Source organism: Methylobacterium sp. AC315, assembly GCF_979253755.1.
Map to the genome: position 1 here is coordinate 55941 of NZ_CEEDEA010000006.1, position 223845 is coordinate 279785.

At 68.8% G+C, this 223845-nt stretch carries 209 protein-coding genes, 3 tRNA genes and 2 pseudogenes (1 of these 214 cut by a window edge); 106 read left to right on the forward strand and 108 right to left on the reverse strand.

Annotation, left to right across the window (positions count from 1 at the left end):
* Positions 1 to 300 precede the first annotated feature (300 nt).
* From bamA to lpxB, 6 genes are all read left to right on the forward strand, one after another.
* Positions 301 to 2871, forward strand: a complete 2571-nt coding sequence (gene bamA / locus AC0IY0_RS12430; protein ID WP_147909821.1) for an outer membrane protein assembly factor BamA — start codon at positions 301 to 303, stop codon at positions 2869 to 2871.
* Positions 2872 to 2921: 50 nt separating this feature from the next.
* On the forward strand, positions 2922 to 3992 hold the full coding sequence (lpxD, locus tag AC0IY0_RS12435; RefSeq protein WP_471763932.1) for a UDP-3-O-(3-hydroxymyristoyl)glucosamine N-acyltransferase: 1071 nt from the start codon (positions 2922 to 2924) through the stop codon (positions 3990 to 3992).
* Between the two features lie 121 nt (positions 3993 to 4113).
* The gene (gene fabZ, locus AC0IY0_RS12440) at positions 4114 to 4590 is read left to right on the forward strand and encodes a 3-hydroxyacyl-ACP dehydratase FabZ (protein WP_147909823.1); all 477 of its coding nucleotides are present in this window, start codon (positions 4114 to 4116) and stop codon (positions 4588 to 4590) included.
* A complete protein-coding gene (gene lpxA / locus AC0IY0_RS12445) occupies positions 4587 to 5405 on the forward strand; it encodes an acyl-ACP--UDP-N-acetylglucosamine O-acyltransferase (protein WP_147909824.1) in 819 nt (272 codons plus the stop codon). Before fabZ ends, lpxA begins: the two co-directional genes overlap by 4 nt.
* Positions 5406 to 5414: 9 nt before the next feature.
* Positions 5415 to 6278, forward strand: coding sequence for an LpxI family protein (locus tag AC0IY0_RS12450; RefSeq protein WP_471763934.1), 864 nt, complete (start codon positions 5415 to 5417; stop codon positions 6276 to 6278).
* Positions 6275 to 7462 carry a lipid-A-disaccharide synthase gene (gene lpxB / locus AC0IY0_RS12455; RefSeq protein WP_471763935.1) on the forward strand — a complete coding sequence of 396 codons (1188 nt, stop codon included), beginning with the start codon at positions 6275 to 6277 and terminating at the stop codon, positions 7460 to 7462. The genes AC0IY0_RS12450 and lpxB overlap by 4 nt, the downstream gene beginning before the upstream one ends.
* 94 nt (positions 7463 to 7556) lie before the next feature.
* Here the strand turns inward: lpxB and AC0IY0_RS12460 are convergent, their stop codons facing one another.
* Complete coding sequence (locus tag AC0IY0_RS12460; protein WP_471763936.1) at positions 7557 to 8219, reverse strand: peptidase inhibitor family I36 protein; 663 nt, start codon at positions 8217 to 8219, stop codon at positions 7557 to 7559.
* Positions 8220 to 8317: 98 nt separating this feature from the next.
* Complete coding sequence (locus AC0IY0_RS12465; protein ID WP_147939172.1) at positions 8318 to 8950, reverse strand: 2OG-Fe(II) oxygenase; 633 nt, start codon at positions 8948 to 8950, stop codon at positions 8318 to 8320.
* 289 nt (positions 8951 to 9239) lie between these two features.
* On the opposite strand from AC0IY0_RS12465, the gene AC0IY0_RS12470 reads away from it, so the two are divergent.
* The 3 genes from AC0IY0_RS12470 to AC0IY0_RS12480 all read left to right on the forward strand — a co-directional run bounded on the left by AC0IY0_RS12470 (position 9240) and on the right by AC0IY0_RS12480 (position 12238).
* On the forward strand, positions 9240 to 9560 hold the full coding sequence (locus AC0IY0_RS12470) for a hypothetical protein (RefSeq protein WP_471763938.1): 321 nt from the start codon (positions 9240 to 9242) through the stop codon (positions 9558 to 9560).
* Between the two features lie 151 nt (positions 9561 to 9711).
* Positions 9712 to 11823: an ABC transporter ATP-binding protein/permease gene (locus AC0IY0_RS12475; RefSeq protein WP_471763939.1), complete on the forward strand. Its 2112-nt coding sequence runs from the start codon at positions 9712 to 9714 to the stop codon at positions 11821 to 11823.
* Between the two features lie 124 nt (positions 11824 to 11947).
* Positions 11948 to 12238 (forward strand): hypothetical protein, encoded by a 291-nt coding sequence (locus AC0IY0_RS12480; RefSeq protein WP_471763941.1) that lies wholly within the window; start codon positions 11948 to 11950, stop codon positions 12236 to 12238.
* A gap of 75 nt (positions 12239 to 12313) precedes the next feature.
* Here the strand turns inward: AC0IY0_RS12480 and eda are convergent, their stop codons facing one another.
* The 3 genes from eda to AC0IY0_RS12495 form a co-directional block, all read right to left on the reverse strand.
* Positions 12314 to 12943: a bifunctional 4-hydroxy-2-oxoglutarate aldolase/2-dehydro-3-deoxy-phosphogluconate aldolase gene (gene eda, locus AC0IY0_RS12485; protein WP_419830670.1), complete on the reverse strand. Its 630-nt coding sequence runs from the start codon at positions 12941 to 12943 to the stop codon at positions 12314 to 12316.
* A 23-nt stretch (positions 12944 to 12966) separates the two neighbouring features.
* Positions 12967 to 14793, reverse strand: a complete 1827-nt coding sequence (gene edd / locus AC0IY0_RS12490) for a phosphogluconate dehydratase (protein ID WP_471763943.1) — start codon at positions 14791 to 14793, stop codon at positions 12967 to 12969.
* 305 nt (positions 14794 to 15098) lie between these two features.
* The gene (locus AC0IY0_RS12495) at positions 15099 to 16220 is read right to left on the reverse strand and encodes an asparaginase (RefSeq protein WP_147853624.1); all 1122 of its coding nucleotides are present in this window, start codon (positions 16218 to 16220) and stop codon (positions 15099 to 15101) included.
* Between the two features lie 168 nt (positions 16221 to 16388).
* Here AC0IY0_RS12495 and AC0IY0_RS12500 point away from each other — a divergent pair, with 168 nt between their 5' ends.
* The gene (locus AC0IY0_RS12500) at positions 16389 to 16616 is read left to right on the forward strand and encodes a hypothetical protein (RefSeq protein ID WP_147908750.1); all 228 of its coding nucleotides are present in this window, start codon (positions 16389 to 16391) and stop codon (positions 16614 to 16616) included.
* 37 nt (positions 16617 to 16653) lie between these two features.
* Here the strand turns inward: AC0IY0_RS12500 and AC0IY0_RS12505 are convergent, their stop codons facing one another.
* From AC0IY0_RS12505 to AC0IY0_RS12535, 7 genes are all read right to left on the reverse strand, one after another.
* Positions 16654 to 17667, reverse strand: a complete 1014-nt coding sequence (locus AC0IY0_RS12505) for an acyltransferase family protein (RefSeq protein WP_471763944.1) — start codon at positions 17665 to 17667, stop codon at positions 16654 to 16656.
* 328 nt (positions 17668 to 17995) lie between these two features.
* Positions 17996 to 18934: a DMT family transporter gene (locus AC0IY0_RS12510; protein WP_147937632.1), complete on the reverse strand. Its 939-nt coding sequence runs from the start codon at positions 18932 to 18934 to the stop codon at positions 17996 to 17998.
* 73 nt (positions 18935 to 19007) lie between these two features.
* On the reverse strand, positions 19008 to 20276 hold the full coding sequence (locus tag AC0IY0_RS12515) for an arsenic transporter (RefSeq protein ID WP_471763945.1): 1269 nt from the start codon (positions 20274 to 20276) through the stop codon (positions 19008 to 19010).
* Between the two features lie 51 nt (positions 20277 to 20327).
* Entirely contained in the window at positions 20328 to 21629 is a 1302-nt protein-coding gene (locus tag AC0IY0_RS12520; protein ID WP_471763947.1) for a metallophosphoesterase family protein, read from the reverse strand.
* Positions 21630 to 21649: 20 nt separating this feature from the next.
* Positions 21650 to 22975 carry an MFS transporter gene (locus AC0IY0_RS12525; RefSeq protein ID WP_147937630.1) on the reverse strand — a complete coding sequence of 442 codons (1326 nt, stop codon included), beginning with the start codon at positions 22973 to 22975 and terminating at the stop codon, positions 21650 to 21652.
* A 147-nt stretch (positions 22976 to 23122) separates the two neighbouring features.
* Positions 23123 to 24532, reverse strand: coding sequence for a sigma-54-dependent transcriptional regulator (locus AC0IY0_RS12530; protein WP_471763948.1), 1410 nt, complete (start codon positions 24530 to 24532; stop codon positions 23123 to 23125).
* Positions 24517 to 25980 (reverse strand): sensor histidine kinase, encoded by a 1464-nt coding sequence (locus AC0IY0_RS12535; protein WP_471763949.1) that lies wholly within the window; start codon positions 25978 to 25980, stop codon positions 24517 to 24519. Before AC0IY0_RS12535 ends, AC0IY0_RS12530 begins: the two co-directional genes overlap by 16 nt.
* Before the next feature lie 165 nt (positions 25981 to 26145).
* Here AC0IY0_RS12535 and AC0IY0_RS12540 point away from each other — a divergent pair, with 165 nt between their 5' ends.
* Positions 26146 to 26493: an Hpt domain-containing protein gene (locus tag AC0IY0_RS12540; protein ID WP_246691979.1), complete on the forward strand. Its 348-nt coding sequence runs from the start codon at positions 26146 to 26148 to the stop codon at positions 26491 to 26493.
* A 3-nt stretch (positions 26494 to 26496) separates the two neighbouring features.
* Here the strand turns inward: AC0IY0_RS12540 and AC0IY0_RS12545 are convergent, their stop codons facing one another.
* The 9 genes from AC0IY0_RS12545 to AC0IY0_RS12585 form a co-directional block, all read right to left on the reverse strand.
* Positions 26497 to 27744, reverse strand: a complete 1248-nt coding sequence (locus tag AC0IY0_RS12545) for a sensor histidine kinase (protein WP_419830663.1) — start codon at positions 27742 to 27744, stop codon at positions 26497 to 26499.
* 256 nt (positions 27745 to 28000) lie between these two features.
* Positions 28001 to 29632: an ABC1 kinase family protein gene (locus tag AC0IY0_RS12550; protein WP_147908740.1), complete on the reverse strand. Its 1632-nt coding sequence runs from the start codon at positions 29630 to 29632 to the stop codon at positions 28001 to 28003.
* A 202-nt stretch (positions 29633 to 29834) separates the two neighbouring features.
* Positions 29835 to 30086 (reverse strand): type II toxin-antitoxin system RelE/ParE family toxin, encoded by a 252-nt coding sequence (locus tag AC0IY0_RS12555; RefSeq protein WP_471764101.1) that lies wholly within the window; start codon positions 30084 to 30086, stop codon positions 29835 to 29837.
* Positions 30083 to 31408 carry an MFS transporter gene (locus AC0IY0_RS12560; protein WP_147908738.1) on the reverse strand — a complete coding sequence of 442 codons (1326 nt, stop codon included), beginning with the start codon at positions 31406 to 31408 and terminating at the stop codon, positions 30083 to 30085. The genes AC0IY0_RS12555 and AC0IY0_RS12560 overlap by 4 nt, the downstream gene beginning before the upstream one ends.
* A 149-nt stretch (positions 31409 to 31557) precedes the next feature.
* Positions 31558 to 32259, reverse strand: coding sequence for a molybdate ABC transporter substrate-binding protein (locus tag AC0IY0_RS12565; protein ID WP_471763950.1), 702 nt, complete (start codon positions 32257 to 32259; stop codon positions 31558 to 31560).
* 29 nt (positions 32260 to 32288) lie between these two features.
* The gene (locus AC0IY0_RS12570; protein WP_419830662.1) at positions 32289 to 33128 is read right to left on the reverse strand and encodes an NAD-dependent epimerase/dehydratase family protein; all 840 of its coding nucleotides are present in this window, start codon (positions 33126 to 33128) and stop codon (positions 32289 to 32291) included.
* A 15-nt stretch (positions 33129 to 33143) separates the two neighbouring features.
* Positions 33144 to 34439 (reverse strand): MFS transporter, encoded by a 1296-nt coding sequence (locus AC0IY0_RS12575; protein WP_471763951.1) that lies wholly within the window; start codon positions 34437 to 34439, stop codon positions 33144 to 33146.
* Between the two features lie 40 nt (positions 34440 to 34479).
* A complete protein-coding gene (locus tag AC0IY0_RS12580; protein WP_471763952.1) occupies positions 34480 to 35541 on the reverse strand; it encodes a lactonase family protein in 1062 nt (353 codons plus the stop codon).
* Between the two features lie 13 nt (positions 35542 to 35554).
* Positions 35555 to 36862, reverse strand: a complete 1308-nt coding sequence (locus AC0IY0_RS12585; RefSeq protein WP_471763953.1) for an alpha-hydroxy acid oxidase — start codon at positions 36860 to 36862, stop codon at positions 35555 to 35557.
* 157 nt (positions 36863 to 37019) lie between these two features.
* On the opposite strand from AC0IY0_RS12585, the gene AC0IY0_RS12590 reads away from it, so the two are divergent.
* The 3 genes from AC0IY0_RS12590 to AC0IY0_RS12600 all read left to right on the forward strand — a co-directional run bounded on the left by AC0IY0_RS12590 (position 37020) and on the right by AC0IY0_RS12600 (position 39640).
* Positions 37020 to 38072 carry a LacI family DNA-binding transcriptional regulator gene (locus AC0IY0_RS12590; RefSeq protein WP_471763954.1) on the forward strand — a complete coding sequence of 351 codons (1053 nt, stop codon included), beginning with the start codon at positions 37020 to 37022 and terminating at the stop codon, positions 38070 to 38072.
* A gap of 95 nt (positions 38073 to 38167) precedes the next feature.
* Positions 38168 to 38839 (forward strand): aspartate/glutamate racemase family protein, encoded by a 672-nt coding sequence (locus AC0IY0_RS12595; RefSeq protein WP_419830658.1) that lies wholly within the window; start codon positions 38168 to 38170, stop codon positions 38837 to 38839.
* Between the two features lie 3 nt (positions 38840 to 38842).
* A complete protein-coding gene (locus AC0IY0_RS12600) occupies positions 38843 to 39640 on the forward strand; it encodes a hydroxypyruvate isomerase family protein (RefSeq protein WP_471763955.1) in 798 nt (265 codons plus the stop codon).
* 12 nt (positions 39641 to 39652) lie between these two features.
* On the opposite strand, the gene AC0IY0_RS12605 is transcribed toward AC0IY0_RS12600, so the two are convergent.
* From AC0IY0_RS12605 to AC0IY0_RS12615, 3 genes are all read right to left on the reverse strand, one after another.
* Complete coding sequence (locus tag AC0IY0_RS12605) at positions 39653 to 41734, reverse strand: TonB-dependent siderophore receptor (protein WP_471763956.1); 2082 nt, start codon at positions 41732 to 41734, stop codon at positions 39653 to 39655.
* Positions 41735 to 42051: 317 nt separating this feature from the next.
* Complete coding sequence (locus AC0IY0_RS12610; RefSeq protein ID WP_471763957.1) at positions 42052 to 43089, reverse strand: hydroxyacid dehydrogenase; 1038 nt, start codon at positions 43087 to 43089, stop codon at positions 42052 to 42054.
* A 4-nt stretch (positions 43090 to 43093) separates the two neighbouring features.
* On the reverse strand, positions 43094 to 44299 hold the full coding sequence (locus tag AC0IY0_RS12615) for an amino acid aminotransferase (RefSeq protein ID WP_471763959.1): 1206 nt from the start codon (positions 44297 to 44299) through the stop codon (positions 43094 to 43096).
* 291 nt (positions 44300 to 44590) lie between these two features.
* Between AC0IY0_RS12615 and AC0IY0_RS12620 the strand changes: the two genes are divergently transcribed.
* The 3 genes from AC0IY0_RS12620 to AC0IY0_RS12630 all read left to right on the forward strand — a co-directional run bounded on the left by AC0IY0_RS12620 (position 44591) and on the right by AC0IY0_RS12630 (position 47286).
* The gene (locus tag AC0IY0_RS12620; RefSeq protein ID WP_471763960.1) at positions 44591 to 45733 is read left to right on the forward strand and encodes a branched-chain amino acid ABC transporter substrate-binding protein; all 1143 of its coding nucleotides are present in this window, start codon (positions 44591 to 44593) and stop codon (positions 45731 to 45733) included.
* 312 nt (positions 45734 to 46045) lie between these two features.
* A complete protein-coding gene (infA, locus tag AC0IY0_RS12625; protein WP_007561169.1) occupies positions 46046 to 46321 on the forward strand; it encodes a translation initiation factor IF-1 in 276 nt (91 codons plus the stop codon).
* Positions 46321 to 47286, forward strand: a complete 966-nt coding sequence (locus AC0IY0_RS12630) for a DMT family transporter (RefSeq protein ID WP_471763961.1) — start codon at positions 46321 to 46323, stop codon at positions 47284 to 47286. Before infA ends, AC0IY0_RS12630 begins: the two co-directional genes overlap by 1 nt.
* Here AC0IY0_RS12630 and AC0IY0_RS12635 read toward each other — a convergent pair.
* Positions 47256 to 47561 carry a hypothetical protein gene (locus AC0IY0_RS12635; protein WP_147896884.1) on the reverse strand — a complete coding sequence of 102 codons (306 nt, stop codon included), beginning with the start codon at positions 47559 to 47561 and terminating at the stop codon, positions 47256 to 47258. The two genes, AC0IY0_RS12630 and AC0IY0_RS12635, sit on opposite strands and share 31 nt — an antisense overlap.
* A 163-nt stretch (positions 47562 to 47724) precedes the next feature.
* Here AC0IY0_RS12635 and AC0IY0_RS12640 point away from each other — a divergent pair, with 163 nt between their 5' ends.
* Positions 47725 to 48330, forward strand: coding sequence for a sulfite oxidase-like oxidoreductase (locus AC0IY0_RS12640; RefSeq protein WP_419830652.1), 606 nt, complete (start codon positions 47725 to 47727; stop codon positions 48328 to 48330).
* Positions 48305 to 49042, forward strand: coding sequence for an FAD-binding oxidoreductase (locus tag AC0IY0_RS12645; protein ID WP_471763963.1), 738 nt, complete (start codon positions 48305 to 48307; stop codon positions 49040 to 49042). Before AC0IY0_RS12640 ends, AC0IY0_RS12645 begins: the two co-directional genes overlap by 26 nt.
* Here the strand turns inward: AC0IY0_RS12645 and AC0IY0_RS12650 are convergent, their stop codons facing one another.
* Entirely contained in the window at positions 49043 to 50134 is a 1092-nt protein-coding gene (locus tag AC0IY0_RS12650; protein WP_471763965.1) for a calcium:cation antiporter, read from the reverse strand.
* Between the two features lie 113 nt (positions 50135 to 50247).
* Here AC0IY0_RS12650 and AC0IY0_RS12655 point away from each other — a divergent pair, with 113 nt between their 5' ends.
* The 3 genes from AC0IY0_RS12655 to AC0IY0_RS12665 all read left to right on the forward strand — a co-directional run bounded on the left by AC0IY0_RS12655 (position 50248) and on the right by AC0IY0_RS12665 (position 52822).
* Entirely contained in the window at positions 50248 to 50505 is a 258-nt protein-coding gene (locus AC0IY0_RS12655; RefSeq protein WP_147908723.1) for a type II toxin-antitoxin system Phd/YefM family antitoxin, read from the forward strand.
* Entirely contained in the window at positions 50502 to 50888 is a 387-nt protein-coding gene (locus AC0IY0_RS12660; protein ID WP_419830650.1) for a type II toxin-antitoxin system VapC family toxin, read from the forward strand. The genes AC0IY0_RS12655 and AC0IY0_RS12660 overlap by 4 nt, the downstream gene beginning before the upstream one ends.
* Before the next feature lie 149 nt (positions 50889 to 51037).
* Positions 51038 to 52822 (forward strand): DEAD/DEAH box helicase, encoded by a 1785-nt coding sequence (locus tag AC0IY0_RS12665; protein ID WP_147957844.1) that lies wholly within the window; start codon positions 51038 to 51040, stop codon positions 52820 to 52822.
* A gap of 147 nt (positions 52823 to 52969) precedes the next feature.
* Here the strand turns inward: AC0IY0_RS12665 and AC0IY0_RS12670 are convergent, their stop codons facing one another.
* Positions 52970 to 53818: a hypothetical protein gene (locus tag AC0IY0_RS12670; protein WP_471763966.1), complete on the reverse strand. Its 849-nt coding sequence runs from the start codon at positions 53816 to 53818 to the stop codon at positions 52970 to 52972.
* 433 nt (positions 53819 to 54251) lie between these two features.
* Here AC0IY0_RS12670 and AC0IY0_RS12675 point away from each other — a divergent pair, with 433 nt between their 5' ends.
* The 7 genes from AC0IY0_RS12675 (at position 54252) to AC0IY0_RS12705 (ending at position 59617) form a co-directional block, all read left to right on the forward strand.
* The gene (locus AC0IY0_RS12675) at positions 54252 to 55703 is read left to right on the forward strand and encodes an ATP-binding protein (RefSeq protein ID WP_419830648.1); all 1452 of its coding nucleotides are present in this window, start codon (positions 54252 to 54254) and stop codon (positions 55701 to 55703) included.
* Entirely contained in the window at positions 55700 to 56374 is a 675-nt protein-coding gene (locus AC0IY0_RS12680; RefSeq protein ID WP_007561188.1) for a response regulator, read from the forward strand. The genes AC0IY0_RS12675 and AC0IY0_RS12680 overlap by 4 nt, the downstream gene beginning before the upstream one ends.
* A 45-nt stretch (positions 56375 to 56419) precedes the next feature.
* The gene (tenA, locus tag AC0IY0_RS12685; RefSeq protein WP_246691974.1) at positions 56420 to 57106 is read left to right on the forward strand and encodes a thiaminase II; all 687 of its coding nucleotides are present in this window, start codon (positions 56420 to 56422) and stop codon (positions 57104 to 57106) included.
* Positions 57107 to 57122: 16 nt separating this feature from the next.
* Complete coding sequence (locus tag AC0IY0_RS12690) at positions 57123 to 57908, forward strand: DJ-1/PfpI family protein (protein WP_471763967.1); 786 nt, start codon at positions 57123 to 57125, stop codon at positions 57906 to 57908.
* Between the two features lie 109 nt (positions 57909 to 58017).
* Positions 58018 to 58479, forward strand: a complete 462-nt coding sequence (locus tag AC0IY0_RS12695) for a tellurite resistance TerB family protein (protein ID WP_147906776.1) — start codon at positions 58018 to 58020, stop codon at positions 58477 to 58479.
* A gap of 16 nt (positions 58480 to 58495) precedes the next feature.
* Positions 58496 to 58897, forward strand: a complete 402-nt coding sequence (locus AC0IY0_RS12700; RefSeq protein ID WP_147906777.1) for a CidA/LrgA family protein — start codon at positions 58496 to 58498, stop codon at positions 58895 to 58897.
* A 3-nt stretch (positions 58898 to 58900) separates the two neighbouring features.
* Positions 58901 to 59617 (forward strand): LrgB family protein, encoded by a 717-nt coding sequence (locus AC0IY0_RS12705; protein WP_471763968.1) that lies wholly within the window; start codon positions 58901 to 58903, stop codon positions 59615 to 59617.
* 3 nt (positions 59618 to 59620) lie between these two features.
* On the opposite strand, the gene AC0IY0_RS12710 is transcribed toward AC0IY0_RS12705, so the two are convergent.
* Entirely contained in the window at positions 59621 to 60718 is a 1098-nt protein-coding gene (locus AC0IY0_RS12710) for an NAD(P)/FAD-dependent oxidoreductase (protein WP_471763970.1), read from the reverse strand.
* A 304-nt stretch (positions 60719 to 61022) separates the two neighbouring features.
* Here AC0IY0_RS12710 and AC0IY0_RS12715 point away from each other — a divergent pair, with 304 nt between their 5' ends.
* Entirely contained in the window at positions 61023 to 61430 is a 408-nt protein-coding gene (locus AC0IY0_RS12715) for a Ros/MucR family transcriptional regulator (protein WP_147906780.1), read from the forward strand.
* Between the two features lie 39 nt (positions 61431 to 61469).
* Here AC0IY0_RS12715 and AC0IY0_RS12720 read toward each other — a convergent pair whose 3' ends face one another.
* From AC0IY0_RS12720 to AC0IY0_RS12730, 3 genes are all read right to left on the reverse strand, one after another.
* A complete protein-coding gene (locus tag AC0IY0_RS12720; protein WP_471763971.1) occupies positions 61470 to 64121 on the reverse strand; it encodes an MGH1-like glycoside hydrolase domain-containing protein in 2652 nt (883 codons plus the stop codon).
* Positions 64122 to 64399: 278 nt separating this feature from the next.
* Positions 64400 to 65077, reverse strand: a complete 678-nt coding sequence (locus AC0IY0_RS12725; RefSeq protein WP_471763972.1) for an HAD family hydrolase — start codon at positions 65075 to 65077, stop codon at positions 64400 to 64402.
* An 84-nt stretch (positions 65078 to 65161) separates the two neighbouring features.
* Complete coding sequence (locus tag AC0IY0_RS12730; protein ID WP_147906783.1) at positions 65162 to 65398, reverse strand: hypothetical protein; 237 nt, start codon at positions 65396 to 65398, stop codon at positions 65162 to 65164.
* A gap of 188 nt (positions 65399 to 65586) precedes the next feature.
* On the opposite strand from AC0IY0_RS12730, the gene trpA reads away from it, so the two are divergent.
* The 4 genes from trpA to AC0IY0_RS12750 all read left to right on the forward strand — a co-directional run bounded on the left by trpA (position 65587) and on the right by AC0IY0_RS12750 (position 69842).
* The gene (gene trpA, locus AC0IY0_RS12735; protein ID WP_147906784.1) at positions 65587 to 66426 is read left to right on the forward strand and encodes a tryptophan synthase subunit alpha; all 840 of its coding nucleotides are present in this window, start codon (positions 65587 to 65589) and stop codon (positions 66424 to 66426) included.
* Between the two features lie 82 nt (positions 66427 to 66508).
* Positions 66509 to 67408: an acetyl-CoA carboxylase, carboxyltransferase subunit beta gene (gene accD / locus AC0IY0_RS12740; RefSeq protein WP_147906785.1), complete on the forward strand. Its 900-nt coding sequence runs from the start codon at positions 66509 to 66511 to the stop codon at positions 67406 to 67408.
* 8 nt (positions 67409 to 67416) lie between these two features.
* On the forward strand, positions 67417 to 68742 hold the full coding sequence (locus tag AC0IY0_RS12745) for a bifunctional folylpolyglutamate synthase/dihydrofolate synthase (protein ID WP_147906786.1): 1326 nt from the start codon (positions 67417 to 67419) through the stop codon (positions 68740 to 68742).
* 206 nt (positions 68743 to 68948) lie between these two features.
* On the forward strand, positions 68949 to 69842 hold the full coding sequence (locus AC0IY0_RS12750; protein WP_147937606.1) for an outer membrane protein: 894 nt from the start codon (positions 68949 to 68951) through the stop codon (positions 69840 to 69842).
* A 119-nt stretch (positions 69843 to 69961) separates the two neighbouring features.
* Here the strand turns inward: AC0IY0_RS12750 and trxA are convergent, their stop codons facing one another.
* Both trxA and addA read right to left on the reverse strand, forming a co-directional pair.
* Positions 69962 to 70285 carry a thioredoxin gene (gene trxA / locus AC0IY0_RS12755; RefSeq protein WP_007561219.1) on the reverse strand — a complete coding sequence of 108 codons (324 nt, stop codon included), beginning with the start codon at positions 70283 to 70285 and terminating at the stop codon, positions 69962 to 69964.
* A gap of 467 nt (positions 70286 to 70752) precedes the next feature.
* On the reverse strand, positions 70753 to 74241 hold the full coding sequence (addA, locus tag AC0IY0_RS12760; protein WP_471763974.1) for a double-strand break repair helicase AddA: 3489 nt from the start codon (positions 74239 to 74241) through the stop codon (positions 70753 to 70755).
* 110 nt (positions 74242 to 74351) lie between these two features.
* Between addA and minC (AC0IY0_RS12765) the strand changes: the two genes are divergently transcribed.
* The 5 genes from minC (AC0IY0_RS12765) (at position 74352) to AC0IY0_RS12785 (ending at position 78425) form a co-directional block, all read left to right on the forward strand.
* A complete protein-coding gene (gene minC / locus AC0IY0_RS12765; RefSeq protein WP_471763975.1) occupies positions 74352 to 75104 on the forward strand; it encodes a septum site-determining protein MinC in 753 nt (250 codons plus the stop codon).
* Positions 75105 to 75478: 374 nt separating this feature from the next.
* On the forward strand, positions 75479 to 76207 hold the full coding sequence (minC, locus tag AC0IY0_RS12770) for a septum site-determining protein MinC (protein WP_147896683.1): 729 nt from the start codon (positions 75479 to 75481) through the stop codon (positions 76205 to 76207).
* Positions 76208 to 76236: 29 nt separating this feature from the next.
* A complete protein-coding gene (gene minD, locus AC0IY0_RS12775) occupies positions 76237 to 77052 on the forward strand; it encodes a septum site-determining protein MinD (RefSeq protein WP_147906791.1) in 816 nt (271 codons plus the stop codon).
* A complete protein-coding gene (gene minE / locus AC0IY0_RS12780) occupies positions 77049 to 77387 on the forward strand; it encodes a cell division topological specificity factor MinE (protein WP_007561229.1) in 339 nt (112 codons plus the stop codon). Before minD ends, minE begins: the two co-directional genes overlap by 4 nt.
* A gap of 153 nt (positions 77388 to 77540) precedes the next feature.
* Complete coding sequence (locus AC0IY0_RS12785; RefSeq protein ID WP_471763977.1) at positions 77541 to 78425, forward strand: alpha/beta fold hydrolase; 885 nt, start codon at positions 77541 to 77543, stop codon at positions 78423 to 78425.
* Here the strand turns inward: AC0IY0_RS12785 and AC0IY0_RS12790 are convergent.
* Together AC0IY0_RS12790 and AC0IY0_RS12795 are read right to left on the reverse strand one after the other, a co-directional pair.
* Positions 78415 to 79851, reverse strand: a complete 1437-nt coding sequence (locus tag AC0IY0_RS12790) for a cytochrome P450 (RefSeq protein WP_471763978.1) — start codon at positions 79849 to 79851, stop codon at positions 78415 to 78417. The genes AC0IY0_RS12785 and AC0IY0_RS12790 overlap by 11 nt on opposite strands.
* A gap of 85 nt (positions 79852 to 79936) precedes the next feature.
* Positions 79937 to 82585, reverse strand: a complete 2649-nt coding sequence (locus AC0IY0_RS12795) for an ABC transporter ATP-binding protein (RefSeq protein WP_147906793.1) — start codon at positions 82583 to 82585, stop codon at positions 79937 to 79939.
* A gap of 835 nt (positions 82586 to 83420) precedes the next feature.
* On the opposite strand from AC0IY0_RS12795, the gene typA reads away from it, so the two are divergent.
* A complete protein-coding gene (gene typA, locus AC0IY0_RS12800; protein ID WP_147937600.1) occupies positions 83421 to 85247 on the forward strand; it encodes a translational GTPase TypA in 1827 nt (608 codons plus the stop codon).
* Positions 85248 to 85373: 126 nt separating this feature from the next.
* Positions 85374 to 85613, forward strand: a complete 240-nt coding sequence (locus tag AC0IY0_RS12805) for an RAG2 PHD domain containing protein (RefSeq protein ID WP_348642414.1) — start codon at positions 85374 to 85376, stop codon at positions 85611 to 85613.
* Between the two features lie 232 nt (positions 85614 to 85845).
* Here the strand turns inward: AC0IY0_RS12805 and AC0IY0_RS12810 are convergent, their stop codons facing one another.
* The 5 genes from AC0IY0_RS12810 to cysK all read right to left on the reverse strand — a co-directional run bounded on the left by AC0IY0_RS12810 (position 85846) and on the right by cysK (position 88636).
* Complete coding sequence (locus tag AC0IY0_RS12810; protein WP_187193374.1) at positions 85846 to 85998, reverse strand: hypothetical protein; 153 nt, start codon at positions 85996 to 85998, stop codon at positions 85846 to 85848.
* Positions 85995 to 86309: a hypothetical protein gene (locus AC0IY0_RS12815; RefSeq protein WP_147906795.1), complete on the reverse strand. Its 315-nt coding sequence runs from the start codon at positions 86307 to 86309 to the stop codon at positions 85995 to 85997. Before AC0IY0_RS12815 ends, AC0IY0_RS12810 begins: the two co-directional genes overlap by 4 nt.
* On the reverse strand, positions 86309 to 86635 hold the full coding sequence (locus tag AC0IY0_RS12820; RefSeq protein ID WP_147906796.1) for a hypothetical protein: 327 nt from the start codon (positions 86633 to 86635) through the stop codon (positions 86309 to 86311). The genes AC0IY0_RS12815 and AC0IY0_RS12820 overlap by 1 nt, the downstream gene beginning before the upstream one ends.
* Positions 86636 to 86741: 106 nt before the next feature.
* Positions 86742 to 87239 carry a hypothetical protein gene (locus tag AC0IY0_RS12825; protein WP_147906797.1) on the reverse strand — a complete coding sequence of 166 codons (498 nt, stop codon included), beginning with the start codon at positions 87237 to 87239 and terminating at the stop codon, positions 86742 to 86744.
* A gap of 422 nt (positions 87240 to 87661) precedes the next feature.
* The gene (gene cysK, locus AC0IY0_RS12830) at positions 87662 to 88636 is read right to left on the reverse strand and encodes a cysteine synthase A (protein WP_147906798.1); all 975 of its coding nucleotides are present in this window, start codon (positions 88634 to 88636) and stop codon (positions 87662 to 87664) included.
* Between the two features lie 300 nt (positions 88637 to 88936).
* Here cysK and AC0IY0_RS12835 point away from each other — a divergent pair, with 300 nt between their 5' ends.
* Positions 88937 to 89857 carry a TAXI family TRAP transporter solute-binding subunit gene (locus AC0IY0_RS12835; protein ID WP_471763979.1) on the forward strand — a complete coding sequence of 307 codons (921 nt, stop codon included), beginning with the start codon at positions 88937 to 88939 and terminating at the stop codon, positions 89855 to 89857.
* Positions 89858 to 89867: 10 nt separating this feature from the next.
* On the opposite strand, the gene AC0IY0_RS12840 is transcribed toward AC0IY0_RS12835, so the two are convergent.
* Complete coding sequence (locus AC0IY0_RS12840) at positions 89868 to 90395, reverse strand: GcrA family cell cycle regulator (protein ID WP_471763980.1); 528 nt, start codon at positions 90393 to 90395, stop codon at positions 89868 to 89870.
* Positions 90396 to 90839: 444 nt separating this feature from the next.
* On the opposite strand from AC0IY0_RS12840, the gene AC0IY0_RS12845 reads away from it, so the two are divergent.
* A complete protein-coding gene (locus AC0IY0_RS12845; RefSeq protein ID WP_471763981.1) occupies positions 90840 to 92027 on the forward strand; it encodes a patatin-like phospholipase family protein in 1188 nt (395 codons plus the stop codon).
* Between the two features lie 56 nt (positions 92028 to 92083).
* Here AC0IY0_RS12845 and AC0IY0_RS12850 read toward each other — a convergent pair whose 3' ends face one another.
* The 3 genes from AC0IY0_RS12850 to AC0IY0_RS12860 all read right to left on the reverse strand — a co-directional run bounded on the left by AC0IY0_RS12850 (position 92084) and on the right by AC0IY0_RS12860 (position 94344).
* On the reverse strand, positions 92084 to 92212 hold the full coding sequence (locus tag AC0IY0_RS12850; RefSeq protein ID WP_007561257.1) for a hypothetical protein: 129 nt from the start codon (positions 92210 to 92212) through the stop codon (positions 92084 to 92086).
* A gap of 83 nt (positions 92213 to 92295) precedes the next feature.
* On the reverse strand, positions 92296 to 93708 hold the full coding sequence (pyk, locus tag AC0IY0_RS12855) for a pyruvate kinase (protein ID WP_147937646.1): 1413 nt from the start codon (positions 93706 to 93708) through the stop codon (positions 92296 to 92298).
* Positions 93709 to 93846: 138 nt separating this feature from the next.
* Entirely contained in the window at positions 93847 to 94344 is a 498-nt protein-coding gene (locus tag AC0IY0_RS12860; RefSeq protein WP_471763983.1) for an SRPBCC family protein, read from the reverse strand.
* Between the two features lie 187 nt (positions 94345 to 94531).
* Between AC0IY0_RS12860 and AC0IY0_RS12865 the strand changes: the two genes are divergently transcribed.
* Positions 94532 to 95833 carry a lytic murein transglycosylase gene (locus AC0IY0_RS12865; RefSeq protein WP_471763984.1) on the forward strand — a complete coding sequence of 434 codons (1302 nt, stop codon included), beginning with the start codon at positions 94532 to 94534 and terminating at the stop codon, positions 95831 to 95833.
* Positions 95834 to 95858: 25 nt separating this feature from the next.
* Here AC0IY0_RS12865 and AC0IY0_RS12870 read toward each other — a convergent pair whose 3' ends face one another.
* From AC0IY0_RS12870 to AC0IY0_RS12905, 8 genes are all read right to left on the reverse strand, one after another.
* Positions 95859 to 96647, reverse strand: coding sequence for an aldolase (locus AC0IY0_RS12870; protein WP_471763986.1), 789 nt, complete (start codon positions 96645 to 96647; stop codon positions 95859 to 95861).
* A 107-nt stretch (positions 96648 to 96754) separates the two neighbouring features.
* Positions 96755 to 97771, reverse strand: coding sequence for a 5-oxoprolinase subunit C family protein (locus AC0IY0_RS12875; protein ID WP_471763987.1), 1017 nt, complete (start codon positions 97769 to 97771; stop codon positions 96755 to 96757).
* On the reverse strand, positions 97768 to 98505 hold the full coding sequence (locus AC0IY0_RS12880; protein WP_471763989.1) for a 5-oxoprolinase subunit B family protein: 738 nt from the start codon (positions 98503 to 98505) through the stop codon (positions 97768 to 97770). The genes AC0IY0_RS12875 and AC0IY0_RS12880 overlap by 4 nt, the downstream gene beginning before the upstream one ends.
* On the reverse strand, positions 98502 to 99263 hold the full coding sequence (locus AC0IY0_RS12885; RefSeq protein WP_147937591.1) for a LamB/YcsF family protein: 762 nt from the start codon (positions 99261 to 99263) through the stop codon (positions 98502 to 98504). The genes AC0IY0_RS12880 and AC0IY0_RS12885 overlap by 4 nt, the downstream gene beginning before the upstream one ends.
* 233 nt (positions 99264 to 99496) lie before the next feature.
* Complete coding sequence (locus tag AC0IY0_RS12890; protein ID WP_419830634.1) at positions 99497 to 99898, reverse strand: DCC1-like thiol-disulfide oxidoreductase family protein; 402 nt, start codon at positions 99896 to 99898, stop codon at positions 99497 to 99499.
* Positions 99895 to 101577 carry a hypothetical protein gene (locus AC0IY0_RS12895; RefSeq protein ID WP_471763990.1) on the reverse strand — a complete coding sequence of 561 codons (1683 nt, stop codon included), beginning with the start codon at positions 101575 to 101577 and terminating at the stop codon, positions 99895 to 99897. Before AC0IY0_RS12895 ends, AC0IY0_RS12890 begins: the two co-directional genes overlap by 4 nt.
* A gap of 443 nt (positions 101578 to 102020) precedes the next feature.
* Positions 102021 to 102659: a glycosyltransferase family 25 protein gene (locus tag AC0IY0_RS12900; protein ID WP_246691970.1), complete on the reverse strand. Its 639-nt coding sequence runs from the start codon at positions 102657 to 102659 to the stop codon at positions 102021 to 102023.
* A 485-nt stretch (positions 102660 to 103144) separates the two neighbouring features.
* Positions 103145 to 104461 carry an O-antigen ligase family protein gene (locus AC0IY0_RS12905; RefSeq protein ID WP_471763991.1) on the reverse strand — a complete coding sequence of 439 codons (1317 nt, stop codon included), beginning with the start codon at positions 104459 to 104461 and terminating at the stop codon, positions 103145 to 103147.
* Between the two features lie 373 nt (positions 104462 to 104834).
* Between AC0IY0_RS12905 and AC0IY0_RS12910 the strand changes: the two genes are divergently transcribed.
* The 5 genes from AC0IY0_RS12910 to AC0IY0_RS12930 all read left to right on the forward strand — a co-directional run bounded on the left by AC0IY0_RS12910 (position 104835) and on the right by AC0IY0_RS12930 (position 111459).
* Entirely contained in the window at positions 104835 to 105920 is a 1086-nt protein-coding gene (locus AC0IY0_RS12910; RefSeq protein ID WP_471763992.1) for an efflux RND transporter periplasmic adaptor subunit, read from the forward strand.
* Complete coding sequence (locus AC0IY0_RS12915) at positions 105917 to 109024, forward strand: efflux RND transporter permease subunit (RefSeq protein ID WP_471763993.1); 3108 nt, start codon at positions 105917 to 105919, stop codon at positions 109022 to 109024. The genes AC0IY0_RS12910 and AC0IY0_RS12915 overlap by 4 nt, the downstream gene beginning before the upstream one ends.
* A gap of 219 nt (positions 109025 to 109243) precedes the next feature.
* Positions 109244 to 109786 carry a TetR/AcrR family transcriptional regulator gene (locus AC0IY0_RS12920; protein ID WP_147906813.1) on the forward strand — a complete coding sequence of 181 codons (543 nt, stop codon included), beginning with the start codon at positions 109244 to 109246 and terminating at the stop codon, positions 109784 to 109786.
* Positions 109787 to 109926: 140 nt separating this feature from the next.
* Positions 109927 to 111195, forward strand: a complete 1269-nt coding sequence (fabF, locus tag AC0IY0_RS12925; protein ID WP_471763994.1) for a beta-ketoacyl-ACP synthase II — start codon at positions 109927 to 109929, stop codon at positions 111193 to 111195.
* A gap of 126 nt (positions 111196 to 111321) precedes the next feature.
* Positions 111322 to 111459, forward strand: coding sequence for a hypothetical protein (locus AC0IY0_RS12930; protein WP_471763995.1), 138 nt, complete (start codon positions 111322 to 111324; stop codon positions 111457 to 111459).
* Between the two features lie 19 nt (positions 111460 to 111478).
* Here the strand turns inward: AC0IY0_RS12930 and AC0IY0_RS12935 are convergent.
* Positions 111479 to 111552 (reverse strand) — tRNA-Gln (locus tag AC0IY0_RS12935).
* A gap of 167 nt (positions 111553 to 111719) precedes the next feature.
* Here AC0IY0_RS12935 and AC0IY0_RS12940 point away from each other — a divergent pair.
* The 3 genes from AC0IY0_RS12940 to AC0IY0_RS12950 all read left to right on the forward strand — a co-directional run bounded on the left by AC0IY0_RS12940 (position 111720) and on the right by AC0IY0_RS12950 (position 115975).
* Positions 111720 to 111806: transfer RNA gene (locus AC0IY0_RS12940), tRNA-Ser, on the forward strand.
* 219 nt (positions 111807 to 112025) lie between these two features.
* The gene (locus AC0IY0_RS12945) at positions 112026 to 114113 is read left to right on the forward strand and encodes a tetratricopeptide repeat protein (RefSeq protein WP_471763996.1); all 2088 of its coding nucleotides are present in this window, start codon (positions 112026 to 112028) and stop codon (positions 114111 to 114113) included.
* A gap of 668 nt (positions 114114 to 114781) precedes the next feature.
* Positions 114782 to 115975, forward strand: a complete 1194-nt coding sequence (locus AC0IY0_RS12950) for a flagellin N-terminal helical domain-containing protein (protein WP_147906816.1) — start codon at positions 114782 to 114784, stop codon at positions 115973 to 115975.
* 91 nt (positions 115976 to 116066) lie between these two features.
* Here AC0IY0_RS12950 and AC0IY0_RS12955 read toward each other — a convergent pair whose 3' ends face one another.
* Positions 116067 to 118382, reverse strand: coding sequence for a Tex family protein (locus AC0IY0_RS12955; protein ID WP_471763997.1), 2316 nt, complete (start codon positions 118380 to 118382; stop codon positions 116067 to 116069).
* A 395-nt stretch (positions 118383 to 118777) separates the two neighbouring features.
* Here AC0IY0_RS12955 and AC0IY0_RS12960 point away from each other — a divergent pair, with 395 nt between their 5' ends.
* Positions 118778 to 118978 (forward strand): hypothetical protein, encoded by a 201-nt coding sequence (locus tag AC0IY0_RS12960; protein WP_471763999.1) that lies wholly within the window; start codon positions 118778 to 118780, stop codon positions 118976 to 118978.
* 11 nt (positions 118979 to 118989) lie between these two features.
* On the opposite strand, the gene AC0IY0_RS12965 is transcribed toward AC0IY0_RS12960, so the two are convergent.
* From AC0IY0_RS12965 to AC0IY0_RS12995, 7 genes are all read right to left on the reverse strand, one after another.
* Positions 118990 to 119148: a hypothetical protein gene (locus tag AC0IY0_RS12965; protein WP_187193372.1), complete on the reverse strand. Its 159-nt coding sequence runs from the start codon at positions 119146 to 119148 to the stop codon at positions 118990 to 118992.
* A 171-nt stretch (positions 119149 to 119319) separates the two neighbouring features.
* Complete coding sequence (locus tag AC0IY0_RS12970; protein ID WP_471764000.1) at positions 119320 to 119718, reverse strand: (R)-mandelonitrile lyase; 399 nt, start codon at positions 119716 to 119718, stop codon at positions 119320 to 119322.
* A 33-nt stretch (positions 119719 to 119751) separates the two neighbouring features.
* Positions 119752 to 120498 carry an SDR family NAD(P)-dependent oxidoreductase gene (locus tag AC0IY0_RS12975; RefSeq protein WP_419830598.1) on the reverse strand — a complete coding sequence of 249 codons (747 nt, stop codon included), beginning with the start codon at positions 120496 to 120498 and terminating at the stop codon, positions 119752 to 119754.
* A 120-nt stretch (positions 120499 to 120618) separates the two neighbouring features.
* Positions 120619 to 121533, reverse strand: a complete 915-nt coding sequence (locus tag AC0IY0_RS12980; protein WP_471764001.1) for a LysR family transcriptional regulator — start codon at positions 121531 to 121533, stop codon at positions 120619 to 120621.
* Positions 121534 to 121575: 42 nt separating this feature from the next.
* Positions 121576 to 121797, reverse strand: a complete 222-nt coding sequence (locus AC0IY0_RS12985) for a DUF6894 family protein (protein WP_147906822.1) — start codon at positions 121795 to 121797, stop codon at positions 121576 to 121578.
* Positions 121798 to 121990: 193 nt separating this feature from the next.
* Positions 121991 to 124174, reverse strand: a complete 2184-nt coding sequence (gene mdoH / locus AC0IY0_RS12990; RefSeq protein ID WP_471764003.1) for a glucans biosynthesis glucosyltransferase MdoH — start codon at positions 124172 to 124174, stop codon at positions 121991 to 121993.
* Between the two features lie 38 nt (positions 124175 to 124212).
* On the reverse strand, positions 124213 to 125790 hold the full coding sequence (locus tag AC0IY0_RS12995; protein ID WP_471764004.1) for a glucan biosynthesis protein: 1578 nt from the start codon (positions 125788 to 125790) through the stop codon (positions 124213 to 124215).
* Between the two features lie 158 nt (positions 125791 to 125948).
* Between AC0IY0_RS12995 and AC0IY0_RS13000 the strand changes: the two genes are divergently transcribed.
* From AC0IY0_RS13000 to AC0IY0_RS13010, 3 genes are all read left to right on the forward strand, one after another.
* Positions 125949 to 126545, forward strand: a complete 597-nt coding sequence (locus AC0IY0_RS13000) for a ribosome hibernation promotion factor (RefSeq protein WP_147853104.1) — start codon at positions 125949 to 125951, stop codon at positions 126543 to 126545.
* A gap of 134 nt (positions 126546 to 126679) precedes the next feature.
* A complete protein-coding gene (gene ptsN, locus AC0IY0_RS13005) occupies positions 126680 to 127147 on the forward strand; it encodes a PTS IIA-like nitrogen regulatory protein PtsN (protein ID WP_147906825.1) in 468 nt (155 codons plus the stop codon).
* Entirely contained in the window at positions 127147 to 127473 is a 327-nt protein-coding gene (locus tag AC0IY0_RS13010; RefSeq protein WP_147906826.1) for a hypothetical protein, read from the forward strand. The genes ptsN and AC0IY0_RS13010 overlap by 1 nt, the downstream gene beginning before the upstream one ends.
* A gap of 225 nt (positions 127474 to 127698) precedes the next feature.
* Here AC0IY0_RS13010 and AC0IY0_RS13015 read toward each other — a convergent pair whose 3' ends face one another.
* From AC0IY0_RS13015 to ftsE, 3 genes are all read right to left on the reverse strand, one after another.
* Positions 127699 to 128481, reverse strand: coding sequence for a YdcF family protein (locus AC0IY0_RS13015; protein WP_471764006.1), 783 nt, complete (start codon positions 128479 to 128481; stop codon positions 127699 to 127701).
* A gap of 152 nt (positions 128482 to 128633) precedes the next feature.
* On the reverse strand, positions 128634 to 129602 hold the full coding sequence (locus tag AC0IY0_RS13020) for a cell division protein FtsX (protein WP_147906828.1): 969 nt from the start codon (positions 129600 to 129602) through the stop codon (positions 128634 to 128636).
* On the reverse strand, positions 129599 to 130291 hold the full coding sequence (gene ftsE, locus AC0IY0_RS13025; RefSeq protein WP_147906829.1) for a cell division ATP-binding protein FtsE: 693 nt from the start codon (positions 130289 to 130291) through the stop codon (positions 129599 to 129601). Before ftsE ends, AC0IY0_RS13020 begins: the two co-directional genes overlap by 4 nt.
* A 238-nt stretch (positions 130292 to 130529) precedes the next feature.
* On the opposite strand from ftsE, the gene AC0IY0_RS13030 reads away from it, so the two are divergent.
* The 3 genes from AC0IY0_RS13030 (at position 130530) to AC0IY0_RS13040 (ending at position 133985) form a co-directional block, all read left to right on the forward strand.
* Positions 130530 to 131306, forward strand: coding sequence for a zinc-ribbon domain-containing protein (locus AC0IY0_RS13030; RefSeq protein WP_419830593.1), 777 nt, complete (start codon positions 130530 to 130532; stop codon positions 131304 to 131306).
* 550 nt (positions 131307 to 131856) lie between these two features.
* On the forward strand, positions 131857 to 132813 hold the full coding sequence (locus AC0IY0_RS13035; RefSeq protein WP_147906831.1) for a helix-turn-helix domain-containing protein: 957 nt from the start codon (positions 131857 to 131859) through the stop codon (positions 132811 to 132813).
* A 215-nt stretch (positions 132814 to 133028) separates the two neighbouring features.
* Positions 133029 to 133985 carry a helix-turn-helix domain-containing protein gene (locus AC0IY0_RS13040; RefSeq protein WP_471764008.1) on the forward strand — a complete coding sequence of 319 codons (957 nt, stop codon included), beginning with the start codon at positions 133029 to 133031 and terminating at the stop codon, positions 133983 to 133985.
* On the opposite strand, the gene AC0IY0_RS13045 is transcribed toward AC0IY0_RS13040, so the two are convergent.
* The 3 genes from AC0IY0_RS13045 to AC0IY0_RS13055 form a co-directional block, all read right to left on the reverse strand.
* The gene (locus tag AC0IY0_RS13045) at positions 133986 to 135161 is read right to left on the reverse strand and encodes a glycosyltransferase family 2 protein (protein ID WP_147906833.1); all 1176 of its coding nucleotides are present in this window, start codon (positions 135159 to 135161) and stop codon (positions 133986 to 133988) included. It lies immediately after the preceding gene.
* A gap of 112 nt (positions 135162 to 135273) precedes the next feature.
* A complete protein-coding gene (locus tag AC0IY0_RS13050; RefSeq protein WP_147937573.1) occupies positions 135274 to 135666 on the reverse strand; it encodes a thioredoxin family protein in 393 nt (130 codons plus the stop codon).
* 120 nt (positions 135667 to 135786) lie between these two features.
* Complete coding sequence (locus AC0IY0_RS13055) at positions 135787 to 136083, reverse strand: hypothetical protein (RefSeq protein WP_471764009.1); 297 nt, start codon at positions 136081 to 136083, stop codon at positions 135787 to 135789.
* A 193-nt stretch (positions 136084 to 136276) separates the two neighbouring features.
* Here AC0IY0_RS13055 and AC0IY0_RS13060 point away from each other — a divergent pair, with 193 nt between their 5' ends.
* Both AC0IY0_RS13060 and AC0IY0_RS13065 read left to right on the forward strand, forming a co-directional pair.
* Positions 136277 to 136927: a TetR/AcrR family transcriptional regulator gene (locus AC0IY0_RS13060; RefSeq protein ID WP_147906836.1), complete on the forward strand. Its 651-nt coding sequence runs from the start codon at positions 136277 to 136279 to the stop codon at positions 136925 to 136927.
* A 57-nt stretch (positions 136928 to 136984) separates the two neighbouring features.
* A complete protein-coding gene (locus tag AC0IY0_RS13065) occupies positions 136985 to 137455 on the forward strand; it encodes a DUF2852 domain-containing protein (RefSeq protein ID WP_147937571.1) in 471 nt (156 codons plus the stop codon).
* 55 nt (positions 137456 to 137510) lie between these two features.
* Here the strand turns inward: AC0IY0_RS13065 and AC0IY0_RS13070 are convergent, their stop codons facing one another.
* Positions 137511 to 139202 carry a methyl-accepting chemotaxis protein gene (locus AC0IY0_RS13070; protein WP_471764010.1) on the reverse strand — a complete coding sequence of 564 codons (1692 nt, stop codon included), beginning with the start codon at positions 139200 to 139202 and terminating at the stop codon, positions 137511 to 137513.
* A 441-nt stretch (positions 139203 to 139643) separates the two neighbouring features.
* On the opposite strand from AC0IY0_RS13070, the gene upp reads away from it, so the two are divergent.
* The 4 genes from upp (at position 139644) to AC0IY0_RS13090 (ending at position 143208) form a co-directional block, all read left to right on the forward strand.
* The gene (gene upp / locus AC0IY0_RS13075; RefSeq protein ID WP_147853118.1) at positions 139644 to 140279 is read left to right on the forward strand and encodes a uracil phosphoribosyltransferase; all 636 of its coding nucleotides are present in this window, start codon (positions 139644 to 139646) and stop codon (positions 140277 to 140279) included.
* 157 nt (positions 140280 to 140436) lie between these two features.
* Complete coding sequence (locus AC0IY0_RS13080) at positions 140437 to 141678, forward strand: ABC transporter substrate-binding protein (RefSeq protein WP_147937568.1); 1242 nt, start codon at positions 140437 to 140439, stop codon at positions 141676 to 141678.
* A gap of 111 nt (positions 141679 to 141789) precedes the next feature.
* Complete coding sequence (locus AC0IY0_RS13085) at positions 141790 to 142803, forward strand: NAD(P)H-quinone oxidoreductase (RefSeq protein ID WP_471764012.1); 1014 nt, start codon at positions 141790 to 141792, stop codon at positions 142801 to 142803.
* Between the two features lie 99 nt (positions 142804 to 142902).
* A complete protein-coding gene (locus tag AC0IY0_RS13090; RefSeq protein WP_147906841.1) occupies positions 142903 to 143208 on the forward strand; it encodes a hypothetical protein in 306 nt (101 codons plus the stop codon).
* 61 nt (positions 143209 to 143269) lie between these two features.
* Here AC0IY0_RS13090 and AC0IY0_RS13095 read toward each other — a convergent pair whose 3' ends face one another.
* From AC0IY0_RS13095 to AC0IY0_RS13155, 13 genes and pseudogenes are all read right to left on the reverse strand, one after another.
* A complete protein-coding gene (locus AC0IY0_RS13095) occupies positions 143270 to 144151 on the reverse strand; it encodes a 3-hydroxybutyryl-CoA dehydrogenase (RefSeq protein ID WP_419830588.1) in 882 nt (293 codons plus the stop codon).
* Between the two features lie 190 nt (positions 144152 to 144341).
* Positions 144342 to 145295: an electron transfer flavoprotein subunit alpha/FixB family protein gene (locus tag AC0IY0_RS13100; RefSeq protein WP_471764014.1), complete on the reverse strand. Its 954-nt coding sequence runs from the start codon at positions 145293 to 145295 to the stop codon at positions 144342 to 144344.
* Between the two features lie 65 nt (positions 145296 to 145360).
* The gene (locus AC0IY0_RS13105; RefSeq protein WP_147937565.1) at positions 145361 to 146110 is read right to left on the reverse strand and encodes an electron transfer flavoprotein subunit beta/FixA family protein; all 750 of its coding nucleotides are present in this window, start codon (positions 146108 to 146110) and stop codon (positions 145361 to 145363) included.
* A gap of 196 nt (positions 146111 to 146306) precedes the next feature.
* On the reverse strand, positions 146307 to 146879 hold the full coding sequence (locus AC0IY0_RS13110; RefSeq protein WP_147937564.1) for a cob(I)yrinic acid a,c-diamide adenosyltransferase: 573 nt from the start codon (positions 146877 to 146879) through the stop codon (positions 146307 to 146309).
* A gap of 93 nt (positions 146880 to 146972) precedes the next feature.
* The gene (locus AC0IY0_RS13115) at positions 146973 to 147599 is read right to left on the reverse strand and encodes an acyloxyacyl hydrolase (protein ID WP_147906846.1); all 627 of its coding nucleotides are present in this window, start codon (positions 147597 to 147599) and stop codon (positions 146973 to 146975) included.
* Positions 147600 to 147768: 169 nt separating this feature from the next.
* Positions 147769 to 147954, reverse strand: coding sequence for a twin transmembrane helix small protein (locus AC0IY0_RS13120; protein ID WP_147906847.1), 186 nt, complete (start codon positions 147952 to 147954; stop codon positions 147769 to 147771).
* Between the two features lie 156 nt (positions 147955 to 148110).
* Positions 148111 to 150744, reverse strand: coding sequence for a TIGR02302 family protein (locus AC0IY0_RS13125; protein WP_471764015.1), 2634 nt, complete (start codon positions 150742 to 150744; stop codon positions 148111 to 148113).
* Between the two features lie 134 nt (positions 150745 to 150878).
* The gene (locus AC0IY0_RS13130; RefSeq protein WP_471764016.1) at positions 150879 to 151277 is read right to left on the reverse strand and encodes a hypothetical protein; all 399 of its coding nucleotides are present in this window, start codon (positions 151275 to 151277) and stop codon (positions 150879 to 150881) included.
* Positions 151278 to 151280: 3 nt separating this feature from the next.
* Positions 151281 to 151655, reverse strand: coding sequence for a hypothetical protein (locus AC0IY0_RS13135; protein ID WP_471764018.1), 375 nt, complete (start codon positions 151653 to 151655; stop codon positions 151281 to 151283).
* A gap of 165 nt (positions 151656 to 151820) precedes the next feature.
* Entirely contained in the window at positions 151821 to 153029 is a 1209-nt protein-coding gene (locus AC0IY0_RS13140; protein ID WP_471764103.1) for a polyhydroxyalkanoate depolymerase, read from the reverse strand.
* A gap of 250 nt (positions 153030 to 153279) precedes the next feature.
* Positions 153280 to 154262: pseudogene (locus tag AC0IY0_RS13145) on the reverse strand (phosphohexomutase domain-containing protein); the annotation flags it as partial.
* A gap of 100 nt (positions 154263 to 154362) precedes the next feature.
* Positions 154363 to 154608 (reverse strand): hypothetical protein, encoded by a 246-nt coding sequence (locus AC0IY0_RS13150; RefSeq protein ID WP_147906850.1) that lies wholly within the window; start codon positions 154606 to 154608, stop codon positions 154363 to 154365.
* A gap of 162 nt (positions 154609 to 154770) precedes the next feature.
* Entirely contained in the window at positions 154771 to 154980 is a 210-nt protein-coding gene (locus AC0IY0_RS13155) for a hypothetical protein (protein WP_147853130.1), read from the reverse strand.
* Between the two features lie 544 nt (positions 154981 to 155524).
* On the opposite strand from AC0IY0_RS13155, the gene AC0IY0_RS13160 reads away from it, so the two are divergent.
* From AC0IY0_RS13160 to AC0IY0_RS13185, 6 genes are all read left to right on the forward strand, one after another.
* Positions 155525 to 156178 carry a Maf-like protein gene (locus AC0IY0_RS13160; protein WP_147906852.1) on the forward strand — a complete coding sequence of 218 codons (654 nt, stop codon included), beginning with the start codon at positions 155525 to 155527 and terminating at the stop codon, positions 156176 to 156178.
* Positions 156175 to 156363: a DNA gyrase inhibitor YacG gene (locus AC0IY0_RS13165; RefSeq protein ID WP_419830582.1), complete on the forward strand. Its 189-nt coding sequence runs from the start codon at positions 156175 to 156177 to the stop codon at positions 156361 to 156363. The genes AC0IY0_RS13160 and AC0IY0_RS13165 overlap by 4 nt, the downstream gene beginning before the upstream one ends.
* A gap of 118 nt (positions 156364 to 156481) precedes the next feature.
* Positions 156482 to 156557, forward strand: a tRNA-Phe gene (locus AC0IY0_RS13170).
* Between the two features lie 480 nt (positions 156558 to 157037).
* Positions 157038 to 158087, forward strand: a complete 1050-nt coding sequence (locus tag AC0IY0_RS13175) for a ketopantoate reductase family protein (RefSeq protein WP_147937560.1) — start codon at positions 157038 to 157040, stop codon at positions 158085 to 158087.
* 106 nt (positions 158088 to 158193) lie between these two features.
* Positions 158194 to 158403, forward strand: coding sequence for a hypothetical protein (locus AC0IY0_RS13180; protein ID WP_147906854.1), 210 nt, complete (start codon positions 158194 to 158196; stop codon positions 158401 to 158403).
* Between the two features lie 223 nt (positions 158404 to 158626).
* Positions 158627 to 159244, forward strand: coding sequence for a PAS domain-containing protein (locus AC0IY0_RS13185; RefSeq protein ID WP_419830581.1), 618 nt, complete (start codon positions 158627 to 158629; stop codon positions 159242 to 159244).
* Positions 159245 to 159258: 14 nt separating this feature from the next.
* Here AC0IY0_RS13185 and AC0IY0_RS13190 read toward each other — a convergent pair whose 3' ends face one another.
* On the reverse strand, positions 159259 to 160011 hold the full coding sequence (locus AC0IY0_RS13190) for a Crp/Fnr family transcriptional regulator (RefSeq protein ID WP_147906867.1): 753 nt from the start codon (positions 160009 to 160011) through the stop codon (positions 159259 to 159261).
* Between the two features lie 374 nt (positions 160012 to 160385).
* Here AC0IY0_RS13190 and AC0IY0_RS13195 point away from each other — a divergent pair.
* Both AC0IY0_RS13195 and AC0IY0_RS13200 read left to right on the forward strand, forming a co-directional pair.
* Positions 160386 to 161118: pseudogene (locus AC0IY0_RS13195) on the forward strand (methyl-accepting chemotaxis protein); the annotation flags it as partial.
* A 119-nt stretch (positions 161119 to 161237) separates the two neighbouring features.
* Positions 161238 to 162227: a phosphoribosylaminoimidazolesuccinocarboxamide synthase gene (locus AC0IY0_RS13200; protein WP_147937555.1), complete on the forward strand. Its 990-nt coding sequence runs from the start codon at positions 161238 to 161240 to the stop codon at positions 162225 to 162227.
* Between the two features lie 39 nt (positions 162228 to 162266).
* Here AC0IY0_RS13200 and AC0IY0_RS13205 read toward each other — a convergent pair whose 3' ends face one another.
* From AC0IY0_RS13205 to AC0IY0_RS13215, 3 genes are all read right to left on the reverse strand, one after another.
* The gene (locus tag AC0IY0_RS13205) at positions 162267 to 162548 is read right to left on the reverse strand and encodes a DUF2312 domain-containing protein (protein WP_050734557.1); all 282 of its coding nucleotides are present in this window, start codon (positions 162546 to 162548) and stop codon (positions 162267 to 162269) included.
* 55 nt (positions 162549 to 162603) lie between these two features.
* Entirely contained in the window at positions 162604 to 163776 is a 1173-nt protein-coding gene (locus AC0IY0_RS13210; protein WP_147937554.1) for an alpha/beta hydrolase, read from the reverse strand.
* Between the two features lie 94 nt (positions 163777 to 163870).
* Positions 163871 to 165235, reverse strand: coding sequence for an MFS family transporter (locus AC0IY0_RS13215; protein ID WP_147906858.1), 1365 nt, complete (start codon positions 165233 to 165235; stop codon positions 163871 to 163873).
* Between the two features lie 240 nt (positions 165236 to 165475).
* Between AC0IY0_RS13215 and AC0IY0_RS13220 the strand changes: the two genes are divergently transcribed.
* Together AC0IY0_RS13220 and AC0IY0_RS13225 are read left to right on the forward strand one after the other, a co-directional pair.
* Positions 165476 to 166312: a DUF1236 domain-containing protein gene (locus tag AC0IY0_RS13220; protein ID WP_147937552.1), complete on the forward strand. Its 837-nt coding sequence runs from the start codon at positions 165476 to 165478 to the stop codon at positions 166310 to 166312.
* Between the two features lie 347 nt (positions 166313 to 166659).
* On the forward strand, positions 166660 to 168660 hold the full coding sequence (locus AC0IY0_RS13225; RefSeq protein ID WP_471764019.1) for a methyl-accepting chemotaxis protein: 2001 nt from the start codon (positions 166660 to 166662) through the stop codon (positions 168658 to 168660).
* A 21-nt stretch (positions 168661 to 168681) separates the two neighbouring features.
* Here the strand turns inward: AC0IY0_RS13225 and hrcA are convergent, their stop codons facing one another.
* On the reverse strand, positions 168682 to 169737 hold the full coding sequence (hrcA, locus tag AC0IY0_RS13230) for a heat-inducible transcriptional repressor HrcA (RefSeq protein WP_147906967.1): 1056 nt from the start codon (positions 169735 to 169737) through the stop codon (positions 168682 to 168684).
* A gap of 166 nt (positions 169738 to 169903) precedes the next feature.
* Between hrcA and rph the strand changes: the two genes are divergently transcribed.
* The 3 genes from rph to hemW are packed head-to-tail and all read left to right on the forward strand — an operon-like array spanning position 169904 to position 172457.
* Positions 169904 to 170617: a ribonuclease PH gene (gene rph, locus AC0IY0_RS13235; protein WP_147906955.1), complete on the forward strand. Its 714-nt coding sequence runs from the start codon at positions 169904 to 169906 to the stop codon at positions 170615 to 170617.
* Positions 170614 to 171243, forward strand: coding sequence for an RdgB/HAM1 family non-canonical purine NTP pyrophosphatase (gene rdgB, locus AC0IY0_RS13240; RefSeq protein ID WP_147906954.1), 630 nt, complete (start codon positions 170614 to 170616; stop codon positions 171241 to 171243). The genes rph and rdgB overlap by 4 nt, the downstream gene beginning before the upstream one ends.
* Positions 171244 to 171281: 38 nt before the next feature.
* Positions 171282 to 172457, forward strand: a complete 1176-nt coding sequence (gene hemW / locus AC0IY0_RS13245; protein WP_471764020.1) for a radical SAM family heme chaperone HemW — start codon at positions 171282 to 171284, stop codon at positions 172455 to 172457.
* Positions 172458 to 172469: 12 nt separating this feature from the next.
* On the opposite strand, the gene AC0IY0_RS13250 is transcribed toward hemW, so the two are convergent.
* The gene (locus tag AC0IY0_RS13250; RefSeq protein WP_471764021.1) at positions 172470 to 173756 is read right to left on the reverse strand and encodes a penicillin-binding protein activator; all 1287 of its coding nucleotides are present in this window, start codon (positions 173754 to 173756) and stop codon (positions 172470 to 172472) included.
* Between the two features lie 133 nt (positions 173757 to 173889).
* On the opposite strand from AC0IY0_RS13250, the gene rsmI reads away from it, so the two are divergent.
* Together rsmI and AC0IY0_RS13260 are read left to right on the forward strand one after the other, a co-directional pair.
* Positions 173890 to 174876, forward strand: a complete 987-nt coding sequence (rsmI, locus tag AC0IY0_RS13255; protein WP_147906953.1) for a 16S rRNA (cytidine(1402)-2'-O)-methyltransferase — start codon at positions 173890 to 173892, stop codon at positions 174874 to 174876.
* A complete protein-coding gene (locus tag AC0IY0_RS13260) occupies positions 174873 to 175262 on the forward strand; it encodes a YraN family protein (RefSeq protein WP_471764104.1) in 390 nt (129 codons plus the stop codon). The genes rsmI and AC0IY0_RS13260 overlap by 4 nt, the downstream gene beginning before the upstream one ends.
* 72 nt (positions 175263 to 175334) lie before the next feature.
* Here AC0IY0_RS13260 and AC0IY0_RS13265 read toward each other — a convergent pair whose 3' ends face one another.
* The 3 genes from AC0IY0_RS13265 to AC0IY0_RS13275 all read right to left on the reverse strand — a co-directional run bounded on the left by AC0IY0_RS13265 (position 175335) and on the right by AC0IY0_RS13275 (position 178083).
* Positions 175335 to 175724, reverse strand: a complete 390-nt coding sequence (locus AC0IY0_RS13265; RefSeq protein ID WP_147906951.1) for a response regulator — start codon at positions 175722 to 175724, stop codon at positions 175335 to 175337.
* A 269-nt stretch (positions 175725 to 175993) separates the two neighbouring features.
* Positions 175994 to 177097: a L,D-transpeptidase family protein gene (locus AC0IY0_RS13270; RefSeq protein ID WP_471764023.1), complete on the reverse strand. Its 1104-nt coding sequence runs from the start codon at positions 177095 to 177097 to the stop codon at positions 175994 to 175996.
* Between the two features lie 89 nt (positions 177098 to 177186).
* Positions 177187 to 178083: an extensin family protein gene (locus AC0IY0_RS13275; RefSeq protein ID WP_147906950.1), complete on the reverse strand. Its 897-nt coding sequence runs from the start codon at positions 178081 to 178083 to the stop codon at positions 177187 to 177189.
* Positions 178084 to 178267: 184 nt separating this feature from the next.
* Between AC0IY0_RS13275 and AC0IY0_RS13280 the strand changes: the two genes are divergently transcribed.
* Both AC0IY0_RS13280 and AC0IY0_RS13285 read left to right on the forward strand, forming a co-directional pair.
* The gene (locus AC0IY0_RS13280; protein WP_471764024.1) at positions 178268 to 180343 is read left to right on the forward strand and encodes a M3 family metallopeptidase; all 2076 of its coding nucleotides are present in this window, start codon (positions 178268 to 178270) and stop codon (positions 180341 to 180343) included.
* 84 nt (positions 180344 to 180427) lie between these two features.
* Positions 180428 to 181339, forward strand: a complete 912-nt coding sequence (locus AC0IY0_RS13285; protein ID WP_147906948.1) for a hypothetical protein — start codon at positions 180428 to 180430, stop codon at positions 181337 to 181339.
* Positions 181340 to 181361: 22 nt separating this feature from the next.
* Here the strand turns inward: AC0IY0_RS13285 and AC0IY0_RS13290 are convergent, their stop codons facing one another.
* Positions 181362 to 181580 (reverse strand): hypothetical protein, encoded by a 219-nt coding sequence (locus AC0IY0_RS13290; protein WP_147937547.1) that lies wholly within the window; start codon positions 181578 to 181580, stop codon positions 181362 to 181364.
* A 219-nt stretch (positions 181581 to 181799) separates the two neighbouring features.
* A complete protein-coding gene (locus AC0IY0_RS13295) occupies positions 181800 to 182192 on the reverse strand; it encodes a DUF2267 domain-containing protein (RefSeq protein WP_147854372.1) in 393 nt (130 codons plus the stop codon).
* A gap of 312 nt (positions 182193 to 182504) precedes the next feature.
* Between AC0IY0_RS13295 and AC0IY0_RS13300 the strand changes: the two genes are divergently transcribed.
* The 10 genes from AC0IY0_RS13300 (at position 182505) to AC0IY0_RS13345 (ending at position 194455) form a co-directional block, all read left to right on the forward strand.
* Positions 182505 to 183104, forward strand: a complete 600-nt coding sequence (locus AC0IY0_RS13300) for a cysteine hydrolase family protein (RefSeq protein WP_471764025.1) — start codon at positions 182505 to 182507, stop codon at positions 183102 to 183104.
* A 186-nt stretch (positions 183105 to 183290) separates the two neighbouring features.
* Complete coding sequence (poxB, locus tag AC0IY0_RS13305) at positions 183291 to 185021, forward strand: ubiquinone-dependent pyruvate dehydrogenase (protein ID WP_471764027.1); 1731 nt, start codon at positions 183291 to 183293, stop codon at positions 185019 to 185021.
* Positions 185022 to 185087: 66 nt separating this feature from the next.
* The gene (locus AC0IY0_RS13310) at positions 185088 to 185831 is read left to right on the forward strand and encodes a (Fe-S)-binding protein (RefSeq protein ID WP_471764028.1); all 744 of its coding nucleotides are present in this window, start codon (positions 185088 to 185090) and stop codon (positions 185829 to 185831) included.
* The gene (locus AC0IY0_RS13315) at positions 185828 to 187441 is read left to right on the forward strand and encodes a lactate utilization protein B (RefSeq protein ID WP_471764029.1); all 1614 of its coding nucleotides are present in this window, start codon (positions 185828 to 185830) and stop codon (positions 187439 to 187441) included. Before AC0IY0_RS13310 ends, AC0IY0_RS13315 begins: the two co-directional genes overlap by 4 nt.
* Positions 187438 to 188046, forward strand: coding sequence for a LutC/YkgG family protein (locus tag AC0IY0_RS13320; protein WP_419830570.1), 609 nt, complete (start codon positions 187438 to 187440; stop codon positions 188044 to 188046). Before AC0IY0_RS13315 ends, AC0IY0_RS13320 begins: the two co-directional genes overlap by 4 nt.
* A 70-nt stretch (positions 188047 to 188116) precedes the next feature.
* Positions 188117 to 188977, forward strand: a complete 861-nt coding sequence (locus tag AC0IY0_RS13325; RefSeq protein WP_147937542.1) for a transglutaminase-like domain-containing protein — start codon at positions 188117 to 188119, stop codon at positions 188975 to 188977.
* A 65-nt stretch (positions 188978 to 189042) separates the two neighbouring features.
* Positions 189043 to 190422 carry an ethanolamine ammonia-lyase subunit EutB gene (locus AC0IY0_RS13330; protein WP_471764030.1) on the forward strand — a complete coding sequence of 460 codons (1380 nt, stop codon included), beginning with the start codon at positions 189043 to 189045 and terminating at the stop codon, positions 190420 to 190422.
* On the forward strand, positions 190419 to 191204 hold the full coding sequence (gene eutC, locus AC0IY0_RS13335; RefSeq protein ID WP_471764031.1) for an ethanolamine ammonia-lyase subunit EutC: 786 nt from the start codon (positions 190419 to 190421) through the stop codon (positions 191202 to 191204). Before AC0IY0_RS13330 ends, eutC begins: the two co-directional genes overlap by 4 nt.
* A 631-nt stretch (positions 191205 to 191835) precedes the next feature.
* Complete coding sequence (ilvD, locus tag AC0IY0_RS13340) at positions 191836 to 193566, forward strand: dihydroxy-acid dehydratase (protein WP_471764033.1); 1731 nt, start codon at positions 191836 to 191838, stop codon at positions 193564 to 193566.
* Entirely contained in the window at positions 193553 to 194455 is a 903-nt protein-coding gene (locus tag AC0IY0_RS13345) for a tetratricopeptide repeat protein (protein ID WP_147906937.1), read from the forward strand. Before ilvD ends, AC0IY0_RS13345 begins: the two co-directional genes overlap by 14 nt.
* Positions 194456 to 194486: 31 nt before the next feature.
* Here AC0IY0_RS13345 and AC0IY0_RS13350 read toward each other — a convergent pair whose 3' ends face one another.
* The 3 genes from AC0IY0_RS13350 to AC0IY0_RS13360 all read right to left on the reverse strand — a co-directional run bounded on the left by AC0IY0_RS13350 (position 194487) and on the right by AC0IY0_RS13360 (position 196476).
* Positions 194487 to 195110: a glutathione S-transferase family protein gene (locus tag AC0IY0_RS13350; protein WP_471764035.1), complete on the reverse strand. Its 624-nt coding sequence runs from the start codon at positions 195108 to 195110 to the stop codon at positions 194487 to 194489.
* A gap of 124 nt (positions 195111 to 195234) precedes the next feature.
* Positions 195235 to 195858: a glutathione S-transferase family protein gene (locus AC0IY0_RS13355; RefSeq protein ID WP_471764036.1), complete on the reverse strand. Its 624-nt coding sequence runs from the start codon at positions 195856 to 195858 to the stop codon at positions 195235 to 195237.
* A gap of 111 nt (positions 195859 to 195969) precedes the next feature.
* Complete coding sequence (locus AC0IY0_RS13360; protein ID WP_147906934.1) at positions 195970 to 196476, reverse strand: peptide deformylase; 507 nt, start codon at positions 196474 to 196476, stop codon at positions 195970 to 195972.
* A gap of 175 nt (positions 196477 to 196651) precedes the next feature.
* Here AC0IY0_RS13360 and AC0IY0_RS13365 point away from each other — a divergent pair, with 175 nt between their 5' ends.
* On the forward strand, positions 196652 to 197266 hold the full coding sequence (locus AC0IY0_RS13365) for an NIPSNAP family protein (protein ID WP_471764037.1): 615 nt from the start codon (positions 196652 to 196654) through the stop codon (positions 197264 to 197266).
* Positions 197267 to 197337: 71 nt separating this feature from the next.
* Here the strand turns inward: AC0IY0_RS13365 and xth are convergent, their stop codons facing one another.
* Positions 197338 to 198132, reverse strand: coding sequence for an exodeoxyribonuclease III (gene xth / locus AC0IY0_RS13370; protein ID WP_471764039.1), 795 nt, complete (start codon positions 198130 to 198132; stop codon positions 197338 to 197340).
* 134 nt (positions 198133 to 198266) lie between these two features.
* On the opposite strand from xth, the gene AC0IY0_RS13375 reads away from it, so the two are divergent.
* The 3 genes from AC0IY0_RS13375 (at position 198267) to glpX (ending at position 201497) form a co-directional block, all read left to right on the forward strand.
* Positions 198267 to 198953, forward strand: coding sequence for a ceramidase domain-containing protein (locus AC0IY0_RS13375; protein ID WP_461231989.1), 687 nt, complete (start codon positions 198267 to 198269; stop codon positions 198951 to 198953).
* 98 nt (positions 198954 to 199051) lie between these two features.
* Positions 199052 to 200368, forward strand: a complete 1317-nt coding sequence (locus AC0IY0_RS13380; RefSeq protein ID WP_147906930.1) for a homoserine dehydrogenase — start codon at positions 199052 to 199054, stop codon at positions 200366 to 200368.
* Between the two features lie 145 nt (positions 200369 to 200513).
* Positions 200514 to 201497, forward strand: a complete 984-nt coding sequence (glpX, locus tag AC0IY0_RS13385; protein ID WP_471764042.1) for a class II fructose-bisphosphatase — start codon at positions 200514 to 200516, stop codon at positions 201495 to 201497.
* Positions 201498 to 201521: 24 nt separating this feature from the next.
* Here the strand turns inward: glpX and AC0IY0_RS13390 are convergent, their stop codons facing one another.
* Entirely contained in the window at positions 201522 to 202466 is a 945-nt protein-coding gene (locus AC0IY0_RS13390; protein WP_147906928.1) for a L,D-transpeptidase, read from the reverse strand.
* A gap of 359 nt (positions 202467 to 202825) precedes the next feature.
* Here AC0IY0_RS13390 and AC0IY0_RS13395 point away from each other — a divergent pair, with 359 nt between their 5' ends.
* The 5 genes from AC0IY0_RS13395 (at position 202826) to AC0IY0_RS13415 (ending at position 208364) form a co-directional block, all read left to right on the forward strand.
* Positions 202826 to 203035, forward strand: coding sequence for a hypothetical protein (locus AC0IY0_RS13395; RefSeq protein WP_471764043.1), 210 nt, complete (start codon positions 202826 to 202828; stop codon positions 203033 to 203035).
* Between the two features lie 503 nt (positions 203036 to 203538).
* Complete coding sequence (locus tag AC0IY0_RS13400) at positions 203539 to 204783, forward strand: nitrate/nitrite transporter (RefSeq protein ID WP_147906926.1); 1245 nt, start codon at positions 203539 to 203541, stop codon at positions 204781 to 204783.
* A gap of 221 nt (positions 204784 to 205004) precedes the next feature.
* Positions 205005 to 206297 (forward strand): MFS transporter, encoded by a 1293-nt coding sequence (locus AC0IY0_RS13405; RefSeq protein WP_147937533.1) that lies wholly within the window; start codon positions 205005 to 205007, stop codon positions 206295 to 206297.
* Positions 206298 to 206304: 7 nt separating this feature from the next.
* Positions 206305 to 207525, forward strand: coding sequence for a CaiB/BaiF CoA transferase family protein (locus tag AC0IY0_RS13410; RefSeq protein ID WP_471764045.1), 1221 nt, complete (start codon positions 206305 to 206307; stop codon positions 207523 to 207525).
* 26 nt (positions 207526 to 207551) lie between these two features.
* Complete coding sequence (locus AC0IY0_RS13415) at positions 207552 to 208364, forward strand: enoyl-CoA hydratase/isomerase family protein (protein WP_147937531.1); 813 nt, start codon at positions 207552 to 207554, stop codon at positions 208362 to 208364.
* Between the two features lie 9 nt (positions 208365 to 208373).
* Here the strand turns inward: AC0IY0_RS13415 and AC0IY0_RS13420 are convergent, their stop codons facing one another.
* Positions 208374 to 208841, reverse strand: a complete 468-nt coding sequence (locus AC0IY0_RS13420) for a YbaK/EbsC family protein (protein WP_419830562.1) — start codon at positions 208839 to 208841, stop codon at positions 208374 to 208376.
* 281 nt (positions 208842 to 209122) lie between these two features.
* Here AC0IY0_RS13420 and AC0IY0_RS13425 point away from each other — a divergent pair, with 281 nt between their 5' ends.
* Positions 209123 to 209335: a hypothetical protein gene (locus AC0IY0_RS13425; RefSeq protein WP_147937529.1), complete on the forward strand. Its 213-nt coding sequence runs from the start codon at positions 209123 to 209125 to the stop codon at positions 209333 to 209335.
* A gap of 59 nt (positions 209336 to 209394) precedes the next feature.
* Complete coding sequence (locus AC0IY0_RS13430; protein ID WP_281406478.1) at positions 209395 to 209526, forward strand: hypothetical protein; 132 nt, start codon at positions 209395 to 209397, stop codon at positions 209524 to 209526.
* Positions 209527 to 209975: 449 nt separating this feature from the next.
* Here the strand turns inward: AC0IY0_RS13430 and AC0IY0_RS13435 are convergent, their stop codons facing one another.
* The 4 genes from AC0IY0_RS13435 to dctP form a co-directional block, all read right to left on the reverse strand.
* The gene (locus AC0IY0_RS13435; protein ID WP_147906920.1) at positions 209976 to 210239 is read right to left on the reverse strand and encodes a hypothetical protein; all 264 of its coding nucleotides are present in this window, start codon (positions 210237 to 210239) and stop codon (positions 209976 to 209978) included.
* Between the two features lie 75 nt (positions 210240 to 210314).
* On the reverse strand, positions 210315 to 211667 hold the full coding sequence (locus AC0IY0_RS13440) for a TRAP transporter large permease (RefSeq protein ID WP_147906919.1): 1353 nt from the start codon (positions 211665 to 211667) through the stop codon (positions 210315 to 210317).
* Positions 211667 to 212356, reverse strand: a complete 690-nt coding sequence (locus AC0IY0_RS13445) for a TRAP transporter small permease (protein ID WP_419830560.1) — start codon at positions 212354 to 212356, stop codon at positions 211667 to 211669. Before AC0IY0_RS13445 ends, AC0IY0_RS13440 begins: the two co-directional genes overlap by 1 nt.
* Positions 212353 to 213375, reverse strand: a complete 1023-nt coding sequence (gene dctP, locus AC0IY0_RS13450; protein WP_147937527.1) for a TRAP transporter substrate-binding protein DctP — start codon at positions 213373 to 213375, stop codon at positions 212353 to 212355. Before dctP ends, AC0IY0_RS13445 begins: the two co-directional genes overlap by 4 nt.
* Positions 213376 to 213570: 195 nt before the next feature.
* On the opposite strand from dctP, the gene AC0IY0_RS13455 reads away from it, so the two are divergent.
* A complete protein-coding gene (locus AC0IY0_RS13455) occupies positions 213571 to 214224 on the forward strand; it encodes a GntR family transcriptional regulator (protein WP_147906916.1) in 654 nt (217 codons plus the stop codon).
* A gap of 116 nt (positions 214225 to 214340) precedes the next feature.
* On the forward strand, positions 214341 to 215282 hold the full coding sequence (locus AC0IY0_RS13460) for a class I SAM-dependent methyltransferase (protein WP_419830559.1): 942 nt from the start codon (positions 214341 to 214343) through the stop codon (positions 215280 to 215282).
* Here AC0IY0_RS13460 and AC0IY0_RS13465 read toward each other — a convergent pair.
* The 6 genes from AC0IY0_RS13465 to AC0IY0_RS13490 form a co-directional block, all read right to left on the reverse strand.
* Entirely contained in the window at positions 215258 to 215938 is a 681-nt protein-coding gene (locus AC0IY0_RS13465) for a GntR family transcriptional regulator (RefSeq protein ID WP_419830558.1), read from the reverse strand. The genes AC0IY0_RS13460 and AC0IY0_RS13465 overlap by 25 nt on opposite strands.
* A gap of 59 nt (positions 215939 to 215997) precedes the next feature.
* Positions 215998 to 218898, reverse strand: coding sequence for an FAD-binding and (Fe-S)-binding domain-containing protein (locus AC0IY0_RS13470; RefSeq protein WP_471764048.1), 2901 nt, complete (start codon positions 218896 to 218898; stop codon positions 215998 to 216000).
* 478 nt (positions 218899 to 219376) lie between these two features.
* Complete coding sequence (locus tag AC0IY0_RS13475) at positions 219377 to 221182, reverse strand: IlvD/Edd family dehydratase (RefSeq protein WP_471764049.1); 1806 nt, start codon at positions 221180 to 221182, stop codon at positions 219377 to 219379.
* Positions 221183 to 221192: 10 nt separating this feature from the next.
* Positions 221193 to 221927, reverse strand: a complete 735-nt coding sequence (locus tag AC0IY0_RS13480; RefSeq protein WP_471764050.1) for an SDR family oxidoreductase — start codon at positions 221925 to 221927, stop codon at positions 221193 to 221195.
* A gap of 91 nt (positions 221928 to 222018) precedes the next feature.
* Positions 222019 to 222786, reverse strand: coding sequence for an SDR family oxidoreductase (locus AC0IY0_RS13485; RefSeq protein WP_419830555.1), 768 nt, complete (start codon positions 222784 to 222786; stop codon positions 222019 to 222021).
* A 73-nt stretch (positions 222787 to 222859) separates the two neighbouring features.
* Complete coding sequence (locus AC0IY0_RS13490) at positions 222860 to 223561, reverse strand: GntR family transcriptional regulator (RefSeq protein ID WP_147906909.1); 702 nt, start codon at positions 223559 to 223561, stop codon at positions 222860 to 222862.
* Between the two features lie 119 nt (positions 223562 to 223680).
* Here AC0IY0_RS13490 and AC0IY0_RS13495 point away from each other — a divergent pair, with 119 nt between their 5' ends.
* A protein-coding gene (locus tag AC0IY0_RS13495) for an ABC transporter substrate-binding protein (protein WP_147906908.1) crosses the window boundary here: on the forward strand, positions 223681 to 223845 show its beginning. 1095 nt of this gene lie beyond the right edge of the window; 165 of the gene's 1260 nt are visible here — the first part of the coding sequence; the start codon lies at positions 223681 to 223683; the stop codon falls past the right edge of the window.

Below are 223845 nucleotides of genomic sequence, written 5' to 3' on the forward strand. Positions count from 1 at the left end.
AAAACAGCGTTAATGCTAGCATTGGCGGGCGCGAAAACAGGTGTGGTCTCAGAGATTTACGGGCCATTCACCATGATTGGGGCTTTGCCCGCGTGGTCCGCCCTCCGTTAAGTGGCGCGAAGGCCACGACCCCCCAAAATCCCCTGACGATGGCCTCCCGCGCGTTTGCTTGGCAGGGGAATCCCGCTAAGAGCTACGCTTGGACCTGAAGCCACGCTTGGACCAGGGTGACAGGACGACCGGTCAACGGTCGCCTGTGACGGGCTAACCCCCGCGACCAGAACAGAAACGGGCGATTGCATGATGTCGTTGACGGGGAAGCCCCGACGTAAGTCGGTGCGGAAGACCATCGTCCTAGTCGCCGCCGGTGCGGGCCTGGTCCTGAGCGGTGCCGCTCAGGCGCAGCAGATCGTCGTCCAGGGCAACCAGCGCGTCGATGCCGACACGATCCGGTCCTACGTGACCGGGACGGCGTCCGGCTCCGCCGAGGAGGCCCGGCGCAACCTGCTCGCCAGCGGCATGTTCTCGGACGTGAAGGTCGCCCAGTCCGGCGGTCGCACGGTGGTCACCGTCCGCGAGAACAACCTGATCAACCGGGTCGTGTTCGAGGGCAACAAGAAGGTCGAGAAGGCGACGCTCGAGGGCATCGTCGAGGCCAAGGCGCGGGGCCCCTACAGCGAGGCCATCGTCAACGCCGACCTCGCCCGCATCCGCGACGTCTACAAGCGCTTCGGCCGCGGCACCGCCAAGGTCACCTACCGGACCGTGGACCTGCCGAACGGCCGGGTCGACGTGATCTACCAGGTCGACGAGGGCGACAAGACCGGCATCATCTCGATCAACTTCGTCGGCAACAACGCCTACTCGGAGCGGACCCTGAAGGGGCTGATGAGCTCCTCCGAGATGAACTTCCTGTCGTTCATCAAGACCTCCGACGTCTACGATCCGGATCGCATCACCACCGACCTGGACCAGGTGCGCCGCTACTACCTGAAGAACGGCTACGCCGACTTCCAGGTGGTCAGCGCCGACGCCCGCTACGTCGAGGCCGACAGCTCGGGCTACGTCATCACCATCACGGTCAACGAGGGTGAGCAGTACAAGGTCGGCGCTGTGGCGGTGGATTCCCGCCTGCCCGGCATCGACACCGCCAAGCTCGACAGCAACATCACCGCCGCGGTGGGCGACGTCTACAACGCCGACGACGTGGAGCGGACGCTCAACAACGTCACCCGCGAGGTCAACCGCGCCGGCTATCCGTTCGCCCAGGTCCGCCCGACCGGCCAGCGCGATCCCGCGACCCACCAGGTCTCGCTGGGCTTCGTGGTCGAGGACGGCCCGCACGTCTACGTCGAGCGCATCAACATCCGCGGCAACACCCGCACCCGCGACTACGTCATCCGCCGCGAGCTGGATATCGCCGAGGGCGATGCCTACAACCGCGTGCTGACCGATCGGGCCGAGCGGCGCCTGAACGGCCTCGGCTTCTTCAAGAAGGTCCGGTTCTCCAACGAGCCCGGCTCCGCTGCCGACCGCGTGGTCATCAACATCGATGTCGAGGATCAGCCCACGGGTTCGTTCTCGGTGGCGGGCGGCTACTCCACCCAGGACGGCATCATCGGCGAGGTCTCGGTCTCCGAGTCCAACTTCCTCGGCCGCGGCCAGTATGTCCGCCTCGCCGGCACGGGCGGCCAGTACTCGCGCGGCGTCGATTTCTCGTTCACCGAGCCGTACTTCCTCGGCTACCGGCTCGCCGCCGGCTTCGACGCCTTCTACAAGTACTCCGACCTGACCCGGTACTCGCGCTACGAGACCACGGTGTATGGCGGCCAGCTGCGCCTCGGCCTGCCGATCACCGAGGAGTTCGGCATCACCCTGCGCTACTCGCTGTACAACACCGAGCTGAAGGTCCCGAACACCCTCAAGCGGCCGTACAACGACTGCTCGACGCCGATCCCGGGCTACACCGCCACCTACGCGGGCGGCACGATCGACCCGAACAGCGGCCGCAACATCGGCGGCCAGTCGGTCTACCCGAACTGCGCGTATGACGGCGAAGCGTCGATCGCCATCAAGGGCTCGCAGGGCAACACGCTGACCTCGCTGGCCGGCCTGACGCTCGCCTACTCGACCCTCGACGTGGTCGGCGCACCGCGCAACGGCCTCTACGCCGAGCTGAAGCCCGACGTGGCCGGCCTGGGCGGCGACTCGAAGTTCTTCCGCGTCACCGCGGATGCGCGCTACTACAAGGAGCTGTTCGAAGACGTGATCGGGTTCGTCCGGTTCCAGGGCGGTCACATCAACGCCATCGACGGCAAGCCGCTGCGCGTCACCGACGAGTTCTTCCTAGGCCCGTCGCTGGTCCGCGGCTTCGCGCCGAACGGCATCGGCCCGCGCGACGTCGGCATCGCCGACGCCCGCTCCAACGCCATCGGCGGTTCCACCTATATCGGCGGTACCCTCGAAGTGCAGTTCCCGCTGCCCCTCATCCCGCGGGATCTGGGCCTGAAGGGCGCGGTCTTCGCCGATGCCGGCACGCTGTTCGGCTATAGCGGACGGCGTAACTTCAACGTGAACGGCGACGGCTTCATCAACGGCATCTCGCCCCAGACCGGGAAGTGCAACTTCTCCGCATTCAACATCGGCGTCGAGCCGGAATGTGTGAACGTCCGCGACACGGCTGCGATCCGCTCCTCGATCGGCGCGTCCATCCTGTGGAACTCGCCGCTCGGCCCGATCCGGTTCGACTACGCCTACGCCCTGACGAAGGACGAGGGCCAATCGGTCTACGTGCCGCTGCTCGGCAAGGTCGGCCATATCGGCAAGGATCAGACCCAGGCGTTCCGCTTCTCCGGCGGCTCGCGGTTCTGATAAAAACCACACGCGCTGGCCGGATTTCTCCGGCCGGCGCGTTGCCCTGCATGTCAGATCCCGATTTCTTCGCCGCGACCGGCTTCCTCACCCTCGCCGATGTCGCCGCCGCCGCCGGTGCGTCCCTGCCCGAGGGTGCGGACCCGGAATACCGGCTCGCCGCCGCGGCCCCGCTCGAGAGCGCCGGGCCGAACGACCTCGCCTACATGGACAATGCCCGCTACGGCGACGCGCTCACTGCGACCCGCGCCGGCGCCTGCCTGGTAAGCCCGCGCTTCGCGGCGCGCTGTCCGGCCGGGACCGTTGCGCTGGTCAGCCGCGACCCATACCGCGCCTACGCGGCCCTGCTCGGCCGCCTGCACCCGGACGCCCTGCGTCCCGGTTCTCAGTTCGGCGGCCGCAGCATCGCTCCGGGCGCCCATGTCCACCCGGAAGCGCGGTTGGAGGAGGGGGTCACGGTCGATCCCGGCGCCGTCGTCGGGCCGGGGGCGGAGATCGGGTCCGGGAGCGTCATCGGCCCGAACGCGGTGATCGGCCCCGGCGTCCGGATCGGGCGCGACTGCTCCATCGGCGCCGGCACGACCCTGAGCCACGCGCTCCTCGGCAACCGGGTGATCCTGCATCCCGGTGCCCGGCTCGGACAGGACGGTTTCGGCTTCGCCATGGGCGCCACGCACCTCAAGGTGCCGCAGATCGGCCGGGTGATCGTCCAGGACGATGTCGAGATCGGCGCCAACACCACGATCGACCGGGGCGCCTCGCGCGATACGGTGATCGGCGAGGGCACCAAGATCGATAACTTGGTCCAGATCGCCCACAACGTCGTCATCGGCCGCCATTGCGTGATCGTCTCCGGGGTCGGCATCTCGGGCTCGACCACGCTGGAGGATTACGTGGTGCTCGGCGGCCAGGTCGGCGTGGTCGGCCACCTGCGAATCGGCCGTGGCGCCCAGATCGCCGGCTCGTCCAACGTAAACCGCGACGTCCCGCCGGGCAGCCGCTGGGGCGGCACCCCGGCCAAGCCGGTGCGGGCGTGGTTCCGGGAGTTGACGACGCTGGCGCGCCTGGCCGAGCGCTCGGGCAAGGATGCGGAGAAGGATCCGCCTTCGGACGCCGTCTGATCGTAGCCCGGTGCCGGGAAACCCTTGCGCTTCCGCCGAATTCTTCCGAAGAGGGCGTCCGCCCGTCATGGCGGGCGGATATCGGTCCGCCCGATGGCGGTGACGCGAGGTACGGGATTCGATGAGCGAGGCGGCGCGCGACACCGACGAGGAGCTGGGCACAGCCGACATCCAGACGTTGCTGGAGCTGCTGCCGCACCGCTACCCGTTCCTGATGATTGACCGCATCGTCGAGATCGATCGCGATGAATCCTGCGTCGGCATCAAGAACGTCACCGCCAACGAGCCGCAATTCATGGGGCATTTCCCCGGAATGCCGGTTTTCCCCGGCGTCCTGCTGATCGAAGGCATGGCCCAGACCGCCGGCGCGATCTGCTGCCGCCACATCCGGACGGATGAGTTGCGGACCAAGCAGGTGTTCTTCATGACCATCGACAAGTGCAAGTTCCGCAAGCCGGTCACCCCCGGCGACCAGGTGCGCTTTCACATGAAGAAGATGAATCACCGCCGGACCATGTGGTGGTTCCGGGGTGAGGCCCGGGTCGACGGCGTGCTGGTGGCGGAGGCCGAGATCGGCGCCATGCTGGTGACGGAGTGAGCGACGCCTTCATCCACCCGAGCGCGGTGATCGAATCCGGCGCCGAGATCGGGGACGGCGTGCGGATCGGCCCGTTCTGCCACGTCGGCCCAGAGGTGGTGCTAGGGGAGGGGTGCGAGCTCCTCAGCCATGTGGTCCTTGCTGGCCGAACCGCGATCGGCCCCCGCACCCGGATCTTCCCGTTCGCCTCCATCGGTCACCAGCCGCAGGATCTGAAATATCGGGGCGAGGCCTCGACGCTGACGGTAGGCTCCGACTGCCTGATCCGCGAGGGCGTGACCATGAACCCCGGCACCAGCGGGGGCGGCCTCGAAACTTCGGTCGGGGATCACTGCACCTTCCTGGCCAATTCCCATGTCGGGCACGATTGCCGGGTGGGCGACCACGTCATCTTCTCCAACAACGTGATGCTGGCCGGCCATTGCAGCGTCGGCGATTACGCGATCCTGGGGGGCGGCGCCGCCGTGATCCAGTTCGCGCGGGTCGGGGCGCACGCCTTCGTGGGCGGCCTCTCCGGCCTGGAGAACGACTGCATCCCGTACGGCATGGTGCTCGGCAACCGCGCCTACCTGTCCGGGCTCAACATCATCGGCCTGCAGCGCCGGGGCTTCGCTCGGGAAGACATCCACGCGCTGCGCAGGGCTTACCGGCTGCTGTTCGCGCCGGAAGGTACGCTGATGGAGCGGGTCGAGGACGTCGCCGTGACCTTCGAGTCTCACGCCGCCGTGTCCGAGATCCTTGCCTTCATCCGGGCGGGCGGGAAGCGCTCGATCTGCACGCCCCGCGAGCTCCCGGTCCCGATCGGGGCGGCCTGAGCCCCCGTCATGGCCGATGCCGCGCCGCTGCCCGAGAGTACGCTCGTCCTGATCGCTGGCGCCGGCCGGCTGCCCGATCTGGTGGCTGAATCGCTGAACCGGGCAAACCGACCGTTCCGGCTGATCGCGCTCCGCGGGTTTACCGAGCGGTCCCTGCGCGCCCGGGCCGACGCCACCGTCGACCTCCTCGATCTCGCGGCGATCCTCAAGCTGCTGCGCCGATGGGGGCCGGCCGTGATGGTCCCGGCCGGCGGCGTGTCTCGGCCGAGCCCGGCGGCGCTCCTCAATGCCGGTGCGGCCTTGCGAAATCGCGAGACCCTGCGCGCGATCGCCGGAGGGGGCGACGACCGGCTCCTGCGCGCCGCCCTGGCGCTGGTCGAGGAGGAGGGCCACCGGGTGCTCGGCGTCCACGAGGCCGCGCCGGACCTGCTCTGCCCGGTGGGCCGGCTCGGACGCCTGGGTCCCGATATGGATGCCGGCCTGTCGATCCGTACCGCGCGCGGGGTCCTCGACGCGCTCTCGCCCTACGATCTCGGGCAGGCGGTGGCGGTCTCCGGCGAGCGGGTGATCGCCGTCGAGGGGCCGGAGGGCACCGACCGCATGCTCGCCCGCGCCCGGGCGCTCGGGCGCAAGCCGTTCGGTCGGGGGCGGGCGCTGCCCGCGACCGTGCTGGTCAAGGCGCCGAAGCTCGGCCAGGACTTGCGCATCGATTTGCCGGCGATCGGCCCCCGGACCGTGCGCAACGCCGCCGCGGCCGGCTGCGTTGGCCTCGCGCTGGAAGCCGGCGGCACCCTCGTGATCGACCGGGCCGCCACTGCCGCGGAGGCCGACCGCCTCGGCCTGTTCCTGGTCGGCTACGGAACCGCGCCATGAGCGCCGCTCCCGTGCCCGCATCGAAGAAAATCTGGCTGGTGGCCGGCGAGGATTCCGGGGATCAACTCGGTGCCAAGCTGATGCGTGCGCTGCGCGCTGCGGCGCCCGGGACCGTGTTCGGCGGCGTCGGCGGCGAGGCCATGACCGAGGAGGGGTTCACCTCCCTGTTCCCCCTCGATGACGTCGCCGTCATGGGTTACCTGCCGGTGCTCGCCCGGGCTCGGACGCTGCTGCGGCGCATTCGCGAGACCGCGACCGCGGTGGTGCGGGCCCGGCCCGACGTCCTGGTGATCATCGACAGCCCGGGCTTCACCCACGCGGTCGCCCAGCGGGTCCGGAAGGCGGCGCCCGGCATCCCCATCGTCGATTACGTGTCGCCGAGTGTCTGGGCCTGGCGGCCATGGCGGGCCAAGGGCATGCGCGGCTTCATCGACCACGTGATGGCGTTGCTGCCGTTCGAGCCGGACGCGCATCTGCGCCTCGGAGGCCCGCCCTGCACCTATGTCGGCCACCCGTTGATCGAGCGGTTTCCGGACTTGCGCCCGTCCGCGACGGAGGTCCGGCGGCGGGCGGCGGTCCCCTACCGCCTCGTGGTCCTGCCGGGCTCCCGCCGGGCAGAGATCGACCGGCTGATGCCGGTGTTCGGGCGGGCGTTGGAGCTTGTCTCCCGCGTCCTCGAGGTGGAGGCTGTCCTGCCGGCCGTGACCCGCCACCGGGCCCTGATCGAGCGGCTGGCCCTGAACTGGCCGGTTCCCGTTCAGGTGCTGACCGGCGAGGCGCCGAAATATGCCGCGTTCCGGGGGGGCCGGGCGGCGCTCGCGGCCTCCGGCACCGTCACGCTGGAACTGGCGCTGGCGGGCGTCCCGATGGTTGTGGCCTACAAGGTCTCACGCGCGGAGGAGTTCATCGCCCGCCGCCTGATCCAGGTGCCCAGCATCGTGCTGCCGAACCTGATCCTGGCCGACAACGCCATGCCGGAATTCGTCCAGGCCGATTGCACGCCCGAGCACTTGGCCGAGGCCCTTCTGCCGCTGCTGGCGGGCGGCCCGGAGCGCGACGCGCAGAGCGACGCGCTCGCCCGGATCGACGGAATGATGCGGCTCTCCGGCGACGACACGCCGAGCCGGGCCGCAGCGCGGATCGTTCTGAACGCCGCCGGGGAACGGACGATCGGGCTGGCCTGACGGGTGAGTTGCTCGCTCGCTTCAGGAGCAAACCCAAGTCCTGACTTGGGGCGCATCAGCCGGAGCGGTCCGACCGCGATACGAAACGCGATAATCAGCCGCCGCGCCGCCCGCAGCGCACGTAGGCCGCTGTGCCGCGCCCGCTCGACCAGGTGAGGCGGTCGCCTTCGACCACGAGCCGCACCTGCGAGGACCAGTGCCGGCCGCGGTCGCTGCATTCGGCGGCGACCACCCAGGCGTTGCCGACGCGGTGGCCGTCGTGGAAATTGCAGATGGTGCGGCCGGCCCGGGCTCGCTCCGGCGTGATGGTGGCCGGGATGTAGCCCCTGCGTCGGGAGCGTGCCGAGCAGGCATCTGCGGTTGGCCCCCAGATGCCGGCATAGTCGGGATTGGCCGGGCTCGCTTGCCTCGGGGATACCGGTGCCGCCGGGGGAACGATCGCCGCCTGCGCGCCTGGATCCGCAGGGCTCCGAACACCGGGCGAGGCCACCGGAAGCGCGGCATCCAGGCCCTGCACCGCTGGTGCGGCCTCGTCGAGCGCGTCGAGCATCACGACCCGACGGCCCTGGGGCTTCGGGGCCGGAGCGGGCCGGGTTTCGGCCGGCTGCGTCCGGAACGGCATGTCCTCGGTGAGGTAGATCGCGCTGTAGGCGAAAAGCCCGACCCAGCCGAGAACGAGGAACGCGGGCACGACGAAGCGGCGCTTGGAGCCGGTACGGGGTTCATCACCCGGATCGGCCAGCACGACCGCACCCATCCTTACCCCCTGATCCAGGCATCCGACGCCGATTCGGTCGCCAAGATGATGGGGAAAAGGATGCCCGAACAAAGGGCTATGGGGAACTGTCGTGTCGCTCAGCGTCCGAAGATCCCTTTCAGGAACTGGGCGGTGCGGTTGCGCTTGCGCTTGCGCTCCAGTTCCGCGGCGTCCTTGAGCCAAGCGACCTGCACCACCCGGCGCTCACCCTCGAACGGCTCGTGGCCGTGCCAGGAATTGTCGGCCCGCAGGAACGCGAACATCGTCCCCATGGTCGGGGGAACCTCCACGGCGAAGGGCGCGTAGTTGCGGCCGTCGTAGAGCACACGCAGGCGTCCGGCGGCCGGGGCGTCCCAGGCGTCGTTCATGTAGACGAGCAGCGTCAGCACCTTCGACGGGCCGTCGGTGTGGATCGAACCGTATTTCAGCTGGCTCTTCCGCATGATCGTGGTCAGCCGCGGACAGGAGACGAGATCGATGCCGAACTTCTCGCCGAGGATCTCCGAGAACGCGTCGCTCTCCAGTTCGTCGATCAGCGCCTTGAACCGGCCCTTGAGGGCGACTTCATCCACCGTGAGGTAGCCGGGCTTGGCGATGTCCGGGAAGTCGCGCCGGATTGCCTCGATGGCGTCCGGGTTCAGGACGTTGGTACCAAGCGTGTACGGGTAGGGCTCGCGGGCCACCGGGGCGGCACGCACCGCGGAAACGTCGAGGATCGAGAGGGCGGACATCTGCGGGTCCCTGGTCTCCGGCGCGCGACGGCCGGCACGCCGGCGCCAGGGGCGCGTGCCGGAGGATCATCGGGGGGGCGGGCCGGGCGCGCGCCTTGGGCGTCGGCGGTCACCAAATCTCGAGCGCTTTCCCTGATCCTGGAATCCCATAATCCGGTGATTGCGGCGGTCCAACGGCGAAAGCCGTGTGGTGGCGCATTCCGGTGACAGTCTCGGGCCGCCTGGCCGTGCAGGATGGCGCGATGCCCGAGGACTTTCTTCTCGGGTGCGTACCCGGAACCCGTCCGCGATGAGGCCGCTGGTCCTCGCCTTGCTGTACGTTCACCTTGTCGCTATGGCGGCCGGGGTGAGCGCGTTCGCCCAATCGTCGCGGTCGTCGCGCCCCGCCGGGCCGGCGCGGATGAGCTGCGCCGAGGCGATGGCTCTCGTGAAGAGCGAGGGCGACGTGATGATCGCCGGCGGTACCGTGCCGGAGCGTTTCGTCAGCGGCCCGGGCCAGTGCAGCGGCGGCGAGATCGCCGAACTGCGCTTCGTCCCCACCCGCGACAATCCGCAATGCCCGATCGGCTATCGCTGCCGCGAACCGGGCTTCGAGGAGTGGAACTGGTAGCGCGTGACCCGCCGTAGCGTGGCCTCGGCCGGATCGTGACGAAACTTTCACGTGACAGCGGCCGCGAAGTGCCACGTTCTCGCCATGACCCAGGGCCAAGGCCGCCGGGTTGCGTTCCCGAATGAACGCTCACGTTAGGCGGGAGACACGCGTGGCTTCACTCAGGACCGGGCTCGGGATCCAGGCCGTGCTCACGGCCGTGGCCGCGCTGATCCTGCTGGCGCTTCCGGGGATCCCCAGCCCACCGCTTTACGTCTCGCTCGCCGGCTTCGCGATGGCCGGTATCCTGATCGCCGCCAACGGCATCTCGGCCTACCTGAAGGTCTTCGTCTCGGTCTACGGGTTCGGCTACCTGCTGCTCGCCGGCCTGAAGACGAGCGCCGCCATGGGCCTGCTGCCCCCGGTGGTGGCCGCGCTGCTGCCGCCGGACTTCGCCGCCACCGGCGCGGTGGTGTTCGGCGCCATCGTGCTCGGCGTCTCGCATCTCGGTCCGATCCGCGCGATCACCGACATCGCCGACCCGTATTTCGCCAACCGCGACAAGCCGACCAAGGAGATCGGCCTGTTCCGCCGGTTCGGCAGCACCGAGGGCCGGATCGGCCGCAACCTGGTCGCGCTGTCGATCTTCGTGAACTTCGCCGACGTGGCGCTGACCCTGCGGTTCAACTTCTTCTACCGCGACATCTACAACGCGCTGCAGGAATACGACGCGACGGCGTTCTGGTACCAGTTGCTCTGGATCTTCGTCCCCCTGGCGACGCTCAACATCGCCATCGGCATGTTCGACCTATTCGTCGATTCCTCGCTGCACATCCGCTGGCGGACGTGGCTGACCCACAGCCTGTACGAGCGCTGGCTGGGCAACGGTACCCATTACCGCATCCCGTTCACCGACGAGGAAGCCGACAACCCGGATCAGCGGATCCAGGCCGACGTGAACCTGTTCATCCAGCAGACCGCGAGCCTGTCGATCCGGCTGCTGAGCCAGGCGGCGCAGCTCGTCTCATTCATCGTGATCTTGTGGACCCTGTCGCGCGACTTCGTCGTGCCGTTCACCGATACGGTGATTCCGGGCTTCCTGGTCTGGCTGGTGATCGCCTACGCGGTGGTCGGCACCTGGCTCACCCACCTGATCGGCCGGCCCCTGATCGGGCTCAACTTCCGGCAGGAGCAGGTCGAGGCCGATTTCCGCTTCTCGCTGGCCCGCAACCGGATCTACTCGGAGCAGATTGCGCTGCTGCGCGGCGAGCGTGCGGAGGCGACGCGGCTCGGCTCGCTGTTCCACATGATCATCGACAACTACGTCGGCATCATCTTCCGGCGCATCAAGCTGATCGCCTTCACGTTCAGCTACCGGCAGGCCAGTGTGATCTTCCCGATGGTGCTGGCCGCGCCGTCGTTCTTCGCCAAGAAGATCACGCTCGGCGCTCTGCAGCAGACCTCGCAGGCGTTCTCGCAGGTGCAGAGCTCGCTGTCCTTCTTCGTGGACTCGTACACGACCCTCGCCTCGTACAAGGCCAACACCATCCGTCTCGGCTCCTTCCGCCGGGCGATGAGCAAGGCCGAGGCGCTGGAGACGGCGGGCTACGGTTTGATTCAGGGCAATGAGACCGCCAACGGCGTCACCGCCCGCGGGCTGGTACTCGCCCTGCCGGACGGCCGCGAGATCGTCTCGGCCCCGGAGCTGACCCTGCCGCAGGGCGGCGCCACCCTGGTCACCGGCCCCTCCGGCTCAGGCAAGTCGACGCTGTTCCGGGCGATCGCGGGCATCTGGCCGTTCGGCAAGGGCCGGGTGGACGTGCCGGCCGGGCAATCGACGCTGCTGTTGCCGCAACGGCCCTACATCCCGCAGGGGACGCTGCGCGGCGCCGTGGTCTACCCGAACACCGTCGATCAGTTCTCGGACGACGCGATCCGCGATGCCCTGAGTGCGGCCCAGCTGCCGCACCTGATCGACCGCCTCGACGAGACCGACACCTGGGAGCGGCGACTGTCCGGCGGCGAGCAGCAGCGCCTCGCCATCGCCCGGGCGATCCTGGCCAAGCCCGCCTGGCTGTTCCTCGACGAGTCGACCGCGTCGCTCGACGAGCCGTCCGAGGCCAAAATCTACCGGATGCTGCGCGAGCGGCTGCCAGATACCACCATCGTATCGATCGGCCACCGCTCGACCCTCGACGCGTTCCACGACAAGCGTATCGTGCTGGAGCCGCAGGGCAACCTGTTCACGCCCCGGGAACGCCAGGAGCCGCAGCCGGCAGAATAAGTGCCATTTATCCCGGAAGCCCGGGGAAAATGCCCCGTAGAAGTTGCGCCTTGGAAATATTAAGGAACCTGTGACTGCGGGGTCCGTTTGTCATGCGATAAATAAATCGGAGGAACGCATGACCATGATCAAGACCCTCGCGGGCGCCGGCGCTCTCATCTTGATGTCGACTGCTGCTTTCGCGGCGCCTTGCGCGACCGGGACCACCGTGACGCGCGACAAGGAAGCCAGCAAGGCCTCGACCGTGGATCCGAGCGTGAAGACCCCGACCACCCCTGGCGCCAAGGCCGAGTCGCCCGGCACCGTCGGCGCCATGACCAATGCCGGCACCGCGACCTCGCCGTCGGACGTGCAGGCCCAGTCGCAGGGCAAGCCGACCGCTGCGCAGGCCGGCAAGGGCGGCGACGACTGCTGATCTGCTGTTGATCTGACGTGACGACGAACGCCCGCCCGGCCCCGCCGCGGCGGGCGTTCTCTTGAACGAAGACACTTACGCGGTCCGGCGTAGCTTGGAGGCTGTCCGGGCCGCGCGGGTGACGGCGTCGCGATCCAGGGCTCCGGGTTTCACGACCCAGCTGCCGCCGACGCACAACACCGACGGAACGGCCAGCCAATCCGGAGCGGTCGCCTCGGTGATGCCGCCGGTCGGGCAGAACTTCACCCGGCCGAACACGGAAGTCAGCGCCTTCAACGCCTTGATCCCGCCCGCCGCCTCGGCCGGGAAGAACTTGAACCGGTCGAGACCGTGGTCCAGGCCGCGCATGATGTCGGCGGCGGTGGCGATGCCCGGCAGGTAGGGCACGCCGTTGGCCTTCGCGGCATCGGTCAGCGGGTCCGTAAGCCCCGGCGAGACGATGAACTCCGCCCCGGCCGCCAGGGCGCTGTCGAGATCGCCGGGGTTCAGGACCGTGCCGGCCCCGACCACCGCCCCCTCGACCTGGGCCATCTCGCGGATCACCTCCAGCGCCGCGGGCGTCCGCAGGGTGACCTCGAGGGCCGTCAGCCCGCCGGCCACCAGCGCCTCGGCGATCGGCCGGGCCTGTGCGACATCCTCGATGACGAGGACCGGGATGACGGGCACGGAGCGCATCAGAGCGTCGATGCTGGTCAGATCGTTCATGATCGGCTTCTCCGGTTCGACGTTCAGAGGCCGGCCGCGGCGAGCATGGCGGAGGCGCCCCGCTCGGCGGTGTCGGCCCCTTGGCGCATGAAAGCGAACAGCTCCCGGCCGGTTCCGGCCTCGGGAACCGGCTGAACGGCCTCCTCGCGGGCGGCCAACTCGGCGTCGTCGACGAGGACCTCCAGGAGGCCCTCGGCGGCGCTGAGGCGGACGATGTCGCCGTCGCGGATCCGCCCGATGGCCCCACCGCCGAGCGCTTCCGGGCTCAAATGGATGGCCGCCGGCACCTTGCCGGAGGCGCCGGACATGCGCCCATCCGTCACCAGGGCGACCTTATGGCCGCGATCCTGGAGCACGCCGAGCGGTGGCGTCAGCTTGTGCAGCTCGGGCATGCCGTTCGCGCGGGGGCCCTGGAATCGGACCACAACGACCACGTCGCGCTCCAATTCGCCGGCCTTGAACGCCTTAAGCACGTCGTCCTGGTCCGAGAACACCCGGGCCGGGGCCTCGATAGTCCGGCGGCTCTCTTCAACGGCGCTGGTCTTGAACGTCGCCCGGCCGAGGTTGCCGGTCACCAGCCGCATGCCGCCATCCGCCTGGAACGGGTTGCCTGGCCGGCGGATCATGGTGTCGTCCAGGCTCTCCGGCACGGCATCCTGGAAGGCGAGTTCGTCGCCGTCGAGCTTCGGGTCGCGGGCGTGGTCGCGCAGGGACTGGCCGGCCACCGTCAGGATGTCGTCGTGCAGCAGCCCGGCATCGAGCAGGGCCGCCATGACGAAGCTCATGCCGCCGGCGGCGTGGAAGTGGTTCACGTCGCCCGCGCCGTTCGGGTAGACCCGGGCGATCAGCGGCACGGCGTTGGACAGCCGGTCGATATCCTCCCAGTCGATCACGATGCCGGCGGCGCGCGCGATGGCCGGCAGGTGGATCGCGTGGTTGGTCGAGCCGCCGGTGGCGAGCAGGCCGACCGCGGCGTTCACGATCGCCTTCTCGTCCACGCACAGGCCGAGCGGCCTATAATCGTTGCCGTCCGCGCCGATCTCGGTGAGCCGGTGAACCGCCGCCCGGGTCACGGCCTGGCGCAGCTTCGTGCCCGGATTGATGAACGAGGCGCCCGGCATGTGCAGGCCCATCATGTCCATCATCATCTGGTTCGAGTTGGCGGTGCCGTAGAACGTGCAGGTGCCGGCGCCGTGATAGGAGGCGGATTCGGATTCGAGCAGCTCCGCCCGGCCGACCTTGCCCTCGGCGTAGAGCTGGCGGATCCGCTGCTTCTCCTTGTTGGCGAGCCCGGAGGGCATCGGCCCCGCCGGGATCAGGATCGTCGGCAGGTGGCCGAAACGCAGCGCCCCGATCAGCAGGCCGGGCACGATCTTGTCGCAGATGCCCAGCAGCGCGGCGCCGTCGAACATGCCGTGGCTCAGCCCCACCGCGGTGGAGAGCGCGATCGTGTCGCGCGAGAACAGCGACAGCTCCATCCCTCGCTGCCCCTGGGTGACCCCGTCGCACATCGCCGGTGTGCCGCCGGCGACCTGCGCGGTGGCGCCGCGCTCCCGGGCGAACACCTTGATCTGATCGGGATAGCGCCCGTAGGGCTGATGCGCCGACAGCATGTCGTTGTAGGCGGTAACGATGCCGATGTTCATCACCGTCCGGCCGTCGCGAAGCGCCGGCTTGTCCTCGCCGGAGGCGGCGAAGCCGTGGGCGAGGTTGCCGCAGGCGAGCGTCGGCCGGTGCACGCCCGAATCGCGCTCCCGGGCGATCAGATCGAGATAGGTCCGCCGGGACTCGCGGGAGCGCGCCACGACGCGCTCGGTGACCGCCGCGACCTCGGGATGAAGCTCGGTCATGCTCGTTCCTCCGTCAGGGTGCCGGCGGATCGCAGGGCCGGCACTGATCCCGGCCGCGACCGCGTCGCACCGGGCTATCTAGGCGGTGCCCGGGACGATGTAACCCGGTTGCGGCGCAGGGCGGCCGAGCGCGGCTGCCGACGATGGCCGTCCCAATCACACCCTCATCCAGAGGCGCGAGCGCAGCGAGCCTCGAAGGATGTCTCTAGGGAGCGCGTCTGACTGGAGGGCTTCTTCGAGGGCGACGCTATGCGCCGCGACCTCCCGATGAGGTCGCGGGTGGGAAGCTTGGCAATGACGGGTGTTCAATACTCCCAGAAGATGCGCTGCAGCTCCTTGGTGTCCTGCGTCTTGGTTAGTGCCACGGCGGCCAGGATCTTGGCCTTGGCCGGGTTGAGGTCGTGGGCGACCACCCAGTCGTATGTGTCGTCGGGCTGCTCGGCGTTGCGCAGGACCAGGCCGTCCGGCACCCGCGAGGAACGGATCACGATTGTGCCCTTGGAGCGGATGTCCTTCAGCTTGTCCACGAGGTAGCCCGCCACCGAGCCGTTGCCGGTCCCGGCGTTGACGATCGCCTTCGCGCCGGCCTGAACCTCCGCGTCGTAGACGCCCGGGATCATGTTGCCCGAGCCGTACACGATACCCACCAGCGGCAGGCTGTCGATCTGGTCGATGTCGAATTCCGAACTCTTGTTGTGGCGCTTCGACAGGGAGCGGAAGAAGTAGGTCTTGCCCTCGATGACCATGCCGAGCGGCCCCCACTGGCTGTAGAAGGCGCTGGGGACGACGTTGGTCCGCTTATTTACGTCGCGGCCGGACTGGATCGTGTCGTTCATCGTGACGGTGACGCCCTGGCCGATCGCCTCCTTGCTGGCCGCGACCGTGACTGCATCGAGGAGGTTGAGGGCGCCGTCGGCCGAGATCGCCGTGCCCGGCCGCATGGAGCCGACGACGACGATCGGCTTGTCGCTCTTCACCACGAGGTCGAGGAAGAACGACGTCTCCTCGAGGGTGTCGGTGCCGTGGGTCACGACCACGCCATCGACGTCGTCCTGCTTCAGCAGGGCGGAGACCCGCTTGGCGAGCTGGACGAGCTGCGCGTCGGTGAAGCTCTCCGACGCGATCTGGAAGACCTGCTCGCCGCGCACGTTGGCGATGGTGTTCACCTGCGGCACCGCGGCAATCAGCTTGTCCACCGGCACCTTGGCGGCCGTGTAGGTGGCGCTGTTGGCCGCGTCCGCCCCGGCGCCCGCGATCGTGCCACCGGTGGCCAGGATGACCACGTTCGGCTTCTTGACGGCCGCAGCGGTGCTGGAGTCGGTCATCTCGCGGGCGCCGGACGGGGTGGCCCCGATCGTGCCGGCCAACAACAGAGCCAGGGTCGCTCCGCGCAGGGAACAGGCCGCGCCGCTTCGGCAGGAGATCATCGGGGATCCTTGACGTCTGAAGAAGAATCGCGAGTCGGGCTCGCGTCCGGGATCGTAGACCCCGCTCGCCGGGAGGCAAGTTTCATGCAGCGACGATGCTGGCCGATGGATCCATTTCGTAAGCTTGAGCATTCCACTGCGACGCTGTTCGTTCGGAGGTAGACCCCAATGCTGCATCTCGCCGGACTGCTCGACGAACTCGAGCGGAGCGAGCCCGCGCGGGCCGCGATGGCGATTCTCGAATCGGCGCTGGCCCGGCGGTCGGTCGAGGAGCAGACAGCGTTCTGGCGGGCCGTCGATCTCTATTACGTCTCGCGCAAAGCACCGCCGGATCCCGTGGGGGGCGCCTTGGGGGTCGACCTGGGGACCGCGCCGCAGATGGCTATCGCCCTCTGAATTGACGCCGCGCTCTGCCCGGTTGGGCTCGATCGCCTCAAGGCGTCGCCAAGCGGTTCACGTCGCCAGCGCGCGGAACTGCCGACCTTCGGTCGAGCAGGCGGTTGAGATAGCGCCGCGCCGGCTGCTCGATCAGGAACAGACTCACGAGCCCCATGGCGATCGCGGGCAGGACCAGGGCCTTGCTGGCCGTCCCGCCGAGCCGATCGTGGAGCACGTAGAAGGGCTGCTGCCACAGGTAGATCGCGTACGACCACGCGCCGAACAGCAGCAGCGGTTTCGCACTCAGGCCCCGGCGCAGGAGGGCCGGTGCGCTCGGCAACGAGGCCACCGCCAAGGCCAGGAGCGCGGAGCCCAGACTGTACTTGATCGGATCGGGCACGGCCGCGACGTTCAGGGCGAGGCCGGCCAGCGCCAGGAATGCCGGCCGCCACGACGTCCGCGGCGCGCTCCGGCCGACCGTCAGGTAGGCGGCAGCCCCGAACAGTATCGACGCCACCCGAACATCGCTGCGCCAGTAGACCGCTGTGTAATCGCCGCCCAGCGCAGTCGAGACCGCGCCGTTGAGGCTGGCGAGGGCTGCCAGGGCGGCGAGAACCGGGGCCACGGGAAACGCGTGCCGGCGGCTGAGGAGCGCGATCATCCCGAGCAGGATGTAGCCGTGCTCCTCGATGCAGAGCGACCAGATGTGGTCGACATTCGGCACCTCCGGAAACCACAAGTGGTAATAGTTGTAGGTCAGCGTCAGGGCTGCGACGCAGCCGTAGAACTGCTGGTCGTGGCCCGTGGCGAGGACGAGCCCGGTCATCACCAGCACGAAGCAGATCAGCGCCGGATAGATCCGGGCGGCCCGGCGGAGGAAGAACGTCTTCAACGGCGTGCCGCGTTCGAACAGGATCTCGGCCATCAGGCGGCCGCTGAGCACGAAGAAGAACTCCACCCCGAAACGGCCGAGATTGATGCCGCGGGTCGTGCCGAAGTGGCCGACGAGCACGAGCAGGATCGCGCAGCCGCGCCACCCGTCGAGGAAAGGCCAATGACGCGGGGGCATGGTGCGCCTCTCGAACCTCAGGTTCGACAGTCTGGCGGCGCGCTGCCTTGGCTTTGCGAGATGACCTTAGGGGGTAGGTTCTTGAGGCGCGTGCCACCGGCGGTTCGAAAGGCGTAGGGTCATTGCGAGGCCCGATCCTGGACCGGTGCCGGTCCCGACCCACGCGGGTGGGGCCGGGCTTCCGCTGGGCGACCTCGCAAGACGTTGAACGGTCATCGGTTCCGCGTTCGGCGTCGCGGCCCGGGAGGCCGTAGCGGCGGCCCGGGCCCCTGCGGAAGTCGAGCTTTCCGGCGCTCGGGTCAATCCGCGGCCGTTGCTCCGCGCGCGATCAAAACACCGAGATCAGCACGATGCCGGCTGCCATCAGCAAGCCGCCGATCAGCCGACCGATCCCGGCGCGGACGCGCTTCATGCCGAGCCAACCGAAATGGTCGATGGCGATGGAGGTGAACAGGTTGGCGGTGATCAGCAGACCGTTGAAGGCGCCGGCTCCGACCTTGTCGACGAACAGCAGGCCGGCGAACACCGCCACCGCCCCGGCGATGCCGCCCAGCGCGCCCCACCACGGCACCCGGGCTACGTCCGCCCGGGTCGGCAGCGGGGTCGGGCGGAGCAGGAACACGAACAGGAAGACCAACGCGACCGGGATGAATGACACGGTGGCGGCGAGCCAGGGATTCACCAGGGCGCCGCGCAGCTGCGCGTTGAGCACCACGCCGACGGCCTGGAGCGAGCCCGCGACCAGGATGAACGGGTAGAGCAACCGTGCCATCAGGCCGCCCTTGCCCGACTCGGCCTGCTCGTCGTCCGATTTCGGGCCGGTGGCGCGGGCGATGAACACGATGCCGACCACCATCAGCAGCCCGCCGAGCCACGGCATCGCCTTGAAGCCCCCGGCCTTCAGGCCGAACAGGCCGAGGCTGTCGAGCGCCAGGGAGGTCAGGATGTTGGCCGTGATGGTCAGGCCGTTGAACGGGCCGGCCCCGACCTTGTCGACGAAGGCGAGCCCGCCGAACACCGCCACCGCGCCGGCCACCCCGCCGAGCGGCGCGTACCAGGGCATCGTGCCGAGGGTCTCCAGCGTCGGCAGCGGCGTCGGCATGGTGAAGAACAGGATCGTGAACACGATCACGATCGGCATGAACGAGTAGGTCGCCGCGAGCCACGGGTTAACGAGCGCGTCGCGCAGGCGCGCGTTCATGGAATTGCCGAGCGCCTGCAAGGCGCCGGCGACCAGGATGAAGGGATAGAGCAGGGCGGCGTTCAAGATCGGGGTCTCCGGTCGTGGGAGGGCGAGGCGGTTTGGTGCGGCGTCGTCCTGGGAACCGGAGACCGGGCTCTCAGACGAGCAGCAGGGCGGCGAGGGCCAGCACGAGGGCGGGCGGCATCACCAGCAGGCCGAGCTTCAGGAACTGCCAAGCCGACACGTCCTCGCCCTCGCGGCGGATCGCGGTGAGCCAGAGGATCGTGGCGAGCGAGCCGGTGACCGACAGGTTCGGCCCGAGATCGACGCCGATCAGGATCGCGCCCGCGACCTTGTGGGAAACCTCGGCGGCCTGGACCGCAGCCCCGGCGAGCAGCCCGGCCGGCAAATTGTTCACGAGGTTGGTGCCGAAGGCGACGAGGGCGCCGCCCGCCCAGGCGGTGGCGGTGGGATCGCCCTGGGCGTAGCTCTTCAGGGTGTCGGCCAACAGGGTCAGCACACCGGTCTTCTCCAGCGCCTCCACCAGCACGAACAGGCCCGCCACCAACGGCAGGACCGCCCAGGACACGTCCTTCACCACCTCGACCAGGCCGCCGCGGTTGAGCGCCACCACCAGCAGGGTCGTGGCGAGGCCGGCCACAAAGGTCGGCAGGCCGAGTTCGATGCCGGCGGCCGAGGCGCCGATCAGCGCGCCCGCGGTGGCGATAATGCCCAGGCCCGCGACCTTGCCGCCGAGGCCGAGCTGTACGGCCTCGACATCGGTCTTGATGGTCTGGCCCTTGAGCCGGCTGTTCTGGGTCAGCCGCAGCACCGCGTAGGTGGCGACGATCGCCAGCGCCGAGGGCAGTGCGAACGTGGCGAGCCACTGGCCGAGAGGCGGCATGTCGGTGGCGAACACCACCAGGTTGGCCGGGTTCGAGATCGGCAGCACAAAGCTCGCCGCGTTGGCGATGAAGGCGCAGATGAACAGGTAGGGCAGGGGCTCCGCGTCGGCGGCCTTGGCGGCGGCGTAGACCGCGGGCGTCAGCACCACCGCGCAGGCATCGTTGGACAGGAACACCGTCACCACGGTGCCGACGAGGTAGATCAACAGGAACAGCCGGGTCGGCGAGCCCTTGGCGGCCCGCACGGCGAGGCCGGCGAGCCAATCGAACAGCCCCTCCTTCCGGGCGATCTCGGCCAGCAGCATCATGCCGACCAGGAACAGGTAGACGTCGGTGCCCTTCAAGACGCCGTCGAGGGCGACAGGCCAGGGCAGGAGGCCGAGCACGACCAGAAGGGCGGCGCCGAGCACCGCCCAGATCGCCTCCGGCCACGAGAACGGGCGCACGATCACGCCCAGGGTGGCGAGCGCGGCGATGCCCCAGGTCGCCAAATTCGGTGTCAGGCTTAATCCAGCGAACACGTCTAACGATCTCCCCCCGGAGGCGTGGCGAGGCTCACCACTTGGTCACGATCACCACTTGCGGCCGTAGCGGTTGGGTCCGAGCTGGTCGCCGCGGATACCCTTCCCGACCCAGCTCTGGATCCGGCCCGCGTCGCTACCCGGATTTTCCGGTATCGGCGGCGCGGCCGCATGGTCCGAAAAAGCGATTACCGGCTCGATCACGTCGGTGTCGACGTAGTCCGGGCCGTGCCCGGGCCAGCATTCATGCACCGCCTCGACCTGGATGCTGCGTCCGCCTCCGTCCCAGGACAGCGCCGCCGCATAGCAGCGCGCCCCCTCCGCCCGGTGCATCAGGATCCACGGGCCTGTATCGACCCGGCAATGGACGTAGCGCGGCGGTGCGTCCGAGAGCACGACGGCCCGGACGGCGATCCGCCCGTCGGCGTCGAGCGCCATGCCGCACGTCACATCCGTCGTCGGCAGCGTGGCGACGCGGCGGTCGGCCGGGCTTGTGATCAGCACGAACGGCGCGGTCCGGTCGAGGGCGCGGAACCGCCAGCTCGTCACCGGCCCATCGATCGCCGCGACCGCGTAACCGACCGAGCCGTCCTCGTTCTGCCCGACCGAGCGGGCGGCGGCGTAGAGGGTCCGGCCATCGGGTGCGAGCTCATTGTAGTGGGTGTGGCCCATCTCCACGAGGCGGACCCGGGTCGCCCAGACCAGACCTCCGATATCGAGACGGTCATCGGGCTCGCGCAGGTCGTCCGGATAGGCGTGCATGAACACGGCACACGGTATTTTCTTGTTGGCCGCGTCGGTGAGCTGATCGCTCAGCCACTGGGTCTGGCAACCGCCGAGCCGAAAATCGAGGCCGATGCCTTTCCGGCTGAAACCGGGGCTGATCATGTCGACGAACAGGCAGCGCACGCCCTGGATATCGGCGCTGGCGCAGTAATGCGGGATCGGCAGGACCGGCCAGGTCTCGGGACAGCCGGACGGCGGCTGTTCCAGCTCCCAGGTGATCGGTTCCGGCAACCGGGCCCCCAGGCTCGCCGCGAAGGCGTGGAACGCGTCCATCCGCCCGTGCTGGCGGTCGTGGTCGCCCGGGATCAATCGCAGCGGCAGGTGCGGATGCCGGTCGAGCGCGTCCTTCAGGATGCGGTATTCCGCGGCATAGCCGTTCTCGGCCAAATCGCCCGGCAGGTAGACGAAGTCGAACAGGTCCTGGGGGGCGATCGTCGCGATCTGATCGAGGATCGCGGCGAAGTCGCGGGCATTCTGCGCGTCGGGATCCTGCAGGTGCAGGTCGCCGACATGCAGGAAGACGAGCGGCTCGCGCGCAGGCGAGGACTGGTGGTCGGGGGCGGACATCGGAGGTTCCCGTCGGCGGTTCAGACGGCCGCCGGTACGGCCGGCGGAAGGCCGGAGCCGCTATCCGGTGTGCCGCTCGCGGCTTCCCCGCCCCGTGTCTCGGGCATCAGCGTCAGGTAGAGGACGAAGCCGAGCCCGGCGATCGCGGCCAGCGCCAGGAAGGCGGTGGAATAGCCGGCCGACACGATGATCAGTCCGGCCAGCGTCGCGCTCACCGAGGCGCCGACCCCCTGGGCCGTGGCCACCGCCCCCTGGGCTGCGTTGAACCGCCCGGCGCCCCGGGTCAGGTCGGCGACGACGATCGGGAACAGGGCGCCGTAGATGCCGGCCCCGACCCCGTCGAGGAGCTGGACGCCGACCAGCCAGAACGGGTTGTCCGAGAGCGTGTAGAGCACGCCGCGCAAAGCCAGCACGCCGAAGGCCGCCAGGAAGATCGGTTTGCGGCCGATGATGTCGGCCCGGGCGCCGACGAACACCGCCACCGGCACCATCACGCATTGTGCGGCGACGATGCACACGGCGATCAGCGACGTCGCGTGGTCCTTGCCGGAGAGATGGGTCAGCAGCTGCCCGACCGAGGTCAGCATCGCGGCGTTGGACAGGTGGAAGATCGCGCAGAGGACGGCGAACAGCATCAGCGGCTTGTTCTGCAGCAGCGTCTTCAGGCCGGAGGGCTGTTCGTCCGCCTTGGCCTCCGCCTCGGTCATGCCGCGGGCGAGGTCGTCGTCGATGGCATCGGCCGGGACCAGCAGCATGGCACCGATCGAGAGCGCGGCCAGCACGCCCATCAGCCAGAACACCACGATCGGACCGAAGAAGTAGGCCAAGCCGCCGGCGATGGCCGCGGAGGCGGCGTTGCCGGCATGGTTGAAGCCTTCGTTGCGGCCGATCCGCTTGGCGAACATCTTCGGGCCGACGACGCCGAGCGTGATCGCGGCCAGCGCCGGCGGGAAGATGGTGCCGGCCACGTGAGCGATCGATTGTGTGGCGGTCACGAGGTAGAAGTTCGAGATGAACGGCAGGATCAGGCAGCTCGCCGTGACCGCGATGGCACCCCCGATCACGATCGCCCGCTTGTGGTTGGTGGCATCGATCAGCGCGCCGGCCGGCGTCTGCGCCACGAGGCCCAGGATGCCCGCGATGGTCATCACCAGCCCGGTGGTCGCCTCGTTCCAGCCCTGGTCCGGCCCCCGGACCGCGATCAGATAGATCGCCAGATAGGGCCCGAGCCCGTCGCGCACGTCGGCAAGGAAGAAGTTGAGGGCGTCGAGGCCGCGCAGGGCCTTGGTGGAGGGAGTCCGGACGGTCGCGCCGCGCGCCGCCGCTCCGGTATCGGTCCTGTCCATCCTGATCCTGGCCCCCGCCCGAATACCGCCGCGGCCGGACCCTGTCTGGGACGGCACGTGACGAGCTTGACGCCCGCTTAATCCATCTGTTCCCTGTAATTGTTCGAGAAGACTCGTTCGGGGACGATTCTCAGGCCTGTGAGTGGTTTACCCACCCTTGGCCTCGCCGGATACGTCGGGATTCGCGACATCAACCGTCGCTTCTGCCGACAGGTCTGTTCCCGGAGCGGCGAGCCCGTAGCGCTCGATCTTGGCGTAGAGGAGCTGGCGCTGGATTCCGAGGCGGCGAGCGGCCCGGGCCCGGTTTCCGTCCGCTTCGCGAAGCGCCACGGCGATCATGGTCCGCTCCAGGCGGGCGACGGCGCCGGGCAGGTCGCCCGCGAGCCAGTCCGCCGGCCATCCCCCCGGGGCGCCCCCATCCCCGGAAAGCGGTGCGGCACGCGCCGTCGGGAGATCGATCGCGTCGGCCGCGATCACCCCGCAGCGCACCAGCACCGCGGCACGCTCGACGGTATTGCGCAATTCGCGGACATTGCCCGGCCAGCCATAGGCCAGCAGCCGGGACGCGGCGCCCGCGCTCAGCCGCTTGCCCGAGGGACCGAGAAAATGCTCGGCCAGCGGCACGATGTCGGCCAGGCGCTCGCGCAGGGGCGGCAGCAGGATCGGCACGACGTTGAGGCGGTAATAGAGGTCGGCCCGGAACCGGCCCTGGTCCACCAGCACCGGCAGGTCGCGGTGGGTCGCGGCGATCAGGCGGACATCGACGCGCCCCGACCGGCCGCCGAGCGGCGTGACCATGCGGTCCTGGATCACCCGCAGGATCTTGGCCTGCATCGGCGGGGGCATGTCGCCGATCTCGTCGAGGAACAGCGTGCCGCCTTCAGCCTGATGGAAGGCGCCGGCCCGGTCGGCGACCGCGCCCGTGAAGGCGCCGCGGACATGGCCGAACAGCTCGCTCTCCAGCAGGTCGGGTGGGATCGCGGCACAGTTGACCGGCACGAACGGCCGTCCCCGGCGGGCGGAATAGGCGTGGAGCGCGCGTGCCACCTCCTCTTTGCCGGTCCCGGTCTCGCCCTGGATCAGCACCGTGGAGTCGGTGTCGGCGACGAGACCGATCGTCTTCTGGACCCGGCGCATGCCGACACTCGAGCCGATCAGGCCACCCTCGGGATTGCCGTCGTCCGGATCCGGCCTGACGCTCGACAGCATCGCATCGAGGGCGGCGGCGAGCTCGGAGCGCCCGACCGGCTTGGTGAGGTGGTCGTGGGCGCCGAGGCGCATCGCCTCGATCGTATTGGCCGGGCTCGCGAAGGCGGTGAGCACCGTCACGGGCGGCCTGGCCTTCAGGGCGCAGATCCGCGCCAGGGTCTCCATGCCGTCGAGGTCGCCCGGCATCCGCAGGTCGAGCAGCACAGCCGAAACCGGCTCCGTCTTCATAAGCGCCAGGGCCTCCGCCCCGGAGGCGGCCGGCAGGGGCCGGTGGCCGAGATCGGCCACGGTCTCGGCCAGCCCCTCGCGCAGGGCGGAATCGTCGTCGACGATCAGGATGGTCGCCATGGCAGGTCCAGCACGAAGGTGGTCTCGGGCGCGCCATCGATCAGCCTGACGGCGCCGCGATGCGCCAGAGCGATCTCACGCACGATTGCGAGACCGAGGCCGGTCCCGTCCGGCCGTCCGGTCACGAATGGCTCGAACAGCCCGGGGCGGATCGCGGGATCGATGCCGGGGCCGGTGTCGCTCACCCGCATGTGCAGACGCACCGCGCCCTCGACCGCCACGCGTTCGGCAGTGAGGCGGACCCGGCCCCCCGGGGGCGTGTGCTGGAGCGCGTTGAGCAGCAGGTTGTCGAGGGCGCGGGCGATCTGGGCCCCGTCGATCTGCGGCCGGTCCGCTCCGCGCAACGCGTCCCCCTCGATCGCGATCCGCACGGCCCCGGCGCTCGCCAGATCCTCGTGCAGGCGCGCGCAATCGGACAGCAGCGCCGCGATGTCGGTGGGGCTGCGGGTGAGCGTGCGGGCCTGGGTGAGGTTCAGGAGGTCGCGCAGCAGGTGATCGACCCGAGCGATCTGGCCGAGCACGCTCTCCAGGGCCACGGTGGCTCGCTCCGGGGTGCCGCTGGCCAGGGCGTTCTCGGCCTTGAGCCGCATCGCCGCGATCGGATTGCGGATCTCGTGGGCGATGCTGGCCGCGAGGCGCCCGACGGCCGCCAGGCGTTCCGCGGCCACGACCCGCGCCCGCGCCTCGCGGAGGCGCCCGCCCGCGGCGTTGAGGGCATCGACCAGCCGGTCGAGCTCGCGCTCGCCGGTCCGTTGCAACCGCGGCAGGTCCTCACCGTCCGGCGGGGGCGCGGCCAGGGCGGCCTCCAACCGGGCGATCCGGCCCGAGAACCCGTACAGGAACCATCCGAGGAAGGCGGCCGAGCCCAGCACGGTCACGGCCAGGAAGCCGAGGCCCGCCAGGAAGCGTGTGTAGGCGGGCCCGTCGTTGACGTGAGCGCGGCCCATCGTCCAGGCGGTCAGCGCGGGTTCGGGTCCGTGCAGCGGGCAGCCCTGAACCAGTAGAACCTGCGTGCGGCTCGGCCGGCGGAACGCCACGGCGTGGTCCACCCGCAGGGCCTGGGCGTTCACCCCCGCGATGCTGTCGCGCTCGGCCTCGGGGAGGTCGGTCTTCGGCCCGGTGCCCTCGTAGGTCGGGTACGCGTAGGCGACCGGGCCGTCCGCGGCACTCCAGACACCGCCCTCGATGCCCGGGAAGAGTTCGAGCGCCGCCCCGACGGTGCCGCCGAGCTCGCTTCGCGGGATGGTACCCTTGGTGCGGCGGGTGAGAGCGGCGTAGCGGTCGATGATCTCCCGGCAGGCCCGCCCGACCGCGACCTCCGCCTGCGCGACCTGGACGGCCGTGGATTGGCTGTAGAAGCCGAACATCAGGTAGGCGGTGGCCGCCGCCGAGGCCAGCAGCAGGATCCAGAGGGCGAGCAGCCGGGCGCGCAGGCTATAGGCCGTCACGGCGCAGGGTCCTCCGGGGCGACCGTCGCCCCCGCTCAGCCGATATCCGGGTGGGCACGCTGTGGAAACGGTGGCACATACCGGTGTGATCGGAATCGGCCGCTGGACCTCGCGGCAATAGCGCGCTTTTGTCGAAGCGTTCCGCAAATCCGCTGCCGGAGACGGATGGTGTCACAGTCCCGCGTCGATCGGTCCGCGCTCGACGAACTCGAAGGTGTCATCGGCACCGAGAAGCTCGCGCGCCTGCTCGATCGCTTCGCCACCAGCCTCGCCACGGCGTTCGACGGCGCGGACCAGGGCGAGGCCGACTACGCCCGGGAAGCCCATACCCTGGTCTCGATGTCGGGGATGCTCGGCTGCTCGGACTTGTCCCAGGCTTGCCGCACCTTCGAACAGGCCGCGAAGCTCGGCGGCGGCGACCTCGCGGGGCAACTCGCACATCTCCGAAGCCTGCGCGACGAGACCATCGCGGCCCTGCGCGATCTGCGCGAAGCAACCCCCGCGGACCGCTGACCGTCAGCCGGCCGTCACGGCGGCCAGCGGCGCCTCGAAGGTCAGCACCGCGCCGGTCGGCGGGTAGCTCAACCGCGCCGTCCCCCCGAAGCTGTGGGCCAGGCTGCGGGCGATCAGCCGCGTCCCGAACCCTGTCCGGGTCGGCGGTTCGACCAGCGGGCCGCCGACCTCCTCCCAGCGGAACCGCAGGGTGGCGCCGTCACCCGAGCCTGCGATGTCCCAGGCGATCAGCACCTGCCCGGTGGGCACCGAGAGCGCGCCGTACTTGGCGGCGTTGGTGCCGAGTTCGTGCAACATCAGCGCCAGCACCATGCCGTGGCGCGGGCCCAGGGTGAGGTCGTCGCCCTCGACCCGGAACCGGCCGGCGACGCCGTCGCCGTGCAGGGACACCGCCCCCTCGACCAGGCCGACCAGGGAGGCCGCCGCGAAGGAGCCTTGCAGCAACACGTCGTGGGCCTGGGCCAACGCCAGCAGCCGCGCGGCCAGAGCTTCCCCGGCCGCCTCCAGCGAGCCGGCGTTGCGCAGGGTCTGCGCCGCCACCGCCTGGACCATGGCCAGGGTGTTCTTCATTCGATGGGACAGTTCCTGCATCAGCAGGGTCTGGCGCGCCTCGGTGAGCTTCAGCTCTGTGATGTCCCGGGACGCGGCCAGGATCCGCTCGGGATGGCCGCGCTGGCCGCCCACGGGCGTGACCGCGATGTCCCACCACGTCACGGAACGGCTGGCCTCCAGCTTGGCCTGGAAGCGGCTCGCGCCGCCGAGGCGCGCCTTGTCCAGGGCCACTGCCACGGCCTCGCGGTCTTCCTCGCGGGTCCAGATATCGATCCAGGGACGACCGATCGTGTCCGCTGGGGTCCGGACACACAGGCAGGCCGGGCCGTTCTCGCCCGCGGTGATCACGCGCCCGTCGCGGTCGAGCACCTCGAGGACATCCGCGGCGGCCTGGAGCATCCCGGGGGCGGTCAGCTCACCGGCCCAAGACGGCGCCGACCACGCGGCGGCATCCTCCAGGGCGTGGTGGTGCAGCGATTGGCCCCCAGTGGCGTGGCGCGGCTCACGGCCGAGGCGACCGGCCTCGACGCGGCTCGCGGCCTCGATGATGCGGCCGAGGCGCCGGCTGCGCTGCCGTTCCGAATCCGCCTGGCCGGTGGCCTGCATCAGCAGGGCCCTCAGGCGGATGTTCTCCGCTTCGAGCGCGACCAGGCGTCGATCCGACCCGTCCGCGCGCGCCAGCATGAGGCCCGCATCCATCGCTCGCCCCCCATCTCAGCGTCCACCCCCGCGGCGCGCGCGCCATGGGGGACCCACCGAAGACGAGGTGCGGCGACGCGATGTCGAGGCCCGGAGGCGCCGGCGGATCGAACCGCTTCTGGTGGCGCACCCCGCTCGCAACCTCGCGAATCGAAGGGTTCTCGACGCTACCACGAGATTCCGGATAATCAAACGAACTGTGTATTCGGCGTGGTCCGACAACTAGTTTCGCCGCCCACTAAGGCGGCGAAACCGATCACTTGTTCCGCATCAGCAGAACCAGCCAGCCGATGCCGAGGATGAAGATGACGAGGCCGATCGAGACGAAGACCGGCGTGCCGAGGTCGATCAGCCGGGGCGCCAACTGGGTGGCGAAGGCCGCCACCACCAACGCGACCGCGACCCGGGCGGCGGCCCGCTCGATGCCACGGGTGACCTTGTCCAGGCCCTTGATCTCGATCTCGACGGTGACGCGGCCCTGCTTCAGACGCACCAGCATCAGGTGGATTAGGGTCGGCAGCTCCGAGGCCGCGCCATAAAGGCCGACACCCAGGGCCTCGGCCTTCTGCTTGAGGGCGCCCAGCGAGAACTGCGTCTGCATGCTCGCCTTGACGGTCGGTCCGGCCGCCGCGAACAGGTCGAAATCCGGATCGAGGTGGCGCATCACGCCGTCGGCGGTGACCAGCCCCTTGAACAGGATCGCCAGGTCGGTGGGCATGGCGAGGTCGTTCTCGCGGGCCATGTTCATGAAGTCGGTGAGCACCAGCCCGAGGTTCAGCGGGATCGAGGAGTGGCTCTCGACGAAGGACGTGGCCGAGACCTGAAGCTTCGTGAGGTCCGGATTGCTGGTGCCGGTCCAGTCGAGGAGCACGGCCATCAGGCCGTCCGCGTCCTGCTTGAGCATCGCGCCGATGAGCACCAGCAACTGCGAGCGCCGCCGCTGCGACAGCCGGCCGATGATGCCGAAATCGATGAACCCGATCTTGTTGCCCGGCATCGCCAGCATGTTGCCGGGGTGCGGATCGGCGTGGAACACGCCCTCGATCAGCGCCATCTGCAGGAAGGCGTCGGTGCCCTTCTGGGCGAGCAGCTTCTTGTCGAGCCCTGCCGCGCGGAGCGCCGCATCGTCGTTGGGCGGGATGCCGTGGATGAAGTCCTGGACCAGCACCCGCTCGGAGCAATACTCCCAGTGGATCTTTGGGAAGACGATGTCGTCGCGGTCCTCGAAGATCTGCGCCAGCAGCTCGCAATTGCGCGCCTCGTTGAGCAGGTCGAGCTCGCCGTTCAGGCCGTCGGCGAGGTGGCGCATCTGCTCCCGCGGCTGGTAGCGGGCCATGTCCGGCCACTCGTTCTCGACGATCCGGGCGCCGTGGGCCATCAGGCGCAGGTCCGCCTCGATGATCTTGCGCAGGTTCGGACGCAGCACCTTGACGATCACGTCCTCGCCCGTGTGCAGGCGCGCCCGGTAGACCTGCGCGATCGACGCGGAGGCGATCGGGTTGGTGTCGAACTCGGCGAACACCTCGTTGGGCGGGGCGCCGATATCCTGCTCGAGCTGCGGGCCGATCTGCTCCCACGACACCGGCACGACCTGGCTGTGGAGCTTCTGCAGCTCCTCGGTCCAGGTCGGCGACAGCAGGTCCGGGCGGCTCGCCAGCACCTGCCCGAACTTGATGAAGGTCGGGCCGAGCGCCTCGATCGCCCGGCGCAGGCGTTCGGGCTCGGACAGCCGGGTGACGTCGACCCGCGGCCGGCGGCGCGGCAGCAGCGGCAGGTAGCGCAGGCCGAGGCGGTCCACGACGCGCGTGACGCCGAAGCCGATCAGGATCGACGCGATCTCCGACAGCCTCTGACGGTCGCGGGCGGCAACGAAGGCTGTCTTCAGCATGAAGGGGGCGATCCGGTCGGACACGATTGGGCGTCCGGACAGCACGAGCATAAGGACTTTTTTGCGGTCGCGAGGCCCGGGCGCCTCCTGAAGGCGACAATAGAGCCGCCTCTGGAAACATCCCACGGGCGTCAGCCCCGGGTAACGTCAAACGGCCGGTGATCGACCGCACGTCCGTTGGAGCGGACCCCGAGGGCCGACTTTAGATCAGGGCGCGCTCCCAATCCTGCCGGCTATGAAGCACGTGAACGATCCGGATTGCTGCGCCGTCCTCGATATCGGCGATCATGCGCGCCGCGTGGGGACGAAGCCGCATGGGCGGCTTCAACGCACGCCGCTCCCGGGCCATACGGGGATCGGCGGCCAGCATCCGGAACGTGTCGAACAGGCCGTTCCGATCGCGCTCGGCTTGGGTCGAGCCGAGACGCAGTGCGTCGGTCGCGCCCGCGGTCAGGTCCGGGGTGCCGCGGCCGGGATGGGCGCGACACCGGGCGACCGGCGGGCGTCGCCGAAGCGGGCGTTGACCACCAGCAGCGTCACCACCACGGCGGAGAGGGCGAGCGCGGCCAGGAAGTACAGGCCGGCCTCGAAGCTGCCGGTGGTCTCGCGGATCCATCCGACCATCGACGGGGCGACAAAGCCGCCCAGATTGCCGATGCAGTTGATCAGCGCGATTCCGCCCGCCGCCGCGCTGCCGCTCAGGAACACCGACGGGAGCGCCCAGAACGGCGCCTTGGCCCCGTAGAGCCCTGCGGCGGCGAGCGCCATGAACGCCACCGCCCAGAGCGAGCCGGTGGCGAAGCCGGCGAGCGCCAGCCCAGTCGCGGTGAGTCCGAGGGCTGTGGCGAGCGTCACCCGGCGGTCGTCGTACCGGTCCGAGATCCAGCCGACGGTGAGGCCGCCGACGACGCCGAAGATATAGGGAACGGCGGTCATCAGGCCGGTCTGCATGTCGGACAGGCCGGTGCTCTTGAGGATTTGCGGCAGGAAGAACGCCAGGCCGAGATTGGCGCCGGTGTTGGCGAAGTAGATGAAGGACAGCGCAATCAGCCGAGGATCCGAGAGGGCCGTGCGCAGGCTGGTCCCGTGGGTGCCGGCGACACTGCTCTGCTCGGAATCGATCAGGGTCTGCAGGGCCGTGCGGTCGGCCGGCGCGAGCCAGTGCGCGTCCTTGGGCCGGTCCGGGATCAGGGCTAGGAACACGAAGCCGAACAGGGTGGTGGGAATGCCCTCCAACAGGAACAACCACTGCCAGCCCTTGAGGCCCAGGGTGCCGTCGAGCTGCATGATCGTGGTGGAGAGCGGCGCGCCGATCGCGAGCGAGACAGGGATTCCCACCGCGAAGGCACCGAAGATGCGGGCGCGATACGCCTTCGGGAACCAGTAGGTGAGGTAAAGGATCACCCCCGGGTAGAACCCGGCCTCGGCCGCGCCGAGCAGGAAGCGCAGGACCAGGAAGCTGGTCGAGCCCTGCACGAACATCATCGCGGCCGAGAGCAGGCCCCAGGTGATCATGATCCGGGCGATCCAGCGCCGGGCGCCAACCTTCTCGAGGATCAGGTTGCTCGGCACCTCGAAGATGAAATAGCCGATGAAGAAGATCCCGGCACCCAACCCGAACACCGCCGGCCCGATGCCGAGATCGGCGTTCATCCGCAGGGCCGCGAAGCCGACGTTGATCCGGTCGATATAGGCCATGACGTAGCCGATGAAGAGTAGCGGCATCAGCCTGAAGAACACCTGCCGGACGATCCGGTCCTGTTCGCTGGCGATCATGGTTTCCTCGTTTTTGTGCTATTTTGTATTTGCATCGTCATCGCGAGGGTTGGCGAAGCGACCCGGTGCAGCGCGCGATCTTCGAGCGATGCTCGTCCCCAGTCTGCTTGACTGCGCCCGCGATGACGCTGGGCTCGTTTCGAGCCTTCTCAGAATGCCGGCTCGAGGCCGCTGGCGCGGTAGGCGTCGGCGGCCTCCGGCGTGGTCAGCCCGGCCAGGAAGCGCAGGGCGCCGGCGCGGTCGGTGGCGCCGCGCAGGAGCGCTGCCGAGAAGGTCGTGACTTCCTGAACAGGCTCCGGGAACGGCCCGACCACCTCGATGCCCGGCACGACCATCAGTTCGCTGATCTGCTGGACCGCGATGTCGGCCTCGCCCGAAACGAGCTTTTCCGCCGTGAAACCCTGGGGGATGATCGTCGCCCGGGCGTTCACCGCCTCGGCGAGTCCGAGCCGCGGCAGCAGGCCAGCGAAGTAGATGCCGCTGGCACCGGTGCGCGAATAGGCGACGGAGCGCGCCTCCAGCAGTGTCCGCTTCAGCGCGTCGACACCGCCGATATCCGGATGCGCCGCCCCGGCCTTCACGGCGATGCCGTAGCGGGAGCGCACGGCATCGACCCGGGTGTCGGGCTCGACCTGTCCTGCGGCGATCAGCCGGTCCATCGCGTCGGACAGCACGAACACCGCGTCGGCGGTCTCGCCCGCCTCCAGCGCCTTCATGATCACCGCTGTCGGCGCCCAGTCGATCGCCGCCCGGCCGCCCGCCGCCTCGAAGGCGGGGACGACATGAGCGTCGAAGGCGCCTCGCACCACCAGGGCGCATTTCAGCCGGGTCGTTTCCTGGTCGTCCGCCATGCCGGCTCCGGTCGTCTCGAGGTCTGTCATCACCGGGCCGGCGGCGCGGTGCGGGAATAATCGAGGGCGGTGAAGCCGCCGCCCTGGTAGCGCTCAATCACAGGGTCGCCGCTGGTCTTGCCCTCCAGGGCCGGGGCGTAGGAATCGGCACTGTCCTGAGGCGCCCAGCCGATGGTGTCGCGCCCGTCCCGGCGCCACCACGTCATGCGGCTGTTGTTCGAGGCGCCCCAGATCACCACCGATCCTTTCGGTCCGAGGGTCGGAGCCAGGGTGGCGCGGGTGATCAGCCGGGTCAGGTCGGCGTAGGACAGCCAGGTCGCCAGCATCCGCGCGTCGGTCGGCTCCGGGAAGCAGGAGCCGATGCGCAGGAAGACGCTCTCGACCCCGTGCTTGTCCCGGTACAGGCCGCCCATCATCTCGCCGTAGGCTTTCGACAGGCCGTAATAGCCGTCCGGCGCCAACGCGCAGTCGTCGTCCAGCACCTCGGTTCGCTCATGGAACCCGATCGTGTGGTTGGAGGAGGCGAACACCATGCGGGCGCGCTCCCGCCGGGCCGCCTCGTACGCGTGGTAGAGCCCGCGGATGTTCGGGCCGATCACCGTCTCGAACGGGTGCTCCACCGAGATCCCGCCGAAATGCAGGATCGTGCCGCAGCCCTCCGCCAGGCGCAGGATCGCCGGGCCGTCCTCCAGGTCGGCAACCTGGAAGCGCGCGCCCTCCGGCAGCGGATCGGGAAACGGCACCCGGTCTGTCAGGCGCAGCGTCCAGCCCTGCGCGCCGAGCGCCTTCGTCAGCACCCGGCCAAGCGCACCGGAGGCGCCGGTGAGGAGGATGGGCTTTTCGGGGATCGTGTCGGTGGGGGCGCTCATCGGTTCGCTCCGGGATCAGGCGGTTTTCACCGCGTTGAGAGGCGAGGCCGCCTGCGGGTCGTGCGGGCGCTTCACGAAGACCGCCATCGCGACGACGCCGGCCGCGGCAATCACGGCGGCGATCACGAAGGCGCTGGCGTAGCCGCCGAGATACTGCACTGCGAATCCCGTGGCGGTCGGCCCGATGATGCCCGAGATGTTGCTCAGCAGGTGGACGAATCCGCTCACGCCGCCGACCCGTGCCTCCGGCACCAACTCGTGGATCGTCGCCCAGCACGATTGCACCGAACTCGTCAGCATCAGTACCGCCAGCGCGATCAGCGCGACCGCCGTCGCGGCGTTCGGTGCGGCATTGACGGTGATCAGCGCGATGCCCGCGATGGCGAGCGGCACGATCGTGGTGATCTTCCGCGCCGCCAGCTTGTCGTCCATGCGCTTGTACAGGAGGTCGGCGACGATGCCGCCGCCGACATAGCCCACGAACCCGCAGGCCCAGGGGATCGAGGCTACGAACGCCATCTGCTGCACCGGCATGTGCAGGGCGTCGGTGAGGTAGCTCGGGAGCCACGAGAGGAAGATGTAGAGGGTGTAGTTCACCGCGAACATGCCGAGACCCAGCGACAGGGTGCTCGGCAGGAACAGGTAGCCGCGCAGCGACCGCTCGTGGTCGGAGGCGGCGAGATGCGACACGGCCCGGCTGCGCTCGACCAGTTCGATCTCCTCCGCGGAGACCCGGGGGTTGTCCCGGGGCCGGTCGGTCATGAAGATCCGCCACGCCACCACCCAGAGCAGGCCGACGGCGCCGATGGCGACGAACGCCACCCGCCAGCCGTACTGGATCGCCAGCAGGCCGACGACGGGCGCCGCGATGGCACTGCCGACGGTCTGGCCCGAGAAGGTGACCCCGATGGTGCGCGCCGTCTCCTCTCGGGGAAACCACGTGGTGATGGTGCGGTTCGTGGTCGAGTTCATCGGCCCCTCGGCGAAACCGAACAGCGCGCGGACCACGAACATCTGGGCGAACCCGGTCACCGCGCCGGTGAGCATGCACAGGACCGACCAGGAGGTCGCCGCCCAGGTGTAGACGCTGCGCGGGCCGTAGCGGTCGGCGAGCTGGCCGCCCACGAAGGCGAACAGGGCGTAGCCGAAGAAGAAGGTGCTGAAGATCACCCCCAGCTCGGAGGGCGACAGGTTGAGGTCCTGCTTGACGAAGGGCGCGGCCACGCCAAGCGCGGCGCGGTCCATGTAGTTGATGATCCCGGCGATAAACAGCAGAGCTGCGATCAGGAACCTGTATCGTTTGGAAAACATCGGGCTTCCTCCGGATTGTCCATTTTTTGTTTTGTATTTTTTACAAGAACGCGATCGTGCAGGGGCTCGAACTCTGGCGTGAGCCCGTCTGGGTGAGATCCCCGGATCCGGGGTCGATGGTGAATTCGGCCAGGCTGTCGCCCTGCTCGTTGGCGACCAGGAGGCGGACCCCGTCCGGCGCCAGCGCCATGAAGCGCGGGTCCCGGCCGCCGGATGGCGTCCAGCCGGCCGGTTCGAGGTGGGAGTCGGCCACGCGGAAGCGCGCGATCCCGTCCTGGCCACGGTTCGAGGCGTAGACGAAGCGCCCGTCGGGCGTGACCACGATCGCCGCCGCCGTGCTCGCTCCGAAGAAGTCCGGCGGCAGCGTCGGGACGCACTGGAGCGGCGTGAGCGTCCCGGACGGCGCATCCCACCGGCAGGTGGCGACGGTGGAATCCAGTTCGTTGACCAGGAAGGCGAGGGCCCCGCCGGGATGGAACGCGATGTGGCGCGATCCGGCGCCCGGGCGCAGCACGGCTTCGGAGGCGATCTCCAGGCGGTGGCCGCCGATCCTGAGGATGAAGACCCGGTCGAGACCCTTGTCGGGCACCAGAACGTGGCGTCCGTCCGGCGACAGGACCACGTGGTGCGGGTGAGCGCTGGCCTGCTCGGTCCGGTGCGGGCCGGGCGCGCCGGGCATCGGGAGAACCTGCGCGGCCGGTTCCAGCCCGCCATCGGGCCGCACCGGCATCAGCGCGACCGAGCCGCTGGCGTAGTTCGCGACGATCAGGAACCGCCCGCTCGGGTCGAGCGCTTGGTGGACGCTGTTGGTACCACCGGTCTCCGCGCTGCCGAGGCTCCGCAGGGTGCCGTCCGGCGTGACCGTGAAGGCGGTGGCCGCCGCGCCGTCGCCCTGGACCGTGTAGAGCACACCGCGGGTGGGATCGGTGACCAGGAAGGACGGGTTGTCCAGCCCGTCGACCCGGCCGAGATGGGTCCAATCGTCGAGCCCGGCTCCAACACGGTAGACGTCGATGCCCTGGCCACGCGCCCGGCGCCGCGCGGTGGTGAAGCAGCCGACGAAGGCGAGGCCGAGGGGGGAGCGGGGCGCGTCGTCGGTCATGCCGGTCTCCGGATCAGCTCCGCCGCGGGACGCGGCGCAGGAAGTCCGGGTTCAGCTCGGACAGGCGGTTCACCCCGATCAGCGCCATGTCGCGGTTGAGCTCCTCCTTGAGGATCCGCATGGCATGCTCGACGCCCGCCGCCCCGCCGAGCGCCGCGCCGAACATGAACGGCCGGCCGAGCAGGACGAAATCGGCGCCGAGCGCCAGGGCCTTCATCACGTCGGTGCCGCGGCGGATGCCGCTGTCGACGATGATCTTCAGGTTGCCCTTCCGGGCGGCGATCTCGGGCAGCACGTCCAGGGGTGCGATGGCGTGGTCGAGCTGGCGGCCGCCATGGGTCGACAGGATCACGCCGTCTGCGCCGCAGTCCTTCGCGATTTCAACATCCTCGGGGGCCAGGAGCCCCTTCACGACGAGGTTGCCGGACCACCGCTTGCGGATCGCCTCCAGGTTCTTCCAGGAGAGCTGGTCTCGCGCGATGGTGTTGCGCACCGCGCCCTGCGACATCATCGGGGGGCCGCGCTCGGCCTCGGTGTTCTCGAAATGCGGGGCGCCGTGCTTCAGGAATGTCCGGGCGACGGTGCCCAGCAGCCAGCGCGGATGGGTCGCGCTCTGCCACGCGACCTTGGGCGTGACCTTGATCGGCATCGAGAAGCCGCTGCGGGTGTTGTGCTCGCGGTTGCCCAGCGTCGGGGTGTCGGCCGTCACCACGAAGGTGCGGTAGCCGGTGGCCGCGACCCGGTCGAGCAGGCGGTCGATCCGGGTCTGGTCCCCCGGCAGGTAGCCCTGGAACCAGGCCTGCGGGTTCTGGGCGTACACGTCCTCCAGTTTGATCAGCGAGGAGGCGCTGAGGATCATCGGCAGGTTCATCCGCCGGGCCGCCTCGGCGAGAACGATGTCGCCGCGATAGGCGATGAACGCCGCCCCGCCGAGCGGCCCGACCCCGAAGGGGGCCGCGTAGGTGTGGCCGAACAGGTCTGTGACGGTGTCGCGGCCGGAGGTGTCGCGCATCAGCCGCGGCACGAGCGCATAATCAGCGTAGGCACCGCGGCTATGGGCGAGCGCCGCCCCGGTCTCGGCCCCGCCGGCCACGTACTGGAAGATCATGTGCGGCAGCAGCCGCCGGGCGTGGCGCTCGAAATCATCGAGTGCCAGCAGGTCGCGGAACCGATAGGGCGTGACCGCGTCGCTGCGCTTGAGGCTGGTGACGAGGGCCTGCGGGCCGGCGATGCCGGGGGCCGCGGTATCGGCCTGCCCCACCGTGGGGGCCTCGCGCTCGGGAGCCCCTAGGCCGGAAGCCGGCTGGTTGAACGTCGCCATCCGCTCCTCCCTGGTTTTCAGCGGACCCGGATGTCTGCGGGCCGGCAGTCGATTTGAAAGCGCTTTCAGATAGCCAGCAACGTTCGGGAGTGTCAATATACTGCCGGTCCAGGCAACGCTTAGGCGCGGACGCGTACCGGGGGAGAGTCGAATTTCCGTGTTGGATGGGCCGGGTGAGATCCTCGAACCGCCGTCGCGCAGCCCGGTGGCGCGGGACGTGGCCCATCGCGCCGGGGTCTCGACCGCGACGGTCTCCCGGGTGCTCAACGGCTCGGCCGGGGTCCGGGCCGACAAGCGGGACGCCGTGATGCGCGCCGCGCAGGATCTCGGCTTCGTTGCCAACGGCGCCGCGCGGGCCCTCTCGACCCGCCGGTTCATGGCCGTCGGGGCCGTGGTCCCCAACATCGAGAACGAGGCGTTCGTGCGCGTCCTGTCGAGCTTCCAGGAGCGGCTCCGACATGCCGACTACACCCTGGTCGCCGCCAATGCCGGCTACGACCTCGAGGACGAGCTGCGCGAGGCGACCTTCCTGCTGGAACGCGGCGTCGACGGGCTGATGCTGGTCGGCGACATCCACCACCCGGATCTCCATGCCCGCATCGCCCGGCACGGCATCCCGATGGTGCAGACCTTCAGCCTGTCGCGGGAGCGTCCCTGCGTCGGCTTCGACAACGCCGCTTCCGCGGCCCGGGCGGCGAACTACCTGATCGATTTGGGCCATCGCCGGATCGGGGTGATCTCCGGCTTGCGCAAGGACAACGACCGCGGCGGCGCCCGCGTCACCGGCATCGCGCAGGCGCTGGCGGCGCGCGGCCTGACGCTCGCCCCCGAGCACGACATCGAGATCTCCTATGGCATCGGGGGCGGCCGCGACGGCTTCCGCCAGATGCTGGCGGGCGGGCGTCCGCCCACCGCGATCATCTGCGGCACCGACCAGATCGCCTTCGGGGCGATGATCGAGGCCCGGGCAAGAGGGCTCGACGTACCCGGCGACCTCTCGGTGATCGGCCACAACGATTCCGATTTCGCACCCTTCCTCGACCCGGCGCTGACCACCATCCGGATCCATTCCGCCGAGATCGGCCACGCTGCCGGGGACCACCTGATCGCCCGGATGCAGGGCCGCCCGATGGTGCGCCTGACCCAGATCGACGCCGAGCTGATCCTGCGCGCCAGCACGGCGCCGCCGCGCAAGCAGGACCTCGATTGAAGCGGATCAGCGATATCTTGCCACCGTTTTGAAATCGCTTACAACACCGTTATCGCCAAACGGACGCCCAACCGCGCCGCATCCCGGGAGACAACATGGCCCCGCGCATCGTCCTCCTGCACGCGACACCGGTCGCGATGGCTCCGATCCAGGCGGCCTTCACGGAGCGCTGGCCCGAGGCCGAGACGGTCAACCTGCTGGATGACGGCCTGTCCCTCGACCGGGCCAAGGAACCCGGCGAGATCTCGGAAGGGATGATCGACCGGTTCGTCCGGTTCGGGCGCTACGGTCACGACATGGACGCCGACGGCATCCTGATCACCTGCTCGGCCTTCGGACCGGCCATCGACCGGCTGATCGAGTCCGTGCCGGTGCCGGTGCTCAAGCCGAACGAGGCGATGTTCCGGGCGGCGATTGCGCAAGGCGAGCGCATCGGCATGCTGGCGACCTTCGGCCCCTCGATCGGCACCATGACCGATGAGTTCGAGGAATTCGTCGGCCAGGCCGGCCGGCCGGCGAGCCTGCGGACGATCCTGGTGGACGACGCCATGGTGCGCCTGCGCGCCGGCGACGCCGAGACCCACAACCGGCTGATCGCGGCCCGCGCTTCGGAACTGTCCGACTGCGACGCGATCATGCTGGCGCATTTTTCGACCTCCCGGGCGGCCGAGGCCGTGCGCGCGGTGGTCGACGTCCCGGTCCTGACGGCGCCCCACGCGGCGGTGGACCGGATGCGCGCGATGATCGAGACGGCTGGGAGGGCCTGATCCATGAAGCTCGGTACCTTTTCCGACCGCCTCAGTGGCCATTGCGGGTTCCTGTTCACGGAGCGGCCGCTGGCGGAGCGGTTCGCCGCCGCGGCCCGAGCCGGGTTCCGGGCGGTGGAGCACCCCAACCTGTTCGCGACCCCGGCCCGGGACGTTGCGGCCTGGCTCGATCGGGCCGGCGTGCCGCTGGTTCAGACCGGCTTTCCGGCCGGCGACGCCTCCAAGGGGGAAAAGGGCTTCGCGGCCCTGCCGGACAAGGTCGCGTATTTCCGCTCCACCATCGAGCCGACCCTGGACTATGTCGCGCAGCTCGGCTGCCGGATGGTTCACCCGATGGCGGGCGTCCGGCCGGCCGGCGCTGAGCCCGCGCGGCTGTGGGACACCTATCTCGACAACCTCGCCTTCGCGGCCGACGCCGCCAAGGCCCGCGGCATGACGGTGATCGTCGAGCCGATCGGCCCGGGCTCCATCGCCGATTACGTGATCGACGACCCGCTCAAGGCCGTGGATGCGATCCGTGCCGTGGGCCGGGACAACGTCAAGCTGCTGTTCGACGCCTATCACTGCGTCTGCCTCGGCCATGACCCGGCGGCGCTGATCCGGGCACACGCACCGCTGATCGCCCATGTCCAGATCGCCGACAATCCCGGCCGGCACGAGCCCGGCACCGGTACCATCGCGTTCGACCCGATCCTCGAAGCGCTGGAAGCCGTTGGCTATGCCGGCTTCATCGGCTGCGAATATCACCCGGCCGCGGGCACAGAGGTGGGCCTCGGCTGGATGCGCGCAGCCTCGGCGTAGGGCCGGTGGCCGTCAGAACCGCGCTGCGACGCCGCCCATGATGGTGCGCGGCTGGCCCGGGGTGGCGTAGCGGTTCTGGAAGGCGCTGTCGTAGTAGATCGCGTCGAACAGGTTGTCGACGTTGAGGTAGACCCGGACATCCGGCGTGATCTGATAATACGATATCAAGTTCACCACCGTGTAGGCGGGCATCGTGAACGTCGACACGGCCGTCCCGGCGACGCGCTGGCCGACCACGTTGAGCCCGCCCCCGAAGCCGAGCCCCTTCAGGGCGCCGCCCTGGACCTCGTAGACCGCCTGCATGGCAAAGCTGTTGGCAGGAATGTTGGCCAGTCGGGTCCCGACCGGGATCGTGTTGTCCCGCGCCACCGCCGCATCGACATAGGTGTAGGTGCCGATCACGCGCAGGCCCGGCGCCAGCTCGCCTGCCAGGGTGAGATCGAAGCCGCGGCTCTGCACCACGCCGGCGGCGACGTTGAAGGCGGAATCGACCGGGTCCGTGGTCGGGACGTTGGTGCGCCGGATGTCGAACACGGCCGCGGTGGCGTTGAGCCGCCCTTCGAGCAGGCCGACCTTCACGCCGGCCTCGTAGCCCTCGCCGCCCTCGAAGGCGAGGGGCTGGCCGCGCCGGTCGAAGCCGGTGCTGGGCTTGAACGAGCGCGCGTAGTTTCCGTAGGCCGCGACCGCGTCGGACAGATCGTAGACCAAGCCGAAGCGCGGCAGCGCCTCCGTGCCGCGCAGGTTCGTGGTGCGGTTGTTGAGATAGGACGTCGAGTCCTGTCCGACATCCTCGACCCGGACCCCCACCAGGGCGTGCAGCTGAGGGGTGACGTCGATCTGATCCTGGACGTAGCCCGCGTAGCTCTCCGTGTGCTGCAGGAAGTTGGTGATGGTGGGCAGGCTGCGCGGCAGCGCCTGGCCATAGCGCGGCGCCAGCAGGTCGAGCAGGAACGGATAGGTTGCGGCGTTCGAGCGGTCGAAGATCTCCCGGTAGCGGTAGCGGTCGTATTCGAGGCCGAGCAGCAGCGTGTGGTGCAGGAAGCCGGTGTCGAACTTGCCCGCCAAGTTGACCTGCACATCGGTGTCGGACCACGTCAGGTCGCGCCATTCCAGGTTCCGGCGCAGGTTGCGGCCGTCCGGCAGGAAGCCGTTGGCGGCCGCGCCGACGCCCCAGCTCTTCAGGGACCCGCCGAGCACCTGCGCGCCGGCCGTGAGCGCCCAGTCCTGGTCGAACCGGTGCTCGATCCGCAGCTGGCCCAGGGCGTCCTGGACCACGCTCTGCGGCAGGCCGGGCTCGCCGAGGAAGCGGGAGCGCGGGACGTTGCGCAGTCGGCCCTGGAGGGGGACAATGCCGCGATCGAAGGTCGTGCCGGTGCTGACGAAGGCGCCTTCCAGGGTGATCGTCGTGTCCGCGCTGGGCTTCCAGGCAAGGACGGGGGCGACGTGGTAGCGGTCGCCGCTCACGAAATCGCGAAAACTGCCGTTGTCCTCCACCGCGCCGGTGATGCGGGCGAGCACCTGGCCGTTTTCGTCGAGCGCCCCGGTGGCGTCGAAGGTGCTGCGCTTGGCGCCGTAGCTGCCGTACTGCGTGCCGATCGCCAGCGATCGCTCAGCCAAGGGCTGCTTGGTGACGATGTTGAAGGTGCCGCCGGGATCGCCGCGTCCGTACAGGAAGGCCGACGGACCCTTGAGCACTTCGATCCGCTCGATCGCGACGACGTCCGGCGCGTTCGGGTAGCCCCGACTGATCGGGAATCCGTTGCGATAATAGTCGAACACGGAGAAGCCGCGGATCGTGACTTCGGTCAGGCCGAGGCCGCCGAAACTGTTGGCGCGGCCGACGCCGGCCAGGTCGAGGGCGGTGTCGATCCGCGTGGCGGCCGCGTCCTCCAGCACCTGCCGGGTTACCGGCACGACCGTCTGCGGGACGTCGCGCAGGGGCGTATCGGTGCGGGTGGCGCTGATCGTGGTCGCGGGGGCGTAGCCCTCCGGGGGCCGGGACGGACCGCCCTGACCGGTGACCGAGAGTTCTTCGAGCTGGACCTCGTGATTCGCCTCGAATGCAGGTTCTGCCTGAGCCCGATCCGAGCTCATCACAGCAGAGCAGCCGATGATGAGCGCCGACGCAGCGAACTTTGCGCCCCGACAAGAAGTAATCGGTCCGGATTGTTTGAAGGTTTTCGCCACGTTCTCAAGCCAAGCTGCGTTCAGGCTGCCGGTATGGTTTCTGTGAACCAAAACGGTCAAGCTTGATCGCGGGCCTGTGCCCGGCGTAAAACTTGGAATGACTTTGAACTAGCCGTGGGATATCTTACGAGCGCTCAAAACTGCCCGCAGGCAGGGCCGGCGCGTTGCTGTCGCGCAACATCGCGGGCGGGCGGTTCGCGCGTGGCTTCGACGCCGCGGTCTGGCTACGCAGCCCCGAACAGCCGCGCCCGGCGCTCCAACACGGCCGGCCAGACTTCCGGGTTCACCAGGCGGGGCGGGGTCTCACCGCGCAGAAGGCCGATGATCTGCTCGGCGCCCCACGAGGCCACGTTCCGGCGCGCCTCGTGGGTGACGCCGGCGGTGTGGTAGGTCGCCACCACGGTGTCGAGCTGCAGCAGGCCGGAATCACGGGGCGGGGGCTCCGGTGCCCACACGTCGAGGCCGGCCCCCGCGAGATGGCCGGCCGTCAGGGCATCGGCCAAAGCCGCCTCGTCGTGAACGCCGCCCCGGGCCGTGGTGATGAACAGCGCGCCGGACTTCATGGCCGCGAAGGTCGTGGCGTCGAAGCTGCCCCGGGTCGTGTCGTCGAGCGGGCAATGCAGGGACACGATGTCGGACTCGGCGAGCAGCCGCGCGCGATCCACCGGCTCTGCGCCGCGCGCTCGGATCTCGTCGGCCGCGAGCAGCGGGTCGTAGGCCAGGACCCGCATGTCGAACCCGCGGGCGAGCTTTGCGACCTCCCGGCCGGTATGGCCGATGCCGACGAGCCCGAGGGTCGCGCCGCCGATCTCGTGGCCCATCAGCGATTCCCGCGAGAAGCCCCGTTCCGTCCGCAGCAGCCGGTCCGAGACGCAGATCTTGCGCGAGACGGCGAGCATCAGGCCGATGGCAAGTTCCGCCACCGAGCGGGCATTGCCGCCGACCTGGTTGACCACGGCGACCCCCGCCCGGGTACAGGCGGCCGCGTCCACCGTGTCGAAGCCCGCCCCGCCGGACGACACCGCCAGCAGGTTCGGGCAGCCGGCCAGAAGGCCGTCGGTGACGTGCCAGCGGCGGGGCAGCTCGTCCCGTGCCGGGGAGACGTGGAAGACATGCGCCTGCGCCAGCAGGGCCTCGAGCGTTTCCGCCGGGCCCTGCAGGTCGCCGACCTGGAGGTCGATATCGGGCTCGGCCCTCAGCCGCGCATCGAAGACCGGGTTGATCCAGAGATTGAACCGGCAGACGCGCTTGAGGGCCGCCATCGGGTCAGCCCTTCACAACGGCGTCGATCGCATCGACCACGTGGTCGATGTTGTGGGTGTTGACCGCCGCCACGCAGATCCGGCCCGTCTCCAGGGCATAGACCTCGTGCTCGGTGCGCAGGCGGGTCGCCTCCTCGGGGCTCAGCCCGGTGTAGGAGAACATGCCCTTCTGCGTCTTGATCGCGTCGAAACCACGCTCGGGGTGGCGCTGCTGCAGGCTGTCCGCCATGCGCACCCGCATGGAACGGATCCGCTCACGCATCTCGGCCAGCTCCCGCTCCCAGTCGGCGCGCAGCTCCGGATCGGTCAGCACCATCTCGACGATGGCCGCGCCGTGGGTCACCGGGTTCGAGTAGCTCGCCCGCACAAGCCGCTTGGCCAGGGACTCGACCTTGGTCTTCAAAGCCGGGGTCTCGGCGACGATCGTCAGCGCGCCGACGCGCTCGCCGTAGAGCGAGAACGACTTCGAGAACGACGAGGCGACGAAGAACTCCTGACCCGACTCGGCGAACAGGCGTACCGGCGCGGCGTCCGCATCGAGGCCGTCGCCGAAGCCCTGGTAGGCGATGTCGAGGAACGGGATTAGGCCGCGCTCCGCGAGCAAGGGTGCGAGGTCGCGCCACTCGTCGGGCGTCAGGTCGGCGCCGGTCGGGTTGTGGCAGCAGGCGTGCAGCACCACGATCGAGCCCTTGGGCAGCGTCTCGAGGTAGGCACGCATCGCCGGGTAGTCGACGCCGCCGGTCTCGGCCGAGAAATACGGGTAGTCGACGACGGTGAAGCCGGCCTGCGTGAACAGCGCCTTGTGGTTTTCCCAGCTCGGGTTGCTCACCGCCACGGTGGCGCCGGGATTGAGCAGCGCGAGCACGTCGGCGCCGGTCTTGAGGGCGCCGGTGCCGCCGATGCTTTGGAGCGTCGCGGTGCGGTTCTGCGTCAGGATCGGGGCGCCCGCACCGAACAGCAGGGCCTGGACCGCGTCGCGGAACGGCTTGGTCCCCTCGATCGGCCGGTAGGTCTTCGGCAGACCCTTCTCGATCCAGCGCTTCTCGGCGGTCTGCACGGCGCGCAGGCGCGGCACCTTGCCCTCGGCATCCGTGTAGACCCCGACCACAAGGTTGAGCTTTTTCGTGCTCGTGTCGGCGTTGAAAGCCTCGAACAGGCGCATGATCGGGTCGAGCGGCGCGTCCTGGATGCCGGCGAACAGCGAGGTCATGATCGTCAATCGTCCCAGAGGGTCTTCGATGCGGCGCGAGCGGGCGGATCTGTCCGAAGTCGCGGGTCGGCCGACGCCCTTATTTCCCACATCGCGCCGGCCCGCCAGCGCTTCCGCGCGCAGCTGCATCCCGATCCGCTCAAGGATGAATGGATTTTGAAACCGCAGGCCGCGAACGCGTTTGGGTTCGCCTCCTCTGTCCGCGAAAGCCCGTGGCCAGCTTGTCGGACCGGTGCGCGGGCCCTGCGATGCACGCTTCCCGCCCGGCGCGACTGCCCATAACGTGTGGCGATGAAGCAGATCCTCGCCCCGATCGTCGCCGTTCTCCTGGCCGCGGCACCGGCCGCCGCTCAGGCCCCGGTGCGGATCGGCCTGTCGGCGCCGCTCACCGGGCCGGATGCCGCCTTCGGCCAGGGGCTGCGGCAGGGCGCCGAGCAGGCCGTCGCCGACCTGAACCGCGCCGGCGGCGGCCGGCCGAAATTCGCCCTGGTGCCGGCCGACGATGCCGGCGATCCCAGGCAAGCCCTCGCCGCCGCGAAGAAATTTGCTGCCGACGGCGTGCGCTTCGTGGTCGGGCCACTCGAATCCGGGGCGGTCGCGGCGGCGGCCCCGGTCTACGAGGAGGCTGGCGCCGTGATGGTCGCGCCCGGCGCCACCTATACGCCCCTGACCGGCCGCGGGTTGTGGAACCTGTTCCGGCTCGGCCCGAGCGACGCGCAGCAGGGCCGAGCCGCGGGGAGCTATCTCGTCAAGGCGTTCGCCGGCCGGCGGGTCGCCATCGTCAACGATCGCTCGACCTACGGGCGCGGCCTCGCCGAGGCGGTGGCGGCGCGCCTGAAGGAGGCCGGCACCCCGGAGGTGCTGTTCGACGGCTTTCCCCGCGGCACCCGCGACCTCTCCGATCTGGTCGGACGGCTGAAGGCGGCCCGAGTCGAGGCGGTGTATTTCGGGGGGCTCGCCCCGGAGGCCGCCACCCTGGTTCGCGCCCTGCGCGAGGCGTCCATCGGTGCTTCGCTGGTCGCGGGCGACGGCATCCTCGATCCCGCGTTCGCGGCTGTCGCCGGTGCGGCCGGGGAGGGGACCGTGATGACCCTGCCGCCCGATTCCCCGCGCCTGCCCGAGCCGAAGGGCAGCAAGGCGCCGACGCGCAGCCCCGAGGCCGAGAGCGTCGCGGCGTCGGGCTACGCGGCGGTGGAGGTGCTGGCGCAAGGCTTGGAGCGCGCCCGTCCGGCGGACCCGAAGGCCGGACGCGTTCCGGACGGCCGCAAGGTCGCCGAGGCCCTGCACGGCACCCAGCCGGCGCGCACGATCCTCGGGCCGGTCGGCTTCGACGAACGCGGCGACCGGATCACCGGACCGGTCACCCTGCGGGTCTGGCGGCGGACACCGGACGGGCGCCTGGACTACGCCGGCAACGACGTCTCCGGTCCGTGAGGGCGGGCCACTCGGGAGCGCGATCCGGGGACGTGCCGGACGCGGCATTCCGGAGATACCCTCCGGTTTTTTCGAAAAGATGAGGCCAAATCAGCGTTTGCGTGCATCATCCGGGGCTCGATATCCAGTCCGAAGCGCACGGCGTGACTTGCCGCGGGATCGTACGACGACTAAATGCGGGCAGCGTCGCTGAGCAGGCGCGGACCGTCCGTCGGATCGGATCCGCGCCCTGTGGCGTTTCCCGAGCTTGATGACAGCCGTAGAAGTTTTGCCGGAACGCCTGCTGCCGGACGGTCCGACTGGAGAAGGTGCATGGCGAAAGAAGAATTGATGCAGTTCGACGGTCTCGTGATCGAGATCTTGCCGGACGCGCGCTACCGCGTACAGCTCGACCAGGGCCACGAGATCGTCGCCTACACGGCCGGCAAGATGAAGAAGAACCGCATCAAGACGCTGGCGGGTGATCGGGTCACGGTCGAGATGTCGCCCTACGACCTCGAGAAGGGCCGCCTCGTGTTTCGCCATAAGGACGAGCGCTCCGCGGGTCCGCGTCCGCAGGTGCGGGGCGGTCAGTTCCGCCGCCGCTGATGGCTGAGCGCGCGACCCGGGGTTCCTCGGTCGCGCCGGCCTATCTGCTCCTCACGCTCACGGCGCTGCTCTGGGCCGGGAATGCGGTCAGCAGCCGCTGGGCCCCCGGCCACGTCTCGCCTCAGGTGATCACGACGCTGCGCTGGGCGGTGGCCTGCACGGCGCTCGCGCCGTTCGCGGCCCGCAGGCTCGTCGCGGAATGGGCGCTCCTGCGGCCCCACTGGCTGCGCATCCTGCTGATGGGCGGCCTCGGCTACACAGCCTTCAATTGCCTGTTCTACGCCGCCGGCGTCCATACCGGCGCGGTCAACCTGGCGCTGTTCCAGGGGGCGATCCCGGTCCTGGTGATCCTGCTCAACCGCGTGGCCTACCGGGTGCCGGTCACCGCCGGCCAGATGATCGGCGTGGTCCTGACGCTGATCGGCGCCGGCATCGCCGCGACCCACGGTGACTGGTCGGTCCTGACGCGCCTCGATTTCAACCGGGGCGATGTCCTCGTGTTCGGCGCCTGCCTGCTCTACGCGGGCTACACGATCTTCCTGCCGACGCGTCCGAAGGTAACGGCGCTGGCGTTCTTCGCCGCCATGGCGATCGCCGCCTTCGTGACCTCGCTGCCGCCCCTCGCCGTCGAGTGGGCTACGGGGCACGCGGTCTGGCCCGGGCTGGCGGGCTGGGCGATGGTCGCCTTCGTTGGCCTGGGCCCATCGCTGATGGCGCAGCTGTTCTTTATGCGCGGGGTCGAGCTGATCGGCCCGAACCGGGCCGGCCTGTTCGTCAACCTCGTGCCGATCTTCGGCGCGGGTCTCGCCGTCCTGCTGGTCGGCGAGCCGTTCGGGGCGACTCAAGCCGTCGCCCTGGCCCTGGTGCTCGGGGGGATCGCCTGTGCCGAGCGCCTGAAGCCGGCGCCGGCCGCAGGGGCGACCCCCGAAGCCGCCTATTCGCAGACGCGGACGCGCCGGATGTAGACGTCGCCGTAGGGGTCGATCGTGCGGCGGCGCTCGAAGTGGCAGACCGGACCGTAATCCTCTTCCACGTAGACCGGCGGCGGGGCGCGGTAGACCGGGCGTCCCGGATAGTAGCCATTGTTGGCCGACGACGCGATGGCGCCGCCGACTGCGAGGCCGCCGAGCACGCCGAGGGCCGCCGCGCCGCCGGCGCCGATCCCGTCACGGGCCTGGGCGGCCGGCGAGAGGGTGGCGAGGCTCCCGACGATGAGGCTCGTCGCGAGAAGGTACTTCATGACATTCCCCCTGATGGGTGCGATTCGGTCAGGCGTAGGCTGACTACCACACTTCAGCTTTGGGGCGTTTGTTCGGCCGCACATCACGACTTGACGTGGGGTGTTCCGACGCACCAAACCCGGATCGGACGCATCAAAACAACAACCGCGAGCGGAGGCCGGCATGGTGACACGGGGCTTCGTCGGGCGCAGGCAGCCGCCCGAGACGGGCGCGCGCATCCCGCCCGGCCAATATCTCACCGAGGATTTCCCGATCCTGCAGATCGGCCCCAACCCGACCGTGGATCCGGCCACCTGGCGGTTCACGCTGCGCGAGGGCTCGCGGCCGATCAAGACGTGGAGCTGGGAGGACTTCGAGGCTCTGCCCCGTACCACCTGGCAGGGGGACATTCACTGCGTCACCAAGTGGTCGAAGTTCGACACCGCCTGGGAGGGCGTGAGCTTCGACGACCTGCTGGCCGATGCCGGCATCGCGGCGCCGACCGGGTATCTCCTGGCCGAATCCTACGACGACTATACCACCAACGTGCCGGTGGCCGACCTCGTGAACGGCCGCGCCATGGTGGCGACGCGCTATGCCGGCCAGCCGATCCACCCAGATCACGGCGGCCCGGCGCGGCTGCTCGTGCCGCACCTCTATTTCTGGAAGAGCGCCAAGTGGGTGAAGGGCCTTCGCTTCACCCAGACCGACACCGCCGGCTTCTGGGAGCTGCGCGGCTATCACATGTACGGGGATCCCTGGCGTGAGCAGCGCTACACCGGTGACTGAGCCGATCGTCTTCCGCTGGCACCAGGCCGAGATCACCGCGATCGCGCCCGTCACCCCGCAGGTGAAGAGCTTTCGGCTGCGCTGTGACATCGCTCAGGCCTACCGGGCCGGCCAGCACGTCGATGTCCGCCTGACCGCCGAGGACGGCTACCAGGCCCAGCGCAGCTACTCGATCGCCTCGGCGCCCGACGGCAGCGGCACCCTCGAGCTGATGGTCGAGGCGCTGCCTGACGGCGAGGTCTCGGGCTGGTTCTCGGAGGCCGCCGAAGTCGGCGACCGGGTCGAGTTGCGCGGGCCGATCGGCGGCTCGTTCTCCTGGGACGGTCCGGACGGCGGCCCGCTGCTGCTGGGGGCCGGCGGATCCGGCGTGGTGCCACTGCTGGCGATGCTGCGCCGGCGTGCGCTAGTCGCTCCGCAGATCCCGGCGGCCCTGATCTACTCTGCCCACACCCGCGCGGGGGCGATCGCGTTGCCCGAGCTGGGGCGCCTTGCCGGCGACGGAACCGGATTCTCCCTGCACATCACCACCACCCGGGATGCCGGTGGCCGGCGGATCGACGCCGCCCTCGTGGCCGGCGCCCTGACGCGGCTCGGACGACCCGAAAAGGTGTTCCTCTGCGGTTCGAACCGATTCGTCGGCGCGGCCTCCGACTTGATCCTGGCGGCGGGCGTCCCTGCGGGCGTGATCCGGACCGAGCGGTTCGGGAGCTGATCAGGGGCTGAAGATCAGGACGAGGTAGACGAAGAACACAACGAGGTGCACGGCGCCCTCCAGGACCGTCGTTCGCAGGCCCGAGAAAGTCTGCGTGCTCAGGATCAGCGTGACCGCCAGCAGCGTCATCTCGGTCGGCTTGAGGCCGAGCACCACGGTCTGGCCGGTCAGCAGGCCGATCGTCAGGATCGCCGGCACCGTGAGGCCGACCGTCGAGGTCGCCGCGCCCAGGCACAGGTTGATCGCTCGCTGCAACTCGTTGCGCGCGATGGCCTTCAGCGCCGAGATCGCCTCCGGGGTGAACACGATGGCGGCGATCAGCACGCCGCCGAGCGCGGAGGGCGCACCGAGCGCCGCGATGCCGTGGTCGAGGATCACCGCGAGACTTTTGGCCAGCAGCACGATCGGAACGACGTTGGCGAGTAGCAGGACGACGTGCTTCGCCATCGCGCCGCGCGAGGTCGAGCCCGAGGTGGACCCGCTGTTCGCCTTCTCTTCCGCATCCTGGAAGAAATCGCTGTGCCGGCTGGTCTGGATCAGCAGGAACACCCCGTAGAGCGCCAGCGTGAACACCGAGAAGGTCACGGCCTGCAGGGTGGTCAGGGTGCCGTCGGCGGTCGAGCTGGTGAAGTTCGGGATGATCAGCGCGACAGTCGTCAGCGGGATGATCACCGATAGGAAGGCCGATGCTCCCTGCAGGTTGTAGCTCTGCTGGTGGTGGCGCAGGCCGCCCATCAGCAGCCCGAGGCCGACCACGCCGTTCAGGACGATCATCAGCACGGCGAACATCGTGTCGCGGCCGAGCGTCGGCGCATCCTTGGCCGAGAGCATCACGGCGGAGATCAGCGCCACCTCGATGATCACGATCGACAGCGTCAGCACCAGGGTGCCGAGCGGCTCGCCGAGGCGATGCGCCAGCTCCTCGGCCTCGTGCACCACCCCGAAGGCCGCCCAGACGATGACCGCGAGCAGCCAGGCGAACAGGCCGCCCGCGAACCAGGGCTGCGACAGGTCCCCGAGCCAGGCCTTCCCGAACCACGCGAAGGCGAGAACCGTCGCCCACGCCACAGCCAGCCGCAGGGCTCCCGTCATGATCTTGGTGGTCCCCGGCCGGATCGTTTTGGTGGTGTTGCGCAAGGTGTTAGACTACCTCATAGGCGATTCCTGTGACGTGACCAGCGGTGGCGTCGAGATAGGGGAACGCGATGCGCATGTCCGTGACAGATGCCAACGCGCAGCTCACGGAACTCGTCCGGCGCGCGGAGACCGGCGACGCGGTGATCCTGACCTGCCATGGCCGGCCGGTCGTCCGCATGGTGGCCGTGGAGCCGAAGCCGGATCGGACGGTGCGCCGGGCGCTCATCGAAGCGATTCAGGTCGCCGCTTCCGCCAAGCTCACCCCTGGCCCGCGCGCCGCCCGCAGCCAGGATTTCCTTTACGACCCGGACGGCCTGCCCGGATGATCGCGAATGACACCTCCGCGCTCATGGCGATCCTCCAGAACGAGCCGGAGGCGGAGCGTTGCATCGCCCTCATCGAGCGCGAGAACAGGCTCGTGATGTCGGCGGCGACGGTCGCCGAAGCGTTGATCGTGTCGGAGCGCCGGAACATCGGCGACGAGATGGGCCGCCTGATCCACGGGCTCGCCATCGAGATTGTGTCGGTCACCGCAGCCTCGGCCGGACGCGTCGCGGCATGCTATCGGCGCTGGGGCAAGGGCCTGCATCCGCCCGGTCTGAACTTCGGAGATTACTTCGCCTACGATGTCGCCAAGGAACACGGCTGCCCACCGCTGTATGTCGGTGCGGATTTCAGCCGGACCGACATCACCGCACCGGTCTGCTGACGCGCAACCGGCCCATGCCGTGGTGGGAGTGGTCATCGGGCCCCGTAGGCGCTACCTTGTCGGGACCCGAATAAAGTCCGGTGCCTGATTCCTCCGCCGCGCGATGGCGCGCTGCCGGGCGCGGCGCGGCCGTTGAGAGTTTCCGAAACTTGCCCTTCCCGACCCTGCCCGCCCCCCTCGCGCGGGCCCTGTCCGAGCGCGGCTACGCCGATCCCACCCCGGTCCAGGCCGCGGTGCTGGAAGCGGCGGCCGGCGCCCGCGACCTCCTCGTCTCCGCCCAGACCGGCTCCGGCAAGACCGTGGCCTACGGTCTCGCCATGGCCGACATGCTCTTCGGCCGAGGGGCGGATGAGGAGGCCGGCGCGTCCGAGATGCTGCCGCCCGCGGGCGCGCCGCTCGCCCTGGTGATCGCCCCGACGCGCGAATTGGCGCTCCAGGTCCAGCGCGAGCTGCTTTGGCTCTACGCCCCGGCCGGCGGTCGCGTCACCGCCTGCGTCGGCGGCATGGATCCCCGCCGTGAGGCCCGGATGATGGCCGACGGCACCCATATCGTGGTCGGCACCCCGGGCCGGCTGCGCGACCACCTCGAGCGCCGCAACCTCGACCCGACCAACCTGCGCGCCGTCGTGCTCGACGAGGCCGACGAGATGCTCGACCTCGGCTTCCGCGAGGATATCGAGTTCATCCTCTCGGCCACCCCGCCGGAGCGCGCGACCTACCTGTTCTCCGCGACCCTGCCGAAAGCGATCGAGGCCCTGGCCGAGCGCTACCAGCGCAATGCCCTGCGGCTGGCGATCAAGGGCGAGAGCAAGGGCCACGCCGACATCGCCTACCGGGCGGTGCGGATCATGCCGCGCGAGACCGAGCACGTGGTGCTCAACCTCCTGCGCGAGGCGGACGCGCCGACCGCGATCGTGTTCTGCAACACCCGCAACGCGGTGCGCCATCTCCAGGCGAGCCTCACCGAGCGCGGCTTCTCGGTGGTCGCGCTCTCGGGCGAACTCGGCCAGGGCGAGCGCAACGCCGCCCTCCAGGCCCTGCGCGACGGCCGCGCCCGGGTCTGCGTCGCCACCGACGTGGCGGCCCGCGGTATCGATCTGCCGTCGCTGAGCCTGGTGATCCACGCCGACCTGCCGCATGACGCCGAGGTGCTGCAGCACCGCAGCGGGCGCACCGGCCGGGCCGGGCGCAAGGGCACCTCGGTGCTGCTGATCCCGAACTCCCGCCGCCGCCGCGCCGAGCAGATGTTCGCCACCGCCAAGGTCAGCCCGGAATGGTCGGGGCCGCCCTCGGCCGACGACATTCGCAAGCTCGACGGCGAGCGCATGCTGTCCGACCCGCTCTTCTCCGAGCCGCCGGCCGAGGAGGATGTCGCGCTCGCCGGCGCCCTGCTCGCCGGCAAGACGCCGGAGGAACTCGCCGCCCTGCTGGCGCGGGTCTACCGCACCCGCCTGCCGGCGCCCGAAGAGGTCAGCGATCCCGGCGAGGGCCGTGCGCCGCGCGGCGTCAGCGAGCGCCCGCCCTACGACCCGATGAACCCCGAGCAGATCGCCGCCCTGGGTCCGGCGGTGTGGTTCCGGCTCAATCTCGGCCGGCGCGACAACGCCGACCCGCGCAGGCTGCTTCCGATGCTGACCCGCCGCGGCGGTATTGGCCGCCAGGAGATCGGCGCGATCCGGATCTTCGACCGGGAGACCAAGTTCGAGATCCGCGGTAACGCCGCCGCGCGCTTCGCGGAGGCGTTCGCCCGCAACGGCTCGCCGGAGATTCAGGTCGAGGCCTTGGCTGGGGATGCCGGCCCGGCCGAGCGCAAGACCAGCCCGAGTGGCCCGAAGGGGTTTGCCAGCCCGCGCGCCGGCAAGCACCAGCGCCAGGCCGAGCGGTCCGGTCCCCGGCCCGATCACAAGCCGGGCCGGAACACCGGCCGGAGCTGATCCGGTCGAAAACCTGAACGGGGGCGACGCTGCGCCCCCGGACGGCCTTGGAGCGCCGCCCCGAACGCCACCCGCCCCGCGATCCGCAAAGACGATGCGGATCGCGGGGCGCGCGTATCGATCCGGTTCGGTACCGGGCTTGAGGCGCTAGAACACCTTCTTCATCGCATCGCCGAGTGCGTCGACGCTCTCCTTCAGCTTCCGGCCGGCAGGCGCCAGGGACGGAAGCTTGATGCCGAGCACCTCGGTCTCCTCGTCGGCCGGCTCGGCCTGCGCGACGGTCGCGGCGCCGGGCTTGATCGCATCGGCGGTCTTCTTCGCCACGGGCGGCTTGCTCACGGCCACCGCCTTGCGGGCAGGCTTCTCGGGTGAGGCCGGAATTGGCGTCGCCGCAACCGGCTTCGGCGCGGGCGTCGCGGCGGGTACGACCGCATCGCGGGCCCGGACGGTCTCGGACGCCCGCGGCTGCTGCAGCGCGGCGGTGCGGGTCGGCGGCAGAGGCACGACCTGCCGGGCGGCGGCGATCGGCGCGACCGGCGTCGGCGTCGGGATCCGCTTGGTCGGCGCCTCAGGCGCGGCGACGCTCTTCACGGGCGGTGGGGCGCTCGGTGTGCTTCTGGCCGGCACGGACATGGGCGGGCTCGCGACGACCGGCGCGGGCGCCAAGGCCTCCGGCAGGACGGCCATGCGCAGAGCCGGCTTCTCGGGCTCAGCCGGCTTCGGGGCGTTGGGAGCGGTGGAAGCCATTCCGGCCACGGCCGGAAGACCGTCCTTCAATTCGGGCCAGTCCGCAGCCCGGCTCGGCGGTCCCAGCTTAACGGGTGTCGGGGCTGCGAGCCCTGCCATCAGGGTCGAGGCGGCGACCCCGAAGCCCGCCAGCGCGCTCACGCCGACCAGCCCGGCTAGGACCAGTCGCAGGCTGGGCTTGCGTCCGGGACGGAGCGCCGGCGACCGATGCGGCCGGGTGTCGGACGGGTCCAGGGCGAGGTCCATCATGGTCCGGGGTCTCTGACACGGTGCACGACGCGCGCGACCGGGCCCCCCACGACCGGCCGCCGTTCTCCATCAATTTGGAGATGGGTCGACTCTGCCGTCGATAGAGAAACCGCAATACGGCGCAAAGATGTCGCGCCGTATTGGGTGCCCGGCCAATCGAGGCTCGGCTATCCACAAGATAAGCTGAAGCCGCTTAAGAATCCGTAGTCGCTTCCATTGCCCCGGTTCGGCTTCGACGGCGGCGATGCGCCACCCATCCGCGGGGCCGGTCCGTCATCGTCCGATGCGACTCGCGGGTCCGGGCGGCAGAGGCTTCGCCGCCGGGTCAGCGCGAGCGCGGTTCCCGAAGGCGGCCGCCGACGTCAGGGGAAAAGACGATGCGAATCAAAAAGCTAGCGCATCGTACCGGTTCCGGTCATCGGGACGATGCGCTATGCGTCTCGCCGTGGATACGACACCGACCCAGCCTCCCATCTCGGCGGCACCGCCCGACAGGCGTCGTGCCGGCTTCTGGTCCTGGACCGACTGGTCGACCCGGGCCCGGCTGGTCGCGGTCGTTCTGTTCATCGACGCGCTGGCTGCCCTGATCTCCTGCGGGGTGATCGTGCTCAACGCGCGCAACGCGGTGCGGGTCGAGACCCGCGCCTCGCTGGCCACGGTCGAGTCCCTGGTCGCCGACACGATCCGCCTGTCCGACACCGCCTCTCCGGACACGCTGCTGCAAACCCTGGACCTCCGCTTCAAGGTCCTGCGCCACGTCCGGGTCGCGGTCCTGGAAGCGGACGGCGACCAGGTCGGCAAACCGATGCCGCCGCACCGGTCCGAGCGCGAGGCGCCCCATTGGTTCGCCGACCTGATCATGCCGCCGATCGAGCGCCACACCCTGCCGATCGTGGCGAATGGACAGACCCTCGGAACCGCGCAGATCACCACCCAGCCGATGGACGAGATCGACGAGATCTGGGGTTATGCTCGGGCGCTCTCGATGACCACCTTGGCCATCAATGCCGCGATGCTGATCGCGCTCTACCTGGCCCTCGGGCGCATCCTGGCGCCGCTGCAGCGGCTGGGTGCCGGCCTGACGAAGCTGGAGCACCACGATTACACCGCGCGCTTGGAGCCCCCCGGCGCCCGGGAGCTGGCGGTGATCGCCGAGCGGTTCAACAAGGTCGCCGCCGCGCTGAGCGAGGTCCGCGCCGCCAACGGCCGGCTCAACCGGCAATTGCTCACCGCGCAGGACGACGAGCGCCGCCGCACCGCGCTCGAACTGCACGACGAGTTCGGCCCTTGCCTGTTCGCCCTTGAGGCCAACGCCGCGTCGATCGCCCGGATCGCCTCGGGCGCGGCCGAGCCCAATCGTGAAAAGCTCGCCACCCGGGCGGCCGAGATCAGCGCCATCGTCGGGCAGGTCCAGACCGTCAACCGGGAATTGCTGAACCGCCTGCGCCCGCACGGGCTCGGGCAGGCGCCGCTCGCCACCTGCCTCGACCTGATGCTGCGCGGCTTCGGTCAGCGCCATCCCGCCACCGTCTTCGTCGGCCGGTTCGACAGCCTGGCCCGCGGCTATGGCGACCTCGTGGACCTCACGGTGTTCCGCTGCGTGCAGGAGAGTGCGACCAATGCCGTGCGGCACGGCGCCGCCACCCGGGTCGAGGCCGAGGCCGTGGAAGCGGACGGCCAATTGCGCGTCACGATCCGCGACGACGGGACGGGAATCCCGCTCGAACACCGCACCGGGCTCGGTCTGTCGGGGATGCGCGAGCGAGTCGAGGCGTTGGATGGTACCTTCGCCCTTGACAATGCCGGCCCCGGAGCAATCGTCAAGATCACGATCCCCGTTCCGCCGGAGCGGGTCGACGAGAACAACAACGCGCCGAGCGCATGAACGCCATCGCCTCCCAGATCGACGCCGCCGCCACACGCTTACCGGTCCTCGTGATCGACGATCATCCGATCGTCCTGCAGGGCTGTCGCCGGGTCCTCGAGGATTCCGGGGTCGAGACCATCGCGGAGGCGACCACGGTGGTCGGCGGCTACCGGATCTTCCACCGGCTGCGGCCGCCGGTGGTGATCTGCGACCTGACCTTCCAGGGCAGCGGCATGGCCGGGCTCGGCCTGATCCGCCGTATCCGCGCGGTCGCCCCGGAGACGCGCATCCTGGTGTTCAGCATGCACAACGATCCGGTGATCGTGGCGCGGGCGCTCGAGGCCGGCGCGTTGGGCTACGTGCTGAAGGACCACGCTTCGGCGGAGCTGTTCGAGGCGTTCGGCAAGGTCAGGGTCGGCGAGGTCTACCTCGACCGCCGGCTCGCCACCGAGGTCGCCATGCTGAGGGCCGACGCGCGCCGGACGCCGGAATCCCAGCTCACGCCCCGCGAGCAGCAGATCCTGGCGCGGCTGGCGCAGGGCCGCTCTTACGGCGCCATCGCGGCCGACCTGTCGGTGAGCTATAAGACCGTCACCAACGCCTGCTCGCAGATGCGCCAGAAGCTCGGCGTCCGGACGCTGGCCGAGCTGATCCACGTGGCCGTCACGCACGCCCAGCGGCAGGGCTGACGCCCAAACAGAAACCGGGCAGGAGTTGCCTGCAGGAGCTGCCTTTTGACCGACGGTGACACCGGCCCGAACGCGTTCTCCCGCGACGCGTGGGCGCGCAACGCGGCGGCCTACGAGACGATCCGTTCGATGCCGTTCAACGCCGAGCTCGCCGCCGGCACGCTGCGGCAGGATCGCTTCCGCCACTACATCGTGCAGGACGCGCATTACCTGATCGGCTTCGGCCGTGCGCTGAGCCTCGCCGCCGCGAAGGCGCCGGACCCGGACGGGATCGTGCAATTCTCGCGCGCCGCGCAGGACGCCATCGTAGTGGAGCGCGCGCTCCACGGCGGTTTCTTCCGGGATTACGCGATCGGCCCTGAGACCTTCGCGGCGACCGCGCTGACGCCGGCCTGCCACCACTACGTCTCGTACCTGCTCGCCGCTGCCTATGCCGAGCCGTTCGAGGTCCTCTGCGCGGCCCTGCTGCCGTGCTTCTGGATCTACAAGGCGGTGGGCGACGACATCCTCGCCCGCGCCGCCGCCGACAACCCGTACCAGGCCTGGATCGACACCTACGCGGGCGACGAGTTCGCCGCTTCCGTGGCCGGGATGATCGCCGCCACCGACCGGGCCGCCGAGCAGGCGTCGCCGGTGGTGCGCGTGCGGATGCACGAGGCCTTCACGCAGGCCACCCGGCTCGAGTGGCTATTCTGGGACAGCGCCTATCGGGATGCGGCGTGGCCATTGTGACGATCCCGGGCCGGGCGTGACGCCACCGGACCTCAGTCGCCGGGCGATCCTGGCGGCGACGGCCGCCGCGGCCGCGTTCGGGCCCGTCCGGACCGGAGCCGCCGACGCGCCGGGTCCGATGGCCCAGGATCGCCCGGTCCGGATCGCCATGATCCTTTACCCGGGCATGACCGCCCTCGACGTGGTCGGCCCCCAGGCGCTGCTCGCCGGCCTCGCCCCCAACAGCCTGCACTGCGTGGCGCAATCCGCGGGGCCGGTCGCCAGCGACACGGGCTTGAGCCTGGTCGCGACCCACTCGTTCGAGACCTGCCCGCCCGATCTCGACGTCCTGCTGGTCCCAGGCGGTGACGGCACCCCCGGGCAGATGTGCGACGCGGCCCTGCTGGGCTTCCTGCGGGAACGCGCCCCCGGCACGGCCTGGGTGACGAGCGTTTGTACCGGCTCGCTGATCCTCGGGGCGGCCGGCCTGCTCAGGGGCTACCGCGCCACCTCGCACTGGTGCGTACGCGACGCGGTGCTGCCGCTGCTCGGCGCCGTGCCGGTGGCCGAGCGGGTGGTGTTCGACCGCAACCGGGTCACCGCGTCCGGCGTCTCGGCCGGGCTCGATCTCGGGCTGGCACTCGCCGCCCGCCTGCGCGGACCCGACTATGCCCGCACTGCCCAGCTGGTCGCCGAATATGCCCCGGAGCCGCCGTTCCGGGCCGGGACGCCTGCTCAGGCCGGTCCTACGATCGTCCGGGCGGCGGATGCGATCCTCGCCCCGTTGGTGGCGGGGTCGATCCGGGCGGCCCGGGGGGACTGAACGCCCGAAAGCGATGCAGCCGCGCCACGCTTCGCGCCGACGTTGTGCGGCGTCCTTGACGGGGCGCCCTGCGAACCGAACTGTGCCGTCAGGAACCGCCGGAGCCGCCATGTCCCTGATCGCACGCCTGCGCGCCTACGCGACCGAGGCTCTCGGGGTCGGCGCCTCCGAGCCGGTGGACGACACGCATCTGGCCGCGACCGCGCTGCTCGTACATGTGGCCCGGGTCGACGGGATCCTGGCGCCCGCCGAGAGCGACCGCCTGTCCCGGATCGTGCAGGGCCGCTACGCCGACGGGCCGGACGCGGCCCGGGCGCTGATCGAGCGCGCCGCGGCGATCGATGCCGAGACGCGCGACGTGGCGAGCCTCGTCGAGATGATCCCGCACGAGGCCAACACCACGGAGCGCCAGGAATTGCTGACCATGGCGTGGTCGGTGGCCGCCGCGGACGGCATCGTGGACGAGTTCGAGGAGGCGCTGGTCGAGCGCCTCGGCCGGTTGCTCGGCTTCGACGAGGCGGCGGTCACCGCGGCCCGGCGGACCGGGCAGCAGGGCGTCGGCGCCGTATGACCGCGCGGGCCGGCCGATGATCGCCAGCCTCGCGCTGATCCTCCTCGCCCAGCTCGTCGGCGAGGTCCTGGCCCGGGGCGCCGGGGTGCCGGTGCCGGGTCCGGTGATCGGCATGGGGCTGATGTTCGCTTTCCTGCTGCTGCGCGACAGCCGCCTCGGCCTGCCCCGGATCCTGCCGCAGCCGCTGACCGACGGCACCCTCGAATCGACGGCGCGGGGGCTCCTGATGAACCTGTCGCTGATGTTCGTTCCGGCCGGCGTCGGCGTGGTCGGGCGGCTCGACCTGCTGCGGGCCCAGGGGCTCAAGCTCGCGATCGTGCTGGTGATCTCGACCGCCCTGTCGCTGCTGGTGACCGTGCTGGTGTTCCGCGCGGTCGCGTCCCGGGTCGAGCGGCGGCGACCGGACGGCGAGGCCTGAGCGGTGGCCGGCGATTTCTCGCTCTGGGTCTACCTCGCCGGCACGCCGCTGCTGTGGCTGACCGTGACGCTGACCTCCTACGTCCTGGCCGACCGGCTCGCCGCCGCCACCGGGCGCCACCCGATCGCCAACCCCGTGCTGATCACGGTGGTGCTGGTCGGCAGCGTCCTGGCGGTGACCGGCACGCCCTATCCGACCTACTTCGAGGGCGCCCAGTTCGTGCACTTCCTGCTCGGACCCGCCACGGTGGTGCTGGCGATGCCGCTCTACGAGCGCCGTGCCACGGTCCTGCGCGCCCTCGTGCCGATGCTGGCCGCCTTGGTGGCCGGCGCCGCCACGACCCTCGCGGTCGTGATCGCGCTGGCGCGCCTGCTCGACATCCCGCAACCGATCCTGATCTCGCTGGCGCCGAAATCCGTGACCTCGGGGGTGGCCATGGGCATCGCCGAAGCGCTGGGCGGCGACCCGACGCTGACCGCGATCCTGGTGACCCTCACCGGCATCATCGGTGCGATCCTGGTGACGCCGCTGATGAACGTCCTGCGGATCCGGGACATGCGCGCCCGGGGCTTTGCGGCGGGACTCGCCGCCCACGGCATCGGCACCGCCCGGGCCTTCCAGGTGAGCGAGACGGCCGGCACTTTCGCGGGCATCGCCATGGGACTCAACGCGTTCCTGACCGCGATCCTCGCGCCCCTGGCGCTGCACCTGCTGTTCTGAGCGTCAGCCGTCGAGCTGCCCGACGACCGCCTCCGCGAGCGACAGGCTCGACGTCAGGCCCGGGCTCTCGATCCCGAACAGGTGTACGATCCCGGGCAGCCCGTGCTCGGCCGGCCCATCGATCCGGAAGTCGGCCGCGGGCTCGCCGGGGCCGGTGAGCTTCGGGCGCAGGCCGGCATAGTCCGGGTACAGCACCCCGTCCGGCAGGCCCGGCCAGTAACGGCGGATCGCACCATAGAAGCTGTCCGCCCGCCGCGGATCCACCCGATAGTCGACCGTGTCCACCCATTCCACGTCGGGACCGAACCGGGTGCGGCCGGCCAGATCGAGGGTGAGGTGGATGCCCAGCCCGCCGTCGATCCGCGGCGCCGGATAGATCAGTCGCGAGAACGCCGGCTTGCCAGTGCACCCGAAGTAATTGCCCCGCGCCAGGCGCAGCGCCGGCACCCGGTCGGCCGGGTAGCCCTCCGTGCCCGAAGCGAGCACCGGAGCCCCGAAGCTTGCGGCATTGATGACCGCGTCGAAGGCCATCTCGCCCGGCTCGCTGCCCCCGAACGCCGCGTGCCACTGGCCGTCCCGCCGGGACAGGCGCTCCACCGGCGTACGCAGCGCGAGGACGCCGCCGTGATCCTCGATGACGCCGAGCAGTGCCAGCATCAGCGCGTGGCTGTCGACGATGCCGGTCCGGGGCGCATGCAGCGCCAGGGTGCAGGCGAGCGCCGGCTCCAGCCGCCTCGCGGCTGCGGCGTCGAGAAGCTCCAGACCGGGGACGCCGTTCTCCTCGCCCTGCTTGCGGATCGCCGCGATCGCCTCGGCCTCCGCGGCGTCGGCCGCGACGATCAACTTGCCGCAGGCGCGATGCGGCACTCCGTGACTCGCGCAGAAGTTGTACAACCGTTCGGCACCGTCGACGCAGTGGCGGGCGCGCGAGGAACCGGCAGGATAATACATGCCGCCATGGATCACCTCGGAACTACGGGCCGAGACTCCAGTCCCGAAGGCATCCTCCGCTTCCGCCAGGATGACGGAGTGCCCGCGGATCGCGAAGGCCTGCCCCACGGCAAGTCCGACGACGCCGGCGCCAACGACAAGAACCTGCATCCGCAACCCTCTCGGCTGTCGCCCCGACCAAGCCGGTGAGTCCTCAATACCGCACCCAAGCGCGGATGAGGGCCCGCATCTTGATTCGGCGTTGACCCTAATTATCAATTCTAAGTAGAAACAGCGCCGCAATAGACACGCGCAGTGGTTGTAAGCGCGGTGAGTGGGCGCATAATGCAATGACGCGCTGCCCCAGGGCAGACCGGATTTCGTCCCCGGCGGCCATCTCGGGCACCCGGCAGTACAGCACCTCTAGCGACCCGACAAAGCCGCATCTTCGGACAGGAAACCTTAGGAGATGACCATGCTGACGACCTCCCCGAGCGTCGAACTCGCTGCCAAGATCCTCAGCGCTTACGTGACCAAGAACAATGTGCCGGCCGGCGCTCTCCCAAGCCTCCTGTCCGAAGTCCATCGTTCGATCACTGCCCTTGACGTTCCGATGGAGCAGCCGGTCAAGCGGCCGACCGAGGCGCAGATCCGGGCCTCGATCCGGCCCGACACCATCATGAGCTTCGAGGACGGCAAGTCCTACAAGGCCCTGCGCCGGCACTTGACCCTGCGCGGCCTCACCCCCGAGGCCTACAAGGCGAAATGGGGCCTGCCGGTGGATTACCCGCTGGTCTCCGCGGCCTACAGCGCCCGGCGTTCAAAGATCTCGCGTGAGATCGGCCTCGGTCAGAAGCTGCGGATGCAGCAGGCGGCCGAGTAGTAGCGGCCCCTCACCGAATGTCGGGGCCGGCCGTACGTGTCATGGCCGGCCTTCTGCCGCGGAGACCTCCTGGATCAGCAGGGCCACGAGACCGGACCAGCCGGTCTGGTGCGCCGCGCCGACGCCCCGGCCGGTATCGCCGTGGTAATACTCGTAGAACAGCACGAGATCGCGGAAATGCGGGTCGTCCTGTTCGATCCGGCTGTCCCCGTAGACCGGCCGATCGCCGCCCGGCGCGCGGGTCGAGAGACCGATGAGGCGGCGCGACAGCATCTCCGCGATCTCCCGGAGCGAGTAGGTCCGTCCCGAATGGGTCGGTGCCTCTACGCGGAAATCCGGTCCGTAATAGGCGTAGAACTGCTCCAGGCCGGCGATCAGCAAATAGTTCACCGGCATCCAGACCGGTCCGCGCCAGTTCGAGTTGCCCCCGAACAGGCGCGAGCGCGACTCCGCGGGCTCGTAGGCGAGCCCCATGTCGCGGCCGTTCCAGGGGAAGCAGAACGGCTGGTCCGCGTAGCTGCGCGAGACCGCCCGCAGGCCGTGCGCGGACAGGAACTCGGCTGGGTCGAGGGCGCGGTGCAGCAGCGCCTTCAATCGGTGGCCGCGCAGCAGGGACAGCAGCACGGTTTGGCCCTCGCCCGGCACGCTCCAGCGCGAGACCAGGGTCGCGAGGTCCGGCCGGTTCTCGAGGAAGAACCGCATCCGGTTCCGCAGCGAGGGCAGCTTCTCCAGGTCGCGCGTGCTGATCGTCGTGACGGCGAAGATCGGGATCAGCCCGACCATGGTGCGGACCCGGATCGGCAGGCGGCTTCCGTCCCGGGCCTCGATCACGTCGTAGAAGAACCCGTCCGCCTCGTCCCAGACTCCGTCGCCGGTCGCCGCGGCGATGAGCAGGAAATGCTCGAAGAACTTCTCCGCCATGTCCTCGTAGGTCGGGTCCCGGAGCGCCAGCTCGATGGCGATGCGCATCAGGTTGAGCGCGTAGGCCGCCATCCAGGCGGTCGCGTCCGACTGAGTGAGGGTCGCGCCGTTGCCGACCGGCTTCGAGCGGTCGAAGATGCCGATGTTGTCGAGGCCGAGGAAGCCACCCTGGAACAGGTTGCGGTCGTCGGAATCCTTCCGATTCACCCACCAGGTGAAGTTCAGCGTGAGCTTATTGAAGATCCGCTTCAGGAAGACGTGGTCCGGAAGGCCCGTCAATTTCCGGTCCAGCTCGAACACCCGCCAGGCGGCGAGCGCGTGGATCGGCGGGTTGGCATCGCCGAAGCCCCATTCGTAGGCCGGCAACGCCGCGTTCGGATGGGCATAGGCCTCGTCCACCAGGAGCAGCAGCTGGTTCTTGGCGAAGTCGGGGTCGAACAGCGCGAACACGATCGCCTGGAGGGCGAGATCCCAGGAGGCGAACCAGGGATATTCCCACGCATCCGGCATCGAGATGATGTCGTTGGCGCGCAGATGCGCCCAGTCGGCGTTGCGGCCGTGCCGGCGCTGGGGCGCGGGGGCCGGCTGGGCCGGGTCGCCCGCGAGCCACTCGCGCACGTCGTAATGGTAGAGCTGCTTGGACCAGAGCATCCCGGCCAGCGCCTGCCGCTGGACGAGCCGCATGTCGGGGTCGGTGATCGATGCTTGCAGGGCGGCGTAGAACGCGTCCGCTTCCGCCGCGCGGGTGGCGAACACCGCGTCGAAATCCGCGAACGGCTCGCCCGGGGCGGTCTCGGGTCGCAGGCGCAGCCGCAGCGTGCGGGTCTCGCCGGGGCCGAGATGCAGGTCGTAGCGCGCGGCGCATTTCGTGCCGGACAGGTGGTTGGCCGCCCCGGCCTCGCCCTGGACGACGCACCGGTCGATCCCGTCCTTGTAGAAACCCGCCTCCGGGCCGCTGCCGAACAGCCTATGGGTGTTGGTCTCGTTCTCGGTGAACAGCAGCGCGGCCGCGTCCTCGGCGAAGAAGCGCATCGGCGGCACGCCAGGATGACGCGCCCAGACCGACCCGTCCGAGCCCGCCTCCAGCTCCGGCTTGGCGGTCCCGGCCTTCCAGGACCACAGGTTCCGTGCCCAGAGCTGCGGCAGGAGGGTGAGGCCGGCAGCCTCCGGGCCGCGATTGGTCACGCTGACCCGCATCAGCAGGTCGTCGGGGGCCGCCTTGGCATAGGCGATCTCGACGTCGAAGTAGCGGCCCTCGTCGAACAGGCCGGTGTCGAGCAGCTCGAATTCCGGGTCGTCGAGGCCGCGGCGGCCGTTTTCCTCAACTAGGCGTTGATACGGGAACTCGGCCTGCGGATACTTGTACAGCATCCGCATGAAACTGTGGGTCGGGACGCCGTCGAGGTAGTAGTACAGCTCCTTCACGTCCTCGCCGTGGTTGCCCTCGGCGTTGGTGAGGCCGAACAGCCGCTCCTTCAGGATCGGATCGCGTCCGTTCCAAAGGGCCAGCGCGAGGCACCAGTTCAGGTGCCGGTCGCCGAAGCCCCCGATGCCGTCCTCGCCCCAGCGGTAGGCCCGGGACCGGGCGTGATCGTGGGGCAGGGACTCCCAGGCATCGCCGTCGGCGCTGTAATCCTCCCGGACCGTGCCCCATTGCCGGTCGCTGAGATACGGCCCCCAGCACCGCCAGGCCGGATCGGTCCGCGCCTGTACGAGGCGCTGTCCCTCGGCGGTGTCGAAGAGATCCGGGACGCGGTTCGGCTCGCTCATACGGACGATGCTCCCGGTTCGGTGGCTGACTTCGTGCGCGGATATTGCCGCGGTTCTACGGGGACAAGTGAATTCCAGCGCGCGACTTCTTCGGTCACGCTCATCCAACCTGCAAGCGGCGTTCTGGCGAACACAGGATAATCCATCCCGTCGTTCCGGGGCCGCAAAGCGGCGCCCCGGGATGACGGGTTGATGCTTCATGCGGCGACGTCAGACCTGAAATATCGGCGGATCGTATGTCCGTATGCGATTGCCCTGCTCGACCGCACCGAGCGTCCTCACCCGACGGACAGGATGCGCAACCCGTCCGGCCCGGCATCGACCGTCAGCGCCCGGTAATCCGGAATCGTCGCGTGCGTCGTCTCGATTGGCGCGTGGTGGGTCGCGGTGACCACCACGACGCTGGCGCCCGCCGCCTCGCCGGCCTGGATGCCGGCTGGCGCGTCCTCGAAGACGAGGCAATCCGAGGCCGCCACGCCCAGGCGCTCGGCACCCAGCAGGAAACAATCCGGCGCGGGCTTGCCCCGGGCGATATCTTCGGCGGCGATCAGCAGGGTCGGGACCGGCATGGTGGCGGCGTCCAGGCGGCGCAGGGCGAGCGCCCTCGGCGCCGAGGTCACGATCGCCCAGCGCTCCGGCGGCAGCGCGCGCAGGAACGCCCGGGCCCCCGGGATCTCGACGATGTCGCCGACATCGTCGATCTCGGCCCGGGTGATCGCCGCGGCCTCGGCCTCCGGGTCGACCCCGGGCAGGCCGAGCCGGCGGATCGTGTCCACCGAGCGGACCCCGTGAATGGTCGGCAGAAAGGTCGCCACGTCGAGGCCGTGGCCCTGCGCCCAACGCGTCCAGGCGCGCTCGGCGGAGGCGATCGAGCTGATGATCGTGCCGTCCATGTCGAACAGGAAGGCGGCGAAGCGGCGCGTCGGCGCGATTCGGGGCAGGATATGAGAAGTCATGCCCGGAGGGCTACGCGGACCCGGGCGGGCGGACAACCGCGCCGCACGCACGGCCGCCGTCCGTCCGGTCATCGCCAGCCGGCGTCAGGTGTCCGAGGTCTCGGAGCCGGGCGCCTGACGGTTGGCCGCGTGGTCCTGGTATTGGTCGGTCTGGACCGCCTTGCTGTCGAGTCCGCGCTCGTCGCTGTGGCGGGACTTGTCCCGGTTGCTCAGGACATCGTTCTCGCCCAGCACGCCGTCCGGAAGCTCGGTCATGCCGCCGGTGCCCGAGCTCTTGCCCTGACCGCCCGGTCCCATGTGGTGCTTGTCGGCCTTCGCCATGTCTCGCTCCTCATCATCCAGGTGGTGTGGACGCCGGGAGATGGAGTCCGGGATCGGCGCGACAAGGCGGCCGGGTGCAGACGCCGTGGCCGCAGGGGCGAGCGCTTCACGGGCCGACGCCGATGGTGTAGCGCGGATACAACCCTGGACCGGATCCGGTCCGTACGCGCGAAAACCGTATCAGAGCCATGCCGAGCCGCATCGACGCCACCTTCGCCCGGGCCCGCGCGGAGAACCGGGCCGTCCTCGTCACCTACGTGATGGCGGGCGATCCCGATCCGGAGACCTCCCTGGAGGTCCTGAAGGCGCTGCCCGGCGCCGGCGCCGACATCCTGGAGTTCGGCCTGCCGTTCACCGACCCGATGGCCGACGGCCCGGCGATCCAGGCCGCGGGCCTGCGCGCCCTCAAGGCCGGCCAGGGTGTCGCCGGCACGCTCGACCTCGTGCGCCGCTTCCGGGCGGAGAACGACGGCACGCCGATCGTGCTGATGGGCTACTTCAACCCGATCCACACCTACGGGGTCGAGCGGTTCCTCGACGACGCGGTGGCGGCCGGTGTCGACGGGCTGATCGTGGTCGACCTGCCGCCGGAGGAGGATACCGAGCTGTGCCTGCCGGCTTTGGCCAAGGGGCTCGCCTTCATCCGGCTCGCCACGCCGACCACCGACGAGCGCCGCCTGCCGGCCGTCCTCGCGAACACCGCGGGCTTCGTCTACTACGTGTCGATCACCGGGATCACCGGCACGGCGACGCCGGATTTCGGCAAGGTCTCGGAGGCGGTCGCCCGCATTCGCCGCCACACCGACCTGCCCGTGGTGGTGGGGTTCGGGGTGAAGACCGGCGCCCACGCGACGGCGATCGCCAAGGGTGCCGACGGCGTCGTGGTCGGCTCGGCGCTGGTGGACACCCTGGTCCGCGGGCTGGATTCCGAGGGCCGGCCGCAAGCCGGCACCGTCCCCGCGGTGGCGGCCCTGGTCCGCGAACTCGCGGCCGGCGTGCGCGCGGGCGGCGCGGACCGGGCGGCCTGAACCCCGGATCACCGCGCGCCCTGGCGGCGGCGAACACGGCACCTGATATCAGCGCGAGCTTGAAGCGAACGGACGCGAGTCGATGGTCGAACCGATGAACTGGATCTCGGAGGTCGTGCGCCCCCGGATCAAGACCCTGTTCAAGCGCGAGACGCCGGAGAACCTCTGGGTCAAGTGCCCGGATACCGGCCAGATGGTGTTCCACAAGGAGGTGGAGGCCAATCACTGGGTGATCCCCGGCTCCGAGCATCACCTCAAGATGAGCGCCGCCGCGCGCCTCAAGATGATGTTCGACGAGGGCACCTGGATCGACGTGGCGCTCCCCGAGGTCGCCGTCGACCCGCTCAAGTTCCGCGACGAGAAGCGCTACGTCGACCGCCTCAAGGAGGCTCGCGCAAAGACCGGCCTGCAGGACGCGTTCAAGATCGGCTTCGGCCGGGTCGGCGGCCTGCCCATGACGCTGGCGGCACAGGAATTCGGCTTCATGGCCGGCTCGCTGGGCATGGCGGCCGGCGAGGCCTTCGTCCGCGGCGCCGAGACCGCCCTGGAGAAGCGCACCCCCTACGTGCTGTTCTCGGCCTCCGGCGGGGCGCGCATGCAGGAGGGCATCCTGTCGCTGATGCAGATGCCCCGGACAACCGTGGCGGTGCGCCGGCTGAACGCCGCGCGCCTGCCCTACATCGTGGTGCTGACCAACCCGACCACCGGCGGCGTCACCGCCTCCTACGCCATGCTGGGCGACGTGCACCTGGCCGAGCCGGGCGCGCTGATCTGCTTCGCCGGCCCCCGGGTGATCGAGCAGACCATCCGGGAAAAGCTGCCGGACGGCTTCCAGCGGGCCGAGTACCTGCGCGAGCACGGCATGGTCGACCAAGTGGTCCACCGGCACGCCCTCAAGGAGACGATCGCACGGATCTGCGGCCTGCTGACCAACGCCGCGACGCCCGAGACGCCGGTCGTCCCCGCCCAGGCGGCGGCTTAGGCCACGCCATGGCCTCCTCCGATGCCCTCATGGCGCGATTCCTCGCGCTCCATCCGCGCACCATCGACCTGTCGCTGGGGCGGATCGAGCGCTTGCTGGCCCGGCTGAACCACCCGGAGCGGCGCCTGCCGCCGGTGATCCACGTCGCCGGGACCAACGGCAAGGGCTCGACCATCGCGTTCATGCGGGCGATCCTGGAGGCCGGGAGCCTGGCGGCCCACGTCTACACCTCGCCGCACCTCGTGCGGTTCCACGAGCGGATCCGGCTCGGCGGCATCGGCGGCGGCCAGTTCGTGGACGAGGATCGGCTGGCCGACGCGTTCTCGCGTTGCGAGGCCGCCAACGACGGCCAACCGATCACCATGTTCGAGATCACCACGGCGGCGGCCTTGCTGCTGTTCTCCGAGAGCCCGGCCGACGTGCTGCTGCTCGAGGTCGGGCTGGGCGGCCGGCTCGACGCCACCAACGTCATCGCCCAGCCGGCCTGCGCGGTCGTCACGCCGATCGGGCGCGACCATGCCGAGTATCTCGGCGACACGGTCGAATCGGTGGCTGCCGAGAAGGCCGGGATCTTCAAGCGCGGCTGCCCGGCGGTGATCGCGGCGCAGGATTATGCCGAGGCGGACGCCGTGCTCTGCCGGCACGCCGAAGCCGTGGGCGCGACCCCGATCCGGGTCGGCAACCAGGATTTCTCCGCGCACGACGAGCGCGGCCGCATGGTCTACCAGGACGAGACCGACCTGTTCGACCTGCCCCGGCCGCGGCTCGCCGGGCGCCACCAACTGGTGAACGCCGCCACCGCGATCACGGCTCTGCGGGCCGCTGGATTCGGCGATATCGGCAACGCCGCGCTGGAGCGGGGCCTCACGGAGGTCGATTGGCCCGGCCGGCTGCAGCGACTCGGCCGTGGCCGCCTCGCCGCACAGCTCGAGCCCGGCGCGGAGCTGTGGCTCGACGGCGGTCACAACATCGACGGCGGCCGGATCCTCGCCGCCGCCATGGCCGATCTCGGCGAACGCAGCGACGTGCCGCTGGTACTGATCGTCGGCTTGCTGAGCACTAAGGACGCCGACGGCTTCCTGCGCAACTTCGTCGGGCTGGCCCGGGCGCTCATCGCGGTCCCGATCACCACCTCGTTGGCGGCACGGCCGGCCGAGGAGGTGGCACGCATCGGCGAGGCGGTCGGTCTCTCGACCCGGACCGCCCCGAGCGTCGAGGCCGCCCTCGGTCAGGTGAAAGACATCGCCTTCGAGCAGCCGCCGCGGATCCTGATCTGCGGCTCGCTGTACTTGGCCGGACTTGTGCTCGCCGCCAACGACACGCCCCCCGTCTGATTCGGCGCGCGCCTTTGTCTTGAGCGCTGGCTTTTCTCGGCGTTTCGGTTAGTGGCCCGGCAAGCGCCGTCGATTCGCCGCATTCGGAGGCGCGAATTGCCTCCAACGGCTACGCTTTCACCCTGCTGTGGCAGCTTAGCTACATCCTCGTCAGGACCAATCGCCTAGCTTTGGCGTCGATCGGGCTTGTGCTGGGGATCACAGTAATGAAGACGCTTCTCACCTCTCTGGCGGCGTTCACCGCGCTGACCGCGGCGGCCACCGCCGCCGACCTGCCGCGCCGCGCTCCGCCGCCGGTGTTCACCCCCGTTCCGGTGTTCACCTGGACTGGCTTCTACTTCGGTATCAACGCCGGCTACGGCTTCGATGCCAGCAGCAGCGACAGCAACCGCGGCTTCGTCCAGACCGCCGGGAGCCCGGCCGTCCAGACCGCCGGTGGCCTTGTGCCGTACCGCGCCCTGGCGCCGCTCGGCTCCTCGCTGATCTACAACCGCAACAACCGCGAAGGTTTCTCGGGCGGTGGTCAGATCGGCTACAACTATCAGTTCACCCCGGGCTCGGGTATCGTGATCGGCTTCGAGGCCGACGCCCAGTACCTCGATTTCGGTGGCCGTCCGCGCTACGCCACGAACGCCGGCGCCATCAACCCGTCCTTCGTTCCGGTCAACGGCACGCTGAACACGCTGGACTTCTTCGGCACCGTGCGCGGCCGCCTCGGCTACGCCTTCGACAAGACCCTCGTGTACGCCACCGGCGGCTTCGCCTACGCCACCGGCACCGATGACGGCGCCCGCGTCGGCCTGCAGAACTTCGCCGGCCGTCGGGACGACTTCAAGACCGGCTACACCGTCGGCGGCGGCGCCGAGTTCGCGCTCCCCACCGATTCGTTCCTGAACTTCTTCCGGTCCTCGGCCGTGACGTTCAAGGTCGAAGGTCTGTACGTGAGCCTCGACCGCAACCGCACCGGCCTGCCGCTGGTCGGTGCTGCCGTCACCGGCGCTGGCGTCCTGCCGGTCTACTCCGTTGCCACGTCCAGCCGGAACACGAACGACTTCGCCGTCGTCCGCGCCGGTCTGAACTACAAGTTCGGCTCGTACTAAGACCGAGCGCATGGTCCCGGGCGCAAAGCCCGGGACTTGAAAACGGGTCTCGAAACGGAGAAAGCCCGGCCTCTCGGCCGGGCTTTCTTTTTGACGTGACACCCGAAAATGTCAGTCGCTTACGCGACCTGCGCGCCGATCCAGCGGGAGAGGTCGCCCTTCGGGGCAGCGCCGACCTTCTGGTCGACCCGCTCGCCGTTCTTGAACAGCAGCAGCGTCGGGATCGAGCGGATGCCGTACTGGGCGGCGATCTGCGGGTTCTCGTCGACGTTGACCTTGGCGATCTTCACCTTGCCCTGGAGATCGGTGGCGATCTCTTCGAGCGCCGGGCCGATCTGGCGGCAGGGGCCGCACCATTCCGCCCAGAAATCAACCACGACGGGCTCGGCGGACTTGAGAACGTCCTGCTCGAAGCTCGCGTCGGTTACTTTGACCGTCGCCATAACGTCACCTTTCAGAACCGGCCGCCGATCGGGCGGCCTCGGACGGGCAGGGGCCCGCGCGGTTCGATCAGACTTGGCGACGGGCCGCCGCGCGGTCAAGAAGCCGCGCAGGCCGCACGGCGCGGCGGCACGGGAGGCGCGTCACGATGTGCGCTGGCGCATGCGGGACCGGGGGGGCTGAGAGAACGCCCTTTCGGAAAAGACTGTCGCGGTGCGGTTTTTTCCCGAGCGGACGCTTTTCGCGGTCCCCCCAAAAACATCGTTTCGAACGTCGGCCGCTGGATGTCCGAAGACAACGATGCGCGATCCCGGAGAAGCGACTCAGTCAACCACACCCGACTGAGATCGCGCGCCGCCCTGGCTTGCCGCGCTGCGTCTCCAATCACGGCGTGCGCCGGGAGACCGGATTGATTCGATCGGGCGCCATCGGTCCCGGGCGCAGCCGTCCCGACTCGGACATGAGGAAGTCAGCCCTCGATTCCGGCTTGGTCCAGCGCCGACCGGATATCGGCCGCGCTCAGCGTCCGGATCACCGGACCCGACGTCCAGATCAGCATCGGCCGAATCGTCCGGTCCGGATAAATCTCGCCGAGCAGGTGCGCGTAGAGCGCGATCTGTCCGGCTTCCGTAGGCGGTAGCGGTGCGTCCTCGGGCGGTGGGCGGCCGGTCTTGAAGTCGGCGATCCGGATCGTGTCGGCCGCGACGGAGAGGCGGTCGACGCGGCCCCGCACCACCCGTTCGCCGCCGCCGGCCCTGACATGGCCGGACAGGTTCACCTCCGCTCGGGCGTCGGCTGCGAACAGGGGGGCCAGGTCCGGATCGTCGATGATCCGCATCACCGATCGGACGATGCCCGAGGTTGCAGGCCGCGGCAGGCCGGGGGCGCGGGCTCGCACGAAGGCGAGGCCGGCCGCCTCCCGGCGTCCGGGCTCGACCCGGGGCAGGTGCTGCAGCAGGGAATGGATCAGGATGCCCCGACGCCGCGCCTGGGCGTCCGCGAGGCGCGGCGGGGGCACCCGGGTGCCGTCGGCCGCCTGCAGGGCGCCGGACGGGTTGAGGACCGGGATCTCTGGTTCCGGCGGCACGGGGCTGCGCAGCCAATCCGGCTCCGGCTTCGTCAACGCGATCGGCGACGGCGTCTCCGGCGGACGGTGCTGCGTCTCGACGCCGTCCTGCCAGAGCGTTGCGGGTCCGTAGGGCAGCTCCAGGGCCTGCCCGGTGCCGAGGGCGGCTTCCAGCCCGGCCCGGACCATCCGGCACCAGGCGGCCTCGCTCTCGCGCTCGTGGCCCCGGAACGGCGCTACGATCAGCCGGTCGGCGGCCCGGGTCATCGCCACGTAGAGCAGGCGGTTGTGCTCCTGCCGCGCCCGGGCGAGCAGGGCCGCGCGGGCCTCGCCGGTGGCGGCGCAATCCTGCGTCTTCCCGCTGGACCAGACCGGCGGCAGCATCGCGCGGCCGGCCGGCAGCGGCAGAAGCGGCGGGTCGTTGCGCCCGAGCGGCTCGCAGCCGTCGATCACCACGACGACCGGCGCCTCCAAGCCCTTGGCTCCGTGCACGGTCATCACCCGGACCTCGTCGCGGCCCGATTCCATGTCGCGCTTGACCGTGTGGCCGGCCTCGGCACCCACGTAGCGGGCCAGAAAGCCGCCGAGCGAGGGCGCGTCCTCGCCGGTCTCGGCCTGGGCGGCGGCGGCCAGGAAGACGTCGATGGCGTCGCCGGCCTCGCCCCCGAGCCGGGCAACCAGCTTGGCCCGCCCGCCCTGCGGCCCGAGCAGCCGCGCATAGAAGCCGAACGGGCCGTGCAGACCCGCCAGGGCGATCCAGTCCGAGAGCGCGGCGAGCCCGCGGATCGCCGCGGCATCCCCAGCATCGGCGTGCCGGTGCAGGGAATCCTCCAGGGTCTCGGACAGGTCCCGGCGTGCGGCGAGCCGGACCAGATCCTCGTCGGTGAGGCCGACCAGCGGCGTCTTGAGCGCGGTGGCGAGCGTCAAATCGTCGGCCGGCAGCAGGCCGGCCCGTCCGGCGGCCACGAGGTCGGCCACCGCGATATGGGCCGAGACCTCCAGCCGGTCCTGGCCGGCGACAGGGACGCCGAGGCCCTTCAGGGACCGGATCACCTCCTCGAAGGCCGGGCCGCGCTTGCGGACCAGGACCAGCACGTCGCCGGGCCGCCAGACCCGGCCGGTGGCGTCGCCCTGGATCGTCCAGGTGCGCACCGCCTGCGCCACACGCCGTGCGGTGACGATCGCCGGGGCGCTGGTCTCGGGCGCGTCCACGGGCGCCGTCCAGGCATCCGGCTCCGGGGCGGGCTCGGGCTCGGCGATCGGCCACAACTCGACGGCCCCGGGGGCGCCCGGCCGGGCGCTGGCATGAACGGTCCGACGGGCGACGTCTTCGAACGACAGGCCCTCGTTGTGCGCGTCGAGGGCGAATACCGCATCGACCGCCTGGAGCACCATCCCGGTCGAGCGGAACGACAGGGTCAGCGGCACGTCCTCGAACGTCAGGCCGGCCGCCCGCGATTCCTGGATCCAGGCCGCCCTGGTGAGCGCGAATTCCCGTGGCTCGGCACCCTGGAAGCCGTAGATCGACTGTTTCGGGTCGCCCACCGCGAACCGGGTCCGGGTCCCGGCCCGGGCGCCCTCGCCGGCGGCGAATTCCTGGGTGATCGCCCGCAGGATCTCCCACTGCTCCGGGTTGGTATCCTGCGCCTCGTCGACCAGCACGTGGTCGATGCCGCGGTCGAGCTTGTACAGCACCCAGCCGGCCCCTACCCGGGCCAGCAGGTCCAGGGCCTTGTGGATCAGGTCGTCGAAATCGAGCGCGCCGAGCCGGGCCTTCTGGGCCTCGACCCGGCGGTGGATCTCGGCGGCGAGCTGGAACAGGGCCTGGGTGCGGGCATGCGCCCGCGCGGCGCGCAAGTGATCGAACAGCGGTTCCAGCCGGTCGCGCTCGGCGATCAGGCTCGCCTTCACGTCGGGTGGGACACCCTTTGTGCCGAGGCTGGTGTCGGCCTTGGGCTCGTCCTTCTGGGTGAAGAACACCCCACGGTAGAGATCGAGCGCCTCGGACCGGTCCGGCAGATCCTCGGATCGCGCCCGCTCGGCCTCGGCCCCCGCCAGGGCGTCGGCGAGCTTCTCGTCGTTGGCCTTGCCGGTGCGCAATCCCGTGATCAGCGCCGGCCGGTCCTCGGGTCTGCAGCCCTGGCCGCCGTCCAGGATCGTGGCCTCGACAGCCTCCGCGTTCTCTTCGTCGGCTAGCCCGAGTGCCCCGTGCAGGTCTGCGAAGGAACGGTCCATAAGGGCGCGGTCGCCGATCAGACTTCGCGCACGCAACGCCGAGCGGATCGCCGCCCGCAGGGTGTCGCCCGTCGCCTCCGGGGTGACCCGCGCCAGCGCCTCACTGAGCGGCGTGTCGCCATTCGACACCGCGTCGGCCAGCACGTTGGCCATCTCGATGTCGAAGATTTCCCGGGCCTTGGTCTCGTCGAGCACCACGAACCGCGCCGGAACGTTCGCCTCGAACGGGAACATGTGCAGCAGCCGTTCGCACAGGGCGTGCAGCGTCTCGATCTTCAGGCCCCCCGGCGTCTCCACCGCCCGGGCGAACAGCCGCCGCGCCATGCGCAGGCGCTCGGCGTCGGCGCGCTCGCCGGTCAGCGCCACGAGCTCCGCCGCCAGCGCGGCATCGTCGAGCGTCACCCAGCGGCCGAGCAGGCGAAACACCCGGATCGCCATATTGGCGGCCGCCGCCTTGGTGAAGGTCAGACACAGGATCCGGCCCGGGGGTGCCCCATCGAGGAGCAGCCGCACGACGCGGTCGGTGAGCACCTTGGTCTTGCCCGCACCGGCATTGGCCGACACCCAGGCCGAGGCGCGGGGATCGGCCGCCCGGCGCTGGTTGGCCTGGGTCAGGTCGTCGACGACGAAGGGTCTGGACGCGGGTACGCTGCTCAAGGTCTCGTCCGGGTCGGCTGGCGGACCTCTCTACAACAGAAACGCCGCCGCGGGCCGAGCAAGGCGTCACACCGGGCGTTGCGGGATTGCCCCCGGCGCAGCCGCGCCGCATGGATGCAGCCACCCGCCACGCGACACCGAAAACGCCCGTGACCCAGCCGACATCCGAGCCGGCGCGCCCGCCGATCCGCTTCCGCGGCCGCTCCTTCATGGCCACCGTGCTCGCCCCCGTGCCGCCCGTGGCCGAGTGGCTCGGCGACCTCGACGCCCTGAACCGCCGCGCGCCCAACTTCTTCGCCGGCCGGCCGGTGATCCTCGACCTCGCCGGTCTGCGACTCACCCGCGAGGATCTCGACGGCCTGCTCGCCGAACTCGCCGTCCGCCGGATCGCGATCCTGGGCATCGAGGGCGCGCCGCCCGCGATCCTCACCCCCGAACTGCCGCCGGCGCTCTCGGGCGGCCGCCCGGCCGGCGAGGTCGCCACCCCGGGTGAGGATGCGCCCGCCGAGCCGGCCGCCAAGGAGATCGCCCGGTCGCTGATCCTGGATGCCCCGGTGCGCTCGGGCCAGACCGTGCTGCATCTCGAAGGCGACGTGACTGTGCTCGGCGCCGTGGCCTCGGGGGCCGAGGTAATCGCGGGCGGGTCGATCCACGTCTACGGGGCCCTGCGCGGCCGCGCGGTCGCGGGCGCCGCCGGCAATCCCGGCGCTCGGATCTGGTGCCGTCGATTCGAGCCGGAACTGGTGGCGATCGACGGCCTCTACCGCGCCGCCGACGACCTCGACCCGACCTTCCAGGGGCAGGCCGTGGAGGTGCGGCTCGTGGAGGACGCGATCAAGCTCAGCCTTTTCGAGCGCGGGTAAGGAAGCGGCCTACCGTCCTCCCGGGCGCCCGCCCGCCGAACGGTCGGAATCCATTTCCCCGCCGGATGGTCTGACGCCGGACTATGCGAAGATTTGACGGTTCGATCGCAAACGCGAGGCCTGAAACAGCGCCGCGAGAAATACGTTTTCTTGTCGATGTTTAAGACGAATTAGGCGACCCCTCAGGCGCTCGCGTGCCGACGGGCGGGACGCAAACGCTGAGGTGCGGATTGTCCCCGATGACGGGGTCCGAGGACCGCACAGATCCGCCGATACCAGGATCCCGGCAGAATTTGCCGACCGGATCCAAAACTTAACCCTTCGGTAACCATGCCAGCCGTCAATGGTCCGGTAAGGACTCTTAACGGGCCGACATGAGCGAAACCCTCCCCGAGCCGATCGACGACCCGCAGACCGCCCCCGCGGCGGCTCCTGCGCCCCGGCCGCTCAGCCTTCGCGGGCGGGCGTTCAAGGGCCTCGCCCTCACCCCCGAGCCGCCGCTTCCCGAGTGGCTTGCGGGCCTCGACGCGGCGCTGAAGCGCTCGCCGACCCTGCTGAAAGGCCGGGCCGTCATCCTGGATTGCGCCCAGTTCAAGCCTGAGCCGGACGCGCTCGAAACGTTAATGAACGAACTCAAGGCCCGTGGCATCACGGTTCTGGGGATCGAGGGGATCGACGCCGTCGCTGCTGGATTCCCACCGCTGCTGGTGCAGGGGCGTCCGTCGGACACGGTCGAGATGCCGGCGGCGCCCGCCGAGCCGGAGCCGCAGGTGGTCACCTCGATCACCGTCGAAGGCTCGGTCCGCTCCGGTCAGAGCGTGATCAACCCGACCGGCGACGTAACCGTGATGGGGTCGGTCTCCTCGGGGGCCGAGATCCTCGCCGGCGGGTCGATCCACGTCTACGGCGCTCTGCGCGGTCGCGCGATCGCCGGTGCCGCGCGCAACCCGCGCGCACGAATCTACTGCCGCAAATTCGAGCCCGAGTTGCTGGGGATCGACCGCCTTGTGCGGACGGCGGAGGACATGGGCACGGCCCTGCGCGGCAAGGCCGCTCAGGTCTGGCTCGATGGCGGCAACATCCGAATGGCAAGCCTGGATTAATCCAGTTCTGGATCAAGGGAGATCGACGCGTGGCAAAGGTTCTCGTCGTCACATCGGGCAAGGGCGGCGTCGGCAAGACGACGACGACCGCGGCCCTCGGAGCGGCCCTGGCACAGGGTGGACAGAGCGTGTGCGTCGTCGATTTCGACGTCGGCCTGCGCAACCTCGACCTGGTCATGGGTGCCGAGCGCCGGGTGGTCTATGACCTCATCAACGTCGTCAACGGCGACGCAAAGCTGCCGCAGGCCCTGATCAAGGACAAGCGGCTCGACACCCTGCACCTGCTGCCGGCCTCGCAGACCCGCGACAAGGACGCGCTCACCGATGCGGGCGTCGCCCGGGTGATGGAAGAGCTGCGTGACCGGTTCGACTGGGTGGTGTGCGACTCGCCCGCCGGCATCGAGCGCGGCGCCCAGCTCGCCATGCACCACGCCGACGTGGCCGTGGTGGTGACCAATCCCGAGGTCTCCTCGGTGCGCGACTCCGATCGGATCATCGGGCTGCTCGATTCCAAGACCGCCAAGGCGGAGAAGGGCGAGGAGATGGAGAAGCACCTCATCCTCACCCGCTACGACCCAATGCGGGCCGACCGCGGCGACATGCTCAAGACCGAGGACGTGCTCGACATCCTGTCGATCCCGCTGCTCGCGATCATCCCCGAGAGCCAGGAAGTGCTGCGCGCTTCGAACCTCGGCTGCCCGGTCACCCTCAACAACCCCCTCTGTGCCCCGGCGCGGGCCTACGCCGATGCGGCGCGCCGGCTGAAGGGCGAGGACGTGCCGATGAGCATGCCGACCGAGCGGAAGTCGTTCCTCGACAAGCTGTTCATGCGGAGGGCGGCATGAGCATCCTCGGCATCTTCCAGAAGCGCAATTCCGGCGCGGTCGCCCGCGACCGCCTGCAACTGATCCTCGCCCACGAGCGCGCCGAGTCGGGTCGCCCCGACCTGGTGATCCAGCTCCGCGAGGAGATCCTGGCGGTGATCGCCAACCACGTCTCGGTCGAGCCGGACAAGGTGAAGGTCACCCTGGAGCGCGGCGAGGGCGTCTCGACGCTGGGCCTCGACATCGAGCTTCCGCTCGGTGCCTCGGCCAAGCTCGATGCGAAGCTGGCGGCCAAGCTCGCCGAGGTCGCGGCCAACAAAGTCGGGCGCAAACCCGCCGCCAAGAAGGCCGCTTGAGCCGGGCCGGGATCGTCACCGCCTGCACGAACCTGCGCAAGCCGCGCCCGCGAAGCCGGGCGCGGCTTCGTCATGTCGATCTCGACCACGCGTGGTTACGCCCCATCTCGCTTCGGCGGCGATAGGCCGTCGATCGCGTCGGGAGAATGGACCGTGCCGAGCGCCCTCACGGATGACGGGATCCGCCTCCATTACGAGGAGAGCGGACGCGGTACGCCGCTGATCTTCGTGCACGAGTTCGCGGGGGACCACCGCAGCTACGAGGCGCAGCTTCGCCATTTTAGCCGACGCTATCGCGCCATCGCGTTCAACGCCCGGGGTTACCCGCCGTCCGACGTTCCGGACGCCGTCTCGGCTTATTCGCAGGCCCGCGCCGCCGACGACATCCTGGCGATCCTCGATCATATCGGCGCTGCGCGCGCCCACGTGGCCGGAATCTCGATGGGCGCCTTCGCGACCCTGCACTTCGGGCTGCGCCATCCCCACCGCGCCCTGTCCCTGTGCCTCGGCGGCTGCGGCTACGGCGCGGAACCCGACCGGCAGGACCTGTTTCGCGCCGAGGCCGAGGCAACCGCGACGATCCTGCGGCGGGACGGCATGGAGGCTTTCGCCGAGCGCTATGCCTACGGGCCGACCCGGGTCCAGTTCGAGACCAAGGATCCCCGCGGGCACGCCGAATTCAAGCGCATGCTGGCCGAGCATTCGGCGACCGGATCGGCCAACACCCAGGCGGGTGTGCAGAAGGGACGACCGTCATTGTACGACCTGCAGAATGCGCTGGCGCAGATCGCCGTGCCGACCCTGATCGTTTCCGGCGATGAGGACTGGCCCTGCCTCGCTCCGAGCCTGATGCTGAAACAGGTCATCCCGTCGGCCGCGCTGGCGATCCTGCCCAATACCGGCCACGCGCTCAGCGTCGAGGAGCCCGACGCCTACAACCGCCTGCTGGGTGAGTTCCTGGCGCAGGTCGAGGCCGGGCGCTGGCCGCTGCGGGATCCGCGGGCGATCTCGACCACCATCACGGGTATCAAGGGCTGACCGGCTCCCGCGGGATGAGCCGGAACTTCGCGAAGCGCTGAGGCTGCGTGGTGACCACGGCGTGGGGCAGGATCGGTTCCCGGTCCTCCAGTTCGAGCCGGAACCGGGCCAGCAGCCGTGCCAGTGACAGCACCGTCTCGATCAGCGCGAATTGGGCGCCGATGCAGACGCGCGGGCCGGCCCCGAAGGGCAGGTAGGAGAACCGCGCCGGCGGCTTCGCGTCGGGCAGGAAGCGTCCGGGGTCGAACGCTTCCGGGTCCGACCAGAGCAACCGGTGCCGGTGAAGCACCCAAGGGCTCACCATCACGATGTCGCTCTTCCTGACGGGATGGCCGGCGAGGGTGTCCGGGCCGAGCGCCCGCCGCACGATCACGAACGCCGCCGGGTACAGGCGCAGGGTCTCGTCCACCGTCGCCCGGATCAGTGGCAGGCGCCCGTCGCTCTGGCAGCCGGTCGGATTGCTGAGGTCGGCGGCCCGCGCCTCGGCGGCAAGCCGCTCCTGCAGTTCGGGGGCGAGCGCCAGCATGTAGGCGGCCCAGAACAGGGTGCCGGCCGTGGTCTCGTGGCCGGCCAGGATCATGGTTGCGACCTGGTCCCGCAATTCGGCCGCACTGAACGGCGCGCCGGTATCGGGGTTGCGGGCGGTGGCGAGCAGGTCGAGCAGGTCTCCGGAATGGCCCTCGTCCCGTGCCGCAGCCTGGCGGGCCGCGATGATACGGTCGAGGAACGGGATCCACCGTCGCCGGAACCGCCCCCGGGCCCAATCGAGCGGCACCGGCCAGCCGGGCGGGATCACGATGTCGAGGAGGTGCGGGCGGCCGATCTTGACGCTGTACTCGGCGATGAAGTCGCGCAGCTCCGGACCGTACCGGTCCATCCCGACCGAGAACATGCTCCGCCCGGCGATCTCGAGCGCCAGCCGATGGAAGGCTGCGAACAGGTCGATCGGACCCTCGGCCGCCTCGGAGACGATGCGATCCATCCCGTCGTTCACGGCAGCGGCGATGTGCGGCACGAGGCCATCGATCGCCCGGGGCGTGAATGCCGGCGCCAGTGTGCGGCGCTGGTGGCGCCAGGCCGAGCCTTCGCTGATCAGCAGGCCGTCGCCCAGGATCGGCCGCAGGATCCGCATCGTCCCGGTGGTGCGGGCGTAATTGGCCTGGTTCTCCACCAGGAAGTGCCGGATCGCCTCGGGGTTGTTCAGGACGTAGCTCGACCGCCCGAGCAGGCCGCGGCGTGTGATCGGCTCCTCGAACGCGCGCCGGGGGAAGCCCGCCAGGCCGTTGTCGCGGATGGAGCGTAGATAGTCCGGAAGCGGAAGCTCGCGCTCCGCCAGGGCCGGGTGCGGCGGCACCAGGCGCGGAAGGCCGGCGAGGCTCGGATCCGTCCGGTCCGAAGTCGCGATCGCGTCCGATGATGGGGGCATGTCCGCCCATTCTGTGCCGGAGTCGCGCCGGACTGTAAACCGTCGGTTCGCCCCGGTCGTGCGCCCCGGCACCGTCAAGCGCGACTCACTCGGCGGCGTTGCGCAGGCGGGACTCGTTCGGCCGAAGCTGCAATCGTGCTGGAAAGCGGGCCGCCTCGGCCTCGCTCGACAGGCTCGCCACGAGACTGCCATGGGGTAGCACCGCGCCCGTCACGTCGAGCAGCGTATCGACCCCACGCTCCAACTGCTCGCTCACCCGGTCCACCACCAGGATCTCCGGATCGCGCAGCAGCGCCCGTGCCAGGCCGATCCGGACACGCACACGCTCGGTGAGCAGCTGGCCGCGATTGCCGACCTGCTTGTCGAGGCCACGCCGCTGGACCGGGCGCTCCAAGTCGAACTCGCGGAACACCGCCCGGGCCTCGCGCTGGATGATCGCCTCGCCGTGCATGCGCGCCGTGTCGATACGGCCGAACAGCAGGTTGTCGAGGACGGTGCTGCGCGGATTGATCCGGTTCGGGTCGTACGATTCGATGTCGCAGCCGTCGTGCCCGTGCATGAACGCCTGGACCACGCCCCGCGCCCCGACGATCCGGAGCAGGAGCGGCTGGTCGAGCAGGCCGAAGCGCATCCGCGGCTCGACGTAGGCGAGGGCGAGCGCCATGAACGCCACGCTGTCCGCCTCGTCCAGCCGGCCCTCCGCGGGCAAGCGGGCGAGCCGGCGCAGGTAATCGGGCAGGGCGTCCGGGGTGATCAGCGAGAAGCGCCGGAACAGCGGGTGACCGGGCGGCACGTCGGCGAAGATGTCCTTGAGGTTCTGGGCGATCGCCACGCCCATGCGGTCGAGTTCGTCCAGCAGCTTCACCCGCTCCAGCGCTTCGCGGAACAGGCGCACCCCCGCGAGCCGTCGCGGATCCGTCAGCGTCGGGTCGCGCGGAACCCCGAACATCAGGTTCTCGGCGACGGTCGCCTGCGCGTTGAAGCTGCCCCGCGAGAACGGGATCACGAGGTCCGCGAGCCCACTCTTGGCGAAATGCTCGCGCAGATGCTCCCGGGCGGCGATCATGCGGCGGCCTGCCGGCGTGTCGTGGACGACCGTGCTCAGGGCTCCTAAACCGAATCGATAGAGGTCGTCGCCGAGATCCAGGCGGAACATCAGGTCTAGCAGGCGTTCGTCGAGTTCGCGGGCATCGCGGACGCCGAACCGGGCGTAGTCGATCCAGGGATCGTCGATGCTGTCCGCCGGATTGCCGGTCTTCACCGCCTCGTTGATCCGCGTCTTGCTGAGATCGATGCCGCGGGTCCGCAGCGGCTGGATTCGTAGCCCGTACAGCAGGTTGTCGCGCACCGTCCCGGGGAACAGGACGGGTTCGAGATCCGCGAAGGCGATACGGCGGGAGCGGACGGCCCGCGGCAGGGTCGACAGGTCGTGATCGCCGACCCGGACCGTGCCGCCGGGCGGGACGCGCAGCCCAGCGAGCACCCGAGCGAATTCCTGTGCGATCGGCCCCGGCGGCACCAGCGCGAGCCGAGACGGCAGATCGGCCTCGACGTCCGTGGTCTCGATCGGCAGCCCCCCCTGGGGATCCCGCAGCGCCAGCGCCTCCACGCGCAGCGGTCCGCCGAGGCGTGGCAGTGTCGCCCGCGAGTCCCGTTCCGCCGGCTGGAGGCGCTGCGGCCCGAAATGCGCCGCCACGGTCTCGTACTTCACCTCGACGTCGAGGCGCTGCTGATCCCAGTCGATCAGCTCCTTCAGGGGAGGTGGGAGATCGCGATAGGCGGCGAGCACCGCCACGAGCTGGCCGATATCGAGCTCGCCCTTGAGCGCGAACACGCCGCCGATGGCGTAGAACAGGAACGGCGTCACCTGCGCGAGCAGGTTGTTCAGGTACTTGACCGCGAATTTTCGCCGATAGATGCGCAGGCGCAGGTCGTAGAGGCTGTACAGCCGGCCGCCGATTTCGGCCCGTTCCCAACGTCCGGTGTCGTTGAGCGTCACCGCCGGCAGGCCGTCGAGCACTTCGGCGACCCGGCCCGCGAGGTTGCGGGAGGCGATCTGGCGCTGGCGGCTCAGCAGGATGATCTGGCGCCGGAGGCGCGGGATCACGGTCATCTGCACCGCCACCATCCCGCCGGCCGCGAGGCCGAGCCAGATGTTCTGCATCATGATGAACGCCAGGGCGGTGGCTGCCTGGGTTCCCAGGAAGACCGGCACCACGATCGCGTCGCCGATGAACGAGCCGATCGGCTCGACCTCGTCCCGGATGATCGTCGCCGTCTCTGAGGATTTCACCTCCCGCTGCGCCTCGGGGGTAAAGCGCAGCATCAGGGAGAACAGCTGATAGCGCAGCCGGCGCAGCATCCGCTCGCCCAGAATACCCTTCTGCAGGTTGATCCAGAACTTGAAGGCGCCGTTGATCAGGACGAGCGTGAGGAACAGGGTCGAGAGGCCCAGCAGCAGCTCGAACCGGTCGAACTGGAAGCCCTCGAACAGCCGCGTCGTCCCGCCGCCCAGCAGGTCCGGCCAATCGATCGTGATCTCCAGGAAGGGTGCGGTCGCCTCGCCGTGCGCGAAGGCCTTGCCGGTGATGGCATCGTTGACGATGCGCTTGGGCAGATCGAGGGAGGCGAAGTAGAACGGCAGCGAGGCCAGGACCACCGCGCAGATCTTGAGCTGGTCGGCCTTCGAGTAGCGCCAGATATACGGGAAGAGCCGCGGCTCAAGCTCGCGCATCGGATCCGTCCGGTGAAAGCCCGTCCTGGCGAAATCGATGCGAGCCGGGTGTGCGCGCACGCACAGATCTGAGCGAAAACTCCATCGAACGACGCGGTTCCATCCCTCGGGCTCGACGCCGCGCGCGATCGTCAGCGCGGCGGCACGATGACGTCACTGCTTTGAGGCCGGACGGCAGCGTCATCGCGGCGTCATATAGGGCATGCCGGCCACCCGGCGGCACCCTTCGATCACGGAACGGCTACCAGCGAAGACTGCGCGTCCGTACGGCGCTGCGGATCGGAGCGATCGCTTTAGGTCGCCTTGAACGCACCAGCTCCGGCCGGCGCATCTCGGCCGCACCACCGAAGGCGCGCAACACGATCGACGCGGTGCCGAATCGAGGCGGGCGGCCGACGCGTCCATGCCGCTGCCGATCGCCGTCTCGCGTGCCGTTCTTCTATGCCTGGTCATCGGATCCGCCCGTTTGGGCCCATGTCCCGCTGCCGGTCTCGGACGGGGAGGGGCGGCGAATCGCCACCGCCAGCCGGCCCGCGCGGACGACGGTCGATCGCCAATGGAACGACGCCCGACAATCACCGTAGCCGGCGTCCGCGAAGATACACGTGTGCGAGCGCGCGAATTTCGATTTCTTCCGCCAGTGAATTCTCTGTCGCGACCTGTGGTTTATTGGGGTATGGGCGTTCCGTAATACACCGGCATGCGTGCGGCGGCCTTGCCGCGGGGCGCGCGGGCTTATATTGCGACGCAACCATCACGACTCCGTACCTCACCCGGCGCGGACGGCCGCGCCGCGCGGCCGCCAGGGAGCCGGCACAACCCGTTTCGGGCCACCATGAATCTGCGCAACATCGCCATCATTGCCCACGTCGACCACGGCAAGACGACGCTCGTCGACAAGCTGCTGGCCCAGTCCGGCACCTTCCGCGAGAATCAGCGGGTCGAGGAGCGGGCGATGGACTCCAACGACTTGGAGAAGGAGCGTGGCATCACGATCCTGGCCAAGGCGACCTCGGTCGTGTGGGAGGACACCCGCGTCAACATCGTCGACACCCCCGGCCACGCCGATTTCGGCGGTGAGGTCGAGCGCATCCTGTCGATGGTCGATGGCGTGATCGTGCTGGTGGATGCCGCCGAGGGGCCGATGCCCCAGACCAAGTTCGTGGTCGGCAAGGCCCTCAAGATCGGTCTCCGCCCGATCGTGGCGATCAACAAGGTCGATCGTCCAGATGCGCGCATCAACGAGGTCGTGAACGAGGTGTTCGACCTGTTCGCGGCGCTCGACGCCACCGACGAGCAGCTCGATTTTCCGATCTTGTACGGGTCAGGCCGCAACGGCTGGATGGCCGACACCCCCGAGGCGGATCCGTCGGTGGGCCTCAAGCCGCTGTTCGAACTCGTGCTCAAGCACGTGCCGCCGGCCAAGGTCGAGGAAGGTCCGTTCCGGATGCTCGGCACCCTGCTGGAGGCCAACCCGTTCCTCGGTCGCATCATTACCGGCCGCATAGCCTCCGGTACCGTCAAGCCGAACCAGCAGATCAAGGTACTGTCGCGGGACGGCAAGGTGGTTGAGACCGGCCGCGTCTCCAAGATTTTGGCCTTCCGGGGCCTGGAGCGCGCGCCGATCGATATCGGCGAGGCGGGCGACATCGTCTCGATCGCCGGCCTGATCAAGGGTACGGTGGCCGACACGTTCTGCGATCCCCAGGTGGACACCCCGATCCAGGCTCAGCCGATCGATCCACCGACCGTGACCATGTCGTTCATCGTCAACGATTCGCCGCTTGCCGGCACCGAGGGTGACAAGGTCACCAGCCGCATGATCCGCGATCGCCTGTTCAAGGAGGGCGAGGGTAACGTCACGCTCAAGATCGAGGAAGCGTCCGACAAGGACTCGTTCTACGTGTCCGGCCGTGGTGAGCTTCAGCTCGCCATCTTGATCGAGACCATGCGGCGCGAGGGCTTCGAGATCGCTGTCTCCCGTCCCCGCGTCGTCTACGAGAAGGACGAGAGCGGCGAGCTCCTCGAGCCGATCGAGGAGGTCGTGATCGACGTCGACGAGGAGCATTCCGGCGTCGTCGTCCAGAAGATGTCGGAGCGGAAGGCCGAGATGCTGGAGATGCGCCCTTCGGGCGGCGATCGCCTGCGCCTCGTGTTCCACGCCCCGACCCGCGGCCTGATCGGCTACCAGGGTGAGTTGCTCACCGACACCCGCGGCACGGCGATCATGAACCGCCTGTTCAAGGCCTACGAGCCTTTCAAGGGCGAGATCGCGGGCCGGCGCAACGGCGTGCTGATCTCCAACGACAAGGGCGAGGCCGTGGCCTACGCCATGTGGAACCTCGAGGATCGCGGCCCGATGATGATCGAGCCCGGCTGGAAGGTTTATCAGGGCATGATCATCGGCGAGCATAACCGCGAGAACGATCTCGAGGTGAACGTGCTCAAGGGCAAGAAGCTCACCAACATTCGCACCACCTCGAAGGACGAGGCCGTTCGCCTGACGCCGCCGATCCGCATGACCCTCGAGCGTTCGCTCGCCTGGATCCAGGACGACGAACTGGTCGAGGTGACGCCGAAGTCGATCCGGTTGCGCAAGACGGTGCTGGACCCGAACGACCGCAAGCGCGTCGAGCGGTCGTCTAAGGACACTGCCGCCTGAGCTGAATGCGCGGCAACCGGGCACTCAGCTTCGGTTGCCGACGGGACTATAGGCTGGTCCCTTGTTGACCCACAGGACAGCGTTGCCAGGGCAGATTGCCTTGGCGGCCCGTCCCGGGTGGGCCGCGTGAACCCAGTGATCTCGATGCCCATCGACCCGCATTCCAGCCAGCAGGCTCGCCCGGCTGCACCTTTTCGGGTCGGTCAGGACGGAGACGGCCGCTGGATCGCCGTGGAGACCGGCGGCAGGGCAGGGGGATTGTTCCGGACCCAGCGGGACGCCATCCGCTACGCCTGTGCCGTAACTGGCTGCCGCCCGGACGAGGTCGCGCTGGCTGTCGAGCCGCTCAACTTCCGCGTGTCGTAAAAACCACGGACGCTTTGGTTTCGGGCCGTTGGGCGAGGGCCCGCTTCGCTGTGTCCGCGCGGGCAATGGCGTTTTTCGCCAGATCCCAAAACGTTCGCCGTCGGACTGCCATTCTGCTTCGTGTGATGTCAGGCCGTCGCACTTTGGCGCCGAAAAGGCCGTGAACGCGTAGCCGCAGCCTGCCGCTGACGACGAGGCACAACCCCATCGCCATCGTTTCTTGAACGGGCTCTCAACTGCTGCCCGGGTCGGTTTCGTCGTTTTGGCTGTCTCCGCCCTGGGGGCCCATCCCAGGTTTACCGTCGGTCTTCTCGTTTGGGTCCTTTACCGCGTCGGGGGCGACGTTGGCCGGCTTCTTCGGCTTCGGATCTTCGCGCTCGCTCACGGTTTATGCTCCTGCTCGACGCGGTAATGGCCGTCGGCGACTTTCTCATCGGCGGCTGGGCCGCGGGATGCCTTCTGGTCCGAATGACCGCCCGAGGAACCGCCGACCGCTGGTGGTGCCCGTCCGGGCTCGCCGGATTGACCCCAACCTTCCTTGGGCTCGGCCTTCGGCGCGCCGGCTCCCCCCATATCGGTGATCGCCGCCTGTTCGGAGGTCTGATGACCGCCACCCGCAGGGTGTTCACCCGGCGTGCCCACCGTGTCGTCGGGCTTGCGGGTGACCGTGCCGGAATCGCTGGTGAGCCGGGCCATCAGCGCTTCCCGTCGTCTTGGCCGACCGCCGCGGTTGCACGATCGATGGCCTCGTTCATGTTCGCGCCCTTGCCGAAATCGCCCTGAAGCTTCTTCAGGTTCTCCGGGGGTGTCTCGGCCTCGGTTGCGTCCGTAGCATCCGATCCGGGCGTTCCGGACGCGATTCGGGCCGCCTCTGCGTCGCCGGCCGGATTGCGCTTCAGGTCGGCCTGGGTGTTGGCCGGCAATCCCACGTCGAGGGGCGAGTCCTGGCCGAGATCCTGGCCGTTGCGGTCGGCATTGGCGTCGAAGTCCTTCAACGACGGCCGTTTCGTCTGATCTGCCATGGCTGCTGCCTCTCGTTCGTCGCGCTGTGGCGGGACAACGGGGGCGGGTGGTCAGGGTTGCGTCGGGCCAGCCGGTCCAGCTCGGGTTGATCGTGCGACTGAGGCCTCAAGGGCCCACGATCTTCGGCACGACGTTCTGCGTCAGCGCCAACACCGCATCCTCGGCGTGTCCGGGACTGTCCGCCCGGGCCTGGATCGTCAGCAGGTCGCCGTCACGCAGGATCACTGCGGTCGATCCCCCGCCATTCCCCAGCGCATAGACGGTGATCCACCCGACCGCCGGACTGACCGGCAGGGCTGAGAGGCGGCAATCGGGGTTCTGCTTGATGCAGAGCGATTCGAGTTTCGCCAGTGATGTCTCGCCGGTCCGTACGCGCTTCTCGGTCCCGTCGGTCAGGCGTCCGAGTTGAACCTCGACGTTCGGCGATCCCTTGCACGGGGAGCAGGTCAGGTTGAGGTCCAACGGAGTCGCCTGGACGGTTGCCATGCTGCCGATCGCGACGCGGACCGGGTCCAAGAGGCCCGTGAGGTCGTGGCTGACGAAGCCTTGCGCCCGCGCGGCCGGGGCAACGAGGCAGCCGAGAAGTATGAGGAGGTAACGCATAGGGGCCAATCCATCCGGTCACGGGTTCGCCGGCGTCGGGCGGTATCCCTGAAATCAGATGACCGATGCGCAAAGGATTTCCAAGGTACTCCTGGGAATGCGTTGTCCCGCGACGCGAAGATCGCGAGTGACGCCAGAAGGCAATGTTGCTTATTTGTTAAGTAACTGAAATTACTGCAACATTGAACGCCGCATAACAGCACTAGCAAGCCGATTATTAGCTAAAATTTACAATAACTAAGACGTCTTTATTGTAAAAAAGTTTTCGAAAGATTGCGCCAAGGCGAGGCAATTTCGTTGCCCGGCTTTGTGACCGTCCACTTCCGGAGCGAATCGAATTTCGTATTGAAAGATCACAGTTAAAGCCGCGCCGGCTGCTTGAGAGCCGGCGCGGCTTGAAACGGTATCTGCCTCGGATCGGGCTAGCCGATTCCGTCGAACAGAGCTGACGAGATGTAGCGCTCGGCGAACGAGCAGGCGATCGTGACGATTCGCTTGCCCTGGAACTCCGGCCGCTTGGCCAGCTCAAGCGCTGCGGCGACGTTGCCGCCGGTGGAGATGCCGCCCGGGATACCCTCGAGGCGGGCCAGCGCCCGTGAGGTCTCGAAGGCGGTGTCGTTGGAGACCTTGAGGACGCCGTCGAGGATGTCCGTGTGCAGGTTACCGGGGATGAAGCCCGCGCCGATGCCCTGGATCTTGTGCGGACCGGGCTGGCCTCCGGAGATGACCGGCGAATCCACCGGCTCGACGGCGAAGACTTGCAGCCCCGGCAGGCGCGGCTTCAAGACCTCGCCGACACCGGTCACCGTCCCGCCCGTGCCGACGCCGGCCACGAACGCGTCGAGCTTGCCGCCCGTGTCGGTCCAGATCTCCTCGGCGGTGGTCTTCCGATGGATCTCGGGGTTGGCCGGGTTCGAGAATTGCTGCGGCATCACCGAGCCGGGGATCTCCTTCAGCAGTTCCTCCGCCTTGGCGATAGCGCCCTTCATGCCCTGTGCACCCGGGGTCAGCGCCAGTTCGGCGCCGAGAAACGCCAGCATCTTGCGCCGCTCGATGGACATCGTCTCGGGCATCACCAGGATCAGCCTGTAGCCGCGGGCCGCGGCCACGAAGGCCAACGCGATTCCGGTATTGCCGGATGTCGGCTCGACCAGCGTACCGCCCGGCTGCAGCTTGCCCGAGGCTTCGAGGGCGTCGATCATGTTGACGCCGATCCGATCCTTCACGCTGGAGATCGGGTTGAAGAACTCGAGCTTCAGCAGGATCTCGGCATCGACGCCGTGCTCCTTGGGCAGGCGGTTGAGGCGCACCAACGGAGTGTTGCCGATGGTCTCTGTGATCGAGCCGTAGACACGGCCGTGGCCGACCTTCGCCGGCGCGTTGAGGGAATCGGCCATCGCGGAACTCCTGCAGGTGACGGGTCGAACAGATGTCGGGTCCGCGCGGTCCGGGCCAAGGGGGGCCGCGGCAGGCCGGCAGACGGGAGGCTGCGATATCGCGTCGCCGAACCCGGTGCAATTAGGCTAAGTGGCCTGTACGAAAGTTCTTTTTGCCAATTCCGTGGATTGAAGACGAATATGGGAGACCGTCGCTGACGCGCAGGGCTTTTGTGGAATATTGTTCTCCCGAAGCGATCGCGGTAAGCCGTCCGATAGAGGTGTCACATGGAACGCGATGGTGCCGCAGCGACTCGCCGCGTGGCTCTCACGGCGGCTCTCGGCCTTCTGGTTGCCCGAACCGCGCGGGCCGCCGAGACGGCGCACGTCGTGCTCGCCACCGCGACGGCCGGCGGCGGCTTCCCGGCTTTCGGGGACGCCTTCGCGATGGCGATCAAGGCGGCGGATCCCGATCTGACTATCGAGACGCGCGCGAGCGGCGGATCGGCGGAGAATGTCGCGCTCCTGCGGGCCGGCCGGGTCGATCTGGCGCTGATCCAGGGGGAATACGCCTATCCCGCACTGGCCGAGCCCGGCGGCCTCACGGTCCTGGCTCCGATGTATCCCACGCCGGGCTTGTTCGCCGTCCCGGCAGCGAGCCCGATCCACTCCGTCGAGGATCTGCGCGGGCGGACGGTGGTGCTGGGCACGCACAAGTCCGGATTGACCGTCATGGGCGGCAGTGTCCTCGAAGCGTCGGGCCTCGACCCGGCGCACGACATCCGCCCGATCCTGCTCGACCGGGCGGGCGACGGCCCGCCCATGGTTCAGGATGGCCGTGCTGACGCGCTCTGGGGCGGCGGTCTCGGATGGCCCGGTTTCATCGCGATGGCGAATGCGCCGGGCGGCGCACGCTTCTTCGGCCCATCCGAAGCCGGCATCGCGCGCCTCGCACGACCCGGCGCGGCTCTCAAGCGCCTGACCGTGCCGGCCGGCAGCTTCGCCGGGCAGCCCGTCGCAATCGAGACGGTGGGCTCATGGAGCCTCGTCCTGGTGCGACCGGGCTTCGATCCGGAGACGGCTTTCCGAATCGTCCGCGCGCTGGCCCGGGCCGACATGGCTGCGCGGCATCCGCAAGGTGCGGACACCCATCCCAGGAATCTCGCCGGGGTCGTGCCGGCATCCCAGCTCAACCCCGGCACCCTGCGCTATCTCGGCGAGACCGGCGTTTCGGTTCGCTGACGCCCGGTCTCTACCGGAACGAGGCGACGCGGCGGTCGCGCTTGCGCTCGGCGGCGGGCTGGTAGGCAATTTCGGCGTGGTGGGTGCAGTACGGCAATCCTGTGATCGAGCGCGCGCCGCAGAACCGGAACTCCGGCGTGGTCGGATCGCCCAGTGGCCACCGGCACATGGATTCCCGCAGGTCCATGATCGTGACCCGCTTCGACACCGCCAGGGCCACCGGCTCGGGGGCGGGGGCCGGCGTCGGGAAGACCGGTGCCGGCCGATGCGCCAGGATCACCACCGGCTCAGGAGCCTGCGTCTCGACCACCGCGATGGCGGTCTCGATCTCGACGGCCTTGGGGGTTGGCGTTGAAGCGGGAGCCTCTTCGGCGCCCCGGGCGCGACCGCCCAGGCCGAGGCGATGCACTTTGCCGATCACCGCGTTGCGGGTGACGCCGCCGAGCTGCGCCGCAATCTTGCTCGCGCTTTGCCCGTCTTCCCACAGCCGGCGCAGGAGCGCCACGCGATCATCTGTCCAGCTCAGGCCCGCTTCCATAGTCCCCCTCCGCCCCCTGCGGCCCGCGCGCTCAGCCGAGGTGACGCAAGGCGTTCCGGGCCGATCAAGACCCTCGCAGCTCATCAAGAGCCGTGCGAACCGCACCCGTGCGCGTCACCCATGCGCGTCGGCTGCCGCACCACGTGCGACACCCTGTCTCGTCAGGCCACGACCGGACCCTAGCGCGGCGCTCGCGCCGCTTGCAAGGGCGGCTCATTGCCCGAGTCGCCCCCTGTCCACCGGCAATGCCCGGTCGGCCTTGGAAGGTGGTTACCCGTCGCCGGAGGGCGTCGTGAGCCCGACGTGACGTGTCGCCGGCGTCACAGCCCGACGTAATCGCATCACAATCGTACCGAATGCTAAGCTTGACCGGAACGAGGTCACGGCCGAGCTGCTTCCTTGTGGCAGAAGGGGCGAGCGTTGCTGTTTTCCGAGGTGAGGACGATGGGTTACCGTCAGGGGGGTCTGCGCGCGTTACTCGCGCTCGGGCTGGCCGGCCAGGTCGCGGCCTGCGGCAGCGTCCCACGCACGGCCTACACCGCCGAGCAGGCGGCGCTCGCCAGCGTGCCCGGCATACCGGGCGCACGCGTCTACGCCGACGCATCGGTCGATACGATCGCGGAACTCGCCGGCAATCCGCTGCGCCGTTCAGCGGGCTTCAACTACCTGGCGCTGTCGGGCGGCGGTGGCGACGGCGCCTACGGGGCCGGCGTCCTGAACGGTTGGACGGCATCGGGCACGCGCCCGGAATTCACTCTGGTCTCCGGCGTGTCGACCGGGGCGTTGATCGCCCCCTTCGCGTTCCTGGGACCGGCCTACGACGCCTACCTCACCGAGTTCTACACCAGCGGCGTCGCCGGCGAACTCGTGACGTCGCCCAGCATCTCCAACATCCTGTTCGGCTCCGGCCTGTTCGGCGACGGGCGCCTGCGCAACCTGATCGCCCGCTACGTCACCCCTGAACTGCTCACCGCCATCGCCGAGGAGCACGCCAAGGGCCGCCGCCTGATGGTGGTGACGACCAACCTCGATTCGCAGCGCTCGGTGATCTGGAACATGGGCGCCATCGCGTCGAGCGGTGCGCCGAACGCCCTGGATCTGTTCCGCGACGTGCTGGCTGCGTCCGCCAGCGTCCCGGCGGTGTTCCCGCCGCAGATGATCGACGTGAACGCGGCCGATGCCCGGTTCCAGGAGATGCATGTCGACGGGTCCGTGGTCACCCCGGTCTTCACGCTGCCGCAGACGCTGCTGCTGCGCGACGGGAAGATCCGCACCGGTGGCAAGGCCAACATCTACGTGGTGATCAACGGCCGGCTGGAGCCCGACTTCGAGGTGACGAAAAACAACACCCTGTCCATCGTCGAGCGTTCGTTCACGACGGCGAGCCGCGCCCGCTCCCGTGCAACCTTGACCGCGACCTACGCGCTGGCCCGCAGCAACGGGATGAGCTTCAACCTCACATACATCGACGAGGACGGCCCGAAGGCCTCGGCCGCGAAGGGCTTCGACACCGCCTACATGCGGGCGCTCTATCAGGAGGGTCTCGAGAAGGGCCGCACCGGCACCTTCTGGCAACACACCGTCCCGGCCTCGCCGACGCTCAAGCAGACCGCAGCGGCGGTCGCGAACTGACGGTCGCAAACAGCGACGCCGCGCATCCGACCGGGCGCGCGGCGCTGCGACTGTGGTTACTTGCCCAGGATCTTGGTGACCAGGCGGCCGATCGGCGTCGCGGTGCTGGCGTTCCGGTCATCGCGGTCGATGGGGCGATTCTCGTTGCCGAGAAGCTTGGTGACGATGCGTCCGATCAGGCTCATGGATCTCTCCCGGCGTTCGCGCCAAAACGGCGCAGCTTGCCCATTAACGGGTGATGCGTGCGGGGCGTTCCCGCGGAACGCCGTCAGACCTGCATCAGCCGGATGTTGTTGGTGTTCCCCACGGTGTGGAACGGGATTCCGGCCGTCACGACGATGATGTCGTTCGGCTTGGCGAAGCCCTCCGCCCGCGCGTACTGGCCGGCCTTGGCGGTCATCTCCTCGTAGGAATCGACGTCGTCGGTGTGGACGCTATGCGCGCCCCAGAGCAGGCACAGACGCCGCGAGGTGGCGAGACTCGGGGTCAGCGCCAGGATCGACGACGCGGGGCGCTTGCGCGCGACCCTGGCGGCCGTCGTCCCGCTCGTGGTGTAGGTTACGATCGCGGCGGCGCGCACCGCCTCGGCCAAGTCCGCTGTGGCGGTGGCCACCGCGTGGGGTGGGGTCTCCTCCTCGCTGGGCTCGGAAGCCGCCACGATCGAGTGGTAGAGCTTGTGCCCCTCCACGCTGCGGATGATCCGATCCATCATCGACACGGCTTCGACCGGGTACTTCCCGGTGGCCGATTCCGCCGACAGCATCACCGCGTCGGCACCGTCGTAGATCGCCGTCGCGACATCCGATGCCTCGGCCCGGGTCGGGGCCGGGGCCTGGACCATCGAGTCGAGCATCTGGGTCGCCACGATCACGGGCTTCACGGCGAGCCGACAGGCTCGGATCAGCTCCTTCTGCCGCCCGGGCACGTCCTCGTGCGGAATCTCGACGCCGAGATCGCCCCGGGCGACCATCACGGCATCCGAGAGCCGGATGATGTCGTCGATCCGTTCCAGCGCCTGCGGTTTCTCGATCTTCGACATGATGCCGGCGCGATCACCGATGATGCCGCGCGCCTCGATCAGGTCTGATGGTTTCTGGACGAAGGACAGCGCGACCCAGTCGACGCCGAGGTCGAGCCCGAAGGCGAGGTCCCCACGGTCCTTCTCGGTGAGGGGCGACAGGTCCAGGAGCGTACCCGGCAGGTTGACGCCCTTGCGGTTCGAGATGACGCCGCCCGTGATCACCTCGGCGGTGATCGCGTCCCGCTCCGGCCCGAGGACGCGGACCCGCACCCGCCCGTCGTCGATCAGGAGTTCCTGTCCGGGCACCACCGCGGTGAAGATTTCCGGGTGGTGGAGCGGGATCGCCTGCTTGTCGCCGTCGGCTCCTTCAAGGACGAAGCGAATCGTCTCACCGGCGACCAGATCCTGGCGTCCGCCCTGCAGCGTGCCGATGCGGATCTTCGGTCCCTGCAGATCCTGCAGGATGCCGATCGGGCGACCGACCTCCCGCTCGAGGGCGCGGATCGCCGCGTGGACCTTGGCGTGGTCCTCCTGCACGCCGTGGCTGAAGTTGAGCCGGAAGGTGTCGACGCCGGCGAGGAACAGGTCGCGCAACCGGTTTGGTGCCGAGCTGGCCGGGCCGACCGTAGCGACGATCTTGGCGTGGCGGTGACGGCGCATGCGGGCCTCTGCCATGAAGACGATCTCCGGGAATCGGCCGGGCGATCGGGCCCGCCGACGGCCCCCACATTGGTAAGAATGGGCGCGGAGGCGAGCTTTTTCTGGCGGTCCGGAGACATTCGCCGTTCGGACCGCGCCCTATTTGGCGATCTCCCGGGCGATGCCGGCGAGCCCATCGTCGTAGATTCCGGTGATGTCCTTGAGGGCGTCGGCGTCGCTCATGCCCTCGGCGTCGAAGGTCGCGGTCCAGACCACCGTGGAGCCCGTGCCGTTCGGGCGGACCGCCAGGGTAGCGTTGTAGGCACGCACCGGCAGCGGGCCCTGGATGAAGCTGTAGCTGTAGCTCATGGCCGCCTCGTCGCGGGCGGTCTCGACCTCGACGATCGTGCCCAGGCCGCCCTTCGCCACCAGACCGCGGATCTGTGCGCGGATGCCGTCGTCGTCGTCGTCGCGCGAGAGGATGCAGCGCTCGACCTGCGGGTGCCACAGCCCGATCGCGCAGAAATCGCCGATCAACGCCCAGATTGCGGCGGGCGGTGCCGGGATGTCGCGGCTGCGGGTGACCTCGAGGGCGCAGGCCGGGCCGGCCGCCAGCAGGCCTGCGGCGCAGATCACCCACAGGGCGGGTCGTTTCACGATGGGGCCTCCGCAGAACGTCGTCGATGGAAAGTAGGGCGCCTGCCGAGCGAAGCCCATCGGGCTACCGGGGCCGACGATGCCTGGATACCAATGGGTCAGGCCGGTAAGACGACGCTGCCGATCGGTCGCCACGACGGTGCGCTTCGATGGGTACCCCTTGACAGGCTTTGAGTCGGAGACGCCGATGGACGATCGCCCCTGGCCGGCCTTCCTCGCAGAGCGTGGCTGGCGGGCCCTGTCGCGCCGCTGGCGACCCGCTTGTGCGCTCGGAATCGCGGCTCTTGCCTCCGCGCCGGGGCTGGCCATGGCCGCGCCCGGCGATAGCCCGCCAGCCGTGTCTTTCGAATCCTGCCGCGGCGATTTGATGGCCTGGGCGACAACGCACGACGTCCCACATTCCGTCGCGCAGGCGCAGTTGGGTGACTTGCAGCCGGACGCGGAGGTGCTGGCGGCGACGCAGAATCAGGGAGAGTTCGTCCGGCCGATCTGGGACTACATCGAGGCCAGCGTAACGCCGGCGCGGATCGAGACCGGTCAGCGCAAGCTGGCGGAGCTGGCGACACCGCTGGCGGCCATCGAGGCGCAGTACGGCGTCGACCGCTACACGCTTGTGGCCTTCTGGGGCGTCGAGTCGAGCTACGGTGCCGTGCTCGACAATAGCGCCGTGGTGCGGCCCGTGGTGCGCGCGCTCGCGACGCTGAGCTGCGGGGATTCCAGCCGGTCGTCCTACTGGCGCGACGAGTTGACCGCCGCGCTGCAGATCATCGCCCGTGGAGAGGCGCCCCTCGACCGCATGCCGGGCGGCCTGACCGGGTCCTGGGCCGGCGCGATGGGCCATACCCAGTTCATGCCCAGCGTCTACCAGCGCTACGCGGTGGATTTCGATGGGGATGGGAAGCGGGACATCTGGACGTCGGCCCCGGACGCACTCGCCTCCACGGCGAATTATCTGCGCGATCACGGCTGGCGGTCCGGCGAAGGCTGGGGCTACGAAGTGGTGCTGCCGGACGGGTTCGAAGCTGCGCTGGCCGACGAGACCACGCCGCGCAGCCTCGCGGCGTGGCGGGACCTCGGCGTGAGGCTCACCCGGGATCGCCCTATTCCGGACGAGGCCGCGACGGCGACCCTGATCCTGCCTGCGGGAATTCGCGGGCCCGCCTTCCTGCTCCGGCCCAATTTTTCCGCGATCCTGCGCTACAACACGGCTCTGGCGTATGCCTTGACCGTGGCGCTGCTCTCGGACCGCCTGCGCGGCGATCCGGGCCTGTCGCGCGACTGGCCCCGGGGTGACCGGCCGCTCACCGGGGACGAGCGCCGCGACCTTCAGACCCGGCTGAGCGAGCGCGGCTACGCCACCGGCGGCGTCGACGGGAAGATCGGCCCGAAGACCCGGGCGGCCCTGCGCGCCTATCAAGGTTCGCAGGGGCTGCCGGCGGATGGCTACGCCGACGCGGCGCTGCTGGACCGCATCCGCGCGGCGCCATGAGAGGCGCCGCAGGCCAGATGGGCGCTCAGGCCAGGAAGGCCGGCTCGTCCCGGGCCAGGACCCGCTTGACGCTTTCGAGGTGCAGGCGCGCGCTCTCGGCGCGGCCGGCGGCTTCCTGAGCGGCCACGCGCTTCACGATTTCCTCGGGGACGGTTTTGATTGTGCGGCCCGTGCTCATGGCGAGCACCTGTGCCTGGGCCGCGCGCTCCAGGTAGTAGAGGTCGTCCCAAGCTTCCGCGATGGTCTCGCCCAGCACCATGACGCCGTGGTTCTTCAGGAACACCACGTCGGCCTCGCCGGCACTCCGGGCGATCCGTTCGCCCTCGCTCGCGTCGAGCGCCAGCCCGTTGTAATCCTCATCCACGGCGATACGGCCGTAGAATCGCAGGGCGGTCTGCCCGGCCCAGAGCAGCGGCTGCCCCTCCAGCATGGCCAGCGCCGTCGCGTAGGGCATGTGGGTGTGGAAGGCGGCCCGGGCGTTCGGCTTCAGCCGGTGCAACTCGGCATGGATGTGGAAGGCCGTCGCCTCGGGCTGGCCGTCGCCCTCGACCACGTTGCCGTGGAAATCGCACAGCAGCAGGCTCGACGCCGTCACCTCTGCGAAAGCCAGGCCGTAGGGGTTGACCAGGAACAGGTCCGGACGCTCCGGCAGCACAGCCGAGAAGTGGTTGCAGATCCCCTCTTCGAGGCCGTTGCGCGCGGCCCAGCGCAGGCAGGCCGCCAAATCGATCCGGGCGCGGCGGACGCTGTCCGCGTTCAGGGGCTCGTTGGCGCGCACGGGGGGCGTTCCAGAGGCTGTGACGGCGTGCGCCATGCGGGAAGGCTCTCTCTATCTCGGTTCGGATCCGGGCCGCCGGAATCAGGCAGACCGGTATGATACGCGGTCGCGCGGCCCTGCGGACCATTGTTGCGTGGATACCATCAGGCTTGCCCGTCGGTGACGCCGCCGACGAGGTTGAGCCTGAGCAGGAAATCGGAGGCGAAATCCGTGCGCACCACCGGATCACGCCCCATAGGCTCCCGCAACGCTTCGCGTTCGGCCCGGCGGGCCGCCACCGCCTCGGCCACGGTGACGCTGCGGAACGACAGCGTGGTCCCGCCCTGCGCCTGAGCGAGGCGCCCGAGATCCGGCCCGATCACGGTGGCGATCTTCGGATAGCCGCCGGTCGACTGCCGGTCCGCCATCAGGATGATCGGCAGGCCGTTGCCGGGCACCTGGATCGCCCCCATCGCCACCCCGTCCGAGACGATGTCGTGGCCCTTGGTGTGCTTGAGCGGCGTTCCGTCGAGGAAGCAGGCCATGCGGTCGCCGCGCGGCGAGACGGTCCAGGGGCCGGCCAGGAAGGCATCGATCTGGTCGGAGGCGAAATAGTCGTCCTGCGGGCCGAGCACGACCCGGATTTCCATCGGATCGCGGTCAAGCCAGGGCGCGATCAGCCGGTGCGCCGAGGCCTCGCCGGGCCGGGCCTCGGCCACGGGAAGGCGGTCGCCTGCAGCCAGTCCGCGACCGTCCAGGCCGCCGAGGCCGGAGCGGGTGTGGGTCGCGGTCGATCCGAGCACCGGCGCCACGTCGAGCCGCCCCTGCACGGCGAGGTAGCCCCAGGCGCCGGACGAGCCGGCGCGCACCGTCAGCGTCCGGCCCGGCTCCAGGGTCAGCGCGACCGCGTCGGGAAGGGGAACTCCGTCGAGGGTGATCCGGAAACTCCGGGAGACCATGGCGATGCCGAGCGGCCCGCCGTCGGCCGTGACGGTGAGGCCGCCGGTGGAGACCTCGATGGCGGTGGCGTCCAGGGGATTGCCCGCCGCGCGGTTGGCGGTGGCGTGCATCAGCGGGTCCATCGGGCCCGCGGCCGTGATGCCGTAGCGCAGGTAGCCGTGCCGGCCGCCATCCTGCAGCGTCACGCCGGGCCCGGCGGCCTCGATGACGAGGGCGGTCATCGATCGGCCTCCCCACGGCGGGCGACCGGCTCGCCCGCCGCCTCCCGGGCGGTCAGGGCATCGAAGGTCGCGACGTCCACGGCCTCGAACCGGATCAGGTCGCCGGCACCGACGAAGAAGCTCTCGCTGCGCTCCGGGGCGTAGAGCCGGGCCGGAGTGGCGCCGATCACGTACCAGCCCGTGGGCATCGGCACGGTGGCCACTGCGGCCAGGCCTCCGCCGACCACCACGGCGTTTTTCGGATGCGGGGGCCGCGGGCTCGCGCGCCTGGGTACCGCGAGGGTCTTGGGCAGGCCGCCGAGATAGGCGAAGCCCGGTGCGAATCCGTACATGTAGACCCGGTAGGTGGCTCCGGCATGGGTCGCCATTACGGCGTCGGCGGAGAGCCCGGTGCGTTCGGCGACCTGCGCGATGTCCTCACCGTGGGGAGCGTCGTAGCAGCAGGGCAGCGTCCAGAGGGTCGGCGTGCCGGCACGGGCGACGGCGCCGGCGATCAGCGCCCGCACTCGCTCCGCCAGCGTCTCACGGTCGAGCACCAGCGGATCGTAGTGGAGCATCAGGGAGCGGTAGGTCGGCACGCGCTCGCGCAATCCCTCCGGCGGATCGGCGCCGAGGGCGTCGTCGAGCGCCAGGACCCGGTCGCTGATCGTGGGATCGACGGTGCTGCCGAACTCGACCACCAGCGCTGCCTCACCGGAATCCAGCAGCCGCGGTTCGCTCACCGCGTCGCTCATGGGCGGAACGGCGCCAGGGTCACGCCGGCGCCTTCCAGGCGGGCGCGCACCGCCCGGGCCGTGGCGACCGCGTGCGCGGAATCCCCGTGGACGCAGATCGAGCGGATCGGCGTCGGCAGGGACTTGCCCGAGGCGGTGAGGATCGCCCCGCCCTCGACCATGCGGAGGACCCGGTCTGCGGCCGCATCGGCCTCGGTGATCAGCGCGCCGGGCCGGTCGCGCGCGATCAGCAGGCCGGCTTCGGTGTAGCCGCGATCGGCGAAGATCTCCTGGTGGACCTCGAGCCCGCAAGCCTCGCCCGCCGCCACCTGTGCGGTGAGTGCGATGGCGAGCAGCGCCAGGTCCCGATCGACCGCCCGGACCGCTCTGGCGATCGCGTCGGCGACGGCCCGGTCTTCGGCGGCCAGGTTGGCGAGCGCGCCGTGCGCCTTCACGTAGGTGACCCGGTGGCCGGCATAGGCGGCGAGCGCCTGCGCGGCGCCGACCTGGTAGGCGACGAGCCGTTCGATCTCGGGCGGGGTGAACGGCATGCGCCGCCGTCCGAAGCCCCAGAGGTCCGGAAAGCCCGGATGGGCGCCGACCGCCACGCCGCGCGCCTTGGCCAGCGCGAAGGTGCTGGCCATGATCTCGGGATCGCCCGCGTGCAGGCCGCAGGCGACGTTGGCGGAGGTGACAATGCCGAGGATCGCCGCATCATCCCCGCAGGCGTAGGTGCCGTAGCCCTCGCCGAGATCGGAATTCAGGTCCACGCTGGCCAACGGACTCGTCCCTTCCTGCTGCGTACCGCTCCGGGCAGGCAGGCCTGGAGGGCGGCCCGCATCGCGACCGGATCACGATCCTTCCACACCGCCGACGCTCAGAAGTCGAGAGCGCCAGGCCGGCTGGAAGCGCGAGAGCACGAGCAAGGCCGATGCCGCGTGGTCATTTCCAGCGTGCCGGAAGCCTTTCACGCGCAGCACAGATCTCGGGGGCAGATCTCGGTGGCGCAGGTTCAAGGGTGCCGGCCGGATGCGGGCGGAGCGATGAGGCGTCGGCCCAGCAGAGCCAGGGTCGCGCGTCGACCGAGCTTCATCATCGGATAGAGCAGGCGCGCGCGGGACGGGCTGCGTAGCAGCCACGATAGGGCGCGGCCGATCGGGCCCCGATCCTCGCTAAGGGTCGAGAGCAGGACCAAGGCGTCCGGGCCGTAATACAGGGTCCGGCCGTGGCGGACGACCATGCCGTTGTCGAGGTCGTAACCGCGCCGGGTCAGGTCCTCGACCACCGGGCCGCCCTCCCGGGCATCGACCAGTGCCACGGTGCCGACCGACCGGCGCAGGGCCATCAGGCGCACGTAGTTGCTGCAGAACGGGCATTCGCCGTCGTAGACGACCGTGAGAGCTGCATCGGTCATGGCTTCAGATCGATCCGATGCTCGGCTTCCGAGACCAGCCTGCGGACCGGCACGCCGTCCTGCAGGCTGAGGCAGACCGATTCCCGCCGATAGATGTAGGCGACGATGTCGTGCAGGCCCACGCCGTCGAAGCTCGCTCCGTGCTGGAGCGGGACGAAGAAGTGATGCGGGTAGAAAGCATGGGGGAACGACCCCAGCCTGTCGGCAATTCCAGTGACCAGTCGGTGATAGCCGCGGATGTAGGCATCGACCGCGGGCCGATCGATCTCGATCTTGGCGAGGTCTTGCCCGGCGCCGTCCCGGGCGGTGAGGACCGGCACGTCGCAGGACAGCGACGCGACGACTTTCCGGTAGACCTGGGTTCCGCCATTCGGGTTGTCGAGGGCGAAGGCGGTCTCCGCATCCGGCGATCCGTAGGCCATGTGGGCGAAGGGATACGAGTAGAAGGTGAAGAAGTTCGTCGGGACGTAGTGGCGCCCGCCGTCCTTATCGACCGCCTGGAAGTACAACTTATTATTCGCCGCGGTGTCGTACCAGCCGAGCCGCGCCTGAGTCATGAAGCTGTTGTCGCTCAGGATGAACAGCACCGAGAGCACCCCGACCATCAGCGGCGGCCGCTGGTAATGCCGGCTGATCACCACGGCGCCGATCGCCAGGTTCAGCAGGATCCACGGGGCGAAATTGGCGCCCATGACGACCACGATGGACAGGTGCATCGCGTCGAAGCCGAGCAGCAGGATAACGAGCCAGCGCCGCGGCATCAGGATGCCGACCAGGGCCGCCCCTTGTCCGACCAGGATGAGCGTGTTCGTGAGGGGCCCGGCATGACTCAGGATCGCCCGCATGCCTTCCACCAGCCAGGCCCAGCTCGCGTAGAAGACGTGGTTGTTGTCGAGGCCGACGCTGAACAGTTTTCCTGGGTCGTTCGCGAGCAGCCAGGATGTCGGGCCGGCATCCAGCGTCACCTTGGCCAGGAAGGATGAGTAGTAGTTCCCGAGGTGGATGCTGATCGCGGCGGCGATGAGAACCTTCGAGAACAGCGCACCGGCGGTGGCAATGTCGGTCCTGGCGGCAGCGGGCATGCCCGGCGATGCGCTCACCTGGGCCGTGAGGGCGATGACGCCGAGACCGGCCAGCAGGCAGAAGCTGACCTCCGCCAGGGGCACGACGTCGATGATGTGTCCGTGCCAGAGCCCCGTCACCCGGCTGACGGCGAGCTTGCTCCAAACCAGGTAGGCCGCGCCCACCACGCCGAGCGACGGCCAGCGCAGGCACAGGATCCCGCAGGCCACGGCGGCGATCCAGAGGCCCACGAGGGCGCCCAGCGTCGCCATCGCCTTGAAGCCCTGCTCGACCACCGGGAACAGCGGGTAATGCACGAGGGCGTAGGCCCCGGAGATCACGCCGATCAATTGGAGCAGCCGGACGGCGGCGGTGTCGGAGGCGGCGTAGGTCTGCCGCAGCATCGCGGCCGCCAGCAACAGCGGCAGCACGATAATGTAGTAGTTGTTCCGCTCGTCGACGATCCGCGACAGCTTGATCACCATCAGGAGCGCGGTGATCTGCGCGAGCAGGATCAAATACGGCCGGGCCTGCGCCAGCGAGAACGGTCCGGCCAGCCAGGATTCTCGGACCGTGAAGGTCTTGGTCGGATCCGAACTCGAGAGAGATCTGCCCATCGTCACGCTTCGCTGCCGGAGTGTGATGGCGGCCGCAGCGGCAGTGCGGCGACCGGGTTGCGTTCGATGGCGCGGTGGTGGCCCTCGACGCTTCGGCAATCAGAGTGTCATGGTTCGGGCGCGGGCCAAGGGTACGGTCGGCGCCGTATGCCTACGTCTTTCGTTTGTATTGCTGGCTTCGTCGCCGAGCCCCGGCACTGGAAGAGGGCGGCCACGGCATCCTCGCCGCGCGGCGGCCTGTTCTTCGCTCATCCGAATGGATCGTCGGCGCTCTGCGTCCTTCGAAAACGCTGAACGGAGTGAGCGCCGGGCAGCGCAGGCCGAATCCGGAGGCTGCACCGCAGCGAGCGACGTGCCGTGGCCGAGGATCCCGCACGCGAGGACGCGAGGTGGGCGACCGGATGCCCTGAAGACCGTTGTCGAGAACGGCGCTGCAGCCGCCTCTATTGCGGGGACATCGTGGAGTAGGGCGAGACTTCGTCGACGAACACCGTCTGGCCCGTCATGCGCGCCGTCAAAAAACGGCGCCGGGCCGCCAGCAGCGGCTGGAACAGGCGATTGCTCTTCAGGACGCCGCCGAACCGGGACCCGGATGTGAAGACCGTCGATTCGAACGGTTTTATCGACACCGGGTTCGGCGACATCACCCGGGCCCGGGCGATAGCCTGGCGCTCGAAGAAGTATTCCCAGTTGTCGGCAGCCGCCACGACCGGCCGGTTCACCTTCAGGATGCCTTCTGCCGCCTGCCGCGTGATCACGTAGGCGGCCGTCGTTCCGAGCCCGGCCATGTTCATGGGCAGGCACAGCCGGTAGTCGCCGATCGAATCGGCGTTCACGGTGCTGAAGGCGGCGCGATGCTGCGGCCGATTGTAGAGGAGGACGACATCGCCCCGGCGCAGGGTCGCCTCGACCCGGACCAAGATGTCGTGGATGTCCGGCGGCAACACCGCGTCGTCTTCGACGATGAGGGCCCAGGGTAACCTGCGATCGATCATGGATTCGTAGGCGGCCAGGTGCGAGAGGGCGCAGCCCACCTGTCCCGGGCTCAGATCGGATCCCGGCGACGCGTCACGGCCGGCCACCGACCCGTCGATACCCAGAATTTCGAAATCCGCCCCCCAGACCGTATGGAGATGCCGGGTAATATAGGCATGTCTCTCGCGAAACCGCGGGATCGATATTGCAATGCAGCACATTGTACCAGCCTTTGATTTAGAATCATGCGCTGAATTTAACAAACTTGCAAACATATTTTGCGGCCGAATTCAGTAATCGTCGTTTAAAAGTTTCGCCCTGCGCTGACGTTTCCGCACCCGGACTCTGCTGGGATGAACGCCTTGTCGAATTAGCCAGAGCGGAAAAGCGGAAAAATAATTTTCTAGTTAAAAGCCGGGGATCGCAAGATTTATGACACGTCATCCACGTGTATCTTCGAGAAATATTCGCGTGATCCGGAATTAGATTGCATACGAAGTGCGGACGATACGCTGCGCATCCTGCTTCCGCCTATGCGGCAGCTTCGGACTGGTAGGGGTAGGCCCCTGCTTCCAGCCGGACTGATCGTCGATCAGGCCGTCGGCCGTTGCCGCAGGACCGGAAGGATCGCCGCCAGCAGGAACTGATGCATCCCGTGATTCATGAACAACGGGCACTCGAAGCAAATGAAGACCACGAGCTGCGCGAGGAACAGGATCGGCCAGGCTTCGACATAGCCCGGAGACCGGGTGAAGTGCGCGATGACGCGACGTGCCGTATCGAGCAAGACGCCCGTGAAAATGATCAGGCCGACGACGCCGAATGCCACCGCAACGTCGATGAAGTTGTTGTGGAAGAACCAGAGCTTCTGCTTCGTGGTGAAGTGGAGGTAGGGCGCCGTGGTGATCGGGCTTTCCCAGTAGGCTTTGTAGCCGATCCCGACGAGGGGCTCCCGCCAGAACTGATCGATGCCGAACTGCCAGAGGATGGTGCGGCCGGTCAGGGTCGTGTCCTTGCCGAGGTCCGAGAGCAGGCTGGCGGAGAGGTCCGCTCCGTAGGTCGCGGCGACCAGGATGCCGATTCCCGCGAGCGCGATGGCAAGCCCGAGGCAGAAGCCCGTCACCAGGTTACCCTGTCGCCACGCCATGACCACGCAGAGTGGGGAGAGCCCCACTGCGCCGGCCACCAGGGCGGTGGCGGAATGGGACGAGACCAGCAGCATCACGGCGCCCAGGAAGGCCGCCCCGGTCAGGAGTCGGTGCCAGCCCTGGAGGAACAGGCAGGCGGCACAGAGGAGCTGGAGACTCATCAGGCTCCCGAGCACGTTCTTGTGCGAGTAGACCCCGGACCATTCCCCGCTGAGGCCGCGGGTCATGCCGGGGGCGGCAACGCCCAGCACCAGCGACAGGATCTGCCCGCCCAGCAGCCCGAGGAAGACGATCCTGACGACGCCCGATAGCCCCATCGTGGCGCGCAACGCGATCCCCGCCACGACCGTGGCGAGCAGCTGGAGGCCGTGATAGGCCGAGATGTCCGGGGTCAGCGACCATGCCGCCGACATCACGGCGAGCGCCGGCCAAAGCAGGATGACGGGCCGGCTGCCGAACAGCGTGCTGGCGAGATCGCGCCGTAAGACCAGGAAGGCGAGAGCCGCCAGGTCGGCGCCCAGCCAGACCGCCTTATCCAGACCCGGGAGCTTGACCTGCTCGCCGCTGATCGGCGCGAGCAGGATCAGCAGGACCCAGAGTATCGCAGCGGGCTCGAGCCGCGGCAGACCGTGGGCGCCGAGCCGGCGGCGCGACGGGCGGGCGACATGCCAAGCACCACGCTCATCGAGCCCGCCGGTTGGAAGCCAGGCCGATCCGGTCTCGTCCGGTCCGAAACCCGCCATGTCTCGACGAAACGCCATCGCCCTCAGCCTTCGACGTCCCGAGCGCTCCGCGCCGACGCATGGCCGAGGCTCCCGACGGCTTCGCTTGGAGGCGAACCGTCAGCCCGTCCAATACCGCCAAACGAGGTAGGCCGGTCCAACCCGCCCGACGCTGCGGGCCGAAGACAGGAAGGCGCCCCGGATTTGGGACGGACGGATGCACGCCGCTGTGGTCGGCGTGGACCGACTCCACCCTGCTCGCCAGCGTCGGTGCGATCGGCGGGTGGGACCGACCAGTGAATCAAACCGAGCCCCGGCCAGGATCCCGGTTCCGCCATTGACGAAAGCACGCCCGCACAATAGATGATGACTATAATTTTTGCGAAGGATCGGATCGATGTGGAGGCGGGCCATGGACGTGAGATGGATGCTCGCGCTTTCCGCATCGGCGCTGGTGGGCTGCTCGCCGGCTGAGACTGCCGTACCTCAGGAGCCGCCGCTGGTGCAGACCATCGAGGTCGTTCCGGGAACGAGGGGCGTCGTGCGCTATACCGGCGTCGTCCGGGCCCGCACGGAGAGCAATCTCGGGTTCCGGGTCGGCGGCAAGATCTTCGAACGCCTCGTCGATCCGGGGGATCATGTCCGGATCGGGCAGCCCCTGATGCGTCTGGACCGGACCGACTTCACCCTGGCGCTCAACGCGGCGCGCGCCTCCGTCGAGGCCGCGCGCGCCCAGATGATCAAGGCCAAGGCCGACGAGGAGCGTAGTCGCAAGCTGGTCGGCGACGGATGGACCTCGAAGCAGACCTACGACCAGAACAAGGCGGCGGCAGATGCCGCCATCGCCCAGTTCGCCAACGCCGAGGCCCAGGCGAGCCAGGTTTCCAACCAGGCCGGCTATTCCGAACTCCAGGCGGATGCCGATGGCGTCGTGATGGAGGTCCCGACCGAACCCGGTCAGGTGGTCGCCGCCGGCCAGACCGTCGTCAAGCTGGCGCGCGATGGTGCCCGCGAGGCGGAGGTCTTCCTGCCGGAGGCGAGCCGCCACTTGGCGCGGGGCACCGCCTCGGCGACGCTCTACGCAGAGGGCGAGGCGACCTATCCGGCACGGCTGCGCGAACTGTCGGCTACCGCCGACGCGGCCACCCGGACCTACCGGGCGCGCTACATCCTGTCCGGCGGCGGCGAGGACGCGCCGCTGGGCGCGACCGTGACGCTCCGGCTCAAGCCGGCGGAAACCGGACGTTCCGCATCGGTCGAGGTGCCGCTCGGGGCCCTGTTCGACCAGGGGCAGGGCTCGGCGGTCTGGAAGTTCGATGCCGGCACGAAGACGGTCTCCGCCCAACCGGTCTCGGTCGCGCGCATGTCCGAGGAAGAGGCCGAGGTCGTGTCCGGCCTCAACCCCGGCGACCGCATCGTGTCGCTCGGCGCGCATCTCCTGAAGGCGGGAGAGAGCGTGCGCCAAGCGCCCCCGAGCCTGACGGGAGTCGCCCGATGACCGGCTTCAACCTCTCCGCCCTGGCGGTCCGCGAGCGGGCCGTCACGCTCTTCCTCATCATCGCGGTGACGGCCGCCGGCTTCTTCGCCTTCCAAAAGCTCGGCCGCGCCGAGGATCCGGCCTTCACGGTCAAGACGATGTCCGTCTCGGCCGCCTGGCCCGGCGCCACCACCGACGAGATGCAGCGGCAGGTGGCCGACCCCCTGGAGAAGCGCCTGCAGGAACTCGTCTACTACGACCGCGTCGAGACCACGGTTCGGCCGGGCCTCATGCTGATGAAGGTCTACTTCAAGGACAGCATGCCGCCGGCCAAGCTCCAGTCGGAGTTCTACCAGGCCCGCAAGAAGCTGTCCGATCAGGCGTCCACCCTGCCGCGCGGCGTGATGGGCCCGCTGTTCAACGACGAGTTCTCGGACGTCTACTTCGCGCTCTATGCCCTCCAGGCCCAGGGTCTGCCGCACCGGCACCTCGTGCTGAAGGCTGAGGATCTGCGCCAGCGTCTGCTGCGGGTGCCGGGGATCGAGAAGATCAACATCCTGGGTGAGCAGACGCAGAAGATCTTCGTCGAGATCTCCTATCAGCGTCTCGCCACGCTCGGCATCACCGGCCAGCAGCTCCTGTCCGCGCTGGCCAACCAGAACGACGTGACCCCGGCAGGCTTCGTCGAGACCGCCGGGCCCCGGGTCTACCTGCGGCTGGACGGTGCCATCGACAACTTGGACGTCCTGCGGAACCTGCCGGTGAGCGCGGGCGACCGCAGCCTAAAGCTCGGCGACATCGCCGAGGTAAAGCGCGGCTACGAGGATCCGAAGGTCTTCGCGATCCGCAATGACGGCGAGCCGGCTCTGATGCTCGGCCTCGTGATGAAGCCCGGCTTTAACGGGTTGCAGCTCGGCGAAGCGTTGAACGCCGAGGAGGTCGCGATCCATCACGCGTTGCCGACCGGCATCACGTTCACGAAGATCACCGACCAGGCCAAGGTGATCGACGATGCCATCCACGAGTTCATGGTGAAGTTCTTCACGGCGCTGTCCGTGGTGATCGTGGTCAGCCTCGTCGCCCTCGGGTTCAGGGTCGGCATCGTCGTGGCGCTCGCCGTTCCTATCACCCTCGCCGCCGTGTTCGTGGTGATGATGGTCACCGGGCGGGATTTCGACCGCATCACCCTCGGGGCGCTGATCATCTCGCTCGGCCTGCTCGTGGACGACGCCATCATCGCCATCGAGATGATGGTGGTGCGCATGGAGGAGGGGGCCGACCGCATTGAGGCGGCCACCCATGCCTGGAGCGCCACCGCCGCGCCGATGCTCACCGGCACGCTCGTCACCATCGCGGGGTTCCTACCCGTGGGCTTCGCCGCTTCCACGGCGGGCGAATACGCCGGCAACATCTTCTGGGTGGTCGGCTTCTCGCTGATCATCTCCTGGATCGTGGCCGTGACCTTCACGCCCTATCTCGGCGTCAAGCTCCTGCCCAATATCAAGACGGTGGAAGGCGGCCACGAGGCGATCTACGCGACGCGGAACTACCAGCGCCTGCGTCGGATCGTGCGGGCCTCCGTCGACCACAAGTGGATGGCGGCCGGCATCACCGTGGCGCTGTTTGCGGTGGCAGTGGTCGGCATGGGAAAGGTCGAGAAGCAGTTCTTCCCGAACTCGGAGCGCCCGGAACTCATCGTCGAGGTGACCCTGCCGACGGGCACAGCCTTCGCGACCACGGAGGCCAGCGTGAAGAAGGTCGAGGCGGCCGTGCGTCAGCTGCCCGAGGCGCGCGAGATCACCAGCTACATCGGCCAGGGCATGCCCCGCTTCGTGCTCTCCTTCGACCCGGAGCTGCCCGACCCCGCCTTCGCGCAGATCGTTGTGCAGACCGCTGACGCCGCAGCCCGTGACGCGCTTCGGCTCAAGGTCCGCAAGCTTGTGAGCGACGGCCTCTTCCCCGAGGCGCGCGTGCGCGTACTGCAGATCGTGTTCGGGCCGCCCATCCGCTTTCCGGTCGCCTTCCGCGTGTTCGGGCCCGATCTCGACGTCATCCGCGGTATCGCGGCCGAGGTCGCCGACGCCATGGCCTCCAACCCGAACATGCGGCTGGTGCACCTGGATTGGGGTGACAAGACTCCGAGCCTGCGCCTTGTGCTCGACCAGGAGCGCCTGCGCCTGATCGGCCTGACCCCGAAGGAGGCCGGCCAGCAACTGCAGAGCTACCTCAACGGGACGCCCGCGACCCAGGTCCGCGAGAACCTGCGCTCCGTCGACGTGCTCCTGCGCAGCCCCGGACCGGAGCGCCGCTCGCTCGGCGAGATCGGCGACCTCACGCTGGCCACCCATGACGGACGCCAGGTCCCACTATCCCAGGTGGCGCATCTGGAGAGCCGCAACGAGGATGCGGTGCTCAAGCGCTACAATCGCGAGACCTACATTCGGGTGCAGGGCGACGTGCTCGACGGCAAGCAGCCGCCGGACATCCACGCGCAGGTGCTGCCGCTCCTCGATCCGATCAAGGCGAAGCTGCCGCCGGGCTACCGGATCGACACCGCCGGTGCCGTGGAGGAGAGCGCCAAGGCGATGAACGCGCTGGTGGCGGTCTTCCCCCTGATGCTGATCGTGACGCTGACGGTCATCATGCTGCAGGTGCGGTCGTTCTCGACCATGTTCATGGTGTTCGCGACCGCACCGCTGGGCCTCGTCGGGGCGGTCCCCACGCTGTTGATCTTCCAGCAGCCGTTTGGATTCAACGCGATCCTGGGATTGATCGCGCTGTCGGGCATCCTGATGCGCAACACGCTGATCCTGGTGGATCAAATCCACCACGACCGCGCCTCCGGCCTGTCGGACTACGAGGCCATCGTGGAATCCACCGTGCGGCGGGCGCGGCCCGTGATCCTCACGGCGGCTGCCGCGATGCTGGCCTTCATCCCGCTGACGCACTCGGTGTTCTGGGGGGCGCTCGCCTACGTCCTGATCGGCGGCGTCGGCGTGGGCACGCTCCTCACGCTGCTGTTCCTGCCGGCGCTCTATGCCTTGTGGTTCCGGGTGGCGCGGGAACCCCGCACGGGCCGCGCCGCCGCCGGCTCCGGCGCGGTGCCGGTTCGGTCCGGGGGGTAGCCCGGACATCCAGGATCGCGCGTTCGGCAGCGAACGTGCGGTCGGCCGGCCGGCCTGCATTGATGCCCCCCTCCGCAGGCCGGTCGACCGAAATCGTCAATCCCTGTCGCCGAGCTCGCGGCTCAGTGGCCGGACCCCATCGAAAGCCAGCCTGTCCCGCCCTTCTTTAGATGATGAAACGCATTTATATCGGTCTCAGGAACGCCGAAGGATCAGGTCATGCCCAGAGTTTCCCAAGAGCAGGCCAAGCTCAACCGCCGCCGCGTCGTCGAGGTCGCTGCGTCGCTGTTCCGGGAACGCGGCCTCCATGGCGTCGGGGTCGCCGACATCATGGCGTCGGCCGGCCTCACCCATGGCGGGTTCTACGGTCAGTTCTCCAACAAGGAGGCCCTTGCCGCGGAGGCGTTCGACAGCGCGCTCGACGAGGAATACCGCGGGAGCCTCGACACCCTCATCGCCAACTACCTGTCCCTCACGCATGTCCGGTCACCCGGTATGGGATGCCCTCTCGCGGCCCTGGCGAACGACGTGGCCCGGGAGCCGCGGGGCGGTCCTGTCCGGGCGCGGTTCACCCAGGGCGTCGAGCGCATGGCCACCATCCTCGCAGGCCTTACGCCCAGGGGAGCCAAGGAGCGCCGCAGGCAACGGTCCCTGGCGACGCTGTCGACGATCGTCGGTGCCGTCGTGTTGGCGCGAGCAGTCGACGACGAGGCTCTCGCGAGCGAACTGATCCGGGCAGCGCAGGCTGCCGTCACCGGATAACGTCGGCCAGGCCGGGACGGCCCGCATTTTTTTGCGAGTGCGTCCTCATCGCCTGAACGCGCGACCGCGCCGGTCCTGGCCGGACCCGCAGGTGCCGCGCGACGTCCGCGGCGTACCCAGGACTCCGCCAGAGGATAACGATGCGCGAACGAATCGTGGTCACGGGAATGGGCGTCGTCTCCCCGCTCGGCTGCAGCGTCGAAGGGATGTGGCGCCGGCTCGTCGGATCCGAATCCGGTGTTCGGCGCTTGCCGGACGACCTCGTCCCCGACATCGACGCGAAGGTCGCCGGGCTCGTGCCGTCCCGGGACGAGGATCCGGACGGGTTCGATCCGGGCGCCCTCATCCCGGTCAAGGACCTCCGCAAGATGGACCGGTTCATCCAGTTCACGTTGACGGCCGCGGAACAGGCCCTTCGGCAGTCGGGCTGGAAACCCTCCAGCGAGTGGGAGCGCGTCCGCACCGCGACCATCGTGGCCTCCGGCATCGGAGGCTTCCAGACCATCACGGACGCTGTGGAGACCGTGCGCACTCGCGGCGCGCAGCGCCTGTCGCCGTTCACGGTGCCGGCCTTCCTGGTCAACCTGGCCGCCGGCCATGTCTCCATCCGCTATGGCTTCAAGGGACCGCTCGGGGCTCCCGTCACCGCCTGCGCGGCGAGCGTCCAAGCCATCGGGGATGCGATGCGCCTGATTCGTGCCGGCGACGCCGATGTCGTCGTCTGTGGCGGTACCGAGGCCTGCGTCACACGCGTCGCGCTCGGCGGCTTCGCCGCGGCGCGCAGCCTCTCGACGGCGTTCAACGACACGCCAGCCGCCGCGTCGCGGCCCTTCGACCAAAGACGCGACGGCTTCGTCATGGGTGAGGGCGCCGGCATCCTCGTGCTGGAAACTCTGACGCACGCGCAGGCGCGTGGCGCCGTCCCGCTGGCCGAACTGGTCGGGTACGGCACAAGCGCCGACGCCTACCACCTCACCGCCGGTCCCGCGGATGGCAGCGGCGCCCGCCAGGCGATCACCACGGCCCTGGCCATGGCAGGGCTGGAACCCGCCGCCATCGGCTACGTCAACGCGCACGCGACCGCGACGTCGGTCGGCGATTCGGGGGAGCTGGCGGCGCTCAGGTCCGTCTTCGGCGAGGACGGTCCGGCCATTTCCTCGACGAAGTCCGCAACCGGCCACCTCCTCGGCGCCGCCGGCGGTCTGGAGGCGCTCATCACGGTGCAGGCATTGCGCGAGGGCGTCTTGCCGCCCACCCTCAATCTGACCGATCCCGACGCGGGCGCGTCAGGCCTGGACCTCATCGGACCGGAGGCTCGGCGAGCCTCTGTGGACTACGCGCTTTCGAACGGTTTCGGGTTCGGGGGTGTCAACGCCAGCATCATCCTGAAGCGGATGAACGCTCTTTGAAAATCGATTCACGGATACTAGTAAACGACGAGGACATACACGGGTGTTTGGAACTTATTCCAATCTCGAATAAATTTAGACGAAGTCTACGGGTTCTGCGGTGCTGTCGCCGGGGAGCGAGGCTCCATGAACAAGGACTTCGTGTTTCATCCGTATCGCGCGCAAATCGGCCTGCGTTGCGCTGCAGGCCTTGGCAAGCCCGCACATCGTGAAAAACCGGTTGCTGAGCGCATTCAGGCAACGAAAAACCCGCCAAGTCACTGACCGGGCGGGTTGAATTCGATGGCTGGGGGACCTGGATTCGAACCAGGACTAGAGGAGTCAGAGTCCACCGTTCTACCGTTAAACTATCCCCCATCGCGTCGGTCGGCCCAAGGTCGGCACGACCGAACAGCGTCCGCGCCGACGTGGCGGCTCGGGCGTGGGCGGTGAGATAGGCGGAATGCGGTGACAGGTCAACCGCTCGTTCTGCGGTTGACGCGGCGCCCGGGGCAGCCATAACCGGGGGGCCGCAGGCGCGGCCTGGAAGGGTGGCCGAGTGGTTTAAGGCAGCGGTCTTGAAAACCGCCGTGGGGGCAACTCTACCGTGGGTTCGAATCCCACCCCTTCCGCCGCCGCGCCTTCCTGCGAAGCGGTTTCGCCGCTCTGGACATACGGTGCGTCGGCTCGCGCGGCGGATCCAAAGTGGTCCGATGCGCATGATAACGAAGTCCAGCCTCGGATTTACGCGCCCTTAAGGATGCATTCGCAATCTCCGCGCGACGGGAGGGCGCGGAATGCTCGATCAGTATGGCGGGCGGGCACGCGGTGCTGCGTCGGGGGCGGCTGCCATGCGCAGCCTCACGAAGGCTCGGGACCATCGCGCGTCAGGGCGCTTCGATCGGGCCGAGTCGAGCCTGCGCCGTTTGCTCGATGCCGAGCCGAACCATCCCGAAGCGCATTACGAACTCGGCCAGATCGCCGCCAGCCGCACGCCCGAGAAGGCTGTGGCCCATTTCGTCACGGCGCTGCGGGGCGCCCCGGAGCGACCGGGCTACTGGCTGGCGCTCGCCACCGCGCTGCTGGCCGTCGAACGGCAGCCCGATGCGCGCGCGATCCTGGAGCGCTACAAGGCGCAAGGCTTCGGGCCCGAGGCGCAGCCGCTCATCGCGGCGTTCCTGGAGCGTACCTTCGCGGCGGCGCAGATCCGCTACGATCACGGCGAGTTCCTGCCGGCGGAGGCCCTGCTCGACCTGGTTCTGCTCCTCGACGACAGCCACGCGCACGCAACCTATCTCGCCGGCGCCATCGCGGCCCGGACGAACCGGCCCGAGCTGGCCTACGACCTGATCAGCATCGCGCTCTACCGCGAGCCGGAGAACCCGCTGTTCTTCAGCGGGCTCAGCTCCGTGCTGACCAACCGCGGCGACCATGACGGCGCCATCTCGGCGCTCGAGAAGGCCCTCGAGCTCGATCCCGATCTCGCGATCGCGCATGCCAACATCGCTGGCGTCTACCAGCGGCGCTTCCGCTACGGCGAAGCCCTGCGGCATGCCGAGCGGGCGATCGTGCTGGAGCCCGAGAATGCCGGCGCGCACAGCAACCGCGGCAGTGCTCTGCTAGCCCTCGGGCGCCTGGGCGAGGCCGTGGAGGCGTTCGACCGCGCCCTCGATCTCGACCCGTCCAAGCTGTTCGTCGCCTCCAACCGCCTGTTCGCCAAGCTCTACGCGGCGGATATCCCGCTCACGGAATACGCCGACGATGCGCTGGCCTATGGCCGCCGCTACGCGGATCCGTTGCTGCGCCGCCGCCCCTTCGCCAACGATCGCGACCCGGAGCGCCGGCTGCGCATCGGCTTCGTCTCGGGTGATCTCTGCAACCACGCCCTGGTCCGCTTCTTCGAGCCCTACCTGCGCGCCGTCGACCGGGAGGCCTTCTCGATACAGGCCTACATGACCCACGCGAGCGAGGACGCGATTTCCGAGCGACTCAAGCCGCTGTTCGACGGCTGGACTAACCTCGCCTGCCTGGACGACGACGCTGCGGCCGACCGGATCGAGGCCGACGCCATCGACATCCTGGTCGATCTCTCCGGGCACAGCGCCGGCAACCGTCTGCTCGTGTTCGCGCGCAAGCCCGCGCCGGTTCAGGCGACCTGGATCGGGCATCCCGGCACCACCGGGCTGGCGGCCATCGACTACCGCATGACCGACCCGATCACGGACCCGCCCGGCCTAGCCGAGCCCCTGCACGCGGAGCGGCTCTGGCGCCTGCCGCGAGTGACGGCGACCTATAGGGGCGTCGACGACCTGCCGCCCGTCCGCGAGAGCGCGCCTTTCGAGGATGCGGGATACATCACCTTCGGCTGCTTCAACCGCCTGACCAAGGTGTGCGACGCGGCCCTGAAGACCTGGGCCGACATCCTGCTGGCGGTGCCTGACGCGCGTCTGTTCATGGTGGTGGGCGATATCGGAACCGCGGAAGTCCGCGAGGCGGTCGATACGCGCCTCGCCGCGGCGGGGATGCCCCTCGATCGGGTGGTCTTCCAGCCTCGGGTCAACACCGGTTACCACGAACTCTACCACCGGGTGGATATCGCCCTGGATCCGTACCCTTACAACGGCGGCACGACGAGCTACGACACCCTGTCGATGGGGGTGCCGTTCGTGACCCTGCGTGGCGCACACGCGGCGGCACGCACGGGCGTTTCGGTGCTCACGGCGATGGACCTTCCCGATCTGATCGCCGACACCGAGGACGCCTACGTCGCGATCGCCCGGGATCTGGCCACGGATCCGGAGCGCCTTCGCGGGATCCGGAGCGGGCTTCGCGAGCGTCTGCACGGCAGCGCGCTCATGGACCACGCCAGCTTGGCCGAGGATGTCGCGGTGGCGTTCCGGGGCATGTGGCGCTGCTGGCTTTCCGGCGCGCAGGTCTGATCGTACACTCGGGACCGGGCTTCGCCGATAGCCGGCTGACGATCCGGGTCTCCGGGCCCCGCGTGATGGCTGCGCTGCGACGTGGCGCCCTCCCGTCCTGCGCTGTTGCGATGGGCGCAATGAATTGGTTCCCCTATGCGAGGCTGAGTGCCTCCGCGCGCGGCTCCAAGTCTCGGATTCGATGCGCTGCCTGACGCCGAACCGGTATCCACCTGAGCGGCGAGCGCTCGGAGATCGAACTGTTGGAAGCGCAGGCCTTGCACTGCCGGTTGTTTGGACGAGCCGGCAATGGCTCACGACAGCACGACCGTGACCCCCAGAGCACCAGGAGCCGACGTTTGGATTTTCGATGCTCTGGGAATGGTATCCAGAACAAGGACGGAATTGGGCTGCGCCGTATCGATTTGCGAAAACAAATGCTACTGTGAAAATAACTGCTAGAAAGAAGTGCGTTTCACCGTAACGATTTCGATATTTGGTTCTGCAGGCCAAAGTATTCGACCTGTTGGTCCAAAAACAGTGCGTTTGATCAGTGTCGGATCAATATTTTTAACCATGCCGCACGGAAACATTTTTTCAGAGATCGAATTAATTGCTCGGCAAGCGATTGGACGATAGATCGCAGGAGCCGCCAATAAGACGGCTTCTCGATCAAAAGGATCGTCCCGATGTCTTCCAACGTCACCCTCACCGCCGCCACCCGCCAGAACCTGCTCTCGCTGCAGGATACGGCCTCGCTGACCGCGACCACCCAGAACCGGCTCTCCACCGGCCTGAAGGTTTCCTCGGCGCTCGACAACCCGGTGAGCTTCTTCACCTCGCAGTCCCTCAGCCAGCGCTCGGGTGACCTCGGCAACCTGCTCGACGGTATCTCGAACGGGATCCAGTCGATCCAGGCCGCCAACCAGGGCATCACCTCGATCCAGAAGCTGGTCGATCAGGCCAAGTCGGTCGCCAACCAGGCGCTGTCCACCCAGATCACCACCACCGGTACCGCCTCGACTGCCTACTCGGCCCCAGCCGCCGCCACCACCTTGAACCTCTACGTCAACGGCTCCGCGACCACCGTCGCGCTGGCCTCGACCGACACCCTCGACCAGGCCCTGACCAAGCTCAACACCGCGGTCGGCGCCGGCAGCTTCTCGAAGAGCACGGACGGCACCAAGATCGTGATGAACGCGTCCTCGGACGTGGAATTCAAGACTTCGGCCGACCAGACCGCACTCGGCTTCTCGGGCGGCACGGCGTCCTCCGGCCCGACCTACGGCACCACCGCCGCAGCCGGCCAGAGCTCGGACCTCAGCGTGTCGGGTGTGACGGCCCGGGCGACGCTCGCCTCGCAGTACAACAGCCTGCTGACCCAGATCGATCAGCTGGCCGGCGATTCGAGCTTCAACGGCACGAACCTAATCAACGGCAAGGGCGACAACAACAACCTGACGATCAACTTCAACCCGAAGGGCAACTCGAACCTCACGGTCAGCGCGACCGACGAGACCTCGAGCGGTCTGGGGTTGACCTCGATCACCAGCAGCTCGGCGAAGACGTCGACGATCGGGCAGGGCAACTTCCTGCTCAATTCCGACATCAACACGACGCTGGGCAAGCTGACGACCGCCTCCAGCCAGCTGCGTACCGACGCCTCGACCTTCGGTTCGAACCTGTCGGTGGTGCAGAACCGTCAGGACTTCAGCAAGAACCTGATCAACGTGCTCGATACCGGCGCGTCGAACCTGACCTCGGCTGATCTGAACCAGGAGGCTGCGAACTCGCAGGCCCTGTCTACCCGTCAGTCGCTGGGCATCTCGGCCCTGTCGCTGGCGAACCAGGCGCAGCAGGGCATCCTGCAGCTCCTGCGGTAAGCCTCGTCTCACGCACGATCGGAACGGCCGGGGCCTCGCCCCGGCCGTTTCCGTTTGTACCGCGTCCGGTTCTGTCCGGATGCGGACGACGTCAGGTTCGCTTGCCGGGTGTCGCCCCCGCCCGGCGGAGCGCGTCCGCGAGGGCGCCGCCCGTCTCCACGGGCGGACCGGAGCGCATCCGCTTCGGGTCCGGCGACGGATCGCTGGGACGCCGCACCGGCGGGCCGGGCTCGATCGGATCATCGAGCCGCATCGACAGGGCGATGCGCTTGCGCGGAACGTCGACGCTGAGCACCAGCACCCGGACTACCTCGCCGGTCCGGACCACCTCGGTAGGAGAGGCGATGCGACGGCGCGCCATCGCGGAGATGTGGACGAGACCGTCCTGATGGACGCCGATATCCACGAAGGCGCCGAAGGCCGCGACGTTCGTAACGACGCCTTCGAGCTGCATGCCGGGGCGGAGGTCGCCGATGCTCTCGACGCCCTCCTCGAAGCTCGCCGTCCGGAAGGCCGGACGCGGATCGCGGCCGGGCTTCTCCAGCTCGCTGATGATGTCGCGCACGGTGGGGGTGCCGAAGCGCGCATCCGCGAAGGTTTCGGGGGAAAGCTGGCTCAGGGTCGCGGCATTGCCCAGCAGCACCCGGATGTCGCTCTTGGTCGCCTGCAAAATCCGCCGCACCACCGGGTAGGATTCCGGATGGACGCCCGAGGCATCGAGGGGATCGTCCCCGCCCTGGATGCGTAGGAAGCCGGCAGCCAACTCGAACGTCTTGGGTCCGAGACCCTGGACCGCCTTGAGCGCCGTGCGCGTCCGGAACGCGCCGTTCGCGTCGCGATGCGCCACGATCCTGTCGGCCATCGACGTACCGAGGCCGGAGACCTGCGCGAGCAGGGCCGGGGAGGCGGTATTCACATCGACGCCCACCGCGTTCACCGCGTCCTCGACCACCGCCGAGAGCTGCCGCGACAGCTTCGTCTCGCTGATGTCGTGCTGGTACTGCCCGACTCCGATCGATTTCGGGTCGATCTTCACCAGTTCGGCGAGGGGATCCTGCAGTCGGCGGGCGATCGACGCGGCGCCGCGATGGGACACGTCGAGGTCGGGCAGTTCCCGTGAGGCGATCTCCGAGGCCGAGTAGACCGAGGCGCCGGCCTCCGACACCGTGACCTTGGCGAGCGTCAGGTCAGGATTGGCCGCCACGATCTCGGAGGCGAGCCGCTCGGTCTCCCGGGAAGCTGTGCCGTTGCCGATGGCGATCAACTCGACCTTGTGCGTGCGGCAGAGGCGTCCGAGGCTCGCGACCGCCTCCTTCCAGCGCCGCTGCGGCTCGTGCGGATAGGTGGTCTCCACCGCCACGATTCGCCCGGTCCGGTCCGCGACCGCGACCTTCACGCCGTTCCGGTAGCCCGGATCGAGCCCCAATGTCGCCCGGCCGCCCGCGGGGGCTGCGAGCAGAAGATCCTTCAGATTGCCGGCGAAGACCTTCACGGCCTCGTCCTCGGCGCGCTCGAACAGTCGGGTCCGCAGATCCTGCTTGATCCCGGTGCGAATCTTGGTGCGCCAGGCGACCCGCACGACGTCCAGCAGCCAGGCATCGGCCGGCCGGCCCCGCGCGGCGATGCGGTGCCGGCTGCAGATCGCGGTCTCGAACGGGCCGGGGCGGCCGGGCTCAGATTCCTCACCGTCGGCGGTGAGGGCGACGTCCAGGATGCCCTCACGTTCTCCGCGAAAGATCGCCAGGATCCTGTGCGAAGGCATCCGCTCGAGGCGCTCGCTCCATTCGAAGTAATCCGAGAACTTCGCGCCTTCCGCGGCCTTACCCTTGCGGATCTTCGACGTTAGCTGGCCGCTCCGCCAGAAATCCGCGCGTAAGCGGCCGACCAGATCGGCATCCTCCGCGAGGTGCTCGATCAGGATCGCCCTGGCGCCCTCCAGGGCGGCTTCGGTGTCGGCGATGCCCGTCTCGGCGGACACGAACGCCGCAGCTGCGCGCTCGGGGGCGGTGTCGGGCTTGGTCAGCAGGGTCTGGGCCAGAGGCTCGAGCCCGGCCTCCCGGGCCGTCTGCGCCTTGGAGCGGCGCTTCGGCTTGAACGGCAGGTAGAGGTCTTCGAGGCGCGCCTTGGTGTCGGCAGCGTCGAGGGCGGCGGCGAGCGCCGGGGTCAGCTTCCCCTGGGCGCGCACGCTCGCCACGATGGCGGCCCGGCGGTCGTTGAGGTCGCGCAGGTAGACCAGCCGCTCGTCGAGCTTGCGCAACTGCGTGTCGTCGAGCCCCCCGGTATTTTCCTTCCGGTAGCGTGCGATGAACGGAACCGTCGCACCGCCGTCGAGGAGCGCCACGGCTGCGGCGACCTGCGCCTCCCCGACCCCGAGTTCCTGGGCGATCAGCGCGTTCACGGATGTCATGCGGGCTCCGGCGGGCGAAGGGCGGGGCCCTGCCATAGCCGCCGCGCGGTCGGATGCAAGGTGCCGGGCAGGCGCCTGCCTTCATCGGCCGCGGCTCTGACGGTCTTTAAGGGTGTGCCCCGCCATCGGGGCACACCCGCGCCGAAGGGGGGGATCAAGTTCGGGACGCGTGATTACGACGATGGTTTTGCGATCGAACGGCAGAGTGGCAGCGGCTCTACGGTATCCCGAAACATGTCCAGCGCCGTCGCCGCGAAAACATCTCCGATGGCGCTGCGGATGACCCAAGGTATGAGGCTGACCCGGTCGTCCATTGATCCGCCGCAACCCGTCATCACCCCGTCGTCGATTGGTGCCGGAATCGGGTCCGCTTGTTCTGGACTGGCGAGCAGCCCGTGCGCTTCGAGATTCGCGCCACCGACCGGACGCAGTGGACCTGGGTTCTCATGGACGAGACCGAGGAGCCCGTGGCCGAGTCGCGGCGGGACTTCCCGTCTCAGGCGCAGGCCACGGCGGCCGCGATGGCGTTCGCCCAGCTCGTGGCCCGGGCCGGGCGGCATCTCGCCGGCGCTCCCCGGTCCGGCGGCTTCCTGTAGCGCGCCGGGCGTCAGGCGCGGTGACGCAGCAATCCCATCACGCTCCAGCAGGCGATGAAGCAGCCAACGCCCATGGCGCCGAGGCAGCTGATGGTGCGCACCGGCTCTCCCCGGGCCAGCACGATGGCGAGGGCCAGGGGCAGCAGGAGGATCGCGAACACCAGAGTCATGGACAGCTCCGTTTGGGCTGACCCGACCCTAGGTCCTGAATGGTTAATCAGCCCTCACGCGGGCCATTCCGAATGTGCCGCCGCGGATGTGGGGCGCGGTCCTGCGTCGGCGAGCGGGTCGGAGTGGGCGCTCCACTGCAAGTGCCTCCGACCGTGATGCGGGCTACCGCGTCACGAGCCGTGAAACGTGTCGTCGCTCACCTGTTCCAGCCACGTCACGGCCTGACCGTCCAGCCGCTCCTGGATGGCGATATGGGTCATCGCCGTCGTCGCCGTGGCACCGTGCCAGTGCCTCTCACCGGGCTCGAACCAGACAACGTCGCCCGGCGCGACCTCCGCGATGGGACCGCCCTCGCGCTGGACCCAACCGCGCCCGAAAGTCACGATCAGCGTCTGGCCGAGAGGGTGCGTGTGCCACGCGGTCCGCGCACCCGGCTCGAAGGTCACGCTCGCCATGGCGACGCGTGCGGGATCGGGCGCATTGTGGAGTGGGTCGATCCGTACCGTCCCGGTGAACCACTCGGAGGGTCCCGGGCCCGAAGGCTGGCTTCCGCTGCGCTTGATGTCCATTCGATCGATCCTCCGTCGTCTCGAAACCGTTCCTCAGAGCGACCAACCGCCATCGACGGAAATCGACGCACCGGTCACGAACGCGCCGAGGTCGGAGCACATCCACAGGACGGCTTCCGCGATCTCCTCAGGCTTGCCGAGCCGCCCGACCGGCTCGAGGTCGATTGCCTTCTGGATATCGCCACCGGTGAAACGGTCCATCATCGGCGTCTCGATGTTCCCAGGCAGGACGGCGTTCACCCGGATGTTCGATTTCGCGTAATCGAGGGCGGCCGACTTGGTCAGCCCGATCAAAGCATGCTTGGACGCGGCGTAGCTCGCCCCACCCGCGACGCCCCGGATGCCCGCGCCGGACGCGGTGTTGACCACCACGCCGCCGCCCTGGCGCAGCATCTGCGCGATCTCCTGCTTCATGCACATGAACGTGCCGCGCAGGTTGATGGCGAGGATCCGGTCCCACGCGTCGAGGTCGATCCGGTGGACCGGAGCGGCCGTGTTCTCGACGCCCGCGTTGTTGAAGGCGCAGTCGAGCCGGCCGAACCGCTCGACCGTGCCGGCCACCGCGTTTTCCACGTCCTCCGGCACTGACACGTCGCACCGGATCGCCAGCACTTCGCCGCCGCCCGCTTCGATTGCGCCGCGAACCTGTTCCAGCGGAGCCTCCATGCGGTCGGTGATCGCGACGCGCGCGCCCTCCTGCGCAAAGGCGAGCGCGGCGGCGCGGCCGATGCCGCTGGCAGCACCCGTGATGAAGGCGACCTTTCCGGTGAAACGGCGCATGTCTCGATCTTTCCGCTGACCTCGATGAGGTGCCTGACCTAGACCCCGCGCGGGTCGCCGGTCAGCCGTCCCTTCCTCATCGGAACGATGAGTCGAACTCATCGCCGGGCGGCGCGGCCTCTACAGGCCGAGCGGTTTCACTGCGCGGATCAGGTCCAGGAGGAGCCGCAATCCAGTCGGGAGCTGGCGGCGTCCGGGATAGTAGAGGTGGAAGCCCGCACCCGTCGGGACCCAGTCCGCCAGCACGATCCGCAGCTCGCCTCGGGCCACGGCGGGTCCGACGCAGGGCTCTGGAAGATACGCGAGGCCACCACCTGCCACCGCGAGCGTGAGGGCGAAGTGCGTGTTGTCGATCGTCACCACGCCCGGAACGTCGATCGCGAACGCCTCGGACCCCTTCTCGAACTCCCACCGGTAGAGGCTCTCGTCGCCGAGGCGAATGCGCAGGCACCGGTGTGCCAAGAGGTCGGACGGATGATCGGGCGTTCCGTGCCGGTCGAGATAGCCAGGAGCGCCGACCACCACCCAGCGCAGATCGGCCGACAGGCGTTGCGCGACCATGTCCTGGGGCACCGTTCCGCCATAGCGGATGCCCGCATCGGCCCCGGTCTCCACGACGTCGAGCAGCTCGTTGGACACCCGGACGTCGATCTCCACCTGCGGATGACGCGCGTGGAACAGGGGTAGAACCGGGGCAAGCAGGAGCGTGCTCGCATGTTCGAGCACGTTGAGGCGGATCCGCCCCGTGGCCTCGGTCGGCTCACGGTGCCGGTTGAGCACGTCGAGGGCGCTTCCGATCGCCGCGAACGGTGCGTCCAGCGAAGCGAGCAGATCCTCTCCAGCCGCGGTCAGGGTCACGCTCCGGCTGGTGCGGTTGACGAGGCGCACGCCGAGGCGTGCCTCCATCGCCTTGAGTGCGTGACTCAAGGCAGACGCGCTGACGCCAAGCGCGAGGCCCGCCCGTCTGAAGCTACGGTGGCGCGCGATGGCGACGAAGGTTCCAAGGTCGGCGAGATCGGTCCGATTGATCCGCATCGTCTTGTCCCGAAGGCCTGCGGCCACCGTTCGAGAACGGTTCTAGCCGGGCGCGATCCGCAGGGCGCACACCTCCGCACCGCTCTCGTCCGTGACCCAGAACCGCCAATTCGGGCTGTCCCAGAATGTCCCGCCGAGATCCTTCAGCATTTCGGCGGCGGCGACCACCGCCTGGACGCGAGCTGCGTGCTGGTCCGCAAGCTCCAGACCGTCCTCATCGAGGCTGGTCACGTGATCCTGGTAGTGAAAGTAGTAGCGCGGCATCGGCAAACCCCCGTGCAGTTCGAGCGGGAGTCCAGACGAGTCTCTCAGCCACCGGCGCTCGTGCAGTCAGCCGGCGATACTCGACGCTACCAGTAACGCAGCGCGTTGTCGCCGCCTGTGCGGCGATAGGTATCTGTGGGCGGGTGCTTCAGGACTATAAGCCCGAAGCATCCGCCTTCCAGAGCCCCATCGGTCACTCCCCGGTGCTGGCCTGATCCAGACGTACCAGACGGTCGAGGAGGGCGCGGTCGTGAAGCAGCGCCGTGCGTTCCTTCGGAGACAGCCAGGCCCGAGCCTCCGCCACGGTTGCGGCCTCGCAGATCTTGGCGGTGGCCAGGGTCTGGTCGGGGTCGATGGCCCCTCGGGGCCGTGACAGCCCGACGGGGAGCATGCGGGCATGGGCCTCGGCCAGTACCGGATCGGCGTGGAGCGCGCTCAGCGCGTCGGCCTCGTCGAGGCCCTGTGCGGCGTTGCGGGCCGCCAGGATGCCGGCCCGGACGGCGATCTCCGGCGGGGTCGCCTCCTCGGGGGTCGCGAGCAGACGACGGCTCTTGAGTGCCAACCCGAGGCCGAGCTGGCCGCTGGCCCAGGAGATCGGGATCGCCAAGACCAAGCCCAGGATCGTCGGGCTCATCCAGAGGAACAGCGAGGTCGCGAGCGCGAAGGCTGCGATGCCGGCGACCAGGCCGAGCGCCGTATGCCAGCGATGGCGGGCGACGATGTCGCGCATCGGGATCGAGCCGTCGTCACGGCGCTGCGGGTTCCAGCCGGTGTCGCGCCCGAGCAGGATGCCCATCACCGAGCCGGACTGGATCACCATGGCCACCGGCGCCACCAGGGCCGACAGCAGGACCTCCACCAGGCTCGACAGGATCAGCCGGCCGGCGCCGCCGCAGGCCCGGCGCACCGGCCCATCGAGGAGGGCCACGATCAGGCCCAGGAGCTTCGGGGCCAGCAGGACCGCCATGGTCAAGCCGAACAGCTGGAGTGCGCGAACGGGGTCGAATCGCGGGAAGACCGGCGAGAACCCGGCGCCGCCGAAATAGTCCGGCCGCTCCGTGGCGGTCTGCAGGACTAGGAGGATACCAACCACGAGCTGGCACAGCCAGAGCGGGGAGGCGAGGTAGCCGGCGATACCGGTGGCGAAGTGCTGGCGCGTGGCCGGGTGCAGGCCGGCCGCCCCGATCACCCGGGCATGCTGCAGGTTGCCCTGTGCCCAGCGGCGATCGCGGACCGCCACGTCGATCAATGAAGGCGGGCTCTCCTCGTAGGAGCCGGGCAGTTGCGGCAGCATGTAGACCGCCCAGCCGGCGCGGCGGATCAGAGCGGCCTCGACGAAGTCGTGGGACAGGATGTGGCCGCCGAAGGGCGGCTTGCCCGGCAGGTCCGGCAGCCCGCAGGCCTGGGCGAACGCCCGCGTGCGGATGATCGCGTTGTGGCCCCAGTAATTGCCGTCGCGACCCGACCAAGCAGACAGCCCGGCGGCGATCACCGGCCCGTAGATCCGGGCGGCGAATTGCTGGAGACGGGCGAACAGGGTGTTGCGGTTGATGATCAGCGGCAGCGTCTGGACGATGCCCGAATCCGGGTCGGCCTCCATGGCGGCCGCGAGTGCCACCACGGCCGGACCGCTCATCAGGCTGTCGGCGTCGAGAACCAGCATGTGGTCGTAGTGGCCGCCCCAGCGGGTGACGAAGTCGCCGATATTGCCGGCCTTGCGGTGATGGTTCTTCGGCCGATGCCGGTAGTACAGCCGGGCATCCGGGCCGAGGCGGTGGCGCAGGTCGAGGAAGGCGCGCTCCTCGGCGATCCAGGCGTCGGCTTGCGTCGAATCGGAGAGCACGAACCAGTCGAAATGGCCGCCCAGGCCAGTGGCCTCCACGGCTTCGCGCATGGCCTCGACGCCGGCAAAGGTTCGGGCCGTGGCCTCGTTGTAGACCGGCATCAGCACGGCGGTGCGGGTGTGCAGCGCAGTCGGGACCGGGGCCGGACGCGGCTGGCGCAGGAGCGTCGCGAAGCCGAGCAGCCCGTTGGTGAAGGCCAGCGCGATCCACGAGAAGGTCAGGCAGAACAGCACGACCAGGACGAGCTGCAGGGCGGTCGGGCTGCCCGAAACCGACACGGTCTCGACCATCTGCCATCCGCCGAAACCGGTCAGCGCCAGCGCGCCGCCGAACACGAATAGCCGGGCCGCCCACGGGCTTTTCTGCGGCCGCGTCGGCCGGTGGCCGGCCGCGCGGTCCCAGCTGGAGAGGTCCTGCACCGGCATCGCCAGGGGCGCCTCGGGCGGCATCGCAGCAATCTTGTCGGGGCGCGCGGTCCCGGCATCCGGGCTGGATGCGGGCGGCGTCAACGTGGTGGTCTCGTCCAGGCGCACGGTCGGGTGTGATCCTCGGGATGATGGGCGACGAAAAATTACGGCGTCCAGCGGAACAGCCAGGTCTCGCTGGCCCGCTCCTGGCCGCGCCGGAGTCCGAGACGCAATTCGCTCGCCCGCTCGCTGCCGGGATCGAGCTCGAACAGCACCCGCAGGGTCCGGCGCTCGGGATAGGAGAACCGGTCCTGCCGGGTGATCGTCCCGGCGGAGGCGCTGAGCGCCACCTCGATCTCCTCGGGCCGGGTCAGCCCGTCACCCTCGAAATCGACCGCGAACAGGCGCCGGTTGCCGGTGCTGCCGTGGCCGCACCGGCTATCCTTCACCCGGGCGAGTTCGGGGGGTAGCGGATCGGGCCATCCCCTGGACCAGTGCTGGCGGCAGAGGAAGCGCATCTCGCCGCCCTTGGCGAGCTTTGCCTTCGGGCGCCAGTAGGCGAACACGTTCTCGTTCAGCTCGGAATCGCTCGGGATTTCGAGAAGCGTCACGGCCCCCTCGCTCCAATCGTCCTGCGGCTCGATCCACAGGGACGGGCGCCGCTCCCAGCGCCGGCGGTCGTCTTCGAAGTCGTCGTACGAGCGGGCGCGCTGCATCAGGCCGAAACCCTTCGGCCCCCGGTCCAGGAAGGCCGAGACCTGCAGCGCCTCGGGATTGTGCACCGGGCGCCAGATCGGCTCGCCGTAGCCGTTGCGGATCGCCAGCCCCTCCACCGAGAAGGCGGCGGCGCGCAGGTCGTCGACCTTCTGCCGGTCGAGCGGCCCGAACAGGTAGCTGCCCTGCATGCCGCCGAGGCCGATATGGTCGAGCTCGGCCCGGGCGAACACGGTGCCGTCGATCCCGGCCACGGAGGCCTCGCGGCCCGGCGTCAACGTGAGCTTGAACGCGGCGGCGGCCGATTCCGACTCGACCAGCGCGTGGACGACGATCGGCCGCCCGGGCTCTGGTACCTCGATGAACAGGGCGCGGAACAGCGGGAATTCCTCGCCGCGGGAATCGGCCGGTCGCAGGGCGAGCGCCCGGGCGTTGATGCCGAAATCCTGGCCCTCGGCCACCAGGCGGAAGAACGAGGCGCCCTGGAACAGCGCGAAGTTCGACAACTCGGTCCCGTCGCCGAAGCGGGCGCGCAGGCGGAACCCCGAGAAGGCGGTGTCGGCGTTCAGCTCCGGCAGGGCGATGTTGGCGGCGATCAGGCTGTCCCTGTCGTAGGCGATCGGCTGCACCAGCCCGTTCTCGACGACGAAGAGGGACACCGGCGTGTCGAAGATCGACCCGCGCAGCAGCGGCTCGATCTCGTAGCCGAAGTCCCGGCCGGCCCAGACCGCGCGGCCGGGCACCGGGTGGATCGCCTCGTAGGCGTCCCGGGACAACCCCTTCAGCACCGCCGGCACGTCGTCGGTCTTCGGCGCCACGTAAGGCGCGGCGGCCCGGGCGCGGGCGATGTCGGCGAGGGTCCCGGCCTCGAACGGCGCGCCGGCACCCGGCAGGGTCGTCGCCGGGTTGGCGCCGGCCGGCTCGGCCGCGCGCGCGATCGCCGGCAGGGATCCCGCGGCGATACCCACGGCTCCGGCCAACAGGGCACGGCGGGTGGGGGCGGCGGCGAATCCGTCGGCGGTGGTCATGCGGGCCTGCATCTCAGGTGTCGGAACGGTGCCTGTATACCGGGAGGCCGGCTGAACCCAGGGTTAAGCCGCGACCCCGACGGAACGGGCGCGAGTCCGTTGACTTAGAGCAAGCCGGCTCTCTAATTCTTGGGACTGAATCGCACGGGGGAGGAAGCATGGGATCGTTGCGGGTCACAGGCCACGGCGTGGATCTCGGAGAGAGTCTGCGCGGCCGTGTCGATGAGCGGATGTCCGCGACTTTGACGAAGTATCTCGACTCGCACATGAGCGATTCCTGCACCGGCCACGTCACGCTCCGGCGCGACGGAACGGCCTACCGCACGGATTGCGTCCTGCACCTCGTGTCGGGGCTGACCATCGAGGCGGTCGGCGTCGCCCACGACGCGCGGTCGAGCTTCGAGCAGACCGCCGACAAGCTCGAGACGCGCCTGCGCCGCTACAAGCATCGGTTGAAGCAGCACGCCACCGGCCCCAACGATCCCGCGGCGATCGAGGCCGCCTACGCGGTGTTCGCCCCGCCGGACGAGGTGGACGAGGACGAGCCGGAGGACGGCGATGCCCACCCGCCGATCGTGGCCGAGAGCACCAAGACCCTGCAGCGTCGGACCATCGGCGAGGCGGTGACCGCGCTCGACATGACGGGATCCCCAGTGGTTGTGTTCGTCCACGCTGGCACCGGACGCGTCAACGTCGTATACCGGCGCAGCGATGGTGCGATCGGCTGGGTGGACCCGCCGGGCGCCGTCGACTGACGTGTGTGGACCGGGAGGAACGGAGCCGGAACCGGCCCGTTCTCCGGCCCATTGATAGTCAGGGGCGTCATCCGATACGCCTCGGCGACGAGGCCCGTTCCGACGTGGATGGGTGACGGGGCAACGGTCGATCGATGCCAATTCTGGAATTCCTCGACCCCGAATCGGTCGTGCAGTCGCTGCGCGCGCGGGCCAAGAAGCAGGTGCTTCAGGAGCTCGCGGCGCAAGCCGTGCGCCGGCTGCCGGCGCTCGACGAGCGACCTGTGTTCGATACGCTGCTCCAGCGCGAGCGCCTCGGCTCGACCGGAATCGGCGACGGCGTGGCGATACCGCATGGCAAGCTGCCGGGGCTCGACCGGTTGTTCGGCCTGTTCGCCCGGTTCGACCGCCCGGTGGATTTCGAGGCCCTGGACGGACAGCCGGTGGACATCGCGTTCCTGCTGCTCGCCCCCGAAGGCGCGGGTGCCGATCACCTGAAGGCGCTGGCCCAGGTCGCCCGGGTTCTTCGCGAGCCCGGCATGCTCAACCATATCCGCGCCGCCCGCGATGCCAGCGCGCTCTATGCTTTGCTCACCCGCTCGACGGCGCCGCAGGCCGCCTGATGCCGATGTTCCGTGTCGCCGCGATCCTGGTGATCCTCGGGGTGCTGCCCAGCGTCGCGCAGGCGCAGGGTGAAGCCACCTGCGGCCGGGATGTCCTGGTGGCCCAGTCGATGCAGCGTCAGGCCCTGGAGCAACTCGAACAGGCGGATGGCGACGATGCCAAGAACTGCCGCATCTGGCGCCGCCACGTCGACACGATGCGCCGGGTCGCGAGCGTTTACGGACGCTGCCTCTCGGGTTCCGAGCGTGCCCGGAGCCTCGCCCAGGTGCAAGGCTCGGACCGAGAGTTCTCGGCGGCAATCAAAGCGCGCTGCGGCGCGCATTGAGGTCTGGCCTCGCGATTAAGCGCCCGGTTTATCGTCGCCGCTTCTACTCTCGCTCGACCATCGACCCTGTCAGTCCGGGTCCGCGCAGCGGAGCCACGGATCCTTGGTCACAATAAATCCAGGTCTTGCCCTGTCGGCGGCTCCCGATTCGGGGGCTCGCCTGCGGGGCCGCGCTAGGACACGGCCGGCTCGGTAGATCGGACGACGGATCGTCATCCGAAAATCTCAATCGAGTCCGCGCATCATCAGCGGCTCGGCCACCATCTTCACCGGTTTGCCGCGGCCGATCAGGATCGCCGCCCGGGAGCGCTCCGGATCGTCCTCGAAGCGGGTGCGGACCCAGCTCGCCAGGAACTTCACGTATTCGGAGGCGAGGAGCCTGGCCGTGGGCGGGCTCCGCCACCAGCGGTCGGCATCCAGACCCTCGGTTACGACCGGATGCGGCAGGACGCGGTCGCTGTCCTGGAGCGCGTGGTCGAGCTCGATGAGCGTGCGCGGCATGTGGTAGTTCGAGGTCACCACCGCGACGGTGTTGAAGCGGTGCGCCCGCATCCAGCGACGGGTCTCAATAGCATTGCCGATGGTGTTGCGGGCCCTGTAGTCGAGATCGACGCAGCAGGCGATCAGGGCGCGCTGGGTCGGGTTCAGCCGGGTGATCTCGTCGCGGCTCGTGCGCTCGTTGACACCGGTGATGAGAAGGCGTCGCCCGTAGCCGCCGGCCAGCAAATCGATTGCGTCGCCGATCCGCTGCACCCCACCGGTTAACGCAACGATCCCGTCGGCCCGATCGGCCGGGCTCCGCTCGTGCCGGGCCAGCGCGCTGACGAAGACCAGGAAGCCGACGAAGAGGGCCAGGCTGCCGGCGCAGGCGGCAAGTCCGCAAACCCAGACGGCGAGCCGGTGCCGGGGATGCGACCGCGCCGGTGCGGGACCGCGGCGCGGGAGAACCCGCTCGTTCCAGGCCCAACCGAGGGCGTCGGTCGGGTAGGGGGCCGGTGCGCGTTGCATCCGCGTGGTCATCCTCCGGAGGATCGGCGCCGAATGCGGCGGCCCGGAGGCGGCCCGATCGACCCCATCCACACCGCCGCGATAACCTTTCCCAACCCTTAACGGTTTGCCACGACCCCCTGTTTCCCCTGCATGGCCATGTTGTTACGCGGTCAGGACAGGAAGCGCCGGACGGTGATCCGCGAGACGATCCCCGTGACCAGCGAGGCAATCACGCCAATCAGGATCACGCTGGCATAACCGCGCAGCCCGACCTGGACGGCGCCGAACAGGGCTTCGACCTCCTGTCCGGCCGGGCCGGACCGGGCCGCCCGGGCCAGCAGTCCGGCGATCGCGAAAGCCAGGATCGCCAGGCCGGCACCGATCGCACCCCCGCGTAGACCCAGCCCGAAGAACCGGCGCTGGAACGCGCGGGCGATGTAGTCGTCGTCGGCACCGACGAAGTGAAGCACCTCCACCACCTCGCGGTTGCCCGCCATGGCACCCCGCGTCGCGAAGGTGACGGCTAGACCGGTGGCGACCAGCACCAGCACCACCATCCCGATGCCGATGCCCACGAACGCGTTGGCCGCCGTCGAGAGCCGTTGGAGCCAGAGCGCGTGGTCGTCGAGGCTCGCCACCCCGGGCAGCGCCTCGGTCAGACGGGTACGCAAGCGCTTCAGGTCCGCGCTCCGGTTGTCGGCGAGCTTGAGTGCGATCAGGCGCGGGACAGGCAGGTCCGACAGATCGAGCCCGCTGCCGAGCCAGGGTTCCAGAAGCCGCTCGGCCTCCGCCTTGGAGAACACCCGCGCTTCGGCGATCCCGGGTTCGGACTTGGCGATGGTCTCGGCCCGGGCGACGTCGGCGTCGACTTCCCGGCCGGGGCCGGGCCGTACCTGGATCGTGACTTCCTGGGCGACGTCGCCCTGCCATTGCCCGGCATTCGTGGCGACGATTTCGGCGGCGCCCGCACAGAGGCCCGCCAGGAAGGTCAGGATCGCGATGACGGCCGCCAGCGACCGCCCGGCCGCGGTGTCGGTGGGGACCAGGGCGGCGTTGCGGCGCAGGCCCGTGGGCAGGACCGGATCCGCCGGGCCGGACGCGGAAGCTGGTTTGGGCCGGGCCGTCGCGGGGGCGCTCATTCCTCGATCCGCAGCCCGCCTTCGCCCAGCACCATGCGGCGGGCGTCGACGGCGTCCATGATGCCGAAATCGTGGGTCGCGATGATCACCGAGGTCCCGAGCTTGTTTAATTCAAGGAACAGTCGCAGCAGGCGGCGCCCCAGCCCGGGATCGACGTTGCCGGTGGGTTCGTCCGCGAGCAGCAGGTCCGGCCGGGCGATCAGCGCCCGGGCGATGGCCGCGCGCTGCTTCTCCCCGCCCGACAGGAGGGGCGGCAGGGCGTGCATGCGCTCCCCGAGGCCGACCCAGCGCAGCAACTCCACCACCTCGGCGCGGTAGCTGGTCTCCGACCGGCCCTGGACGCGGAGCGGCAGCGCCACGTTCTCGTAGGTGGTGAGGTGATCGAGCAGGCGGAAATCCTGGAACACAACCCCCATACGCCGCCGCAGTCCGGTAAGCGCCTTCGCGGAGATGCCGCTGACCTCCTCGCCGAAGATCGAGACGAGGCCGCGGGTCGGGCGCACCGACAGCAGGATCAGGCGCAGCAGCGTCGTCTTGCCGGCGCCCGACGGCCCGGTGAGGAACTGGAACGAACGCGGCGCGATCCGGAAACTCACGTCCGACAGCACCTCCGGCCCGAGGCCGTAGCGCATGCCGACGTTCTCGAACTGCACCACCGGCCGCTCCGCGCCGGGCAGCAGGCTCTTCATGCTCGCCTGTACGTTCAAAGCCGTGCCGGGTTTCGCCGATCCAAGGTGCCGAAATCGCCGGATGGGCGGGCGTTTTCAAGGCCGGTCAGCTTTCACTGACGCTTAACCCTCTTCGGCCACGCTTTCTCAACTGATTTTGCCGTCCGGCTCTAACCTGGACGATCGGACGGGGGATGCGATCCCGAACGGTACCTGCCCGCCGGACCGGAGGCGAGCGCCCTGAGCGAATGGCCCGCGTATGCTGATCGTCTGCCCGAGCTGCGCCAGCGAATACCGGCTCGATGCCGGCAAGGTCGGCATGGAGGGCCGCTCGGTCCGCTGCGCCGCCTGCCGCGAAACCTGGTTCATCACCCCCGCCGACGTACTGGCCGGTCACGAGGCCGAGTTGGCCGAGCGGGCTGAGGCGGAGCCCGATCCGGTCGCCGACGCAGCCTGGCAAGAAGCCTCCGCCACGGTCCGGGCGGCCACCGACGTGCCTGAGCCACCACGAGCCCGCCGGCGCGCATCGCCGCGAGCCGACCGCGCCAAGGGCTGGCGCAGCGTTCAGGGCCTGTCGCCATCCCTCGCCGTCGGGCTGACCTTGCTGGCGGCCGTGCCTCTGATCTGCCTCGCCCGTGCCAGCGTGGTCCGGGCGGTCCCGCAGGCCGCCGCCCTGTTCGCCCGGGTCGGCTTGCCGGTGAACCTCCGCGGCATCGAGATCCGGGATGTCGTGGCCTTCAGGAATCCGGCCGAGGATGGCCGTCCGGCGGAACTTGTGATCGAGGGTGACCTCGTCGGAGTCGCCCGGACCGACGTACCGGTGGCGGCGCTGAGCGCCGAGATCCGCGACGCCGCCGGACGCGTGATCCGATCCTTCCCGGTCGCGCCGCCGCGGGCCGTGCTCGGGATGGCCGAGACCGCGCGGTTCCGCGGCACCCTGACGAGCCCGCCCGCATCGGGCCGGGCCGTGGTCCTGCGCTTCGCCGATGCCGAGACCGCACGCGATGACGCCCAAACTCCGCCCGGCGGCCACTGAAGCGAATCGAAGCCGGCTCCGGTCGGCCGGAAGTGGGATCGATCGACATCGCGCGTCGGGATGCCGCCGTGGAATTCTCTATGCGGCAATTGACCTGCCGTCTCGGCAGGACGGCAGGTCAAATCCATCCGCATGGCTTTCTCGGTCGTCAGCCGGGATCGATCCGCACATCGCACAGCCTGCGGCGGCGCTAGATCGATCTCCGATGCCGCGTCGACGGACAGGATCGGGCGGCGGCCAGGGACCACTGTTCTTGATCTCGTCGTCCGGGCGACGCGCACGAGGGATGCCATGTGATGAGATTTGGGCGGCAACGGTGACCTGTAACGGTCGGCGATTTTCGGAAATCGTCGAGGGTTTTGCGTCTACTTTTAACTGACGCGACAAGGAGTTTCAGGTCCGGAAAGGGTTTCCTTCCGCCGTGATCTGCGGCGCAGTGACGATTTTGCTCGCCTATTGCCTCTTGAGAACGGATCTGAAACTCTAGGTCAGCAGACGCACGGCGAGCGATCGCCAATACTCGAATTTAAGGTTGTGGGGCGGGTCCGCCGTGGTTGCCAAGAAAACCGTCCCGATCTTTTTTGGAACGACGGATGCCGTCGAGCCGAAACAGGCGTTCGACTATTGGCGCAGCACCGTCATGGCTGGCACCGACCTGGAGCGACTCGACCCGGAGGTCCCGTTCGCGGCCTCGCGCATGATCGCGGCATCCCGGCACGGATCGATCTTCCGGACGATCAGCCAACCCTTCAGCCTGGAGCGCAAGCCGCACCACGTCCGCAGCGACGGTCGGGACGAGATGGGCATCATGCTGGTCATTCGCGGCCGCGGCTACATCGAACAAGGCAACAACGGCGCGCTGCTGAATGCCGGCGACATCACCTTCCAGACCTGGGGACGGCCGGGCGGCGGCGGGAGTCTGTCCGACTACGAGGAAATCCGTCTCGCCGTGCCGCGCGCGACCTTCTTGGCGCATATCGGCAACGTCGACGACTTCGCAGCGAGGAAGTTCGCCGCCGGCCCGCTGAACGAACTCTTCGCGGCGTATCTGCGCGCGTTCGCGGGGTCGGTGGAAGCGATGTCGGATGCGGAGACCGGGATCGCGGTCGAAGGTGCGCTCCACCTGCTCCGGGGTGTCATCAACGGCCAGAATGCCCGGGCGGACAACGAATTGTCGGCGAACGCCCTCCGGTCCCTGGCGCTGGCGCGGATCGAACACCGCCTGCATGATCCGACGTTCGGCCCGGATGCTCTGGCGGCCGACCTTCGCATCTCCCGCAGCCGCCTCTACGCGGCCTTCTCAGGGGGGGAGGGGATCGCAGCGACAATCCGCGACGCGCGGCTCGACCGGGCCCACGACCGGATCATCCTGATGCGCAGGGCCGGGGTCCGGGTCTCGTCGATCATGGCGACCTGCGGCTTCACCGACCCGGCCGCCTTCAGCCGCGCCTTTCGACAACGCTTCGGCTTCTCGCCGCGGGACCTCCTGGCCCAGACTGTCGTCTGACTGGGTCCGGGCCGCCGTGACGCTGACCGCGAGGGTGGGGCGAGCACCGTGGCGGGCAACGGCCCGGCTCATAACCGAAGCGTGGCTTGAGGTGGCACGACGTGCCGCCTCCTGCGTCGGCGGGGCTGATAGCGGACCGCCGAGTAGGCTTGCCGCCGGGCGCGCGTTACGCGGCTGGCTTTGGGCGGGTTCGGGCGTTGCGAGGCGAGGGCACCGTGAGTGTCGAGGCGAAGGTCCCCATCTTCTTTCAGACGACGGATGCCGTCGGGCCGAGGCATGCGTTCGCGTACTGGCGGGACGCGGTGCTCAGTGCCGCGACCATCACGCCGTTCGATCCGGACGTCCCCTTCTCGGCCAGCCGCATGGTCGCGCCCTCCGCGCGGGGGACGCTGCTGCGCACCGTCAGCGCACCGGTGGGCGTGGATCGCACCGCGCGTCATATCGGCCGCGACGGACACGACGACATCGCAATCATGCTGGTAGCGGGCGGGCGGGGCTTCATCGAGCAGGGCAGCAACGACGCGCTCCTGGGCGCCGGCGACGTGGCCTTCCACGCCACGGGCAAGCCCGGCACTGCCGGCAGCAGCATCGGCTACGATGAGATCCGCCTCTCGGTGCCCCGCGCCATCTTTGCGGCGCAGATCGGAAACCCGCAGGATCTCATCGGCACGAAGCTGAGCGCCACGCCGTTGCGCGGGCTGCTGAGCGCGCATCTCGACGCCTTCGCGACCTCGGTCTCCGCCATGTCGGAAGCCCAGGCCGGTATCGCGATCGAAGGCGCCCTCCACATCCTCCGCGGCATCGTCCAAGGCCGGCGGCCGACGGAGGACGGGGAATTGTCCGTCGACGCGGTGCGCTCCCTGGCCCTCGCCCACATCCAGCGCTGCCTGCACGAGCCAGGGTTCGGCCCGCTGCCGCTGGCCGCATCCCTGCAGATCTCCCGAAGCCGCCTCTACGCCGCCTTTTCGGGCGGGGAGGGGATCGCGGCGACGATCCGCGACGCGCCGCTGGACCGCGCCCATGACCGCATCGTCATGATGCGGTCGGCGGGCGCCCGGATCGCATCGATCATGGCGAGTTGCGGCTTCACCGACGCGGCTGCGTTCAGCCGGGCCTTCCGGCAGCGCTTCGGTCTGTCGCCCCGGGATCTCCTCGCCCAAGGGAACGGATGATCAGATCCGCGTAGCGCGCGGATCAGCGGCTGGCCGCCCAGGCGCCGCCGCCTCGCCGGCAACCGATCGCACCCGGTGCGCGAGGCGCTGCGCCAGGCGGATCCCGACGATGCCGACCCGCGCGAGCCGGATCTGGCCCGGCAGCTGACGGGGACCGATCGGCCGATACGCCAGACGCGGGCTGGCGCGCTCGGCCTCCGCGATGGCCTGACCGAGGGGGAGCGCAGCGATCCGGCCGGCCTCCGCCGGGTCGATTCCGATGGCCTGCGCCCAAGCGAGACTCCTCCGCAGGCTGCCGGTGCCGTGCAAACGCCGGAACCGCCGCCGCCAGAGATGACGCCGCACCACCCGCGAAAAAACCTCCATCCGGGCGTCACAGAGGGCGTCCGGTTCCTCGCAGCGGGAGCGGATCGTGTCGGCTACGCCCCCGGGAGCCCGGCCGGTGAGCCGCGCCGAGATCGTCACGCAGACATCGGTGGCGTGCCGGACCCGCAGGCCGTGCTCGATCAGCCGGGCGATGAACGCGCCGTCCTCGCCGAGCGGGATCTCCGGCATGCCCCCGACCGCACGGTAGGCCGTCCGGGTCACCGCCAGGGTCGCGCCGATCGCGGTCCGGTGGCAGGGCCACGGGTCGTTCGGGTCCGGATCGATCCGCGCTTCGGCCTCGGTGATCAGGGCATCGTAGATGTCCTCGAGGTTCCCGCGGGCAGGGAGGGACGGCGGCAGGAGCGCGGCTTCCGCGGCGTCGAGTTCGACCCGGCCGGCGACCGCGTCGGCGCCGGCCTCGATGGCGGCGCGATTGCGGACGACCCAGTTCGGCGGAACGCGGCTATCCGCATCGGTTGACAGGATTATCCCCATATTCCCCGCATCCCCGAGCCAGGCGGCGGCGAGATCCATTGCCTTGCGCCGCGCCCAGCCGGCATGCGCGCCGGAGAACTCCTCGCTCGCGACCCGCACCGGGATCGATAGGGCCGGCGCCAGCCGTGCGACGAGGGCGTCGGTGCCGTCGGTGCAGTTGTTCAGGAACAGGACGAGCCCGAGGCTTCCTGGGGCGAGCCCGACCTGCGCGTCGATGGCCTGGAGACAGGCCTCGATCCGCTCGACCTCGTTGCGCACCGGGATCGCGATGATCGCGGTGGGCGTAGCATCGGCTGGCTTGGTGGTGCGCGTCACCGGGTCGGTCTCCGTCTGAGCCCGCACGGACGGGACCGGACGCGGGCCGCCCGGCTATGCCCGACGCTGCCTGAACGAAACCGGAAGGGGCAGCTCTGGCGGGATCGATCCGTCAGAGCGTCTTTTCCAGCAGGCCCTCGATCCACTCCGGCTGGGTCTCGCCCACCGAACGGCCCATCTCGGTCTCGCCCTTGTAGGCGATCAGCGTGCTCTGCATCCGCACATTGAGACGCCGCAGCAGGTCCTTCTGACTGTCGAAATCGATATCGAAGATCTGGAGATCCTTGAAGCGCGGCTCCGAGGCGAGCTTGGCCAGGATCGGTTTCTGCGTCTTGCAGATCGGGCACCAGGGGGCGCTGACTTCGATCAGGATCGGCTTGCCGCTCTTCTGCGCCGCCTCGAACGACGCGGCTGAGAACGGCATCGCCTCACCGGCAAGAGCCGGCGACAGGCTAGCCGCGAGGGCGAGACAGGCGAGCGCAAGCGCGGCGCGTCGGCTCTTCATGATGCGTTTCCTCCGGCGCCAGGGCCTTGATGGTCTTTCGGCGTCCTCCCCGGTGTCGTTACACGATGGGGTCCGGAACGCGGCGCCGAAGGTGGGATCCGGCGCCGCCGCCCCGTCACATCATCGAGAGGCGTCGCCGAGCCGGTCCTGTTCGATCAGATCCGCGATGTCCTGCACGTCCACGGCGTCCATCGGCCGCCGGATCCGCAATGCCCGCGTGGGGGCACCGGCCCGCATCACAAGCACGATGGTCTCCATGTCCGGGCAGCCGGGATCTGCGCAGGCGATCTCGTTCACCGCAAGCGCGTCGGCCTCGCTCAGGCCGAGCGCAACGATCAGCTCCTGCTTCAGACGCGCCGCGATCCCGGCACGCTCCGCCGAGCGCGTGCGCCACGCTTTCAGACTCACGAAAGCCATGCCGAATGGTTTTCCCTGTGGCGAAGGCGGCGGTGCTATGCCCGTCGTTTAGAGGGTGCGACGCGATTCGACCGATGTCGATCCGATCGTGTTGCGCCTTTTAGGACGGGTCAAGCAGTCGACCCCCGTTCGTGACCGAAACAAACGTCGTGCTCGACCGTAATGCCTGCGCGCGCGCAGAGGACATGAAAACTTGCGACCCTGGCGAGACGGACCGGGTGACCGGCGAAGCTATCACCACGGGAACCTCAAGGAGGCCCTGATCGAGGCCGCGCGCCGGTTCATCGCCGAGCGCGGGATCGGCGGATTCGCGTTGGTCGATGCCGCTCGCCTGGTCGGGGTGACGCCGGCCGCCCTCTATCGGCACTTCCGCGGCCGCGATGCGCTGCTCGAAGAGCTGGCCGGGCGCGGCTTCGCGGAACTCGCGGCCCGCCTGGCACGGGCGCTGACCTCCCGGGGTACGCCCCTCGAGCGCTTCACCCGGATGGGCGAAGCCTACCTCGCCTTCGCCGAAGAGGAGCCGGCTTATTACGCGGCGATCTTCGAGACCCGCGGCACCGTCGCCGAGCCGTCCGACACGGAGGCGGGTGCGCCTGGACGCCCGTCCCCGTTCGACCTGCTGGTCGAGGCGCTGCAGGCGACCTTCGCGGATGGGTTCGGGGGCGTCGCGCCCCGGTTCATCGCCCTCGAGGTCTGGGCGCTGGCACACGGCATCGCGACCCTGTCGGCTGCCGGGCATCTGCCGCGGGGGCCGGGCTTTCCGGACAAGTACGAGCTTCTGCGCGCCGGCGTGCTGGCGCTGGTCCATGGTGTTGCGCAGCCGGGTGAACGCGCCCGGTCTTGAAAGCGTGCCCCGGCACCCGCATGTTAACTCCGTTCACATGAGCAGCGGAGCCAAGCCGTGACCACGCAATCCTCTTCCCCCTGGGCGACCGGCAAGCTCTGCCGCTCCGGCCCATTCCCCCGCCGGTCTCTCGAAATCGGCGCGATCGTCGTCGGGTTCATCTATTGGTGGCCGGTCGGCCTCGCCCTCGTTGCCTGGAAGATCGCCGGCTACCCGGCCTTCTCGGAACTGCGCGACGCCGCACGCCGGGGTGTCGCCGGCTTTGAGGGCAGCGGGCGCTCGGCCTCGCGCTTCGCCCGGGCCTTCGAGGCCGCCAACCGCGGCGGCACCGGCAATGCGGCGTTCGACGCTTACCGCCGGGCCGAGCTCGATCGGCTCGAAGCGCAGCGGAAGGCTCTGGAAGACGAGAGCCGCGCCTTCACCGACTTCGTCGAGGAGCTGAAGCGGGCCAAGGATCGCGAGCAGTTCGACGCCTTCATGGCCAAGCGCCGCGGCGAGGGCGGCCAGGACCGCTCCTACACCGCCTGAAGACATGGCAGAGGCGGGGCCCGGCGGGATAGCCGGGCCCCGTTCATATGGATTCTTAGGCCGCCCGCACCGTATTGAGGAAGCGGGACACCTCCACCGTGAGGCGCTCGGATTGCCGCGACAGCTCTGAGGCCGCGCCAAGCACCTGCGCCGCCGACTGTCCGGTCGCCTCTGCTGCCTCCGCGACGCCCGCGATGTTGCTGGTGACCTCGCCGGTGCCGATCGCGGCCTGCCCGACGTTGCGGACGATCTCCTGCGTCGCCGCGCCTTGTTCCTCGACTGCTGCGGCGATCGAGGTGGCCACGGTGCTGATGTCCTGGATCCGACCGGTGATCGATCCGATCGCGGTCACAGCCTGTCCTGTCGATCCCTGGACGCGGGCGATCTGGCCGGCGATCTCCTCGGTCGCCTTGGCGGTCTGCTCGGCCAGCGCCTTCACCTCGCTCGCCACCACAGCGAAGCCCCGTCCCGCATCTCCGGCGCGGGCCGCCTCGATGGTGGCGTTGAGCGCCAGCAGGTTGGTCTGGCCGGCGATCGACGAGATCAGTCCGACCACGTCGCCGATCCGGGCGACGGCAGCGCTCAGCTCGTGTACCAGCGCGCTCGTCTGCCCGGCCTCGTCCACGGCGCTCTGGGCCAGCTTGGCGGACCCGTCCATCTGCCGGCCGATCTCCTGGACCGACGAGCCAAGCTCCTCGGCGGCCGCCGCCACGGTGTTGACGTTGCTGGCGGCCTCCTCCGCCGCAGACGCCACCGCACCGGACTGCGCCGAGGTCTGCCCAGCCATGGCCGACAGCGCGCTCGCAGTGGTCTGCAGTTCCGTCGCAGAGGACGAGACCCGACCGATGATGCCACCGACCGCCTTCTCGAAGCTGTCGGCTATCTCGCGCATGCCGGCCTTGCGCTGCTCCTCGGCGGCGGCGCGCGCCTGCTCAGCCTCGACCTCGAGCGCGCGAGTGCGGATCATGTTGTCCTTGAACACCTCCACGGCCGCCGCCATGGCGCCGATCTCGTCGTGCCGGTCCCGGGCTGGCACCGTCACGCCGGTATCGCCGCCCGCAAGCCGCGACATGATTTCGGTCATCCGCTGGATGGCGCGCGAAATCCGGAACAGGGAAAAAGCCGCCGCCACGAGCGCCGCGATCACCGACAGGATGACGTTGCCCCAGGCCGCCGCGGACGCTGTCTTGGCCCGATCCACCGCCTCGTCGACCTCCTGGGTTGCGTTCCGCTCGTTCAGGGCGACCAGGCGCGAGAGCGCGGCGCGCGTCTCGTCGTAGAGCCTCACCGTGTCGACCCCGCCGAGCTGCGCGAGCGCCTCGGCCTGCTTGCCGGAGGCGATCAGCCGTCGCATCGCGCCGTCGACCTGCTCGTAGCGGCTCCACAGGGCGACGAATGCATCGTAAAGCCCCCGCTCCTCGGGGGTGGAGATCAGGCGCTCGTAGGTATTGCGCCGCTCGGCAAGCCGCGTGAGCGTCGTCGCGAGCTGCGCCTCGCCGATCCTGAGGCTGTCGGGATCCTTGGAGAGGGTGATCAGGCGGAACTGCTTGATCCGCACCTCCGAGGCCGCGACCTCGACTGCGTTGATTCGCGATACCGACGGAAGCCAGTTGCTCGCGACCTCCGTCATCGCATGCCGAATGTCGGCAAGCTCGATGATCGATAGACTTCCCTGACCTGCCGCGAGCAGGGCGAACAATCCAAATATGGCTGCAAGCGTGGTCTTGAGTGAAACGGTGAGGCGCATGGCTTTGAACCGATACCCGGATGATAGCGTCAGCTAGCAGATGGGGTGTGTCTTTGAAAAGTCGGCGAGTAATGTTTGGCGTCAATTTCTGTTTCAGACGATCAAGGATTTGATTGACGCAGAATTGGGCATATTCGCTATTTAATATGTTTACTTAGATTTCAAATCTGAGGACATATGCTTCGAATACGTATGTTTGATCGATTCAAAAGAGCATCACGTCAAAATGAGTTTGGGTCTTTATCAAAATGAGGTCGGTTTTTTTAAGGGTCAGGCGCGCAGACGCGTCGTCACCCGACCGCTGCGCTACGCCAACGTCATTCGGGGTTCCAGTCAACGCGCGGCCTCGATCGGGCCTGAATAGGTGTATTCGCGGCGTGTCACGTTGCGCCCGGGCGTCCGCTCCTGCATTCCTGCCCCTCTGGGGTGGAGGGATGTGCGATGCCGGCGAGTCGGGTCACGGTGGTCGATCACCCCCTGGTGCAGCACAAGCTCACCTATCTGCGGGACAAGAACCGCTCGACGAAGGGGTTTCGCCAGCTGCTGAACGAGATCGGCATGCTGCTCGCCTACGAGGTGACGCGGGACCTGCCGCTGGAACCCGTCACGATCGAGACGCCGATCCAGCCGATGGAGGGCCGCCAGATCCAGGGCAAGAAATTGGTTTTCGCGCCCATCCTGCGGGCGGGTGTCGGTTTCCTCGACGGGATGCTGTCGCTGGTGCCCTCGGCCCGGGTCGCCCATGTCGGGCTGTACCGCGATCCCGAGACGCTCGAGGCGGTCGAGTATTACTTCAAGGCCCCATCCGATCTCGCCGACCGAACCGTGCTGGTGCTCGACCCGATGCTCGCCACCGCGAATTCCGCCATCGCGGCGCTCGACCGGTTGAAGGCCCGCGGAGCTTCGGACCTACGCTTCGTCTGCCTGTTGGCCGCCCCGGAGGGTCTGGCGAAGTTCCAGGCCGCGCATCCCGACGTCCCGATCTGGACGGCTGCGATCGACAGCCATCTGAACGACCATGGCTACATCGTGCCGGGCCTGGGCGATGCAGGGGACCGGATGTACGGCACCCGCTGACCGAACAGCCCCCCGGCTGAGCCAATTCTATCGATCAGTCCGCCGGTGTTTCGCACATTGGTCGGATGCACATTGTATTCATCACGCCGAATGCTACAAAAATCGTCCGATCCCCGATGCGGCGCCAAAAGCCGCACGGCCCGGAGGAGGAATCAGCATGGCGATGGATCGCAGCGTGACGAGCCGGGCGGTGACCCTGCTGGCGGCAGCCGGGTTGTTGGCCGCGGGTGAGGCCCGGGCGGCGGACCCGATCAAGATCGGGGTGATCGCGGAGGCGCAATCGGTGGTCGGGGCCTCGATCCCCCAGGCCGTCCAGCTCGCCGCCGACGAGATCAACGCGAAGGGCGGCATCGACGGGCGCCAGATCCAGGTGGTCTCCTACGACGACAAGAGTTCGGCCTCCGACGCCGTCCGGGCGTTCCAGCGGGCGGTCTCCGAGGACAAGGCCCACGTCGTTATCGCCAGCTACATCTCCGAAGTCGTGCTGGCGTTGATGCCCTGGGCGGCCCGGCTCAAGACCCCGATGATCACCCCGGGCGCCGCCTCCAACGAGATCAGCCTAGCGGTCCACAAGGATTACGCCCGCAACAAGTACACCTTCCACGGTTATCTCACCTCGGCGGCTCTCGCCCAGTCGATCTGCGATTCGACTAAGGACATGCTCCTCGACCTGATGAAGGTGAAGACCGCCGCGATCATGAGCGAGGACGCGGCCTGGACCCGTCCGCTCGACGCGGGCTACGAGAAATGCCTGCCCGAGATCGGCGTGAAGGTGGTCGATCACATCCGGTTCTCGCCGGATACCGGCGATTTCACGCCGATCTACAACAAGATCGAGGCCGGCAAGCCGGACCTGATCGTCACCGGCATCTCGCATGTCGGCGTGCAGCCGACCGTGCAGTGGCGCAACCAGCAGGTGCCGTTGGCCATGACCGGCATGAATTCGCAGGCGACCTCCTCGACCTTCTGGGCCAACACCAACGGGGCGACCCAGGGCGTGATCTTCCAGAGCATCGCGGTGCCGGGCGCCGCGATCACCGACAAGTCGCTGGCCTTTAGCGAGGCCTTCAAGAAGCGCTTCGGCAGCGATCCGTCCTATGCCGGCTACATGGCCTACGATCAGGTCTATTACACCGCCGACGCGGTGAAGCGGGCCGGCTCCACCGAGGCCGACAAGCTGGTCGAGGCCCTGGAGAAGACCGACTGGGTCGGCACGGTGGGCCGGACGCAGTTCTACGGCAAGGACGACCCCTTTACGCACTCGATCAAGTACGGGCCGGGCTTCGTCACCGGGCTGATGGCGCAGTGGCAGGACGGCAAGCAGGTCGCGATCTGGCCGACGAGCCTCGCGCAGGGCAAGATCGTTCTGCCCCCGGCCGTGAAGGCGGCGGCGCGATAGTCTGTCGGCCCCGCAAGGGACGGCTTGCCAAGCGCGCCCGTTGCCGCAAGTACAGCCCGACCGCGTCTCCCGGGGCGCGGCCGGGAATACGTACGCGTTGAGGATGCTTCGATGGCCAGCACCGCCCTGCCCGAGACCATGCGCCGGATCCATTTCACGGGACCGGGCGGGCCGGAGGTGCTCGCCGTGGAGACTGCGCCGCTGCCGAGCCCCGGGCCGGGCCAGGTCCTGATCGAGGTGGTGGCCGCCGGCGTGAATCGCCCGGACGTCATGCAGCGGGCCGGCCTGTATCCGCCGCCGCCCGGCGCCACCGAGATTCCAGGCCTCGAAGTCGCCGGCCGTGTCGTGGCTCTAGGGGAGGGGGTCGATGGTCGAGCCGTCGGCGACGAGGTCTGCGCCCTCGTGATCAGCGGCGGCTACGCGGAGTTCGCGGTCGCCGAGGCCGCCCATTGCCTGCCCCGCCCCAAGGCTCTCTCGCTCGTCGACGCGGCCGGGCTGCCGGAGACCTTCTTCACGGTCTATTCGAACGTGGTCCAACGCGGCCGACTCGCCAAGGGCGAGAGCTTCCTGGTGCATGGCGGATCGAGCGGCATCGGCGCCACGGCGATCCAGATGGCCAAGCATCTCGGCGCCCGGGTGTTTGCCACCGCGGGCTCGGCCGAGAAATGCCGCTTCTGCGAGGATCTCGGAGCCGATGCCGCCATCGACTACAAGCAGGCCGACTTCGCCGAGGAGATCAAGCGCCTTACCGATGGGCGCGGCGTCGACGTCATCCTCGACATGATCGGCGCGAGCTACCTCGCTCGCAACATCAAGTCACTGGCCCCTGATGGCCGCCTGGTGATGATCGCCCTCATGGGCGGCTACAAGGTGGACGGCCTGAACATCACCCCGATCATGCGCAACCGGCTGACCTTCACGGGCTCGACCCTGCGGCCGCGCCCGAAGGCCGACAAGGCAGCGATCGCCGAGGGCCTGCGCAAGGATGTCTGGCCGGAGCTCGAGGCGGGGCGGATCCGTTCGGTCACGCACGCCTCCTTCCCGCTGGAACAGGCCCAGAAGGCCCACGTGCTGATGGAATCGAGCGCGCATCTCGGCAAGATCCTGCTCACCACCGGTCGCTAACCGGCGCGCCCGACAGGAACCCGCCTCGACGGCGCCGCGTTGGCGGCCGGTAACGAAATCGTGTCGCGCGCGTCGCGTCCGGGTGGGGAGGGTGTGAAAATGGTGGAGAAACTGAACCAGCAGGAAAGCCGGCAGGGCCAGCGCGGCAAGCCCGTCCTGTGGGTCCTGGTCGGCAGCCTCGTTCTTCTGGCGATCGCGACGGTCGGCCTGCTGACCTGGAACGGCGCCAACTCCCCGAAGGATTATGCCAGCCAGAGCCAGGATGCGTCCCGGCGTGAGGTGACCGGCTCGGTCAACGGTCAGTCCGGCAGCGCCACCCCGTCGAACAGCACCGCGGTCCCGGGCGGCAACCCATCCTACCCGCAGCCGGCCCAGCCGAACGCAAACGGCGGCACGGCGAAGTAAGGTTTGTGATTCGGGGCGGCGCCGGGCGCCGTCCCGTGTGACGTTCGCTGCGACCCGACGTTCAGCGCGTCGGGATCGGGGTCGGCCCACGATAGTCGTAGAAACCGCGCTTGGCCTTGCGACCCAGCCAACCGGCCTCGACATACTTCACCAGAAGCGGGCAGGGCCGATACTTGGAGTCGGCCAGACCTTCATAGAGCACCTGCATCACGGACAGGCAGGTATCCAGCCCGATGAAGTCGGCCAGTTGCAGCGGCCCCATCGGGTGGTTCGCGCCGAGCTTCATGGCGGTGTCGATCGACTCGACCGACCCAACGCCTTCGTAGAGCGTGTAGATCGCCTCGTTGATCATCGGCAGCAGGATGCGGTTGACGATGAAGGCCGGGAAATCCTCCGACATCGTCGAGATCTTGCCGAGCTTGGCGATGAACGCCTTGGCCGACTCGTAGGTGGAATCCTCCGTGGCGATGCCGCGGATCAGCTCGACGAGCTGCATCACCGGCACCGGGTTCATGAAGTGGATGCCGATGAACCGCTCCGGGCGGTCGGTCGCCGCGGCCAGCCGGGTGATCGAGATCGACGACGTGTTGGTCGCCACGATCGCATCCGGGCGCAGGGACGCGCAGAGGGTCGAGAAGATCTCTCGCTTGGTCGCCTCGTTCTCCGTGGCGGCCTCGATCACGAGGTCGGCAGGGCCGAGGTCGGCGAAGCCGGGCGCCGGCTTGATGCGCGACCGGATCTCCCGGCTTTCAAACTCTTCGATCGTGCCCTTGGACACGAGCCGCGACAGACCCGCGTCGATCGACGTCAGGCCGTTCTCGAGACGGTTCGGGTCGCGGTCGTTCAGCAAGACGTCGAGACCGGCGGTAGCGCAGACCTGCGCGATGCCGCTGCCCATCTGGCCCGCGCCGATGATGCCGACCCGCTTGATCTCCATGTCCATCTGTCGACCTGTGCCCCCGTACGGACGTTGCTGCGCGCCTGCCCGAGGGGGTGGACCGCGCCAACGCCGCGGCCCGTGCGAATACGGGCCGTCCCTGACTTCTAGACCATTCTCGTTCGCAGAAGGAACCCGTCGACAGGCGCGTTGCGACAATGCTCGCCCGGTGAACCTCGCCGGGCGAGCGCGACCGTTACTGCCCCTTTGCCTTGCCGATCTCCGCCTGGAAGTCCGGTACAACCTGGAATAGGTCGCCGACCAATCCGTAATCCGCCACTTGGAAGATCGGCGCATCCTCGTCCTTGTTGATCGCGACGATGACCTTCGAATCCTTCATGCCGGCAAGGTGCTGGATCGCCCCTGAGATGCCGACAGCGACGTAGAGATCCGGCGCCACGACCTTGCCGGTCTGGCCGACCTGCCAGTCGTTCGGCGCGTAGCCGGCATCGACCGCCGCGCGCGAGGCGCCGACAGCGGCGCCCAGGGCATCGGCCAGGGGCTCGATCAACGCGTGGAATTTCTCGGACGATCCGAGCGAGCGGCCGCCCGACACGATGATCCGGGCCGAGGCCAGTTCCGGCCGGTCGGACTTGGCGATCTCCTCGCCCTTGAAGGTGGAGCCACCGGACTCGGGTGCCGCTGCGGAAACGGCTTCGACGGTGGCGGCCGCGCCGCCCTGTTCCGCCGCCTTGAACGCCGCGGTGCGCACCGTGATCACAGTCTTGCCGGCGGGGATCTGGACGGTCTGGATAGCGTTGCCAGCGTAGATCGGGCGCTCGAACGTATCGGGCGAGATCACCTTGATGATGTCCGAGACCTGCGCGACATCGAGAAGGGCGGCCACCCGCGGCAGCACGTTCTTGCCCGTCGTCGAAGCCGACGCGATGATGATCTCGTAGGGTCCCGCAATCGATGCGATCAGCGCGCCGAGCGGCTCGGCGAGGTCGTGGTCGTAGATGCCGTCCTCGGCGTTCAGCACCTTCTCGACGCCGTCGAGCTTGGCTGCCGCCTCCGCGACCGCCTTCGAGCCGGCGCCCAGCACGAGGGCGTGGACCGGCGCACCGATATCTTTGGCGGCGGTCAGCGCCTTCAGGGTGCCGTCCTTGATCTGGCCGTTGCCGTGCTCGACGAAGAGGAGTGTCGTCATGGTCGTCTGGTGCCCTTGGAGGTGATGGCGCGCCGCTCGACCGGGACGGGAGCGGCGCGAGCGAGTCAGATCACGCCGGCTTCGACCTTGAGCTTCTGGACGAGCTCGGCGGCCGAGCCGACCTTGACGCCGGCGGAGCGCCCCGGCGGCTCGGCGGTCTTGAGCACCTTGAGCCGCGGGGTCACATCGACGCCGAGCGCTTCGGGGCTCAGCTCCTCGAGCGGCTTCTTCTTGGCCTTCATGATGTTCGGCAGCGACGCGTAGCGCGGCTCGTTGAGGCGCAGATCGGTGGTGACGATCGCCGGGAGCTTGAGCGTCACGGTCTGCAGGCCGCCATCGACCTCGCGGGTCACGTCGAGGCTGCCCTCAGAAGCCTCGATCTTGTACGCGAAGGTGCCCTGCGGCCAGCCGAGCAGCGCGCCGAGCATCTGGCCGGTCTGGTTCGAATCGTCGTCGATCGCCTGCTTGCCCAGGATCACGAGCTGCGGCGTCTCCTTCTCGACCACGGCCTTCAGGAGCTTGGCCACCGCCAGCGGCTCGCAGTTCACGTCGGTCTTGACCAGGATGGCCCGGTCGGCGCCCATCGCGAGTGCGGTGCGCAGGGTCTCTTGCGCCTGCTGCGGGCCGATCGACACAGCCACGATCTCGGTGACGGTGCCCTTCTCCTTCAAGCGGATCGCCTCTTCGACGGCGATCTCGTCGAAGGGGTTCATCGACATCTTGACGTTGGCGAGTTCGACCCCGGAGCCATCGGCTTTCACGCGGATCTTGACGTTGTAGTCCACCACCCTCTTGACGGGCACCAGCACCTTCATGGCGGTCTCGATCCTTCCCCGTGGATTCTTGTTGCCGGACCCGCCAGGCCTTCAAGCGTTCGACGCACGGGGACGGCGGGTCCGCAAAGCGGGCGGACCGTAACGGCCACATTTCGGCCTTGTCAACGCGAGGCGGTAAAAGCTCCTGCCTGGCTGGACTGGTCTTCGCGGCCGCGACGACCCGTTCCGATTCGCCTCAGCGATTGGCGCCCGGCACCCAGAGCACGTCGTCGACCCCATCCGCGTTCGCGGTACGGCTCGCCACGAACAGGAAGTCCGAAAGGCGATTGAGATACTGAACCGCCTCGGGCGAGACGATCTCGCCGTCGCGGTCGGCGAGGCTCACTGCCAGGCGCTCGGCACGCCGGCACACGGTGCGGGCGAGATGAAGCGCCGCCGAGGCCGGCGACCCGCCAGGGAGCACGAAGGATTTCAGCGGTGCGATCGACGCGTTGAGGGCGTCGATGTCGCGCTCCAGCCGCTCGACCTGGCTGGCGACGATTCGCAGTGGCTCGTAGGGCAGGGGCTCCGGGCTGGGCGGGGTCGCAAGGTCGGCGCCCAGATCGAACAGGTCGTTCTGGATCGCCCCGAGCATCCCGTCGAGGGCGCCCTGCGTGTGCAGACGGACCATCCCGATGCAGGCATTGGTCTCGTCGACCGTGCCGTAGGTCTCGACCCTCAGGTCTGCTTTGGATCGGCGCTGCCCATCGGCCAGGGCGGTGGTGCCCTTGTCGCCGGTGCGTGTGTAGATCCGGTTGAGCTTGACCAAGGGACCTGCGCCTCACAACGGATTGCGAACCCGGCGAGTTCGCGACTCGTAGGGCCTAGAGCCCTTCAGGCGGTCGCGCAATTGGTGCCGTTATCAGAACGTGTAGCCGATCTTGCCGCCGAAATTGGTCAGGCCGCGGTTGTTCGCGCACAGGCCGGCGTTCGACATGTGCTCGACCGTCGCCATGACGCTCCAATGCTCGGTCAGGCGATAGCCCAGAGCCGCCGCCTCGCGGAACATCGGCGAGCAGCCGAGCGTGTTGAAGCCGTAGGGCGTCTGCGCCTTCGGCCCAGTATAGCCGTTATGGGCGACGCCGCCGAAGAAGCCGTCGAGGAAGACGCGTCGACCCAGGGTCTCGGGGAAGATGTCGACGGTCCAGGTCGCACCGAGATACGCGTAGCTGGTCCGGCCGCCCGTGTTGTAGCTGCCGCCCACCGTCGGACGCGGCACGAAGGCCTGCCAGAACGGGTCGGCGCTCACCTGCGGCTTGGCGAACAGGATCTCGCCGTTGACGTTGGCCTTGCTGAACCCTGGAAGCTTGCCCTCGGCGCTGCCCGGATCCTGCACGGCGCCGCCGATGCGCACCTCCGAGACGATGCTCAGCGGCTGGGCCGGGGCCGCATAGGCCGCAGGCAAGGGCGGCGCGTCAGCCGCGGAGGCTGGCAGGATGGCCGCACCGATGATGAGGCTGACGACGCAGGTGCGGAGGGCGGCAATCATGGGGCTCGGCCGGTTGGGCAAGGCGGTCTGTCTCTACCGAGCGTAGCACGGCGCCTTGGGACGCCGGCGGCCAATTCATCCTGGACCCCCGCGAAAGGTGCGCGGTGCGGCGACATGGACACAGTGAGACGGCGGCCCGGACGGCGGCTGCCGGATCCGGAGACGGCGTTCAGGCCGAGCGCCACCAGACGACACCCATGATGACCAGGATCGCCACGAACTGCAGCAGAACGCGCAAGCGCATCAGCTTCTGAGAGACATTGGCGCTGCCGCCCCGCATCATGTTGGCAAGGCCGAACAGCAGGACCACGGCAACCGCCGCGCAGGCGACGAAGACGAGCAGATTGGACGACATGACGGGAGGAATCCGAACCCGACGGGCGCCGGGATCCGGCGCGCCGCCGCTTGACGAGAGGCATTCGGCTCGCTCGGCCGACAAGAAGCCGGTCCGGCGAGCCGATCACGAGACTGCAGCGAAGGCCGGCTAACCGCGGGAAGCCGGACTTCGCTGTCAATTACGCCGGAGCAGGCGCTCGAAATAGTCGAGCTCCTCCCGCGGCCTAGTGGGATCGCCGAGCTTGCGCCGCAGCTCTTCCATGATGCGGCGCGCCCGCTGGACAGCCGATTCGTCGGCGGTCGGCACGCGAACCCGGCCGTCGCTCATGTCGCGACCTTTGGTCGGCCGGCCGAGCGGGTCGTCGTCGCGAGCGCCGGCCTGGCCCTGCTGACCAGGCTGCTGGCCGCCTTCCTGCTGACCTTCGCCCTGGCCCTCGGCCATTTCCTGCATCTGCTGCGCCATGCCTTCCGCGCCCTTCTTCAGGCCTTCTAGCGCGCGACCCTGTGCATCCACGGCTTCGTCGGCATCGCCCTGCTTGAGAGCGTTCTCGGCCTCACGCATGGCGTCCTCCGCATCAGAGAGGCCCTGCTCGCCGCGCATGCCGTTCTCCTTCATGCGCTGCTCGAGATCCTCCAGGCGCTGCCGCAACGCCTGCTGCCGATCGCCGACATTGCCCTGATCGCCCTGGCCCTGCTTCTGACCCTGTTTTCCCTGTCCCTGCTGGCCTTGCTGACCCTGCTGCCCTGGACTCTGCTTACCCTGGCCCTGTTGCGGCTGCCCGCGGTTGCCCTGCTGCTGTTGCTGCCCGCGGTTCGACGGCCGCTGCTGGCCGTTGCCCGGCTCCTGGCCATCTTTGAAGGTCTCGTCGCGCAGGCCCTGCTGCTCGCGTGCCATCGCGTCGAGGTCGCGCATCTGCTTCTGCATCTCGCGGCTGGCCTGATCGGATTGACCGCCCTTTTCCGCGGTCTGTAGGTTCTCGAGGATGTTGCGCAGCTGCTCCATCAGGCGTTGCGCCTCGGCGGTGTCGCCGCGCTTCATCGCCTCGGCCATGTCCTGGATCATCTTGTCGAGATCCTCGGGCGTGACCGTCTTCGATTGCTGGTTGTTCTGGCTCTTCTCGCCCGGATCGCGCGGCTGGCGGCTCTGCTTCTGCGCCATCTGCGAGAGGAACTTGTCGAGGGCCTGCTTGAGGTCCTGCGTGAGGCGCTTGATCTCATCGTCGGGGGCGTTGCGCTCGATCGCCTCCTTCAGCCGGTCCTGGGCCTGGCGCAGCTGCTTCTCGGCATCCGACAGGTCGCCGTCCTCGATCTTCAACGCCATCTCCCACAGGAGATCGGCGACCTCGATCAGGTCCGCATCGGACTTCGCCCGGCGCAGGCGCTCTGTCGCAGTCCGAAGGCCGAGGAAGACCGGCGGCTGCGGCGTGAACATGTCGGGGGCGACCAGGAGCGCGTCGAGGGCGCCCTGCACCCATAGACGGTCCGCATCCGGCGCGGTGACGAGGCGGCGGCGGTCCTCGGCAAGCGCCCGCGCCAAAGGATCGCGGAACTGCCGCGCCGGGAGCGTGATCTCGGCGGATGCCGTACGCCCCTCCTGGCCAGCCTCGTCCTTGACGACGATCTGATAGCGCACCCGGGCGCCGGACCATGGGCTATCTGTGAGATCGACCAGGGTCTTGGTGTCAGTCTCCCCGGAAGCATCGGCCGGCAACGCCAGGTTGATCCGTGGGACCGGGGCCAGCGAGCGGCCCGCCCTCAGCGGTTCGATCACGCCTTCCGCTGAGCTGATCCCGTAATCGTCCTTGGCGCGGTAGGTGAGGTTGAAGGTGCCGCGGCCGTTCACCTCCGGGCCGCCGACGGCCGTCACCTCGGGCGGCCGGTCCGGGATCGCGTCCACGGTCAGCTTCTGGCGACCGGCGGGCGTCACAATGACAAGTTCAGCCCCACCGACGATGCGGTAGCGCTCCTCGCGCAGGTCCGGCCGTTCCTCCTGACCGGGGATTGGCGTGAGCCCGGCATTCGGCGTCAGCGTGGTGTTCGTTGCGGCCTTTCCCTGACCGGCGATGCGCACGATCAATTGCGCGTTGATCGGTGCCCGCAGGTGTTGGTCGCTGCCGTCCATCGCGATCAGGAGCGGCGGCAGCCGGGTGTAGAGCGGCGGATCGATCCAGCCGTCGACCCGGAAATTCGGCCCTGGAGCCACCGGCTCGTGCCAGTCGAACGCGGCTGCGACGCGCGCCCGCCATTCGGGTCCGGCCACGAACAGGCTGGCCACCGCGGCCACCACGATTCCAGCCCGCAGGGCATAGGGATCGCGTCGCGTCATGCCGGGGCGCGGCAACCCGACCCGCAGGGCCGCGACCGCTTGTGCGGCCCTGCGCTGATGCAGTGCCCAAAGGGTCCGGCTGCCAGGATCCGCGGCGCCGACTGCCAGCGTATCCTGCGCGGCCGAGGCCGGTCCATGACGCAGGGCCGGATCGCGCGTGGCCGCCTCCCGGTCGAGCCGGGCCAGGGCCACCCGGCGATCGGGCCGCGCGAGATGCGCCAGCGGCAGCAGCGCGACGATCAGCAGGAGAGCCAGAATGGCGAGCCCGATCTGCCGCCAGAGCGGGTCGAGATCGAGCCAAAGACCGGCCCAGGACAGGGCGAGGAACAGCAATCCGACGCCGAGTCCGCGCCATAGCACCGGCCAAGCTTGCTCCCAGAGGGATACCGCCCGGGCCTGGGCGACGAGCCGGTCGAGCCGCGCGGCGGCCTCTTTTCCCGTCCCGGTGCCGGTCGTGCTGTCGAAGCCGTCCCTGTCGTTCACGCCGGCCGTTCCGCCTCAATCGCGAGGATATATCGGAGGTGCCCGAGAGGATCTGGGTTCCGACACCAAGACGCTAGCATGGTGGGCCGGGTCAGTCGGCGGGTCAAATCGGCGCGATGGTCCCAGAGCGTGGGCTACGTGGTCGCCTTGGTCGCCACCAGCATGTTGCCGCATGCCAGCTCTGAGAAGGCGTCCGGCGGAAGCGCATTCAGGAATTTCCACCACACGGGATCCTGCTGATCCATCGAGACCATGTCACTGACCGTCAGGCGCGAGAATTCGTGGCGGAGCTGCGGATCGATGAGGTGATGGGCGAAACGCCCGAGGATCCACTGGATCGTGTAGGCCGCCGTCTGGTGGGCGCCAGTATAGGCCATGTCCGTCTTGAACCCGTTGTCCTCGAACAGGCTGATCAATCCTTCGCGGGTCGCATTAAAATAATGCGACGGATAGCCGTGGACTGGCTGCAGAAACGGCCAATCGATGAAAACTTGACTGCCCGGCTTGAGCATCCGCGCGATCTCTTCGATCACGAGTTACGGCTTGCGCGTGTGCTCAAGAACCGCGAAACATCCGACTCCGGATAAAGTCCCCGATCGTATCGGATAAAGACAGTTCGGCTCGACGATCAAATCGGCAGAACGGGATGGATAGACCTCCAGGTAGAGGCAATTTTCGAGGGTGCGTTCGCGGTAGCCGCAGCCCAGATCGAGAAATAGCTCGTCGGGGCAAGCCCGAACCAAGTTCACGAACATTTCAACTTCATGATTGGCGCTCTCACTCTCGTAATCACGTAAATCGAAATGTCGATCTGTCGTAAAAATCGGAAATGTCCGGTTCGGCTCCTGATCAAATGGCGCTTGTAGAGCGGACCTGAACCGCTCGTATTTTGCTGTGCGCAGGTCGCGCATGACCACTCGTCCTTCTCTGAACGAGCCCCGCTGAGGCTCGAAGGACGTGGCTAATGAACAAAGGCTGCTTCAAGCTTGCGCTTAGATCAGCCTATCAGCCAACTTCAACGATTTCCGATTAGATTTGGCCTGCCGGGACGACGCCCGTCCGGCAGCTGCCGATCTTCAATTGTGCGCCTGGATGAAGTTGCGCACCTGCGGGTAGATCTGCGTTTCCCAGCGCTTTCCGGCAAAGACGCCATAATGGCCGACGCTGGCTTGAAGGTGGTGCGCCCGCATGTAGGGGGCGAGCCCGGTACAGAGGTCGTGCGCCGCCATGGTCTGACCCGGGGCGCAGATGTCGTCCCGCTCGCCTTCGACGGTCATCAGCGCGGTGCGCTTGATCGATCCCAAGTCGATCGGTTCGCCCCGGTATGTCAGCTCGTTCTTGGCGAGCGTATAGTCCTGGAACACAGTCTTGACCGTTTCCAGGTAGAACTCGGCCGCGAGGTCGAGGACGGCGAAATACTCGTCGTAGAAGGTCTCGATCGCCTCAGCCTTGGACTCCTCACCGTTGGCCATGTGCCAGAACAGGTCGTTGTGGCCCTGCACGTGGCGCTTGGCGTTCATCGACATGAACGCCGAGACCTGCACGAAGCCCGGATAAACCTTCCGGCCGGCGCCCTTGTGACGCGACGGGACCGTGGCGATCAGGTTCTTCTCGAACCATGCGATCGGTTTCGAGGTCGCGAGTTCGTTCACCCCGGTCGGGTTGATCCGGCAATCCACCGGGCCGGCCATCAGCGTCATGCTGCGCGGGGCGGCCGCATCCTTCGCCTGCGCCATCGCGGCGGCGGCGACCAGCGCCTGCACAGTCGGCTGGCAGACCGCCACCACGTGCGATCCCTCGCCCATGACTTGGAGGAACTGGATCAGGTGCGCGACATACTCGTCGAAGCCGAACCGGCCAGCCGAGAGGGGGATGTCCCGGGCGTTGTGCCAGTCGGTGATGTAGACGTCGTGATCGGGCAGCATCACGCGCACGGTGGCGCGCAGCAGCGTCGCGAAGTGGCCCGACAGCGGCGCGACCAGCAGCACCTTGGGCTGCTCGGTGTGGATGTCCTTCTTGAAGTGCAGCAGCGTGCCGAACGGCGTGACCGTGACGGCTTCCTCGCTGACCGGCACGCTCCGGTTGCCGACGGTGACCGAATCGATCCCGTAGGCGGGCCGCGCGAAGGTCAGGCCCGTCCGCATCATCATGCGCGCGTTGGCCGACATCCACCGGGCCGGCTCGCTCCATCGGATCCAGGGCGACCAGGCGTCGTTCAGCATCCGTCCCCAGGCCCGCGTCTGGGCGGCGAGGTCGGTCTGCAGGTCGAACGCGTCGTACATCATCGGGCGGGCACTCGCGGGCGCCCGGCCCGACACGCGGGCGATCGGGACGGCAAACTCGGGCGGATGCCGGGATGTGGACTGCATCAGCATGGCCGGAGAGCATCTGCCCGCGGCACGGAGGCTGCAACCGCCCAGAGGGTGCATGCCAACAGGAAAGCGTAGGCCGTGGCTTTGATGTACCAGCTCTAAACTGGACACCCGCCGCACGGCCGTAGCACCGCGCGGTGGATCAAAACAGGTGCCGGCCAGCTCAGATTGTCTGGTTGTAGGCGCCGATTTGGGTATTCTCCCGCAGGACCGCAGTCACGGCCTCGAACATGGCGGCAGGCGCTCTTCGGAAGCCAGGCTTTCGATCACCACGACCAGCTCCGGCTTGTTGGACGACGCGCGCACGAGGCCCCAGGTGCTGTCCTCGGTGGTGATGCGTACGCCGTTGACGGTGACGAGATCGACGGTCTTTGAACCGGCGATCGGCTCGCGCGCGTCCCTCATGGCGCGCAACCGCGGTGACGGTCTCCACGACCCGGTACGTCACGTCGTCGGCACCATGTGGGGACATGGTCGGCGAGCCCCAGGACTTCGGCAACGCCCGGTAGAAGAATCCGGCAGTCGCCGGTAGAGGTCGGCCATCGACGTCCCGGGGTTGCGGTCGAGCATCTCCAGCACCGCGATGGCGGTAATCAGGCCGTCGTCGCAGGTGCGCCTGATCGGCTCGTTGAAGACGAAGTGGCCGGACTTCTCGATGCCCGCCAGCGCTCCGAGCTCGTTCACCTTCCGCCTGATGGACCTGGGGCCGGCCTTTTGGTGATCGGTCTCGATCGCCGGAGCCTGCAGCTCTGGGCGATGTGGAAGAGCCCGGCGGATTTCAAGACGACCACGAAGGTCGAGCCGGGATCGTGCTTGCCGAGGTCGCGCGCCAGCATCACGCCGATCGTGTCGGCAGAGAGCTCCTCGCCCTCGTTATCCACGACCCCGCAGCGGGCAGCGTCGAAGCCGAGGTCGACATCAACGTCGTGCTCCTGTCACCGCGTGCGCGATGGCGTGGAGCATCACCATGCCATCGGAGTTCCGATTGTAGCGCGGGAACGAGCCGTCCGGGTCCACGTCCAGCGGCACGACCTCGATGCCCGGCGCCCCCAGCAGGCGCGGTGTGAAAGCACTCGCGGTGCCGTTGCCGCAGGTGGCCACAACCTCGCGCTTGCAGGTCAGCGGCTTCGCCCGCGACTTGAGGTCCGCTCCGCTTCAGGTCAGCAAAACTTCGTGTGACTTGGCTCGACCGCCGATCTGCGGCGGAGCTTACCAAACATCTCGTCTCTGTGAATGTCAGTGCGTCCTACGAGGCGCGGCGGACGACCCGGAAGGGCTCGGCTTCGGTGCGGCGATGCTCGCAGGCGATCTTGAGGTAGCGGTCGCCGCCACCGGGCAAGCCGGCCTGAGCCGCCATGGTCTGGGCATGCATCAGGCATTCCATCGGTGAGTGTGCCGGCGCGATGATGATGTCGAGGGCGGTGTCGCGGGAGCAATCCTGCGCCAGCAGGGTGCCCGCACAGACCAGGGCGACGGACAACAGTTCGGACATGACGGACCTCAGCTTCGTGGATCGAAGGGTCCGCGGGGTGCTCTGGCGTCCGAGCCGCCGCGTTGTCGTTGCCTGGGTGTTTCCTTGCCTTGATCGGCTTTCTCAAAGCACGCGGCGTGCCAGCCGCGCTCGTCTGTCGTGAAGAATTGGATTTAATCGGGCTCAGTCCCGAGCCGAAAGCCACTGGGTCTCGGGTTCGGCCGCCGGGAGCAGGGCTGCGACGTCGTCCAGATCCACCACGTAATGGTCCGTCAGCACCCGCCACATCTCGGCCGAGGACCTGACCTGTGGCCTCAGCCCATCCAGAGTGTGGGCGAGCAGCGTCGCATTCACGAGCTTCGGACGTGCCAGAAGCGGATCAGCGTTCAGCATCGGTTCGACCCCGTTTCGGTGCCCGCACACTCCGCCGGGTTTAGTTAACGCGTGGTTACGTCGTCGCCTTAAACCTTCACTTTGTCTTGAGCTGTTCGAATTATGTCTTGGCCGGCGGGTGATATCCGCATCGGACCAGACCATGCACATGCCCCGGCGCGGTGAGTCCTGATTTCGGCACTGGGCAATGTGTTGGAGAGCATTATCCCGAATGCCGGCGGCCGGTATTCGCAGGGCGTCAATGCGGATCGTGATCCCCGCGCGCCGGGACGCCTCCGATCACCGGCGCACGACGAAGGCCGTCTCGTCACCGGTTCCGATCGGTCCGGTTCACAAGCCCGACCCCATCCCTTATCAGGCGTGAGAGATCGAGACGGTCCCGGCGGAATGGGGACGCGCCACCCTTTCGCGCGATCATCCGCGCTGCGGCGCGGCCTCGACCCACCCGTACCGCTCTCGGACCATGCCCTTGTCGTGATGCGCCTGCCACCGACCGGTCTCCCCGGCGGCGGGCGCTCCAAGCCGAATGTACGAGCGGAACACCATGGACGCCACACCTGAAGTGATCGGCGCGCCGCAGGGGCCGGCCACCCGGTTCGTGCTCGCCTCCGGATCGCCGCGCCGCCTCGCGCTGCTGCAGCAGATCGGCATCGAGCCGGATTCGCTCCTGCCCGCCGACATCGACGAGACGCCGCGCAAGGCCGAGCCGCCGCGCGAACTGGCCCGACGCCTCGCCCGCACCAAGCTCGCCGCCGCGGAAGCCGCCCTGCACCATCAGGACCAGAAGGTCCCGACCTGGTTGCTCGCGGCCGACACGGTCGTCGCGGTTGGGCGACGCGTCCTGCCGAAGGCGGAGAGTCCGGACGAGGCTGCCGATTGCCTGCGCCTGCTGTCCGGGCGTCCGCACCGGGTCTTTACGGCGATCTGCCTGCTGTCGCCGAACGGCCGGCGGGAGCGGATCGTCGAGACCCGCGTGCGCTTCAAGCGCCTCTCCGGCCGCGACATCCAGGGCTATCTCGCCTCGGGCGAGTGGCGCGGCAAAGCGGGCGGCTACGCGATCCAGGGCTTGGCCGGCGCCTTCGTGGTGAAGCTCGTCGGCTCCTATAGCGCCGTGGTCGGCCTGCCGCTCTACGAGACGATGAGCTTGCTCGACGGCGAGGGCTATCCGGTCCGCGCCGCCTGGGGGAGCCTGGCATGAGCGCGTGGCCGATGAACCCGGAGCGCTGCCCGATCTGCCGGCGCCCCTCCACCGAGCCGTTCCGGCCGTTCTGCTCGCAGCGCTGCGCCGATGTCGATCTCGGCCGCTGGCTAAACGAGCGCTACACGATCCCGGTGGAACTCGATCCCGATGCTCCACCGCCGGAGCCGGAAGACGAGGGCTGACGACGCGGGCTGAAATTTTCCGACGCCCACGTCACGTCGATGTCACGGCAAGGCTGGACAGGCCTCGAACTCCTCACTATACCCCGCGGCGTCCGAGACCCACAGCGGCCCGGACGACGCCCAGGTAGCTCAGTTGGTAGAGCATGCGACTGAAAATCGCAGTGTCGGTGGTTCGATCCCGCCCCTGGGCACCATCCTTCCGCTAAGCGGTCGATGGTGTCGACGTAATCATTTTCTCATACTAGAAGTCTTCGTGGCCCTGAACGCCGTCTGCGTAGGGCGCGACGTCTTTGAGTCACTGACCAGCTCCCGGGTTGCCGGGACGAGTGTCGGCGTTCGATTTCGCATCGTTGGCGTATTTGGCCGCGAAGTGCGTTCGCCGCTCGCGCGCGTGTTCGAGCCCGTACGCAACGTCGGATCGCCCGCCTCCGCATTCCTGCCGATCAAGCGCAACGCGATTCGATCCTTTAGGGAAGCCGCAAGCGCGCTCGCCCACCGAAAATGTTTCGTGCATCGCACTGAAAATTATTTGGTATACCAGTGGAGTGGCATCTCCAGACAAGCTTCGCTACGCTGCTCCCCACACGGCTCGAGCCGATCCGTAGACCACCTCAACCCGTACGCCAGCGGGCCGGTCGCGCGATAAGACGAAGCCGAACGTTGGGAGTGGAAGCATGCCGCGCAACATCCTGATCCTGGGCGCCTCATACGGCTCCCTGCTGGGCACCAAGCTCCTGATGGCCGGTCACAACGTGACCCTGGTGTGCCGCCGCAAGACCGCGGACCTGATCAACCAGGAGGGGACGGAAGTCCGCATCAAGCTGCGCGACGAGCCGAACCACCGCGCAATCCTGTCGCGCGACCTGCCCGGCACCCTCGACGCCGCGCCGCCGGAAGACATCGATCCGTCGCGCTACGACCTCGTCGGCCTCGCCATGCAGGAGCCGCAGTACAACAACCACACGATCCGGGTGCTGATGATCAAGATCGCGGCGGCCAAGCTGCCGTGCCTGTCGATCATGAACATGCCGCCGCTGCCGTATCTCAAGCGGATCCCGGCCCTAGCCGCCATGGACCTCGACAACGCCTTCACGAATGCCGGCGTCTGGGATCGCTTCGAGCCGGGGCTCGTGTCCCTCTGCTCGCCCGATCCCCAGGCGTTCCGTCCGCCGGACGAGGGTGCGAACGTGCTCCATGTCGGCCTGCCCACCAACTTCAAGGCAGCGACCTTCGCCGACGAGGCCCACAACCGGCTGCTGCGCGAGCTGGAGGCGGATATCGATGCCGTCCGCCTCGACGGCCACGATGTGCCGGTGAAGCTCAAAGTGTTCGATTCGCTGTTCGTTCCGCTGGCGAAGTGGTCGATGCTGCTCACCGGCAACTACCGCTGCATCACCCCGAAGGAGCCGCAATCGATCCGCGACGCCGTGCACGGTGACCTGGCCAAATCCCGCGCCATCTACGAGCATGTCGACGCCATTGCGCGCAAGCTCGGCGCGGACCCGCAGGACCAGGTCCCGTTCGAGAAATACGCCAAGGCCGCGGAGAGCCTGCTCAAGCCGTCCTCCGCGGCGCGGGCGGTGGCGAACGGCACGCCGTTCATCGAGCGCGTCGACCTGCTGGTGAAGCTGATCTCACACCAGCTGGACATGCCCGATGCAGAGATCGACCGCACGGTCCAGATCGTCGACCGGAAGCTCGACGAGCGGGTGATCGAGGGCTGACCGGGCGCGGCGTCGGCAACACCGCTGGATGGTTTGCCGGATACGGTTGTAGCCGATCGCGCTCCCGGGTAGATCCGCCCGCTCTGGCGCGCGGCGAGGGGCATGAATGGGTGATGACGTGGCCGCTCTCCTTCTGGCGCTGGCCACCGAGAACGCCGAGTTGCGGGCTCAGCTCGCTGCCGCCCAGGACATGTTGATGGAGACGGCGATCGACGCGGGCCATCTGCATGCCCGGATCGAGACGGTTCAGGACGAGCGTGATGCCTGGCGGGCCGAGTCCGAACGGCTGGCGCGGCGGAACATCGGAACCGGGTGACGGCGGCAGTATCGCGGGCGCGGAGCATTCCGGCGGCAGCCGGCCGGACCAGCGATCCGTCGTCTCCGATGCGAAAATCAAACCTTGCATCGGGGATTAAATCGTTCTGTGTTCCAGCGGTGACAAACACGCAAAAGTTGAGGTTTTGCGAATTCTGGCTCATTGAAGTTGCGGCCCGTTCCACTAAACCAGGTTAAATTCCGGTTCGGAACCAGATACTGCGATGCCCAAATTCAAGCCGCTCGAATGCCAGACTTGTTCGACACCTTTCCGGGGGACGCTCGACGCGCTGGACGTGACCGGCAGCTGGTCCTGGGATGGCGCCTCAAATCGCGTCCGTGCAGACATGTTCGTGGCGCTACTGTTCAATGTCGATCCGGAGGCGGCTGAGGCGGGGCTTCCGGCAGCGGCGTTTTCGGCGGGTATCCATCCGGAAGATCGGGATAGGGTGCTGGCCCTTCTCCGTCGGCGCGTCCGTGACGGTGATCTCTATGTCATCGAATACCGGGTCCGTTCGGCGGACGGCGTCACCCGGTGGGTGCTCGGCCGTGGCAGATTCCTAGCCGATCACCGGGGAAGGCCTATCAGCGGCCACGGGATCATCGTCGACATCACCGATGTGCGGAGCGGGGAGCGTGCCGCCGGGGCACTCAGCGCGCTTGATCACCATGAGGCGGAGACGCCACTGGAGCGCGCGGCGGACTTCGCCATGGCGGCGCATCGCGCGATCTGCGAGCTGCAGGATCCGGCCCTGCGGGCGCGGGCCGACGCGCTCCTGCTCGATCTCGGCCGCAGGCTGGCCGATCAGGAGCGGCAGGCTCGCCGCGCGCAGCTGAACTGAGGCGTGCGGACGCGTCAGGCCGGCTCCGGATCGGTGATGTGAAGGTAGGTCGGGTCGAACTCCGCAGCGGCCCGCAAACCATCCCAATCGTGAACCGTAAGGCGCCGGCTGCGCAACGTGATTAATCCGGCGGCCTTCAGGTCGCGGATGGTGCGGTTCACATGGACCGGCGTGATCCCCAGGGCGTCCGCCAATTCCGGCTGCGTCATCGGCAGGTCGCAGGTGAGATCGGGGGCGAGGCCGACGACGCCCAGACGGGTGATCAATTCGCAGAACAGGTGGGCCATGCGCGCGAAAGCCTCCCGGCGTCCGGTATTGAGCATCCACTCACGGACGAGGGCGGCGTCGATCAGTGTCGCCCGCCACAGCGCGTCGCCGAGGCGCGGGAACGCTCGCAGCAGCGCGCGAACCGCCTCGTGCTGGACGAAGCCGACCTTGCTCGGGCCGACGGCGGCGATGCTGATGTCGAGGACCTTCAGGTGCAAGCTCTGCATGTCGGGGATATCACCCGCGACATGATAGGCCATCACCTGACGCTTGCCGCCCTGCGTGGATTTGTAGGTGCAGGCGATACCCTCGAGCAAGGCGAAGCAGCGCCCCGGCTCGTCACCCTCCCGCACGATATCCTGATAGGCCTCGAACTGCGCAATCTGCATGGGCACGGCGTTCAGCGCGGCCCGCTCGTCATCCGTCAAGGTGAAGAGGGCGATGCTCTCGATACGACGGATGAAGGGATGGCGATTGGTCTGGTCGAGAGCTCCCGTCATCATACCCCCACCGGCTGGCGAGCGTATCCAGTCTCGCAGCCCTCAGCGCTCGCGTTCGAGGGCTGATCCGGGGACGGCATAGCAGCAGCCTATGGCCTCGACCATAGGCGGGTGACTGGTGTTCACCGGTGGACAACACGCCATGTCGTCGAAATGCGCCGTGCGCTCCGAGGTCGCTGGCGACCAACGGACGAGCAGCCGGATTCTATGCGCGACGTCTCGACCCAGGGATCATGCGGATGTGCATCCATGTTGGATCGGGATTAGGCGCTCAGGAGCGTTTCTGGCGGACCACCTCGGATGCCGGCGCGGTGTCGCGGAGGCGGTCAGCCTATTTCCCCACACCGGCCGATACCGAGACGAAAAAGGAGATCGGCGCGATGTCGGCCATGGCCGCGCAGACCTCCGTCCAGTCCGCGGCCAAACAGGCCGCATCCAACGTCAACGAGACGTGGCGGCTGCATCCGAGGTCTTGGGCTCATCGGTACAGGAGATCGGCCAGCAGGTCGACGGCTCGGCCAAGCTCGCGCTGGGTGCCGTCACGGAGGCTGTGCAGACCGCAATCTCCGTTCAGGAACTGAGCGCCACGGTAGCCTGGATCGGCGACGTGGTCGGGCTGATCTCGTCGATCGCCGGGCAGACTAACCTGCTTGCGCTCAATGCCACTATCGAAGCGGCTCGTGCCGGTGCGGCCGGCCGCGGCTTCTCGGTCGTAGCCTCCGAGGTGAAGGCCTTGGCCGAGCAGACCGCCAAGGCAACGGAAGAGATCGCCGGCCAGATCGCCAGGGTCCAGGCTCCGACTGGCCAGGCGGCGTCGGCCTTCGGGTCGATCACCGCGCGCATCCAAGAAATCAACGGCGTGGCGATCAGCATCGCCACGGCAGTCGAGCATCAAGGTGCGTCGACCGGGGGATCGTTCGCAACGTCGGTCAAGCGGCGACGGGCACGGGTGAGGTCACCCCCAACATCGCCGGTGTCGCCAACGCCGTCGAGGACACAGGCGCCGCGGCAATCCAGGCCCTGAATGCGGCCTCGGAACTGTCGCGGCAATCCGAGCACCTCGCCGCCGAAGTCGCGCGCTTCCTCGACACGGTACGGGTCGCCTGATCGCTCGCTCGGGGCAGGCCGGCCCACTGCGAAGGGCCCCGGGGGGCTGGAAATCTCGCGGCTGTCCGCGCACACACGCGATGCGGCGGCGTCGCCGTGCAGCCTGAGGGAACGGTCCGATGAACACGGCAGATCTCGCCCCGCATGCCCACCAGGTCCTGCGCGAGGCGACGCTGCCCGAATTGCCGAACCATTACCGCGGCAAGGTGCGGGACAATTACGACCTCCCTGACGGACGGCGCATCCTGATCACCTCGGACCGGATCAGCGCTTTCGACCGGGCGCTCGCCGCGATCCCGTTCAAGGGTCAGGTGCTGACCCAGACCGCGCGCTACTGGTTCGAGCGCACGGCCGACCTCTGCCCGAACCACGTCCTGGCCTACCCGGACCCGAACGTCGTGGTCGGCCGCCGCCTGGAGATCCTGCCCGTCGAGGTGGTGGTACGCGGCTATCTCGCGGGTACGACCTCGACCTCGGTGCTCACGCGTTACAGGGCCGGCGAGCGGGAGATGTACGGGCATCGCTTCCAGGACGGCATGCGGCCGAACGAGCGCCTGGGGAAGCCCATTATCACGCCCACCACCAAGGCGTTCGACGGGGGCCACGACGAGCCGCTGACGGAAGCCGAGATCCTGGAGCGCAACCTGCTCACCCCGGAGCAATGGCGGACCGTCTCCGAAGCGGCCCTGGCGCTGTTCGCCCGCGGCCAGGAACTGGCGGCCGAGCGCGGGCTGATCCTGGCCGACACGAAGTACGAGTTCGGCACCGATCCGGAGGGGCGCATCGTGCTCGCCGACGAGATCCACACCCCGGACAGCAGCCGCTACTGGTTCGCGCAGAGCTACCCCGAGCGCTTCGAAGCGGGGACCGCCCCGGAGAGCTTCGACAAGGATTTCGTGCGCAACTGGGTCGTGGCCCGATGCGATCCGTATAAGGACCCGATCCCCGAGATCCCGGCCGAGATCGTGCTGGAAACCGCTGCGGTCTACATCCGGGCCTACGAGACGATCACCGGTGCGCGCTTTACGCTCCCCAAGTCGGACGACGTGCCGCTCGACCGCGTCCGGCGCAACATCGCCGCCTATCTCGCGGCCGAGCCGGTCGTCTGAGGGCGGGACGGCGCCCGAGCGCCGCCCCATTTGGTCGCGTCAGGCGGCCGCCTTGATCGGGGCCGGGGCCGGCGCGTCCATGGCGCGCAGGTAGACGTCGAGCAGCGTCTCGTGCTCGTCGCGCTCGTCCTTGTCCTGCTTGCGGATCTTCAGGATCTCCTTGAGGATCTTAACGTCCAGGCCTTCGCCCTTGGCCTCGGCGAAGATCTCCTTCTTCGCCTCCATCAAGTCCTTGATCTCCTCCTCCAGCCGTTCCACGCGCTCGATGATCGAGCGGATGCGGTCGCCCGCGACGCCCACGGTGTCGGTCATGTCGGTCATGCAAAGCCTCGTCGTATGACGGGCCGTACCCTCGCGGCAGAGGGTAAGCAGGGCGTTAAGGCCGGGGATCGCCGGCGCCGAGCCGGCCCTCGATCCACCCGACGATCGCGTCCGCCACCTGATCGCTGTTCGATTCCAGCATCATCATGTGGCCGTTGCCGTGGATCCCGTGCTCGGCCAGCGCCAGCCGGTCCGGCTTGGCGCCCGCCTGCGTGAGGAAGGCCGCCGTGCAATCGTCCATGGTCGCCCGGAACGAGGCCTCCGCGGTGACGATCACCGCGGGCACCTTGGCGAGGTTCGGCAGGGCGCGGGCGGGCTCCGCCTGCAACCAGCAGCGGATCTTGTCCGGCCCGGCCGCGCGCTCGGCCTGGACCACGGTCAGGTCCGTCGGGCCACTCACCGGCGGCTCGAAATGCAGCGGCACGCGGGTGATGCCGTAGGGGCGGGCCCGGGCGTCCCCGACCCGCTCGTACCAGTCGGTGCCGCCTTTGAACCGGACGTCGAAGAAGGTCGGCCCGTTCGGCTCGACGGCGACATGGGCCTTGACGAGGTCGGGCCGCTGGTCGGCGACCGCCCAGCCGAAAACGCCGGCCTGCGAATGGGTTAGCACGATCGCCGGCCCGATCTTTTCGAGGAGCGCGATCAGCGCCGGATCGACCAGTTCCTCGCTCTTCAGGGCGCTCGCGATGTAGGGCACCTGAGAGCGGTAGAACGCGTCGAAAGCCGCGTTGCCGCGCAGGCCCGGCCCGCCCGGCCATTGGGTATGCAGCTTCGCCTGCGGGTAGAGCCCGGAGCGTTCCTGGCCCGTGAACACGGTCTCCAGGTCCTCGGCGGGCAGACGGGCGTAGGGTCCGTACGTCTCCGCATCGCCGCCCGAGCGGCCCCGCCCGACCTGATCGACAACGTAGACCGCAAACCCCTTGGCGGCGAAGCGGTCGGCCCAGCCGGACCGTCCGTCGGGCGTCCCGAGGAAGTTGGTCCCGGTCTGCGCCGTGCCGTGAACCATCACCACCGGATAGGGCTGCGTGACCCGCTCCGGTGCGCGATACGCGACGAACATCTGCCCGTGGGCGGTCGTCCGGTTGTTCGCGGTCTCGTAGCGGCCACCGACGAAGAAGTAGCCGGCGGGTCGGGTCGGCTTGAAGGGCCCGGCTTCCTCGGACCGAGCGCCCTGAGCGGCCCCGAAACAGAGCAGCGCCAGGGCGCCCGTGACGGCGATTTTCAGCATCGTGTCCTCCCGCTTTCGTGTCACGCGATCGGCGGGAGGCCAGTCATCGGGCGTACGGGCCGGCCGCCTCGTCGTTGTCGTCGGCCCGCCGGGTTCAGGCGTGGGCGAACCGGCGCTTCTTGCCGAGCGCCTCTTCCACGGTGCCGGCACCGTCGAGATAGCCGTGCACCTTGGGGTTCGGCATGATCAGCGAACCCACGAACGCCACCGCCATCAGCACGGTCACGTACCAGAAGAACGTGCTCTCCATGCCGGCGTCCTTGAACCACAGGGCGACGAACTCGGCGGTGCCGCCGAACATGGCGTTGGCCAGCGCGTAGGACAGGCCGACGCCAAGGGCGCGCACGTTGGTGGGGAACAGCTCGGCTTTCACGATGCCGCTGATGCCGGTGTAGAACGACACCACCGACAGGCCGAGGGTGATCAGGGCGAAGGCCAGGTAGGGATCCTTGTTGGTCCCGAGAGCGGTCATCAGCGGCACCACCATGAGCGTGCCGAGGCCGCTATAGAGCAGCATGTTCGCCTTGCGACCGATCCTGTCGGACAACGCGCCGAACAGCGGTTGGATCGCCATGTACACGAACAGCACGCAGGTCATCACCTGCGACGCGGAGGTCTTCGGCATGCCGGCGGTGTTGACCAGGTACTTCTGCATGTAAGTGGTGAACGTGTAGAAGCTCAGGGAGCCGCCGGCCGTGTAGGCCAGGACGACGCAGAACGCCCGCCAGTGCTTGAACAGCTCGGCGAAGGTACCGGCGGTCTCCTTGTCGCCGGCTTCCTTGGTCTCGGCGAGCGAGCGGCGGAGGTACAGCGCCACCACGGCCAACCCGGCGCCGATGAAGAACGGGATGCGCCAGCCCCAGGCGGTCAGCTCCGGGGCGGTCATCACCGTCTGGAGCAGCACCAAGACCAGCGACGCGAGCAGCTGGCCGCCGATCAGCGTGACGTACTGGAACGAGGCGAAGAACCCGCGCTTCCCCTTGATCGCGACCTCGCTCATGTAGGTCGCCGAGGTGCCGTATTCGCCGCCCACCGACAGGCCCTGAAGCATGCGTGCAAGCAGCAGCAGGACGGGGGCCAGCGTGCCGACATGTTCGTAGGTCGGCAATATGCCGATCAGCAGCGAGCCGAAGCACATCATCAGCACCGAGACGACCATCGAGGTCCGCCGCCCGACCCGGTCGGCGATGCGCCCGAACAGCCAGCCGCCCACGGGGCGCATGAAGAAGCCCACCGCGAAAATGCCGGCGGTCTGGAGGAGCTGGCTGGTCGAATCGCCCTTGGGGAAGAAAGCCGGCGCGAAGTAGAGCGCGAAGAACGCGTAGCAATAGAAGTCGTACCACTCGACCAGATTACCTGAGGACGAACCGACGATCGCCCAGATCCGACGCTTGCGGTCGGCGGCGTCGTCGGCGGCACTCGGTGCGATACCGATCGTATCGTCCCTCAGGGCGGACATGGCGTTTCCGTCTTGTGGTTCATCGGCCGGTAACAGTCGGCCTATTCTTCGATGGCGGCGACGTTACAGGCGACGACCGTGATCGCAAGTCCGTGATCGGACTTTGGCCGGGACAGCGGCCGACAGTGTCATTTGTCTTCGCCCTGGATCGCTGACCGGCACGGAACGGTTTTGCGCGGGACCCCGTTGCGGCCCGGCACGGGTGCCGAAGGCACCACAACCACAACGGGACGACAGGCCATGGCGCGGATCTTCAGGGACACGGTGGCGGCCGCCATCCTCATCGCCGGCGCGGCGACGGCGTTTGCGCAGGGAGGCCCCGGCGGCGCTGGCGGCGGCCCGGGCGGTGGTGGTGGACCGGCGGCGGGCGGCGGCGCTGGAGCGGGTGGCGGAGCCGGACCGGGCGGTGCCGGCGGCGGCATGCGCGGTGGAGCGGGTGGAGCCGAAGGCGGCGGGATGCGCGGCGGTTCGGACGGTGGAGCACGGGGGGGCGAGTCGGGCGGTCCGGCCTCGCGCGGTGCAGACGCGCCCGGGCGGTCGGGACAGGCCGGGGGTGCCGGCGAGCGCAGCGGCGGCGCAGATCGGAACGGCCCGGGCGGCACTCCCGACGCTGCAGAAAGGGGTGGCCGCGACGGCGGCCCGGTCGAACAGCGCGGCGGTCGTGACGAGACCGGCCCAGGCCAGCGCGGTGACCGCGGCGGCCGCGACGAGACAGGCCCCAACCAGCGCGGCGATCGAGGGGCTGCAGGTGAGCGCGGCGATCGTGGCGGGCGCGACGGCGTGCGGGGCGGTCGCGGCGGCGGTTCGGCCCGCGGTGCGGTGGGCCGTCTCGACACCCGTCAGCGCACCGAGTTCCGCGGCTCGATCACCCGGCTCGGTGTCTCGCCGCTGCGGGACGTCGCGTTCGGCCTCGCGGTCGGAACCGCGATCCCGCGCTCCGTCAGGCTCCACCGGCTTCCGCCCGCGATCATCGAGATCGTGCCGGAATACGAGGGATATGACTTCATCCTGGTGCGCGACGACATCGTGATCATCGATCCCGATACTTATGAGATCGTCGACGTGATCCCTGCATGATGTGCGGGATGGTCGCTTCGCCCCGCGCGCAAGCATGACCGACAAACACCTGCTCCGCCGGGGGCACGGATCCCGGCGGGCAGCATTTTGATGAGAGATTCAAGAAAGCCCTGACACTCACCTTGATGCGCAGCAAGAGATTGCAAGATGACCGAAAGCTGTGAAGAATAGCGAAGCGGTCGGCACGGTTGATGCTTCTGAACCAGCAGCTGAGACGCTTCGATGAAGATCGAGCGTTCAGTGTCCGCGGACAGCATTCCAGTGATCGACAACAAGTATCGGTGTCGATTTACGGGTGCAGGTCCTGCGGGGGTGATCGATCGATTAGCGGCTGACGAGGGCAGGGCATGTCGGGACAGAAATTCAACGCGGTCGGACCTGCGCGCGGCTGGCGACCGCGCCTTGGAGTCTCCGGCCGCGCCATGCTCCTGATCCTGAGCGTGGTCTGTGCCGCCTTCGGCGCAAGTTCTGCCTATCTCTACGCCACGCAATCCTCCGCCCTACGGGCTAACCTCAACGCAAACATGGCGAGCCTGAGCGTCGCATCGGCGCGGAGTGTCGGAAACTGGTTGCGCGGCAAGCTCGACGTGACACAGCTCATGGCGCAGCAGATCGCGCTTGCCGGAATCGGGCCGGAGGCGAACGACGTCCTCGGTCTGCCGATGGCGCGCAACCTCTTCTTCAGTGCGTATATCGGCCGTCCGGACGGCTTTTACACAATGGTGCCCAAGTCCGAGCTGCCCTCCGGCTACGACCCGCGTGAGCGTCCGTGGTACAAGGATGCCTTGGCGGCGGGGCAAGCTGTCTTGACCGAGCCCTATCTCGACGCCGGAACCAACGCCGTCACGATCACTGCGGCGGGGCCTGTCTTCGGTAAGAACCAGGCGGTCCTCGGCGTGATCGGAGGCGACTTCGACAGCGCCGCCCTGACCCGGATGATCGCCGAGGTCGGCGCGGGCGGCAAAAGCTACGCCTATTTGGTGTCGCGCGGTGGAACGGTGCTGGCCCATCCGCGCGCGGAGCTGATCGGCAAACCGCTGTCGGACTTGATCGCGGGGCCGCTGCCGAAGATCGGCGGCGACCTTGCCGAGACCCAGGAGGGCGGCCGGCCGACCTTCACCGCCTTCGCCCGCGTCCCGAACCTGCCGCCATCGCTCGACTGGTACATCGCGCTCTCGGTCGACAGCGCCGAGGCGCTGGCTTCGACCACGCTGTTGGCGAAGGAGCTGGCAGTGGCCACCCTTCTGGTCCTGCTCGTGCTCGGCCTCGTCGTCGGCCGGCTGATGACGCTCACCGTCTCGCGTCCGCTCAATCGCTTGGTTGGCGTCCTGCAGCGCATGAGCCAGGGCGCGCTCGATACCGAGATCGCCGAGGCTCGGCGCGGCGACGAGATCGGCCTGGTCGGCCAAGCGGTCGAGGGCATCAAGGCGCTGGTGGCGCAGCGGGCGCGCGACCAGGCCGAGGCGAAGCGCGGGGCGGACGAGGCCGCCGAATCCGAGCGCAGGCGCGCGATGAATGCGCTGGCCGATGGCTTCGAGCAGGCCGTCGGGGCGATCGTCGGCATGGTCTCGTCCTCGGCCACCGAGCTTGAGGCCACGGCCCAGACCCTGACGGCGAGCGCGACCCAGGCTGCGGCGCAATCGACCAGCGTCGCGGCCGCCGCCGAGGAGGCGGCCACCAACGTCCGCACGGTCGCGGCCGCAGCGGAGCAACTCGGCACCAGCGTCCGGGAGATTGCCGGGCAGGTGGAGGGCTCGACCACCCTGGCGCAAGCGGCGGTCGGCGAGGCGGACCAGACCGGCCATCTGGTGCAGGACCTGGCCCAGGCGGTCTCGAAGATCGGCGACGCGGTCGGGCTGATCTCCAGCATCGCGGCCCAGACCAATCTCCTCGCCCTGAACGCGACGATCGAGGCCGCGCGCGCGGGCGAGGCCGGACGGGGCTTCGCCGTCGTTGCGTCCGAGGTGAAGGAACTGGCTGCCCAGACCGGACGCGTCACCGAAGAGATCACCGGCCTGATCGGTCGGATCCAAGGATCGACCGATCAGGCCACGCAGGCGATCGGCGGGATCATGACGCGCATCCGCGACATCAACCGCGTCACAGGCGCGGTAGCGGCCGCGGTGGAGCAGCAGGGCGCGGCGACCCAGGAGATCGTGCGCAACGTCAGCCAGGCGGCGAGCGGGACAGACGAGGTCACCACGAACATCACCGGCGTCGCCGCGGCCTCGGAGCAGACCGGCACGGCCGCCCATCAGGTGCTCGACGCGGCCTCCGCGCTCTCGCGGCAATCGGCGCAGCTGTCTCGCGAGGTTGCAGACTTCCTGCACACCGTCCGGGCCGCTTGAGCGCGGCCCGACGGGCGGCTGTCAGCGGCTGCCGTCGAGCAGCTTCGAGACCACCCGGGCGGTGTAATCGACCATCGGGACGATACGGGCGTAGTTCAGCCGCGTGGGCCCGATCACGCCGACGACGCCGACGATCTTCTGCGACCCGTCGCGGAACGGCGCGGCGATCAGCGACGAGCCCGAGAGCGAGAACAGCTTGTTCTCCGAGCCGATGAAGATCCGCACGCCCTCGCCGCCCTCGGCGCGGGCCAGGAGGTCGATGACGTCCTTCTGGGTCTCGAGATCGTTGAACAGCAGGCGGATGCGCTCGAGGTCCTCGACGGCGCGCAGGTCGTCGAGCAGGTTCGCTTGACCGCGCACGATCAGTTGCCGGGCTTCGCTCGGGCCCACCGGCGTCGCGAGGCCTGCATCGACCAAGCGCTCGGTCAGCGCGTCCAACTCGCGCTTCATCGCCTTGCGGCCAGCCTCGATCTCGGCGCGCAGCGTGCCGAGGGTGCGGCCCTGCAGCCGGGCATTGAGGAAGTTCGTGGCCTCCTGGAGCGCGCCGGCTGGCAGACCCGGCGGCAGGTCGACCAGCCGGTTCTCCACCGAGCCGTCGTCGGAGACCAGCACCACGAGGGCGCGGGCCGGATCGAGGCGGACGAACTCGATGTGCTTGAGGTGGACGTTCGCCTTCGTGGTCAGAACCACGCCAGCGCCGCGCGAGATGCCCGACAGCATGGTCGAGGCTGCGGCCAGCGCCGAATCGAAGGTGTGGCCAGAGGCGGCGGCGCGCATCTCCGCCTCGATCCGGGTCTGCTCCTCCTGGCCGACATCGCCGAGTTCGAGCATGGCATCCACGAAGAACCGCAGCCCGAGCTCGGTCGGCAGCCGGCCGGCCGAGGTGTGCGGCGCGAAGATCAGGCCGGAATGCTCCAGGTCCGCCATGACGTTGCGGATCGAGGCCGGCGACAGCGCCATCGGGAGGATGCGCGCCAGGTTGCGCGACCCCACCGGCTCGCCGGTCGTGAGATAGCTCTCGACGATCTGCCGGAAGATCTCGCGGGCGCGCTCGTTGAGGGCGGCGAGCGCCTGCATTGAGGGGTCTTGCGGAAAGAGGCTGTTGGAATCGGTCACGCGGTCATCCTGTCGTGCGATCATGTCCGCCCGGTGTCCAGGGATCAATCCGTACGGCGATGCTTGCCCGCGCAGGCTCCGCGGCCTAAGAGCCCGGCCCTCACTCTCTCATCAGAAAGGGCCCGCGATGAGGCCTTCGAAGCGCGCCGCCGACGAGCTGCGGCCGGTCACCCTGGAGCGCGCGGTCTCGCGCTACGCCGAGGGCTCCTGCCTGGTCAGCTTCGGCAACACCCGCGTGCTCTGCACCGCCTCCCTCGAAGAGCGCGGTCCCCCGTGGCTGCGCGGCTCCGGCAAGGGCTGGGTCACCGCCGAGTATGCGATGCTGCCGCGCGCGACGCATGACCGGACCCGGCGCGAGATCAATTCGGGCAAGCCGTCGGGCCGCACGCAGGAGATCCAGCGGCTCATCGGCCGGTCACTCCGCGCGGTCACCAACCTGCCCGCAATGGGAGAGCGCCAGATCACCGTCGATTGCGACGTGATCCAGGCCGATGGCGGCACCCGGACCGCGGCGATAACCGGTGCCTGGGTGGCGCTCTACGATTGCTTCGCCTGGATGCGCACCCGCTCGATCATCTCGGTGGACCCGCTGCGCGACCACGTCGCGGCCGTGTCTTGCGGCCTGTACAAGGGCACACCGGTGCTCGACCTCGACTACGCCGAGGATTCGGCGGCCGAGACCGACGCGAACTTCGTGCTGACCGGCAAGGGCGGCATCGTCGAGGTGCAGGGCACCGCCGAGATGGAGCCGTTCTCCGAGGCCCAGCTCCTCGAATTGCTGCGGCTGGCCCGCGCCGGCACCGACCGGCTGGTGGCGCTCCAGAAGGAGACGATCGCGTGAGCCGCAGGCTGACCGGCAAGGTGGTGATCGCCACCCACAACGCGGGCAAGCTCACCGAGATGCGCGAGCTGCTGGCACCGTTCGGGATCGAGGCGGTCTCGGCCGGCGAGCTGGGGCTGCCCGAGCCTGACGAGACCGGCACGATGTTCTCCGAGAACGCCGCCATCAAGGCGCATGCCGCCGCGAAGGCGACCGGACTGCCCGCCTTCGCGGACGATTCCGGCCTCTGCGTCGATGCACTGGACGGCGCGCCGGGCATCTTCTCCGCGCGCTGGGCCGGTCCGACCAAGGACTTTTCCGGCGCGATGGCACGCATCGTCTCGGAGCTGGAACAGCGCGACGCGAGCGACCGGACGGCGCATTTCGTCTCCGCGCTCGTGCTCGCCTGGCCGGACGGCCATACCGAGCTTTTCGAGGGCCGTGTGTTCGGCACGCTCGTTCCGCCGCGGGGCGATGCCGGCTTCGGCTACGATCCGATCTTCCAGCCGGACGGCCATGCCCGGACCTTCGGCGAGATGAGCGCCGAGGAGAAGCACGGTGTCGATTGGCAGAAGGGGGAGGGGCTGTCGCACCGCGCCCGGGCCTTCGTGTTGTTGAGCCGCGCCTGCCTGGCGCCGGCGGCCTGATTGCCAAACCGCGCTGGCACGCGCACATCCCGGCGATCATGACTTCGACCGGCCCGGACCATCCGACCCGCGACGCGGGCTTCGGCATCTACCTGCACTGGCCCTTCTGCGCCGCGAAGTGCCCATATTGCGACTTCAACAGCCACGTCCGGCATGCGGGCGTGGATCAGGCGCGCTACCTCGACGCATTCCGGGCGGAGATCGCCCACAGCGCCGCCCGTACCCCGGGCCGCACCGTCACCAGCATCTTCCTCGGCGGCGGTACGCCGTCGCTGATGGATCCCGCGACGGTGGCGGGCCTGCTCGACGCGGTGGCGGCGCACTGGGCGATGGCCTCGGATATCGAAATCACCCTGGAGGCCAACCCGTCGAGCGTCGAGGCCAGCCGCTTCCGCGGCTACCGGACCGCCGGGGTGAACCGGGTGTCGCTCGGCGTGCAGGCGCTGGACGACGCGTCGTTGAGGAAGCTCGGGCGGCTGCACAACGCCGAGGACGCCTTCGCGGCGATCGGCATCGCGCAGGCGGTGTTCGACCGGACCTCGTTCGATCTGATCTACGCACGCCCCGACCAGACCCCCGCCCTGTGGCGGGCCGAGCTGAACGAGGCGCTCACCCGCGCCGCCGAACACCTGTCGCTCTACCAGCTCACCATCGAGCCGGGCACGCCGTTCCACGGCCTCGCCGCCGCCGGCAAGCTGGTGACGCCCGACGACGAGGTGGGCCGGATCCTCTACGACGTGACCCAGGAGGTCTGCGGGCAGGCGGGCCTGCCGTCCTACGAGATCTCCAACCATGCCCGGCCGGGCGCGGAATCCCGCCACAACCTGCTCTACTGGCGCTACGGCGAATATGCCGGCATCGGGCCGGGGGCCCATGGGCGCCTTGTCACGCCGGCCGGGCGGATCGGCACCGTCACCGAACGCAACCCGGAAGCGTGGCTCGCCCGCGTCGAGCGCGACGGCCACGGGATCGTCGAGACCGAGACCCTGGCGGCGGCAGACCAGGCCGACGAGTTCCTCGTAATGGGCCTGCGGCTGACTGAGGGGATCGATCCCGAGCGCTACGCCGCCCTGAAGGGCCGGCCGCTTAACAGCAACCGGATCGGCATGCTGGTCGGCGACGGCCTGCTCCATCGCCTGCCGGGCGGCCGAATCGCTGCCACGCCCCGCGGTGCGCCGGTGCTCAACGCCCTGGTGGCCGAACTCGCGGCCTGACGGGCTCGATCATCAAGTCCCGGGCTTGGCCAGGACGCGCGGTGCCGGGCTGACCACGGTCGCGGCATTGTTGCGGATCTCGTAGACCGCCAGCGCCCGCTCGCTGAGCCCCTCTGGCCGAAACCGGAAGGTGCCGTCCGTTCCAGAGAAGCCAGAGGCGTTGGTCAGCGTCGTCTCGGCGAATCGTTGCGATCCGTATTGCCGGTTCAGCGCCGCCGACAGCATCACGGCGTCGTACGCGAGGGAGGCGACCCGCGGCGGCACGGCACCGAACCGGGCCTGGTAGCGACCGCTGAAACTGGAGAAGCCGCTTCGGTCGGGCGAGGCGAACCGCCCGCCCTGGAGCGCGGGCAGCGCGTAGAGCGACGGCTCGTTCCAGAGTGCCGTGCCGACCGGCCTGACCCGGGCCGGGTTGTAGCCGGCCTTGGTCAGCGCCGCCGCCACCGCCGGCATCGCCTCTGCGGTATCCGGGATGAACAGCGTATCGGCCGTCGCGCCGGCCCCCGTGATGACGCGCGCCAGCCGCTCCACCGCCGGCCCGGGGGCCCCCGACGGATAGCGTTCGACCGCCGCGACCCGGGCCCCCTTGCGGGCGACCGCCTCACGGAACTCGGCCTCGACGGCGTTGCCGTAGGCGGTCTCCGGGATCAAAGCCGCGAAGGAGCGCCGGCCGTCGGCGACCGACTCGTCGACGATCCGGTCGACCTCGGGCTGCGGCAGGAAGCTGAGAAGATAGATCCCCCGGGCGGCCACGGAGGCATCCGTCGAAAATCCGATCACCGGTTTGCCGGCGGCCCGGGCGGGTACGGCGGCGGCCTGGACGTTGGCGGCGAAAACGGGACCGAGCACGATGTCGGCGCCCTCCTTCAGGGCCTCCTGAGTCGCCTCCCTGGCGCCGTCCGAACTGCCGCGGTCGTCCTCGATCAGGATCGTCAGGTCCGGTTGCTGGGCCTCGTCGAAGGCGAGCTGCGCGGCGTTGCGCATGGCCGTCCCGACGGCCACTCCGGTGCCGGTCAAAGGCAGGACTAGCGCGACCTTCACGGTTCCCGAGCCGATGCGGTTGCCGCCGGCCGCCGCCGGGGTGAGGGGGGCAGCGTTCCGGTCCGCCGCGACCGATGGGGCACCGCCCTGCGGCACGTCGGCCGGCGGCGACAGTTCGGCCCGGGGCTGCCCGCCGCGCCGGGCCGCGCGTCCGTCCCCGAATCCGCCGACGCAGCCACCCAGCGCCAAGGCACTGAGTGCAACGGTCAGGGCGGTGACCCGCACGAGACGGTTCCGCCCACACTTCGGACGCGCCATGGCGGTCTCCTTCGGGCAGGTTCGAACAACCTGACCGGGCATTTTTCAAATGTAAACGCGCCGCCACCGACTTGCCCCCGGACTCGACGTGCAGCCGCGACGCGGGGCCGGCACTGTGGCAAGATCACCCGCGATGAACCGTCGATTCGATGCCCCGGGGCCAGCGATCTCAACCAAACCCACTTCCACACCCCCGTCCCAGAGGCCCGGTGCGGACCGCCCGCGGAACACCACGTTCACGGCCTTCGGCCTCGCCAGCGAGACGGAGCCGTTGGCGCCGGGTCTGCACATCGTGGCGACGCCGATCGGCAACCTGCGCGACATCACCATCCGGGCGCTCGCGACCCTGGCGGCGGCCGACGCCGTGCTGGCCGAGGATACGAGGGTGACCCGGACGCTCTTGGCGCATTACGGGATCACGACCCCGTTGCTCGCCTATCACGAGCACTCGAACGAGGCCGTGCGCGACCGGATGGTGGCCCGGCTCCGGGCCGGCGAGGCCCTGGCCCTGGTCTCGGATGCCGGGACGCCGCTCGTGTCGGATCCCGGATATAAGCTCGTACAGGCGGCGATCGAGGCCGAGGTCGCGATCACGCCCGTGCCCGGGCCCTCCGCGGTCATGACTGCGCTGGTGGCCGCGGGGCTGCCCACCGACCGGTTCTTCTTCGAGGGGTTCCTGCCCCAGAAGGCCGGGGCCCGGCGCAACCGCCTCGAAGCCCTGATCCAGGTCCCGGGCACGCTGGTCCTGTTCGAGTCGCCGCATCGCCTGCCGGAGATGCTCGCCGACGCCGCATCCGTGCTCGGCGCCGACCGTCCTGCCGCGGTGACCCGGGAACTGACCAAGTTCTACGAGACGATCCGCCGGGACACGCTGGGCTCGTTGAGCGAGCGGTTCGGCCAGGAGGGCGCGCCTAAGGGAGAGATCGTCGTGATCATCGGCGCGGCGACGGCGCCGGAGCGCACGGCCGAGGGTGACGCCGCCCTGGACGAGCTGATCCGCACCGCCCTTGAGCGGCACTCGATCAAGGACGCAGCGAGCCTTGTCGCGGACGAGACCGGGCAACCACGCCGCGCCATCTACACCCGGGCGCTGGCGCTGGCCCGGGACAGCCAGGACTGAGACGAGCCGTGCCGGATCGCATCTTGCAGCGCCGCGCCGCCTATCTGCGCGGTCACCGGGCCGAGTGGCTGGCGATGGCGGCGTTGCTGGCCAAAGGCTACTGGCCGATCGGCCGACGGGTGAGCTTCGCCGGGGGCGAGATCGACCTGATCGTCCGGCGTCCACGCACCATCGTGTTCGTGGAGGTCAAAGCTCGGTCCCGGCTGGACGATGCCCGAACGGCGATCGACGCCGCGAAGCGTCGGCGCTTCTCCCGCGCGGTGCGGGCGTGGGTCGGCCGCAATCCCTGGTGCGCTGGGATGACGCTTCGGGCCGACGCCGTCTTCGTCGGCGACGGTGCGTGGCCAGTGCACGTGCCGAGCGTCTTCACCATCGAAGGGTTGTGAGGCAGTCGGCTTTTCGGGTCCCATCATCGGGCGCCGAAACGCGGCAGGCCAATGACCGGACGATTCGACCGGTCAGCCGCGGGCGGCCCGGATCGCGCTGATCAGCGTCCGCTTGAGGTCGGCCTGACTGAACGGCTTCTGCACCACGGGCCTGTCGCGGAATGGCTCGCGGATGCCGGCACCACCGTAGCCCGTGGAGAACACCAGGGGCAGGTCGCGCTGCACGATCGCTTCGGCCACCGGGTAAATCGGTTCGCCGGCCACGTTCACGTCGAGAATCGCGATCTCGAACGTTTCCTGAGCGGCCATTTCGAGGGCGGTCGACAGGCGTGCGGCAGGGCCGACCACGGCGCAGCCGAAGTCGAGCAGCATGTCCTCGAGCAGCATCGAGATCGCAGCCTCGTCTTCGACGACGAGGACGCGGACGCCGTTCAGGACGTCATCGTTGGGGTCAGCAGTCACGCCGGGCCGTCTTCCCTTCGATCGCCCCCGTCGCCGGGGATCTTGCCGTGCGGTTGGTGTCGCCTCGCGAGCCGCAGGAGCAGCGCTTGGAAGCGCCGAGGCAGCGCGCCGGACGGTCCGCGAGACCAGCCGTGGCGTCGCCTGGAATACCGGACGTGTCAAGCGTTCGCGGGTCGTTCCGGCATCAATGGTGGCCGCGATGTTAACTCACGATACATTTTTGTCGCCCTCCGGCACGGCCGGCCTTGGAGGGCAATTCGCAAGTCGCATCAATCGTCCTTGAACACGACCTTCGCGCCCCGGGAGACGTGCGCCGCGAGGTCGCGGGCGTTCCAATTGGTGAGTCGGATGCACCCGTGGGACTCGGTCTTCCCGACCTTCTCGGGCTCGGGCGTCCCGTGGATGCCGTAGCTCGGGATCGCGAGGTCAATCCAGACGAGGCCGACCGGATTGTTCGGTCCCGGCTTGATCGAGAACTTACGGTTTGTCTTGACGCCCTTGAACGCGTATTTCGGATTGTAAGTGTAGTCCGGGTCGAACGCGACGCCCTTGACCTTGGTCTCGCCGCTGGGCGCAGGCTTCTCGGAACTCCCGATGGAAGCCGGGTAGAAGGCCAAAAGCTTGCCGTCCGCCCCGAAGGCGCGCACGTCGCGGCTCGCCTTGTCCACCTCGATCCGGTCGACCTTCGGCTCGTGCGGCAAGTCTTTCGCCTTCGGCTTGTCGGTACCCATCGGCTCGACAGCCGCCACCGTGAGCGATGTGCCGGCCTTGTCGAGCGGCTTGTCCGGATTGAGCGCGCTGACGAGGTCGCGGCTCATATGGAAGCGCTCGGCCAGCATCTCCCGCGGATTGGTGTAGCCCAGTTCCTCGAGGTCAGCCTGCGCCTCCATCTTCGGCGGGATTTTCTCGACGTAGGGCCCCGAGGCATCCGCATCGGTGACCGCGTAGTCGGACACCACCGGCTTGTCGCTCGTGGCCTGAAGCTTGTCCCAGAGTTCCCGCGTCATGTCCTGGGTCGCGGGTAGGCCCTGCGCCGCCGCGAAGGCCGAAAGGGCATGCTGGTAGTTCTCGCCCTTCAAGCCGTCGATGGCGCCTGGATAGAACCGGGCCCGATCCAGAAGCACTTGCGCCTTGACGATCAGCGGGTCGGGCTTGGCATCGGATGTCTTTCCGGCGCGCGCCTTCTTGTTGGCCGTCCTGGATTTGTCCGACTTCTCGTCCGGCTTGTCGGCATTGGGTGCCTTGAAGGTGGCGCCGTTGATCGCCTCCGCTGTCAGCGCGGGCGCCTTGTCGGACGGGGCAGCGTGACCCGGCGCGGCGACGCCGATTGCCAGCAGAGCCGCGCAAACCGGCAGCGAAGGTCTCCGCATCATCGACGTCATATTCCCCGGGAGCGGACACGCTCCGGTCGCACAAGCTTCGAGGGTGCGGGAACGTTCCGCGCCGAACCGACACCACTCCATTACTCGCACAGCCGGTGGCCGGCATTGCGCTCGCGCTCGTCGAAGTGGAAGTGGTTGGCGTGGGCCGCGTTGGTGCCGGGGCCCAGAACGGTGCGGAAGAACCCGCAGGCTTTCCCGCGGACGGAGGCCAGGAAGTCCGCCTCCTCGGACCCCGCCGGCATCGCCTTGACCGGGATGCTCGCGCGACCCGCGAAGGCGAAGCCCATCACGTCCACGGCGGCCGCGAAGGCGTGATCGCTGAGCTTGGCGTCGACATCGTGGTTCTGTCCCCGGCAGACATAGGTGCCGCCGAGTTCGAGCCCGGTGAGCGGATGCTTGAGCGTGCGGTCGGCCGCGACCTGAACTTCCGTCGCCCAGCGCGCGAAGGATTCCGCGACCTGGCATGTCAGCGTCGCCCCCCCCGGCAGCGCGATGCCATCGGCGAGCTTGGTCACCTTCAAGGGTAGCGGTGCGGTGCACTGGCCCTCGGCGATGGGCGGCAGCGGTTCGAACTCCACGCCGAGGCGCTTGAGCCGCACCCGGCAGGCGGTGTCGTCCGGCGGCGCGACCTTGAGGGCCAGCGCCGCCTCGCCGGACAGTTCCGGCGGTCGCTCCGGCGGTGTCGGCGGCGGTGTCGGGATCTCGGGCTTCTGAGGCTCCGCGGCGGCGTCCTTCGGCGGCGTCAGCTCGGCAGGACGGGCCGGTGGCGTCGGCTTTGCGGCCTCGGGTGTCGACGCGGATTTCTGCTCCGCCGGCTGTGCGGGCTTCAGCGCGTCCGGCCGTTCCGGCGGGAGCGGCGGCGGAACCGGGAGTGTGGCGGGCGCCTCGGCCGCCGCACCGGGGAGGGCAGCGGGCGCCCACAAGCCCAGCGCGAGGACGCCGCGCGCCAGAAGAGTCGTCGGTCGGAGGAGCGGCATGGGACCTCGAAGCGTGGGCGTGGGACGGGAGGAAACGAACGGAACCGCATTCGGATCGATCCGACCCTGTTGACGGGGCCGCCTATCGGGCCTCTGTCTTCCGGGACGCGGCCGCGAACCCCATCTTGCGGCCTGACGGGGCGGACCGAAGGCATGGTCCGTCCGACGCACCACCGAGGACCGAATGGCGGACGTAGCTGATGCCGGGCTTCCGAGCCTGCCGCAGGACAATCCCTTCCGCGACGCGCAGTGGAGCACGCCCTATGGGTTGCCGCCGTTCGAGCGCATCCAGGCTGCGCATTACATGCCGGCCTTCGATGCCGCGCTCGCCGCCCACGATGCCGAGATCCAGGGCATCGCGGCCGACACGGCGCCCGCCACCTTCGCCAACACCGTCGCGGCGATGGAGCGGGCCGGCCAGGCCCTCGAGCGGGTCGCCGGCGTCTTCTACAACCTGACCGGCAGCCACACGAACACGGACCTGCAGGCGATCGAGCGGGCGATCGGCCCGAAGCTCGCCCGGCACGGCAGCGCCATCTATCTCAACCCGCAGCTCTGGGCCCGCATCTCGGCGGTCGACGCCGAGGCGGAGGGGCTCGGGCCGGAGGAGCGCCGGGTGCTCGAGCGCTACCGTATCCGCTTCCGTCGCGCCGGCGCCGAACTCGGACCGGACGATAAGGCACGCATCGCCGAGATCGCCGCCCGGATGTCGGAACTCGGCACCCAGTTCAGCCAGAACCTGCTCGCCGACGAGAGCAGCTTCACCCTGCCGCTCTCCAGCGAGGACGACCTGGCCGGCCTGCCGCCGTTCCTGCGCGCCGCCGCCGAAAGCGCGGCCCGGGAGCGCGGGCTGGATGGTCACGTCATCACCCTCTCGCGCTCGCTGATAGAGCCGTTCCTGGTGTTCTCCACCCGTCGCGACCTACGCGAAAAGGCCTACGCGGCCTGGACCCGGCGCGGCGAGAACGGCGGCGCCACCGACAACCGCGCCATCATCGTGGAGATGGTGGGCTTGCGCGCCGAGCACGCCCGACTGCTCGGCTTCGACAGCTTCGCGCATTTCAAGCTCGACGACACGATGGCGGCGAGCCCCGACGCCGCCATGGAGCTGCTGCGCGATGTCTGGGCGCCGGCCCGGGCGCGGGCGGGCGACGAGCGCGAGCGGCTTCAGGCGATCGTCCGGCAGGAGGGCCACAATTTTGCGCTCCAGGCGCACGATTGGCGCCACTACACCGAGAAGCTGAGGCGGGCCGAGCACGACCTCGATGAGAGCGAGGTGAAGGCCTACCTGCCCCTCGACCGGATGATCCAGGCAGCCTTCGATACGGCGTCGCGGTTGTTCGGGTTGACCTTCGAGGCGTTGTCCGACGTGCCGCGCTATCATCCGGATGTGCGGGTCTGGCGGGTCGGCAACCCGGACGGGTCCGAGGTCGGGCTGTTCCTGGGCGATTACTTCGCCCGGTCCTCCAAGCGCTCCGGCGCCTGGATGAGTGCGTTCCGCTCTCAGGAGCGCCTGACCGGTACCGTCACGCCGGTGATCGTCAACGTGATGAACTTCGCCAAGGCGCCCGCCGGCGAGAGCGCGCTCCTGTCCTTCGACGACGCCCGCACGCTGTTCCACGAGTTCGGCCACGCCCTGCACGGGCTCCTGTCGGATGTGACCTACCCGCTGCTCTCCGGGACGTCTGTGTCGCGCGACTTCGTTGAATTGCCGTCGCAGCTCTACGAGCATTGGCTGGAGCAGCCCGAGGTGCTCAAGGCCCATGCCCGGCACCACCGCACCGGCGAGCCGATGCCCGACGCACTGTTGCGCAAGCTCCTGGCGGCACGCGCCTTCAACCAGGGTTTCGCGACCATCGAGTATACCGCCTCGGCGATCGTCGACATGACGCTCCACCTCTCGGCGGGGGGCGAATCCGGCCTCGACGTGCCGGCCTTCGAAGCGGATGCCCTGCAGCGGATCGGCATGCCGGCCGAGATCAGCATGCGGCATCGGACGCCGCACTTCGCCCACATCTTCTCGGGGGATGGCTACGCGGCCGGGTACTACAGCTATCTCTGGTCCGAGGTGCTAGATGCCGACGCCTTCGATGCCTTCAAGGAGGCCGGCGACATCTTCGACCCGGAGACGGCAAAGCGGTTGCGGACCTTCGTGTACGGCGCCGGCAACCTGCGCGACCCGCGCGACGCTTACACAGCCTTCCGCGGCCGGATGCCGAGCATCGCTCCGCTCCTGAAAAAGCGCGGGCTCGCGGCCTGACGCGGAGGCGGCCGGTAAGGGTTTCGTAAACAAACGTCCTTAACGAACGCTTGCAGGCGGACCTTGAAGACGGAGTTGGGGGCAATGACGAAGATCGAAGCCAAGCCGGCCCTCTCTCCCGACGAACTGCTGAAGGCCGTCGTGGCGGGCAAAGCGAATCCGAAGCCGGAGCCCGTCTCCGCACCTGCGGCGGTGCGATTCGCGATGCCGGCCCTGGCTGGTCCAGAGGTCCGGCGCTACGCGATCGCGGGCACTGCCCTGGCGCTCGGGCTGATCCTCGGCTTCGCCGCGCGCCCCGGCGCCGGCGGCGCGCCGAGCGACGCCGTCCTGGCGCTGAGCACGACCGTCGATGCCGGTCGGACCGAAACCGCTCGACTCGGCGCCGACATCGCCCAGCTCCATCAGGTGCTCGCCGACCTGCGCGCCGCCACCGACACGGCCCGCAAGGAAGCCGGCAGCCGCAGCAGCGCCCTGGGCGAGCGCTTGGCGCAGCTCGATAAGAATCTGAACACCAAGTCCGCAGCGCTGAGCGAGCGTATCGAGCAGGGGGAGCGCGAACAGAGCGTACGGATGACCAATCTCGCCGCGCAACTGGAGCGCCGCGCGTCCGTCGCAGCGTCGGCCGTCAAGTCCGAGCCGACACAGACCGGGAGCCTCGCTGAGACCCGCGCGGCCGACGCGAAGGTCGCCGAGGTGAAGGCCATCGATGCCAAGAACGCGGAGGCCAAAGGCTCGGAGACCAAGGGTTCGGAGGCCAAGGGTTCGGAGGCCAAGTCGAAATCCGTCGCGGCCGAAAAACCCGCGGTGATCGACGGCTGGGCTGTGCGCGACGTCTTCGACGGGGCGGCGATCCTGGAAAACAAGCGCCGCCGCATCGTCGAAGTCGGGCCTGGAGACATGCTGCCGGGGATCGGTCGGGTCGAGGGTGTCGAGCGCCGCGGTCGGGAGTGGGTCGTGGTGACCCGTCAGGGTCTCGTTACGCCCCAGCCCTGGTAATCCCTCTGCACACCAAGATTCGTCAGCGCCCCTGGAAGGTCGCCGAGGCGAGTTCGTCGCTGGTGCCGGGGAAGCGTGGCTCGATCGTCAACGGATCGGCGAGGGCGGAGGCACGCTCGACCCGGCGGCGTCCATGGCGCAGGGCGCGGGTCTGAGCGGCGCGGGTCGGATGCAGGATCGCCGCGAGCAGCGCATGGCCCTCGAAGGCGGCATCCAGATTCTTGGCGTCGAAGACGGGCATGGCCGGCCTACCTGAGTGCGATCCGGTCACGCGCCGAAGGCGATGTTCCGAATTGCATCCCGAATAACGGGGATCGCGTGAACGGGTTCCGCCAAGCTCTGACGGCGAAACCACTTTTTTACGATCGTTCAGGACTGGCGCGAAAACGGTGCGGCGGCGCACGTGCCGCGGCCGAAAAACGGGTCCCGGAGGGTTTGGGCCGCCCCGGGACCGAGGACGTCAGACGAACTGGTTGAGGCCCGGGATCGAACCGATGATCGGTCCCATGGCGTCCTCGCCGACCTTCTCACGGCCGAAAGCGAACAGCTCCTGGCCGAGCGGCTGCATCTGGCCCATGGGCACACCGGCGCCCATCAACTTCTGGCCGAGCGCCATGACGCCGCCGCCACCCATCATGCCGCCGAGCATGCCCATCAGGCCGCCACCGCCGCTCTCGCCGGCATTCGACTCGGCCACGAGAGCTTCGGAACCGGGGAGCGCGGCCATGAGCTGGCCCACCTCGGATTCCGGCCCTTCCTTCTGCAGGAAGGCCAGGATGTGCCCGATGGCCGTCTGCGCGGTCGCGGCGTCGAGCCCGGTGCGGGCGGTAACGCGGGCGAGCAATTCTTCCATGACGCTGATCTCTTCGACGCTGATCTCTTAGGAACGTTTCCAGACGTCCTTCGACTCTGAAGCGGCGGAAATCAAGCGCGGCTCCCGACTTCGCTGGGAAACACCGGCCCGGACGACGCCTGGAACATCCGGACGCCCCGAAGAGTCAGCGCAGGCGCCGACGCGGCCTTGCGACTCAGGGCGAGGCGTGGCCTCGTCGACGGCGAAACAAGTGGGATCAGCGTTGATCCACGGAAGGTCCGCCGCCGCACCAGCCGTTGCCCGATTGGGTTCACACCGGCGGATCGATCACGGGCGCATCGGGAGACACGGGTGAGCGATCTCAAGACCCTACGCGGCCTCTCCGGCCTGAGCCCCGAGCCGGCCAGCCTGAAGAGGGCCGCACTCGTCCTCATCGACATCCAGAATACGTACCGCGAGGGCGTGATGCGCCTGTCCGGCGTCGAGCCGGCGGTCGCGGAGGCCGCGATCCTTCTCAAACGAGCCCGGGAATCCGGCGTGCCGGTCTTCCACATCCAGCACAATGCCGGCCCCGGCTCGCCTTACGACATCACCGCGGAGATCGGGCAGATCTCGCAGGAGGTCGCGCCGCAGGACGGGGAGGCCGTGATCACCAAGGCCTTTCCGAGTTCGTTCGTAGGCACGGATCTCGAGGATCGGCTCAAGCGGGCAGGCGTCACCGACCTCATCCTGGCCGGCTTCATGACCCACATGTGCGTGAACTCGACGGCGCGCTCGGCCTTCAACCTCGGCTTCCCTCCCACCGTAGTCGCCTCGGCGACCGCGACGCGCGATTTGCCGGCGCCCGACGGCTCGGTGGTGCCGGCGGCCCAGCTACAGGCCGCGAGCCTCGCGGGCCTCGGCGACCTGTTCGCCGTGATCGCCCGCGACGTGGACGCGGTCCGCCCCTGATCGTTCGACGGGGATAGTATTTTCTGCGAAACCCGGGCGCGAACATTCGGGGTTAGACTCCGAAATCTCCGGTTCTGCCGTCTTGACTGCTGCATCGGACATGTGTGCGATGCAGCATCGGGCCGAGAGCGACGGAACATCACCGCTGGCAGCACAGTTCGGCTCCGAAAATGCGGAGCTTGAACCATGCGCATCGAGAACGTCGCCGATCTGATCGCCGAGACCCTTAAGGAGGCCGGAGTCGCGCGTATCTACGGCGTTGTGGGCGACAGCCTGAACGGGATCACGGAGGCGCTGCGCGCGCGCGGAAAGATCGACTGGATCCACACCCGCCACGAGGAGGCGGCGGCCTTTGCGGCAAGCGCGGAGGCGCAGGTCACCGGCAAGCTCGCCGTATGCGCGGGCTCGTGCGGCCCCGGCAACCTGCACCTGATCAACGGGCTCTACGACGCGCACCGGAGCCGGACTCCGGTCCTGGCGATCGCCGCGCAGATCCCGTCCGCTGAGATCGGCTCGGGGTACTTTCAGGAGACCCGCCCGACCGCGCTGTTCCGCGAATGCAGCCATTACTGCGAGTTGGTGTCCGACCCGTCGCAGATGCCGTTCGTGCTCGAGAATGCGATCCGCGCCGCCGTGGGAGAGGGGGGCGTCGCCGTCATCGTTATCCCGGGCGACGTCGCGCTGCGCGATGCGCCCAAGCGCGCGTTGGCCACTCGGGCCGGGCTGATCCCGGCAAAGCCTGTAGTTCGTCCGGCCGATGCCGAACTCGATACTCTGGCGGCCATGCTCAACGCCGGCAAGCGCGTGACGCTGCTGTGCGGACGCGGCTGCGCCGGCGCCCATTCCGATCTGCTTCAGCTTGCCGAGGCGCTCAAGAGTCCAATCGTGCACGCGCTCGGCGGCAAGGAGTTCGTCGCGTTCGACAACCCCTACGATGTCGGCATGACCGGATTGATCGGGTTCTCGTCCGGCTACGCCGCCATGATGGCGTGCGACACCCTGCTGATGCTGGGCACGGGGTTCCCCTACAAGCAATTCTACCCGCAGGACGCGAAGGTCGCCCAGGTCGATCTGCGCCCCGCCGAACTCGGCCGCCGCTGCCGCATCGAGCACGGCCTCGTCGGCGATGTCGGCGCGACGATCCGGGCGCTGCTGCCGCGCCTGAAGCCGAAGGCCGACCGGTCGTTCCTGGATTCCAGCCTGAAGCACTACGCCAAGGCCCGCGCGGGCCTCGACGATCTCGCTACCGGGAAGCCGGGCGGCCCGCTCCATCCGCAATATCTCGCGAAGACGATCAGCGAGGCGGCCGCGGACGACGCGATCTTCACCGCCGATGTCGGCACCCCGACGATCTGGGCGGCACGCTACCTGGAGATGAACGGCAAACGGCGCCTGCTCGGCTCCTGGGTTCACGGCTCGATGGCCAACGCCCTGTCCCAGGGGATCGGCGCGCAAGCCGCGGAGCCGAACCGGCAGGTGATCGCGCTTTGCGGCGACGGCGGTTTCGCCATGCTGATGGGCGACTTCCTAACCCTGCGTCAGCACCGCCTGCCCCTGAAGGTCGTGGTGTTCAACAACGGCACCCTCGGCTTCGTGGAGCTGGAGATGAAGGCGGCGGGCTATCTCGAGACCGGCGTCGCGCTCGACAATCCGGACTTCGCCGCGATGTCGCGGGCCGCCGGCATCTTCGCCCTGCGGGTCGAGGACCCAGCCGAGCTGCCCGGCGCCATGCGCGAGTTCCTGGCCTTCGACGGCCCCTCGTTGCTCGATGTGCGCACCGCCCGCAACGAGCTCTCGATGCCGCCCAAGATCGACGGGCAGCAGATGAAGGGCTTCAGCCTCTACGTGCTGCGGGCCGTGATGGATGGGCGCGGTGACGCAGTTCTCGACCTCGCCAAAACCAACCTCATCCGGTAGACCTCTCTCTGAATTCTAGACCCGTTCCAGTCCAGCGGAGCGGGCGATCCAGGGAGAATCCGGACCATGCGGGTCGGCCTGTTCGTGCCGTGCTACGTCGACGCTTTCGAGCCGGAAGTTGGGATCGCCACGCTGGAATTGCTGGAGCGGGTCGGTTGCACGGTGGAATACCCGTTCGACCAGACCTGTTGCGGCCAGCCGATGGCCAACACCGGCTGCCACGCGGAGGCCGCCGCCACCGAGGCCCTGTTCGTCAAGAACTTCTCGGATTTCGACTACGTGGTGGCGCCCTCGGGCTCCTGCGTGCACCAGGTCCGCGAGCACCTGACCGCGATCCCGCAGACGGACGAGGTCAAGAAGGTCCGGGCCAGCACCTACGAGCTCGTCGAGTTTCTGCACGACGTGCTGAAAATCGAGGCTCTGCCCTGGGCGGAGTTCCCGCACAAGGTCGCCTATCACGGCAATTGCAATGCGCTACGCGGCATCCACCATGCCCGACCGTCCGAGATCGTGAAACCGTACTTCTCGAAGCCCCTCGACCTGCTTCGCCTCGTCAAGGGCGTCGAGCTGGTCGATCTCGCCCGGCCGGACGAGTGCTGCGGCTTCGGCGGCACCTTCTCGGTGTTCGAGCCGGCTGTCTCGGCCAAGATGGGCTACGACAAGGTCGCCGACCAGAATTGGGCCGGGGCCGCATATGTTGTCTCGGCCGATTCCTCGTGCCTGATGCATCAGAAGGGCTGTGCCGAACGCCTCGGCCTGCCGCTCCGCTACATCCACATCGCGCAAGTGCTGAACGGAGCCGCCGCATGAGCGTCGAAGATCTGAACCCGCGCGCCCGCGATGGTCTCATCCACCCGGAAGTCCGCGCTGCCGACGACGAGAGCGAGCGCGGCCAGGATGGCGGCCGCCTCCAGCACGCCGAGGCCGCGACGAAGCCGATCCGGGCGCCGCAGACCCGCGAGCCGCAGCCCCGCGGCGCGAAAATCCGCGGCGATCGCCCGATCGATCAGGGCGAGGCCGCCGAGCGCTTCCTCGCCGCGCCGCTCCACCAGGCCGCCCACGACGAGCGCCTGTGGGACCTGCGCAAGAAACGCGATACCTCGGCGCACGGCATCCCGGAATGGGAGGAGCTGCGGGAGCTCGCCTCCGCCATCAAGGCGCACACGCTCACCCATCTCGACCAGTATCTCGAGCAGTTCGAGGCCGCCGCGAAAGCCAACGGCGTGCAGGTCCACTGGGCTGCGGACGGCGCCGACCACAACCGCATCGTCCTTGAGATCCTGCGCAGCCGCGGCGCCAAGACCCTCGTGAAGTCCAAGTCGATGCTCACCGAGGAATGCGGCTTCCGCCACCACATGGCCGCCAACGGCATCGAAATCATCGAGACCGATCTCGGCGAGCGCATCCAGCAGCTCGACAACGAGGAGCCGAGCCACATCGTGGCGCCCGCGGTCCACAAGACCCGGATGGACGTGGCCGAAGTCTTCGCCAAGACGCTGGGCACGGATCCGGACAACGACGACGCCCATTACCTCGCCGAAAGCCAGCGCGAGACGACCCGGCCCTACATTCTGAAGGCCGATGCCGGCATGACCGGCTGCAACTTCGCCATCGCGGAGACCGGCACCGTCGTCACCTGCACCAACGAGGGCAATGCCGACTTGTCCGGCAACGTCCCGCTGCTGCAGATCCACTCGATCGGCATCGAGAAGATCATCCCCAAGGTCGAGCATCTCGGGGTGTTCATCCGGCTGCTGTCGCGCTCGGCGCTCGGCTCGCCGATCACCCAGTACACTTCGCATTTCCGCGGACCCCGCAAGGGCACCGAGATGCACATGGTGCTGGTCGATAACGGCCGCTCGGCCCGGCTCGGGCTGGAGGAGTTCTGGACCTCGCTGAAGTGCATCCGCTGCGGTGCCTGCATGAACACCTGTCCGGTCTACCGGCGTTCGGGCGGCCTCTCCTACGGGGCGACCTATTCGGGCCCGATCGGGTTGATCATCGACCCGACCTTCAACAAGCGGAAATACTCGACCCTGCCGTTCTCCTCGACGATGAACGGCTCCTGCACCAACGTCTGCCCGGTCAAGATCAACATCCACGAGCAGATCTTCGCCTGGCGCAAGGTCCTGGTCGAGGAGCATCACATCCCGGCGCTCAAGCAGGGAATGATGAAGGCCGCGGGTGCGGTCCTGTCTCGGCCCGCCGCCTATCGGGCGGCGATCGGCGCCGCGGATTCGGCGCTGAAGGTGCTGCCGCGCTTCGCCGTCTACAACCCGCTCAACACCTGGGGGAAGAAGCGCGAGATGCCGGATGCGCCGCGCCAGACCTTCCATGCCTGGTACAAGCAGAACCGGATGCAGAAGGCGGTCAAAAGCACCGCTGCCAAGGAGACCGCTGCGAAGGACACGGCCCGATGAGCGCGCGCGCGGACATCCTGGCGGCGCTTAAGGCGAACCGTCCGGCGGGCGATTATCCGCTGCCGAACGTGCCGACCTTCGCGCCGCTGGTCGGGGACGACCTGATCGAGGAGTTCGGCGAGCGGCTGAAGCGCATGGGCGGCCGGATCGAGGACGGCCGCACCGGCGACCCACTGATGGGCGTGCGCGAGCGGTTGGCGGATTCGAAGGTGATCGCCTCCGCGGTCCCGGAGATCGACGGCAACCGCGACCTACGGGCGGTACGCTACCCACAGGAGGTCGAGGACGTCGATGTGGCGGTGGTGCGCGCCGTGTTCGGCATCGCCGAGACTGGCTCGGTGCTGTTCACGGAGGGCGAGCTGATCGTGAACGCCGTCGCCTACCTGGCCCAGCACCTGATCGTGCTGCTCGATCCCGCCGACATCCTCCCCAACGTTCAGGCGGCCTACAAGCGACCGGAATTCGGTCGTTCTGCCTACGCGGTGCTGCATACCGGGCCGTCGGCCACCGCCGACATCGAGGGCGTGCTGATCCACGGCGCGCAGGGCGTGCGCTCGCTCACCGTCCTGCTGCTGCCGCGCTCCGCGGAAAGATCGGTCTCCTGAGCCGGAACCGCCGATAAGGCGCGCACCTTGCTTGGACAGCGATCATCTCGTCGCCCGGCAAGGAGATCCGATGCGCTATACCCTCGGCTGCAGCCTGTCCTATAATATTCTCTCGGACACGACTTTCATCTTCAATTTGGAGGTGGCCAAGCTGAGGAGCGTCGAGATCCTCAGCGAGAGCCTCGTGCTGACGCCGAACCTGAAGCGCGACCTCTACACCACCCCCGACCTGCTGAACCGCTATCTCGGCGTCAACGTGCCCATGGGTCAGTTCGCGCTGGAGTATAATGCGGAGGTGGACCTGACCGTCCATCGGGCCGACCCGGCGACCATCAACGAGACCCCGGTCGGCGAACTGCCGCTGGACATCCTACCGTTTTTACTGCCGAGCCGGTTCGTCTCCTCCGATCGGCTGACGCCCTACGCGCAGGCCGAGTTCGGCGCGCTGCCCAAGGGCCACAGCCGGGTCAACGAGATCTGCAACTGGATACACGACCACATCACCTACCAGCCCGGCACGAGCGACGGCGAGACCACGGCGGACGAGTCGCTCCTGAAGCGGGCCGGCGTCTGCCGCGACTTCGCGCATATCGGAACGGCGTTCTGCCGGGCACTCGGGATCCCGGCCCGGTTCGTGAGCTGCTACGCGCACGGTCTCGTGCCGAGCGACTTCCACGCGGTGTTCGAAGCCTATCTCGACGGGCGCTGGTGGCTGTTCGACGCGACCCGTCAGGCGGATCTCGACGGGCTGGTGCGCATCGGCGTCGGGCGTGACGCCGCCGAGATCGCCTTCTCGACGCCGTTCGGCAACATGCAGCCGGTCAACCAACAGGTCCGGATCCAGCGCACGGACGGGCAGGGCAGCCCGATGCCGCGCACGGTCGATGCCATCTCCACCGAGGTCCCCGCACCGAATGCCGGTGCGGCCTGACCGGACAGCCGTATCGGATCACGCTATCCTGTGATCCTCGGAAAGCAAGGACCAGGGAAAACCGCATGGCCTACCGCCACGTTGTCGGCCCGCGCACCCACGTCTTCGCCGACCTCGCCACACTGATGGCCAAGGCGACGCCGGTCCGCTCCGGCGACCGGCTCGCCGGGGTCGCGGCCGAATCGGCCGAGGAGAACGCGGCGGCGCGCTGGTGCCTCGCGGAGGTGCCGCTGGCCGAGATCCTGGCCCGCCCGCTGATCCCGTACGAGAAGGACGACGTCACCCGGCTGATCCTGGATACGCACGATGCCGCCGCCTTCCGGGAGATCGCCCACCTCACGGTCGGCGATTTCCGCGAGTTCCTGCTGACCGCCACCCCGGAGGTGCTGACCCGGATCGCACCGGGCGTAACGCCCGAGATCGCCGCTGCAGTCTCGAAGATCATGCGCAACCAGGACCTGATCTCGGTGGCGCGCAAGGCCCGGGTGGTCACCCGGTTCCGCAACACGATCGGGCTGCCGGGCACGCTGGCGGTGCGGCTGCAGCCCAATCATCCCACAGACGATCCGAAGGGTATCACCGCGGCGATCCTCGACGGGCTCACCCTCGGCTGCGGCGACGCCGTGATCGGCATCAACCCAGCCTCGGATTCAGTCCAGGCGCTCGGTGACCTGCTCCACCTCCTCGACGGGGTGATTCAGAAGAACGCCATCCCGACCCAGGCCTGCGTGCTCACCCACGTCACCACGACGCTCGCCGCCATGGAGCGCGGCTTGCCGGTCGACCTCGTGTTCCAGTCGATCGCCGGGACCGAGAAGGCCAATGCGGGCTTCGGAGTGACGCTAGCCCTGCTGAAGGAGGCTCATGAGGCCGCGCTCGCGCTCAAGCGCGGCCCGCTCGGCGACAACTGCATGTATTTCGAGACCGGGCAGGGCTCCGCGCTCTCGGCCGATGCCCATCACGGCATCGACCAGCAGACCCTCGAGGCCCGGGCCTACGCGGTCGCCCGGCCGTTCCGGCCGCTCCTGGTGAACACCGTCGTGGGCTTCATCGGGCCGGAATACCTCTACGACGGAAAGGAGATCATCCGGGCGGGTCTGGAGGATCATTTCTGCGGCAAGCTGATGGGCGTGCCGCTGGGCGTGGACGTCTGCTACACCAATCACGCCGAGGCCGATCAGGACGACATGGACACGCTGCTGACGCTGCTCGGCGCGGCCGGCTGCACCTACATCATGGGCGTCCCGGGGGCCGACGACGTGATGCTCAACTACCAATCCACGTCGTTCCACGATTCCCTCTATCTGCGCGAGGTGCTGGGCCTGAAGCGCGCCCCCGAATTCGAGGCCTGGCTGCACGGCATCGGGCTCACCGACGGGGCCGGCGCCCTGCTGCCGGGATCGGGCGCGCCCCTCCTCACCGCCGCGCCGGACCTCGCCGCGTGAGCGACCTGCGGGAGATCTGGTCCAGACTCGCCGGCCTGACGCCGGCCCGGATCGGGCTCGGACGCGCAGGCAGTGGCCTGCCGACCCGGGAGGTGCTGCGCTTCGGCCTCGATCATGCCCAGGCCCGGGATGCCGTCCACGCGCCGATGGATGCCGAGGCCCTGGCCGCATCCATCGCGGAACTCGGCCTCTCGACCATCCCGGTCGCGTCCCAGGCCCCGGACCGGGCGACCTACCTGCGCCGCCCGGATCTCGGGCGGCGGCTAGACCCGAACGACTTGCCGAAGCTCGAGGCCGTGGCCGATGCCGCCGATCTCGCCGTGGTGGTGGCCGATGGGCTCTCGGCCCGGGCCGTGCACGAGAATGCGGCGCCGTTGCTGATGGCGTTCACGCCCCTCGCGAAGAATGCCGAGTGGCGCCTCGCGCCCGTGGTGATCGCCCGGCAAGCGCGCGTGGCGCTCGGCGACGCTGTCGGCCAAGCCCTGAAGGCTCGGGCGGTGGTGATGCTGATCGGCGAGCGGCCAGGCCTGTCCTCCCCCGACAGTCTCGGCATCTACCTGACGCTCGATCCCAAAATCGGCCGCTCGGACGCGGAGCGCAACTGCATTTCGAATGTGCGGGCCGCCGGCCTCACCCATGAGCGCGCCGCGTTCAAGCTGCACTGGCTGCTCGCGCGTGCGCTTACCCTCGGCCTCAGCGGTGTGAACCTGAAGGACGAGAGCGACCACGCTTTGGAATCCGCTCCCTCGGCCGCCGCCCTGCCGGAGCCTGGCCGAAGCTGAACGGAAGCGCGTGTTTCGTGCCCGGCGCCGAACGAGTGTCGGATCAGTCATGCGGAGAGCAGTTCATAGCCCACGCCTGCGGTCTGTAGATTGTCATCGACATCCGATCCATCACCCACCGTCATCCCGGGGCCGCGAAGCGGAGCCCGGGATCCAGAAACGCAATCAGTTCAGTGCCTTGTGCGAGCGGCGTCTCTTAATCCCGGGCTCGCCTGCGGCGCCCCGGAATGACGGCGGCGTGTTCTGAGCGGCAAGGCTCCGACGATACCGCTCGTCTATGAGCTTCAGAACCCGTGTCGATTGAGCCTAATCTGCCGGGTCGGGTGGCCGAAGGATTATCCTTAACCTTATCTCGTGCCGGCAATCGACCCCAAGCGTGGCTGTGGCGGGGTCGCAACACCGTAAAACGAACCCGGGTCCGCCCCGAGACCTGCCCGCAAACGCCGCGATCCCGCCATAGTCCGGGCCCACCTCACCCTCCGCGGTAAACGGCAAGTTCGACAACGATTTACCGTTTCGAAACGAGGTTTTCCCGAGCACGCGGACGGCCCATCCGGCGCATCGCGAACGGCGACGCGCCGCGGCTTCCTGCACCCTCGGGACTGGCGGCGCGAAGGCTTGGTTCGGGTTGATGGACACGCGGTTGAACGACAAGTCGAAGCTGCCCAGCCGTCACGTCACGGAGGGGCCGGATCGGGCCCCGCATCGCTCCTATCTCTATGCGATGGGACTGACCCGGGAGCAGATCCACCAGCCGCTGGTGGGTGTCGCCTCCTGCTGGAACGAGGCAGCCCCCTGTAACATCTCGCTGATGCGCCAGGCGCAGGCAGTGAAGAAGGGCGTCGCGGCGGCTCACGGCACCCCGCGTGAATTCTGCACCATCACGGTCACGGACGGCATCGCCATGGGCCATGGCGGCATGCGCGCCTCGCTGCCGTCCCGCGAGGTCATCGCCGACTCGGTCGAGCTGACCATGCGCGGCCACGCCTACGATGCCCTGGTCGGCCTCGCCGGCTGCGACAAGTCGCTGCCCGGCATGATGATGGCGATGGTCCGCCTCAACGTGCCGTCGATCTTCATCTACGGCGGGTCGATCCTGCCCGGCTCGTTCCGTGGCAAGCCCGTCACCGTGCAGGACCTGTTCGAGGCTGTGGGCAAGGTCGCGGTCGGCGACATGAGCCTGGAGGACCTCGACGAGTTGGAGCAGGTCGCCTGCCCGTCGGCCGGCGCCTGCGGCGCGCAGTTCACCGCCAACACCATGGCGACCGTCTCCGAGGCAATCGGCCTGGCGCTGCCCTATTCGGCCGGCGCCCCGGCGCCCTACGAGATCCGGGACAAGTTCTGCGCCACCGCCGGCGAGAAGGTGATGGAGCTGCTGGCCAAGCAGATCCGCCCGCGCGACATCGTTACCCGCAAGGCGCTCGAGAACGCCGCCACCGTGGTCGCCGCCTCCGGTGGATCGACCAACGCGGCCCTGCACCTGCCGGCGATCGCGCATGAATGCGGCATCGAATTCACGCTGTTCGACGTCGCCGAGATCTTCCGGCGCACGCCCTACATCGCCGACCTCAAGCCCGGCGGGCGCTACGTCGCCAAGGATATGTTCGAGGTCGGCGGCATCCCGCTGCTGATGAAGACCCTGCTCGACCACGGCTTCATGCACGGCGACTGCCTGACGGTCACCGGCCGCACCATCGCGGAGAACATGGACCGGGTGACCTGGAACCCCGACCAGGACGTGGTCTATCCGGCCAACCGCCCGATCACCCCGACCGGTGGCGTCGTCGGCCTCAAGGGCAACCTCGCCCCCGAGGGCGCGATCGTGAAGGTCGCCGGCATGCCGGCCGAGAAACAGGTCTTCACCGGCCCGGCGCGGGTGTTCGACGGCGAGGAGGCCTGTTTCGAGGCGGTGCAGTCGCGCACCTACAAGGAAGGCGATGTCCTCGTCATCCGCTACGAGGGTCCGCGTGGCGGCCCCGGCATGCGCGAGATGCTGTCCACCACGGCGGCCCTCTACGGCCAGGGCATGGGCGACAAGGTCGCGCTGATCACGGACGGGCGCTTCTCCGGCGCGACCCGCGGCTTCTGCGTCGGCCATGTCGGCCCCGAGGCGGCGGTCGGTGGGCCGATCGGCCTGATCCGCGACGGCGACGTCATCACCCTCGACGCGATCCAGGGCACGCTCAACGTCGCGTTGTCGGACGCGGAGTTCGCCGAGCGCCGCAAGGCCTGGGCGCCGCGGACCAACTCGGCGACCTCCGGGTATCTGTGGAAATACGCGCAGGGCGTCGGCCCGGCGCTGTACGGCGCCGTCACCCATCCGGGCGGCGCCAAGGAGCTGGAGAGCTATGCGGACGTCTAGGACTGACCTCAGCCGGCGCAGGGCGCCGGCCGGGGCCGATCCCGGTCGGTCCCGCCTGATCGCCAGGATCGCGGCGTCGGCCGGCGTCCTGATCCTGCTCGCCCTGCCCACGGATGCGCCGCGCGCGCTCGATGCCAGCGTCCGCGCGCCGGTCCAGGTGCCGGTGGCGGACAAGAGCTACCGGTCGGCCAAGGACGCGCTGCGGGCCGGGGTGCGCGAGTACAATGCCGGCGACAAGCAGGGCGCCGCCCGCGCCCTCGAATACGCCGCCGGGCAGGGCCATGCACTGGCCCTTTGGAAGCTCGGCCGGATGTACGCCGAGGGCGACGGCGTGCCCCATGACGACCTGAAGGCGTTCGAGTTCTTCTCCCGGATCGCCGACGCCAGCACCGACGACGGTCCCGATCCGCAGAACTCGGCGGTCACCGGCAGTGCGTTCACGGCGCTCGGCACCTACTTCCTCGAGGGGATCAAGGGCACCTACGTGCGTCCGAACCCCGAGCGCGCCTACGACATGTTCAACTACGCGGCGTCGTATTACGGCGAGCCGAACGCGCAGTACAACCTGGCCCGGCTCTACCTCGACGGCACCGGAGTCGAGGCCGATCCCCGGCAGGCTGCTCGCTGGTTCAATCTCGCGGCCGAGAAGGGGCACCACCCGGCGCAGGCTCTGCTCGGCGACATGCTGATGAACGGATTGGGCGGCGTGCCGGTCCAGCGCGTGAAAGGCCTGATGTGGCTATCGCTCGCCCGCGAGGGCGCGGAGGGCCGCAAGGACGCTTGGATCGTCGCGCTTTACGACAAGAACTGGGCGGCCGCCAACGAGGACGACCGAGCCGAGGCGCAGAGCCAGCTCCAGACCGTCGGCTCGATCCGACGGCGGCATTAGAGCCCTGCTCTGACGCCGCCGCCGACTTGCCTCAGCCCTTCTTGGCGTCCTGCGCGGTCTTGAACGACGGACGTGCCAGGGTCTCGGCGATATAGGCCGCAAGCTTGGGCCAGCGGCCGGCATCGATCTGCGCCTCGGCCACGTGGAAATTGTAGAAACCCGTGGCGATCGAGATGTCGGCGATGCTGAAGGCGTCACCCACGAGGTAGGGGCCCGAGATCTGCCGCTCCAGATAATCGAACAGCGGCGGCAGATCCGCGTCGAGCGCCTTCGTGACGGCGGCCTCGTCGGTGGGCTTGCCCATCATGTTGGGCTTCAGGATCCGCTCGACGAACGGCACGATCAGCTTTCCGAACAGCTCGGTATCGCCGAACTTGTCGAACCAGACCGCGCGGCCGAGGGCCTGTGGGTCGGAGGGCACCAGGGCCGGGGTCGGGTGCTTGCGCTCGAGATACCAGAGGATCGCCGAGGAATCCGCGAGCTTGAACCCGCCATCCTCGATCGCCGGGATCTTCCCCAGCGGGCTCGCCGCCCGGAAATCCGAATCGGGCGCGTGGAACATCACCGGCCTGTGCTCGTAGGGCACGTTCTTCTCGGTGAGCGAGACCAGGACCTTGCGGACGTAGGGCGAGTAGCCGGTACCGTAGACGATCATTACAACTCCATCGGGGACGCGACGGCCGGATATCGATCCGCCTGCCCCTGCATGGCAGATAGGGCCGATCGCCGGTGCGCCGACCGCGTCACGGTCACCGCTCCGTGATCGCGGCCCGGTCGCCTCACCAAGCCGGCGCGGTAATCGCCGTCACGAAGGACGGCCGGTCGAGCGTCAGCGCGACCCAGCCGGCGAGCTTCGGCCAGCGACTGGAATCCACCTGAACCTTGGCGAGCCGGAGATTGTGGAACGGCGCCGCGACCGCGATGTCGGCAATCCCGAAGCTGCCGCCCACCAGGAACGGCCCAATGATCTGCGATTCGAGGTAGTCGAACAGGGGCGGCAGATCCGTGTCGAGCGCCTGCTGCGCCAGCGCGTCGTCACCCGGGATTTTGAGCACCCGGGGCTTCAGGAAGCGCTCCGTGAACACGACAAAGAGTTTCCGATCCAGCTCGACTTCGCCGAACTTGTCGAACCAGCGGGCGCGGGCAGCCCCTTGCGCATCGGCCGGGATCAGCGCGGGCTGCGGGGTGAGGCGCTCGAGATAATCGAGGATCGCGCTCGAATCGGCCAGCCGAAAGCCGTCATGCTCGATCGCCGGGATCTTGCCGATCGGGCTCGCCGCCCGGAAGGCGGCATCGTCCGATTGCGGCGCCACCGGCCGGTGCTGATAGCGGATACCCTTCTCGACCAATGCCACCAGGACTTTTCGCACGAAGGGCGAGAGGCTGCTGCCGTAGACGATCATGGTCGAATCCCCCGACGAACCGGCATCGCTCTTGAGCCGTTGCCGGCAGCGATGCAATCGGTGGCGATGTCATCGTTTCACGTCGACCAATTCGTCGTGTTCCACTCACGATCATCTTGATCTCGAGGCGTTCGACTTCTCAAACCGTTTGATAAGACGATCCCGTTTCAAACGAGATAGGCGGTCGATCCAGAATATACCGTCGAGTTGATCGATCTCATGCTGGATCACGGCGGCCGAAAAGCCGTCCGTCTCCTCCTCGTGGGCGGCGCCGTCGAGGTCGCGGTAGCTGAAGCGGATCCGGCTCGGCCTTGTGATGCGCTCGCGCACGCCGGGCATGCTGACGCTGCCCTCTTCATGCGGCGCGGTCTCCGGGGAGGCCCAGAGGATCACCGGGTTGACATAGATGCGCAGATCCTCGTCCGGCGACATACGGACCACCACGATCCGCGCGAGGATGCCGATATGCGGTGCCGTCAGGCCCATGGCGCTCACGGCGGAAAGCGTGTCCGCCACGTCGTCGGCCACGGCTTTCGTTTCGGGTCCGAACGCATCGATTGGTTGTGCCGGCAGCGAGAGTTTCGGGTCGGGGAACAGGACGAGAGGGCGGGCCGGCATGGTCGGTTGGTTCACCTGAAGCGATGCGAAATGCGTGCGGCTTGCATGGAAGGCGGGCGGCGCGGGTGGTCGTCGAGGGGGCGATTAGGACCCGATCAGCCACGGATGCAAATGCGCTGGCGTGAAACCGACCCGCTCGCGCGCGCTTTGGACCTACCGATCCGTCGAGGCCGCCATGCTGTACGAACTTGCCACGCTCTCCTGCCCGTTGCTGGCGCTTGGCGAGGCTGGCGACGGCGTCCGGGCCTGGGTTGAGGACGGTGACGCGAAGGGACAGGTGATCGGCTGCTGGCGCACGGAGTTCGGCACGCTGGGGCGGATCATCGTGTTGCGCGGGTTCGAGGCGCCGGAAGACATGACGGCCGAGCGTCGGCGCGCCCTTCTCAGTGCCAACCCGTTTCATGCGGGACGCGTGGTGACCGCGCTGGAGATGGACAGCTACGCGCCGTTCCCCTTCCTACCGCCGATCCGCACCGGATATCGGGGTGGGGTCTATGAAGTCCGGACCTACCGCCTCAAGCCCGGCGGCCTGCCGGCAACGCTCGCGGGCTTGGAGGCGGCGATCGAGCCGGCCCGTCCGTATACCGAGCATCTCGTCGTGAACCTCTACGCCCTCGATGGCGCTCCGCGCATCACACATATCTGGGCCTTCGCCAGCCTGGAGGAGCGGGCCGCATTGCGCGCCAACGCCTACGGCGCGGGTGTCTGGCCGCCGAAGGGCGGTCCCGACCAGATCGCCGAAGCGACCTCGACGATCGCGCTGCCGCAGGGAGTCTCGCCGTCGAGCTGAGCCCGCAGTCTCGCAGGTTCGCGGCGCCATCGCGACCGGATGGCACGAAGGCCCGTCCCTGCGGGGGGCTTTCAGCCAGCCGTCAGCTCCACCGTCACCGGTACGTGATCGGACGGCTTGTCCAGGCCGCGCAGGTGCTTCTGCACGGCGGCCGAGACCAGACGGTCGGCGGCCTGCGGCGACAGCAGGAGGTGGTCGATGCGGATGCCGGCGTTCCGCTGCCAGCAGCCCGCCTGGTAGTCCCAGAAGGTGAAGAGCCCGTCGCGCGGATCGCAGGCGCGCAGGCCGTCGGTGTAGCCCTCGGCCAGGACGGCGCGGAACGCCGCCCGCGTTGCGGGGAGGAACAGCGCGTCGGAGCGCCACGCTTCCAGGTCGGCCGCGTCGGCGGGTTCCGGGATGACGTTGTAGTCGCCCGCGAGCACCACGGCGGTCTCGTCCTCCATGAGGGCGCGCGCGTGGATCCGCAGCCGTTCCATGAAGCCGAGCTTGTAGGGGTATTTCGGGCTGTCGACCGGATTGCCGTTCGGCAGGTAGATCGAGGCGACCCGCACCGGTCTGGTCTCGGCGCCGGAGATCAGCGCCTCGATGTAGCGCGATTGCTCATCGGATTCGTCGCCCGGAAGTCCGCGCCGGATCTCGCTTATCTCGAGCGGCGCCCGAACCAGCAGCGCCACGCCGTTATAGGCCCTCTGGCCCAGCGTCTCGACCGCGTACCCGGCACCCTCGACCTCGGCACGCGGGAACGCCTCGTCCTGGCATTTCAGCTCCTGCAGGCAGACCACGTCGGGCTTCGCCTCGTCGAGGAAGCCGAGCAGATGCGGCAGCCTCTGCTTGATCGAGTTGACGTTCCAGGTCGTGATCCGCATCGCCTCGCTTCCCGGTCGCCGTCTGGAGCGCTCGCCGCCAAAGTTGGTCCCGGAGCGGCTGAAGCGTCATCCGCGCTTCGCGCCGCGCTGACAAGGCCATGGCGGCGCAAGATCGGGGCGATATAGACGCCAGGATGACGATGGGGTGGTTCGAGCCGGTCATGGCTTACTGCGAGCGGACCGGGCCGGAGGTCTGGGCCGAGCCGGTCAACGCGGCGTCGAACGCCGCCTTCCTGCTGGCCGCCGCGGCCGCGGCGCGCCGGGCCCGCGCCGCGAGGACGCCGGACCGCGCGTGCCTGGGACTGGCCGGACTGATCGCCGTCGTCGGATGCGGATCGTTCCTGTTCCACACCCTGGCGGTGACCTGGGCGATGTATGCCGACATCATCCCGATCACGCTGTTCATCGTCGCCTACCTGGCGCTGGCGCTCCATCGCATCCTGCGGCTGCCGCGCATCCGGGTGGAGGCGGCGACTGCGGGCTTCGTCCTGTTCAGCTTCACCCTTGTCCCCACCCTCGACGGGCTGAGCGGGTCCGACATCTCCGCCCTGACCAACGGTTCGATCGACTATGTGCCCGCGGCGCTCGCCCTGTTCACCGTGGCGGCGCTCGATCGGCCGGAGCACCGCTTCGTCGGCACCGGCCGGCGGCTCACGGAGATCGGCGTGCTGTTCCTGGTCTCGCTGACCGCCCGCACCCTCGACCGATCCGTCTGCGCGGCGCTGCCGACCGGCACGCACGCGCTCTGGCACGTACTCAATGCCGTCGTCCTCTACGCCCTGGTCGTCACGGCGGTCCGGCACCGCGACGCGGTCGAATGAGGGCGCGGGCGGTTTTGTTGCGGGCCGGACGGAATTCTTGCACAGATGCGCCGCATCGGTGACCCGGCTCATCGCGAGTCCCGTGCACGGAAGGAATCATGACAGTGAGCTACCGCATCGGCGTCGCCGGGCTCGGCACCGTCGGCGCGTCCGTCGTCCGGATGATCGCCCGCCGCCATGACACCTTGACCGCCTCCGGCCTCGACATCCGCGTCGCCGCGGTGTCGTCCCGTGACCGGACCCGCGACCGTGGCCTCGACCTGGCCGGCGTGACCTGGTTCGACGATCCGGTGGCGCTCGCCCGCTCCGGCGAGATCGACTGCGTGGTCGAGCTGATCGGTGGCGCCGAGGGGCCTGCCAAGGCCGTGGTCGAGGCGGCGTTGCAGGCCGGCAAGACCGTGGTCACCGCCAACAAGGCCCTGCTCGCCCGACACGGCGCGGCGCTGGCGGCGCTCGCCGAGACGAACGGCGTCGCGCTCGCCTACGAAGCCGCGGTAGCCGGCGGTATCCCGGTGATCAAGACCCTCCGCGAGGGCCTGCCCGGCAACGCCGTGGCGCGCGTCTACGGGATCCTCAACGGCACCTGCAACTACATCCTCAGCCGCATGGAGCGCGAGGGCCTGACTTTCGAGGCCTGTCTCAAGGACGCGCAGGCGCTGGGCTACGCCGAGGCGGACCCGACCTTCGACGTCGAGGGCTTCGATACCGCCCACAAGCTCGCGATCCTGACGAGCCTCGCCTACGGCACCGTCATCGACGCGGACGGCGTGTCGGTGGAGGGCATCTCTCGGGTGCAGCCCCTCGACCTGCGCATGGCCGACGAGCTCGGCTACCGGATCAAGCTGCTCGGCGTCGCCCAGGCCTCCGAGGCCGGGATCGAGCAGCGCGTCCACCCGACCATGGTCCCCAAATCCTCCGCGATCGCCCAGGTGATGGGCGTGACCAACGCGGTCACGATCGACGCCGACGCGGTCGGTGAACTGACGCTGATCGGCCCGGGCGCCGGCGGCGAGGCGACGGCCTCCGCAGTGGTCGCCGACATCGCCGACGTGGCGCGCGGCATCGTCCGCCCGACCTTCGGGGTGCCGGCGGCGTCGATGCGCGCCAGCGAGCGGGTCGAGATGCAGCGGCACGAGGGCGGCTATTACATCCGGCTGACCGTACACGATCGCCCCGGCGTCGCCGCCGGCGTGGCCCAGCGGATGGCCGAGCGGGAGATCTCCCTGGAGAGCATCCTGCAGCGCCGCACCGAGAGCGCCGGGACGGATCCCCGCGGGCGTTCGGGCCGGCCGGTGCCGCTGGTGCTGATCACCTACGCGGCCACCGAGGGCAACATCCGCGATGCACTCGACGCGATCGGCGCCGACGGCCTGCTGGCCGAGCCGCCGCAGGTCATCCGCATCGAGCGTGAATAAGAGTGCACAAAGTCTCGGCATATGCCGCAATGTTGATGCAAGATAGGTGATACTTTCGCGGCGCGCGTAGGCTGACAGGCGTTGGTCGACGACGATCAAACCGGGATCCGACTTCAAGATCGGACCCGGACAGAGGCAGGAAGCGATGGCCGTGGCCCCCAAGTCCGAACCGCGTGGCGTTCCGCGCACGCTCGCCCTCGAACTCGCCCGCGTCACGGAGCGTGCCGCCATCGCGGCGGCCCGGCTGCGGGGCAAGGGCGACGAGAAGTCCGCCGATCAAGCCGCTGTCGACGCGATGCGGGCGGAGCTCAACAGCCTGCCGATCCGCGGGACGGTGGTGATCGGTGAAGGCGAGCGTGACCAGGCTCCGATGCTGTTCATCGGCGAGCAGCTCGGCCAGGGGGAGGGGCCCGAGGTCGACATCGCGGTCGATCCCCTTGAGGGCACGACCCTCTGCGCCAAGGACATGCCGGGTGCGATCGCCGTGATGGCCATGGCCGAGCGCGGCTCGCTGCTGGCCGCCCCCGACGTCTACATGCAGAAGATCGCCATCGGCCCCGGATACCGGCCCGGTCTGGTCGATCTCGACGCCAGCCCCGCCGACAACATCGCGGCGCTGGCCCGGGCCAAGGGCGTCGATCCCGATCAGATCACCGCGCTGATCCTCGACCGCCCCCGGCATGCGGGCTTGATCGCGGAAGTCCGCGCCGCGGGCGCCGCGGTGCGGCTGATCTCGGACGGCGACATCGCCGGCATCATCTTCACGGCGAGCCCACGCGAGACCGGCATCGACATCTATCTCGGCACCGGTGCCGCCCCCGAGGGGGTGCTGGCGGCTGCAGCCATGCGGTGCATCGGCGGCCAGATGCAGGGACGGCTGATCCTGGACACGGCCGAGCGCCGCCGCCGCGCTGCCGAGATGGGCATCGACGACCTCAACCGGAAATACGATCTGGTGGATCTCGCCAGCGGCGACGTGATCGTGGCCGCCACAGGCGTGACCGACGGCGCGCTGCTCCGCGGCGTCCGCTTCCGGCCCGACCGGATCCAGACCGAGACGGTGGTCTACCGCTCGGAGGCCGGCACGGTCCGGCGGATCCTGGGGGAGCACCGCCGCACCCTGGCCTGACGCTGCCCCCAAAATCCGAAAAAATCAGTTCAGGACGACGACCTTCGAGCCGACGTTGACCCGGCTGAACAGGTCGATCGCGTCCTGGTTGATCATCCGGATGCAGCCCGAGGACACGCTCTTGCCGATCGAGAACGGCTCGAGGGTGCCGTGGATGCGGAACAGCGTGTCTTTGTTGCCCTGCCAGAGATACATGGCGCGCGCGCCCAGCGGGTTGCGCAGGCCGCCCGCGACGCCGAGGCCGCTCTGCAGCTTGTCGACCTCGCTGGCGAGCTTCGGGCTGCGGGCGATCATCTCCTTGGGCGGGTACCAATCCGGCCAGGCCTGCTTGGAATTGACCGTGGCGGTGCCGGACCACGAGAAGCCCTGCTTGCCGACGCCGACGCCGTAGCGGCGGGCGCGTCCGCCCTGCTCGACCAGGGTAAGTTGGTGGGCCCGCGGGTCCACGATGATCGTGCCCGGCTCGTAGGGGCCGTTGTAGGCGATCTCCTGCCGGAGGTAGGCCGGGTTCATCTTCTTGTAGTTGAAGGCCTGGACCGGGAATACGTCGTCCGGGATCGGCCCATACGCCTTGGCGTAGTCGATCGGACCGTCGTCGGGCGCGCGCAGCACGGCCTTCGCCTTGGCCGCCTCGATCGGGGAGAGACCCTCGGCCGGTGGCGTTCCGGCGGCGCGCCGGGGCGGCGCGGTCGGATCGTCGAAATCCGGAGCGTAGACCGGGGCTGCCTGCGGCGCCGGGGCGGCCTGAGGAGCCGGGCGGACCACCGGCGGGCGGCCGGTATAGGGCAGGTAGCGGTCGCCGCGGCGGACGTAGAACGCGCCGTTCTGGTCCTGATAGAGCTGTCCGTCATCGCCGAACCCATCGATCCCGGATTCGGCGACCGGGCCGCGACCTTGGGCTTGGGCAGTCGAGGCGAGCGCGAGGACGGTGAAGCCGGCCAGGAACAGGCGGCGGAACGGGGCGGACATGGCGCGGTTTTCCCTGGATGGCGCGGCGTCACCGGGAGCGTGCGGCGGCGCGCGATCGAGCAGGCCAGCACGAATACAAAGCCAAGCTCATTCCAGGCCTTAGCAAAGATCCTGCGGCATCGCCAAGTTGCATGCGTCCTCACCGGGTGAAGTCTGCTGTCGCCGCGTGTACTTCTCCGCACTTGTGTTGCGTTCCTGCCTCAACCGCCTACCCCTCCGTTCACCCTGATGCAGGAACGGGCGGGACGAATCCGGTTCCGAGCGGCACCGGCCTTGCGCCGGTCAGCAACCTCCGGTTGATGCCAGCCACCGGCATTTTCGTCGGGCGAAGGGTCTTGGTCGTGCACGCGCGTGTTTTGGTGAGCGCTACAATTCTGTTTGCGGCCCTGGTTGTCGGACCGAGCGCGCAGGCCCGCCGGTCCGCGACGGCGGAGCCGACCAAGGTCGCCGAGCCGGCCGGGACCTGGACGTCGGGGACCCAGCCCGAGCGCGAGTGCGGCCGCGCCCGTCGCAAGTTCTGGGTGCCCCAGGAGGGTTGGATCGTCCGTACCGTCGTTTCGTGCCGTTGAGGGGGCACCGCTGAGGCGCGCGGTTTCGCGGATCGCCCGATTCCGGGGCAGGGTTGCCCGGATCGACGCCAATGCTGCCGCCGGCCGAGATCGGGTTTTTTTAGGTCGGATGCGTTGCCGGACGGTCGTGACAGCACGCAAAGTCTCGTTCGCGCATAGCGCCCCACGCCACCTCATCCCGGGTGGCGTGGGGCCAGCTGCGTCTCGCCTGTCAGTGCAAGCGCGGCGAAGTAACCGAGGAAAACACCCCGGTCCGGGATCGCGCTGGTGAGCTTCGCTGCGGTTTGAACGACGGCGTGGGCCGATTGAAGGCCGTACTGACAGAGCGATCTCAAAAACCCTATGGCGCCCCCTAAAAATTTGGCACGCATGCTGCATTGCCGAAGCGCCGCGCCCTGCTGCGGCGGCGGAGCAACGACGCTCCAAACAGCGGACGGTGTGAGTCCGGATCCCCGGCATGAGCGACCGCGTAGCGGTTCGCCTCACTTAGACGAGCACCAGCTATGGCCAGCTTCAAGACGGCGATGAAGTCGGGTCACCCCCCGACACTGTTTGCGGCGTTCCTCTACTTCGATTTCTGCTTCGCCATCTGGGTCCTGAACGGCGCCATGGGCCCGTTCATCACCGAGACCTACAAGCTGACGCCGGCCCAGACCGGGTTCATGATCTCGCTCCCGATCTTGGCCGGCGCGCTGATGCGCTTCCCGCTCGGAATCCTCGCCCAGTATATCGGCCGGAAGAACGCTGCGATCACGGAGATGACCGTGATCATGATGGCGATGGCCTACGGCTTCTTCGCAGTCTCCTCGTACAACGATGTGCTCGCCATGGGCGTGCTGCTCGGCATCGCGGGCGCCTCCTTCGGCGTGGCTCTGTCCCTCGGCTCGGGCTGGTTCCCGCCTGAGCACAAGGGCTTGGCGATGGGCATCGCGGGGGCCGGCAATTCCGGAACCGTGCTGGCCGTGCTGTTCGCCCCGCCGCTGGCGCAGGCCTACGGCTGGCAGACCACTTACGCCTTCGCGGGCGTGGTGATGCTGATCCCGCTCGCGGTCATGATCGTGTTCGCCAAGGAGCCGCCGGATACCGCGCACCAGTCGTTCAAGGAGCACGTCTCCTGCTTGTTCACCAAGGACGGCTGGGCGTTCTCGCTGATCTACGTGATCACCTTCGGGGGCTTCGTCGGCCTGTCGAACTTCCTGCCGACCTTCTTCTACGAGCAGTTCTCGGTGACCAAGGTGGAGGCCGGCCGCCTGACCATGCTGGCGGCCTTCATGGGCTCGGGCATCCGGATCGTCGGCGGGTATTACGCCGACCGGATGGGCGGGATCGCGGTCCTGTCGGTGGTGCTGCTCGCGGCGATCGCGACCTTCCTGTCGCTGATGGCGACGCCCTCGCTCGCCGTGACCACGCTGCTGTTCATGCTCTGCTTCGCGGCGCTCGGTGCCGGCAACGGCGCCCTGTTCCAGCTCGTGCCCCTGCGCTGGCCGGCCAACACCGCCGTCGCAGGCTCGATGATCGGCGAGGTCGGGGCGCTCGGCGGCGCGATCCTGCCGAACGTCATGGGCCTCTCGAAGCAGTACACCGGCTCATTCTCGCTCGGCTTCGTCGGCTACGCGGTGTTCACGACCGCGGTGCTCGGATGCCTGATGCTGTGGCAGCGCAAGTGGGTCGGTAGCTGGGTCGGTCCGCGCGGCAAGGCGCTGGGCGGCGAGGCGGAGACCGGTCAGCTCCAGCCAGCGACGGTTTGACGGAACCGACACGATCCAGACCCGCAAACGTCCAACGGGAGCCGCAAGGCTCCCGTTTTTCGTTCGAGGCGCTCAAATTGAATTCGTGCTGGGTCCCCTCGACGCATGGTTGCCTTCCGGTGCAAGAGGCGTTTGAATAACGAATACCAAAATGCGCACGTCCCTCCGGACGGGGCGCGAGGCGACCGCGAAACGCGGCGTTTCCGAGGGAGGAATGGTCGATGTTGAAGCGCGTCAGCGCCACCAACGCCGTGCTCGGCCTGCTCTGCGTGATGTATTTCATCACGTATCTGGACCGCGTGAACATCGCGACCGCCGGCGCCGAGATCATCCGCGAATTCGGCATGTCGAAGACCGACTTCGGTCTGATCCTGTCGGCCTTCGCCTACCCGTACGCGATCTTCCAGGTGATCGGCGGCTCCGTCGGCGATAAGTTCGGGGCGCGGCGCACGCTGCTGGTCTGCGGTCTGGTCTGGGCCTCGGCCACGATCCTGACCGGTTTGGTCGGCGGCATCGTCAGCCTGTTCCTGGCCCGCGTACTGCTCGGCTTCGGTGAGGGCGCGACCTTCCCGACCGCAACCCGGGCCATGCAGAACTGGACCGCGCCGGGCCGGCGCGGCTTCGCGCAGGGCATCACCCACGCCTTCGCCCGGCTCGGCAACGCCGTGGCGCCGCCGATCGTGGCGTTCCTGATGTACCATTTCGGATGGCGCACCAGCTTCGTGATCCTGGGCGGGGTCAGCTTCGTATGGGTGGTAATCTGGTACCTGTATTTCCGAGACGATCCGTCCGATCACCCGAAGATCACCGCCGATGAACTCGACGCGCTGCCGCCGCCGCGCAAGGTCGGCGCGAAGCAATCGGTGCCGTGGGGACCGCTTGCCCGGCGCATGCTGCCGGTGACGATCACGTATTTCTGCTACGGCTGGACCCTGTGGCTGTTCCTCGGCTGGCTCCCGAGCTTCTTCAAGGAGAATTACGGCCTCGACCTGAAGAACTCGGCCCTGTTCGCGTCGGGGGTCTTCTTCGCCGGCGTCGTTGGCGATACGGTCGGCGGCATGCTGAGCGACTCGATCCTCCATCGCACCGGCAACGTGAAGCTCGCCCGCCTGTCGGTGATCGTGGTCGGCTTCCTCGGCGCGGCCGCGAGCCTGGCGGGCGTGTTCCTCACCCGCGACCTGACCCTGGTGGCGCTGCTGCTGTCCTCCGGCTTCTTCTTCGCCGAGCTGGTGATCGGCCCGATCTGGTCGGTACCGATGGACATCGCGCCGAAATATGCCGGCACCGCCAGCGGGCTGATGAACACCGGGTCGGCCATTGCGGCGATCGTCTCACCGATCGTGTTTGGGCTCATCGTCGACCTGACCGGGAGCTGGACATTGCCGTTCGTGGGCTCGGTCGGTCTCTGCCTGCTCGGGGCGGCCCTCGCCTTCACGATGCATCCCGAGCGCGAGTTCGTGGACCCCGTCACCGGGCCGGTGGGTCCCGTGGCGCCCGCGCCGGCCGGGGAGTAGCGCCGCGATGGTGGAGACGACCGGACGGTCCGGGCCGCTCGCCGGCATGCGGGTGATCGAGCTGGCTCACATCATGGCCGGCCCGGTCTGCGGCCTGATGCTCGCCGACATGGGCGCGGAGGTCATCAAGGTCGAGAAGATGGACGGCGACGACACCCGCCGCACCGTCCCCCCGGCGCTCGAGGGCGAGAGCGCCGCCTACATGATGATGAACCGCGGCAAGCGCGGGCTGAGCCTCGATCTCAAGAACCCGGACGGATTGGACGTGCTGCGCCGGCTGCTCGGGACGGCCGACGCGCTGATCGAGAATTACCGCGGCGGCACCATGGAGCGCCTCGGCATTGGCTACGACACCCTGCGGCAGGAGTTTCCCGCACTGGTCTACTGCTCGCTCTCGGGCTTCGGCCGCACTGGACCCTATGCCGACCGCGCTGGGTTCGACCTCGTCGCGCAAGGAATGAGCGGTCTGATGTCGGTGACCGGGGAGGGCCCCGGCCAGCCGCCGATGAAGTGCGGGCCGCCGGTGACCGACATCACCGCCGGGATCCTGGCCGCCATGGGCGTTCTCGCGGCCTATGTGCACCGGCTGAAGACCGGACGGGGCCAAGCGGTCGACACCTCGCTGTTCGAGGCCGGGATCACCCACACTTACTGGCAGTCGGCCATCGCCATGGCCACCGGGATCGCCCCGGGGCCGATGGGCTCGGCCCATCCGCTGAACGCCCCCTACGAGGCGTTCGCGACCGCCGACGGATGGATCACCATCGGGGCGGCCAACCAGACCAACTGGCTGCGGATGCTCAAGGCGATCGACGCCGAGGCCCTGGCCGAGGATCCGCGCTTCGCCCTCAACCGCGACCGCATGGCCAACCGCCACGAACTCGCCGCCACCCTGGCGCCGATCTTTTCCGCGGAGACGTCGGAGGTCTGGCTCGGACGCCTCGAAGCCGGGGGCGTCCCGGCGGGGCCGGTACTCGACGTCAACGCCATGCACCGGGACCCGCAGACGCTCGCCCGCGAGATGGTGGTGGAGGTCGAGCACAGCCGGGTCGGCCGCATGAAGACGCTCGGTCTGCCGGTGAAGTTTTCCGACACGCCCGGTCGGGTCCACGGACCTGCGCCGTTGCTCGGCGAGCATTCCCGAGCGATCCTGGGCGAGGCGGGCTACACCGCCGCCGAGATCGACGGCCTGATCGACAGGGGCGTGGTCCGCGAGACCGCGGCCTGAATCCTCCCCGACCCGGAGACGCAGCGATGAGTGCCACGCCCGCCACCGACGAGCTGCTGTTCACCACCGACGCGGCCGGGATCGCCCGGATCGTCCTCAATCGGCCGCAGGCGCGAAACGCGCTGACCTTCGCGATGTACCAGGGGCTGATCACCTGTTGCGATGCGATCGCCGCCGATCCGGCCGTGAAGGCGCTGATCATCACCGGTGCCGGCGACAAGGCCTTCGCGGCCGGCACCGACATCGCCCAGTTCCGCAGCTTCGAGACCGCCGAGGACGCGCTGGGCTACGAGCGCTTCATGGACCGGGTGCTCGGCGCCCTGGAACGGCTGCGGGTGCCGACCATCGCGGCGATCGCCGGCGCCTGCACGGGTGGTGGCGCCGCCATAGCGGCGGCCTGTGACCTGCGGATCGCCACGCGCGACGCCCGATTCGGCTTCCCCATCGCCCGGACCCTCGGCAACTGCCTCAGCCAGGGTAATCTCAAGCGGCTCTCGGGGCTGATCGGTCCGGCGCGGGTGAAGGACATCATCTTCACCGCACGCCTCGTGGGCGCCGAGGAGGCGCTGTCCATCGGCCTCGTCGGCGAGGTGGTGGACGACCGCGCGGCGCTGACCGACCGCGTCGACGCCCTGGCACAGCTGCTCGCCGGCCACGCGCCGCTCACCATGCAGGCCACTAAGGAAGGTCTGCGCCGCCTCGCCGAGGAGGAGCCGACCGCCGATGGCGCGCCGCATCCCGGCGATGACCTGATCCTGCTGTGCTACATGAGCCAGGATTTTCGGGAGGGCATGGAGGCGTTCCTGGGTAAGCGCACGCCAGAATGGAGCGGCCGTTGAGCCCTTCGCTCACCCGGGCTCCTGGCAGACATCGACCCAGACGGCCCCGGTCAATTCGGCCATGCGGCCGGGGGTGATGCGCACGGCGCTGTTCGTGCTGCCGGCCGCCGGGACGACCTCGTCGAAGGCCCGGAGCGAGACGTCGCAATAGACCGGCAGCGGCGCGGCCAGCCCGAACGGGCAGACCCCGCCGACCGGGTGGCCCGTGAGCGCTTCGACCTCGCCGAGATCGAGCATCCGGACCTTGCCACCGAACACGGCCTTCGCCTTCCTGTTGTCGAGGCGCGCGTCGCCGCGGGTCACCACCAAGGCGACCTGATCGCCGATGCGGATCGAGAGCGTCTTGGCGATCTGAGCCGGGGCGACCCCGTGGCCGGCGGCGGCTTCCGCCACGGTCGCAGTGCGGGTGGACAGCTCGATGACCGCGATGTCGGGCGCCTTGTCGGCGAAGAACGCGCGGACCGTCTCAAGACTCATGAAGGTGTCCTTCGGGTAACGCAGGCCGCGGCGAGGGCGGCCGATAGATCAGCGAAGCATCCGGAACACCCGCGTCGCCGTTCATAGAGGATGCGGGCGTGGCGGGGAAAGCGCTGCAGTTTGACCTGCAGCCAACTCCGCGCTGAATCGGGATGCGCCGCCGCGAAGCGACTATCTTTTGCGGCGGTTTGGGCGCAGGCTCATTGCATTACCGGAAGAGCGGCAACAGGCTCCGGTGACTGAGGACGGCATGTCCCCGCCTGTGATCGGCGGACGAAGACATGGCAAACCTCCTCGTATTCCCGGCCACCCCGTCCGGCGCGCCGACGACCTACCAGGCCTACCGGTTCTCCCCGAATGGCAGCGTCCGTTCGACCGTCCCGGTGGACGCCCTGGATGACGACGCGGCCGAGCGCCACGCCACCACCCTGCTAGACGGTCACCGCATCGAGCTCTGGGCCCGCGGGCGCTTCATCGCGCATGTCAAACCGTAGGCCATCGCTGCCGCGACCGCGCCGTCACGTCACCCGCCTCGAACCGAAGGATCGACAGCATGGCCTCCGAGAAGCAGCGTAGCAATCGTGAGACGAAGAAGCCCAAGAAGGCGGTGCCGAAGATGAATGCGGCGGCCCCGTCGCAGAAGAACCCCGTCTCGGCGGCCGTTAAGAAGTCCGAGGGACGCTGAATTCAAGCGGATCGGTTCGCGCGTGTCGGCATTGTACAACGCGCGATGCCGGCAGCGTTGCCAGACTTCAAAACCACGTCTGGCGAGATCGGATTTCGAGGGTTTTTAACCGACCGTGCACCGCGTTTCGGTGCGGTCGCCCACGGGCTTGCGCACCGGAAACCGGTGCGGGATCCCTCATCCCGAACAACGCGACGTCCTAAAACTCGGCCTCTTTGGGCCGCCACGCGCGGCCTTCTCCGTGCGGGCGAGGGGACCCACGTTCCATCCCGCCCCCGTATTGCCCGGCCCGAGCGGCGGATCCGCCTGCGCGCACGGGAGAAGAGCCCCACCACGATCTTTGGCTCATCCCCCCGAATCTTACGCGCTCTTAGCGGGAAGTCCTTCAGGATGACCTGAGCGAGCCGGCACAGCCTCCTCGAACACGCTCGGGACCCGCCGCCCCGCCTTCACCCCTTCAACGGTCGTGCCTGCAGGATCGCCGCCCGCACGAAGGGCCGCTTCAACTGCGTGCCGACATTGGCGCGCCCGACGAATTCCTGGGCACCGGGATGGCTGCGCACCGCCTTGACGAGGTTCAGCCGGTGGCCGCTGCGGAACCGGTAGGGCTCGCCCACCGCCCCGGCGAGGAACGCCTCGACGCTGGCGTCGATCTCGTCCTCGGCGATCACGTTCGCCGTGTGCAGCATCTGGATGGTCTGAAGGTCGGTCATCTCGAATAGATAGGGCAGCGGCGCCGGTCACACAGCGAAGGTTACCGGCACCGCCGTTTGTTGGGAAGTCCGGCGCTACCGCGTCGTCGCGAGGAGCAGGTCCGGCAGCCACATGGCGATCCCCGGCACCAGGCACAGGATCAGGATCGCCACCGCCATCAGGATCACGAAGGGCAGGGTGCCCCAGATGATGTCCGAGAGCGGGATGTCGGGGGCGATGTTCTTGATGACGAAGATGTTGAGGCCCACCGGCGGGTGGATCAGCCCCATCTCCATGGTGATGGTCATCACCACTCCGAACCACACCAGGTCGAAGCCCGCGGCCTTGAGGGGCGGCAGGATGATCGGGGCGGTCATCAGGATGATCGAGACCGGCGGCAGGAAGAAGCCGAGCACGATCACCAGGCCGAGGATCGTCACCAGCAGCACCCAGGGCGAGAGCTGCATCGCCACGATCGCGGCCGCGGCCGATTGCGACAGGTGCAGGTAGCTCATCACGTAGGCGTAGAGCAGCGACATGCCGATGATCAGCATCAGCATGGTCGATTCCCGCAACGTCGCGATCAGGATCGGGCTGACGTCCCGGAACCGCCACACGCCGTAGATCGCGGCGATCAGTCCGAGCGCCAGCAGGCCGCCGAGACCGGCCGTCTCCGAGGGCGTGGCGTAGCCGCCGTAGAGCGCCACCATCACGCCGGTGAGCAGGACCACGAACGGCAGCACCCGCGGCAACGTCGAGAAGCGCTGGGCCATGCTGTATTGTTCGTCGGCCAGGATCGGCGAGGCCGGTCCGCCGCGCTCCAGCACCGCCTTGGCGGCGGTGAATTCCGACCGGAACCGGTACATCGCCCAAGTGGCGAACAGGGCGACCAGCAACAGCCCCGGTCCGATCCCGGCCAGGAACAGGCGCCCAAGGGATTGCTCCGAGGCGACCGCGTACAGGATCATGGTGATCGAGGGCGGCAGCAGGATCCCGAGGGTCCCGCCGGCCGCGATGATCCCGGCGGCGAAGCCCGGCGAGTACCCGCGCTTGCGCATCTCCGGAATGCCGGCGGAGCCGATCGCCGAGCAGGTCGCCGGGCTCGAGCCCGCCATGGCGGCGAACAACGCGCAGGCGAAGACGTTGGCGATGCCGAGGCCGCCGGGGATGCGATGCATCCAGGCATGCATCGCCGAATAGAGGTCCTGGCCCGCCCGGGACCGTCCGATCGCCGCGCCCTTCAGGATGAACAGCGGGATCGACAGCAGGGTGATCGAGGCCATCTCCTCGTAGACGTTCTGCGCGACCGTATCGAGGGAGGCGCTCGGCATGAACGCGACCATGAAGGCCAGCGCCACCGCGCCGAGCGCGAACGCGATGGGGATGCCCGACAGCATCGCCCCGAGGGTGGCTCCCGCATACAGGAAGCCGATCGCCGCCGTGCTCATCACTTGACCCTCGCGTCGACCGTCCGGCCCATCGGATCGGGCCCCTGCGGGGTGACCGCGGGCGCGTCGCGCATATCCTTGTTGACGTCGGCGCCGATGCCGATCTTCGGCTTGGCCCAGCCCGCCGCCCGCGGCCCGTAGAGCAGAGCCTCGGCGATCTGCAGGACGAATTGCAGGCACAGCAGGCTCATGCCGGCGGCCATCAGCGTGTAGGGGATCCAGAGCGGGGGCCCCCAGGTCGATTGCGAGGTCTGGCCGTCGACCCAGGCCTCGTGGTCGAGGGACCAGCTCTTCCAGGCGAAGAACAGGCAGAACATCAGGCTGATCACGTCTACCAGCAGCAGCCGGACCCGGTTGACCGCCGGCGGCAGCAGCCCGGTCAGCGCCTCGATCGCGACGTGACCGCGCTTGGCCTGGACCCCGGCGGCGGAGAAGAAGGTCGCCCCGACGATCAGGAAGACCGCCATCTCGTCCTGCCAGTCGGTGGGCTCCTTCAGGAGGTAGCGGACAACGACGCTGTGGCTCAGCACTAGGCAGGCGCCAACGAGGCAGAGGCCGCCGAGGCCGAGGATCACGCGGTTGATGCCGCGCAGCGCCCGGTCGAACAGGCCGAGCAGGCCGGGAAGGCGCGGCTCCTCTGCGCCCTTGCCGTCCGGGATCGCGGTGGCGGCGTCGAAGCCGTGGCTCACGCGACCTGCTCCGCCAGCTTCAGCAACTCCGCGCAGCTCGCGTTGCGGCCGGCATAGTCCTTCCAGGCGGTCTCCCGGGCGAGTTCGCGCCACTGGCTCAGCGACTGCTCGTCGAGCTGCGAGACCTTGGCGCCGGCCTTGGAGAAGATCGCCTCCACCCGGGTGTCATCCTCCTTCGCGCCGGCCTGCCCGAAGGATTCGAGCTCGGCACCGACAGCCATGATCAGGTCCTGCTGGTCCTTCGGCAGGCCGGAGAACACCGTCTTGGACATCATGATCGGCTCGAGCATGAACCAGTAGGAGCGCTCACGGCCCGAGGTCAGCGCCTTCGCGAGCTCCTCCAGGCGGAACGAGATCAGGCTGGTGGACGAGGTGATCACCGCGTCACAGGCCCCGGTCTGCATCGCAGCGTAGGACTCGTTCGACGGGATCGACAGGGTGGCGGCACCGGCCTGCTTCATCATCAGGTCCATCTCGCGGGAGCCGCCGCGGACCTTCATGCCCTTGGCGTCGGCCGGCGCGATCAGCCCCCGCTCGCGGCTGGCGACACCGCCGGCCTGCCAGACCCAGGAGACCAGCACGATCCCCTTGGACTCCAAAAGCTCTGTGAGCTTGCGGCCCACCGGCGCCGACTTCCATGCCAGAGCCTGCGCGTAGGAGGTCACGAGCGCCGGCATCAGGCCGATGTTCAGCTCCGCGATCTCGCCGCCCGCGTAGGGGCTCGGGTAGAGCGACATGTCGAGCGCGCCCTTGCGCATGGCGCCGAACTGGGCGTTCGTCTTCATCAGCGAGGAGCCCGGATAGACCTGAACCTCCAGCGCGCCCTTCGAGCGCTCGCCGACCGCCTGGGCGAATTTCCGGCACATCCGGTCCCGGAAATCGCCCTCGTCGATGGTCCCGCCCGGGAACTGGTGGGACAGCTTCAGCACGGTCGCGGCTTGCGCGGCGCCGAGGCCGAATCTCAGGATGGCGGGCGCCGCGAGGGCGGCTGCAACCAGCGAACGACGTGTTGGCGTCATGGCGTTCTCCCGCACCGCACACTTGGCGGCATCAATTTTGTGCGTCGCAATACTAGTATGCTGCGATTGTATGCACGAAAGACGCTCTTGTATATTTTGTCAACACTGAAGCATATGTGACTGGCGGAACGTCGGCCGGTGTTTCAGGAAGCCGAGGCAGGCAGCGTCCATGGTCGGCGCAGAGGGACCGGAGGGATGAGTCACGCCCAGCGCCTGAGGCAGCGGATCGAGGACGAGATCGTCTCGGGCGATCTTGCGCTCGGGTCGCGCCTCGATGAGAACCAGCTGGCTTTGCGCTTCGGCGTCTCGCGCACGCCGATCCGGGAGGCGTTGCTGCAACTGGCGGCGACCGGCCTGGTCCAGGCCAAGCCGCGGCGGGGCGCCATCGTGAGCGCGCCGGAGCCATATCTCCTGCTTGCGATGTTCGAGGCCATGGCGGAGATCGAGGCGGCCTGCGGCCGTCTCGCCGCCCGGCGCCTGGTGCCCGAGGATTCGGAGGCCCTGCAGGCGGCGCTCGCCGGCTGCAAGGCAGCGATGGCCCAGGAAGATACCGAGAGCTACTACGCCGAGAATTACGTGTTCCATACGGTGGTCTACCGGGCGAGCCGCAACGCCTTCCTGGCCGAGCAGGCCCTATCGCTGCACCGTCGGCTTGCGCCCTACCGCAGGTTGCAACTACGGGTCCGGCAGCGGCTTCCGCAATCGTTGGCCGAGCATGAGGGGATCGTGGCCGCGATCATGGCCGGCGACGAAGTCGCGGCGGCCGAAGCCCTGCGCAGCCACGTCATCGTCCAGGGCGACCGCTTCACAGATCTGTTGGCCGGACTCCGGACGCCGAGCGCCGCCTGAGCGTGCCAGGTGGACAGCTTAACCGTAAACCCCGGCGAGGATTGCTTAGCTTGCCGATCCGACTCGACTAGAAGTTGAGCTATCGGCATGTTCGTCCCGAGAAATCGGGGAAGGTCATGCTGAAGGACATCGTGAGAAGCGCCGGGCGCCGGGCCGGACTCGACATCTTCCGGGCGAGCACCGAGCCGTTCCGCTGGAGCCATACGGTCCACGATTACCACCCGGTGGTGCCGTCCTCCCGCTGGACGCCCGGAAGCGCGCCACACGGCCAGCTCCGATCGGTCCTGGCCCGGGAGAGCGCAGCCTACGACGCGTTCCTGACGGCATTGGAAGCGCAGGCCGACCTGCTCCACAGCGTCCCCCACGATCCCGCCATCGGCGATCCGGCGACGCCGCACTGGAACAACACCTGGTTCACGGCCCTCGACGCGGCCGCCCTGATGACGATGCTCGCCTGGAAGCGGCCGGCCCGCTACCTCGAGATCGGGTCCGGCTGCTCCACGTGCTTTGCCCGCTACACGATCGATGCGCTGGCATTGCCGACCGCGATCACCTCGATCGACCCGATGCCCCGCCGCGAGATCGATGCGCTCTGCGACACGACGCTTCGCACGCCCCTCGAAGGCTGCGACCTCCGGATCTTCGAAGAGTTGCGCGCCGGGGACATCGTTTTCTTCGACGGATCACACAGATCCTTCGCCAATTCCGACGTTACGGTGTTCTTCTTCGAAGTCATGCCCCGGCTCGCCCCGGGCGTGATCGTGCAGATCCACGACATCTTCATCCCGGACGACTACCCGGCCGCGTGGAACTGCCGACTGTACAACGAGCAGTACCTGCTCGCCGCCATGCTGATGTGCGGGGCACCGCCGTTCCGGGTGACCGCCCCGGTGATGTATCTCTGCCAGGATCCGGCGACGAGCGCCCGGGTGGAGGCGGTCTTCGCCGCCCGCGGGCCGGGGCCCGACATACCGTTCCTCTATCCCAACGATTCCCGCACCCCGGGCGCCTCGTTCTGGTTCGAGATGACGGCTCAGTCGACCTCGACCACCCCGTAATTGGCTGCGATCACGGACTTTTTCCCGCGGATGTGCTCGCGCATCAGGGTCGCGAGGGCGGTGCCGTCCCGGGCGCGCAGCAACGCGATCATGCGCTCGTGCTCCGAGACGGCCCGGGACCACTGGTCCGGGGTCTGCCGGGCGGAGTAGCGCGATCGCTGGATCCGGCCGGACAGGCTCTCGTAGATGTTGGCGAGGACGGTGTTGCGGCTCGCCGCCATGATGCCTTCGTGGATCTGCCGATTGCGGCTGAAATATCCAGCCTCGTCACCCGCCTTCCAGGCCGCCACCATCGCTTCGTGGTCGGCCTCGATCGCGTCGATCTCGGAATCCGAGATCGTCCGGCAGGCGAGATCGCCCGCAGTGGCTTCGAGCCCGGCGATCACCTCCATCATCTCCTCGAGTTCGGTCTCTGAGATGCTGGCGACGCGCGCCCCGCGGTTGGGGAGGAGTTCGAGCAAGCCCTCGGTCGCGAGGATCTTGATCGCCTCTCGCAGGGGCGTGCGCGAGATCCCGAAACGCTCCGTCAGTTCGCCTTCGTTGATCCGCGCCTTCGGCTCCATCTCTCCGGAGCGGATCAGTTCGCGCATCCGGTCCGCCACCTCGTCGTGAAGATAGCGGCGGCTGATCCCGATGCCGGGGTCGATCTTGTTCATGGGCCCACGGTGCACGCACGGTCAAAGCAACCTATGTGCATGTGTAGGTGCCCGGCAATTCAGTGTCGAGGCGGCGGGGCATGCACGAGCGCGTCATCGAGGAGGCGGGCCACGTGTTCCGCGCGCAGGCCGAGGCCGTCGTGGATCTGGTGACGGCAGCTCGTTCCATCGGCCACCACGATGTCGCCGGGCCCGGCCGCGCGCAGGGCGGGGAAGAGGGACAGCTCGGCCATCGCGAAGGAGGTCTCGATCGTCTCGGCACCGTAGCCGAACGCCCCGGCCATCCCGCAGCAGCTCGATTCGATGACCCGGACATCGAGGCCGGGCACGCTTCGCAGCACCGTTTCCACCGAGCCCATCACGCCGAAAGATTTCTGGTGACAATGCCCGTGCAGGTGCGCGATGCGGCCCCCCTGGTCGGCAAGCGGCAGCGTGATCCGCCCGGCCGCCAAGTCTCCGGCCAACAGCTCCTCGAAGAGGAACGATTGCCGGGCCAACAGAGCGGCCTGGTCTCCCGGCAGCAACGCGGAAAACTCGTCCCGGAAGGTCAGCAGGCAGGACGGCTCCAGGCCGACCACGCGGGCGCCGGCCTGGATAAACGGCAGGAGCGTGTCCAGGGTCCGGCGTGCCTCGGCGCGGGCGCGGTCGGTCTGGCCGGAGGCGAGCCAGGTCCGACCGCAGCAGAGCGGGCGCCGCCCCCGGGTCGGATAGACCCGGTGGAGCCGGTATCCCGCCACCCGGAGCACCCGCTCGGCCGCCTCCAGGTTCTCCCGCTCGAAGGCGCGGTTGAAGGTGTCGCCGAACAGGATGATGTCGCGGAAATCGCCCGTCACGTCGCCGGGATGCGCCGCCTCGCCCTGCTCGCTCCAGGGGCGCCGCCAGCGCGGCAGCGACCGCTTGGCCGAGAGACCGACCATCCGCTCCGAGAGGGCCGCCAGCGCCGGGTGCCGGTCGCGCAGGTTGAGGAGCGGGGCGAGCTTGGCGGCGATCCCGGCGTAATGCGGCATCAGGCCGATCAGCCGGTCGCGCAGGGGCAGCCCGTGGCGGGCGTGGTAGTGGTGCAGGAACTCCACCTTCATCTTGGCCATGTCGACCCCGGTCGGGCATTCCCGCCGGCAGGCCTTGCAGGAGACGCACAGGTCGAGGGTGCGCTTCATCGCCTTGCTGGTGAAGGCGTCGGGCCCGAGCTGACCCGAGATGGCGAGGCGCAGCGAATTGGCCCGGCCGCGGGTGAGGTGCTCCTCCTCGCGGGTCGCCCGGTAGGACGGGCACATCGCCCCGCCGGCGAGCTTCCGACAGGTGCCGTTGTTGTTGCACATCTCGACCGCCGAGCCGAAGCCGCCCCAGTCCGACCAGTCGAGGGCGGGCTTCACGGGCTCGGTCACCGCGTAGTCGGGCTTGAACCGGAACAGGCTCCGGTCGTCCATGCTCAGCGGCCGGACGATCTTGCCGGGATTGAGCCGGTTCTCGGGGTCGAACGCGTCCTTCACCGTCTCGAACGCGCCGGTCAGGACCGGTCCGAACAGCGGCGCGATGTATTCCGAGCGTGAGATGCCGTCGCCGTGCTCGCCGGAATAGGAACCCTTGTACCGGCGCACCAGTTCGGAGGTCTCCTCCGCGATGGCGCGCATGCGCTTCACGTCGCCCCCGTCCTTCATGTCCAGGATCGGTCGGACATGGAGGCAGCCTACGGAGGCGTGGGCATACCAGGTGCCGCGGGTACCGTGCTTGGTGAACACCGCGGTGACCGCATCGGTGTAGTCGGCGAGGTGCTCCAGCGGCACCGCGCAATCCTCGATGAACGAGACCGGCTTCGCGTCGCCCTTCATCGACATCATGATGTTGAGGCAGGCCTCGCGCACCTCCCACACGGAGCGCTGGCGCGCCGGCTCCAGGATCTCCACGACGGCATCGGCATGGCCGTGGTCGGCCATGCAGGCGTCCAGGCGCTTCAGGTCGCGCTTCAGGGCAGCGAGGTCGTCCCCGGCGAACTCCGCGAGCAGCAGGCAGTTCGGCTTGCCGCGGGTGATGTCTGCCAGCGTCGCGCGGAACAGCGGGATGTCGGCGCCGAGCACCAGCACGTTGTTGTCGACCAACTCGACCGCCACCGGATCGAGCGCCACGATGTGCTGGGTCGTCTCCATGGCGGCCCGGAACGACGGAAAGTGGCAGACGCCCATCACCCGGTGCGCGGGCAGGCGCGACAGCTTGAGGGTGACCGAGGTCGTCGCGGCGAGCGTTCCTTCCGAGCCGACCAGCAGATGCGCGAGGTTCGGGCGCGGCTCGATCAGCGCGTCGAGGTTGTATCCCCCCACACGCCGCTGGACCTTCGGATAACGGGCTTCAATCTCGTCGCGATGGCTCTCGGCCAGCGCGCGCATGCGGCCCGCCAAGGCTTCCGCGTGGCTGGCGCCCGTGACACCGGTGGCCGCGTTGCCGGTGAGGCCGAAGCCGAACGCCTCGCCGCCGGGAAGCAGGGCGTCGATCGCCAGGACGTTGTCGCTCATCTTGCCGTAGCGCAGCGAGCGGGCGCCGCAGGAATTGTTGCCGGCCATGCCGCCGATGGTGCAGCGGGTCGCCGTCGAGGGCTCCACCGGGAAGAACCAGCCGTCCGCCTTCACGCGGGTGTTGAGCCGCTCCAGCACCATGCCGGGTTCGACGGTGATCGTGCCGGCCTCGGGGTCGTAGGCGCGGACGCCGTTGAAGTGGCGCGAGCAATCGACGACGAGGCCGGAGCCGATCGGCTGCCCGTTCTGAGAGGTGCCGCCGCCCCGCAGGATCACCGGGGCGCCGTGATCGGCGGCGATCCGCAGCGTCGCAGCGATATCCGCGGCCGAGCGCGGCAGCACCACGCCGGCGGGCATGATCTGGTAGATCGACGCGTCGGTGCTGTAGCGGCCGCGGGTGAACGCATCGAACCGCGCTTCGCCCTGAAGTTGCTCGGCGAGTTTGCGCGCCATTCCCCCATCCAGGCGTGCCGCCGCCCGCGGCGATGCCGCGGTTCGAGCCTTGGCTTGCGTCACGGCCGATCCCTCCCGAAGGCGCGTCCCCGCCCATGGAGCGATCGTATTCAAAATTCACGAGAGAGGGAACGGCTGGTTGAGGGAGTGGCCTTTAGGCACACGCCAACGACAACGCTGTCGACCGATCGATTGGACGCCCCAGCATCCACCGCGTCATCCCGGGGCTGCGTGGCGGGGTCTGAGATCCATAGACCCCGCCAGCCAAGGATTTTGCACCGTTGGTGGTTGTCGATTTCTAGGTCGGATGCGACGCCCCGGGATGACGGTGTGATCTTCGCTGCCCCCGGTCTATCGCCGGCCCAGGAGTGCTTTCGGGAAACTCAAGATCTGCCGTGATGGGAATCCATCAATACAGTCCTGACGTTCGTTCTACACATGGTAGGTTTCTACCTGAAGTGAAACCGCATACATAACCTCAATGGTTATCCCGCGGGACGCCCGACGCCTGCGCTACCTTCTGGAACTTCACGGCACCCTTCAGCACCATGCCTTCGTCGAGCTGCGCCACCTGGTCGCGGTAGATCTCTTGCCAGGGCGTTTGCGTGGCCGGGAATGGGAAACCGCCCCGGGACGCCAGGTCCGCGCGGCGGCGGGCGAGTTCCTCGGCCGGGAGCAGGATGTCGGCCCGGCGCGTATTAAGGTCGATGCGGACCCGGTCGCCGGATTGCAGCAGCGCCAGGCCGCCGCCCATCGCCGCCTCGGGCGAGGCGTTGAGGATCGCGGGCGTTCCCGAGGTTCCGGATTGGCGGCCGTCGCCGATACAGGGGAGGGAGGTCACGCCGCGGCGGATCAGTTCCCCCGGCGGCTGCATGTTCACCACCTCGGCGGCGCCGGGATATCCCACCGGACCGGCGCCGCGCATGATCAGGACGGTGTTCTCGTCGATCCCGAGCGACGGGTCGTCGATGCGGTGGTGATAATCCTCCGGCCCGTCGAACACGACGACGGGGCCCTCGAACGCCATCGGGTCCTCGGGGTTGCGCAGGTAGCGGGCGGCGAATTCCTCCGAGATCACGCAGGTCTTCATGATCGCGGAATCGAACAGGCTGCCCTTGAGGTTGAGGAATCCCGCCCGCTCCATCAGCGGTGTCGCGTAGGCCCGGATCACGTCGCGGTTCCAGCTGTGCCGCCCGCGATAATTCTCGCCGACGGTGAAGCCGTTGCAGGTCGGGGCCTCGGTGTGGACCTTCCCGGCGTCGATCAGCTCGGCGAACACGGCGGGCAGGCCGCCCGCCCGGAAATACTCCTCGCCGAGCCAGCGGCCGGCGGGCTGCATGTCGACCAGCAGCGGGATCTCGAAGCCGACCCGCTCCCAGTCGTCGCAGGAGAGCGGCACGCCGATATGCTTGGCGATGGCGTTGATGTGGATCGGCGCATTGGTCGAGCCGCCGATGGCGGCGTTGGCCACGATGGCGTTCTCGAACGCCTCCCGGGTCAGGATGTCGGACGGCTTGAGGTCCTCCCAGACCATGTCGACGATGCGCAACCCGGTGGCGTAGGCGGCCTGCCCGCGCTCGCGATAGGGGGCGGGGATCGCCGACGAGCCGGGCAGGGCGAGGCCCAGTGCCTCGGCCAGCGCGTTCATGGTCGAGGCGGTGCCCATGGTGTTGCAATGGCCCGTGGACGGGGCCGACGAGCCGACGATGTCCATGAACTGCTGGAAGTCGATATCGCCGGCGGCATGCCGCTCGCGGGTCTTCCAGACGATCGTGCCCGAGCCGGTCAGCTCCTTCTGGAAGTAGCCGTTGAGCATCGGCCCGACATTGAGTGAGATCGCCGGGATGTTCACGGTGGCGGCGGCCATCAGGCAGGCCGGCATGGTTTTGTCGCAACCGGTCAGCAGCACGACGCCGTCCAGCGGATAGCCGTACAGGACTTCGACCAGCGATAGGTAGGCGAGATTCCGGTCGAGGGAGGCGGTCGGCCGCTTGCCGGTTTCTTGGATCGGGTGACACGGAAATTCGAAGGCGACGCCCCCGGCCGCCGTGATGCCGTCGCGCACGCGCCTGGCCAGTTCCAGATGGTGCCGGTTGCATGGCGACAGGTCGGAGCCCGTCTGGGCGATCCCGATCAGCGGCTTGCCCGAGCGCAGCTCCGCGGGCGTGAGCCCGAAATTCAGGTAGCGCTCCAGGTACAGCGCGGTCATGCCCGGATTGTGCGGATTGTCGAACCACGCCTTCGAGCGCAGGTCGGCGGGAGATACGCGGCGCTTCTCGCTCATGGTCGAATCCTCAGATCGTCATGCCACCGTCGATGGAATAGCTCTGGCCGGTCACGAAGGCGGCCTCGTCGCTCGCCAAGAACACCACCAGCGGGGCGATCTCCTCGGCCGTCGCCAGCCGACCCATGGGCTGGCGGGCAATGAAGGCCTTGCGGGCCTCCACGGGATCGTCGAACGCGTTGATCCGGTCCGCAAGCGAGGGCGTGTCGACGGTGCCGGGGCAGATGCAGTTGCAGCGGATGCCGCGGCCCACGTAATCCGCCGCCACCGACTTGGTCAGGCCGATCACCGCGGCCTTGGTCAGCCCGTAGACGAAGCGGTTCGGTAGCCCACGGAGGGAGCCGGCGACGCTCGCCATGTTGACGATACTTCCGGCGCCAGCCTCAAGCATCCGTGGCAGGACCGCGCGGATCGTCCAGAACTGCGACCGGACGTTGAGATTCACCGCGAAGTCGAAATCCGCGTCGCTGGCATCGAGCACCGTGCCGGCATGGACGTAGCCCGCGCAGTTGAACAGCACGTCGATCCGGTCCAGCCCGCCGGCCACGGCCTCGATCTGCGTCCGGTCGAGCACGTCGAGGGGCGCGGTGGTGACGTTGGCTACGCCCTCGAAGGTTCCGAGTGTGTCGGCCCGGACGTCGGTGGCCAGCACCTGCGCGCCCTCGCGCGCCAGCGCCAGGACGCTCGCCCGGCCGATGCCCTGGCCGGCGGCCGTGACCAATGCTGTCTTGCCCGCGAGACGCATGCTCCCGTTCCTCCCGATCGCGCGGTCGTGGTGCCGCCTGTTCGCCAATCTGCCGTGATCCGATCCGCGGCGTAAACCGTGCCGCAGGGGTTCAGGACAACATCCGCGTGTCGCCGTCGATGGCGATCGCCTGCCCGGAGATCGTCCGGCCCCGCGGCGAGCACAGCAGCAGGATCTGGTCGGCGAGCTGCCGGGCCGTGACGTAGTCCTTCACCGACACGAACGAGAAGGCACGCGCCTCCATCTCGGCAAAGCTCGTGCCCTGTTGCTGCGCCTTGGCCTCCAGGACCCGGCGCTGGCGGTCGCCGGCCACCAGCCCGGGCAGGATCGCGTTCACCCGGATGCCCGCCTCGCCGAGCTCGATCGCGAGGGACTTGGTGAAGCCGATCACGCCCCATTTCGCCGCCGCGTAGGGGCTGCGCAGGCCGAAGCCGAACTTTCCGGCCGCCGATGACAGGTTGACGATCGAGCCGTTGCTGCTCGCGCGCAGGTGGGGCACCGCAAGGCGCGCGCAGTTGAACTGGCTGGTCAGGCAGACCGTCAGGCAGCGGTCCCATTCCTCCGGGGCGATCTCCTCGACACGCCCGGTCGGCCCGGCGATGCCGGCGTTGTTGACGAGCACGTCGAGGCCGCCGAGATGCTCGACCGCCGCCGCCATCATGGTGCCGACCGCGTCCCGGTCGGCGACGTCGGTCCGGCAGCGCCCCACCGCTTCCGGAAGGGCGGCCAGGGCCTCTTGGTCGATGTCGCAGGCGAAGACCCGCGCGCCTTCCTCGAGGAAGGCGTCGACGATGCCGCGTCCGATTCCGGCGGCGCCCGCGGTCACGAGCACGCGCAGGCCGGCGATTCCGAGATCCATGGTCGTTCCTCCCGTCCAGGCATCGCTTCAGAGGCGTTCGTCGCCTTTTGGATGAAGCCGATGCGCACCAAAACTATGCGTCCCGCAGCCCTCCGCGGGATAGGATGAAGTCGGCCGCCTCGCGAATGTCCGCGGCCAGGGCGGCGGCGGCAGCGGCACCGTCCCGCGCCTCGATCGCCGCCAGCGCCTCGGCATGCCGGCGCAGGGCGAACCCCTGTAGCAGCCGTTCCGGATGTGCGCGCAGGTCCAGGTTGATGACCGGGCCGGCCTTCAGCCACAGCCGGGCGATGATCGCGTGCAGAGGCTCCAGTCCGCAGGCCGCGTAGATCGCGAAGTGCAGGTCGCGGTTGAGCCGGACGGCCAGGGTGCTGTCCGGCTGCGCGGATGCGGCCTCCCGGCGGAACGCCGCCTCGGCCCGTCGGATCGCGCCGAGTTCCGGTTCGCTCCGGCGCTCCGCGGCGCGCGCCGCGGCCATGCCCTCGACGGCCATGCGGGTCTCGGCCAGCGCCTGGAAATCCTGCGCCGTCATGATCGGCACCCGGATCGCCCGGGTCGGGGCCACCTCCAGGACGCCGTCGGCGACGAGGCGGCTCACCGCCTCGCGCACCGGCATCACGGAGACGCCGAGTGCCGCCGCGCTCTGGCGCAGGGACAAACGGTCGCCGGGAGCGAGTCGGCCGGACGCAAGCAGGTCCGATAGGGCCTCGTACGCGGTGTCGGCGAGGGTGCGCCGCTCGAGCTGGGGTAATTCGGCCAGGGCCGACATGGAACTCATGTGCCGACACTAGACGGATCTGGCACTATCGCGCTAGTGATCTGTGATCACAGTTTGGGTGAGGGCCGTCAGAGCCCATCAAGAATGCCCGGCTGGAGGAAACGCACGGGAGCGGAACGATGACGGATCGGTTCGGGGATTCTCTCTCTCGCCGCGGCCTGCTGCGAGCCGGCGGCGCGGCTCTCATCGCACCGGCGCTCGCCAGCCCGGCCTTGTCCCAGGGGCAGGCGGACGTGGTCCGGATCGGCCACCTGACCCCCCGTACCGGCTTCCTCGGGCCCCTG

Excerpts from the sequence above, each read along its gene's own strand:
- bamA (WP_147909821.1), top strand. The coding sequence starts at position 301 with ATGATGTCGTTGACGGGGAAGCCCCGACGTAAGTCGGTGCGGAAGACC.
- lpxD (WP_471763932.1), top strand. The coding sequence starts at position 2,922 with ATGTCAGATCCCGATTTCTTCGCCGCGACCGGCTTCCTCACCCTCGCC.
- fabZ (WP_147909823.1), top strand. The coding sequence starts at position 4,114 with ATGAGCGAGGCGGCGCGCGACACCGACGAGGAGCTGGGCACAGCCGAC.
- AC0IY0_RS12450 (WP_471763934.1), top strand. The coding sequence starts at position 5,415 with ATGGCCGATGCCGCGCCGCTGCCCGAGAGTACGCTCGTCCTGATCGCT.
- lpxB (WP_471763935.1), top strand. The coding sequence starts at position 6,275 with ATGAGCGCCGCTCCCGTGCCCGCATCGAAGAAAATCTGGCTGGTGGCC.
- AC0IY0_RS12460 (WP_471763936.1), bottom strand. The coding sequence starts at position 8,219 with ATGGGTGCGGTCGTGCTGGCCGATCCGGGTGATGAACCCCGTACCGGC.
- AC0IY0_RS12465 (WP_147939172.1), bottom strand. The coding sequence starts at position 8,950 with ATGTCCGCCCTCTCGATCCTCGACGTTTCCGCGGTGCGTGCCGCCCCG.
- AC0IY0_RS12470 (WP_471763938.1), top strand. The coding sequence starts at position 9,240 with ATGAGGCCGCTGGTCCTCGCCTTGCTGTACGTTCACCTTGTCGCTATG.
- AC0IY0_RS12480 (WP_471763941.1), top strand. The coding sequence starts at position 11,948 with ATGATCAAGACCCTCGCGGGCGCCGGCGCTCTCATCTTGATGTCGACT.
- eda (WP_419830670.1), bottom strand. The coding sequence starts at position 12,943 with ATGAACGATCTGACCAGCATCGACGCTCTGATGCGCTCCGTGCCCGTC.
- edd (WP_471763943.1), bottom strand. The coding sequence starts at position 14,793 with ATGACCGAGCTTCATCCCGAGGTCGCGGCGGTCACCGAGCGCGTCGTG.
- AC0IY0_RS12495 (WP_147853624.1), bottom strand. The coding sequence starts at position 16,220 with ATGATCTCCTGCCGAAGCGGCGCGGCCTGTTCCCTGCGCGGAGCGACC.
- AC0IY0_RS12500 (WP_147908750.1), top strand. The coding sequence starts at position 16,389 with ATGCTGCATCTCGCCGGACTGCTCGACGAACTCGAGCGGAGCGAGCCC.
- AC0IY0_RS12505 (WP_471763944.1), bottom strand. The coding sequence starts at position 17,667 with ATGCCCCCGCGTCATTGGCCTTTCCTCGACGGGTGGCGCGGCTGCGCG.
- AC0IY0_RS12520 (WP_471763947.1), bottom strand. The coding sequence starts at position 21,629 with ATGTCCGCCCCCGACCACCAGTCCTCGCCTGCGCGCGAGCCGCTCGTC.
- AC0IY0_RS12525 (WP_147937630.1), bottom strand. The coding sequence starts at position 22,975 with ATGGACAGGACCGATACCGGAGCGGCGGCGCGCGGCGCGACCGTCCGG.
- AC0IY0_RS12530 (WP_471763948.1), bottom strand. The coding sequence starts at position 24,532 with ATGGCGACCATCCTGATCGTCGACGACGATTCCGCCCTGCGCGAGGGG.
- AC0IY0_RS12540 (WP_246691979.1), top strand. The coding sequence starts at position 26,146 with ATGGTGTCACAGTCCCGCGTCGATCGGTCCGCGCTCGACGAACTCGAA.
- AC0IY0_RS12545 (WP_419830663.1), bottom strand. The coding sequence starts at position 27,744 with ATGGATGCGGGCCTCATGCTGGCGCGCGCGGACGGGTCGGATCGACGC.
- AC0IY0_RS12550 (WP_147908740.1), bottom strand. The coding sequence starts at position 29,632 with ATGCTGAAGACAGCCTTCGTTGCCGCCCGCGACCGTCAGAGGCTGTCG.
- AC0IY0_RS12560 (WP_147908738.1), bottom strand. The coding sequence starts at position 31,408 with ATGATCGCCAGCGAACAGGACCGGATCGTCCGGCAGGTGTTCTTCAGG.
- AC0IY0_RS12565 (WP_471763950.1), bottom strand. The coding sequence starts at position 32,259 with ATGGCGGACGACCAGGAAACGACCCGGCTGAAATGCGCCCTGGTGGTG.
- AC0IY0_RS12570 (WP_419830662.1), bottom strand. The coding sequence starts at position 33,128 with ATGAGCGCCCCCACCGACACGATCCCCGAAAAGCCCATCCTCCTCACC.
- AC0IY0_RS12575 (WP_471763951.1), bottom strand. The coding sequence starts at position 34,439 with ATGTTTTCCAAACGATACAGGTTCCTGATCGCAGCTCTGCTGTTTATC.
- AC0IY0_RS12580 (WP_471763952.1), bottom strand. The coding sequence starts at position 35,541 with ATGACCGACGACGCGCCCCGCTCCCCCCTCGGCCTCGCCTTCGTCGGC.
- AC0IY0_RS12585 (WP_471763953.1), bottom strand. The coding sequence starts at position 36,862 with ATGGCGACGTTCAACCAGCCGGCTTCCGGCCTAGGGGCTCCCGAGCGC.
- AC0IY0_RS12595 (WP_419830658.1), top strand. The coding sequence starts at position 38,168 with ATGGCCCCGCGCATCGTCCTCCTGCACGCGACACCGGTCGCGATGGCT.
- AC0IY0_RS12600 (WP_471763955.1), top strand. The coding sequence starts at position 38,843 with ATGAAGCTCGGTACCTTTTCCGACCGCCTCAGTGGCCATTGCGGGTTC.
- AC0IY0_RS12605 (WP_471763956.1), bottom strand. The coding sequence starts at position 41,734 with ATGAGCTCGGATCGGGCTCAGGCAGAACCTGCATTCGAGGCGAATCAC.
- AC0IY0_RS12610 (WP_471763957.1), bottom strand. The coding sequence starts at position 43,089 with ATGGCGGCCCTCAAGCGCGTCTGCCGGTTCAATCTCTGGATCAACCCG.
- AC0IY0_RS12615 (WP_471763959.1), bottom strand. The coding sequence starts at position 44,299 with ATGACCTCGCTGTTCGCCGGCATCCAGGACGCGCCGCTCGACCCGATC.
- AC0IY0_RS12620 (WP_471763960.1), top strand. The coding sequence starts at position 44,591 with ATGAAGCAGATCCTCGCCCCGATCGTCGCCGTTCTCCTGGCCGCGGCA.
- infA (WP_007561169.1), top strand. The coding sequence starts at position 46,046 with ATGGCGAAAGAAGAATTGATGCAGTTCGACGGTCTCGTGATCGAGATC.
- AC0IY0_RS12630 (WP_471763961.1), top strand. The coding sequence starts at position 46,321 with ATGGCTGAGCGCGCGACCCGGGGTTCCTCGGTCGCGCCGGCCTATCTG.
- AC0IY0_RS12635 (WP_147896884.1), bottom strand. The coding sequence starts at position 47,561 with ATGAAGTACCTTCTCGCGACGAGCCTCATCGTCGGGAGCCTCGCCACC.
- AC0IY0_RS12640 (WP_419830652.1), top strand. The coding sequence starts at position 47,725 with ATGGTGACACGGGGCTTCGTCGGGCGCAGGCAGCCGCCCGAGACGGGC.
- AC0IY0_RS12650 (WP_471763965.1), bottom strand. The coding sequence starts at position 50,134 with ATGACGGGAGCCCTGCGGCTGGCTGTGGCGTGGGCGACGGTTCTCGCC.
- AC0IY0_RS12655 (WP_147908723.1), top strand. The coding sequence starts at position 50,248 with ATGCGCATGTCCGTGACAGATGCCAACGCGCAGCTCACGGAACTCGTC.
- AC0IY0_RS12660 (WP_419830650.1), top strand. The coding sequence starts at position 50,502 with ATGATCGCGAATGACACCTCCGCGCTCATGGCGATCCTCCAGAACGAG.
- AC0IY0_RS12670 (WP_471763966.1), bottom strand. The coding sequence starts at position 53,818 with ATGATGGACCTCGCCCTGGACCCGTCCGACACCCGGCCGCATCGGTCG.
- AC0IY0_RS12675 (WP_419830648.1), top strand. The coding sequence starts at position 54,252 with ATGCGTCTCGCCGTGGATACGACACCGACCCAGCCTCCCATCTCGGCG.
- AC0IY0_RS12680 (WP_007561188.1), top strand. The coding sequence starts at position 55,700 with ATGAACGCCATCGCCTCCCAGATCGACGCCGCCGCCACACGCTTACCG.
- AC0IY0_RS12695 (WP_147906776.1), top strand. The coding sequence starts at position 58,018 with ATGTCCCTGATCGCACGCCTGCGCGCCTACGCGACCGAGGCTCTCGGG.
- AC0IY0_RS12700 (WP_147906777.1), top strand. The coding sequence starts at position 58,496 with ATGATCGCCAGCCTCGCGCTGATCCTCCTCGCCCAGCTCGTCGGCGAG.
- AC0IY0_RS12710 (WP_471763970.1), bottom strand. The coding sequence starts at position 60,718 with ATGCAGGTTCTTGTCGTTGGCGCCGGCGTCGTCGGACTTGCCGTGGGG.
- AC0IY0_RS12715 (WP_147906780.1), top strand. The coding sequence starts at position 61,023 with ATGCTGACGACCTCCCCGAGCGTCGAACTCGCTGCCAAGATCCTCAGC.
- AC0IY0_RS12720 (WP_471763971.1), bottom strand. The coding sequence starts at position 64,121 with ATGAGCGAGCCGAACCGCGTCCCGGATCTCTTCGACACCGCCGAGGGA.
- AC0IY0_RS12725 (WP_471763972.1), bottom strand. The coding sequence starts at position 65,077 with ATGACTTCTCATATCCTGCCCCGAATCGCGCCGACGCGCCGCTTCGCC.
- AC0IY0_RS12730 (WP_147906783.1), bottom strand. The coding sequence starts at position 65,398 with ATGGCGAAGGCCGACAAGCACCACATGGGACCGGGCGGTCAGGGCAAG.
- trpA (WP_147906784.1), top strand. The coding sequence starts at position 65,587 with ATGCCGAGCCGCATCGACGCCACCTTCGCCCGGGCCCGCGCGGAGAAC.
- accD (WP_147906785.1), top strand. The coding sequence starts at position 66,509 with ATGGTCGAACCGATGAACTGGATCTCGGAGGTCGTGCGCCCCCGGATC.
- AC0IY0_RS12745 (WP_147906786.1), top strand. The coding sequence starts at position 67,417 with ATGGCCTCCTCCGATGCCCTCATGGCGCGATTCCTCGCGCTCCATCCG.
- AC0IY0_RS12750 (WP_147937606.1), top strand. The coding sequence starts at position 68,949 with ATGAAGACGCTTCTCACCTCTCTGGCGGCGTTCACCGCGCTGACCGCG.
- trxA (WP_007561219.1), bottom strand. The coding sequence starts at position 70,285 with ATGGCGACGGTCAAAGTAACCGACGCGAGCTTCGAGCAGGACGTTCTC.
- minC (WP_471763975.1), top strand. The coding sequence starts at position 74,352 with ATGGATGCAGCCACCCGCCACGCGACACCGAAAACGCCCGTGACCCAG.
- minC (WP_147896683.1), top strand. The coding sequence starts at position 75,479 with ATGAGCGAAACCCTCCCCGAGCCGATCGACGACCCGCAGACCGCCCCC.
- minE (WP_007561229.1), top strand. The coding sequence starts at position 77,049 with ATGAGCATCCTCGGCATCTTCCAGAAGCGCAATTCCGGCGCGGTCGCC.
- AC0IY0_RS12790 (WP_471763978.1), bottom strand. The coding sequence starts at position 79,851 with ATGCCCCCATCATCGGACGCGATCGCGACTTCGGACCGGACGGATCCG.
- AC0IY0_RS12795 (WP_147906793.1), bottom strand. The coding sequence starts at position 82,585 with ATGCGCGAGCTTGAGCCGCGGCTCTTCCCGTATATCTGGCGCTACTCG.
- typA (WP_147937600.1), top strand. The coding sequence starts at position 83,421 with ATGAATCTGCGCAACATCGCCATCATTGCCCACGTCGACCACGGCAAG.
- AC0IY0_RS12815 (WP_147906795.1), bottom strand. The coding sequence starts at position 86,309 with ATGGCCCGGCTCACCAGCGATTCCGGCACGGTCACCCGCAAGCCCGAC.
- AC0IY0_RS12820 (WP_147906796.1), bottom strand. The coding sequence starts at position 86,635 with ATGGCAGATCAGACGAAACGGCCGTCGTTGAAGGACTTCGACGCCAAT.
- AC0IY0_RS12825 (WP_147906797.1), bottom strand. The coding sequence starts at position 87,239 with ATGCGTTACCTCCTCATACTTCTCGGCTGCCTCGTTGCCCCGGCCGCG.
- cysK (WP_147906798.1), bottom strand. The coding sequence starts at position 88,636 with ATGGCCGATTCCCTCAACGCGCCGGCGAAGGTCGGCCACGGCCGTGTC.
- AC0IY0_RS12840 (WP_471763980.1), bottom strand. The coding sequence starts at position 90,395 with ATGGAAGCGGGCCTGAGCTGGACAGATGATCGCGTGGCGCTCCTGCGC.
- AC0IY0_RS12845 (WP_471763981.1), top strand. The coding sequence starts at position 90,840 with ATGGGTTACCGTCAGGGGGGTCTGCGCGCGTTACTCGCGCTCGGGCTG.
- AC0IY0_RS12850 (WP_007561257.1), bottom strand. The coding sequence starts at position 92,212 with ATGAGCCTGATCGGACGCATCGTCACCAAGCTTCTCGGCAACGAGAAT.
- pyk (WP_147937646.1), bottom strand. The coding sequence starts at position 93,708 with ATGCGCCGTCACCGCCACGCCAAGATCGTCGCTACGGTCGGCCCGGCC.
- AC0IY0_RS12865 (WP_471763984.1), top strand. The coding sequence starts at position 94,532 with ATGGACGATCGCCCCTGGCCGGCCTTCCTCGCAGAGCGTGGCTGGCGG.
- AC0IY0_RS12870 (WP_471763986.1), bottom strand. The coding sequence starts at position 96,647 with ATGGCGCACGCCGTCACAGCCTCTGGAACGCCCCCCGTGCGCGCCAAC.
- AC0IY0_RS12875 (WP_471763987.1), bottom strand. The coding sequence starts at position 97,771 with ATGACCGCCCTCGTCATCGAGGCCGCCGGGCCCGGCGTGACGCTGCAG.
- AC0IY0_RS12880 (WP_471763989.1), bottom strand. The coding sequence starts at position 98,505 with ATGAGCGACGCGGTGAGCGAACCGCGGCTGCTGGATTCCGGTGAGGCA.
- AC0IY0_RS12890 (WP_419830634.1), bottom strand. The coding sequence starts at position 99,898 with ATGACCGATGCAGCTCTCACGGTCGTCTACGACGGCGAATGCCCGTTC.
- AC0IY0_RS12895 (WP_471763990.1), bottom strand. The coding sequence starts at position 101,577 with ATGGGCAGATCTCTCTCGAGTTCGGATCCGACCAAGACCTTCACGGTC.
- AC0IY0_RS12905 (WP_471763991.1), bottom strand. The coding sequence starts at position 104,461 with ATGGCGTTTCGTCGAGACATGGCGGGTTTCGGACCGGACGAGACCGGA.
- AC0IY0_RS12910 (WP_471763992.1), top strand. The coding sequence starts at position 104,835 with ATGGACGTGAGATGGATGCTCGCGCTTTCCGCATCGGCGCTGGTGGGC.
- AC0IY0_RS12915 (WP_471763993.1), top strand. The coding sequence starts at position 105,917 with ATGACCGGCTTCAACCTCTCCGCCCTGGCGGTCCGCGAGCGGGCCGTC.
- AC0IY0_RS12920 (WP_147906813.1), top strand. The coding sequence starts at position 109,244 with ATGCCCAGAGTTTCCCAAGAGCAGGCCAAGCTCAACCGCCGCCGCGTC.
- fabF (WP_471763994.1), top strand. The coding sequence starts at position 109,927 with ATGCGCGAACGAATCGTGGTCACGGGAATGGGCGTCGTCTCCCCGCTC.
- AC0IY0_RS12930 (WP_471763995.1), top strand. The coding sequence starts at position 111,322 with ATGAACAAGGACTTCGTGTTTCATCCGTATCGCGCGCAAATCGGCCTG.
- AC0IY0_RS12945 (WP_471763996.1), top strand. The coding sequence starts at position 112,026 with ATGCGCAGCCTCACGAAGGCTCGGGACCATCGCGCGTCAGGGCGCTTC.
- AC0IY0_RS12950 (WP_147906816.1), top strand. The coding sequence starts at position 114,782 with ATGTCTTCCAACGTCACCCTCACCGCCGCCACCCGCCAGAACCTGCTC.
- AC0IY0_RS12955 (WP_471763997.1), bottom strand. The coding sequence starts at position 118,382 with ATGACATCCGTGAACGCGCTGATCGCCCAGGAACTCGGGGTCGGGGAG.
- AC0IY0_RS12965 (WP_187193372.1), bottom strand. The coding sequence starts at position 119,148 with ATGACTCTGGTGTTCGCGATCCTCCTGCTGCCCCTGGCCCTCGCCATC.
- AC0IY0_RS12970 (WP_471764000.1), bottom strand. The coding sequence starts at position 119,718 with ATGGACATCAAGCGCAGCGGAAGCCAGCCTTCGGGCCCGGGACCCTCC.
- AC0IY0_RS12975 (WP_419830598.1), bottom strand. The coding sequence starts at position 120,498 with ATGCGCCGTTTCACCGGAAAGGTCGCCTTCATCACGGGTGCTGCCAGC.
- AC0IY0_RS12980 (WP_471764001.1), bottom strand. The coding sequence starts at position 121,533 with ATGCGGATCAATCGGACCGATCTCGCCGACCTTGGAACCTTCGTCGCC.
- AC0IY0_RS12985 (WP_147906822.1), bottom strand. The coding sequence starts at position 121,797 with ATGCCGCGCTACTACTTTCACTACCAGGATCACGTGACCAGCCTCGAT.
- AC0IY0_RS12995 (WP_471764004.1), bottom strand. The coding sequence starts at position 125,790 with ATGACCACCGCCGACGGATTCGCCGCCGCCCCCACCCGCCGTGCCCTG.
- AC0IY0_RS13000 (WP_147853104.1), top strand. The coding sequence starts at position 125,949 with ATGGGATCGTTGCGGGTCACAGGCCACGGCGTGGATCTCGGAGAGAGT.
- ptsN (WP_147906825.1), top strand. The coding sequence starts at position 126,680 with ATGCCAATTCTGGAATTCCTCGACCCCGAATCGGTCGTGCAGTCGCTG.
- AC0IY0_RS13010 (WP_147906826.1), top strand. The coding sequence starts at position 127,147 with ATGCCGATGTTCCGTGTCGCCGCGATCCTGGTGATCCTCGGGGTGCTG.
- AC0IY0_RS13015 (WP_471764006.1), bottom strand. The coding sequence starts at position 128,481 with ATGCAACGCGCACCGGCCCCCTACCCGACCGACGCCCTCGGTTGGGCC.
- AC0IY0_RS13020 (WP_147906828.1), bottom strand. The coding sequence starts at position 129,602 with ATGAGCGCCCCCGCGACGGCCCGGCCCAAACCAGCTTCCGCGTCCGGC.
- ftsE (WP_147906829.1), bottom strand. The coding sequence starts at position 130,291 with ATGAAGAGCCTGCTGCCCGGCGCGGAGCGGCCGGTGGTGCAGTTCGAG.
- AC0IY0_RS13030 (WP_419830593.1), top strand. The coding sequence starts at position 130,530 with ATGCTGATCGTCTGCCCGAGCTGCGCCAGCGAATACCGGCTCGATGCC.
- AC0IY0_RS13050 (WP_147937573.1), bottom strand. The coding sequence starts at position 135,666 with ATGAAGAGCCGACGCGCCGCGCTTGCGCTCGCCTGTCTCGCCCTCGCG.
- AC0IY0_RS13055 (WP_471764009.1), bottom strand. The coding sequence starts at position 136,083 with ATGGCTTTCGTGAGTCTGAAAGCGTGGCGCACGCGCTCGGCGGAGCGT.
- AC0IY0_RS13070 (WP_471764010.1), bottom strand. The coding sequence starts at position 139,202 with ATGCGCCTCACCGTTTCACTCAAGACCACGCTTGCAGCCATATTTGGA.
- upp (WP_147853118.1), top strand. The coding sequence starts at position 139,644 with ATGCCGGCGAGTCGGGTCACGGTGGTCGATCACCCCCTGGTGCAGCAC.
- AC0IY0_RS13080 (WP_147937568.1), top strand. The coding sequence starts at position 140,437 with ATGGCGATGGATCGCAGCGTGACGAGCCGGGCGGTGACCCTGCTGGCG.
- AC0IY0_RS13085 (WP_471764012.1), top strand. The coding sequence starts at position 141,790 with ATGGCCAGCACCGCCCTGCCCGAGACCATGCGCCGGATCCATTTCACG.
- AC0IY0_RS13090 (WP_147906841.1), top strand. The coding sequence starts at position 142,903 with ATGGTGGAGAAACTGAACCAGCAGGAAAGCCGGCAGGGCCAGCGCGGC.
- AC0IY0_RS13095 (WP_419830588.1), bottom strand. The coding sequence starts at position 144,151 with ATGGACATGGAGATCAAGCGGGTCGGCATCATCGGCGCGGGCCAGATG.
- AC0IY0_RS13100 (WP_471764014.1), bottom strand. The coding sequence starts at position 145,295 with ATGACGACACTCCTCTTCGTCGAGCACGGCAACGGCCAGATCAAGGAC.
- AC0IY0_RS13105 (WP_147937565.1), bottom strand. The coding sequence starts at position 146,110 with ATGAAGGTGCTGGTGCCCGTCAAGAGGGTGGTGGACTACAACGTCAAG.
- AC0IY0_RS13115 (WP_147906846.1), bottom strand. The coding sequence starts at position 147,599 with ATGATTGCCGCCCTCCGCACCTGCGTCGTCAGCCTCATCATCGGTGCG.
- AC0IY0_RS13120 (WP_147906847.1), bottom strand. The coding sequence starts at position 147,954 with ATGTCGTCCAATCTGCTCGTCTTCGTCGCCTGCGCGGCGGTTGCCGTG.
- AC0IY0_RS13135 (WP_471764018.1), bottom strand. The coding sequence starts at position 151,655 with ATGCGCGACCTGCGCACAGCAAAATACGAGCGGTTCAGGTCCGCTCTA.
- AC0IY0_RS13140 (WP_471764103.1), bottom strand. The coding sequence starts at position 153,029 with ATGATGTACGACGCGTTCGACCTGCAGACCGACCTCGCCGCCCAGACG.
- AC0IY0_RS13150 (WP_147906850.1), bottom strand. The coding sequence starts at position 154,608 with ATGTCCGAACTGTTGTCCGTCGCCCTGGTCTGTGCGGGCACCCTGCTG.
- AC0IY0_RS13155 (WP_147853130.1), bottom strand. The coding sequence starts at position 154,980 with ATGCTGAACGCTGATCCGCTTCTGGCACGTCCGAAGCTCGTGAATGCG.
- AC0IY0_RS13160 (WP_147906852.1), top strand. The coding sequence starts at position 155,525 with ATGGACGCCACACCTGAAGTGATCGGCGCGCCGCAGGGGCCGGCCACC.
- AC0IY0_RS13165 (WP_419830582.1), top strand. The coding sequence starts at position 156,175 with ATGAGCGCGTGGCCGATGAACCCGGAGCGCTGCCCGATCTGCCGGCGC.
- AC0IY0_RS13175 (WP_147937560.1), top strand. The coding sequence starts at position 157,038 with ATGCCGCGCAACATCCTGATCCTGGGCGCCTCATACGGCTCCCTGCTG.
- AC0IY0_RS13180 (WP_147906854.1), top strand. The coding sequence starts at position 158,194 with ATGGGTGATGACGTGGCCGCTCTCCTTCTGGCGCTGGCCACCGAGAAC.
- AC0IY0_RS13185 (WP_419830581.1), top strand. The coding sequence starts at position 158,627 with ATGCCCAAATTCAAGCCGCTCGAATGCCAGACTTGTTCGACACCTTTC.
- AC0IY0_RS13190 (WP_147906867.1), bottom strand. The coding sequence starts at position 160,011 with ATGACGGGAGCTCTCGACCAGACCAATCGCCATCCCTTCATCCGTCGT.
- AC0IY0_RS13200 (WP_147937555.1), top strand. The coding sequence starts at position 161,238 with ATGAACACGGCAGATCTCGCCCCGCATGCCCACCAGGTCCTGCGCGAG.
- AC0IY0_RS13205 (WP_050734557.1), bottom strand. The coding sequence starts at position 162,548 with ATGACCGACATGACCGACACCGTGGGCGTCGCGGGCGACCGCATCCGC.
- AC0IY0_RS13210 (WP_147937554.1), bottom strand. The coding sequence starts at position 163,776 with ATGCTGAAAATCGCCGTCACGGGCGCCCTGGCGCTGCTCTGTTTCGGG.
- AC0IY0_RS13215 (WP_147906858.1), bottom strand. The coding sequence starts at position 165,235 with ATGTCCGCCCTGAGGGACGATACGATCGGTATCGCACCGAGTGCCGCC.
- AC0IY0_RS13220 (WP_147937552.1), top strand. The coding sequence starts at position 165,476 with ATGGCGCGGATCTTCAGGGACACGGTGGCGGCCGCCATCCTCATCGCC.
- AC0IY0_RS13225 (WP_471764019.1), top strand. The coding sequence starts at position 166,660 with ATGTCGGGACAGAAATTCAACGCGGTCGGACCTGCGCGCGGCTGGCGA.
- hrcA (WP_147906967.1), bottom strand. The coding sequence starts at position 169,737 with ATGCAGGCGCTCGCCGCCCTCAACGAGCGCGCCCGCGAGATCTTCCGG.
- rph (WP_147906955.1), top strand. The coding sequence starts at position 169,904 with ATGAGGCCTTCGAAGCGCGCCGCCGACGAGCTGCGGCCGGTCACCCTG.
- hemW (WP_471764020.1), top strand. The coding sequence starts at position 171,282 with ATGACTTCGACCGGCCCGGACCATCCGACCCGCGACGCGGGCTTCGGC.
- AC0IY0_RS13250 (WP_471764021.1), bottom strand. The coding sequence starts at position 173,756 with ATGGCGCGTCCGAAGTGTGGGCGGAACCGTCTCGTGCGGGTCACCGCC.
- rsmI (WP_147906953.1), top strand. The coding sequence starts at position 173,890 with ATGAACCGTCGATTCGATGCCCCGGGGCCAGCGATCTCAACCAAACCC.
- AC0IY0_RS13270 (WP_471764023.1), bottom strand. The coding sequence starts at position 177,097 with ATGATGCGGAGACCTTCGCTGCCGGTTTGCGCGGCTCTGCTGGCAATC.
- AC0IY0_RS13275 (WP_147906950.1), bottom strand. The coding sequence starts at position 178,083 with ATGCCGCTCCTCCGACCGACGACTCTTCTGGCGCGCGGCGTCCTCGCG.
- AC0IY0_RS13280 (WP_471764024.1), top strand. The coding sequence starts at position 178,268 with ATGGCGGACGTAGCTGATGCCGGGCTTCCGAGCCTGCCGCAGGACAAT.
- AC0IY0_RS13285 (WP_147906948.1), top strand. The coding sequence starts at position 180,428 with ATGACGAAGATCGAAGCCAAGCCGGCCCTCTCTCCCGACGAACTGCTG.
- AC0IY0_RS13290 (WP_147937547.1), bottom strand. The coding sequence starts at position 181,580 with ATGCCCGTCTTCGACGCCAAGAATCTGGATGCCGCCTTCGAGGGCCAT.
- AC0IY0_RS13295 (WP_147854372.1), bottom strand. The coding sequence starts at position 182,192 with ATGGAAGAATTGCTCGCCCGCGTTACCGCCCGCACCGGGCTCGACGCC.
- poxB (WP_471764027.1), top strand. The coding sequence starts at position 183,291 with ATGCGCATCGAGAACGTCGCCGATCTGATCGCCGAGACCCTTAAGGAG.
- AC0IY0_RS13310 (WP_471764028.1), top strand. The coding sequence starts at position 185,088 with ATGCGGGTCGGCCTGTTCGTGCCGTGCTACGTCGACGCTTTCGAGCCG.
- AC0IY0_RS13315 (WP_471764029.1), top strand. The coding sequence starts at position 185,828 with ATGAGCGTCGAAGATCTGAACCCGCGCGCCCGCGATGGTCTCATCCAC.
- AC0IY0_RS13320 (WP_419830570.1), top strand. The coding sequence starts at position 187,438 with ATGAGCGCGCGCGCGGACATCCTGGCGGCGCTTAAGGCGAACCGTCCG.
- AC0IY0_RS13325 (WP_147937542.1), top strand. The coding sequence starts at position 188,117 with ATGCGCTATACCCTCGGCTGCAGCCTGTCCTATAATATTCTCTCGGAC.
- AC0IY0_RS13330 (WP_471764030.1), top strand. The coding sequence starts at position 189,043 with ATGGCCTACCGCCACGTTGTCGGCCCGCGCACCCACGTCTTCGCCGAC.
- ilvD (WP_471764033.1), top strand. The coding sequence starts at position 191,836 with ATGGACACGCGGTTGAACGACAAGTCGAAGCTGCCCAGCCGTCACGTC.
- AC0IY0_RS13345 (WP_147906937.1), top strand. The coding sequence starts at position 193,553 with ATGCGGACGTCTAGGACTGACCTCAGCCGGCGCAGGGCGCCGGCCGGG.
- AC0IY0_RS13350 (WP_471764035.1), bottom strand. The coding sequence starts at position 195,110 with ATGATCGTCTACGGTACCGGCTACTCGCCCTACGTCCGCAAGGTCCTG.
- AC0IY0_RS13355 (WP_471764036.1), bottom strand. The coding sequence starts at position 195,858 with ATGATCGTCTACGGCAGCAGCCTCTCGCCCTTCGTGCGAAAAGTCCTG.
- AC0IY0_RS13360 (WP_147906934.1), bottom strand. The coding sequence starts at position 196,476 with ATGCCGGCCCGCCCTCTCGTCCTGTTCCCCGACCCGAAACTCTCGCTG.
- AC0IY0_RS13365 (WP_471764037.1), top strand. The coding sequence starts at position 196,652 with ATGCTGTACGAACTTGCCACGCTCTCCTGCCCGTTGCTGGCGCTTGGC.
- xth (WP_471764039.1), bottom strand. The coding sequence starts at position 198,132 with ATGCGGATCACGACCTGGAACGTCAACTCGATCAAGCAGAGGCTGCCG.
- AC0IY0_RS13375 (WP_461231989.1), top strand. The coding sequence starts at position 198,267 with ATGACGATGGGGTGGTTCGAGCCGGTCATGGCTTACTGCGAGCGGACC.
- AC0IY0_RS13380 (WP_147906930.1), top strand. The coding sequence starts at position 199,052 with ATGACAGTGAGCTACCGCATCGGCGTCGCCGGGCTCGGCACCGTCGGC.
- glpX (WP_471764042.1), top strand. The coding sequence starts at position 200,514 with ATGGCCGTGGCCCCCAAGTCCGAACCGCGTGGCGTTCCGCGCACGCTC.
- AC0IY0_RS13390 (WP_147906928.1), bottom strand. The coding sequence starts at position 202,466 with ATGTCCGCCCCGTTCCGCCGCCTGTTCCTGGCCGGCTTCACCGTCCTC.
- AC0IY0_RS13400 (WP_147906926.1), top strand. The coding sequence starts at position 203,539 with ATGGCCAGCTTCAAGACGGCGATGAAGTCGGGTCACCCCCCGACACTG.
- AC0IY0_RS13405 (WP_147937533.1), top strand. The coding sequence starts at position 205,005 with ATGTTGAAGCGCGTCAGCGCCACCAACGCCGTGCTCGGCCTGCTCTGC.
- AC0IY0_RS13410 (WP_471764045.1), top strand. The coding sequence starts at position 206,305 with ATGGTGGAGACGACCGGACGGTCCGGGCCGCTCGCCGGCATGCGGGTG.
- AC0IY0_RS13415 (WP_147937531.1), top strand. The coding sequence starts at position 207,552 with ATGAGTGCCACGCCCGCCACCGACGAGCTGCTGTTCACCACCGACGCG.
- AC0IY0_RS13420 (WP_419830562.1), bottom strand. The coding sequence starts at position 208,841 with ATGAGTCTTGAGACGGTCCGCGCGTTCTTCGCCGACAAGGCGCCCGAC.
- AC0IY0_RS13425 (WP_147937529.1), top strand. The coding sequence starts at position 209,123 with ATGGCAAACCTCCTCGTATTCCCGGCCACCCCGTCCGGCGCGCCGACG.
- AC0IY0_RS13430 (WP_281406478.1), top strand. The coding sequence starts at position 209,395 with ATGGCCTCCGAGAAGCAGCGTAGCAATCGTGAGACGAAGAAGCCCAAG.
- AC0IY0_RS13435 (WP_147906920.1), bottom strand. The coding sequence starts at position 210,239 with ATGACCGACCTTCAGACCATCCAGATGCTGCACACGGCGAACGTGATC.
- AC0IY0_RS13440 (WP_147906919.1), bottom strand. The coding sequence starts at position 211,667 with ATGAGCACGGCGGCGATCGGCTTCCTGTATGCGGGAGCCACCCTCGGG.
- dctP (WP_147937527.1), bottom strand. The coding sequence starts at position 213,375 with ATGACGCCAACACGTCGTTCGCTGGTTGCAGCCGCCCTCGCGGCGCCC.
- AC0IY0_RS13455 (WP_147906916.1), top strand. The coding sequence starts at position 213,571 with ATGAGTCACGCCCAGCGCCTGAGGCAGCGGATCGAGGACGAGATCGTC.
- AC0IY0_RS13460 (WP_419830559.1), top strand. The coding sequence starts at position 214,341 with ATGCTGAAGGACATCGTGAGAAGCGCCGGGCGCCGGGCCGGACTCGAC.
- AC0IY0_RS13465 (WP_419830558.1), bottom strand. The coding sequence starts at position 215,938 with ATGAACAAGATCGACCCCGGCATCGGGATCAGCCGCCGCTATCTTCAC.
- AC0IY0_RS13470 (WP_471764048.1), bottom strand. The coding sequence starts at position 218,898 with ATGGCGCGCAAACTCGCCGAGCAACTTCAGGGCGAAGCGCGGTTCGAT.
- AC0IY0_RS13475 (WP_471764049.1), bottom strand. The coding sequence starts at position 221,182 with ATGAGCGAGAAGCGCCGCGTATCTCCCGCCGACCTGCGCTCGAAGGCG.
- AC0IY0_RS13480 (WP_471764050.1), bottom strand. The coding sequence starts at position 221,927 with ATGCGTCTCGCGGGCAAGACAGCATTGGTCACGGCCGCCGGCCAGGGC.
- AC0IY0_RS13485 (WP_419830555.1), bottom strand. The coding sequence starts at position 222,786 with ATGGATCTCGGAATCGCCGGCCTGCGCGTGCTCGTGACCGCGGGCGCC.
- AC0IY0_RS13490 (WP_147906909.1), bottom strand. The coding sequence starts at position 223,561 with ATGAGTTCCATGTCGGCCCTGGCCGAATTACCCCAGCTCGAGCGGCGC.